The organism is Pedobacter sp. T50_32 (genome assembly GCF_057652195.1).
In genome coordinates this window covers 57672-288357 of the sequence record NZ_JBYFBY010000005.1, presented here as the reverse complement: position 1 = coordinate 288357, position 230686 = coordinate 57672, and the positions used below count along the sequence as shown (strand labels likewise).

170 protein-coding genes, 3 tRNA genes and 1 riboswitch (2 of these 174 only partly in view) are annotated in these 230686 nt (G+C 38.0%); of the genes, 73 read left to right on the top strand and 100 right to left on the bottom strand.

Going from position 1 to position 230686, the window contains the following annotated elements:
• Positions 1 to 392 carry the 5' portion of a 50S ribosomal protein L4 gene (gene rplD / locus AC23ME_RS16340; RefSeq protein WP_487728845.1) on the bottom strand. It extends 238 nt beyond the left edge of the window, so 392 of the gene's 630 nt are visible here — the first part of the coding sequence; it begins with the start codon at positions 390 to 392; its stop codon lies beyond the left edge, outside the window.
• A 5-nt stretch (positions 393 to 397) separates the two neighbouring features.
• A complete protein-coding gene (gene rplC, locus AC23ME_RS16335) occupies positions 398 to 1015 on the bottom strand; it encodes a 50S ribosomal protein L3 (protein WP_308851468.1) in 618 nt (205 codons plus the stop codon).
• Positions 1016 to 1525: 510 nt separating this feature from the next.
• On the opposite strand from rplC, the gene AC23ME_RS16330 reads away from it, so the two are divergent.
• Entirely contained in the window at positions 1526 to 1768 is a 243-nt protein-coding gene (locus tag AC23ME_RS16330) for a hypothetical protein (protein ID WP_487728844.1), read from the top strand.
• A gap of 13 nt (positions 1769 to 1781) precedes the next feature.
• Here the strand turns inward: AC23ME_RS16330 and AC23ME_RS16325 are convergent, their stop codons facing one another.
• The 4 genes from AC23ME_RS16325 to AC23ME_RS16310 form a co-directional block, all read right to left on the bottom strand.
• A complete protein-coding gene (locus AC23ME_RS16325) occupies positions 1782 to 2171 on the bottom strand; it encodes a DUF1634 domain-containing protein (protein ID WP_487728843.1) in 390 nt (129 codons plus the stop codon).
• Positions 2172 to 2256: 85 nt separating this feature from the next.
• Positions 2257 to 3093, bottom strand: coding sequence for a sulfite exporter TauE/SafE family protein (locus AC23ME_RS16320; RefSeq protein WP_308851464.1), 837 nt, complete (start codon positions 3091 to 3093; stop codon positions 2257 to 2259).
• A gap of 314 nt (positions 3094 to 3407) precedes the next feature.
• Entirely contained in the window at positions 3408 to 5960 is a 2553-nt protein-coding gene (locus tag AC23ME_RS16315; protein WP_487728842.1) for an adenosylcobalamin-dependent ribonucleoside-diphosphate reductase, read from the bottom strand.
• A gap of 307 nt (positions 5961 to 6267) precedes the next feature.
• A complete protein-coding gene (locus AC23ME_RS16310; RefSeq protein ID WP_487728841.1) occupies positions 6268 to 7521 on the bottom strand; it encodes an NAD(P)-binding domain-containing protein in 1254 nt (417 codons plus the stop codon).
• Positions 7522 to 7680: 159 nt separating this feature from the next.
• On the opposite strand from AC23ME_RS16310, the gene AC23ME_RS16305 reads away from it, so the two are divergent.
• Entirely contained in the window at positions 7681 to 8355 is a 675-nt protein-coding gene (locus AC23ME_RS16305; RefSeq protein WP_487728840.1) for a hypothetical protein, read from the top strand.
• Between the two features lie 309 nt (positions 8356 to 8664).
• On the opposite strand, the gene AC23ME_RS16300 is transcribed toward AC23ME_RS16305, so the two are convergent.
• The 11 genes from AC23ME_RS16300 to AC23ME_RS16250 form a co-directional block, all read right to left on the bottom strand.
• Positions 8665 to 9891, bottom strand: a complete 1227-nt coding sequence (locus tag AC23ME_RS16300; protein WP_487728839.1) for a M14 family metallopeptidase — start codon at positions 9889 to 9891, stop codon at positions 8665 to 8667.
• A gap of 57 nt (positions 9892 to 9948) precedes the next feature.
• Complete coding sequence (locus AC23ME_RS16295) at positions 9949 to 10923, bottom strand: hypothetical protein (protein ID WP_487728838.1); 975 nt, start codon at positions 10921 to 10923, stop codon at positions 9949 to 9951.
• 19 nt (positions 10924 to 10942) lie between these two features.
• A complete protein-coding gene (locus tag AC23ME_RS16290) occupies positions 10943 to 11641 on the bottom strand; it encodes a hypothetical protein (RefSeq protein WP_487728837.1) in 699 nt (232 codons plus the stop codon).
• Positions 11642 to 11664: 23 nt separating this feature from the next.
• Entirely contained in the window at positions 11665 to 12336 is a 672-nt protein-coding gene (locus tag AC23ME_RS16285) for a hypothetical protein (RefSeq protein ID WP_487728836.1), read from the bottom strand.
• Positions 12337 to 12430: 94 nt separating this feature from the next.
• Positions 12431 to 13990, bottom strand: coding sequence for a RagB/SusD family nutrient uptake outer membrane protein (locus AC23ME_RS16280; protein WP_487728835.1), 1560 nt, complete (start codon positions 13988 to 13990; stop codon positions 12431 to 12433).
• Positions 13991 to 14002: 12 nt separating this feature from the next.
• Complete coding sequence (locus AC23ME_RS16275) at positions 14003 to 17329, bottom strand: SusC/RagA family TonB-linked outer membrane protein (protein WP_487728834.1); 3327 nt, start codon at positions 17327 to 17329, stop codon at positions 14003 to 14005.
• A 212-nt stretch (positions 17330 to 17541) separates the two neighbouring features.
• Positions 17542 to 18741, bottom strand: a complete 1200-nt coding sequence (locus AC23ME_RS16270) for a FecR family protein (RefSeq protein ID WP_487728833.1) — start codon at positions 18739 to 18741, stop codon at positions 17542 to 17544.
• Between the two features lie 22 nt (positions 18742 to 18763).
• Entirely contained in the window at positions 18764 to 20776 is a 2013-nt protein-coding gene (locus AC23ME_RS16265; RefSeq protein ID WP_487728832.1) for a T9SS type A sorting domain-containing protein, read from the bottom strand.
• 158 nt (positions 20777 to 20934) lie between these two features.
• A complete protein-coding gene (locus tag AC23ME_RS16260) occupies positions 20935 to 21528 on the bottom strand; it encodes an RNA polymerase sigma factor (protein ID WP_487728831.1) in 594 nt (197 codons plus the stop codon).
• Between the two features lie 215 nt (positions 21529 to 21743).
• Positions 21744 to 22628 carry a PorP/SprF family type IX secretion system membrane protein gene (locus AC23ME_RS16255; protein WP_487728830.1) on the bottom strand — a complete coding sequence of 295 codons (885 nt, stop codon included), beginning with the start codon at positions 22626 to 22628 and terminating at the stop codon, positions 21744 to 21746.
• A gap of 49 nt (positions 22629 to 22677) precedes the next feature.
• Positions 22678 to 25353: a T9SS type B sorting domain-containing protein gene (locus tag AC23ME_RS16250; RefSeq protein ID WP_487728829.1), complete on the bottom strand. Its 2676-nt coding sequence runs from the start codon at positions 25351 to 25353 to the stop codon at positions 22678 to 22680.
• Positions 25354 to 25576: 223 nt separating this feature from the next.
• On the opposite strand from AC23ME_RS16250, the gene AC23ME_RS16245 reads away from it, so the two are divergent.
• Positions 25577 to 26464: a hypothetical protein gene (locus AC23ME_RS16245; protein ID WP_487728828.1), complete on the top strand. Its 888-nt coding sequence runs from the start codon at positions 25577 to 25579 to the stop codon at positions 26462 to 26464.
• A 55-nt stretch (positions 26465 to 26519) separates the two neighbouring features.
• Here the strand turns inward: AC23ME_RS16245 and AC23ME_RS16240 are convergent, their stop codons facing one another.
• From AC23ME_RS16240 to rpsL, 10 genes are all read right to left on the bottom strand, one after another.
• Complete coding sequence (locus tag AC23ME_RS16240) at positions 26520 to 28445, bottom strand: IPT/TIG domain-containing protein (RefSeq protein WP_487728827.1); 1926 nt, start codon at positions 28443 to 28445, stop codon at positions 26520 to 26522.
• Between the two features lie 52 nt (positions 28446 to 28497).
• Positions 28498 to 30582 (bottom strand): fibronectin type III domain-containing protein, encoded by a 2085-nt coding sequence (locus AC23ME_RS16235; protein WP_487728826.1) that lies wholly within the window; start codon positions 30580 to 30582, stop codon positions 28498 to 28500.
• A 9-nt stretch (positions 30583 to 30591) separates the two neighbouring features.
• The gene (locus AC23ME_RS16230) at positions 30592 to 36756 is read right to left on the bottom strand and encodes a hypothetical protein (protein ID WP_487728825.1); all 6165 of its coding nucleotides are present in this window, start codon (positions 36754 to 36756) and stop codon (positions 30592 to 30594) included.
• A 2-nt stretch (positions 36757 to 36758) separates the two neighbouring features.
• A complete protein-coding gene (locus tag AC23ME_RS16225; RefSeq protein WP_487728824.1) occupies positions 36759 to 38465 on the bottom strand; it encodes a hypothetical protein in 1707 nt (568 codons plus the stop codon).
• Positions 38466 to 38680: 215 nt separating this feature from the next.
• A complete protein-coding gene (locus tag AC23ME_RS16220; RefSeq protein WP_487728823.1) occupies positions 38681 to 39292 on the bottom strand; it encodes a hypothetical protein in 612 nt (203 codons plus the stop codon).
• Positions 39293 to 39303: 11 nt separating this feature from the next.
• Positions 39304 to 41061: a hypothetical protein gene (locus AC23ME_RS16215; RefSeq protein ID WP_487728822.1), complete on the bottom strand. Its 1758-nt coding sequence runs from the start codon at positions 41059 to 41061 to the stop codon at positions 39304 to 39306.
• A gap of 197 nt (positions 41062 to 41258) precedes the next feature.
• A complete protein-coding gene (gene rpsJ, locus AC23ME_RS16210; RefSeq protein WP_008244591.1) occupies positions 41259 to 41564 on the bottom strand; it encodes a 30S ribosomal protein S10 in 306 nt (101 codons plus the stop codon).
• 125 nt (positions 41565 to 41689) lie between these two features.
• A complete protein-coding gene (fusA, locus tag AC23ME_RS16205; protein ID WP_487728821.1) occupies positions 41690 to 43816 on the bottom strand; it encodes an elongation factor G in 2127 nt (708 codons plus the stop codon).
• Positions 43817 to 43908: 92 nt separating this feature from the next.
• Positions 43909 to 44376 carry a 30S ribosomal protein S7 gene (rpsG, locus tag AC23ME_RS16200; RefSeq protein ID WP_487728820.1) on the bottom strand — a complete coding sequence of 156 codons (468 nt, stop codon included), beginning with the start codon at positions 44374 to 44376 and terminating at the stop codon, positions 43909 to 43911.
• A gap of 18 nt (positions 44377 to 44394) precedes the next feature.
• On the bottom strand, positions 44395 to 44808 hold the full coding sequence (rpsL, locus tag AC23ME_RS16195) for a 30S ribosomal protein S12 (protein WP_010599925.1): 414 nt from the start codon (positions 44806 to 44808) through the stop codon (positions 44395 to 44397).
• A gap of 649 nt (positions 44809 to 45457) precedes the next feature.
• Between rpsL and AC23ME_RS16190 the strand changes: the two genes are divergently transcribed.
• Entirely contained in the window at positions 45458 to 45820 is a 363-nt protein-coding gene (locus tag AC23ME_RS16190; protein ID WP_487728819.1) for a hypothetical protein, read from the top strand.
• Positions 45821 to 45853: 33 nt separating this feature from the next.
• On the opposite strand, the gene AC23ME_RS16185 is transcribed toward AC23ME_RS16190, so the two are convergent.
• Entirely contained in the window at positions 45854 to 46312 is a 459-nt protein-coding gene (locus AC23ME_RS16185) for a hypothetical protein (RefSeq protein ID WP_487728818.1), read from the bottom strand.
• A gap of 142 nt (positions 46313 to 46454) precedes the next feature.
• Between AC23ME_RS16185 and AC23ME_RS16180 the strand changes: the two genes are divergently transcribed.
• The 19 genes from AC23ME_RS16180 to AC23ME_RS16090 all read left to right on the top strand — a co-directional run bounded on the left by AC23ME_RS16180 (position 46455) and on the right by AC23ME_RS16090 (position 64648).
• A complete protein-coding gene (locus tag AC23ME_RS16180; protein WP_487728817.1) occupies positions 46455 to 47867 on the top strand; it encodes a sensor histidine kinase in 1413 nt (470 codons plus the stop codon).
• A gap of 106 nt (positions 47868 to 47973) precedes the next feature.
• A complete protein-coding gene (locus AC23ME_RS16175; protein WP_487728816.1) occupies positions 47974 to 48795 on the top strand; it encodes a toxin-antitoxin system YwqK family antitoxin in 822 nt (273 codons plus the stop codon).
• 4 nt (positions 48796 to 48799) lie between these two features.
• A complete protein-coding gene (locus tag AC23ME_RS16170) occupies positions 48800 to 49708 on the top strand; it encodes a DUF6694 family lipoprotein (protein ID WP_487728815.1) in 909 nt (302 codons plus the stop codon).
• Positions 49709 to 49712: 4 nt separating this feature from the next.
• Entirely contained in the window at positions 49713 to 50783 is a 1071-nt protein-coding gene (locus AC23ME_RS16165; protein WP_487728814.1) for a DUF6688 domain-containing protein, read from the top strand.
• A 64-nt stretch (positions 50784 to 50847) separates the two neighbouring features.
• The gene (locus tag AC23ME_RS16160) at positions 50848 to 51690 is read left to right on the top strand and encodes a hypothetical protein (RefSeq protein WP_487728813.1); all 843 of its coding nucleotides are present in this window, start codon (positions 50848 to 50850) and stop codon (positions 51688 to 51690) included.
• 30 nt (positions 51691 to 51720) lie between these two features.
• Positions 51721 to 52359: a hypothetical protein gene (locus tag AC23ME_RS16155; RefSeq protein ID WP_487728812.1), complete on the top strand. Its 639-nt coding sequence runs from the start codon at positions 51721 to 51723 to the stop codon at positions 52357 to 52359.
• Positions 52360 to 52623: 264 nt separating this feature from the next.
• Entirely contained in the window at positions 52624 to 53211 is a 588-nt protein-coding gene (locus tag AC23ME_RS16150; protein WP_487728811.1) for a YcxB family protein, read from the top strand.
• A 35-nt stretch (positions 53212 to 53246) separates the two neighbouring features.
• On the top strand, positions 53247 to 54065 hold the full coding sequence (locus AC23ME_RS16145; protein WP_487728810.1) for a hypothetical protein: 819 nt from the start codon (positions 53247 to 53249) through the stop codon (positions 54063 to 54065).
• Positions 54066 to 54091: 26 nt separating this feature from the next.
• Entirely contained in the window at positions 54092 to 55252 is a 1161-nt protein-coding gene (locus AC23ME_RS16140) for a hypothetical protein (RefSeq protein WP_487728809.1), read from the top strand.
• A 148-nt stretch (positions 55253 to 55400) separates the two neighbouring features.
• Positions 55401 to 56150 carry a hypothetical protein gene (locus AC23ME_RS16135; protein ID WP_487728808.1) on the top strand — a complete coding sequence of 250 codons (750 nt, stop codon included), beginning with the start codon at positions 55401 to 55403 and terminating at the stop codon, positions 56148 to 56150.
• A 4-nt stretch (positions 56151 to 56154) separates the two neighbouring features.
• The gene (locus AC23ME_RS16130; protein ID WP_487728807.1) at positions 56155 to 56781 is read left to right on the top strand and encodes a hypothetical protein; all 627 of its coding nucleotides are present in this window, start codon (positions 56155 to 56157) and stop codon (positions 56779 to 56781) included.
• A gap of 156 nt (positions 56782 to 56937) precedes the next feature.
• The gene (locus tag AC23ME_RS16125) at positions 56938 to 57687 is read left to right on the top strand and encodes an energy transducer TonB (RefSeq protein ID WP_487728806.1); all 750 of its coding nucleotides are present in this window, start codon (positions 56938 to 56940) and stop codon (positions 57685 to 57687) included.
• A gap of 64 nt (positions 57688 to 57751) precedes the next feature.
• The gene (locus AC23ME_RS16120; protein WP_487728805.1) at positions 57752 to 58303 is read left to right on the top strand and encodes a hypothetical protein; all 552 of its coding nucleotides are present in this window, start codon (positions 57752 to 57754) and stop codon (positions 58301 to 58303) included.
• 165 nt (positions 58304 to 58468) lie between these two features.
• The gene (locus AC23ME_RS16115; protein ID WP_487728804.1) at positions 58469 to 59050 is read left to right on the top strand and encodes a hypothetical protein; all 582 of its coding nucleotides are present in this window, start codon (positions 58469 to 58471) and stop codon (positions 59048 to 59050) included.
• Positions 59051 to 59085: 35 nt separating this feature from the next.
• Positions 59086 to 59439, top strand: coding sequence for an FEKKY domain-containing protein (locus tag AC23ME_RS16110; RefSeq protein ID WP_487728803.1), 354 nt, complete (start codon positions 59086 to 59088; stop codon positions 59437 to 59439).
• Between the two features lie 143 nt (positions 59440 to 59582).
• Complete coding sequence (locus AC23ME_RS16105) at positions 59583 to 60674, top strand: vWA domain-containing protein (RefSeq protein ID WP_487728802.1); 1092 nt, start codon at positions 59583 to 59585, stop codon at positions 60672 to 60674.
• 70 nt (positions 60675 to 60744) lie between these two features.
• Entirely contained in the window at positions 60745 to 62226 is a 1482-nt protein-coding gene (locus AC23ME_RS16100) for a P-loop NTPase family protein (protein ID WP_487728801.1), read from the top strand.
• Positions 62227 to 62409: 183 nt separating this feature from the next.
• Positions 62410 to 63669, top strand: coding sequence for a metallophosphoesterase (locus tag AC23ME_RS16095; RefSeq protein WP_487728800.1), 1260 nt, complete (start codon positions 62410 to 62412; stop codon positions 63667 to 63669).
• An 85-nt stretch (positions 63670 to 63754) separates the two neighbouring features.
• Complete coding sequence (locus tag AC23ME_RS16090; protein ID WP_487728799.1) at positions 63755 to 64648, top strand: UbiA prenyltransferase family protein; 894 nt, start codon at positions 63755 to 63757, stop codon at positions 64646 to 64648.
• Positions 64649 to 64780: 132 nt separating this feature from the next.
• Here AC23ME_RS16090 and AC23ME_RS16085 read toward each other — a convergent pair whose 3' ends face one another.
• The 3 genes from AC23ME_RS16085 to AC23ME_RS16075 form a co-directional block, all read right to left on the bottom strand.
• On the bottom strand, positions 64781 to 65473 hold the full coding sequence (locus AC23ME_RS16085; RefSeq protein ID WP_487728798.1) for a response regulator transcription factor: 693 nt from the start codon (positions 65471 to 65473) through the stop codon (positions 64781 to 64783).
• Positions 65474 to 65554: 81 nt separating this feature from the next.
• Positions 65555 to 67231, bottom strand: coding sequence for a sensor histidine kinase (locus AC23ME_RS16080; RefSeq protein WP_487728797.1), 1677 nt, complete (start codon positions 67229 to 67231; stop codon positions 65555 to 65557).
• A gap of 22 nt (positions 67232 to 67253) precedes the next feature.
• Positions 67254 to 69149, bottom strand: a complete 1896-nt coding sequence (locus tag AC23ME_RS16075) for a S9 family peptidase (protein ID WP_487728796.1) — start codon at positions 69147 to 69149, stop codon at positions 67254 to 67256.
• 307 nt (positions 69150 to 69456) lie between these two features.
• Between AC23ME_RS16075 and AC23ME_RS16070 the strand changes: the two genes are divergently transcribed.
• The 3 genes from AC23ME_RS16070 (at position 69457) to rfbC (ending at position 72189) form a co-directional block, all read left to right on the top strand.
• On the top strand, positions 69457 to 71211 hold the full coding sequence (locus AC23ME_RS16070) for a tetratricopeptide repeat protein (RefSeq protein ID WP_487728795.1): 1755 nt from the start codon (positions 69457 to 69459) through the stop codon (positions 71209 to 71211).
• Positions 71212 to 71311: 100 nt separating this feature from the next.
• Positions 71312 to 71632, top strand: a complete 321-nt coding sequence (locus AC23ME_RS16065) for a DUF4286 family protein (protein WP_487728794.1) — start codon at positions 71312 to 71314, stop codon at positions 71630 to 71632.
• 2 nt (positions 71633 to 71634) lie between these two features.
• Positions 71635 to 72189 carry a dTDP-4-dehydrorhamnose 3,5-epimerase gene (gene rfbC, locus AC23ME_RS16060; protein ID WP_487728793.1) on the top strand — a complete coding sequence of 185 codons (555 nt, stop codon included), beginning with the start codon at positions 71635 to 71637 and terminating at the stop codon, positions 72187 to 72189.
• Between the two features lie 75 nt (positions 72190 to 72264).
• On the opposite strand, the gene AC23ME_RS16055 is transcribed toward rfbC, so the two are convergent.
• From AC23ME_RS16055 to AC23ME_RS15960, 20 genes are all read right to left on the bottom strand, one after another.
• Positions 72265 to 73119, bottom strand: coding sequence for an OmpA/MotB family protein (locus AC23ME_RS16055; RefSeq protein ID WP_487728792.1), 855 nt, complete (start codon positions 73117 to 73119; stop codon positions 72265 to 72267).
• Positions 73120 to 73133: 14 nt separating this feature from the next.
• Positions 73134 to 73796 (bottom strand): DUF2461 domain-containing protein, encoded by a 663-nt coding sequence (locus AC23ME_RS16050; protein ID WP_487728791.1) that lies wholly within the window; start codon positions 73794 to 73796, stop codon positions 73134 to 73136.
• Between the two features lie 82 nt (positions 73797 to 73878).
• Positions 73879 to 74124, bottom strand: a complete 246-nt coding sequence (locus tag AC23ME_RS16045; protein ID WP_487728790.1) for a hypothetical protein — start codon at positions 74122 to 74124, stop codon at positions 73879 to 73881.
• A 98-nt stretch (positions 74125 to 74222) separates the two neighbouring features.
• Positions 74223 to 78239, bottom strand: coding sequence for a S8 family serine peptidase (locus tag AC23ME_RS16040; protein ID WP_487728789.1), 4017 nt, complete (start codon positions 78237 to 78239; stop codon positions 74223 to 74225).
• Positions 78240 to 78437: 198 nt separating this feature from the next.
• On the bottom strand, positions 78438 to 79001 hold the full coding sequence (locus tag AC23ME_RS16035; protein WP_487728788.1) for a DUF420 domain-containing protein: 564 nt from the start codon (positions 78999 to 79001) through the stop codon (positions 78438 to 78440).
• A gap of 22 nt (positions 79002 to 79023) precedes the next feature.
• Positions 79024 to 79740, bottom strand: coding sequence for an SCO family protein (locus AC23ME_RS16030; RefSeq protein WP_487728787.1), 717 nt, complete (start codon positions 79738 to 79740; stop codon positions 79024 to 79026).
• Between the two features lie 2 nt (positions 79741 to 79742).
• Positions 79743 to 80123 (bottom strand): cytochrome C oxidase subunit IV family protein, encoded by a 381-nt coding sequence (locus AC23ME_RS16025; protein WP_487728786.1) that lies wholly within the window; start codon positions 80121 to 80123, stop codon positions 79743 to 79745.
• Between the two features lie 25 nt (positions 80124 to 80148).
• Complete coding sequence (locus AC23ME_RS16020; protein WP_487728785.1) at positions 80149 to 80883, bottom strand: cytochrome c oxidase subunit 3; 735 nt, start codon at positions 80881 to 80883, stop codon at positions 80149 to 80151.
• A 31-nt stretch (positions 80884 to 80914) separates the two neighbouring features.
• On the bottom strand, positions 80915 to 81496 hold the full coding sequence (locus AC23ME_RS16015; RefSeq protein WP_487728784.1) for a cytochrome c oxidase subunit 3: 582 nt from the start codon (positions 81494 to 81496) through the stop codon (positions 80915 to 80917).
• Between the two features lie 2 nt (positions 81497 to 81498).
• On the bottom strand, positions 81499 to 82419 hold the full coding sequence (gene cyoE, locus AC23ME_RS16010; protein ID WP_487728783.1) for a heme o synthase: 921 nt from the start codon (positions 82417 to 82419) through the stop codon (positions 81499 to 81501).
• A 10-nt stretch (positions 82420 to 82429) separates the two neighbouring features.
• On the bottom strand, positions 82430 to 83491 hold the full coding sequence (locus AC23ME_RS16005; RefSeq protein ID WP_487728782.1) for a COX15/CtaA family protein: 1062 nt from the start codon (positions 83489 to 83491) through the stop codon (positions 82430 to 82432).
• A gap of 97 nt (positions 83492 to 83588) precedes the next feature.
• Positions 83589 to 85460, bottom strand: coding sequence for a cytochrome c oxidase subunit I (locus AC23ME_RS16000; protein WP_487728781.1), 1872 nt, complete (start codon positions 85458 to 85460; stop codon positions 83589 to 83591).
• Positions 85461 to 85481: 21 nt separating this feature from the next.
• A complete protein-coding gene (locus tag AC23ME_RS15995; protein WP_487728780.1) occupies positions 85482 to 86741 on the bottom strand; it encodes a cytochrome c oxidase subunit II in 1260 nt (419 codons plus the stop codon).
• A gap of 56 nt (positions 86742 to 86797) precedes the next feature.
• The gene (locus tag AC23ME_RS15990) at positions 86798 to 88039 is read right to left on the bottom strand and encodes a quinol:cytochrome C oxidoreductase (RefSeq protein ID WP_487728779.1); all 1242 of its coding nucleotides are present in this window, start codon (positions 88037 to 88039) and stop codon (positions 86798 to 86800) included.
• 15 nt (positions 88040 to 88054) lie between these two features.
• Complete coding sequence (locus AC23ME_RS15985) at positions 88055 to 88660, bottom strand: c-type cytochrome (RefSeq protein ID WP_487728778.1); 606 nt, start codon at positions 88658 to 88660, stop codon at positions 88055 to 88057.
• Entirely contained in the window at positions 88632 to 89168 is a 537-nt protein-coding gene (locus tag AC23ME_RS15980; protein ID WP_308849510.1) for a DUF3341 domain-containing protein, read from the bottom strand. The genes AC23ME_RS15985 and AC23ME_RS15980 overlap by 29 nt, the downstream gene beginning before the upstream one ends.
• A gap of 2 nt (positions 89169 to 89170) precedes the next feature.
• On the bottom strand, positions 89171 to 90643 hold the full coding sequence (gene nrfD / locus AC23ME_RS15975) for an NrfD/PsrC family molybdoenzyme membrane anchor subunit (protein ID WP_308849511.1): 1473 nt from the start codon (positions 90641 to 90643) through the stop codon (positions 89171 to 89173).
• A gap of 25 nt (positions 90644 to 90668) precedes the next feature.
• On the bottom strand, positions 90669 to 93710 hold the full coding sequence (locus AC23ME_RS15970) for a TAT-variant-translocated molybdopterin oxidoreductase (protein WP_487728777.1): 3042 nt from the start codon (positions 93708 to 93710) through the stop codon (positions 90669 to 90671).
• 47 nt (positions 93711 to 93757) lie between these two features.
• Positions 93758 to 95047 (bottom strand): cytochrome c3 family protein, encoded by a 1290-nt coding sequence (locus AC23ME_RS15965; protein ID WP_487728776.1) that lies wholly within the window; start codon positions 95045 to 95047, stop codon positions 93758 to 93760.
• 254 nt (positions 95048 to 95301) lie between these two features.
• Positions 95302 to 96282, bottom strand: coding sequence for a deoxyhypusine synthase family protein (locus AC23ME_RS15960; RefSeq protein WP_487728775.1), 981 nt, complete (start codon positions 96280 to 96282; stop codon positions 95302 to 95304).
• A 267-nt stretch (positions 96283 to 96549) separates the two neighbouring features.
• On the opposite strand from AC23ME_RS15960, the gene AC23ME_RS15955 reads away from it, so the two are divergent.
• Positions 96550 to 97761 (top strand): MFS transporter, encoded by a 1212-nt coding sequence (locus AC23ME_RS15955; protein ID WP_487728774.1) that lies wholly within the window; start codon positions 96550 to 96552, stop codon positions 97759 to 97761.
• Between the two features lie 69 nt (positions 97762 to 97830).
• Here AC23ME_RS15955 and AC23ME_RS15950 read toward each other — a convergent pair whose 3' ends face one another.
• The 4 genes from AC23ME_RS15950 to recO all read right to left on the bottom strand — a co-directional run bounded on the left by AC23ME_RS15950 (position 97831) and on the right by recO (position 100048).
• The gene (locus AC23ME_RS15950) at positions 97831 to 98880 is read right to left on the bottom strand and encodes a hypothetical protein (RefSeq protein WP_487728773.1); all 1050 of its coding nucleotides are present in this window, start codon (positions 98878 to 98880) and stop codon (positions 97831 to 97833) included.
• 153 nt (positions 98881 to 99033) lie between these two features.
• Positions 99034 to 99108, bottom strand: a tRNA-Val gene (locus AC23ME_RS15945).
• A 44-nt stretch (positions 99109 to 99152) separates the two neighbouring features.
• Positions 99153 to 99227, bottom strand: a tRNA-Val gene (locus AC23ME_RS15940).
• Between the two features lie 95 nt (positions 99228 to 99322).
• Positions 99323 to 100048, bottom strand: a complete 726-nt coding sequence (gene recO / locus AC23ME_RS15935) for a DNA repair protein RecO (RefSeq protein ID WP_487728772.1) — start codon at positions 100046 to 100048, stop codon at positions 99323 to 99325.
• A gap of 287 nt (positions 100049 to 100335) precedes the next feature.
• Between recO and AC23ME_RS15930 the strand changes: the two genes are divergently transcribed.
• Positions 100336 to 102693 carry an efflux RND transporter permease subunit gene (locus tag AC23ME_RS15930; protein ID WP_487728771.1) on the top strand — a complete coding sequence of 786 codons (2358 nt, stop codon included), beginning with the start codon at positions 100336 to 100338 and terminating at the stop codon, positions 102691 to 102693.
• Between the two features lie 3 nt (positions 102694 to 102696).
• Positions 102697 to 103227: a DUF4269 domain-containing protein gene (locus AC23ME_RS15925; protein WP_487728770.1), complete on the top strand. Its 531-nt coding sequence runs from the start codon at positions 102697 to 102699 to the stop codon at positions 103225 to 103227.
• Here the strand turns inward: AC23ME_RS15925 and AC23ME_RS15920 are convergent.
• The 3 genes from AC23ME_RS15920 to AC23ME_RS15910 all read right to left on the bottom strand — a co-directional run bounded on the left by AC23ME_RS15920 (position 103207) and on the right by AC23ME_RS15910 (position 106130).
• Positions 103207 to 105528 carry an O-antigen ligase family protein gene (locus AC23ME_RS15920; protein ID WP_487728769.1) on the bottom strand — a complete coding sequence of 774 codons (2322 nt, stop codon included), beginning with the start codon at positions 105526 to 105528 and terminating at the stop codon, positions 103207 to 103209. The two genes, AC23ME_RS15925 and AC23ME_RS15920, sit on opposite strands and share 21 nt — an antisense overlap.
• 145 nt (positions 105529 to 105673) lie before the next feature.
• Positions 105674 to 105937, bottom strand: coding sequence for an isoleucyl-tRNA synthetase (locus AC23ME_RS15915; protein ID WP_487728768.1), 264 nt, complete (start codon positions 105935 to 105937; stop codon positions 105674 to 105676).
• Complete coding sequence (locus AC23ME_RS15910; protein ID WP_487728767.1) at positions 105912 to 106130, bottom strand: hypothetical protein; 219 nt, start codon at positions 106128 to 106130, stop codon at positions 105912 to 105914. Before AC23ME_RS15910 ends, AC23ME_RS15915 begins: the two co-directional genes overlap by 26 nt.
• A gap of 82 nt (positions 106131 to 106212) precedes the next feature.
• Here AC23ME_RS15910 and ileS point away from each other — a divergent pair, with 82 nt between their 5' ends.
• The 11 genes from ileS to AC23ME_RS15855 all read left to right on the top strand — a co-directional run bounded on the left by ileS (position 106213) and on the right by AC23ME_RS15855 (position 117091).
• Positions 106213 to 109605 (top strand): isoleucine--tRNA ligase, encoded by a 3393-nt coding sequence (ileS, locus tag AC23ME_RS15905; RefSeq protein ID WP_487728766.1) that lies wholly within the window; start codon positions 106213 to 106215, stop codon positions 109603 to 109605.
• A 74-nt stretch (positions 109606 to 109679) separates the two neighbouring features.
• Positions 109680 to 110063 carry a TraR/DksA family transcriptional regulator gene (locus AC23ME_RS15900; protein WP_487728765.1) on the top strand — a complete coding sequence of 128 codons (384 nt, stop codon included), beginning with the start codon at positions 109680 to 109682 and terminating at the stop codon, positions 110061 to 110063.
• Positions 110063 to 110665, top strand: a complete 603-nt coding sequence (locus AC23ME_RS15895) for a lipoprotein signal peptidase (protein ID WP_487728764.1) — start codon at positions 110063 to 110065, stop codon at positions 110663 to 110665. Before AC23ME_RS15900 ends, AC23ME_RS15895 begins: the two co-directional genes overlap by 1 nt.
• A 287-nt stretch (positions 110666 to 110952) precedes the next feature.
• Positions 110953 to 111648: a 3-keto-disaccharide hydrolase gene (locus AC23ME_RS15890; RefSeq protein WP_487728763.1), complete on the top strand. Its 696-nt coding sequence runs from the start codon at positions 110953 to 110955 to the stop codon at positions 111646 to 111648.
• A 209-nt stretch (positions 111649 to 111857) separates the two neighbouring features.
• Complete coding sequence (locus tag AC23ME_RS15885; RefSeq protein ID WP_487728762.1) at positions 111858 to 112313, top strand: cold-shock protein; 456 nt, start codon at positions 111858 to 111860, stop codon at positions 112311 to 112313.
• 431 nt (positions 112314 to 112744) lie between these two features.
• Positions 112745 to 113449 carry an SIMPL domain-containing protein gene (locus AC23ME_RS15880; RefSeq protein ID WP_487728761.1) on the top strand — a complete coding sequence of 235 codons (705 nt, stop codon included), beginning with the start codon at positions 112745 to 112747 and terminating at the stop codon, positions 113447 to 113449.
• Positions 113450 to 113567: 118 nt separating this feature from the next.
• The gene (locus AC23ME_RS15875; RefSeq protein WP_487728760.1) at positions 113568 to 113876 is read left to right on the top strand and encodes a hypothetical protein; all 309 of its coding nucleotides are present in this window, start codon (positions 113568 to 113570) and stop codon (positions 113874 to 113876) included.
• A gap of 110 nt (positions 113877 to 113986) precedes the next feature.
• On the top strand, positions 113987 to 114295 hold the full coding sequence (locus AC23ME_RS15870) for a hypothetical protein (RefSeq protein ID WP_487728759.1): 309 nt from the start codon (positions 113987 to 113989) through the stop codon (positions 114293 to 114295).
• A gap of 163 nt (positions 114296 to 114458) precedes the next feature.
• A complete protein-coding gene (locus AC23ME_RS15865) occupies positions 114459 to 115061 on the top strand; it encodes a YceI family protein (RefSeq protein ID WP_487728758.1) in 603 nt (200 codons plus the stop codon).
• A gap of 27 nt (positions 115062 to 115088) precedes the next feature.
• Positions 115089 to 116348 (top strand): hypothetical protein, encoded by a 1260-nt coding sequence (locus AC23ME_RS15860; RefSeq protein ID WP_487728757.1) that lies wholly within the window; start codon positions 115089 to 115091, stop codon positions 116346 to 116348.
• Between the two features lie 149 nt (positions 116349 to 116497).
• The gene (locus tag AC23ME_RS15855) at positions 116498 to 117091 is read left to right on the top strand and encodes a hypothetical protein (protein ID WP_487728756.1); all 594 of its coding nucleotides are present in this window, start codon (positions 116498 to 116500) and stop codon (positions 117089 to 117091) included.
• On the opposite strand, the gene serS is transcribed toward AC23ME_RS15855, so the two are convergent.
• A complete protein-coding gene (serS, locus tag AC23ME_RS15850; RefSeq protein WP_487728755.1) occupies positions 117088 to 118359 on the bottom strand; it encodes a serine--tRNA ligase in 1272 nt (423 codons plus the stop codon). The two genes, AC23ME_RS15855 and serS, sit on opposite strands and share 4 nt — an antisense overlap.
• A gap of 123 nt (positions 118360 to 118482) precedes the next feature.
• Between serS and rsmI the strand changes: the two genes are divergently transcribed.
• From rsmI to AC23ME_RS15825, 5 genes are all read left to right on the top strand, one after another.
• Positions 118483 to 119211: a 16S rRNA (cytidine(1402)-2'-O)-methyltransferase gene (rsmI, locus tag AC23ME_RS15845; RefSeq protein WP_487728754.1), complete on the top strand. Its 729-nt coding sequence runs from the start codon at positions 118483 to 118485 to the stop codon at positions 119209 to 119211.
• The gene (locus AC23ME_RS15840) at positions 119204 to 119848 is read left to right on the top strand and encodes a PH domain-containing protein (RefSeq protein WP_487728753.1); all 645 of its coding nucleotides are present in this window, start codon (positions 119204 to 119206) and stop codon (positions 119846 to 119848) included. Before rsmI ends, AC23ME_RS15840 begins: the two co-directional genes overlap by 8 nt.
• 122 nt (positions 119849 to 119970) lie before the next feature.
• Entirely contained in the window at positions 119971 to 121584 is a 1614-nt protein-coding gene (gene lnt, locus AC23ME_RS15835) for an apolipoprotein N-acyltransferase (RefSeq protein ID WP_487728752.1), read from the top strand.
• Between the two features lie 68 nt (positions 121585 to 121652).
• Positions 121653 to 122171: a signal peptidase II gene (gene lspA / locus AC23ME_RS15830; RefSeq protein WP_487728751.1), complete on the top strand. Its 519-nt coding sequence runs from the start codon at positions 121653 to 121655 to the stop codon at positions 122169 to 122171.
• 225 nt (positions 122172 to 122396) lie between these two features.
• Entirely contained in the window at positions 122397 to 122558 is a 162-nt protein-coding gene (locus AC23ME_RS15825) for a hypothetical protein (protein ID WP_487728750.1), read from the top strand.
• 72 nt (positions 122559 to 122630) lie between these two features.
• Here the strand turns inward: AC23ME_RS15825 and AC23ME_RS15820 are convergent, their stop codons facing one another.
• A complete protein-coding gene (locus AC23ME_RS15820; protein WP_487728749.1) occupies positions 122631 to 123149 on the bottom strand; it encodes a DUF6252 domain-containing protein in 519 nt (172 codons plus the stop codon).
• A 222-nt stretch (positions 123150 to 123371) separates the two neighbouring features.
• On the opposite strand from AC23ME_RS15820, the gene AC23ME_RS15815 reads away from it, so the two are divergent.
• Entirely contained in the window at positions 123372 to 125195 is a 1824-nt protein-coding gene (locus AC23ME_RS15815; RefSeq protein ID WP_487728748.1) for a DUF3858 domain-containing protein, read from the top strand.
• Positions 125196 to 127415: a DUF3858 domain-containing protein gene (locus AC23ME_RS15810; protein WP_487728747.1), complete on the top strand. Its 2220-nt coding sequence runs from the start codon at positions 125196 to 125198 to the stop codon at positions 127413 to 127415. It abuts the gene before it with no gap.
• A gap of 1 nt (position 127416) precedes the next feature.
• On the opposite strand, the gene AC23ME_RS15805 is transcribed toward AC23ME_RS15810, so the two are convergent.
• Positions 127417 to 129057, bottom strand: coding sequence for an NAD+ synthase (locus tag AC23ME_RS15805; RefSeq protein WP_487728746.1), 1641 nt, complete (start codon positions 129055 to 129057; stop codon positions 127417 to 127419).
• Positions 129058 to 129138: 81 nt separating this feature from the next.
• Positions 129139 to 129795, bottom strand: coding sequence for a porin family protein (locus AC23ME_RS15800; RefSeq protein ID WP_487728745.1), 657 nt, complete (start codon positions 129793 to 129795; stop codon positions 129139 to 129141).
• Positions 129796 to 129877: 82 nt separating this feature from the next.
• Between AC23ME_RS15800 and gldB the strand changes: the two genes are divergently transcribed.
• From gldB to AC23ME_RS15785, 3 genes are all read left to right on the top strand, one after another.
• Entirely contained in the window at positions 129878 to 130921 is a 1044-nt protein-coding gene (gene gldB, locus AC23ME_RS15795) for a gliding motility lipoprotein GldB (protein ID WP_487728744.1), read from the top strand.
• 114 nt (positions 130922 to 131035) lie between these two features.
• Positions 131036 to 131815, top strand: a complete 780-nt coding sequence (locus AC23ME_RS15790; protein WP_487728743.1) for a patatin-like phospholipase family protein — start codon at positions 131036 to 131038, stop codon at positions 131813 to 131815.
• Between the two features lie 70 nt (positions 131816 to 131885).
• Entirely contained in the window at positions 131886 to 132488 is a 603-nt protein-coding gene (locus tag AC23ME_RS15785; RefSeq protein WP_487728742.1) for a Riean_0653 family protein, read from the top strand.
• Here the strand turns inward: AC23ME_RS15785 and AC23ME_RS15780 are convergent.
• Positions 132480 to 133190 (bottom strand): 2-phosphosulfolactate phosphatase, encoded by a 711-nt coding sequence (locus AC23ME_RS15780; protein ID WP_487728741.1) that lies wholly within the window; start codon positions 133188 to 133190, stop codon positions 132480 to 132482. The genes AC23ME_RS15785 and AC23ME_RS15780 overlap by 9 nt on opposite strands.
• An 81-nt stretch (positions 133191 to 133271) precedes the next feature.
• Complete coding sequence (gene gcvT, locus AC23ME_RS15775; RefSeq protein ID WP_487728740.1) at positions 133272 to 134354, bottom strand: glycine cleavage system aminomethyltransferase GcvT; 1083 nt, start codon at positions 134352 to 134354, stop codon at positions 133272 to 133274.
• 120 nt (positions 134355 to 134474) lie between these two features.
• Between gcvT and AC23ME_RS15770 the strand changes: the two genes are divergently transcribed.
• The 4 genes from AC23ME_RS15770 to thrC all read left to right on the top strand — a co-directional run bounded on the left by AC23ME_RS15770 (position 134475) and on the right by thrC (position 140070).
• On the top strand, positions 134475 to 134927 hold the full coding sequence (locus AC23ME_RS15770) for a GNAT family N-acetyltransferase (protein ID WP_487728739.1): 453 nt from the start codon (positions 134475 to 134477) through the stop codon (positions 134925 to 134927).
• Between the two features lie 313 nt (positions 134928 to 135240).
• Positions 135241 to 137694, top strand: a complete 2454-nt coding sequence (gene thrA / locus AC23ME_RS15765; RefSeq protein WP_487728738.1) for a bifunctional aspartate kinase/homoserine dehydrogenase I — start codon at positions 135241 to 135243, stop codon at positions 137692 to 137694.
• An 8-nt stretch (positions 137695 to 137702) separates the two neighbouring features.
• Positions 137703 to 138683 (top strand): homoserine kinase, encoded by a 981-nt coding sequence (locus AC23ME_RS15760; RefSeq protein ID WP_487728737.1) that lies wholly within the window; start codon positions 137703 to 137705, stop codon positions 138681 to 138683.
• 79 nt (positions 138684 to 138762) lie between these two features.
• Entirely contained in the window at positions 138763 to 140070 is a 1308-nt protein-coding gene (gene thrC / locus AC23ME_RS15755) for a threonine synthase (RefSeq protein WP_487728736.1), read from the top strand.
• A gap of 226 nt (positions 140071 to 140296) precedes the next feature.
• Here thrC and AC23ME_RS15750 read toward each other — a convergent pair whose 3' ends face one another.
• The 6 genes from AC23ME_RS15750 to murQ form a co-directional block, all read right to left on the bottom strand.
• Complete coding sequence (locus tag AC23ME_RS15750) at positions 140297 to 141787, bottom strand: glycoside hydrolase family 10-like protein (RefSeq protein WP_487728735.1); 1491 nt, start codon at positions 141785 to 141787, stop codon at positions 140297 to 140299.
• 106 nt (positions 141788 to 141893) lie between these two features.
• On the bottom strand, positions 141894 to 142847 hold the full coding sequence (locus AC23ME_RS15745; protein ID WP_487728734.1) for a methylenetetrahydrofolate reductase: 954 nt from the start codon (positions 142845 to 142847) through the stop codon (positions 141894 to 141896).
• A 70-nt stretch (positions 142848 to 142917) separates the two neighbouring features.
• Positions 142918 to 146619 carry a methionine synthase gene (metH, locus tag AC23ME_RS15740; RefSeq protein ID WP_487728733.1) on the bottom strand — a complete coding sequence of 1234 codons (3702 nt, stop codon included), beginning with the start codon at positions 146617 to 146619 and terminating at the stop codon, positions 142918 to 142920.
• Positions 146620 to 146724: 105 nt separating this feature from the next.
• A riboswitch (SAM riboswitch) is annotated at positions 146725 to 146828 on the bottom strand.
• A 116-nt stretch (positions 146829 to 146944) separates the two neighbouring features.
• On the bottom strand, positions 146945 to 147682 hold the full coding sequence (locus tag AC23ME_RS15735) for a Bax inhibitor-1/YccA family protein (RefSeq protein ID WP_487728732.1): 738 nt from the start codon (positions 147680 to 147682) through the stop codon (positions 146945 to 146947).
• A 37-nt stretch (positions 147683 to 147719) separates the two neighbouring features.
• Complete coding sequence (locus AC23ME_RS15730) at positions 147720 to 148286, bottom strand: hypothetical protein (protein ID WP_487728731.1); 567 nt, start codon at positions 148284 to 148286, stop codon at positions 147720 to 147722.
• A gap of 127 nt (positions 148287 to 148413) precedes the next feature.
• Complete coding sequence (gene murQ / locus AC23ME_RS15725) at positions 148414 to 149217, bottom strand: N-acetylmuramic acid 6-phosphate etherase (RefSeq protein ID WP_487728730.1); 804 nt, start codon at positions 149215 to 149217, stop codon at positions 148414 to 148416.
• Between the two features lie 163 nt (positions 149218 to 149380).
• On the opposite strand from murQ, the gene AC23ME_RS15720 reads away from it, so the two are divergent.
• The gene (locus AC23ME_RS15720; protein WP_487728729.1) at positions 149381 to 150991 is read left to right on the top strand and encodes a S41 family peptidase; all 1611 of its coding nucleotides are present in this window, start codon (positions 149381 to 149383) and stop codon (positions 150989 to 150991) included.
• On the opposite strand, the gene AC23ME_RS15715 is transcribed toward AC23ME_RS15720, so the two are convergent.
• Positions 150988 to 151905, bottom strand: a complete 918-nt coding sequence (locus tag AC23ME_RS15715) for an alpha/beta hydrolase (RefSeq protein WP_487728728.1) — start codon at positions 151903 to 151905, stop codon at positions 150988 to 150990. The two genes, AC23ME_RS15720 and AC23ME_RS15715, sit on opposite strands and share 4 nt — an antisense overlap.
• 102 nt (positions 151906 to 152007) lie before the next feature.
• Positions 152008 to 153082, bottom strand: a protein-coding gene (gene prfB / locus AC23ME_RS15710) for a peptide chain release factor 2 (RefSeq protein ID WP_487728727.1) whose coding sequence is annotated in 2 segments (ribosomal slippage) — positions 152008 to 153021 and positions 153023 to 153082 — 1074 coding nt in all. Because the reading frame shifts where the segments join, the coding sequence is not laid out codon by codon here.
• A 797-nt stretch (positions 153083 to 153879) separates the two neighbouring features.
• On the opposite strand from prfB, the gene AC23ME_RS15705 reads away from it, so the two are divergent.
• Positions 153880 to 156594: an Ig-like domain-containing protein gene (locus AC23ME_RS15705; protein WP_487728726.1), complete on the top strand. Its 2715-nt coding sequence runs from the start codon at positions 153880 to 153882 to the stop codon at positions 156592 to 156594.
• Between the two features lie 57 nt (positions 156595 to 156651).
• Here AC23ME_RS15705 and AC23ME_RS15700 read toward each other — a convergent pair.
• Positions 156652 to 156722, bottom strand: a tRNA-Cys gene (locus tag AC23ME_RS15700).
• A 147-nt stretch (positions 156723 to 156869) separates the two neighbouring features.
• Positions 156870 to 157031, bottom strand: coding sequence for a hypothetical protein (locus AC23ME_RS15695; RefSeq protein WP_487728725.1), 162 nt, complete (start codon positions 157029 to 157031; stop codon positions 156870 to 156872).
• 268 nt (positions 157032 to 157299) lie between these two features.
• Here AC23ME_RS15695 and AC23ME_RS15690 point away from each other — a divergent pair, with 268 nt between their 5' ends.
• Complete coding sequence (locus AC23ME_RS15690; RefSeq protein ID WP_487728724.1) at positions 157300 to 160623, top strand: TraB/GumN family protein; 3324 nt, start codon at positions 157300 to 157302, stop codon at positions 160621 to 160623.
• A gap of 60 nt (positions 160624 to 160683) precedes the next feature.
• On the opposite strand, the gene AC23ME_RS15685 is transcribed toward AC23ME_RS15690, so the two are convergent.
• From AC23ME_RS15685 to AC23ME_RS15670, 4 genes are all read right to left on the bottom strand, one after another.
• Complete coding sequence (locus AC23ME_RS15685) at positions 160684 to 161043, bottom strand: hypothetical protein (RefSeq protein WP_487728723.1); 360 nt, start codon at positions 161041 to 161043, stop codon at positions 160684 to 160686.
• 99 nt (positions 161044 to 161142) lie between these two features.
• Positions 161143 to 163593: an outer membrane beta-barrel protein gene (locus tag AC23ME_RS15680; RefSeq protein ID WP_487728722.1), complete on the bottom strand. Its 2451-nt coding sequence runs from the start codon at positions 163591 to 163593 to the stop codon at positions 161143 to 161145.
• A gap of 276 nt (positions 163594 to 163869) precedes the next feature.
• Positions 163870 to 165477, bottom strand: coding sequence for a PspC domain-containing protein (locus AC23ME_RS15675; RefSeq protein ID WP_487728721.1), 1608 nt, complete (start codon positions 165475 to 165477; stop codon positions 163870 to 163872).
• 38 nt (positions 165478 to 165515) lie between these two features.
• Positions 165516 to 165866, bottom strand: a complete 351-nt coding sequence (locus AC23ME_RS15670) for a PadR family transcriptional regulator (RefSeq protein WP_487728720.1) — start codon at positions 165864 to 165866, stop codon at positions 165516 to 165518.
• An 849-nt stretch (positions 165867 to 166715) separates the two neighbouring features.
• On the opposite strand from AC23ME_RS15670, the gene proB reads away from it, so the two are divergent.
• The 3 genes from proB (at position 166716) to AC23ME_RS15655 (ending at position 169499) form a co-directional block, all read left to right on the top strand.
• On the top strand, positions 166716 to 167792 hold the full coding sequence (gene proB / locus AC23ME_RS15665) for a glutamate 5-kinase (protein WP_487728719.1): 1077 nt from the start codon (positions 166716 to 166718) through the stop codon (positions 167790 to 167792).
• Positions 167793 to 167877: 85 nt separating this feature from the next.
• The gene (locus tag AC23ME_RS15660) at positions 167878 to 169116 is read left to right on the top strand and encodes a glutamate-5-semialdehyde dehydrogenase (RefSeq protein WP_487728718.1); all 1239 of its coding nucleotides are present in this window, start codon (positions 167878 to 167880) and stop codon (positions 169114 to 169116) included.
• A 221-nt stretch (positions 169117 to 169337) separates the two neighbouring features.
• Complete coding sequence (locus AC23ME_RS15655) at positions 169338 to 169499, top strand: hypothetical protein (protein ID WP_487728717.1); 162 nt, start codon at positions 169338 to 169340, stop codon at positions 169497 to 169499.
• Here the strand turns inward: AC23ME_RS15655 and AC23ME_RS15650 are convergent, their stop codons facing one another.
• Complete coding sequence (locus AC23ME_RS15650; protein ID WP_487728716.1) at positions 169500 to 170642, bottom strand: putative sensor domain DACNV-containing protein; 1143 nt, start codon at positions 170640 to 170642, stop codon at positions 169500 to 169502.
• 256 nt (positions 170643 to 170898) lie between these two features.
• Here AC23ME_RS15650 and AC23ME_RS15645 point away from each other — a divergent pair, with 256 nt between their 5' ends.
• Positions 170899 to 175203, top strand: a complete 4305-nt coding sequence (locus tag AC23ME_RS15645) for a choice-of-anchor Q domain-containing protein (protein ID WP_487728715.1) — start codon at positions 170899 to 170901, stop codon at positions 175201 to 175203.
• 54 nt (positions 175204 to 175257) lie between these two features.
• Here the strand turns inward: AC23ME_RS15645 and AC23ME_RS15640 are convergent, their stop codons facing one another.
• Positions 175258 to 176979, bottom strand: a complete 1722-nt coding sequence (locus tag AC23ME_RS15640) for a tetratricopeptide repeat protein (RefSeq protein WP_487728714.1) — start codon at positions 176977 to 176979, stop codon at positions 175258 to 175260.
• Positions 176980 to 177137: 158 nt separating this feature from the next.
• Here AC23ME_RS15640 and AC23ME_RS15635 point away from each other — a divergent pair, with 158 nt between their 5' ends.
• The 4 genes from AC23ME_RS15635 (at position 177138) to scpC (ending at position 180723) form a co-directional block, all read left to right on the top strand.
• On the top strand, positions 177138 to 177851 hold the full coding sequence (locus tag AC23ME_RS15635; protein WP_487728713.1) for a pirin family protein: 714 nt from the start codon (positions 177138 to 177140) through the stop codon (positions 177849 to 177851).
• A 71-nt stretch (positions 177852 to 177922) separates the two neighbouring features.
• A complete protein-coding gene (locus AC23ME_RS15630) occupies positions 177923 to 178222 on the top strand; it encodes a hypothetical protein (protein ID WP_487728712.1) in 300 nt (99 codons plus the stop codon).
• An 86-nt stretch (positions 178223 to 178308) separates the two neighbouring features.
• A complete protein-coding gene (locus AC23ME_RS15625; protein WP_487728711.1) occupies positions 178309 to 179148 on the top strand; it encodes an AraC family transcriptional regulator in 840 nt (279 codons plus the stop codon).
• A 69-nt stretch (positions 179149 to 179217) separates the two neighbouring features.
• Positions 179218 to 180723 carry a succinyl-CoA:acetate CoA-transferase ScpC gene (gene scpC, locus AC23ME_RS15620; RefSeq protein ID WP_487728710.1) on the top strand — a complete coding sequence of 502 codons (1506 nt, stop codon included), beginning with the start codon at positions 179218 to 179220 and terminating at the stop codon, positions 180721 to 180723.
• A 216-nt stretch (positions 180724 to 180939) separates the two neighbouring features.
• Here scpC and AC23ME_RS15615 read toward each other — a convergent pair whose 3' ends face one another.
• The 3 genes from AC23ME_RS15615 to AC23ME_RS15605 all read right to left on the bottom strand — a co-directional run bounded on the left by AC23ME_RS15615 (position 180940) and on the right by AC23ME_RS15605 (position 184444).
• Positions 180940 to 182481, bottom strand: a complete 1542-nt coding sequence (locus AC23ME_RS15615; RefSeq protein ID WP_487728709.1) for a S8 family peptidase — start codon at positions 182479 to 182481, stop codon at positions 180940 to 180942.
• Positions 182482 to 182691: 210 nt separating this feature from the next.
• Positions 182692 to 183066, bottom strand: coding sequence for a response regulator transcription factor (locus AC23ME_RS15610; RefSeq protein ID WP_487728708.1), 375 nt, complete (start codon positions 183064 to 183066; stop codon positions 182692 to 182694).
• A gap of 175 nt (positions 183067 to 183241) precedes the next feature.
• Complete coding sequence (locus AC23ME_RS15605; protein WP_487728707.1) at positions 183242 to 184444, bottom strand: MFS transporter; 1203 nt, start codon at positions 184442 to 184444, stop codon at positions 183242 to 183244.
• Positions 184445 to 184734: 290 nt separating this feature from the next.
• Here AC23ME_RS15605 and AC23ME_RS15600 point away from each other — a divergent pair, with 290 nt between their 5' ends.
• The gene (locus tag AC23ME_RS15600; RefSeq protein ID WP_487728706.1) at positions 184735 to 186015 is read left to right on the top strand and encodes a DUF2130 domain-containing protein; all 1281 of its coding nucleotides are present in this window, start codon (positions 184735 to 184737) and stop codon (positions 186013 to 186015) included.
• Between the two features lie 198 nt (positions 186016 to 186213).
• A complete protein-coding gene (locus tag AC23ME_RS15595) occupies positions 186214 to 186690 on the top strand; it encodes a hypothetical protein (protein ID WP_487728705.1) in 477 nt (158 codons plus the stop codon).
• Positions 186691 to 186803: 113 nt separating this feature from the next.
• Here AC23ME_RS15595 and AC23ME_RS15590 read toward each other — a convergent pair whose 3' ends face one another.
• The 3 genes from AC23ME_RS15590 to AC23ME_RS15580 form a co-directional block, all read right to left on the bottom strand.
• A complete protein-coding gene (locus AC23ME_RS15590; protein WP_487728704.1) occupies positions 186804 to 188135 on the bottom strand; it encodes an OmpA family protein in 1332 nt (443 codons plus the stop codon).
• 895 nt (positions 188136 to 189030) lie between these two features.
• Positions 189031 to 190812, bottom strand: coding sequence for a gamma-glutamyltransferase (gene ggt / locus AC23ME_RS15585; RefSeq protein ID WP_487728703.1), 1782 nt, complete (start codon positions 190810 to 190812; stop codon positions 189031 to 189033).
• On the bottom strand, positions 190781 to 192556 hold the full coding sequence (locus AC23ME_RS15580) for an AMP-dependent synthetase/ligase (protein ID WP_487728702.1): 1776 nt from the start codon (positions 192554 to 192556) through the stop codon (positions 190781 to 190783). The genes ggt and AC23ME_RS15580 overlap by 32 nt, the downstream gene beginning before the upstream one ends.
• 232 nt (positions 192557 to 192788) lie before the next feature.
• On the opposite strand from AC23ME_RS15580, the gene AC23ME_RS15575 reads away from it, so the two are divergent.
• Positions 192789 to 193259, top strand: a complete 471-nt coding sequence (locus AC23ME_RS15575; RefSeq protein ID WP_487728701.1) for a hypothetical protein — start codon at positions 192789 to 192791, stop codon at positions 193257 to 193259.
• Between the two features lie 65 nt (positions 193260 to 193324).
• Here AC23ME_RS15575 and AC23ME_RS15570 read toward each other — a convergent pair whose 3' ends face one another.
• Positions 193325 to 195148 (bottom strand): M61 family metallopeptidase, encoded by a 1824-nt coding sequence (locus AC23ME_RS15570; protein WP_487728700.1) that lies wholly within the window; start codon positions 195146 to 195148, stop codon positions 193325 to 193327.
• A gap of 237 nt (positions 195149 to 195385) precedes the next feature.
• Between AC23ME_RS15570 and AC23ME_RS15565 the strand changes: the two genes are divergently transcribed.
• The 4 genes from AC23ME_RS15565 to AC23ME_RS15550 all read left to right on the top strand — a co-directional run bounded on the left by AC23ME_RS15565 (position 195386) and on the right by AC23ME_RS15550 (position 201871).
• A complete protein-coding gene (locus AC23ME_RS15565) occupies positions 195386 to 196471 on the top strand; it encodes an efflux RND transporter periplasmic adaptor subunit (protein WP_487728699.1) in 1086 nt (361 codons plus the stop codon).
• Positions 196472 to 196474: 3 nt separating this feature from the next.
• A complete protein-coding gene (locus AC23ME_RS15560; RefSeq protein WP_487728698.1) occupies positions 196475 to 199591 on the top strand; it encodes an efflux RND transporter permease subunit in 3117 nt (1038 codons plus the stop codon).
• 6 nt (positions 199592 to 199597) lie between these two features.
• A complete protein-coding gene (locus AC23ME_RS15555) occupies positions 199598 to 200914 on the top strand; it encodes a TolC family protein (protein WP_487728697.1) in 1317 nt (438 codons plus the stop codon).
• A 93-nt stretch (positions 200915 to 201007) separates the two neighbouring features.
• Positions 201008 to 201871: an N-acetylglucosamine kinase gene (locus AC23ME_RS15550; RefSeq protein WP_487728696.1), complete on the top strand. Its 864-nt coding sequence runs from the start codon at positions 201008 to 201010 to the stop codon at positions 201869 to 201871.
• A 4-nt stretch (positions 201872 to 201875) separates the two neighbouring features.
• Here AC23ME_RS15550 and AC23ME_RS15545 read toward each other — a convergent pair whose 3' ends face one another.
• Both AC23ME_RS15545 and AC23ME_RS15540 read right to left on the bottom strand, forming a co-directional pair.
• On the bottom strand, positions 201876 to 202145 hold the full coding sequence (locus tag AC23ME_RS15545) for a PID-CTERM protein-sorting domain-containing protein (protein WP_487728695.1): 270 nt from the start codon (positions 202143 to 202145) through the stop codon (positions 201876 to 201878).
• 126 nt (positions 202146 to 202271) lie between these two features.
• Positions 202272 to 202736: a hypothetical protein gene (locus tag AC23ME_RS15540; RefSeq protein WP_487728694.1), complete on the bottom strand. Its 465-nt coding sequence runs from the start codon at positions 202734 to 202736 to the stop codon at positions 202272 to 202274.
• Positions 202737 to 202788: 52 nt separating this feature from the next.
• On the opposite strand from AC23ME_RS15540, the gene AC23ME_RS15535 reads away from it, so the two are divergent.
• Complete coding sequence (locus AC23ME_RS15535) at positions 202789 to 206520, top strand: S8/S53 family peptidase (RefSeq protein WP_487728693.1); 3732 nt, start codon at positions 202789 to 202791, stop codon at positions 206518 to 206520.
• Between the two features lie 424 nt (positions 206521 to 206944).
• Here the strand turns inward: AC23ME_RS15535 and AC23ME_RS15530 are convergent, their stop codons facing one another.
• The 11 genes from AC23ME_RS15530 to AC23ME_RS15480 all read right to left on the bottom strand — a co-directional run.
• Positions 206945 to 213379 carry a T9SS type A sorting domain-containing protein gene (locus AC23ME_RS15530; RefSeq protein ID WP_487728692.1) on the bottom strand — a complete coding sequence of 2145 codons (6435 nt, stop codon included), beginning with the start codon at positions 213377 to 213379 and terminating at the stop codon, positions 206945 to 206947.
• Positions 213380 to 213580: 201 nt separating this feature from the next.
• Positions 213581 to 217567 (bottom strand): autotransporter outer membrane beta-barrel domain-containing protein, encoded by a 3987-nt coding sequence (locus AC23ME_RS15525; protein WP_487728691.1) that lies wholly within the window; start codon positions 217565 to 217567, stop codon positions 213581 to 213583.
• A gap of 186 nt (positions 217568 to 217753) precedes the next feature.
• Positions 217754 to 221902 carry a LamG-like jellyroll fold domain-containing protein gene (locus AC23ME_RS15520; RefSeq protein ID WP_487728690.1) on the bottom strand — a complete coding sequence of 1383 codons (4149 nt, stop codon included), beginning with the start codon at positions 221900 to 221902 and terminating at the stop codon, positions 217754 to 217756.
• A 303-nt stretch (positions 221903 to 222205) separates the two neighbouring features.
• Entirely contained in the window at positions 222206 to 223993 is a 1788-nt protein-coding gene (locus AC23ME_RS15515) for an STN and carboxypeptidase regulatory-like domain-containing protein (RefSeq protein ID WP_487728689.1), read from the bottom strand.
• 2 nt (positions 223994 to 223995) lie between these two features.
• The gene (locus AC23ME_RS15510) at positions 223996 to 224949 is read right to left on the bottom strand and encodes a FecR family protein (RefSeq protein WP_487728688.1); all 954 of its coding nucleotides are present in this window, start codon (positions 224947 to 224949) and stop codon (positions 223996 to 223998) included.
• A gap of 10 nt (positions 224950 to 224959) precedes the next feature.
• Positions 224960 to 225661: an RNA polymerase sigma-70 factor gene (locus tag AC23ME_RS15505; RefSeq protein WP_487728687.1), complete on the bottom strand. Its 702-nt coding sequence runs from the start codon at positions 225659 to 225661 to the stop codon at positions 224960 to 224962.
• A gap of 20 nt (positions 225662 to 225681) precedes the next feature.
• Complete coding sequence (locus tag AC23ME_RS15500) at positions 225682 to 226209, bottom strand: DUF4833 domain-containing protein (protein ID WP_487728686.1); 528 nt, start codon at positions 226207 to 226209, stop codon at positions 225682 to 225684.
• On the bottom strand, positions 226203 to 227162 hold the full coding sequence (locus tag AC23ME_RS15495) for a sterol desaturase family protein (RefSeq protein ID WP_487728685.1): 960 nt from the start codon (positions 227160 to 227162) through the stop codon (positions 226203 to 226205). The genes AC23ME_RS15500 and AC23ME_RS15495 overlap by 7 nt, the downstream gene beginning before the upstream one ends.
• A 15-nt stretch (positions 227163 to 227177) precedes the next feature.
• Positions 227178 to 227837 (bottom strand): head GIN domain-containing protein, encoded by a 660-nt coding sequence (locus AC23ME_RS15490; RefSeq protein WP_487728684.1) that lies wholly within the window; start codon positions 227835 to 227837, stop codon positions 227178 to 227180.
• 33 nt (positions 227838 to 227870) lie between these two features.
• Positions 227871 to 229046 carry a hypothetical protein gene (locus AC23ME_RS15485; protein WP_487728683.1) on the bottom strand — a complete coding sequence of 392 codons (1176 nt, stop codon included), beginning with the start codon at positions 229044 to 229046 and terminating at the stop codon, positions 227871 to 227873.
• Positions 229047 to 229262: 216 nt separating this feature from the next.
• On the bottom strand, positions 229263 to 230686 hold the 3' portion of the coding sequence (locus AC23ME_RS15480) for a phosphocholine-specific phospholipase C (protein WP_487728682.1). 934 nt of this gene lie beyond the right edge of the window; only the last 1424 of its 2358 coding nucleotides appear in the window; the start codon falls outside the window, past its right edge; the stop codon is at positions 229263 to 229265.

The following is a 230686-nucleotide window of genomic DNA, read 5'->3' as shown; positions in this document are numbered from 1 at the left end:
AAATTGAAGTCTTCTAAAACCACGATGCTGTTATCTTGTGCTTTATAAGCTAAAGCTGATTTACGAGCTAATGATTTTAATTTTTTGTTCAATTTAAAACTATAGTCACGAGGTTGAGGACCAAAAACACGACCACCACCATTGAATAATGGAGATTTAATGCTTCCGGCACGTGCACCACCAGTACCTTTTTGTTTGTATAATTTACGGGTAGAACCAGCAATTTCGTTACGTTGTTTAGATTTGTGAGTACCTTGACGTTGGTTAGCCAAATACTGTTTTACATCTAAATAAATCGCGTGGTCGTTTGGAGTTACACCAAATACCGACTCAGGAAGTTGCACCTTGGCACCTGTCTCTTTTCCTGAAATGTTTACTACTTTAACTTCCATCTTGCTTACTTATCTAAGATTACGTAAGAACCTTTAGCTCCCGGAATGGAACCACTAACTACTACTAGGTTTTGCTCAGCGTAAACTTTCAATACTTGTAAGTTTTGAACTTTCACTCTATCACCACCTGTTCTTCCAGCCATACGCATTCCTTTGAATACACGTGAAGGCCATGAAGAAGCTCCTAACGAACCTGGTGCACGCATCCTGTTGTGCTGACCGTGAGTTTGACCACCCACACCGGCAAAACCGTGACGTTTTACCACACCTTGGAAACCTTTACCTTTTGAAGTTCCCACAACATCAACATAGTCACCTTCAGCGAAGATGTCTACAGTAACTGTGTCGCCTAAGTTTAAAGCGTTTTCAAACTCAGCGAACTCTACCAATTTACGTTTTGGAGTTGTGTTTGCTTTAGCGTAATGGCCTTTTAATGGCTGTGTTACGTTTTTTTCTTTTGCCTCATCAAATCCCAACTGGATTGACGAGTAACCGTCTTTTTCTTCGGTTTTAACTTGTGTTACTACACAAGGTCCAGCTTCGATTACAGTACAAGGAATGTTTCTTCCTTCTGCATCGAAAATACTGGTCATTCCTACTTTTTTTCCAATAATTCCTGACATTTCTTTATTTAAGTTAACACCCATCGAAGCAGTAGGGCTTCGTTCAAGGTGGATATACAATCCCCGCAAAGGGACGGCAAAGATAGGCAAGAATTATTAATTTTCAAATAGTTAGCTAAAAAAATTTTAAGGTTTTATTAACCGATGCTTTCTGCAGAAAAAAGTGATTGCGTTTTACAGAACAGAGAATCCATCAAAAAACACAAATAACTGATAAATAATGATTTATGTTTTTGCAGATTTTATTTGAAAAGCAACACCAGCAACAATATTAAAGCTTTGCCCCTCTTTTCGCCTTACTACGTTGCAAACACATAAATTTGCCAAACGTGTTCGCTTCAATAGGGTTTAGTTAACTCAATTTAGCAAAAGAAAACAATGCATGGCTCAAATAAAAAATGACAACAATATTTAACACCATAAAACCACCATCGTATTTAGCATATACTATGCAGTTTCAAACTTACATTGTAAATTACTACATTAGAGTTATCGTTTAATGTAATCGCCATGAAAAAAGCTTCCGTAATATATTTATTTGTATTCGCCAGTATAATATTTAGCTCCTGTGCGACTAAACGCATGCAATACGTGCAAGAAGAAGATCCAGCTACATTTGTTAAGAAGAAAAAAGAATCAAAGCTGTTACAAGCTGCCGATGAAATACTGGATCGTTACGGTAAAAAGTTGAGAGGTGAATTAGATAGACACCCAGTTGAAACATCAAAGCCTCCTAAAGGAACGTTTCATTAATAGACAATCTACGTTAATGCGCAAATCCGCCGCCTAAACTTGCCATAATGATAGCTAAAACTATCACCCCTATTAATACATATAGGTAATCTTTTTCGAGGAAGAAAGTTACAACAGCCATTAAAACGCGGGCAATTGGCGTGAAGATCAACATCAGCAAACCAAATTGAACTACTGCAGCACCTTTAAAAGTAAGTACATTCGCGAATATAGATTCTACGGTTTTTAGAGACACTTTATGGAAGCTAAACTCCGCATAATCTATTTTTTCATGGCCGTGCTCAAATAGATAAATGATACCGCCAAGAACAACGATCACCATAGAGACATAAACGCCAGCTCGCAGGAGGTTGCCAACCAAGCTTTGGATATCTTTATCTGTTATGTTTTTTGTTTGTTCCATTGTTTAATAGCTCCTTCTTCCTACCACTTCAACCGAGGACACGAAGCGTCTATTTATTATTCCCGTTTGTAAGGACTAACTATCGTTAAAATCCTCCTGTTAAGCCCTTATAAATCATTTGCAATGCCAATATCGTTACCACTACTGCAAAAATCATTTTCAATTTATCTGTTTTAGCCTTTACCAAAACCTTTGCACCTACAGTGGCTCCAATCAGCACACCAATACAAACCGGCATTGCAATTCCAGGATCAATTTGTCCGCGATGTAAATAAACCACTGCGCTGGCCGCAGCAGTAACACCCATCATAAAATTGCTAGTAGTAGTAGACACTTTAAAAGGCAAACGCATGATATTATCCATTGCAATTACTTTTAAGGCACCACTGCCTATACCTAACAACCCCGATAACGTTCCTGCAAAGAGCATCATAAAAAATCCGCCAGCTACATTTTTCACTGCATAAGGCGTAACCACTCCTTGATTAGGGTAAGAGCCATTGAGCTTAAAAAACTTGGCTCCTTTGCTGGTATATTCTAAAGTTGTGTGATCTACTTTTTTCTTTAATGTCATTAACGAAGAGAAAATGAGGATGCAACCGAATATCACAGCCACATAACCAGCATTTAAATATACGGCAATTACAGCTCCTAAAATTGCTCCTACTGTAGTTGCTATCTCTAAGAACATACCAATACGCATATTAGTGAGCCCTTCCTTTACGTAAGCCGCCGCAGAACCAGTTGAAGTTGCAATTACCGAAATGATTGAAGCACCAATAGCATAATGAATATCCACCCCTAAACCTAAAGTAAGCAAGGGAATAATGATTACACCACCACCTAAACCTGTTAACGAGCCTAAAAAGCCCGCTAAAAAAGCACCAATAAGTACAATTAAGGTAAATAGCAATACTGACATGCAGGCAAATATAAGCGACAGGAATTGGCTTTATGCAATAAAACAGCAATAAAAGAATGTCTATAGGATACTTAGAATTTATCGATTATAGTAGTTTTTTAGATATTTCGACGGCTAGATTCCGGAGAAATATTTGATCAAATACTGATGATACGTCAAAGATTTCTCGGCTACGCTCGAAATGACGAAATGCTTAGAAGACTTACGAAGTTTAACTTTAACATATTACTGTTATTCAACGGAAAAGTTGAGGGCTTCGCCGTTTTAAAACTTCGTAAGTCTAGGAGAAATGATGTACTATTAATGGTAGTACCTTAACCGCACTTAGAAGAACCGCAGTCGCTGCAGGTTAAACAACCTTCTTGGTAATGCAGGTTGGTAGAATTGCAATTGCTACATTTTTGCTTGCCAACTTCTGTACCATCTGGAATGTAACGCTTTAACGCTCTTCCCACACCATTTTTCCAAGTATTGATAGCTTCATCGAGCTGTAAACTACCAATTAACTCCACTACTTTTTCAATTGGCATACCATGGCGCAAGGTACTTGAAATCAGCTTTGCGTAATTCCAATATTCTGGATTAAACTTGTGCGACAAGCCTTCGATAGTAGTTTTATACCCTCTTTGGTTTTTAAACTGGAAATCGTACCTAGAAGTACCATCGGCTTCTTTGTTTTTGATAATAGAACCACGGTTAAGCCAACGAGGGATAGAAATCCCATCCTCATCATCCGCAAGACCTGTAAAAATTTCATAGGGCTTTTCATCTACCAAACCAATAAAAGCAATCCATTTGTCTTTGTTATTCTGGAAACGGACCACATCTGCTTCTAATACCTGTGGGCGAGTAGTTGGAAAAGCTGCCTCTTCATCAACTTTAGCTTCTTCCTTTTTCTTATCATCAATGGCAATAAGCACACCCGAACGCGAACCATCACGATAAACCGTCACGCCCTTACATCCTGCTTTCCAAGCCGCCATGTATAATTCACCAACCAGTTCTTCAGATACATCATTTGGCATATTAATAGTTACACTAATAGAATGATCTACCCATTTTTGAATAGCGCCCTGCATCCTCACCTTCTCCAAATAATCAACATCGTTTGATGTAGCTTTATAATAAGGCGATTTCTCTATCAAAGCATTCAGTTCGTCCTGACTGTAGTTGTAAGCGGTATCATGCCCATTAATTTCCATCCAGTCTTTGAATTTATGGTGGAAAACAATGTATTCTTCCCAAGAGTCTCCTACTTCATCTACAAAATCTACTCTTACATCTTTATCGTTAGGATTTACCTTTCTACGGCGCTTGTAAACTGGCATAAATACAGGCTCTACACCAGAAGTAGTTTGCGACATTAAACTTGTAGTACCAGTTGGTGCAATAGTTAACAAAGCGATATTTCTACGGCCATATTCTGTCATATCGTAATACAGTTGCGCATCGGTGTCTTTCAATCGCAGCATGAACGGATTTGCCTTTTCTCTTTCCGAATCGTAGATAGTGAAGGCTCCTCTTTCTTTGGCCATATCAACAGACGACCTATAAGCTGCCAGTGCCAAATTTTTATGAACTTCAATTGAAAATTCAGTAGCTTCTTTTGTACCGTAACGCAAATTTAAGGCAGCCAACATGTCACCTTCGGCAGTAATTCCAACGCCAGTACGCCTTCCTTCTTCTGCTTTTTTACGGATATTTAACCAAAGATTTTGCTCCGTTCTTTTGATTTCTTCATCTTCTGGATCTTGAGCTATCTTTTCTAAAATAGCATCGATTTTTTCTAGTTCCAGATCTATGATATCATCCATCATTCGTTGCGCCAAACCTACATGTTCTTTAAAAAGCTCCCAATTAAACGAAGCTTTTGACGTGAACGGATTTTCTACATAAGAATATAAGTTGATAGCTAGTAAGCGACATGAGTCATAAGGACACAATGGAATTTCTCCGCAAGGATTGGTAGAAACGGTTTCGTAGCCTAAATCGGCATAACAATCTGGCAAAGACTCTTTAATAATAGTATCCCAGAATAAAATTCCAGGCTCTGCTGAACGCCAAGCATTATGAACTATTTTCTTCCAAAGCGCATTGGCATCTGTTTCTTTTGAAAACACTGGACTATTTCCTTTTACTGGATATTGCTGAACGTAAGGCACTCCGCTCTCTACCGCTTTCATGAACTCATCATTGATACGCACAGACACATTTGCACCTGTCACCTTGCCTTGCTCCAATTTCGCATCGATGAAATCTTCTGCATCTGGATGTTTGATAGAAACAGATAACATCAAGGCACCTCTACGACCATCTTGCGCAACTTCGCGAGTAGAGTTAGAGAAACGCTCCATAAAAGGCACAATGCCCGTTGATGTTAAAGCAGAGTTTTTAACCGCAGAACCCTTTGGACGAATATGCGACAAATCGTGACCAACACCACCTCTGCGTTTCATTAATTGCACTTGCTCTTGGTCTATTTTCATAATCCCACCGTAGGAATCAGAATCACCGTTGTTGCCAATTACAAAACAGTTAGAAAGCGAGGCAATTTGGTATGGGTTTCCTATCCCAGTCATTGGGCTTCCTTGTGGGATGATATATTTGAAATCTTTAATGAGTTCAAAAATCTCCGATTCGGATAAAGGATTAGGATATTTTTGCTCAACTCTTGCTATCTCTGATGAGATACGTTTGTGCATATCGTTAGGATCACGTTCGTACAAAACTCCAGCCGAGTCTTTTAAAGCATACTTGTTCACCCAAACTCTTGCGGCCAAATCATCTCCTTTAAAATATTGAAGTGCAGCGGCATAAGCCTCATCTTGTGTATAAGCAACGGATTGCTGAGCAATTATTTGATCCATAATGTCCTATTTTTCGTTTAATCAAACTTACCAAAAAAGAAAACTAATAAAAATGATATCAAACAATTGTTTACAACAAAAATATTTTAAAAATCTATATGTCAAATACTTAACATTTTTAAAATTCAAAAAAGTTTACAAAAATTATTTTAAATGATAAACACTAAACAGAAACACAACAATCCAAGTTAGTTAGATTATGTCATTGAGGTTACTAAAAAAAGAAAGAAGGGATTACTTATATAGCTTTAAGATTTGTAGTCGAACGGACAATGTTACTATTAATGTATACCGTCAATTCAGCCTGCTAATCCATCAATTTTGAGATCATTTCTGCGCTTAAGGCTCTAGCTTTCTCTAATCTTCCCTCGAAAAAAGTTTTAGCCGCTTCAAAATGTGCTTTGTAGCCTTTCATGTCACCATAACCGATAATCGATGCCCATTCATGTACAGCAGTATGAAATTCTAAGTCATCTTTTCTGATACTTTTATCGTATAGTGCAGTCTGGATAGTTTCCTCCATAAGTTCTTCATCCTTAAAAAGATATTCGGCTATTCCTAGCCTTAAACGAAACGGTGGTGTTTGACAGATGAGATTATCATAAGGACTTACGTCCATAGCATGCCAAGCACAAACCATACTTAAAATGCTGAGGTGCGAATTAGGTTTTCGGCTATGAGATTTATCAGCCATGCTAAATGCATCCATCACCTGATTATTCAGTAAAAGTGATCTATTATCGTTAAACACAAATTTTTTAGCTGCATAGATTTTTTCCCTGAAAGCTGTTTCATTCTCGGCAATCATTAAACCAAACAATTCACTTTCAGTTTTTGCATATTGGCGCACCTGAACTTGTGCATAGGGATTTAAAATTGCCAAGCCTGCATAAATATGAGATTTATAACTGAAGATGCGCAAGGTGGTCAGCACTTTCACATTATCGATCCCGCCAGCGTAAACTGGATTATCCCAAGGATAAAAGCCAGCATTTTTCCAAGCAGAGCCCATACTTTCGAACCCCATGTGCGTAACTGCTTGGGTATCGGCTACAATCTTATCGTGTTGCTGGTAGCTCTTCATTTCAATGATTTTAGAACCCAATGCGCTGTACACTTTTAAAGCTTTTAGATAAACTTCGTCGCTAGCTCTGTGGCGAATAACCACCAACGTTTGCCCTTCGGTATTAAACCCTGGCCCATGCAGTGAGTGGCAGGTTACAATATTTGCATCGGTGGGCAGGTGTTTTTCAAACGCAGCAATTTCAGGGTGCTTTACTGAGGTTTGTCCTGCCACAATAGCACCGTACTTTGTAGACTTAGCGAATTGCGACACTACCGCTTCTATCTTTTCGGCCTCCACACAGTAAATGATAAAATCGGATTTTCTAGAAACTTCGTGACCATCAGACAAAATTTCGATTTGCTGTGGTGAAAGTTCGGTCACCAATGCCTCTAATCTATCAGTAACATCCGTACCGCAAACCTCATAGCCTGCCTTCGCAAAAGCAATCGCATAAAGCTTGCCCATATCTCCCAAACCAATTATTCCGATACGCATTTTGCAAATTTATTGTTGCAGGAAGATAAAAAAATGACCTTAGTCAATTGAAATATTGATTAAACATCCTAACTTGAGCAAAATTAACAGCATACAACACAATTGACATAGTCACAATAAATTTTTACTAATACTGTTTTAGTATAAATGATGATCATTATGAGGAAAGCCTTACTCTCTATTTCTAGCATTTTATTATTTAGTTTCTTTTGCAACGATACTTTTGCCCAAACACCAGCTGCTACCACTACTCCAAAACCTGCGGCTGTAGCTAAAAGAACAACTTATTATCGTGATACGGTTAAGAATACCGATCCGAGTTTAAATGGGCAGTACAGATTCATGTTATCTCGTACACGTACTTCTGCGGATGGCTATAAAATGGTTGCTGGTTATCGCTTAGATCAACTTTGGAAAAGTGTGAGCGACACCTTACGAAAGGAAAGGACAGAGAAGAAGAATATCCAGCAAAAGTTAACAGAACAGGAAAAAACAATTAACTATCTTAAGACAGAAATTTCTGGCAAAGAAGCATCCTTAACAGAGAATACGAATAAAGTTAATGAAATCCGTTTCTTGGGTATTCCGTTTGAGAAAGGCACGTACAATATTATTGTGTGGAGCGTGATAGGTATTTTAGCCATAGCTCTGATTATTGTAATTGCCAGATCTGCTAAAAACATCACAGAAGCAAAACATCGTACCCAGCTATATAATGAGGTAGCCGAAGAATATCAGGCATTTAAAGCTAAGTCTGTAGAAAAAGAGCGTAAGTTAGCTCGAGAATTGCAGGATGAGCGGAATAAGCTTGATGAATTAAATGGAAGAAGGTAAAGATTCTTAATACTTTGCCTTGATACAAAGTATTGCAAAAATCAAGGCTGTATTGCCTTCCTAACATTACGCTAGCAAAACTTTAATGGCGAAATTAGAATATCTTGCCCTAAAGCAATTGCCGACGCTCGACTGCCTAATTTCTTATAATGGAGCTAAACTCGGAGGTGACTACAATAGTTTATAGCGTATTTATGTTTTTATAGGTAACTATGAGCTCTGGGCTTCGCCCTATCGGTTTACTGCGTATTGTGTCGGAATCCAATAAGGCTATTTACGCTCTTGGTAAGGCTACGGCTTTAAAAGCACCTAGTTCTTCTGCAACTCTTCCATTAGCACTTCTACTACTTTTGTTGCTTTTTGTTTGATGTAAGGGCGTGGCGTGTTGTCTCCAACTTCGTAGGTTAAGGCTTCGGCATTTAACACTTTGCCTAACCAAGCTTTAGATACATTGCCACCGTTACCAGACGGTTTAACTGGCGTTTGTTTGGCGCCTTCGAAATCATGCAAACCTTTGATCCAAGCGCTGGTTAAGCCTGGCTTGTTGGTATCAGATCTATCATCATTTGTATAAAGCACATCATTAAACGTAGAATGAAAATCTAACGCAAAAAGCACTTTAGCGTTTTGCTTTGTTACTTTTTGCAGTAGATAATCTCTAATAGCTCTAGTTTCTGGCTGTTTAAAATCAATCCAATCCCTATTTAAGTCTACGCCAGCAAAACTATGTCGCCAATTACCTTCGTCTACCCCATCTGGGTTAATCATTGGAATGATGACCAATTCGTTGTTCTTAACAAAATTTTTAGCCAGTTCGCTGTTTCCTAATAAGGTTTCCACAAATTGAACCATAGCCATGTAACCAGAAATTTCTGGCGGATGTTGACGACTTAAAACTACTATGATTTTCTTGCCATCACTTTTAGTCGAATTTAAGGCGACAATCGGCTTTCCGCCGATACTATGCCCAATTACGGTTTTAACAAGCCCACGCTGCTTTGCTAGTTCATCCATCCATTGGTAAGATTGTTCAGACGAAATAATTTCTTGTGCTGCTACGGTTAAAGTGTCTTTTGTGAGCTTCAATTTAAATGAGGCTTCAGTTTTTTCCTTATTGACCTTTACCTCAGTTAAAGTTTGCCATTGCTGGCCATCAGTTGTTGTTTTTGGTTGGTAACGATGTTTATCTCCAGGATACAATAAGTTGATGTAAACATTTTTTTGAGGCTTGCCCCAAACTTTAAATGCAAACCACGCACTTGGGTTAATTGGCTTGTTTTCTGCTTCTATGGTGATGTTGTAAGTACTGTCATTCACTTGTTGTAGCTCATTTACCCTAGCCGACGGAAAATTATTACTGAAAAACACACCTTCCTTTTCGAAAGCAAAAACCTTTTTTTCCTGCAATTTGATTTTTACCGCAGCATGATCTATTACTACATTTTGTGTAGTTTCTACGTTTCTTTTAACTGCACAAGATTGTATCAATATTGCACAAGCAGTTAAAACAAGAAATTGCTTTTGGTGTATTTTCATTAAATGACCGATCAAGATGTTACCAAAAATAGAATTACAAAATCGTTAGACAAATTTCTAATTGACATTTGGATACAAACCGTAGTGATTTTTCATGTACTTGATGATAGCATCTGCAATTTTTGCACCCGAAGCTTTACGTTGCGTAGGGTTGTTACGAAGATTGGAACCATGAGTTTCTAACTGAATTGCAGAAACTGTTCCGCCGTCTCTGGAACCATAGGTTAACGTACAATATCCCCCATTGAAGTAATCGTCTTGTTCTGGCTTGGGATCTTGCTTACTCGGTACCGCATTAATTCCCTCGTTTTCTAACAGTGTACCGAAAGCGTAATCACCCCTAATTAACTGAGAAAACGAATATGGAGAATTACGAGATAAATGGTAGATACTTGAAGTTGCCGACACCCCATTCAACACAGCGTCCGTTGCATTCAAATTAGTTCTAGAAACGATATAGCCTACTTCGATGCGTTGTTTCGTATGTCCATGCCCGTGCATATCTAAAAACAAACCCTTACCCACATTTTTTTGCACCATGTCTCTAGCACCTTTTAAAAAAGCGTGGTACTCTCGCCATAATGCATTAGCAGCCTCGCTTTTATGGTAAGCTTCATCTAAAGATCTATTTGGTTCCATTCTAGACCTGGCTACATCATTAATGATAATATGGGGGCGGATTTTTGTCTTCTCGAACAAAGCATTTGAAATCTCCTCCGTTAAATCAGTTAAGTACAAATCTCTTACTGTAACCGCATCTTTATGATCTCGAAGAGGCATAGAAGAAGGTGTAATTGTACCATCATGGGGTGAAGCTAGAATTATTGGAGAATTAGCGTCTCCAACTTTAAAAGTGACGTACTTATTGCTTCCATAAACGGTTGTGTTGGGCGTATAATTCTCCTCTACAGGCTTCGGACCTGTGCCACCGCCATTACCATCGCCCCCCGTATTGCCAGTACTACCACCCTTTTTGCAAGCGAAAAATATTGTTAATACGCCTGCAACAAATACCAAATTTATTCTTTTCATCTCATTAAGATTTAGTTTTCTATTTAATTATACCCGCTGCTGTCCATTTGTCTAACACCACACCAACTACATCGCCAACCCCGTAAGCCGGATCTCTATTTACATCGTTTCCCCATTCGTAGCCCTTAGTTACATTGGTATCGTGCCTGTAACCTCTTATATGCGTATACTCATGTGCCCAATGCCTGGCCAAACGTTGCGCTAATCTTTTTTCACTCAGTTTAAGCCAGTAATCGTTAGTTGTAATCCTAGTTCCACAGGCACTTGCAGAACCTAGCGTAGTAGTATTGTCACCATTTTTTCTAATGCTGACAGCAATGCTGAAAGTTATGTTTGGCAATAAATTATCATAAACGGATTTACCCGCTATGCTACGACCTGCCACTGTACTGCCATAAATTCTATTGAAGCAAGTAGACGTTGATTTCGTGTAAGCAGAATCATGAAAGTTGCGTTTGTAAAGCTCATCCCGAAAATCTTTCGACGCAAAAACTTTGTTTAGCAAATCTTGCGTTTTCTTTACCGTATCTGCAAAAGTTGAGGGCAAAATAGCGTCTGAAGTAGCAGTATAGCTCAAAGTTAACTTCACATCTTTCACAGTCTCTATGTTAGCATATTTTGGAAGATCGTTACTCTGACCATCGCCATCTTTCTTTTTACATGAAGCAAGTGCAAAGAATATTGCCAGTATTAACGAGTTTAGGATTATTTTTTTCATGAGCAATTAATTTATGACTGCTACTAAATCAATCCTTTTTTGGTCCAATCCAGCATAATATCACCCACAATCCCTCCAACGCCCATGGCAGGATCATCACCTTTTTTAAACTTATGTTCTTTCGGCAACAATTTATCATGTTTGTAGCCACATACGTGCGTGTACTCGTGCGCCAAATGCCTTACAAACCTTAGCGAAAGGTTTTGTCCATTTTTTATCCAATAATCGTGGCTAGTGATTTTGTTTACACAGAATGTAGCGAAGCCCATTACGCTTGTCTTTTCGCCGTCTTTATATTTTTTGATGACCCACTCTATTTCGATATTTGGATTACGGGTAATATTCTCGTAAACACCTAATCCGCTAACCCTACCTTTCTCGTCATAAATTCGTTCGAAACAAGCTTTCTTCGTTCTTGAAAAAGCAGAATCAGCGAAAGAGCGTTTAGCTAATTCCTTTTTAAATTCTTCGGACGACAATATCTTCGAAAGGATATCCTCAGCCTTTTTTAAAGTATCAGCAAATCCCTCGGGCAGTATTACGTTATCCGCAACATTTACCTTAACACTAAACCTAACTTGCTTGGCAATTTTGATTTTATCATCGCTCTTCGAACTCACAAAAGAAAGTGTAAATAAGCTCAAAACGCTAAGCGCTAGCATAAACTTTAACCTACAACTTTTAGATAACTTCATAACAGGAAGGGTTTATTTTGGCAATAGAAATTTAGTAGAAGGCACTTAAAGCGCCTCCCAGCTAAACATATTTACTAACTTATTATTTTTCTTTTTAAGGAGTTGGATTTTGAACCATGTAAGGATTTGCTTGCATTTCTCTCCTTGGAATTAGAAATTGCCAAGTATTTACTGTAGCTGGAAAACCAACTGTTAAAATACGGGCGAGCGTAGTAGTCGAGCCACTTCCAGCTCTATCCAAAGGCAAATTCAAACGTTTCAAGTCTAAAAAGCGAAAGCCTTCTCCCCATAACTCTATCCTTCTTTGCATCATAATCAATCCATTATTATCATTACCTATATCAGAAATATTATCTGGTCTTACATAATTAGGATCTCTATTTTTTGCTAAGACATCAATAATATCTGCTGCTTCATTTAACAAACCAGCCTTAGCTTTTGCTTCAGCAGCAATCAGATACATTTCCGCAGCTCGCATGAACGGTATGTCTCCAGCACTTACGGCAGGGTCAGAAACTGTAAACTTTTTCTGCATATAAAGTGCCCTAGCCTGGCCTGGTACTGGCTGGCCTGTAGATGCGTCTATCACCCCTGGAAAATTCACATAGTCGTTTACATTATCACAGAATAATTTTCTTCTTATATCTGTAGTAGTTAATGAATTATACAGAAGAGTACTTATTTTCTTAGGGTTTGGACGAGTATGTGACGAGTTGAAATTAGATGACATATAGGCAAAAAACGATCCGTAGGCAGGCAATTGCTCTGCTAACTGGTGAGCTCCCCACATCCATTCAGAATTTTTCATATCACTAAAACCATCTAGATATGCAGAGTTTGACATCAATTGATAACCTTTTAAAGCTTCCTGCGCATAAAAAGCAGCATCTGTCCAATTATGTTGTGTTAAGGCAACTCTTGCCTTAATACCTTGCGCAACACTCTTATCTATATGGGTTCTATACAAACCTCTAGGCGGAGCACCTGTTAATAGCACCATTGCTTCGTCCAAATCTTTGTTAATCTGGGTGTAAACTTCTTCAACACTGTTTCTAGGTTGAGGATCCAAAGAGTATTTAGTTACAATTGGAATACCTAGATTTGGTTTACCCTCAGCATCTAAATTAGATGGAACTCCATTCTCATTCACATTATAGCGTTTACCAAATAGTTGAACCGACATAAAATGAGCCCAACCTCTAATCGCCAAACACTCGCCTTTAATCACATTCTTTTGTGCTTCGGTTGCATCTGGTACTCGATCTATGCCTTCTAATATGATATTTGCATTGGCAATAATTCTGTAGTATAACCGATATGCGAAATATGGCAAATCGTTTAGGTCAGAACGGTGATCAGACCATCTGTATGCTCCTCTGAAATAAACTGTTCCTGTTGCCGTGTGTACGATATCTTCACCCATGAAATCTAATACGATCATCATAGCAGGATGTCCATCTTGTTCTTGGTCTGAATACTGCATGTACATCGTTCTGTAAACGCCGTTTAGCGCTACTTTTACGTTATTGATGCTATCAAACATTTTGTCAGCATCTATTTGATCTGACGGGGTGGTGTCTAAGTAGCTCTTTTTACATGAACCTAGTGTAAGTAAAAAGAATATGATCGTTAAAAATGAGAAATACTTTTTCATGATTATCAATTTCTATAATGTGATGTTTAGACCGAAACTTACAATACGAGATGGCGCATAAGTATACTCTGCATCTCCGGTGTAAGTTTGGGTTGGATCCATCCCTTTTCTGGCCGAAGTGATAAATAAATTTTCGCCATTTACGTAAGCTTTTAAATTTGTAAGCTTAAGTCTGGCCAAGGTTTTTTTAGGGAAGTTATAAGTTACCGCCACTGTACGGAGGTTTAAATAATCTGACTTTGTTAACCATTGATCGGTATCTGATATACCTCCTGTGGTACTTAGTCTCGGGATTGTGGTAATATCTCCAGGATTTTGCCAACGCTTCAACATATCAACATGAAGAGCTCTACCATTGGTTGTTGTACCTCCTCTGAATAGCAGCGAACGGTAATCGTTATCGAAAGTATAACCTCCAACTTGATAGATAAACATTGCTTGTAAACTCCAATTTTTGTAAGTAAAGGTGTTATTTACACTTCCAAAGAAATCTGGGATAGCGCTACCAGCATAGTAATAGGCCGCATCTGCTAAAGTACCAGATAAAGTACCATCAGCTTTTTTGTACTGATTAGCACCAGTTTCTGGGTTAACAGAATCCCAATCTCTCAACCAAAATTCGTATAACGATTTTCCAGTTTCGTATTTTTTGGTACCACTAATTCGTCCTTCGTATGATTGTGGAAGTGATAAAATCTTATTTTCTATGGTACTCCAATTAACATCCACATTCCATCGGAAAGTTTTAGTTTTAACAGGTACCCCGTTTAACTGAACCTCGATACCGCGGTTACGCATGCTACCAAAATTATCATTATAGGTAAGCAAACCACTTGTTAACGGAAGCGTTACAGCAAATAGTAAATTACTCGACTGACGCTGAAAAACCTCTAAGGTACCACCAATTCTATTTTTTAAAGCCGAAAATTCTAATGCAACGTCAGCATTTTGATTAGACTCCCAAACTAAGTCTTGATTTCCACCTTGTGTTAAAATTGCTCCTGGCTCTGTACCATTATTATAACCTAAGGTAAATAAGCGTTGATAAGTGAAATAGCTACCAGTTCTGTCATTACCAACCTCGCCGTAAGATGCTCTTAACTTTAATACATCAATCCATTTAACTTTAAAGAAAGGCTCTCTATCGATATTATATGCAGCACTTACAGACCAAAAATCGCCCCATCTACTTTTTGGAGAAAATCTTGAAGAGCCATCTCTTCTGTATGATGCAGAGAATAAATATTTACTTCTATAGCTATAGTCTAACTTAGAAAAATACCCTTCTGTTTTATAATCTCTATCGTAAGAACTTAATGCCGTAGTGGTGGTCATGTTATCTAGTACGGCAAGTCCAGAAATACCTTCACTACGTCTTGATCCGCTCAAATAATCGTAATAGTTCAAATAGCTTTCATGACCTAATAAAGCACTTATTTTATGTTTGTTAATTGTTTTAGTCCAATATAACAATTGATTAAAGTTTAAATAAGTAGTTAAACTATTGGTCCTAGTAGTTCTACCCACTCCAACTGCATCTCCCATTACACTATTATCGTAAACATTATTTCTGTAATTACCTAGCGTAACACTCAAACTTGAGGTGAACTTAAAATCTTTCAAAAACTTAGCTTCAACATTAGCAACACCATTTAACGAATTTCTTGTGATTTCATTAATGTTATATAGTGTTTCGTAAACAACATTTCTACCCGTAAATAATGGCCTGTAGTCTCCCTGATCAAAAATTTTGTTGCCTCGATTATCTAACAGATATGCCCCAGTTACCGGATCATGCTTATAAACCGGATAAATAGGAGCCAAAATCAAATCGATATAAAATGGATTTTCATTGATACCACTGCTTTGATTTGCTTGCTCGGACTTGGTGTAAGTACCAAACACATTTAGCCCAAATTTCAACCAATCTACAGGTGTAGAGTTTAATCTCAATCTTCCTGAAAAACGCTTGAAATCTGACCCGATTACATAACCATTTTCATCAAGATAATTTAGGGACACATAATGATCTGTTTTAGCGCTACCTCCACTTAATGAAACTGACATATCAGATCTCATACCTAAACGTTGAAGTTCTTGTCTGAAACGTACATCGTCTGGATATAAGAGCTTAGCATTAGGGTTCATTTGACCATTCTCTAGAACAATCTCATCATCGGCTACGTTAAATGGGTTCCAACCCACGTAAGATTTTAGATCTTGTGTTGCTGCAGCCGCAGTTCCCGAAGAGCCGTTTCTCAAAGCTTCCCATACTACTGGAAAATATTGATAAGCATCTAAAGTTTCGTAATTAGGTAAACCACGTTGTGAGAACGCTTGCGTAAATTTAGCAGTGATATTGGTTTTGCCAGTATTAGATCCTCTTTTTGTTGTGATTAATACGACGCCATTTGCAGCTCTTGCCCCATATAATGATGTTGCTGATGCATCTTTTAAAATAGAAATGTTATCTATATCCTCTGCGTTTATGTTACTAATTACACCCTCATAAGGAGCACCATCTAGAACGTAAAGCGGTGCATTATCTCCAGTTACCGAACCGAAACCCCTAATTCTAATTTCTGGACCTTCTCCAGGTTGCCCACTACCTGCCGTAGTTTGCACACCGGGCGAAGCACCAACAATAGCAGAGTTAAGGTTACTGATAGGACGTTGTTCAATATCTTTTGCAGAAATTCTAGTTACAGAGTTTGTTAACTCACTTCTAGTAGTGGTACCAAAAGCGATCACAACTTCTTGTAGCTGTTTGCTGTCTTTTGTTAACGCAACATCATACTTAACAATGGCAGTAAGCGGCACCTCTTTAGAAACATATCCCATGTAACTTAATACAATGAACTTATCTGCACCTTTAACGTTGATAGTAAAATTACCGTCGGCATTAGTTATGGTGCCTACTACCGACCCCTTAACTCTAACTGAAACACCATATAAAGGAGAACCATCTTCTGCATCTGTAATTTTACCGGTTATAGTTCGGTCTTGCTGGGTTACATTTTCTAAAATAGCATTGTCTCTATTTTGGGTAGCGGGCTTTAAAGAGATGATTTTGTCTTCGATAGTATAACTTAAAGACATTCCCTTTAAAACTGACGACAGCACTACATCGATAGGAGTGTTGGAAAAATTTGTAGAAACCCTTTTTTCATCTGCTACTTCCTTACTGTTGTAAATAAAGTAGTAGCCAGTCTGACTTCTCAATTCTTTAAACACTTCTTTTAAAGTGATGTTTTGTTTTTTAATGCTTACGTTTTGCCCCAAAGTTTTGGCACTAACGTGTAAGCTAAAAACAAACACAATTACGGCAATGATTCTCATAACCAGTAAGGCTTTTTTAAATAGTTGTTTTTGTTTGGTCGAAAAATCGTTACTAAAATTAGTGTACGACAATCTACAATGTATTTTTTCTTTCATACATTTGTATATAAGGGTTTTGAATAAATAGTGGTTTGTTTATTATTTTTTTAAGCCTTCCTAATGCTTTTCCTGGTTGCCGCCGGGAAAAGCTTTTTAGCTTTATGGTTTCCTTCTTACTTCTTCATTTTCTTTTCGCAGGTTATTACATTATTTTCAATACCAAATACTACGTCACCAGTTAGTTCCAAAGCTTTTAACACCTTAGAAACATTTGTATTTCTAGGGATGATCCCCGTAAACGAAATATCTGGTTTCTCTCCTTCGTATTTTATCTTAACATCGTACCAGCGCATCAATTCTTTCATAATTTCATCAATGTTGGTATCGTTAAACACAAATAGATCATTTTTCCAAGCCATTACTTCCTCAATATTGGCATTGCGTTGTTTGGTTTCTGTACTGGTTTCGGTATATAAAATCTGTCTGCCTGGTTTTAGCAGTTCCGAATTGCCACTTTTGGTGAATTGTACAGCGCCTTCTAACAAAGTAAGCTCGGAACGATACTCATCAGGATAAGCCATGACATTAAAATGCGTACCTAAAACTTTGATCTCCGAACTTCCATTTTTTACATAGAACGGTCTTGAGCTATCTTTTTCTATCTCGAAATATGCTTCACCTTTAACCTCTACCCTACGTGCATCATTTGCAAAAGCAGCTGGAAATTTGATAGAAGATGTTGCATTTAGCCAAACCTTACTACCATCCGACAGTACTACGCTAAATTTACCGCCAGCAGGTGTAGAGAGGGTATTGATCTTTTGACTTTCTGTTTCGCTATTGCCCTTAACTAGATATACAATTTGACCTTTGGCATCAGTTTCTATAGAAATAGCACCTTCTGTAGCCACCTGTCCTGTATTTTTATTGTCTAGCACAATTTGCGATCCATCGGCTAATGTCAAAGTCGCCTTATCACCTCCAGGCTTGATATCGTTATAATAAGCTAAAGGTTTTACACTGTCTGACTTTTGTACGGAATAGTACAAAGTAAATCCCGTTAGCAATAACACCGCAGCGGCCGCAGCATACTTCCAAACTGGCATACGCTTACGACCATCCGACTTTTTTGGGTTGGTGATATTTGCGTACATCCCATCCCAATCTACCTCGTGAACAAGCGCATCAGATTGCACTTTTTTATTGTGCTCATCCATAAAAGCAAGTACCTGCTCCTTGGTTTCTGGATTGCGGATATAAACAAATAACTCGGCATACTCTTCCTCAGTAATGGTTTTGTCCACATACTTCTTGAAAAGCTCTGCTAATCTGTTATTTGTACCGTGTGTCATCTGATCTTCTTTATTGTTCATTTATACTTTTATTGCCGTTAATTTATTTCACGACCAACAAAGTTTGCTTTTCTGCATTTGATTTCCCTTTGTTTATCCACAGAATATAAGTACCTGTAGGAATGCTTGTTAAATCTAGCTTTACACTTTCATTTAAAGCTGCTTGAGCGTAATTATTGGTCGATATGTTTTGTCCTGTCAAAGATATTAGATTTAACGAAACGATACTATTTGATGAAGATGGTTTCACTTCGATGTAGCTTTTGGCAGGGTTTGGATATACTTGTGCTTTTGGAGAAGAGAGTTCGAAATTTACGACTTGCGTACCCAAAACTTCCGATTTGCCGTCGTTATCGAATTGTGTAAGACGGTAATAATTATTACCAGCAAGTGGTGCAAAATCGGTAATTGAGTAAGTTAATGGTGTATTGCTATTTCCAGCTCCAGTAACATTCCTTAGAAATTCAAAATTAGATGCAGACGAACCACGTTCGATAACAAATTTCTGGTTGTTTTGCTCACTTGCTGTTTTCCATGTTAATATTGCCGAGTTGCCTTGTTTTACCGCAGTAAAAGATTCTAGTTTAACTGGTAAAGGATAATTTCCTGTTTGGAATTCATAAGCACCTAGATCAATAGTATTGTTACGAATACGAGGATTATTGGCCAAATCTACAAGCGAGGTTGACAATGAATTAGAACCAACATTTAACGCAGCGCTAGTGCTAGACAAAGTTAGAAAGTCAGCATCTGCAGAAGTGGTGCTAGCGAAGAGCGCTGTTGGAGTGCTATTAACTGTATTGTCAGCAAAATCATCATCAGCACCAGGTGTAATAGCGTACACTTGAAACAAGTTATTTTTAAACCTTAAAATACCAGAAGCCGAACCTCTTAGGTCATGAGTCCCGTCTCCAGCTGTGTTACCATTAAAAATATTATTATATAGATTAACAGTTGCAGATGTCGAGTTAGCAAAAAATGAAATTGCGCCTCCAAGTGTACTTGCCGTATTCTGATAAAACGTACAGTTAACGATAGTCCCTGTAGCCATGATACCAGAAACTGCACCAACATAGATTGCACCTGCCGCATTAGAGGTAGATTTGTTTGCATAGAACACCGAGTTATGAAGTTGCATAAAACCGGCGGCATGATAAACAGCACCAGCTAATCCCGATTTCGCCTCATTATCTAAAAATTTAGAATTCACAATTCTCAGAATACCAGCACTATTATTATTATGGTATATAGCACCAGAGTGGGTGTTGGTTTCATTTTCTGCGAATGTACAACCTGAAATGTTGATATTTGGAGCATTCGTTGTCCCTACCAAAGCTAAGTACATTGCACCGCCAGTATTTCCTTTATTATTAATGAATTCAACATTCGTTAACGTTAGCGTACCTGTACCAGAAAGCAGTGCGTATAGCGCACCACCCGTGTTAGTAGCTTCGTTATTTCTAATCTTCAAATTAACGAACTCTATAAATCCAGATGCGTCTGAGCCTCTAAGATTGATTGCTGCGCCGTCATTTCTATCTAATCCCAATCCTGCAACTACAGTTGTTGCCGCGTCTGCATAGCCATCTTGAATTGTAAAACCATCTAGTATTGCTTTAACATTTGTAGTACCGATACGTGCTGTAACCACATGGAAAGCATTGTCTGTTTTTACGCCTGACGCTCCCAAATCTCCACTTAAAATTGTGGTGTTGGTCAAGTAGTTCCGTTGCGTTAATAAGGTTTCACTTTCATCAGCTCCAACAAAACCACCGTAAATTTTAACTCCTGTTCTTAAGATAAAAGATTGGTCTCTTGCTGTAGTAGCGACAGAATTATCGTCCGTGGCCGCAATTTTTTCAGTAGGGTAATATGTTCCCGCAGCTACCCATACCTGATCATCTTCCGAAGAGTTATTGATCATCGTTTGCAAATCTCCTGCTAGAGCCCAAGTAGAACCATCTCCAGTACCGCCAGATTTAGCCCGTCTAACGGTCTGCCCTTGAACCAGAAATCCAATTAGCGTAAATAAAATTAAAAAGTAAAGTTTTTTCATAAATTGTTGGTTTAGGTTTGTTGTTGTCTTATATAGACTGACTAGACTTAACAACGGACCGCCCAAGACCAACTTTTTTTGAAAAAAATATGAAAAGATAAAAAAGTCTTCAAAAAAGCACTATACACTTAATTTACAGCACCTTTAAAACAAAAGATTTAGAAATAAGATTTTAAAAGTAATAGTAAAGATACTACGATACTGTGCTTAGAAATGTGGTACTTTAAATGCTTTAATACTTCAACTATCACATTTTTAACACGACTTTTGGACAATCCAACTGCTTGTGCTATCTCTTCATGACTCATGTGCTGATTACGACTCATGTTAAATATCTCCTGTTTTTGAAGCGAAAGTGTTTGTAGTACTTTATTAATTAAAAACACACTTTCTTTAAGATTGATTTGATCGTCGACATTATTCAGAGAAACCGAGGTGTTTACCCAAGCATCGTTAATTGTTTTTTCAGTTCTACTTACCTTAGCCAAATAATCGTAGGTTTTATTACGTGCAATGGTGTAAATATAGTTTCGTGGATGCTCTATTGCCAACAATTTTTCACGATTTTGCCAAATTACCAGAAAGGTTTCTTGTACTATTTCTTCAGCATCAGCTTTGCTATGGATAAACGAATCGACAAACGCTAATATTTTGCCTCGATAAAGACAAAACATCTTATTAAAAGCCAAAGAATTTCCATCGGAAATTTCTTTTAACAATAGCTTTTCTGCTGTTAAATCGTACAATGCCATTAAAATAGTTATTCGCCAACATTTGCTTAGCTATAAGTATGTTAGCTAGTTTGTGGTTTAGGTTTATTAAAAATAGTAATCCTTATTTACTATTCAAAAAGATTTTTAATTTTTTAAACACAAATAGGTATAAAACGCAAAAAACTGGCATCAAAAACCAGATAAAAAATAGCTCACATAAAAAAGTCCCGGCAAACCGGGACTTAGAGAAACACTTATTTAGAGAGATTAACTTTTAAACCCAACTCTACGCCGCCATAAGTATATTGTTTTAGATTACTATTTATTGGCAGCGAGTAAGAGGCTTGCATTTGATATTTTTTCATAATGTTGAAACCAAGACCAAAAGATAAGCTATTACTGCTATGGTAAAATGCCATCAAATTAAACTTATCTTCGGCAAATTGTGCATTTACACCGGCATCTATTACACTATCAAATCCATCTAACCCCCTATACATTACTTTTGGTGTTAATTTCACTGGACCATCTAGCACTTGATAAGCTGCCGATAAGAAAAATGTAGTATAATTATAGCCATCGTTTACATTTTCTGAATAGATTAAGCTACGCAAATTTGGAGCTACAGCACTTAAGCTTAACTTTTCAGTAGTGTAATGTGCTCCTAAATCTCCGTCGAAAATATAACCTTGATCGTTAAATTGCTGAACCAATTGATCGTCTACATCGCCAACAATATCAGACATATTCGCTTTTATAGAAGTAACCCCTGCCGAAACACCAAACCTTAAATTACTGGTGGTAGATGTTTGTATGTTATAGGCATAAGTGGCTGCAAATCTATTCACATTTAAGATACCGTCTTTATCTGTATTCACTGATAGACCGAAACCGTTTTTACCCATTCCGTAATCTAAAGTAATAGTATTTGCAACTGTTTGCCCGTTACTTCCAGTAAGATTATTTTTATAGGATAAGCCAACGTTTAACCCTTGTTTCTTACCAGCTACAGCTGGATTGTAAAGATATTCATTAAGGTAATACATAGACATTGGTGGACTTACCTGCGCCTTTAACTCTGATGAGATAAAAAACAAGATAAATAATGTCGCTATATAAGTAAAGTAGTTTCTTTTCATTGTTGTTTGGTTAACAATTTCTTTCATGGTTGTTTATGCTCGGTGCTTATTATCTTCCTTTTAAAATAGTTATTGTACCTTTTATTGGTTTTAAATCGGCACCTATATTAATATGGTAGTAATATGTTCCGGTATTTAAGGTTGCTCCGTTGTAAGTACCATCCCAATCATTTTGATAGCCTGACTTTTGGAACACTATTTTTCCAGATTTGTCATAAACAGTTACTTGATTTTTCGGGTACATTACACTAAGATCTTGTACGATCCAAAAATCGTTCTTGCCATCGCCATTAGGAGTTAAGATGTTACTCGGAACAATTTCTCCACTGTATAGCTTAAACATAGCCGACGCTTTATCGCTAGGATTACTTGTACCTAAGTTGTTAGTAGCTACCACATGGAAAGAATGGATACCTGGTGTTACCTCCTCTGTAAAAGTGTAAGCCCATTCACCTCTTTCGTTAGATGTAGCAGTTGTATGATGCTGCTTATCATCTACAAAAATCGCAATATCACTTAATGGCTCTGCTATCCCTTCCAGTTTGGGTCTAAAGCTTGTTACCACGCCATTTAGTACGTTCTTGATGATAGGTGTTTGAGGATCTTCCATTAAATTGTTTACCGAAACAATTACACGAAGTGTTTGATCGCCACCTTGATTATTAAATACTTTAACGGTCAATGTGAAAGTTCTCGTTTTTTCGTAATCAATCTCACTGCTTTTAGCAACCGTTATGTCTCCCGTAGTAGCATTTATTACGAATGCGCCACTATTATTACCAGAAGTTATTGTCCAATTAGAAAGCACACCAGGCAAAGTAGTAACAGGTTTGGCTACGAACTCACCATTTGCCTTGTTCTCATCAATACTTACTTGTAGTGGTGCAACTGGAGCGGCTCCATTGAACTCGTAGGCACCTAAATCTAAAATAGAATAAAGGATTCTTGGGTTACCAGCTAAATCTAACGTTATACTGGTAGGCAAATAGTTGTTTTGACCACCATTAATAGCCGGGCTAAAATCCTGTAAAGTCAAGAAATCGAAACTGTTAGGATCGGTACTTTCAAAAATTGGATCTACACCAACAATATTATCATCTGCACCGCTAGTTCCATAAATATCAGTTAAGGAAGCTTTAACCGTTAAACTTGTTGAGCCTGTTGTTGCTGGAAAAAAGTCTGAAGTTTCTGCTATTGTTGCCGTGTTTTTATTAATGATACTGTTATAAATTGTGACAGTAGCTGAAGATGATGCGAATAAAGCTCCGCCACGATCTCTTGTTGCTTTATTTCCGTAGAATGTTGCATTATGAATAGTCGGTGTTGCCGCCGTTGATGCATAAATAGCTCCACCTCCTCCGTTTGTAGATCCAGCTTCGTTATTATAGAAAAGATTATTAGTTATTAGCGGATTGGCTGCATTACCAGCTACTCCAAAAAGATAAATAGCACCTCCACTAGTTCCGGCCTTGTTGCCAATAAACTTTACCCTATCCATCTTAGGGCTATTTGCATTTAAATACAAAGCGCCAGCAGTTGTATTAGCCTCGTTATTTAAAAATGATACATCTACTAAGCTGGAAGCTAATGTGCTTGTACCTAGATAGAATGCACCAGTAGATCCAGACTTGTTACCGCTGAAGGTTGTTTCGCTTACATTTATTGTTCCTGCAGTAAAGTAAATGGCTCCACCATTGCTTCCAGATGTATTATTGCTGAAGGTAGATTTACTGATGTTGATAGTGGTTGCTAATCCGTTATTGATTACGCCACCGTTGGTTGTTGCAGTGTTATTTGTAAAGGTACATTCTTCGAAAGTTGCACTTGCAGATGCTGAAAACATGTGAAGAGCGCCTCCAAAGGTGGTAGACTTATTTCCTTGGAAGGTACATTTATTAAATACCGGCGAACCTGCTGTCGAAATTACTACTGCGCCACCCGAACTTGCTTCGTTACCAATAAAATCTACTTCGGTAAATATTGGTTTTGAGGGTGTGGCTACAGCACTAAAGATGAAAATGGCACCAGCACTTGTAGACAACGTTTTGTTGTTTATGAATTTAACTTTATTGTAGATTGGAGAACCGTAAAGAATATAAATTGCGCCTGCGCTTTGGTCGGTAGAGCCATTTGTATTTTCTGTAATAATAAGATTTTCGTAAGTAGCGCTGCTATAATAATTGATAATGCCAGGCGATCTACTTGGTGGAATGGCATTACCATTTACGGTTATACCTCCAGTAGTACCTGTTCCACTCGTATATCCTTTAGTTACGGTAAAACCATCTAACCTCGCAGTCCCTAAATCGCCAGATGCAACAACAACGTGATAAGCATTGTCTGTATCAATAGCTTCATCTCCCAAATTACCACTTAGTATTGTTGCATTTGCGATGAAATTTCTATTTGCTCTAGTAGCCTCAGTTCCTGCAAAACCACCATAAACTGCCACGTCTTTTTTAAGTACAAAGGCATTGAACCTGTCGTTTGGAGTAATGGTAGCAAGTGCATCGGCTTTACGGTTCGGTTTATGAATACCAGCCGCAACCCAAACTTCGTCATTTGCAGCAGAAGCATTAATCATAGCCTGTAAATCTCCAGAAGCCGCAGCCCAACTAGCGCCACTTCCAGTTCCACCAGCTTTTACATACCTAATCGTTTGCGCTACTGCATCTGTTGCAATAAAAAGAGAACAGCAAAAAAGCAATACGTAAAGTTTTTTCATATGAATCGTTAGTTTGTTTTTGTTAGGTTAGTTCGGGGATCAAGATAATTATCCTCAAAACTATATGATAGACTGATATCAAAATAGATAGGACCTCTTTTAATATCATTTTTTTAATTTTTATCGAAATTGGTAAAAAAGCTGATAATTTTCTCCTTATTTCGGTACGAAACAGTAATTGGAAAGTCTATCTATAAATTATCAATAAAAACATTAAGCAAAAATGAAATTTATTAAACTCACTTTATTGCTTTTCCTGGTTTCTGGATTTGCATACGCTCAAAAATGGGAGGCTGGAAAAACCTACACCGACGATGAAAAATGGACTGAATTTATTGTTGGCGACTTACCATTAATTATTAGTGTGCCCCATGGTGGAGCAGTTACATTACCAGACGCACTGAGAGATTGCAAGGGCGCTGTTACCGTAACCGACTCGAGAACGATTGAGCTTGCAAAGGAAATTGAAAAAGCTTTTCTTGCGAAGTACAATGCCAGACCTTTTATCATCATTTCTAATATCTCTAGAAAAAATGTAGACCAGAACAGAGATATGGCAGATGGTACCTGCGGCAATAAAGCGATGGAAAAACCTTGGAACCAATTTCATGATTATATTGACACTGCTATTTCGTTGGCCACCAAAAAATTTGGCAAGGCAATTTACATTGATTTACATGGCCATGGACATACCAAGCAACGTTTAGAAGTAGGTTATCTTTTAAAGGCGGAAGAATTAAGAGCGCTTGATGCAAAAGACAACAAACAAGTTGCAAAGTCTTCGGTAGCAAATTTATTAGCTAGTGATAAAAGCTTCAATCTTGAGCAATTGCTAATTGGTCCGGATGCTTTTGGTACTTTGATGGCGCAACAAGGTATTGATGCTGTACCTTCAAAACAAGACAAAGCGCCTTTGGAAGAAGACAAATATTTTAACGGAGGTTACAACACGGTTAGATACACTTCGAGCAAATATCCTAATGTTTTTGGTTGGCAGATAGAAAGTCATTACAAAGGAGTACGCGATGCAGAAGGCCGACCAGCATTTGCAAAAGCATTTGTAGATGTAATAGGAAGCTATTTCAAAGCTTATCTAAATAAATCGTTCTAAAACATAAAAAAGCAAAACGCCCCAGGAAAACCTTGGGGCGTTTGCTATAATACAACTAACCTACATTCGGATATAAATCAAAATATTTCTCCCGTGTTCCACTTCTATTATTTACCGTAACCTCTACTCCGTAGTACGAATCATCCATAAAACTTTCTGTAAAAGCGGCTACCAACTGTGTATCAGACCAAGAAGTAACTGTTGCAGTTAAATAAACCTTACGACCATCAACTACACGGTATATTCTCACCGATCTATTGGCGTCTACGGCACTTCCAAAACCACTTCCTGTAATTACCATTGTTCTTGCACCTCCAGCTACAAAGCTGTAATTAAAATCGGTTATATTTACTGTTCTTTGGAACGCAGAAATAAAACTTCCCCATTTATTATTTACACGGATATCATAACGATTTTTAATAAAAGCAGCATTTTGAACCGTTGTAATAGATGCCGTGTTTCCATTTACAGACCAGCCATAGTTTACGCCATCAATCAAAAGTTGGAAGTTGGCATTTGGTGCTGTAGCATTAAAATGATTTCCACTTATAGCGAATATGAATTGATACAAGCCATTTCCTATTGGCACTATGGTACATGTAGTTGACAGAATGGTTGGTTCCAGATAAGTAAACGTAAGATTTCCGTTTGGATAACTGGCTTCCAAGTTTTGATGGAAAACCTTAATTTGCTGCTGATTAGGCAATGAAGAATGGTAACTTGGCGACAAGAAGGTTACGTTAGCATCATCAACAGCTGTAACTTGTGCATTTTGCCCGCCAACAGTTACACGGATTTTGCTTGCATCTGTACCAAAATTACTCCCCTTAATTACTACAGTTGCTGCATCAATTCCAGAAACATTGCGTAATGCGGGAGATGTTTGATTTAAACTAGTGGCAACAATATTTTGTAGATAAGTAAACTGAACCGAATTACTCGTTACATTATCTACCACAACTGTAACTGGCAGGTTACCTGAACCATTCGGCACACGCACTTTAATACTGTTTCCAACATAATTCATCACAGTAGCTTGTGTGCCTCCAAAACTCACCGTTGGTGCGGCATTTCCTGCAAAATTAGCACCGTACACAGTTAAGGTATCTTGCGCAAAGGCGGATGTTTTACTTAAACCGGAAATGACAGGTGCAATTCGGTAAGTAAATGCTATCGGATTACTGCTCACACCGTCTACATTAACTACTACATTTCCGCTGGTAGACGCTGGCACAGTTACATCTAGCGTTGTAGCTCCTACACTAATAATGTTCGCAGCAACACCGTTAAATGTTACCGACTTGGCAGTAGCCACATCAAAGTATTTTCCGGTAAGCCTAACCGTTTCTCCTACAAATGCACTTGTTTTGTCTATGCTTGCAATCTGTGGGATAAATTTAAATACGGGTCCCTGGTTAGAAATATTATTGGATGTAACTACTATCGGACCATTTTTCGCTTCTGGCACTACAGCTATCAATTGCGTGGTGCTCGATGAACTTATATTAGCTTGAACACCGTTAATCTGCACTTTATTATTTGCAGTTATTCCGCTAAACTTGCGCCCGTTAATGGTGATTTCTGTACCAGCAACGCCCGTTAAAGGTGAAACATCCAAGATTACTGGAGCATCGTAATCGTAGGTAAAGGTAGGACCAGCAAAAGTTTGATCGCCACTTTTAATGGCAACAGGCCCAGTACCTGCTTCGTAAGGTACTGTTGCCAAAATCACATTAGCCGTAGTTTGTTCAATAATTAAGCCCTGCTTGTTATTGAAAAAGGCTTTCAGACTTGCAGTATCTTTGGGAAAGTTTTTTCCATAAATACGAACCTGTGTATTTTCTGTTCCTCGCTCAGGTCTAATGCTATCTATTGTTGGACCATTTTCTGTTAATTCATAGTCGTAGGTTTTTGCGCAACGATGAAAGCAAGCGCCCAAAAACACTAAAAGCAGTACTAAAATTCTTTTATTACTATACATCTCTTTAATTTTAGTAAGTTGATATTTTGATTTAACGAGCGCTAGATTTAACTCAATTAATGCTTGCTGTGGTCATTATTAAATCCGATTGGGTTTGGTCATCGAAAATAATTTTTATGGCGTACTTGGTTTTTACCTCACTTGCTTCAACAAAGGTTGCTTCTTCACCAGCTAACCTCTTATACATCGAAAGTCCCTTCCCAAAATCTTTGTAAAGCAAATAATTCTTCACTTTTCTGGTGGGCTTGGTCCAGGTTAAAATCATCTGCTTTTTGTTAGCATCAAATTTTTCCAAAAGATTGATTTGAGCTACAGTGCTGCCTTTAGAAGTAACTAGTGAAAGGGGGAAAGATTTTTCCGAATGATTTCCTGCTGAATCTACTGCAATAACGCTGTAATCATAACGCAGACCTCGAAGCACAGAAGTATCAGTGAAACTTACCTGCTTACCTTGCAAAAGTTGTTTCCATGTAGCTTCTTTTCCCGTGTTTCTGTACAGAATAAAATGTGAAAACCCAGCACCTTTATCTTCCGACCAATTGAGCTTCACCCCTGCTACTGTATTTTCATATTTCAATATCACTGGGCGTGGCGGCGGAATGGTATCTGGACGAGTGAGTGTAAGTACTTCACTAAATTTACTATGGTTGAAATTAGCATCTATGGCAGCAATTTTAATATAAAGCTTTGAAGTAAGTGTTTTAAGCGTTGTTTCGAAAGTATAAGTGGTATCTGGAATAATGCTAGACGTAGCCGTGAAAGCATGATCTTTCTGATTAGCAAAAAATACTTTATATCCTCTAAGTACGGGCTCTTTAGGATCAGTGCGCCAAGTTAGATGTACTTTCCCAGCACTGTCAATGCGTCCGGCGAGGCCAGTTGGAGGTGCCGGCGGAATACTATCTGGATTAAAAATATAAACAGGATTTGAGTAGCTGATATTTCCATCGAAATCAGAAACTAATAGTCGATAATATTGTGCTTCAAAATTCTTTGGTAACATATATCGGAAATTTTGAATAGCAGGAGGTATAAATTCTCTCTGTAAAACCGAATCTCCAGCCGCCAAGCCTTTGCCCTGAACAATCATATATCCTTTTAAATCCTTGTCGCTGGGCTTAGACCAAGAGAAATTAACTTCATCACCCTTTCTTGTAAATTTCATTACGGGTGCCATTGGTGGTGTTAAATCTTTGGCCATAGCCTCCACGGTATCTACAAATCTATAATGCTCTCCAAAAGTGTTTACTCCTGTTAAACGATAATAGAATTTTTTGTTGTTAGGCACACTATCCGAATAGATATACTGCGCATCATTAGTAGTCGTATCTTTTTCCGGTAAATAGATTTTTTTAGTTATTCTTTCAAATCGCTTTTTATCTGCTGAACGCTCTATGTAGTAACCGGTAAACGGACTATTTTTAACAGGCCAGTTTAAGGTGATATAACTATCGTACGTATTCGATTTTAAACCTCTGAAATACTCATTTGCTGAAATATCCTTACCAATTACGTAGATATAGCCTGTATCAATTTTACCAAAGTCATTAATTGGTTTGGCGGCGTACACTCTATAAACATATTTTTTGTTGCTTTCTGGCTTAATCAGATCCTCAAATCCTAAACCAGCCATAAATGCTCCCTCCTTACTTAATGCGCTATAGAGAGATACAATCATGTGTCTATTTTGCCTATCCATCTCCTGCATTTTTATCTTATCAAGCAGGCTACCTTCCTTCGGATAATTAGGTTTACCATACAGGGTTTGGGCAATTACCATGGCAGAAGTATCTGTTTTAAAAGCTGGCGTATTAAACTCTTTCATCGTTTTAGCCTTAATCGTATCGGTAGTTACTCTTTTCCAAGTCCCTTCCGCTTTGTCATTGCCATCAATAATTAAACGATCTATAAAAACTCCGGTGCTAACCAGCGCATTAAAAAGTCGGAAATTATCAATATTCCATCTTAATGCAATTCTGTCTTTGTAAGGCTTACCCTTTCCAACAATCCTAACCTGCGGTATTTGTACCGATTGGCTAGCCTGTTTTCTATCGGTCTTTTTTTGGGCGTATGACTGCATTGAAACTAAAAGTAACAATGCTAAACCTATTTCTTTTAAAGCTTTCATCTTTTCCATATTGATTTGTTAACGGATAGCCCCTTTACCTTTTAGACCTTGCAAACCATTTTGCATTTGGTTAATCGTGCTTGTGCCATTTACTACGCCTGTAGCCATCTGACTTATACCTTCCCAAGTACTTGCAGCGCCCATATTTGAAATACCTACCTGTGGTGCCCCCGCTTGTTGGGCATTGCCCCAGTTTACCGACCAATTGGTAACCCTATCAATTACTACCTGAATAGGATTTGTAAAACTTGGCATACCTACAGAATGGCTTCCCATACTTACACTACGAATGCGCTCCAATAATATTGGCGTAGCTATTGGCACATTAAAGGTTTGGAAATAAAGGAGCTGGCTACCTTGCGAAGTTTGACTAGCCGGCGACTTTGGAACATCGGTAGGAAGTGTGGCACCAATAGCCGTAAAACTATTGATAAACGACACGCCGCCATCTGTTCTAGCCCAGGTATCGAGTATGCCATTGCCATTTATAGTCGGAACAGGATTGACTTTAATGTTAAATCTGATTTTCGCTACTCCGGTTCTATCAGAAAGATATTGCTTAAATAAATCGTAATCTACACCCAAATTAGCAAATGGCGGGTTTTTATATAATTTTTCGAGTGTTATAGGACTTAAAATAGGGTTTACCAAGTTGCCTCCACTTGCATCGTTACTTGCTAAAAACACCTGATCAGAAGTTGTACTTTCCACGTCAGCTTTGTTAAGTTTCTCGCCATTTAATGTAACGTCTATCTCTAAGTTACTGCCCGCCCCTAAAACAATATTATAGTTACCGTTTTGAGGTGTAATCCACGAATTAAGGATGGTTAAATTGGTTGCTTTAGAATTTATGGATGATATGGCGCCACCTTTATCTGCATGCGTAATTTTTGAAATCTTAGCATCAGATAGTTTAGCACTATAGGTACTGTAGCGACTGGTTTTAAAGGCAAAACTCGCGGCAATACTCTCACCCGCTCTCAATTCGTTGTTGTTCATATTTCCGCTAAGAGATGTGCTCCTAGTATTAATTGCCCCAGCAGACAAAGCCTGTGTACTAATAAATGTTGTATTAGAAACTCTGGTATTCACACTTGGTGCCGAATTCCCTGCGGGAATTTTGGCAACAACTATTGCTACATAATCTGTGCTTGCCAACAATTCTGGTGCGGCCCAACTCCAACGAGTATGTGGACGTCTATGTCCTGTGAATGGCGTATTGATATATGTGTCTACTACCTGCATATCGACATTAATATCTGCCCCTACTTTTACGCCATTTCTAAAAATCCTCGCTTTATAAGTTGTTCCCTCTGGATATTTGAAATAAGTATTATTGTCAACTATTTTACGTGTTTCGATGTACATCTTTTGCGAATTTCGTTCTATGCCGCTTTCTTTAAATGGAACTGTTGTATGACCATGCATTGGCCAAGTAACCGCATAATCACTAGCTTGGATATTTCCGTAACCTTCATCAGTAGTAAATTCAGTTTCGGCTTCCTGCGTTGCATCGCGACCATTCATTTGAATAAACTTGAACTGCGCTAACGCTGAACCATCACCACCCATTGAATTGATAAATGCCGCTTGATCTAGAAAAGCTTCCTTCATTCTGGCCACTACTTTAAAATTAAACTTCGTGTCTTTTGGTAAGTGAGATTCTGTAGGCAAGTACAAGGTTTTTTTATCGCCTTTGTACCTCGCTAATCTATTGGTAACATTTTCACCGTTTAGGGTAACTGTTAAACAACTTCTGTCAAAAAGAAAATATCTTCTAGTAGGTAGCCCCTCTTTTGTTGGATTTTCGTAATCGTCAAAAGAGTACATGCCCAATCCTGGCTGATAACTATCGTATTGTCCAAATTGCCCACCAATACTTAAATTAAATGTTACTGCCGGAACAATATTCAACGGTACTTTTTCCGATGATTTTGCTGGCAAAACTTGAGATATGATTTCCACTCCTCCAAAGGCTTGAGCTTCGGAGTTGATACATTCTTGACCAATGCTAAATTGCAAATTAAATTCGCCATCGATCAATCCGTCTAAAATTCTAAACTGTGCTCCCAAGGCACCTTTGGCGTAAATTGGATCTGGAAAACCAGCTTTTACGGTTGCTGCAGCACCTGCACTAAATATTTCGAAATCTCCTTTTACCAAGAACATATCTACCGAAATACCAACCGCAGCTTTTGCACCAAAGTAAGCTTGCCCGGTAGCATACCATCCGCCAGCACCACCAGATTTTGGCAAATTATTACATTCATAATTATCTTTTAGGGCAAAATCAAAACCTAATGCTCCGGCAAACTCGCCGTAAAACATCAAGAATTGATATCGTTTATCGGGGTCTCCAAACTTACTGCTTGCACCAAAAATCATCCCCGAATTACCTCTATTTTGTTTGGATTGATTATTCGCTACGTTAAAAGATTCTGATAATTTTGAGCTCTGATTTTTGCCCCCATAGCCAACAATATCCTCTATCCACTTTGGAATTCTTGGCATGTCCTCAATTTCTGTATTACCTATCTGAAAATAAGATGTGCCTTCTACAAAATTTAGAAACCTGATGGTATTGGGAATACTTGGGGAACCTATTTTGAAATACCATTTTTCGCCGTTAGAAAAGAAAGTAGCACCACCTTTTGCATAAAGTAGACTTTTGTTTGCAACCGTTGGCACACCCATTTCTACATCTAAATTTGCCAAAAATGCATGTGTTTCCGTAACAAATTCTATCTCTAAAGAACCAGCCCCAGTTGATGCTTCCCTCCTTGTGGCTAACGGTTTACTTACATCTGTTAAAATACGGGCGTTACCATTTAGTCTTACAAAATTCAACCCACCATTAGTATTGAAACCCATCGAAAATGTAGCATCTGCATCTAAAGTGTTTCTACTTGTTAATCCGAAAAGCAAGGTTGCCTGTAAAGTCATAGCACCTCGCTTAGGTGTTAACCTCAAACCTGCCGGATTGTAATTCAACAGATCTAAAGGGCTCGACTCCGCCTTTGGTTCAGCTTGTTTGGTTTCACTTACTTTATTGATACTTGGAACAGAAGATTTATCAATATCCATGTTATAGCTAAACCCTCCACCAAAACCATAAATTGCTAAAGGTATTGGCGGCGCAAAGGTTATCCCCGCCTGTCCAAAGTCAGCTAGTGCATTAAAATCATAATAATTGAAATCTCCCTGTGCATCTGTTAACACACCAAAACGACCTCTCATATTTATTTGCAAGAAGCCTGCTAAATTTGTTTCTAGAGCTCCAACAAAACCTTCATCGCTACCAGAATTTGATCTATTATTGTAGTACTTAATTGCTCCCTTCAAGCTAAATGCGCCAAGCTGTACTTCGCCTCCAAAACTAATATCCCTAATCTCTCCGCCCACTCCTGTCCATACAATTCGGTTATTTGCTTTTTTAATCCCTGATGTTAATGCGAATACTGCTTTCGCTTCGCAACCTAGCGCCTCGCCAGCTAATTTGATATTACCTTCGAAAGGTAGTGCCACCTCAATTTCATCGCCAGCCCCTCTCAGTTCCCAACCATTAAATTTTGCAGAGTAATCGAAGCCGGCCAATTTTCTTTGCTCAGAGGCAAAATAAATTTTCATTCCCTCTTTGTCTATAAAAGGGCTAACGGTCATCAATTTTAAATTTTCAAAACCTACGCCAAGCATTTTCAGTTTACCTACGCCAGGTATTTTAATTGCCGACATTGGGTCATTCGATATCGTCAACTCGCCATTTAAGTTTGCTCTGGCAACCAATGGATTTCCATTACCTCCAGAAACTGTAATTTGGGTGCGACTATCTAAGTTTACCTGCATAAACAGTGCATTTAGCACTAAATTATCTTTTGGATGAATTTTAAATTCATAAGCTATACCGCCGCCGTTTGGCGTGGTAAGTTCTGCGGTATAATCTAATTGGTTGCTGGCATCATTATAATTGGTAGATGCTGGTAGAACTAACTTACCAGTCATAGTACTTGATTTAAATGCCGACTTGAAAACATTAAGTGTTACTTTATCTATGGACGCATACCAACCGTCCATAGAACCATTGCCAATACTTAACACACTACCGCTATTTTGTATAGCTCCAGTTAAACCATTAGCATCTATGATGATGTTCGTAGTCTCCATTTTTAAAGCCTGACCATTTGCATTTTTAATAATTTCCGGTAAATGCACCGTTGTTTGCGGAATGTAAATACCTTGCCAAGTTGGCAATGAAGTATTGATAGGACTTTCTCCCGAATCTGCCGAGGTAAAACTTGATGGAATACCATCCGGATTTTTAAAATCGGAGTGGTCATAATAGATTGGTCGTTCCCCTGTTTCAAAAGCAATACTTTCTATGCCACCTATTTTAAATTTCGGCATGCTCAACTGTGCAATCCAATCTTGCCAACCCTGCTCGGTTACTGCTTTTAACCTAGCTGTTAAAGCTTGGCCACTTTCAGCATCAATAACCGATTGATTTGGAAATGTGTAATCAGCATCAATGGTTAAATTCACCATCCCATTTTTATTAAATGTTACCGATGTACCTGGATCTGTATTGATGTTACCGCCGCTCTTTCTTAAAGTTAGGTTAAGCGCATTTACCTTAAAATTATCCGAGAGATAAAGTACGCCGTTCTCGCACAAATCAGTTGCACTTAAACAGATATCTCTACCTGCTAATGGTAAAAAGGAATCATCTTCGGGTATAGATACAGCACCTGCAGCTTCGAACCAAGCTTGCTCTGCATTAAAATAAACCTTAGTAATGGCAAGCGTATTTAAACCTGTAGATAGAGCTAACGGAAGTTCAAAACCTGCTGCATTAGCACTATTTCTAACCGATTGTATAGTTTGGCTTGCGTTAGTGGCAAAATATTGCGACAAGTCGGTGGCTTGTTGCGCACCAAAAACCGACGGCTGGTTGGCTGAATTTGCAGGTATGAAATTCGAGGCATTTGTAGCTGTAATACCAGTCACCAAGCCAGCTTTCATTTCTAAAGCGCTGTTTACTTCCACATCAGAAAACTGCACTTTTAATCTTGCCCCAGGTGTGTTTGAACCAATAAATGGAAGACTGATAGTTCCAGTGCCGTTTAGTCTATTGCCAGATGAAGACAGCGTCACAATTTTCATCAAAAACTTACCCGCTTTAATTTCCTTACCTACTTCTGCCAAGGCATTATTGGTATTTCCTGCAGGTGCAGTAGATTTACAAGAACCACAATCTGGAATTGCAGCGATAACATTTGGTGGCGAAGGTGGCACTTGTTGTGGTGCTATAGGCGAACTGATAGGTGTTTGAATAGCATCTCCGTAAGTAATAGGCACCACCTGACTTATCCCATTGTTCCTAAATGTAAATCCTCCATTCGGGTCAACTGCCTGCACTGCCAAAACATATTTTCGTCCCAGTGTTAGTTGCGGGTCTGAAGGATTGTACACATAAACATTTCCCATTACTTCTTTCTCAAAAAAGTATGGTGGTACAGCACTTAAATAAGCATCATTAGGGTTTCTGTTACCTAAAACTTCTATAATGCGAACTTTGTACCTAATTGACGGCGGTGCGCCAGGAGGCGTAGTCCAGTTAATGGTAAAGATATTTGTCGCTATCTGCTTTAACTCCTCATTTTCAAAAGGTTTGATTACGAGCGGTGGCTCCAAGCTGGTAATGCTAAACCTGTTACTACAGCCAATGGGTTCATCAGCACTAATTGGCGCATTCGTATTGTAATCAAAGGCCCGCATACAAACCTGATAGCTTCCTTCTGGCAAACCATTACCACGAATAAACTGATCTTTAGTAATACCCGAATAGGTTAGCTTATTGTAATCGAATAAAGTGACTAAATCAGCACCATTTAAGCTACGCACCTGCCCTGGAGCCAAAGTAATTGGTGTCGGGCTTTTGTAGTTCTGCCCTACTTCTAACCTAATGCCATTATCTCCAACTACAGATGCTCTTAATTGGATCTGCTGCGTACCAGCCGACTGGTTAGTTAGTGTAATCAACACTTGTTGCGGTCTCGCTTCGTAATCGGTAATGCGATTTGGGTACGGAGGCAAAATCCGAATAGACACACCCACTTGTGCTTGTAGTACCTGAGCTGCCAGTAGCAACATCGAGCCCAACGCAAAAAAACGTAATAATTTCTTCATGGCTAAAATCTTAATTGGTAAGCTAATTCACCTCTTAACTCTGTATATTTTTGTTGCAAGCCTGCATTATCTGCTGGCGAGTTGTGTAACATGTACACACCAAAATCTAATATGTGTCCTTTTCTTACTTGGTATTTAGTATTTAAAGAACTATTGTAAATCATGCTTTTCCCTAACTCTTGTTTACCAAAGGTGATGGAGTGGTTGGTTGCCAACCGTAACTGCGACTTCAACAACGTAACATCACCACCTAATGAAAAACCTGTATAAGTTTGGTTGATGCCCATTCCTTTGAGCATGGTAGTATTTACACTGGTGTTTACGTTGATACCTTGCTTAATAAAGCCGATGTTGTAGTTCGCCATCAACTGTTTGGTGTCCATATTTCGGCTAATGGCATTGTTGTCAAAAAACTGGTTAAAATCGTTGAGGTTACTTAACGATGCAGATACAGTAATCATGTGGCTGTGTTTCTCTGTACTAATGATATACCTAGGCATCAAACTATACATCTGCGTAGTTTGCACAATCCGCAAGCTGTCTGCAAAACGAACTGTGTTTGGCGTTTGGTCATTAGAAAAATTACTGTAGCTCGCATCTACCCCAAATTTGTCGTTTAATTGTACCGTTGCATTTCCTGCACCAATAAATCGCTTGTTAGTGGCATTTTTCTGGTTTTGGAGATTATCATTTTGTATCCCGATACTTCCGTTGAAACTGATTTTGTTTTTCCAGGCCACAAACGATGGTGTAATTGTCCATGCTTCTAAATCGGAAGTGATAAAATATGCACCCATCGATTTAAATTCCGGTTCGATGCGTCTATAGTTTACTTTTAAACCGTATTTTTTATCACGATACCCTACACCAGCACTAAATGCAGTATATAGCTCGCTACTGGCATTTACAGTAGCAAACTTCTTTATCTTTTTAAGAATAGGATCTTCTAACGTATCTGGAATGTTTGTATGAAGGTTTCGCGTATATAAACTCACCGCACCTTCACTTTCAATCAAAAAATTCTTTAAAAAAGTAACTTGTCCTTTATAGCCAACAACCGAATTTCCAGCTGGCGAAATAGGATTAAATTGCATATTTTGTTGCCCACGACCAAAGCCTACGCTATCGTCTTTAGCTTTGAGATAGCTGAAATCTAAAAAACTCTTTTGAGAACCATATCCTACTTTAACGGCATAGCCTTTTCTATTAAATGCCTGTGGTGCTAACGACTGTGTAGTTTGGTCTATAACAGTAGCCTTATTTAAACGACCATACATAAAGCCTAATCGGAATTTCCCTGGATTTAATTCTGCCCCTGCCCCAAGCATGGTATGTCCACCCAAAGTAAACGGTGAAAAGCTAACGTTTCGATATCCCCCGTGTAGCGTTATCCATTTGTAAGAAGGACTAAGTCCAAATTGGTTAAAAGGTTGCTGGAAATTGGTCTTTCTATCAGCATACACTACACTAAAAGGAATATCCCAACCATATAAACTTAATGTAGGGCTTCCGCTAACAATTAGTGAAAGCGGATTACGACGATCGGGTGCTCCATTCATTTGATAACCAATAGAACGCACCTCTAATGCTCCAGAATAGCTAAACGGTTTTTGATTTTTCAGGCTGGTTAAATCCTGCGCATTGGCCTCAATGCATACCATTAAGAATGAGAGTGTAAAGACTAACCGTATTTTGTCGAGTTTGCGCATATTGTTAGCATTTGAATTAAAGGCAATTACCCATTTGCCAAATCAAAGCAACAAAAATATTTAACTCCAAAAAGCTCTATCGAGCAAACACAGATTTTAAACTAGTAAAGACCTGAGTTTATTGAGTGAACTTGCCAATTTGGATAGTAAACTTGCAACTAACTTAACAGCACCCTATTTCACAAAGCTTTAAATCCAATTTCTCCGCCAACTCTCTACAAACCTATCTGATACCATAAACTCCCATCACTAATCCAAGTTGATTTTCCAGCTCCAGAAGATATAGTAGTTGTAGAGTTGTTAGCTGTTAGCACTACAGAAGATTGAACCGCTCCAAATCCAATTTTTAATTGGGGAAAAGAAGTCGACTTGATGTTAACCGTTGTAGTTGTGGGTGTTGCAAAATTACTGATGGAAATTACCCGGCCCGTGTTACCGCTTGCCAAAGGAAGAGTAATATCTACGGTGGCATTAGAATTAGGCTTTACGATGATATAATAATCTGAAGCAGCTACCAAATAACTGGCTGTAACGAAAACAGCAGGAAAAGAATTGGAGCTGTTAGCCCAACCCAATGTTGCAGTAGAACCAGAAACAGATGATACCGTTAATGTTTGGTTTGCCGCTGGCAATGTTCCGGGCAATATCAAAGTTTGGTTTGCTGTTAAAGCAGCAGCTGCAGGTGCTTTTAAAGTGATAGATTTCCTAGTCGTTGCCGAAGGATCATCATTATTAAGATTCAAATTTCTTACATTTTGAGATTGAGCAAAACTTGCGCCCACACTAGCCAAAACAATAGCAATGGCAAATATTGATTTAAGATACATAGGGGAAGATATTATAAAATGATGGTGTAGTTAATAAAAGCTGTAGTTGGTGGCAATGCTGCAAAGTTCACCACGAATGATACTCCTGAAACTCTAGTGCCCAAACCTGTGGCTATTACTCCACCTGTCGCATCTTCATAAGTAATTATAATTACAGCAGTGGCAGTAACATTAGTATCTGCAATAACCTGACTGGCAAGACCTATACAAGCAACCCTACCTTTTACACTTGTTGGCAAGGCTGCAATAGCTGTGGTCAAATCTTTTTTCGTAATTAAACTTAGCGGACTATAGTTAGCACTATAATCGGCACCATATTCAATACCTTTAAAATTTGTGGGAACATTATTCGAAACCGTGATTTTATCAAACTGGGTTGCAATTAAACTGGCCTGCGTTGTAGCGCCATCCGAAGATTGGATATAAGCTCCATTTGGAAAACCTAAAGTAGTGCCAGGAATGGTAGTAAAGAAATTGTTGATTGTGCCCGTTACAGCTTCGTAAGATGACAATTGTGCTGAACCATCTTTATACATATACAATCCATTTTCATTACTGGTTGTAGCATCTAACATCCTTAATTGGTACCAAGGCTTAACCGCATCAAAACTTGCCGCTGCTGGATTAAAATCTATTCCTCCCTCGTTTATAGTATATTGCAAATTGTTATTAATCTTCACAGGAACACTAAAATTAGAGGTTGTACCGAAAAAATCTCCAGCAGTTGGTGCATTGCCTTGCAAACCCCAGTTTAAAGCACTAGCACTAGCAGTTCCAATTACCAATTTACCAGTCGCGTCAGCAAAAATTGGTCTAACACCCGTTACAACAGGAATTGCAGCAGCATCTAGATCTTTTATTAGAACAGCGCCACCATCTGCATATAAAGCATAAGGATTAACGCCAGTAGACTTTGCGTAAAGAGCGTAGTTACTTAACCCAGCGGCAGATGTATTATTCGATTGAAAATATCCACCAATTACCTGATTAGCTTGGGGATGATATATATTATAACCAACTTTACCAATTACACCAATTTGTACCGTATTTACGCCAGTGGCGTTATCTACATTAGAGCCAAACTGACCACCAATATATTGTTCGTTATTTGCATTTCCGATACTGAAAATACTTTTAATACCGGTAGTAACACCATCAAAAGGGGTTCCCAATTGATTATTGGTGTCATTTACAGTCCTTGTGTTTTCTATGCTTAGATAGTAATCTCTAACAGAAGGATGCGGTGCACCACCTCCGTCATTATACCTTAACTTAATACCGCCCTTATCCAGCACCGTAGAGTGCGAACTGGCAAATCCATTACCTTCAATACCATCCCAAAAAGTTAAAGATTTATCATTGTAGAATATAGTTGAATTGTGATTTAAAGTACCACCCAACCCTACATTGTTCAATACATCTATCGATAAGCCATTGTAGTAATTATTTTTAGTATCAACAAGTCTAATCCAGCTATTTAAATTAGCGCTCCAATAATAATAACCTGGGTAAACATTAGTTGGAACCAATCCAGCAGTTGCTGTATTAAAAACCATTAATGAGTTTGCTGGCAATGGCACAGTTAACAAATCACCTGTACCAGTTAAAGCCACTCTTGGCATTAATACTCCTTTATTGCTTGAGGTTATATCTATTACCGATGATGGAGCAGGTTGGTTAGTACCAAAGCCTTGTTGAGCATTTGCATTATTGCAAAAGGTAACCGCCATTACAACGACAGCGATTTTAATGAGATATCTTTTTTTCATTTCCTAGGTAGGGATGTTGCAATACCTATCTAAAAAAGAGCCAAAAAAAACATCTGCTAAATTAAACTCCAAGGCTCCATTTTTAAATCAAGCTTTATTTAATCGTAGATAATTTTACACAAAAAGCAGCTAAAAAATACACAAAAAAACCCCGATTGAAATTCAACCGGGGCTTTCTTAATGTTGTATTAAAATCATTAAACTTTGATTTCTACTTCAACACCGCTAGGTAATTCAAGCTTCATTAAAGCATCAACTGTTTTTGAGTTTGAGCTATAAATATCTAAAAGACGTTTATAAGCACACAATTGAAACTGCTCACGAGCTTTTTTGTTTACGTGCGGTGAACGCAATACAGTGAAGATTTTTTTCTCTGTTGGCAACGGAATTGGTCCGCTAACTACTGCGCCTGTAGGCTTTACAGTTTTTACGATTTTCTCAGCAGATTTATCTACCAAGTTGTAATCGTAAGATTTTAATTTAATTCTAATTCTTTGGCTCATCTTGTTATTTAATTAAACCGATAGTTAGAGCTATTAATAACTAACGGCGGATTTATTTTAGTCCTGCGTTAAGCGTTTTGCGTATGGAAGAACACCACACGCAAAACGCAATTCGCTAAACATTATTAGTCTTCAATACTACCTTTAACTCTACCTTTAGACTTCGCAACAACTTCTTCTTGAACGTTACGAGGTGCTTCAGCATAGTGATCAAACTCCATTGTAGAAGTTGCACGACCTGAAGTGATGGTACGTAATTGAGTTACATAACCAAACATCTCCGAAAGTGGAACCAATGCTTTGATTACTTGTGCGCCATTACGTGAATCTAAACCTTGCATTTGACCACGACGACGGTTCAAGTCACCCATTACATCACCCATGTTAGCTTCTGGAGTTAATACTTCTACCTTCATGATAGGCTCCATTAATACAGGACGACATTTTGGTAAAGCTTCACGGTAAGCCATCTTAGCTGCTAATTCAAATGATAAAGCATCTGAATCGACTGCGTGGAACGAACCATCAATTAAACGAACTTTCATTCCTGATAGTGGGTAACCAGCTAAAACACCGTTCGCTAATGAAACTTCAAAACCTTTTTGAACTGAAGGAATGTATTCTCTCGGAATTGCACCACCTACGATTTCGTTAACGAATTGTAAAGCTGATTTGCTTGTATCAAAATCTTCATCAATTGGAGAGATTACAACTTTGATATCAGCAAATTTACCACGACCACCTGATTGTTTTTTGTAAACCTCACGGTGTTCTGAAGTACCACGGATAGACTCTTTATAAGCTACTTGTGGTGCTCCTTGGTTAACTTCTACTTTAAACTCACGTTTTAAACGATCAATTAAGATCTCTAAGTGAAGCTCGCCCATACCAGAGATAACTGTTTGACCAGTTTCTTGATCAGATTTAACTACGAAAGTAGGATCCTCTTCAGCTAATTTACCTAAACCGATACCTAATTTATCAACGTCAGCTTGAGTTTTAGGCTCAATAGCTAAACCGATAACTGGCTCTGGGAAAACCATAGTTTCTAAAACGATTGGGTTTTTCTCATCGCACAAAGTATCACCAGTTTTAATGTCTTTAAAACCAACTACCGCACCAATATCACCAGCCTCGATAAAAGGAATAGGATTTTGTTTGTTAGCGTGCATTTGGAAAATACGAGAAATACGCTCTTTGTTACCAGAACGAGTGTTCAATACGTAAGAACCAGCATCTAATTTACCAGAATAAGCACGGATAAAGCACAAACGACCTACAAATGGGTCAGTTGCAATTTTAAAACCTAATGCTGCAAATGGTTCTTTAACGTCTGGTTTACGAGAAATCTCTTCACCAGTATCTGGGTTAGTACCTTTTACAGCCTCTTGATCAAGTGGCGAAGGCAATAACTCCATTACTAGATCCAACATAGTTTGTACACCTTTGTTTTTGAAAGATGAACCACAAACCATAGGAACAATAGCGTTATCTAATACTGCTTTACGTAAAGCATCTAAAATTTCACGTTCAGTTAACGAGTTAGGATCGTCGAAGAATTTCTCCATTAACGACTCATCATAACCAGCTACTGCTTCTAATAATTTCTCACGGTATTCAGCAACTTCATCAACCATATCATCAGGAATTGGCACTTCAGTAAAGGTCATACCTTTATCATGCTCATTCCAAACAATACCACGGTTGTTAATTAAATCTACCACACCTTGGAAAGAATCTTCAGCACCGATAGGCAATTGCAAAGCAACAGCATCAGAACCTAACATTTCTTTAACTTGCTTAACAACTTTTAAGAAATCTGCTCCAGAACGGTCCATTTTATTAACGAAACCAATACGAGGCACTTTATAGTTATCAGCTAGTCTCCAGTTAGTTTCAGATTGAGGTTCAACACCATCAACTGCCGAAAATAAGAATACTAAACCATCTAATACACGTAACGAACGGTTTACCTCAACCGTGAAATCCACGTGTCCAGGAGTATCAATTACGTTTACTTGGTATTTATTCTTACGATATTCCCAGAAAACTGTTGTTGCAGCAGAAGTAATGGTAATACCACGCTCAGCTTCTTGCTCCATCCAGTCCATTGTAGAAGCACCTTCGTGTACTTCACCAATTTTGTGGTTTACACCAGCATAGTAAAGAATACGCTCGGTAGTAGTTGTTTTACCAGCATCGATGTGTGCAGCGATACCAATATTTCTTGTAAATTTTAAATCTCTTGCCATATTTTTTGATTAAAGAATGACCAAATGATAAAATGATTAAATAAGCAAAAGCCTATTTAATCATTCAAAATTTAATCATTCAATCATTTTCTTTAGAATCTGAAGTGAGAGAACGCTTTATTAGCCTCAGCCATTTTGTGCGTATCCTCTTTTTTCTTAACTGCTGCACCTTCACCTTTAGCTGCTGCTACCATTTCGCCAGCTAATTTTTCTTTCATGGTTTTCTCACCACGCTTACGCGAGTAGTTAATTAACCATTTCATACCTAAAGCAGTTTTACGCTCTGGACGTACTTCTGTAGGTACTTGGAAGTTTGCACCACCCACACGACGAGATTTAACCTCTACAGCAGGGCTGATATTTGCTAATGCACGTTTGAAGATCTCTAATCCGTTCTCACCAGATTTTTTCTCAGCTATTTCTACAGCATCATAAAAAATAGTGTAAGCGATAGATTTTTTACCGTCAAACATCATGTTGTTTACAAATCTTGTAACCTGAACATCGTTAAATTTAGGATCAGGAAGAATAATTCTTTTCTTTGGTTTCGACTTTCTCATTTCTTATTTCCTCCTAAATTATTTCTTTTTACCTTTTGCTGGTGCTGCAGCTGCTTGTCCTGGTTTAGGACGCTTAGTACCATATTTACTACGACGTTGGTTACGACCAGCTACACCTGATGTATCTAATGCACCACGGATAATGTGGTAACGTACACCTGGTAAATCTTTAACACGACCACCACGGATCAAAACGATTGAGTGCTCTTGTAAGTTGTGACCTTCTCCTGGAATGTAGGCATTCACCTCTTTACCATTGGTTAAACGTACACGGGCAACTTTACGCATTGCAGAGTTTGGTTTCTTAGGGGTAGTAGTATATACACGTGTACATACGCCTCTTCGCTGTGGACAGCTGTCCAACGCCGGAGATTTACTCTTAAACTCCAGTGCTACTCTACCTTTTCTAACTAATTGTTGAATGGTTGGCATTTCTTGCTTTTTGTTTCTATTATTTATTTAATTTCCTTGCCGTTAGCAGTTTATAACTAGCCTACATTAAGGGACTGCAAAAGTAGAACAATTTCTTTTAACTATCAAGAGGTTACGTTAAATATTTTCAGAGTTAAAAATAGTTTAACATAAAATTGGCTTTAGGTTAAAATAAGGAGTTTATTTATTCGAAAAGCAAGGTCAATATTTCTTCGGTTTCGGCAGCCCCGCTTTTCACTATAATCTTTTTTGACAAGGCCTTCTGTCATTTCGAACATAGAGAAAAATCTGTTACATAAAAGCAACTAACTCTGAGATTTCTCTCTTCGTTCGAAAATGACGCCACAAAAAGGATTACCGCTCCAATCGGGTTTAGCTGGCAAAACAAGGCGCTCTAAACCAAGTAAGCTTTTCGATAAAACTCAAAACACTGCTATTAAAATCAATCCAAGTCGCAGGCAGGAAAAAGTCTATATAAAACGTAGAATTTATTTTATGCTTCATCTCTCATTCCCCATTTTACTAAAGCGAACAAAATCTCCTTAAAAGCTCAACAAAAAGGGTTTAAGGAGATGTTCACAACAATATCGAATTTGGTATAAGGTTTGTAATCGGGGTTTTATTAACCAACAAACATCACTTTACACCAATGAAAACAATTAAATATTTTACACTAATCATTTTGATCAGCTTATGCTATTCATGCTCCAGCGGTAATAAAACAGACGGTACCAATTACTTTAATAAAGCTGGCTTAGTTACGCCCAGATTTAAGAACGACAACCTTAATAAGCACCTTAAATCTTTTGAGGAACTATTTAACGAACTCGGTACCGCAGCAAAAATTAAAGACAAAGCAAAAAGAAACAACTTCAGCATAGCTTATTCAGATTGGATCATAGATGCCAAAAAATTTAAAGACAGCATTCCAACAGAAGAGCAAAAGAAATTAGATAATTATCTTGAAAGTACAACCGTACCATGGAACGTTCTAAAAAACAACCTTTTCTAAAACATCAACCATCTTTTAAAACCAAATTGATAATTAATTACAATCTGCAAACCCCTCTCTAATTTCCTTTAGTTTTTGGGCTAACTTTTTTAATGCATCTGGCGCCTTGCCGTATTCAAAAGTTACCTTTTTTACTTTTCCTTCTAATTTTAAAGAAATCCATTCTGCACCACCGTCGGCACAATCTGGGCAGCCTATCGTTTCTGGCAGTTTATTAAACTCGTTTGCCACAACAAGCAACTTCAATTCGCTTACTTCGGCTTCAGTAATTGCTTTAGTACAGTTTTTTGTATCAGGCACATCTCCATTTTTCCTCTTCGAAAAAGTAATTTTATCCGCACCAATAGCAACCTCGTTAACACAATAACCTAGGCACATGCCAAAAGAAGTGCCATAACCAATTTCTTCAATTGCTTTTACTTGGCTCTTCTCGCAAGAGTTAAATCCTAGCGCAATAATTAGCAAGCCTATTAATGATATGGTTCTGATCATAACTAAATATTTTTTAGTCCATACGTAGGAGCAATTAATTTCGCTACACGATAAAACTATAAGCTCTTAATGAAACATTTTGCTTTTAAAATTTTAACCTGTATTTTAACGCTATTATTAATGTGCTTGCGCTACGCTCAATATGACTACTTTAAAGAAACAAACCAAAGTAATCATCTACAACTATGTAATTTATATTTTCATTTCTATTGCGTTAATTGTAACCTTAAACCACTACGGACTTAAAGCTATAGATGGTATTCGGGCGTTTACTTCTGGGCAGTCTTTTTACATGAAGGCACAGCAAGAAGCTTCGAGAAACCTAACTAATTACGTATTTACCACAAACGAAGTTCATTACAAAAGCTTCTTGAAGAATTTACAGATTCCAATTCAAGATAGCTTGGCCAGATTAGCTTTAGATAGCAATGCAGATACTGAAATCATTAAAAGGCATCTTAGCCTAGCCAAAAACAGAGCCGAGGATTTAGATAACATCATTTGGGTCTATAGTAATTTCAAATCTCTAGATAGGTTTGAAAAAGCCGTTAGAATTTGGAAAGATGCCGATTTGTTAATTATCGAACTTGAAGCTTTGGGCAAGAGTATTCATCAACTAACTTCGAATGGCGTTGTTATCAGTAGCCCGCAAAAACAAGCGTTAACAAATGAAATTGATTTGCGATGCCGGCAACTCACCATTAAAGGCGATGAATTTGACCAAGCACTAAGCGGGAGTATTAAATTGGTAAATAAAACTGTGCTCACCATTAACACAGTCATTGCGTTTATTATTTTTATCTGCATTGTTGGGCTATCAGTAAAGTATATCCATAGGTTATCGGTATTACAAAAAAGTACGATGGCTAAGAACGCAGTACTGAAAAAAACCAATGAGGAGCTAGACCTTTTTACCCACAGTGTTTCCCACGATTTACGAAGTCCCATCACCGCATTAAAAGGAATTATCGCTTTGGCCGAAAGCGAAAAATCAGAAACTCAACGCAACGAATATTTTTCGTTAATGATGCAGATTTTGTCTAGGCAAGACGATTTTATATTAAAGATTATTCAGTTCTCAAAAAACAAAAGATTTGATATTCGTAACCAAGAAATTTATCTACCCACTTTCTTTGAACCTATAGTTCAAGACCTTAAGTATAGCGTTGACACAAAAACGGAAATCAGCTATGATATTACCCCGATTACTGTTTTGATTGATGCGTTTAGGCTAGATATCATTTGTAGAAACCTTCTTTCTAATGCAATAAAATATGCTGATTACGAGAAAACATCATCGTTTATCCGCATTTATTCAAAAGTAGAGGAAAATATTTTACACATCGTCTTTGAAGATAATGGGATTGGGGTACAAGAAGAACATCAATCTAGAATTTTCGAAATGTTTTATGTTACCTCGCACCAAAATAAAGGTAGTGGAATTGGCCTTTACCTCGTAAAAGAAATGGTGAGCAAACTTGGTGGAGAAATTACTGTTGCCTCTGTGGTTGGCGAGGGAACCGTGTTTACTGTTCAACTTCCCATTTTGCACTAATTTAGATGCTGCAAAATATCCAGAAATAGCTTCATAAATTTACAACTTCCGCATTTATTGGTATTGTATTTGGTAAAGATTATTAATCGATAATTATAGCCCATACATGAAGAAATTTTCCTTTGCGCTACTTCTACTATTCACTCACATTACGCTGCTTGCCCAACTGCCCGAAGAAATTAAGTGGAAACACCTGCAAAAAGAATACAATGCAGATAGTTCTGAATTGGTACTCAGCTTAAACAACAAACTGTTGCAAGGACAGTACAAAATTCCTTTTGATGAAGGTGGTTTCGCACTTTACAATATCAAAAAAGGCATTATTACTGGCGAGGCATTTTGGTATTCGCAAAGCGGAAGAATGGAGTGTAAGCTTTATTACAAAAATGGCGTACGCAATGGCCTCAAAGAAAACTACGACAGAGAAAGCAAAGTTTGGTTGCGCCAACAATACAAAGACGGTAAAAAAAATGGCATCAGCGAAATGTACAGCGATGGCCAAGTCATTAATAGGTCTGGATACAAAGCCGATAAAAAACACGGTTTATCGCAAACATTTTTTGGCAATAACTTAACTACCGAAACTTATTACGAAAACGACTTAAAACATGGAACATCAAAAAATTATAGTTCTGATGGTAAGCTGACCATAGAAGCCAACTATAAAAATGATTTGCTAGATGGTGTTTACCGTGTTTACAATAATGGGGAGCTATTGACCGAAACCAATTACAAAGACGACTTGAAAGATGGTGTGTCTACTACTTTTGTAATGGGCAAAAAAAATATGGACTCCGAATTTTCAAAAGACAAACGCCACGGAGTTTCGCACATGTACAAGCCAGATGGTTCTGTGCTTTTTACCCACTACTATCTCAACGGCGAAAAAGTTAGCGAAGCAATTTATAATCAATCTCAAAAGAAATAATTTAATGAAAAATCACTACTTAGCACTTCTGTTCTCCTTTATTGTATTCTTATCCTCTTGCGGCCCCACAATATCTAGTAAAGACGAGCAATCTTTTAAAACTTCGAAAGCTAAAATGGAAGAGAAATTGAATAAAGCAGAAAAGGGAAACCTTGAAAAAGCTTTGAGGGTTGTTTTGCTAAAAGCGATGAAAGAAAAATGGAATTCGCCTGAAAAATATGAGGGAAAATCTTTCGATAAAATCTCGATGGAAATGATTGATGGCAAAACTTACAGTGGGATCATCAGCTACGCTGAAGATTTTTTAGCTGCTGACAATAAAGAAAAGATAGCTCAAAAAACTACAGAAATAGACAGCTTAGAAAAAAGCAAACTAGAAGTTGCAAAAGTAATTAAACAAGTAGAGGCATTTAAACTAACTAAGATTTCCATCAGCGAAGACCAATTTTTTTCTGATGACCCAAAGATGCCTTATTTAGATTTGGTTTTCACCAACACTTCTACCGAAAATTTAATAGGCGAATACATGTTCAACATCGAGATTTTCTCTAAAAAAAATGGAGAAAGAATTGCAGCACAAGGGCAAGGCGGAACTTTTAACGATGATTACGCCATCAAACCAAATGAAACTTATGAGCATCATCAACCATTGTTATCAGAAGCTAGGGAACATTCTAACTTATGGAAAACAGCGAAATATCCGATAACAGATTTTGTGCCTTATGATTTAGTGATAAAGGCTTATGCAACAAAAATCACTACTAAAAAAGGCGGAACGATTGAAAGACCAAAAGTAGATATTACCGCTTTAGATAGTGAGATTAAAGCGTTGAATGAAGAGATTAAGGGGCTAAAAGCGCTAAAAGGAACGCTAGATGAATTGGAGTTAACTGATAGAAAACAATACCCATAGCTCAATGATAGGCGTAATCATTGTATTTTTTATTTTTTGTCCTATAATTGGCTTCCTCATCTACAAAGAATTGAGGCGAAATACCAAACGCATTGTCTTAATTGGCGAGTTTGCTTTCATTAGTGCATTTGCAATTTCTTTAGGCTTATTCTGCTTAGTTTGGGTATTTAATGGCGATGATTATTACACCGCTATCGATATTGTTGATGGGGGCTACACACCATTCGCATCCAAACATTTACCTACGCTCTTGGTGTTTTTTGTGTTATCCATTTTGGCACTAATAAAACTTTGGTACAGAGGAAGGGCATTGCCACCACTACTGTTTACACTCTTTGTTGTTCTTCTAATCATCGGCATACCAATAAGTGCTATGGTTATCTTACAAACCAGCACCAACACCGAGCAAGCAACAGAAACATTTTTATTTGCCTTATTGCCCTTCTTTTATCTCGTGGGTACGTTTTTAGTTTTCGTTAAAATTGTAGACCAAGAAGCAAGTTCTGCAAGTACAAAAACTTATCGCAATAAATATTTAAACCTGTTAAATCAAAAACTAGCCAATACCAAACAGCAACCCTTGTGGATTTTCCTAATGTTCATCCCTACATTTGCAATAATTGTGGCTATTTTAATGCTTTTCGGGCAAGATGCCAATTCCATAACCAAAGTATTTACGGAAACTACCACCTGGACTTTTTCTCAAAAAACACATCCACCATTTTTAGAACACGAAGGTCATTATTTATGTACGGTTGCTGTATGTGGCGACCCAAAAGTTGTAAAACCACTTCGTTTAGGTAAAAGACATGGACATGAAATTATAGTAAACCGACAACTGCTAATTGCCAATGCTTTTGAAGAATTGATACAAGAAAATGCACCTCGCTTACACAAAGTGATTAGAGATTTTTACGATAAATATGGCTATCCCCTATCCAAGAAAATTACTACAGCCAAAGCATCAAACGCAGTTTATATTTTAATGAAACCTTTAGAGTATTTCTTTTTAGCGGTACTCTATTTATGCAGTACCAAACCCGAAGAAAAAATAAACAAGCAGTATGCGATTTAAAATCATCATTTTATTAATGCTTGTTTCAATTAATTGTATTGGGCAAGAAGTAAAATCTATCAAAATGCCAGAGAATATAAAAAGTACAATTTCTAGAGGAATGGGCATTTTCGGACAACGTAAGCCAACAGGCGATTTTATCCCCGGTTTTAACCCAGAAACTGATTTTTTGATAGCAACAATTGGAAACGAACAATATTGCGTCGTTAAACCGAATGATTTAGTACCGCTAATTGTAGATGTAAGTATGATGAGTGCTATCCCGCCTTTTAATGCCTATATCAGCTATTATAAAAATGGCAGAGTGGTTTATAACATTGCGCAGTATGTGCTACGTGTCGACGAGAAAAACATAGACCCGAAAATTTTCAAAAAAATAAAATATCACAAAGAAATTATTAAAGAAGAAGCCGAATATCTAGCTAAGCGAAAAGAATTAGATAAGCTGAATGAACGCCGCTTGGGTGAAAAGAAATATTACTTTGTAGAACACATAACGAATAAGTACTTCTTATATTTTAACTTGTACGTAACCCTTAGCCTTGCCGAATTAATGGCTTTGCCTGATAAATTAAAAGGCTATACCCCTGCTGAATATTACAAAGATTATGGTAAGGAAAAATTTGAAAACGACATTAAAAGCAGAACGATAGTACATAAACGTTGCGAATACTATTTTACTGTTGCTGATGGAGGGCCTAATTTTGGTGGTTATAACACCAACAATGAACGCATTTTTTTAACGCCTATAAAAGTGTATTGCCGATTAAGCATAGACGAATGCCCCTATAAATTTGACGCAAAAGCCATGGAGTTATTATATGGTAAACCTATTGACTTTTTTAAAGATAAAGAACAAAAAAACGAAGCCTATATTTTTGAATGGTTTGAATACGAAAACAATTAACATTATACCTCACATATTTATATCTATCTAATGGAAAACAACAAAACAGCAAACATCGGCGAAAAAATTAAAGCCGTAGCCATCACCTTTATCGGTGCTGGAATTTTTAGTCAGGGCACATTTTACTTTCAGGAACAGTACAGCTACAGAATTCCAAGAATTTTATACCCAGTTTACGAATTATTTGGCAATACGGGTTTAGCAATTTCGATGCTGATTTTAGGTTTAGCCTTGGTTTTTTGGGCTTACACCAAATGGAAAAACACAGGAAGTAAAGCTGGCATCTTTACTCTCGTAGCCATTTCGGCATTTGCCATATTTTTCTCGATTTTATTCTTTACTGGTAAAAAAGCTACGCCCGAAGAATTGATGCAATCATCTGAAGAAGCGAGAGCAAAAGGCATTGAAAAAATGGCGTCGATGGAGAAACCAGATTTTGACAATGCAGAAGTTGAACAGCAATTTGCAACGTTTGAAACGCTTTTACAAGAACGTAAAAAGGCTTTTAGCGAAAAAAATCAGGAAGCTATTAAAGCAAGCGACGAGGCTTACAACAGTTGGACTGAAAAATCTGCTCCGTTAATTCAGAAACTAAAAACACCTAAAGAAAAGCAAGATTTCGCCTTGTATTTGGGGAAATTAGGCATGAAATGGAGTGAGATTAAGTAAACTTTTAACCTAAGTACATTTTTTTTATTAGACAAGTAGACCTTGGAAGCTGATGCTGACCTGTAGCGAAGCGGAAAGCTACGCAGTAAAATAAATTCAGCATGACGGAGCGCTTATCGTGCGTCACCCTGAATTTATTTCAGGGTCAGTTTTACAAATCATGTATTCATAAACTAACTATTGAACATAAGCTTTCTATCGCTTTACGATTGCCAGCCGAGCTCGCAATGACGACTTTTTTTTTTATAAACAAACGCTACCAAAATGCTCATCACCTTAAATTACGCTTACAATCAAGAACAGCTCAAAAGAGCTTATCGTTTTAACTTGTTCCCTACACCAAGGGCTAAATTTTTCATGCTCTTTTTTAGCTATTTTATTTTTGGCGTTGGCGCTTTAATTTGGTTAATAAATGAACCAACTTCATTTCATCCGCTACTATTAAAAGCGCTGAAAAACATAATGTTGGCAACATCTTTAGTGTGGCTGTTAGCGTTAATGGCTATAGCACTTAATTATTACTACTTACCTGTTTATGCATTTAAGAAAAGTCCCTTCTACCAAGGTAATTTTACAGTTAATTTAATACCAGAGGGACTAGCCTACAAACAACAAGTGGTACAACAAGAAAATAAAGCTGAAACAGATGGATTTGTAAGCTGGAAAACATTTACCAAAAAAGCAGAAAACGAAGAGTTTATTATTTTGTTTATAGGTAGAAAGCACTCTATTATTCCGAAAAAAGCTTTTGATAACGAAGCAGATTTGCAAGAATTCAGGTTATTTTTAATGGCGCAGCAACATATTAAATCGAAAAAGTTCAATGGAACTGAGATTTGGAAAAAATCTTAATCTTCTTATTAACTTAATGATTAAAACTACAACATATGAAAATATTAAAAATTTACCTCTTGTTTATCGCATTAGCTACCAGTTGCGATGCCAAAACAAAACCATCGACCACTACCAAAAGCCAGATGAAAAATGTAGCCAGTTATGATGCTGCAACTAAAACTATCCACGTTTTTGTGGCGCTGTGCGATAATAAATATCAAGGCATTGTACCCGTTCCAAAAGCTATCGGTAATGGACAAGATCCCGCTAACAACTTGTATTGGGGCTGTGCTTACGGTGTAAAAACTTACTTCAAAAAAAGCAAGGAATGGAAATTACTTAGAACCCAAAAGCTCGATAAAATACGAATGGAACGTTTGGTGTTTAAGCACATCAGCAAACATTACTACCTCGTTGCAGATGCCTACGATGGGCAATACATCAAAAAAACAACTACAGATTTTCTTTACAGCGCTGCCGGACAGTTGAAAGATACGGTTCGAGTTAACAAAACCACCATCGGGATTAACGGCAATGCAAAAATGGTGGCTTACATTGGTCATGATGGTTTAATGGATTTCCAATTAAACGAAAACTTCACCAATGCCGATGGCAAACAACGCGATGCGATAATTTTAGCATGTATCAGCAAGAAATATTTTGCACCACATTTAACTGCTGCAAAAGCAAATCCTATTGTTTGGACCACCGGACTCATGGCCCCCGAGGCTTATATTTTACATGATGCGTTAAACAGTTATGTAAATGGCGGCACTGCCGAGCAAGCTCGTAGTAAAGCGGCATTAGCCTATACTAAATTTCAAAAATGCAGTTTAAAAGCGTCAAGGAATTTGCTGGTAACAGGATATTAAATTCTCACAAAAACAACAACCTTAAAATGAAAAATTCAGTCTTATTAATTACGTTGACCATTACCTTTAATATAGCTTTTGCACAGCAGAAATACCACGCATTTAGTGTTAACGGCAAACATGGTATAACCGATACTTTGGGCAACGAAGCTATAAAACCGAGCCATAAATATGCGAAGACCATTTCAGCTAAAAATCAAATTTACTTACAAGATTATAGCGAAAAACCCGACATTATTTTTAATTCTAAAACTGGAACAAAACAAGTTTACGAAAGCGTGTACAGCAATCAGTTGTCGATAAAAGGAGTGCCTTATTCTGTAATTACGAACAAGGGTAAGAAGTTTTTGTTAAGCGAAGAAACAGACAAAACGCTTCCGATGAACAGAGATTACGATGAATTTTACAGCGCTGGAAATTATATCATCGCTAAATATTATGCGCAAGAGCCTTTTGTGTCTGGCGGAAAAGATAAGAATGGGAGATTTTTGCCACCTCCAATTCGAGAAATGAAAAGACATCATGTGGTGTTAACCAACGATGAAACTTTAAAACCAGTTGTTGATAAAGGTTTTGATAAATACCTATTTCTTTATAAAAGGCCAGAAGAAACGAAAGATGACAGAATTGTAAAGGTTGAGATAATTACCATTAAGCAAATTCACGAAAGCAATCCAACTTTCGATTACATCATATTAAGTCAGGGCAATAACCATAGGCTTTACAACGCCAAAATGGTTTTGGTAAAAGCTTTTGTTTTGGCAAAGCCCGATGAGGATAAATTGTATAATTACGCAGAACAACTATTGAAAGTTAACCTGAGCAACATGGCTAGTGCACAACATGGTTACAAAAGTGCCCCACCAATGATGGCCTCTCCAAGTATGGGGCGCAGTAGAAGTAGTTCAGAAGAAGAACCTGAGGAGAAAAAACCATTTAAGCCTTTCTTTTATGTTAAAAAATTAGAGAACGGCATTACCATATTCTCGCTACAAGAAACAGATGAAATTAGCAAACGTATTTTTGAAGCTAAGGCAAATGTTAAAGTAAGTTTATATGAGCGAGGTTGTACGATAACCATACGTAAAGATGGTAGAGAGGATAGCACATTCTCTTACAACCCAAAAACCGGTGAAATTTATTTGCCAAAAGCGTATTTAGCTGAGCTGGGCATTACGCTGATTTAAATCTGAACTCCTATGAAAACATTTAAATTATAAATCCGTCATTGCGAGGCACGAAGCAATCCTAAAGCGATAGTTGTAAGATTGCTTCGTACCTCGCAATGACGACCAATTAGATTATTTGGAAAGAATATATTAAAAAACCACACCTATGAATTTTTTAAAAAACCTATTCGGAAAGAAAACAGAGCCAGTTCAAGAAGTTAAACCCATTGAACCAGAATATAGCATCGAGGAAAAATTGAAATACAAGGTTTACCCTCGTATTAAAAACGTAAATAGCCAAAACTTCGACCGTATTTACCATAAACCTTTGGTTGCTGATTTGACTTTGATTTTCGTACAAGACATCAACGATAGATTTTCTTACATCCAAAAATCTGAAGCAGAACAGTTGATGCACTTAATTGATGAATGGCAAAATAACATCAGAGAAGTTGACTACGAGCTTTTCACTACAGAAGAGTGGAAGGATTTAATTTATTTCAATGAACCTGGCGACTACTCTAACGAAAAAATCTTCGACCCGAATTTCATTAATGCCACTTGCGAAAAATTAAATACAGATAAGGTTATTATCTCTATCTCGAGAAGGCACATGTTACAGGCAACCAACTTTTACAACAATTTTAAGGATAATGAAATGTTTTTCTGGAGGCATTTTAGCGTATGGCGTGATAGTAATTTACCTGATGAAGTGATTTCTGAATACGTATTAATTGGCGAAAAAGACAAAGGCATAACTGATATCGCATTGATGGGCTTTAGAATGAATGCCTACGAGAAAGATGGCAGATATTTATTAAACTATTCGGTGTTTGATGACGGAGATAGCCCAACTGGAGATAAGATAGACTTTGCAGAAATTATAGAAAAAAGAAAACAGAAGTTAACATTCTGAACTGATGAAAAACATAACTAAATACATTTTACTCGGGTTAATTGCGTTGAGCTATGCCTGCAATAACACGGATAATAACAACACTGAAGCTGTTGAAGTTGGGAGTGACGATACCGCTGTAATGGCAAAAGTTGATGAAACAGCTGTTGCGGATACCGTTACTCATGTTGCAGTGGAACCAGAGGAAGTAAGCATCAACTACAACGACAGCCTGGATTTTGAGCGATACAACGTTGATGCTGAAAAAATAGCCAAACATGCACCCATAGATTGGACCAGCTATCCCGAAGCTAGAGATTTTAGAACCCGAATTACTGATGCTTATAAAACCAATGAAGTTGATTTTGCTGGTTATTATGTGACATCAATTTTTGGTTGTGGTGCTGGTTGCATTATGGGTTTTATGATTGATATTAGAGATGGCAAAATTTACGATTTGCCTTTGGGCGAAGAAAATTCGTGCCTATTTGCAGACGACAGAGCCATTGGAAGGCTTACAAGCAGGCTTTTTATTGCCAGCATTTGCAGAGAAAATATGGAAGCCAAAAAAGTTTATTACAAAGCTTATTTGTGGCATGAGGATAAAAAGGAATTCGAAAAAGTGGATGAACAAGCTTTTTTGAAGAAATAGCTAAGGCGGTGGGTTTTAAAACCTCGCCCAAAAGCAATGAAATAAGTTAATTAAACCTGACAGAAGCGAGCACAATCCCGATTTATATCGGGAGAAGTAAAGCGAATGGCAGGGCTACAAAACCGATGAAATACTAACAAACATTTACAAAAACCTATGATAACTAAATTTAAACTTACTGCAATGCTTATTTTCGGCGTCTCGGCATTGTCTTTTGCACAAGGCAGAACTCCTGATTTTCAATTCGAGGTAGGCAAAACTAGCTATATTATGAACCTAAGTAAAGGCAGTGCTAAAGCGCAAAACGATACAGCATTTTATAATTTGTACCGAGTGGGCAATGCGAAGAGAATTGGCAAGGAATTGAAGCATATTGTGAACCGAAAAACTGGCGACACGATTAAAAGTGGGAGTTTTGAAGTGATGGATAACCGCATCCTTTTTTTTGTTAAGGAAAATAAATTAGCTAGTTATGTGAACATTTATACGCAAAATGAAAAGGGTTTACTATCGTTAACAAAAGGTGTAAGAGCAGTTTCGGCAGTGCCGGCGAAAGCTCCAATTGAGCCTTTGCCACCTAATGACACTACAGGTTACCTAGGAAAGGTTGATATACCAGCAGAGTTTCCTGGCGGGATAAACAAGGCCAGACAGTTTCTTGCCAATAACATACAATACCCTGATGAAGCGGTGGAAAATGGTGTGAACGGAACCGTGCAGGTCAAGTTTACGGTAGAGTTAGATGGTTCGATTAGCAACATCCAGATTGTAAGAAAATTGGGTTATGGTTGCGATGAAGAGGTTATTCGTGTATTAAAACGGATGCCAAAATGGAGCCCAGCGAAGCTTAAGGGTAAAAATGTGAGGTCGTACTTTACCATGCCAGTGAGTTTTAGAACGCAGTAGTAATCTTATAAATCTGATATCAGTCTGAGCTTGTCGAAGACTAGTTGGAAAAACCCAAAACCAAATGACTACAAAAAAGATTTTCAAAATTATAGGAATTTTTATTGCAGTAATTGTGGGAGTGATTTTACTGCTAGTTGCTTTTGTTTGGGGAAGCATAGAATGGAACCGATACAGCAAAAAGAAAGAAGCCATTCGTCACCAAAAAGAGGTTTGCGACACGATTAAAACTGTGGAAGGAAATTTTGAGATTAAGGTTAACGGTTTTACGAAAAAGGAACTGAAAGAGATTAGGTTTTACCTCAAAAGAGATAAACTTATGATTAGAGATACGACGATAAATTTTGTACAGCCTGATGATTTTGAAACCCAAATGATTATGATGCCGTTCGACAAGCTACATATTAACGATTGGATTATTGTGGTGATTGCTAACCGCACTTATTTATTATCAGATTTTAATTACACCGCTGAATATAATTACGGAATGTTCGGGCCCGTTGGCCCTTGCCATTGCGGTACAAGTGGGTATGAAAAGGTAAATGGAAAATCTGGTGGCTCGGGCTGGTTGCTTAAAAAGTATGGGTTGTTAAATTATCAGTTGCCGGAGAGGTAGAATTGAGCGACTAAAAACCCAAGGCGTTGCCGTTGGGATATGCATACGCAAGACTTAAAACCCTGCTTGTTAAGCACTTATTTGACACCAAACTGGTAACCCTGCAAGGGTTATTTATAGGCAACCCGATGCATCGCGTCGGGTATTAGCCAGATGATAAAAAACATGGAAAATAAAAAACAAATCTTAATCCGAATTTACCTATTCGTTTGTGCTTTAATTACGCTAAATGTAGCACTTTATTGGTTTTGGCAAATGAGTTTTGTTGGCTATTGGAGCGATAGGGTAATCTTCTGGATTTGGTTAGTATTAACGCCAATTACGGCTTTCAGTTTCTGGAAAAAACTATGGGCTAAAATATATTTCTGGTTGCTTGTTGCAGGTTTAATTTTAACCATTTTGCCAATGGCGATACCTTTTTTCGGCATTATTTTATCAGGTTCGGGGAGTGGCCGATTTAATCATTTTACCTTAGAAAACCACCTCAAGGTGCAAACTGTAGGTTACGGCGTTATGGGCAGACCACGAATACAAATAGTTAAAGATGGCTTGTTATTCGATAAAATACTACTCGAAGATGCCGATGAAATTAAACAAAACGATAGTACATGGCTTAAAATTCGGAACGCAATTGATGCGAAGTTCATCAGCCAAACCGATAGCAGTGTAACTATTAAATATTTCTTCGAAAAAGACACCCTACAAACCGAACATATTTTAAGAGAAAAAACATCATTTAATTATTAATTAATTTGCCACAAAGAACACTAAGAATTTAGCTTATGAAAACTTATTTAAGTTGCTTATTCGTTTTGCTTTTTGTGGCTTGTAAGCAACCGCAAAAACCTGTTTCGCCTAAAAAAACAGAAAAGGAAACCATTATTTATTATACCTATGGTGAGCTGCCACCTGCTGGCTACATTTATTACGACACCATTTTTGTAATGCAAAAATATCGCTTCGAGGTTAAAAACATGGGTGGTTGCGAACCTGAGGGCGTAGATTACGATGAGTTAGAAAGACGAAATAGGTCGACGGATTTGCACATGACTAAGCAATTTGGCAAAAATTGGGCAAAAGATTTTGAGCAACAAACTGACTTGAAGATAATTTTGCCGGTGAAATTGGAAAATTGAAGACAGTTTTCAGTAAGCAGTTGGCAACTCAATCTTAAGTCTTTCTCCTTTGATTTCTTGTGCTTAAAAATGACACCCACCTTAAAAAACTAAGCCTGCCAAACCATTAACTTAGTTGCTACGTTTTTATTGAGCAGAGAGATATGAAAGGTTACCATTTTTCGAAATTTTTACCCAATGAATTGCCTAAAGGTGGTTTTGATGAGTTGCTGAAATTATTCACGCAATTGTTAAACTATACCGCTGGCGATGCGGGCGAAGCTTTGGCTTGGATGAACGAACTGGACAAGCAGTACAAGTTCACCAACAAGAATTACGGTATGGGCGATTTTATTGATGACCTGAAGGAAAAAGGTTACATCAGTGAAGAAAATGGCGAAACAAAGATTACTGCAAAAACAGAGCAAACCATCCGTAAATCGGCTTTGGAAGAGATTTTTGGGAAGTTGAAAAAAGCTGGTAAAGGAAATCACAACAGTAATATTTCGGGCATTGGCGAGGAGAAAAATGCGGATAGACGGGAGTTTAGTTTTGGCGATAGTTTAGACCAAATTGACATGACTGCTTCTATCCATAATGCGCAAATTAACCACGGAATTGGCAATTTTACACTTACCGAACGCGATTTGGAAGTGGAAGAAAAGGATTACAAAACTTTAACGTCTACGGTGTTGATGATTGATATTTCGCACTCGATGATTTTGTATGGCGAAGACAGAATTACGCCTGCCAAGAAAACGGCAATGGCTTTAGCAGAGCTGATTAAAACGAAATACCCGAAAGACACTTTGGATATCGTAGTTTTTGGTAACGATGCTTGGCCAATTACCATCAAGGATTTACCGTATTTACAGGTTGGTCCGTACCACACCAACACTTTTGCTGGATTAGAATTAGCTACAGATTTGCTACGCAGAAGAAAAACACATAACAAGCAAATTTTCATGATTACCGATGGCAAGCCGACTTGTTTGAAAGAGAACGGCAGATACTATAAAAACAGCGTTGGTTTAGACAGAAAAGTAATTGGCAAAACGCTAAATATGGCGGCACAATGCAAAAGATTGAATATCCCTATCACAACCTTTATGATTGCCAAAGACCCCTACTTGCAACAGTTTGTAAGACAGTTTACCGAAATTAACGGCGGCAGGGCATTTTACAGTTCGCTCAACGGTTTGGGCGAATATATATTTGAAGATTACATTAAAAATAGAAGAAGAACGATTAGATAAGGTAAAAGGTGGAGGGTTGAAGGCATAAGGCTGTAAACCCTAAACCATATACCTTAAAGCTTATACCTTTATGACAGAAGCAAAAACACTCGGCGAATTAAAAGCCACATCATACCAGTCTTTAAGCGTTAAAGACGAATTAAGGAAGAATTTAATTACTCAATTACAAAATAAGGAAGCAGGTTTCGAAGGTATTTTAGGTTACGATGAAACAGTAATCCCAGAATTGCAAACGGCAATATTGGCTCGTCACAATGTGCTATTGCTAGGTTTACGCGGACAAGCGAAAACTCGTATTGCCCGTTTAATGGTAAATCTGTTGGACGAATACATTCCTTACATTGCTGGTAGCGAGATTTTCGACGACCCATTGAACCCTATTTCGTGGTTTGGCAGAAATGAAATTGAAACCAAAGGCGATGCCACTCCGATTGCTTGGTTGCACCGCAGCGAGCGCTACACAGAGAAACTGGCTACGCCAGATGTTACCGTGGCCGATTTGATTGGCGATGTTGACCCGATTAAAGCCGCAAACTTAAAGCTGACTTACAACGACGAACGTGTAATCCATTTTGGATTGATACCAAGAGCACACCGCAGCATTTTTGTAATTAACGAATTGCCCGATTTGCAGGCTCGTATTCAGGTGGCTCTGTTTAATATGCTACAGGAAAAAGATATCCAAATTAGAGGTTTCAAATTGCGTTTACCTTTGGATATTCAATTTGTGTTCACTGCAAACCCAGAAGATTACACCAACCGTGGCAGCATTGTAACGCCACTGAAAGACCGTATCGAAAGTCAGATTTTAACGCATTATCCGAAGTCTATCGAGATTTCTAGAAAAATTACTTTCCAAGAAGCAAAACTAACTAATGAGCAACGTTTAATTGAAACTGATGGTTTAGTGAAAGATTTGGTAGAGCAAGTGGCTTTCGAAGCTCGTAAAAGTGAATACATCGACCAAAAATCTGGTGTTTCTGCTCGTTTAACTATCTCAGCTTTTGAGAATTTAATTAGTAACGCAGAGCGAAGAATGTTGGTAAGTAAAGAGAAATCTACCTTTGTGCGTATTTCGGATTTCAGTGGAATTATTCCGGCTGTTACGGGGAAGATTGAATTGGTTTATGAAGGTGAGTTGGAAGGTCCGGCGAAGGTAGCACATACCTTAATTGGCAAAGCTGTTAAGCACTTATTTGCGAGGTATTTCCCAGACCCAACTAGAGCGAAGAAAAGCAAAACCGCTAATCCTTACACGGAAATTACTGAATGGTTTACTGAAGGCAACACTATTGACATTGATGATAACCTAACACTGAATAACTACAAAAAAGAACTTCAAAAGGTTAATGGGTTGGAAGATTTAGTGAAGAAATTCCATCCTAAGCTAAGTGCAAACCAAACCTTGTTGTTAATGGAATTTGTGCTGCATGGCTTATCGGAATATTCGCAACTGAATAAAAACTATTTAAATGGCGGTTTCGGTTTCTCTGATATGTTTGATAGTTTGTTTAACGCAGATATGGATGATGACGAGGAGGATTTTGGGTAAATAACTTGCCTTCATTCGAGAATAGGCCAATCGTCATTTCGAGTGAAGCGCAGCGAAACCGAGAAATCTTTGAATTCTGTAAAGGCGCTTCAAAGATTTCTCCACAAGGTCGAAATGACGAAGCGGGACTGAAACAAATCCATTAAAAAAACATCTAACAAATAAATTAATTTTACACCCCACATGGGAAGAACATTATTTCTAACAGTACTCTGCATTATCGTCATCTTATTCGACTTTTATTGTTACTACGCAATTCTAGCTGTTTTCAAAAAATGGAAAGACAGCACTAAAAAATTCTTTAAAAGAGCTTGGTGGACAATCAACATCGCTTTAATTATCGGCGTTTTCTGTGCTATTTACCTTAACTTATTTTTATCAGCAAGAGCAATTATCTTGGTTGCTTTCTTTTTAATTAGCACAGGTAAATTGGTCATGCTGCCATTCTTATTAATTGATGATTTAAGAAGATTTGGTATCAAGTTCTTCCGACTATTGAAGAAGAAAAAAGAGCCAACAGAAGCAGCGAAAGAAACTATCAAAGGCGAACCTATCAGTCGTTCTTCTTTTTTAGTGAAAGCTGGGTTAATTGCAGGTGCAGTGCCTTTAAGTTCACTAAGTTGGGGCATCATCTCTGGTGCTTACGATTACCAAATTAGGAGGGTAAACTTAAAACTCCCGAACTTACCAAAAGCTTTTGATGGTATTACTTTAGCACAAATTACAGACATCCACTCCGGAAGTTTTTACAATAAAACCGCTGTAAAAGGTGGCGTAGATATGTTGTTGGCAGAAAAACCTGATTTAGTTTTCTTCACAGGAGATTTGGTGAACAACCTTACTAGCGAACTTAAAGACTATCAAGATATTTTCAGCAAAGTAACAGCTCCTTTGGGCGTATATTCTGTGTTGGGTAATCACGATTATGGAGACTATCATTTTGGCAGGGAAACATCTCCTGCTAAGGTTAAAAACTTGCAAGACATGGTGGCTTCGCACAAAATTATGGGCTGGGATTTGTTGATGAACGAAAACCGACGCATAAAAGTTGGCGGCGAAGAAATTGGAATTGTAGGTATTGAAAACTGGGGCATGGGCCGTTTTCCTAAATATGGAAAAATGGACATAGCCATGCAAAACACTGAAGATTTACCAGTGAAGCTATTGTTATCTCACGATCCATCGCATTGGCGTGGAGAAGTTCTAGAAAAGTACAAAGATATCGATGTGGCTTTTGCTGGTCATACCCACGGCATGCAGTTTGGCGTACGTTTAGAAAACACGCAGTGGAGCCCAGTGCAATACATCTACAAAGAATGGGCTGGTTTATATCAAGAGCAACAGCAACAATTGTATGTGAATGTTGGTTACGGCTTTTTAGGCTACCCAGGCCGTGTTGGTATGTTGCCAGAAATTACGATATTTACGTTAAGCAGAGCTTAGTGTTGTGTGTTACGGGTTATTAGTTACGTGTCTAAGCGTATAGTTCTTTCCCATAACTCGTAACACGCAACTCATAACTAATAACATGCTCAAAAAACTAGGTTCATCCATTCTTGATTTTCTGCTATTCAGCAATCTTTTTATTGCGATTTGCGCAGTTGCTCAAGGCCTGGTTACCTATCATTTATTAAAAGCTAAGCCGAGTGAAGCTGTATTAGCTTTTCTGTTCTTCTCCACCTTATTGATCTACAACTTAGCGGTATTATTATCTAAACCAAAAGAACCTCAAAACTCACCTTTTAAAAGGGTGAGATGGATTTTCGCTCACCATCGTTTAACAATTTCTACCACTTTAATTTCGGCACTTTGTTTAATTCCGCTGGGCTTGCTATACCTCAGTTTCGAATCAAAATTGTTGATGATATTTGTGGGTTTGCTGGCGGTTGCTTATAATATCCCATTTCTCACACTCAACAATAAGAAAATAGGATTACGAAATATTCCCGGAATAAAGCTTTTTTTAATTGCCTTTGTTTGGGCAAGTAGTTGCGTTTTGCTTCCTATTGTAGAATTAGAAAGTCTGCATCAGATACAGGTTCCATTAAGCGAAACTGTGTTGTTATTAGCGAAGAGGTTTCTGTTCATTTGCGCCATTACTGTTCCATTTGATATTAGAGATTTATTCCAAGACAAACTTTACGAACTTAAAACCATTCCGGTAGTTTTGGGCGAAAAAAAAGCCTGGATTTTCTGCCAGGCCTTATTAGGTATTTATCTTTTGCTTTTAGTGCTATTTACTAAAGGCATCAATATTGATGTAATTGGCTTAACCTTAACTGTAGTGCTTACAGGGTGGCTCATCTTTAAATCTAACATCAAAAGAAATGAATATTTCTATTTCTTTTACCTAGACGGAACCATGTTGCTACAATATGTGATTTTGGTTTTGTGTAGTTGGTTGAGTGTTACACTGGCTTAACGAATTTCGTCATTTCGACTGAAGCGCAGCGAAATGGAGAAATCTTTGGGCTTTGTCATACATTTCAGTTAGCAACTTCAAAGATTTCTTGACTACACTCGAAATGACGCCGTTATGAGAGTTAGTACATTTCTAACTCCCAACGTTAAACCTATAACCAACACCTCTTACGGTTTGCAACAACTGCGGATTATCTGGATTAACTTCAATTTTCTTACGTAAACGAACAATGTGCATATCTAAAGTTCTCGTGTTTACATCAGAGTTGTAGCCCCAAACCTCCAACATCAAATCTTCCCTGCTAATTACCTGATTTGGATTACGCAAAAAGTAAAGCAATATCCTGTTTTCTAAGATAGTCAGCTCAATTTTTTTACCATCACGGAATAAAGTGTGGATATTTGGATGGTGCTCCATGTTACCAAAACGATGAATTTCTGACTTATCGCTATTGAGTAAAAATTTCACCTTACTATCTAACATCGCAATCAATACTTCTGGATTAAATGGCTTAGTAACATAGTCGGAAGCGCCGAATTGATAAGCATCAATCTTATCTACGTCTTGCGCTTTGGCAGTCATCATAATTATCAAACCTTCGAAGCCCTGTTTACGCACTTCCTCACAAACTTCAGAACCTTCTTTACCTGGCAACATCCAATCAAGAAGTACAATATCTGGTTTTTCGGAATTAATAGTCTCAACAGCGGCAATACCATCTGCTTCTTCTATAACTTGATACCCTTCCGTTTTTAATCGCATTGCTGTTAAAAAACGTAGGTTTTCATCATCCTCAACAATTAATATTTTGATATCTTTTGACATAGTATTTTTGTTTTAAGGTTGTGAAGTTGGAAAGTTGGAAAGTTGACGAACAACATTACAACGTTAAAACTTTACAACATTTCAATTATTATATGGTAGTACTATTTTAAATTCTGTTCCTTTATTTACAACGCTGCGAACGCTGATATCGCCTTTCATAAAATTAACAAGTTCCTTGCAAAAAGCCAAACCTAAACCCACACTTCCAGCCTGGTTATACTGATTTTGCACTCGGTAAAACTTCTTAAATATATTGTTTATTTCTGAAGCTGGTATACCTATACCCGCATCTTTGAAACGCAGCACAATTTTATCTTTAATTAAACGGGCAGTGATGTGTAATTGTTTTTTGTCTGCTGGCGAGTATTTGTAAGCGTTCTCCATCAGATTATCAAATAAGCTACCTAACAAAACCGGATCTGTAGTAAAATGCGTAAAATCTGTTACTTCATAGCTCAACTTGAAATCTGGGTGCTTTAGCTGATGTACATCAATGGTACTTTCGATAAATTCAGTGATATTAATCCTATCTTCATTAAGCTTGATGGCTTTGTTCTCAATCTGCGTAAATGCAAGTAATTTATTCATCAAACCATTCAATTTATCGGCTTCCTCATCTAATATTTTACCGTAAAGTTTTTGTTCCCTTTCGGAGATACTTACCGCACTTTTAATGTTATTTCCAGCAATTTTGATGACACTTACCGGCGTTTTAAATTCATGCGTTAAATTGGTAATGAAATCGTACTGCAGTTTAAACATCTTATGGTTGATATTCAAATTTCTATAGATAAGGAAAGCTACCAAAAGCAACAAGCCGTAAAAAAGCAAGATTACCGCTGCAATAGGAAAAAAGTAACTAAAAATTTCCTTCTTGATGAAAGATTTGGCAGAAATGAAGTACAACTTATAGGCCGAAAACGGACCGCCTAACGTAATTTCACCTGTTACATATTCTGATGAAGTTTCTAAAGGATCGTAAGTTACAGGCTCAATACGCACCGATTGATAAAGCAAAGGTCTATTGTTTTTGATCTTCATCTTCATCGGATCTAGCTCGAAAGAGAGCATATCTTGCTGATAAATGGGCTCAGAAAGCAGTTTTTCATTAATCATCTGCTTGTACACTTTCAAATCCTCAAACCTCGGAATATTGAAATAATCAATTCTGTTAGGTTTAATGTTCGAAAAATTACTGAAGAGATCTTCCTGTGTAGGCATTCTTGCTGTATCTAACCGATGTACGAAAGTGTACAGCTTTAACGCCAACTCATTAAAATTTTCTAAGGTAGTATTGGAAGGAATAGCATTTGTGCCGAAAATCTTTACAGAATCTGCAGGTATGTAGGTGCCAAACTGGTAAACACTCTTCATCCCCACCGAAAAATTGCCTACGTTTAAACCATTTTCTTCATATCTCGAATTGCGAACTTCGGCATCAAAAAACACCACCCGTTTTACAAATGGATATTTCAACAAAATTGTATCTACAAATTTCGATGCTGTAGTAGAATCTAAATAGCCATTATAGTAAGATATTTCTGGCAGCTTATTAAGGAAGAAATCATTGTAGGGCTTGATACTTTCCTCAAGTACATTTGTTTTTGCAGAAATAAAATCGCCCTCTATTTTTTTTGTACTAAAATTAAAGGCAAGAAAAAGCGACAATACAAATAGCACCGAAATTAATCCGATGAATGTAGCAATAAGGGAAAAATTCTTGCGATATCCGCTTTCTTTTACTGATTGTTTAGGCATACGCTCTATTTAGTGCTCTCGCTTAACGTTTTCTAAGATTATCTTGTAAGAAAAGTTCTAAAGCAGCGTACGATTTCTTCCTAGCTTCTTCCCTGTTTAATGCAGTTTTATTTTCTTCCTTTTCTAAATAAGTTACCGGAAGATTTAATTTCTTCAGTTCTTTCACAAACTGCACAGCATCATTACCATTTATACGAGGGTCTTTAGAACTCTGCGTAATAAATATCGGAATTTTAACTTTATCTGCATGAAAAACTGGTGAAGCTTGTCGCATGTAATCAGCATCTTTAATCGGATTTCCTACAATTTCATAAAACATCTGTAGGTTAGAAGTTAAAAATGGCGGTATTGTTTTTAAATAACTGAAAAGGTTGAGCACGCCTGCACTAGAACCAGCACATTTGTACATTTTCGGATTAGCCACAGCACTATTAACGGCAATTAACCCACCAAAGCCATAGCCATAAATAGCCACTCTTTGCGGATCTGCTATTTTCTGGTCAATTAACCATTGTACTCCAGCATCAACATCTTGTTGGATTTTTTGCCCCCACTCTTTAAAGCCAGCAGCGTAAAACTCCTTGCCATAACCTGTAGAACCCCTATAATTAACTTGCAGCACAGCATAACCTCTATTGGCCAAAAACTGCACATCAGAATTAAAGCCCCAGCTATTACGTTGTCCAGGTCCATTATGGGGAATAACCACAACAGGTAAATTCTCCGATTTTAAACCCAATGGAAGCGTTAAGTAACCATTTATTTTAAACCCATCCACAGTAGTATATGCAATGGGCTTCATTTCGCACATCTCTTCTTCCTTAATTGTAGGATTAAGATCGCTCAGTTTTTTCAACTGATTATTTTCAGAATGATAGATGTAATAAGCCCCCGGACTACGATCCGTAAATGTTCTCACAATGAAGTGCTGTTCATCTTTATCATTATGGATAATGCGATATTCTGCATCTGGCACCAATTTTTCTAGCGCACCAAATAGTTTTTTAGCCTCTTCATTCAGGTAGTGCTTCTCCTTTTTCCAAGTTTCGTACACTACATAATCCATTTTACCACGTCGTTTTGAATACTGCGCTTCAACCACGTTCAAAGTATCATCAGCAAATAGTACATTTTTCTCTTTCCCGTTGGTACAGTCTATCTCTACTAAGGCGTTTTTATCACGGTTTACATTAGAAATTGCGTAGATAGTATTCGGTTTGTTTTCCGAAAAAGCTACCGGCCATAAAGTAGTTTTAAAGTTGTTGGTAATGATTTTTTTGAAATCTTTGTTTTCGCTTTCTCTGTACCACAACGATTCATTCACGCCATCGGTAGAAATTGCCATGCGCAACTTGCCTTTGCTATCGGTAAGCCAATTGGTAAAATTGCCCGGATTTTTAGCAGCAATAAGCATCTGACCGTTTCTTACATTTAAACGATAAACGTCAAAAACGGTAGAATCTCTTTTGTTACTGGTCACCAGCAAGAACTTATTATCAATCAATTGATCTTCCAATAAACGAACTTTGCTCTTTTCATCAGCATTTAAAAGGCGTTCTTCGGTACCGTTTCTATTAACAATGTATAAATCTGTTTGAAATCTGCTGGCTTCCTTTTCCTTGTAGTAAATCAATTGATCGTTACTTACCCAACAATAAAAATTGATATTTCGCTCTTCCAATTTAGATACTTCGGTAACTTTGCCATCTTCTAAATCTTCTACTACTAAATGCTGCTTTTTATCTTTAAGGGTTAAATACGAAATGTATTTGCCATTGGGCGATAAGCGATATAATGCCCGATCTTGGGTTTTGAAAAAATCGTTAACTGGCACTTGCCTTACTTTTTCGCCCTCATTACAAGCAAAAAGCACCGCAACCACCAATAACCATACATATTTTTTCACAGCCGTCATCATATCACAAAATTACACAACACTAATTGCGGTTGGCTATAAACATTAACATTGTTACTTAGCTATCACGTTTGTGCGGTTAATCAAATAAAACAAATTTTGTTGTTTAGTAAAAACAAAGCAGCGTAACATTTAAAATACAGTGCTTGTTACGACGTTATTTTAATTGAATACCATAATTATAAGTTAAAAAATTTAATTTTAGCAAAGCTGATGATTGGCAACACCCGAGATTTAGCTACGATAAAGAATTTCCGAATAGATGAAACATTTCTTGCTCCTTTTATTGGCTTGCTGTCTATCATCCACTATGTGGGCGCAAGATAATGTAGATGAAGCTTTGGCCTACCAATATTACCAGCAGGCAGATTACGAGAAAGCTGCTGCATTATTAGAAAAGTTATTCAATCGCAACCGTAACGATGGTTATTTCGATTTGTATTACACCTCTTTGCTTAAAATAAAAAAATACGACGAAGCAGAAACTTTGGTCAAAAGGCTCATTAAACAGTCGCCACAAAAAATTAACTATCAAATTGCTTTGGGAAGAATTTATCAAGAAAGTGGAAAAACCTCCGAAGCAAACAAAATCTATTATAACGCTATTCAAAACGTTCCTAAAAACGAATTTCAATTTAGAGATTTGGCCAACGCTTTTTACAGATTTGAAGCTTATGACATGGCGGTGAACACTTTTTTACAGGGTAGAAAAGTATTGGAAGACGAACAATTGTTCACCTTTGAACTACTGAGTATTTACCGTTTCAAAAAGGATAAACAGGCGTTGGTAAACGAATACCTAAATGCGCTACCTGCAAATCCACAATTGATGCCACAAGCACAAAGCATTTTGGCCAATCTTTTTGAGAGTAATAACGACTATCAATTATTACAATCAGCTTTGCTAAAGAAAATTCAGAAAGATCCACAAAATGAAATCTTTACCGAATTGCTGATTTGGCAGTTTATTCAGCAGCAAGAATATGAAATGGCGCTAAGGCAAATGATTGCACAAGACAGACGTACAAAGAATTCGTCGAACTTGCTGTTTAATACTGCCAATACGTTTGTTGCGAATAAGGCTTTTCCTACTGCTATTAAAGCCTACGAGTACATTATAGCGAAAGGAACGGAAAATGAGCTGTATTTACCTTCAAAAATACAGCTCATTAATGCCAAATATGAATTAGCGGTACAGGGCAAAATCGACCAAGTTGCCATTAAAGCTTTGGCAGATGAGTTTTCGCAGGTAATTACTCAGTATGGCATCAATATTCAAACTATATTTGCGCTCAAAAAGTTATCATATCTACAAGCTTATTATCTCAACAATTTATCAGAAGCGGAAAAAACTTTGGAACAAGCACTCAAAGTTCCAGGTTTACCTGCTACAGAAATTGGTCAGTTAAAGATTGATTTAGGTGATATTTATGTATTGAACAAACAGCCTTGGGAAGCAGTACTAATTTACGAACAAGTAGCCAAGCAAAACGATAATTTACCTATAGCTAGTGATGCTCGTTTTCGTTCGGCAAGGCTTTCATTTTATCAGGGTAACTTCAAATTTGCCAAATCACAAGCTGATGTACTTAAAGCTTCTACCTCACAGCTGATCGCAAATGATGCTTTAAACCTGAGTTTGCTGATCTCGGATAACCTTCAAAGTAAAAATGACAGTTTAGCTTTAATCATGTATGCTGATGCTGAAATGCTACAATTTACCAACAACACTTCAGCCGCTTTAAAAAAATTGGATAGTATCGATATTGCTTTCCCGAAAAATAGTTTAGCAGACGATATTTTGATGGCTAAAGCTCGCATCTTTATTAAGAACAGCGAGTTTGCAAAAGCAGAAAGTAATCTCAAACAATTAATTTCATCACATTTTACTAGTATTTGGATTGATGATGCCATCTTTACTTTAGCCGATTTATACGAGCATCAGCTGAGTAATATGGAAGAAGCAAAAAAGCTTTATCAGCAGTTAATCACAGATTTCCCAGGCAGTATTCTAAATACAGAAGCACGAAAAAGATACCGCAACCTACGTGGTGAAACAGTTTAGGGCTGAAAATTTCACGATTTGCATTAGACCTTGGATTTTAACACCGTCTACTCCTTTAGCCTTTGGGCTTTAGGCTTTAGGCCTTCCACCTTCAACCTTAATGCCGTATCTTTACGCCATGTTGTTATTTAACGTTACCGTAATTATAGAAGAAGCCTCAGCTACAGAATGGCTAGCGTGGATGAAAGAAATCCACATTCCGCAACTAATGGAAAAAGATTGCTTTGTTTCTCATCGCTTTTTGAAGATTGTAGACTCACCAAACGAAGGTTTGAGCTACTGTGTTCAGTTCATCGCTGAAGACGAAGCCAAGCATCAAGCCTTCTTAGACTCGTATGAGCAAGAATTTACAGCAGAAATGTATATCAAGTACCCAAATAAGTTGGTTACATTTAGCACATTAATGGAATTTGTAGGATAGTTATGAATATTATAGAAACCCCAATACAAGACCTTTTTGTTTTTGAGCCTAAAATCTGGAAAGACAGCAGAGGTTATTTTTACGAGAGTTTTAGCCAAAGAGTGTTTGAACAAGCAGGAATCGACGTAAATTTTGTTCAAGACAATCAATCTTTTTCTCAAAAGGGCACACTTAGAGGAATGCATGCTCAAGCAAACCCGTTTGCACAAGGCAAATTGGTTAGGGTAATACAAGGTAAAGTGGTAGATGTTGCTGTTGATATCAGGAAAAATTCGCCTACTTACGGACAGCATTTTGCGGTTGAGCTAAGCAGCGAAAACCATAAGCAATTATGGGTACCTCCTGGTTTTTTACATGGATTTTTGACTTTAGAAAACGACACTATCTTCGCCTATAAAGTAACTAATTACTACGATAAGGATTCGGAGATTGGTGTGATGTGGAATGACCCAACTTTAAACATCGACTGGGCAGCCTACCTAGATCCTAGCGAGTTTTTATTGTCTGATAAAGATTTAGTTTTGAGTGATTTTGCATCCTTAAAATCACCATTTTAAATAAGAAAGCCACAGATACACAAATTTAATCTGTGCATCTGTGGCTTTTATAATCCCCTTCAGAGAACTTAGGGCTTACTGTTTGATCAAATTGTAAAGCTCATCCAATTTTGGAGAGAGTACAATTTCAATTCTACGGTTTTTGCTTCTACCTTCGGCTGTGGTATTCTCTCCCAAAGGTTGAAACTGGCCTTTTCCGGTAGCTGTCATTCTCACACTTTCTACCTTTTGTTCATCTGTTAAAAAACGAACTACAGATGTAGAACGCAATACGCTTAAATCCCAGTTATCTTTTATCTGTCCTAAATTACTGATACGTTGCGAATCGGTATGCCCTTCTACAGCAATGTTGATATCTGGTTGTTGTTTTAATACCTCGGCCAACTGGGTTAAAGCTTTTTTACCATTCTCGTCTATCACAATACTTGCCGATGGGAACAACAATTTATCTGTTAGGGAAACATACACCTTACCATCCTTTACTTCCACCGTTAAACCACTCTTGGTAAAGCCCAGCAAAGCCGATTGTAGTTTTGCCCTTAGCTGATTGGTAGCTTCATCACGTTTACGCAATACCTCTTCTACCTCCTTTAATCTAGCTTCCCGTTTAGCTAAATCTCCAGTAAGTTTATTAATTTCTGACGAACTGTTAGACCTCAATTTTGCATAGTTCGCATCTAAATCGGTGTATCTTTCGTTAAGCGCTGCTAATTGGTTATTTAACGCCGCAGTGTCTGCCTGCAAACGTTTAATGCGTTGCTCTAAACTTTCATTATTTAATTGCGAATCATTCCATCCAGTATTTAATGAGTCTTGCTTAGCTAAAAGCGATTTATATTTCTTGGTAGATAGTACAACGCAAGAACTCAAAGTAGCGGCAACTAAAAATAAAGCGATAATGGGAGCGAAAAAAAGTTTCAGTTGTTTCATTTGTATATGTTTGTTTATTGATCTACTGCTTTGCGCAAAAATAACACGAATGGTTGAATAGTTTTAAAAGCTTTTATCAACTTATCAACGATGTCATTTTTATAAAAGTCTTCCTCCTTTAATGGATATACAGAAATGAAGCTTTTCAATCGCAAGTATTCAATCATTGGATGATCTATTTCATATCCCTTTGGTGCTTTTTTAAGACTATCTTCTTTACTTATTGAAAATATTGACTGATATGACTTATCGTTGATTATTTCCAAAAATTCATCACTGCTGTAATCAATCTCTTCTCTAATTTTTTTGACCAAAGTGCTTTCAGGCATCCAAAAGCCCACACCAAAAAAGCAGCTTCCAGGTTCTAAATGTAAATAGTATGCTGGAGTATTAGGTCCATAACCTTTTACATCAAAAGCAATTCCGTAGTTCTTTTTGTAGGGAGCTTTATTCTGGCTAAAGCGGATGTCTCTATAAATCCTCATTAAGCACTTTTTAGGCTCCGTATCTTCCGAAAACTGTGGATCTATGGCAGAAAATTCTTTTATTAGAGGAGTAATTAAGGCAAACAGATCTAATTTGGCTTCTTCATAAAGATGCTTGTTTCTTGCAAACCACTCACGGTTATTATTGTCTGCCAGTTCCCTTAGGAAATTAAAAGTTGATTTCTTAAGCATAAGTATATCGCATTAGCAATTGTTGCCAATGTAGGAAATTAATATGTGTTTTGGGAAATTTTAGCTGTGTATAAACGGAAAACTAGGCTAAGTTACCCGTATCCTTTTTACGAAAGTTCGTATACCAAAGCACACCTACCCCGCCAGCTAACAAAAATGGAATAGCCAATAAGTATAACACTCCAGTATTTAAACCTTTACTTTGCGTATTACCATTCTTCACTCCCATTTCGGCATTGGCAGTACACATTGCACATTGTGCGTTAGCTTGAGGCTGTGCCACGATGAACGTTAAAAAGAAAAGTAAAACGGCTAGTACTTTTTTCATAAAACAAAGTTAGGTTAAAAAGCGGAAATATTAATTCATGTGGAAGTAATTAAATAAAAAAAGGAGCCGAAGCTCCTTCTTTAAGTAACTCTAAATGATTATAGCTTAATAAATTTAGCTTGCCCAACTTTTCGAGCACCATTAATTTCCAAAACATAGTTTCCAGATATTAAACTGGCTATATCTATATTTTTACCCGTCAAAAGTTCTTTCCCTGCAATATTAAGCTCTTTTACCTTTCTACCTAAAACATCAAATATGATAACCGCATACGTTTCATTCAATTGTACATGATTAGCTTTAACGGTAAAGTTTGTCTTTACTGGATTAGCATATACTTGTACATCAATTTCGGCAGCTACATCGTAATTTATTGCCTTTGGACCAAATGTTTCTGTATTACCATCTCTATCAACCTGAACTATACGATAATAGTTAATTCCCCAACTTGGAGTTTTATCCACGAAAGCGTATTGCTTATTAGTATTTGGTTCTACAATACCTATTTCATTAAATGTATTTCCATCAATAGAACGTTCTACCACAAAATGTTTGTGATTGATTTCGCTTAATGTTGTCCATTTTAGATGCACCCCGTTTGCATGTTTCGTTGCAGTAAAGTTATTTAGCTTAACAGGTAGCGTGTTTACCACTAAAGGTTGAGAGGTAATAGTTACTCCACCCGCCACTGTAACTTTGACAACATAACTTCCAACAGTTGTCGCCTGACAGGTAGCAGAAGTTGCTCCACTAATTGGATTGCCATTCAAATACCATTGGTTACCATTTGCTATGGGCGATGTTAGCAAATCTCCTTGTCTCGTAACCGCTAAATTAGTTAATGGAACAGCGACTTTTGTGTTAACCGTTTCTCCAATAGGTTTAGCATTAATACCATATATGTAGTAAAAGAAACTATTAGGGGTTACGAGATTACCACTGTGTGATGTAAGTGATAACAGGTTTTGACTATCGGTCATTGGATAAGTAAATGTTCCGTTAGTGTTATTATTTCTAAAAAGTGTTGCACCGTTGTTAAACTCGGCGGTAAGATAAAACGAACCTGCGTAAGGAAAACGGATATCGACGTTATAAAGCTGACCTATATCTGTAGCATCGTTGGCTGCTCCAACCGTTGCACTTGCGGGGTTACGGGTATTATTAACACTGATGGTAGAGCTAGACACTTTTACTCCAGATACATTATCAAATACGTTAAAAGTAACTGCACCTCTATAGCCAATGTGTAAACGGGCTGTTTCTATGATCATTGGTGCAGCAGCATCGAAATATAGTCTAAAAGTTGGTTGAACATAAGTCCCAACAGTACTAAATGCCGCCTTATTAGCAGGCACAAATGAATTAGTGTAGGAATTTAAAGTCGCATAGAATGTGTTACCAGCTAGAGGTGCTACACTTGTTACTACCGAATTTCCGTTATAAAAAGCAGTAGAAGAATTCACATCATTATACCAAAACAACCGTCCATCATTTTGTGTAGCATGCAGGTAGTACGTGCCTGCCGCATCTGTAAAATAGGCCTGTGTGGTATTAATAGTTGGAGAAGCGGCAAAAGATACATTCTTTGTTGCAAGATTGTCTGCCACGACCAAATCGGTAGGTAAATTTGTGGCTGCCTCAATGGTATAAGTCTTACCACTTTGGGTATTAAAACTACCTTGAACTAAAAACGTTACTTCAGCGCCACTGGTTAGTGATCCATTATAAGTTTCGTTAATAGTTGCTATAGAAGTTGGTCCGTCTTTAACTACCACTACAATTGGAACTAACGAAACAGGATTGGTTCCGTAATTCTTAAGCTTTAAAGTCAGTTTTCGGTTTAATCCAGCGGCATCACCAGAAACCGGTGTAACAATTTCCGAAATGCCTACATTAATGGCTGCCTCGTTAAATTTAACGCGATAATCTTGCGTTTCGCCTTTCGAGTAGCTACCGCAAGCTAAAACATTAACGGCATCCGACGTTTCAGATAGTACTATGCGCAATCTTGTAAAGTTACCTACTGCTACATTACCCGGAACCGAAATAGAAGTATTGAATGTGCCCGTAGCTGCAATTACCGAAGAAGTCGCAGCTAGCTCGTTGCTATCATCGAAATCTCCATCGCCATTCCAATCTACAAATACTTTTGCGATTTTATTTTGATCGCCACCACAACTGCCAACTGCTAAGCTTAAATTGTAATTTTTAGAGCGTTCTAATTCTATGGTTTGATTGGTATAATCTCCATACGTTGTACAAGTTGTGGCAGGGGTGTGATTAATATTTGCTAACTGAAAATTAGTAATTTTTGAATCTGCGTTTGAACTTGGTGATGATGTGCAATAAACATTACCACCCACTCCAGTTACAATTAGCGAGTAAGCTTGTTGGCCGCCTTGTAATGAATTTTTATGAGTTACCGTAATTGTATAGTTCTTACCGGGCACAGCATTAGCAATAAAAATTTGTTCCGTATTATCTCTAAAATTATCACCTGTGGTTGCAGCAGCGGTAGGATTAGCAGGGTCCAACACCCACGGCAAAAAAGTAGTGCCATCAGATACCCTGATGTCTAAATCATTAACTAACCTAAGGGTGGGGTTGTCAAGCGCAGTTGCGACAGAAACGGGTGTAGCTGCCGGGTCTGTCCAACAGATAGTAGCAACCAATGGACCGCCACCAGATGCAACCACATTGGTAGTGTGTGTTTGGCCTTGAATTAAGGTTTGTTCATCGATGATACTTTTGGTACCCCGTTCCAAAATGGCTTTTGCGGCCTTCTCTGCGTTCAATAATCCCCAACCAAAAATATAATCTGGTCCTGGGGCAGCGCCAGCTTCACTTGTAGTTGCAATAGCTAAACCTTTAAGCGTTGCAGAACGCATATATGCGGCGTACTGCTGAAAATATAGCTCTTGTAGTAAAACTAAAGTTCCCGTAGCATTTGGTGCCGCCATTGAAGTACCGGAAGAAGTAGCGTAATTATTATTTCCACTATTGGTAGTAGAAGTCAAATTCACTCCGTCAGCTACCAAATCAGGTTTAATCCTACCATCATCTGTTGGCCCCCAAGCACTAAAAGAAGATATTACGATATCAGATGAAGAGCTAGACCCAAATCCTAATCCATTTATAGCGCCAACTGTTAAAATATTCTTCGCACCTGCGTAAGTCCCAATAATATCGTAGCCATCATTACTGCTAATCCCAATAGGTCTTGCGCCAGCATTGACCATTACATTACTCGAATTGTATCTAAAATAATTTTCGCCAACCGCAGGGCCATTGTTATTGCGGTAATTTCCTCCAGATTTAACCATCAAATAATACGGAGCGTTAAATAAGATGTTATCCCAAGTTTGAGCCTTACTATCGTAATACCCAAAACGATAATCTTTGTTTTCACCAGACCTACCATAAAATTCCCATCTGTTGCCTTGATCACTATTTTGGTTCCATCCAGCAACAACTCCATAAGAGTGGTTAGAAAGCATTAAGTTTACAGCATTTGCCGAAATCTCTGAGTTATCATTGTTAAAATCATAAGAAAGTAGTTGTGGCAAACCGAAGGCGATACCTTTTGCTGCACCATAAACGCCTGTAGCAGTAATAGTACCAGCCACGTGCGTGGCGTGAGAAGATGTAGCAACCGCATCCATCAACATAATTTTACCTGCTGCAAATTCTTGGTGAGTGGCTAAAACAGCGCCTCCGTCCCAGATAGCTACCTTGTTGTTAGGAATCGAACTGCCGCTCAAATTCAATCCTAAACCGCCGCCACTATAAAGCTTGTTAGCCCTTGTAGTACCTGCCGCCACTTCGTTATCAGTTGCCTCAAATATTGGATAACCTTGCTCATCTACATCTACCAAGGTAATTATTTTGCCTTGTCTAGTTAAGGTATATGTGGGCCAACCCTTCTTTATCGCAATATCAAAAGCTCGTTTTTTCTTTTTCTTAAATACCGCGTCTTGATCTTTAGAGTGCCGTATTAAAAATGCTGTATTGGCCTTAAATGCTTTATCTTCTTGAGCAAAAAGAGAACTTGCTACCAAGAGCAAGCAAAGTGTAATACAAAAGTTTACAACTTTGGTAATAAATTGTTTATTCATAAGTGTTTGTTGGTTTATATTACTGACACATTTAGAGAGATCAGTGGTCTAAATTTACAACCTTTGTTGATAAATAACAAACACTTGTTAGGTTATATAGCGTATAAATTCCTACGTTTCTTAAATAAGATAAAAGAGGATAATAATAGCTAACATCTATCATTATCCTCTTTATGAATATAGACTTATTGACTAAATTTAGCTAGACACGTAATATGGTGAAATCATTACATAAACAATCACACCAGTTATAGCAACATATAACCACATTGGAAATGCAATCTTTGCAATCTTCTTATGTTTATCGAAACGCTTTGCAAGTGCTTTCACGTACGTAATCAATACGAATGGTATGATTATAATAGAAAGCAAAATATGAGTAATTAGAATAAAATAGTATACATACTTAATTGTTCCTTCACCACCGAACTTAGTAGAATCAGAAGTCATATGGTAGGCAACATACATTCCTAAAAAAAGAACAGATAGTGTGATCGCAAACTTCATCAAGTTCTCGTGCAATGTACGTTTACCATTTTTAATGGCCCAAACTGCAACCATCAAAACAATAGCAGTTAAACCATTTATAGTAGCATATATTGGTGGCAAGAAACTCAACGGCTGCACATCGTAACCTAATTTTCTTAAGTTAACGCCAAAAAGTGCAGCAACAGCTAGTGGAATGGCAATTGATAATATCCAAATCCATTTATTGTATTTCTGCTCTGTAGTTTTCTCTAACTCACTAGTTATATCTTCCATTTTGTTTGTATTCTGCGACATTTTATCTGCCATCTTTGATATTTCTTAATTCTTCCGCAATTAACACCTTAATCTCGTCGTCTAATTTAGAAACCGCTTCTTTGCTTGCTGCGTCGTAAAAACCTCTAATTCGATGTTTACTATCTAACAATACAATTTTGTTGCTATAGATAAATTTACGCTCGCTGGCTGTGCTTTGGTCTACTGCATCTAACAACAAAGAATGCTCAACCAGCTGATTGACTGTACTGGTGTCTCCACCCAAAATATTCCACTTCGGTGGTTCTGCTTTCCAAGTCTTTGCAAAAGCTCTTAACGCTTTTACATCATCTTGCGCATCTATGCTGATACTCGTCAAATGCAACATTTGATTTTTGTGATACTGCTTATCAAAGCCCTGCATCGTATTGAAGGTAGCTATTGCACTACCAGAATTCGCCTTGTTGTAAAACAGATTAGCTACGATAACTTTTCCCTTCCAGTTATCAAGGTTTACACTATCTCCGTTTTGATTAACAAGCTTAAAGTCTTGGACTACATGATAAATAGTATCTGGCACTTGCTTACCTCTTACAGAATGGAAAGTACCTGCTACTTGCTTAGGACCGAAAATGGCTAAAGGTTTATACCTGTTCTTCCCTTGGTCCTGAAGTAAATAATATAAAAATCCTGGCATCACTAAAATGGCTGCCAGGATTAATATGGTTGAAATCTTCTTTTTATTAGAACTCGCGTTCATTATTATTTATTTGGATATACGGGATGCTCCTGAAGATGATGTAATAGGAAATCTCCTTCGATTAGCATTAATACGATGAAATAAATAATAAAAACAAATACTACCGAGCAGCTAATGATAAAGCTTTTCTTTTCAAATTTTAAGTGCATGAAAAACGCAACAATGTAATATGCTTTAATAAGCGTTAGTACAATGTAAAATGCGTATAAAGCTGCGCCTTTTTCTACGATATTCCAGTGGTGTACAAAACCTAAAGCTACCAAGAACTCTACTGCTGTAATTGCCAATAGAATAAAAAATACTTGCCAAATACGCTTAACACCCATGCCTTCGCCGTGAGCGTGTGCATCGTGAGAATCTAATGTATGATCGTGATGTGCCATTATCTTAAATAAATTTTATCTGTAATTATATTAGGTAGAAGAATGTAAATACGAATACCCACACTAAATCTACAAAGTGCCAGTAAAGACCAACTTTTTCAATCATTAAATATGATCCTCTTTTTTCGAATGTATTATTTAACACCATGCATAAAATGATGATATTTAAAATGATACCTACCGTTACGTGGAAACCGTGGAAACCCGTAATAGTGAAGAACAAATTAGAGAACTGCAATGCAGCAGTATAAGAAATATCATTGGTAAAATATGGTTGCAACGCTGCAGAAATGGCAGCTGGGTCTGTTAAACCTGTAGCAGGGTTCTGGCCAAACCAAAAACCTAAATGGTGTAAGTGGGTCCACTCTAGCGCCTGACAACCAACGAAAGCAATACCACCTAAGATCGTCCAAACCATCCATTTTACAACTTCTTTCTTAGCATTACGATGACCTGCTTCTACAGCTAATACCATAGTAACAGAAGACATAATTAAAATGAAGGTCATGATACCAACAAAAACTAAAGGTTGTCCAGAATCTGCGATACCAGGAATTGATTGGAATATTTTATCTGCGTCAATCCACGTAGGTTGCGCAAATTTTTGAGCTCCGTAATAGATCAGAAATGATGAAAACGTAAATGCGTCTGACACCAAGAAAAACCACATCATTATTTTGCCATACTCTATTGACCATGGTTCGCGACCACCAGCCCAACGTGTGGTTTTAACTTCGTCTAATTTCGATAATGAATCCATTTAATAATTAGTATAATAGTTTGTTAAAAAATTAACTGTTCAAAAGTAAAAAAACATATAGATAAATCCATAAGATATCTATAAAATGCCAAAAAATTGAGGCAATGTCTTGTTTAAATTCCGCTACTTCTTGCGAAACTTGTTTATAGCTACCTGCTATACTGTTGATTATGAAACCTAAACCTCCAACTATGTGCAACAAGTGAAATCCAGAAACTACATAAATCATTGAAATAGCGGCGTTATTATTCACCAAATTAGCACGTGTTTGCACTAAACTATCCCAACCTAAATACTGTAAAACACCAAAAGCAACACCTAAAACAAAGGTTACCCACAAAAATTGACGTTGTTTGCTCCTGTTTCCCTGTTTTAATGATCTAGCCGCTAAGAATAAAAAAACACTACTAGCTATCAAAACTATGGTGCTATAGGTAAAATACTGAGGCAATACTAAACCGTGCCCCTTACCTTTAGATGCCATAAAAACCAGGTAATAACTGGTCCAACCACCAAACATGATGGTTGATGAAACCACGAACAACCAAACCACAAATTTCTTAGATTTAAGGCTGATCGAGATTTCCTCTTGTTGTTGTATTGTACTCACCATCTTTAAACTACTAAATCAAACAATAAAATTAACTGTACCAAAGGGATGTAAAAGAACGAACAGAACATCACTTTTCTGGCACTTGGCAAATCCATCTTTACCATTAACTGATAAGCGTACCAAGCGAAAATTAAACCTAATACTACAGATACAGCGCCTATATAATATCCACCAAAACCGTAAAAATTTGGCAATAAACTCACTGGAATTAAAACTAAAGTACTTGCGAAAGTAATAACTGCACTTGTTTTATCTCTTTTCTTTGTTGGCAATAACCTAAATCCAGCCTTGCTGTAATCGTCATCTAATACCCAAGCAATAGACCAAAAATGTGGGAATTGCCATACAAACTGGATCAAAAACAAAATTAATGCGATTTGCAAATCTATCTGTGGACTATCCTTAGGTAATACGAATTGGATGCCTTCATTTCCCAAACCAGCAAAATAGCCAATTAGTGGTGGCAATGCTCCAGGAATTGCGCCTACAAAAACTGCTATTGGCGATTTTCTCTTCAGTGGTGTATAAGCAAATGCGTACAGCAAAATTGAAAAAACCGAAAGTAAACCTGTTTCTAGGTTCAATTTACCTAATAACCAAGTACCAATAATCCCCATCACCAAACCTGAAACCAAACCTTGACCAGTCGTCATTCTTCCAGCTGGCATAGGTCTGTCTTTGGTTCGCGACATCAATTTATCCAAATCGACTTCAATAATCTCATTGAAACAATTTGCCGCACCGGTAACCAAGAAACCTCCAACAATCAGAATCAGCCAGTTCTGCCAGTTAATTCCGTCGATCATATCTCTGGAAATTTGGATTTTCTGAGCCATCAAAAATGTAACAGACGCAGAGAATACAACCAAAAATGTTAGTCGGAATTTAATGAGTTTAGAAAAATCTGAAAAAAACTGTTTCAATTTTTAATATTTAAGCGGTTTTATAGGTTTTTGTTCTATAAACCAACAAGTACAAATAATATTGCAGGCTAAACATAATTGTAGAAAACAAAATATGTATTGCTTGCGCATATGGTGGTAAGCCTAGGTACGACAACAAAAAGCCCGATGCAATTTGTATAATTAGTACAACCATTAAATAATTGGCAGTAACTAAGGGCATCGCTTTTCCGCTAAACCTGTCTATCACCATTTTATAAACAATAAAATTGCTAATGCCTACCAAAATAGCTAAGTCTCTATGGTAAGAAAACACATCTCCTACTTTACTTACCCAAGTATTACGTCCATTATATGACAGCGATTTGGCAATGCTATCTATTGCTTCCCTAACTTCAGTTCCTAAAACCACTTGAAGAATAGATATCGCTATCGTAAAAAACAAAAATCCTTTAAGCCAAGTTATACGATACATAATTACTGTAGGCTCTTTATGTAGCTGCTTTGCATAATTATAGGTATAAATAGCTATGCCTAGAATTACGAGTGCCAAAAGCATGTGTATGGTAATTACCCATTGCGTTAGATTGGTAGAAACTACAATAGAACCTAACCAAGCTTGATAACCTACTACAATAATATTGAGCCAACTTAATACTACAATCCGTTTTGCTGTCTTCTTATAAGTAAAGGAAAGAACTGCTGTTATTAGTAAAAAAACGCCTAGAATAGCTCCTGTAAGTCTATTTACATATTCTGTCCAGGTTTTCGCAGCATTAAACTCTTCATGCACTAAGATCGACTTATCCTTCCTCAGGCTATCAGCCAATTTGTGCCTGCCCATACTTTCCAAGTATTTAGCAAACTTCTCGTTCTTCTTCTTTCTACCTTCTATATACTTAGTTTCATAATCGGCAGGAAGTTGACTAGCGGAAGTAGGTGGTATGTATTGATCGAAACATTTAGGCCAATCTGGGCAACCCATACCTGAACCTGTACTACGAACAATACCACCGGCCAAAATAACCACCAAAGTGGCAATAATGGTTATTAAATTAATCCTAATAAATCTATTTGCAGATTTAGCAATCATTGATGTGTGATAGATTTATAAAAATAAGGTACCTGTAAGTGTTTAAACAATTGCAGGTACCTTATTACATATTTTAGACAAAGTCTGTTACAGTACCTTATTCTTGTACTGGCTTGTTAGCTGCCTCCCACTCTTTCTGTATGCGCTCAGCTTCTTCGTTACCTTCAAAATCGTGAGGCAAGTTAGAGCTCATAGTTTCAGAGAATGGTACAGTTTGTGGAATGAAATCATCTTCCGCACCTGGCTTACTATAGTCATAAGGCCAACGGTAAACGGTTGGAATTTCACCCGGCCAGTTACCGTGTAAACGTTCTACTGGTGTAGTCCATTCTAAAGTGTTAGCTCCCCAAGGATTTTGAGTTGCCTTCTTACCTCTAAAAATAGAATAGAAGAAATTGAACAAGAAAGCAATTTGAGCCAAACCAGCAACAATTGCTGCCCAAGTTACAAATACGTTAACGGTTAACCATTTGTTCATAAACTCGAACTCGGTAAACGCATAGTAACGACGAGGAACACCATCTAAACCTAAGAAGTGTAGAGGAAAGAATACCAAGTACGCACAGATGAAAGTTAACCAGAAGTGTAAATAAGCTAACTTAGGGTTCATCATTCTACCAAACATTTTAGGGAACCAGTGATAAACACCTGCCAACATACCAAAGATAGCAGCAGAACCCATTACCAAGTGGAAGTGAGCCACTACGAAATAAGTATCGTGCAAGTTAATATCTAATGATGCATTACCTAAGAAAATACCAGTTAAACCACCAGAGATAAAGAAAGATACTAAACCAATTGCAAATAACATTGCTGGTGTAAATCTGATATTACCTCTCCAAAGCGTAGCTAAATAGTTAAATGTTTTTACCGCTGATGGTACCGCAATGATCAACGTAGTAATCATAAATACACCACCTAATAACGGGTTCATACCTGTTACAAACATATGGTGACCCCATACGATAAATGATAATACTGTGATACCAATTAGAGAGTAAACCATCGCATGGTAACCGAAGATTGGCTTTCTTGAGTTTACAGAAATAATCTCAGAAGAAATACCTAAGGCTGGCATAATTACAATATATACCTCTGGGTGACCTAAGAACCAAAATAAGTGTTGCCATAAAATTGGAGAACCACCTTCGTTTGGCATAATTTCAGTACCAAACACCATATCAGATAGATAGAAACTTGTACCAAAACTACGGTCGAATATTAATAGAACCACACCAGCTACTAACACTGGAAATGATAAAATACCTAAAACAGCCGTTAAGAATAATGCCCAGATCGTCAATGGCATTTTCCAAAGATCCATACCTTTTGTACGCATGTTCAAGATGGTAGCAACGTAGTTCAAACTTCCCATTAAAGAAGAGGCTACGAAAATCACCATACTGATTAACCACAAAGTCATACCGATTTGAGAACCAGGCATTGCCTTTGGTACAGCCGATAATGGAGGATAGATGGTCCAACCACCACTAGCAGGTCCTGTTTGTGTAAAGAAAGAAGCCATCATAATGATACAAGCTACTAGGAAGAACCAGTAAGAAAGCATGTTCATAAAAGGCGAAGCCATATCTCTAGCACCAACTTGCAAAGGAATTAACAAGTTACTGAAAGTACCACTTAAACCAGCTGTTAGTACAAAGAATACCATAATGGTACCATGGATTGTTACCAACGCCAAGAAAAAGTCGGGTTTAATTCTTCCTCCATCTGCCCATTTACCTAAAAATGTTTCTAACAAAGGAAAAGATTTATCTGGCCAAGCAAGCTGTAATCTAAATAAGATAGATAAAAGCATTGCGATAACTGCCATAATGATACCAGTTATTAAAAACTGCTTGGCAATCATTTTATGATCTTGACTAAATACGTATTTAGTTAAGAACGTTTCATGGTGATGGCCATGTCCATGATCGTCGTGGTGTGTATCGTGTAATGATATTGTTGACATAATAAGGTTTTTCCAGTATTATTATTTTTTTAAAGCTAATTGGTTTTTCACATCTAATTCTACCTTAGCAGCAGTAGCTGTAGTATCAGCTGGTGCTTCAGCAGTAGCTGCCGGAGCTGCCTCGTCTGCCACTACTGGCAAATTAAATGCTTTTCTTAAATCGTTGGTTAAATAAGGAGCTTGTTGGCTCAACCACTCTTTATATTCTGCTTCACTAACAACTCTTACATTTTTCTGCATGTTAAAGTGGTTGGCTCCGCAAATTTTAGCACATAATAAAATGTAGTTAAATTTCGGATCATTCAATTTTGTTCTCATCTCTTCGGTAGTAACCGTTGGAGTGAACTCAAAATAAGTTTGCATACCCGGCACAGTATTTAATTGCACTCTAAAGTGAGGCATATAAAAACTGTGGATTACGTCTTTACTTGCTAAAGTGAAACGAACTGGTTTATTAACCGGAAGTACAATTTCATCAGCCAATAAATCATCTAAGCTATTTTTATCGTTAAAATCGATACCTAAACCATTGATAGCTGTTGTTAACTTGTAGTTTCTTTTACCTACGATAGCATCTGCTCCTGGATAACGGATATCCCATAAGAACTGAGATGAAACTACCTCAATGTTCAATGGTCTGTTATTTGGATCTTCTGCTTTATAGAAAATAGATCTCCAAGTTAAAAAGCCTTTCAACACCAACAAAGTCAAAACTAAAGCTGGAACGATAGTCCAAATTTTCTCGATAGTATTGTTATGTGGATAGTAATATGCTTTTCTCTTAGCAGAGTATCTGTAGATGTAAGCGAATACAAATAATACAATGTGAGTTAGAATAAATACAATAGTAGTAATGATTAATGTTAGTTTGAATATTTCATCAATACGCTTTCCATGCTCAGATGCTGCTTCTTGCATATGAGAGATCATGCTACCATGTACCGAGTATTCCCAATAAACACCATATAATCCTACTACTAAAAATAGTGCAAAAATTATTGCGTTTACGGTATCCCAGTTTATTCCTTCTGGCTTACCTTGTGTTTCGCGAGTAAGCTCGTATACTTTTAAAGCCTTACCTACAATTGCAATGAATAAACATAGCAGCAAGAACAACAATACATAAAATAATGCTGATTTATGTATTGGTCCCATATCTACAGGTTTAGCCGGAGCGGCTGCTGCTGCTTCTTGAGCAAAGGCACTAGCGCTAGAGAATACGGTAAATATTACCGCTAGGGCTGCCATTGTTTTATTAACTATTAATTTTCTTAAACTCATTTTCTTTAAAAGTAGTACGATGTACTGTTTTATATTATTTGTTTAATTGGTACTGATTATAAATGGTGGTTTAAACTCTCTTGTAAGAAAGGGTGATTTTTTGCCACCAATGGTTTTTTGCTTAATGCGCTTAAAACGGTAAAGGTAAATAAACCTATAAAACCTGCTGCTATACCTAGCTCTAAAATTCCGAAACCACTACCATCTTTAGCACCAAATTCGAATATACCTGGCATAATCATTTGGTAGTAATCTACCCAGTGACCACATACTACGATGATAGATACTGTCAACAATAGGTTCTCACTTCTTTTGTTATCACGATCCATTAATAATAATAATGGAGTTAAGAAGTTTAACACGATGTTAAGATAGAACCAAAACTCGTAGCTGTTAAAACGCTTGTGGAAATATACTGTCTCTTCAGACATGTTGGCATAGTAGATCAATAAGAATTGAGCAAACCAAACATAGGTCCAGAAGATAGAGAAACCGAAAATAAACTGACCTAAATTGTGTAGGTGACTGTTATTAACCCAGCTCATATAGCCTGATTTTCTCAATAAGATAATAGTGATAGCAATAATAGCTAACGTACTTACCCACATTGATGCGAAATTGTACCAACCAAACATAGTTGAGAACCAGTGTGCTTCTAATGACATGATGTTATCAAAAGCGAAAATTGGTGTAGTAAATCCGTAGATTACTAAGAAAATACAAGAGTATTTAAAGCTCTTATTGTATGATGTTAATCCGCCAGTTAAATCTTCGTTATACGACCACTTAGTTACAAAATGAGCAAACAAAGCGTACGAGCCCATAAACACTACCTGTCTAATCATAAAGAAAGGTACGTTTAAGAAAATTGCCTTACCTGCAATAATTTTATCGTAGTTAGGCGAGTTAGGATCTGTTAAACCCTCTGCATGCCAGTGATGGTATAAGTTATGAGTGTATAAACCTAATCCGGTAATAACGATTAAGATTAAAGCTGCTATTGGTAAAGTTTTTGCCATAGCTTGCGGTACACGTAAAATAGATGCCGACCATCCAGCTTGTGCAACAAACTGAATTGCTAAAAAGAAAGTAGCCGACATACATACGCAAGCGAAGTAATAGCCCATCAACAATAGATTGGCATAAGTACGCTCGTGCATTTGATGTGCATGTTCGTGATTAAAAAACAAGCCGTAAGCTATTGTTAAAATACCAACTGCGATACCAACAATACTCAGGATTTTTGCTTTTCCAGTAAACTCAAACTGTTCACTTAAATTATAATGATGAGTTCCCATTTATATCTGCTTTTCTTATTTTTTTTGTAATTGTTGAACATACATCACCACTTTCCATCTTTCGTCTGGGCTAAGTTGCGAAGCATGAGATCCCATTGCATTTAAACCATACATGATAGTGTGGTAAATTTTTCCTGCAGGCATATCTTGCATTAAACCACCACGAGATGAATTTGCATCAGCACCGTGATATGAAGGCACACCTGAGATACCTTTATCCAACTTAACGATATGACCTTGACCATCTCCGGTATCACCGTGGCAAGGCGCACAGAAAACTGTGTAAAAGTGCTTTCCTTCTGCCAAGTTTTTCTCTGTTAACGCCAATGGATTTACCAAAGCTACAGATGCCTCATAACCTTCTTTAGTGTTAGGATATTCGTATCTGATATAGTCAACAGGAGTTGTATTGGGTGGCGGTGTTTGTGAAGTTGCACCGTTAGCAAAATTCTTATTTGGCTGATCCTGATTGTAAGCAATAGGATCGTACATGTTTCTTGCGAACTCTAAGCCTGTGCTCTTGTTATCTCTACAAGCCGAAAGCATTGCTACAGAAGCTAATAAGCCGAATGCTCCTAAAACAAATTTATTCTTATTCATAGCTAATATACTTCCTTTCATTATGCTTAACTTCTAGAGCTCCTGCACTTTTTAAAAGTTCATCAATTTTATCATGTTCTGCATTTTGTTTTGCATCAATTGCAATTACAAAACGATCATCAGTTGCACGTAAATCCATTACTCTTGGCGCTCTACCCGGGAATAAGTGAGTAGATGCATAGTAAGATCCAACTAGACCAAACGCACAGAACAAAATAGTTAACTCGAACGTAATTGGCACAAAGTCTGGAAAAGCAAAGTGCGTTTTACCTCCGATATTTACTGGCCAATCTACTACTGTAGCTAAATAAACCCCAGTAAGCATTGTAATTGTACCTGTTATTCCGAAAAAGAAAGCGGCAATATCTAATCTAGATCTTTTAACGCCTAATTTCGCTTCGATACCGTGAATAGGCATTGGTGTATAAACATCATAAATAGAGATGTTATTTTCCTGCAATTTCTTGATGCCTGTTAGCATCTCATCAGGATCGCCAAAGCTGCCTAAAATATATTTGATATTACTCATTGTTATATTTTTGCGTATTCTTCTTGTTTAACACTATCAAATTTCTCTAAAGATTCGATGTACTCTTGTACATGCTCTTTATCTAGGTTTCCTTCTTTAATCAATTTCATCTTAGATTGCTCACTTGAGCTCTTCAAGATCATTTTAACCTCTGCAATTGCAATAGAAGGTAATACTCTTAGGAATAATAGGAACAAGGTGAAGAATACACCAATTGAACCTACGAACACGCCCACATCAACCCAAGTTGGAGAGAACATTGTCCAGCTTGATGGTAAGTAATCACGGTGTAATGAAGTTACAATGATTACGAAACGCTCAAACCACATACCGATGTTTACTACAATAGACAATACCCAAGTAGCTGCAATGTTAGTACGGATTTTCTTGAACCACAACAACTGCGGAGAAATTACGTTACAAGTCATCATTAACCAGTACGACCAAGCAAATGGACCCGAGATACGGTTTTGGAACGCATACATTTCGTACTGTGAACCTGAATACCAAGCGATGAATAACTCTGTTAAGTAAGCCACACCTACAATTGAACCAGTTAAAATGATGATTTTGTTCATCGATTCGATGTGGAACATGGTGATGTAGTTTTCTAAACCTAATACTTTACGTACTACCAATAATAAAGTCAATACCATTGCGAAACCTGAGAAAATCGCACCTGCCACAAAGTATGGAGGGAAGATGGTAGTGTGCCATCCTGGGATTACTGAAGTTGCAAAGTCCATTGATACAATGGTGTGTACCGAAAGTACTAGTGGTGTAGAAATACCTGCTAAGATTAACGATACTGCCTCAAAACGTTGCCAAGTTTTTACGCTACCTGTCCAACCGAATGAGAAGATAGTATATACTTTTTTACGAACGCCTGTTGCTCTATCTCTAATTGTTGCGATATCTGGTAATAAACCTGTGTACCAGAATAATAATGATACAGAGAAATAAGTTGAGATCGCAAACATATCCCACACTAATGGAGAGTTAAAGTTTACCCAAAGTGAACCGAATTGGTTTGGTAAAGGTAATACCCAATATGCTAACCAAGGACGACCCATGTGTGATACAACGTATGTAGCGGCACAAATAACGGCGAAAATTGTCATCGCCTCTGCCGAACGGTTGATTGAGTTACGCCAGTTCTGACGGAAGAGTAATAATACCGCTGAAATAAGTGTTCCAGCGTGACCAATACCCACCCACCATACGAAACCAGTGATATCCCAAGCCCAACCTACTGTTTTATTTAATCCCCAAGCACCAATACCAAACCAGAACGTATAGCCTACTGAAACTACCCAAAGTGTAGCTCCGCAAAGTGCAAGGATAAATCCAATCCACCAAGCCTTGTTAGGTTTGTTTTCTACCGGAGATAAGATCTCTTCCGTAATTCGGGCATACGTGATGTCCTTTCCGGTAATTAATGGTTCTCTTAAAATTGATTCGTTATGTCCTGCCATAATCTATATTACTGTAAGTAGCAGCTTACGCGTGTACTTCTTTTGTTTCTGAATCTATGTTTCTAATTTTTGTCATGTAACCAATACCTGGCTCAACGTTGATTTCCTCTAGTACGTAGTAAGTACGCTCGCTACGTAATGCTTTAGAAACTTCCGAATTCGGATCGTTTTTATCACCGAAGATGATTGCGTTGGCAGAACATGCCTCTTGACAAGCCATTTTGATATCGCCATCTTTCAATGCACGTTTTTCTAATTTGGCAGTTAATTTACCAGCTTGGATACGTTGGATACACATTGAGCATTTCTCCATTACACCACGAGAACGGGTAGTAACATCTGGATTTAATACTAATTGAGTAAACTCGTTGTTCAAGTAGTTATCGAAACGTGAATCGTTCCAGTAGTTAAACCAGTTGAAACGACGTACTTTGTATGGACAGTTGTTTGCACAGTAACGAGTACCTACGCAACGGTTGTAAGCCATGTGGTTTAAACCGTCTGAAGAGTGTACTGTTGCCAATACCGGACATACAGTTTCGCAAGGTGCGTGATCACAATGTTGACATAACATTGGTTGGTGCACTACAGAAACGTTCTCTAGATTATCTAAATGAGCAATTTCTTTCTCTTCAGTTACCGAACCATGTTGCTCATCGTTAAAGCTATAGTAACGATCAATACGTAACCAGTGCATTTCACGACGACGGCGAACCTCATCTTTACCTACAACTGGAATGTTGTTTTCTACGTTACAAGCAACGATACATGAACCACAACCTGTACAAGCATTCAAATCGATTGCCATTACCCAGTTGTTGCCCAACATTTCGTGTTTATCTGTAGTCCACAAATCGTACACTTTATGTTTATGGTGGTTACCAGAACCAGCCATTGGATCTTTCAAGAAATCTTTGAAAGTAGCTTCGCGAACGATGTTTCTACCTTCGAAAGAGTAGTGAGTTTGAGTTTGTGCTAACTCAGACCATACACCAGTACCAGTTAAAGTAGCAGTAGTTGCATACTTCATTGTACCGTTAGCATAAGTTACAAATGGGAAAGCATTTTTACCTACGTTGTTACCTGCTTTACCAGCTTTAGTACGACCATAACCTAAAGCTACAGATGCTGTACCCATTGCTTGTCCTGGTTGGAACAATACTGGTAAATCGATAGTATATCCGTTTTCAGCTTTAATGCTTACTACATCAAATTCTTTGTAACCTAATTTCTCTGCTTGTTTAGGGTTTAAAGCAACATAGTTATCCCAAGTTACTTTAGTTACCGGACAAGGAAACTCTTGCAAGAATGCGTTGTTTGCTTGTTTACCATCACGCATCGGAACGCTTTCAAAAATTTGAAGCTCGATATCTTTTTTCAATGCTTTGCTGCTCGCTACAATAGCTGCTGCAACTGCATCCAGTGATAAAGTAAAGCCATAGCTACCAACTGCTCTTGGAGCCGCAGAAACTACACCTGTTTGCAATACATCTTTCCAAGTTTTACCTGCTGCTGGCAAAATATTTTTCTCCCAGTAGTTACGCACGTATTGGTAGTAATCTTGTACTGGAGCATCTGCCCAAGTTAACAAGCTTTGCTCTGCCTGACGAGAGTTGAAAACTGGATTGATTGTTGGTTGAACGATTGAGTAGAAACCTTCGTAAGTGTTAGCATCACCCCAAGCCTCTAAATAGTTAGGTGTAATTGCAACTACATCAGAAAGATCTGCAGTCTCGTCTTCTCTATCAGAGAAAGAAACTTTTAATGCAACTTTTGCTAAACCATCAGTGAAAGCTTTTGCGTTGATCGCATCGTAAGCAGGGTTCGAATTCAAGAAGAAAACAGCACCTACATCACCTTTATTCATTTCGTCAACTAACAATGCGAATTCGGCATCATTACCTTCGTAACGTTTACAAGGATTATCTAAATCGATAGTAGTACCGTAGCTACCAATTGCTACGTTAATAGCATTTACCAAAGTTTGTACAGAAACATCGTTAGAACCAGCTACTAATAAAGCCTTTCCTTTGTTCTGTAATAATTCTTTAGCTACTAATTTAATTGCTTTATCAGCGTTAGCGTTATCTGGCAAGCCAGCACCTGGTAAACTAGCACCAGTAATTGCATTGTATAAAGCTATTAAAGCAGGTCCTTCTTCAGATAATTTTAAAGCAATACGAGTATCGGCGTTAGTACCTGTTAAACTCATACCAGCTTCAAACTGGAAGTGACGAGACATTTTCTTTTTCTCTAACGATTTGTAATCTCTGTTAGAAGTATATTGAGCAGTAAATTCTTCGCCGCTAATCCAAGTTCCTAAGAAATCGGCTGCAAAGCTTACAATTAAATCTGCTTTTTCGAAGTTGTATTTAGGTAACACTGCTTTACCGAAGCTGTTCTCATTAGCTTTGATGATACCAGTGTAAGAAATTGGATCGTACTGAACCAATTTAGCTGTAGGATATTTAGCCGTAAATTCTGTTACTACCGCTTTAGCCGATGGGCTATTTAAAGAGCTAGCAACAATACGGATTTGCTTACCCGAAGCCTGTACTTTGTTCAATTCGCCTTTTACGAATTTATCCAAATCAGCCCAAGTAGTTTCATCCTTCTTTAACAAAGGATTTTTTAGTTTAGAAACATCGTACAAATCTAACACCGAAGCTTGCGCTTGTGCATCTGTACCACAGTTAAACGTTCCTGCATTAGGGTTAGCCTCAATTTTAATTGGACGACCTACTACAGTTTTAACCATTACACTGTTTCCTTTGAAACTAGAAACATAAAAGTTAGGAATACCTGGAGTTACCTCTTCTGGTCTAACTAAGTAAGGAATTGATTTGTGTACCGGTGCTTTTTGACACGCAGCTAAAGTTACAGCTCCTAAACCAAAACCTAGTGCCTTTAAAAAGTCACGGCGTGGGGTAACTGTACTTAGTCCTGCTTCACTTAAAACATCTTCTATTGGAAGCGGCTCGGCAAATTCGCTTTTGTTGTTTTCAACAAACTCGGGAGTTTTATTCAACTCCTCCAAACCTTTCCAGTATTTTTTGTTGCTTTCCATTTAAGCTATATTACTGTTTATCGAACGTTCTTAAAAAACTCTATTTATTAATAATGGCACTTACCACACTCTAAACCACCCAACAACGCTGGTGTAATTTTCTCACCTTTTTTGATTTTCTCGTGAGCTGCAATTACGTTAGCATAGAAAGCATCGTTTTTCTTGCCAGAGATATCAGCATCTTTGTGACAGTTCACACACCATTTCATGGTTAGTGGAGAATATTGATAAACTTCTTCCATTGTGTTAACTGGACCGTGACAAGCGAAACAAACTGGATCTTTAGGGTTCAAACCTGCTTCTTTACGGATAGCTTCCTCACCTACTACTACGTGTTGAGAGTGGTTAAAGTAAGCGAAATCTGGCAAGTTGTGAACACGTACCCACTCAATTGGCTGTTCTTTAGTCTTATCGTAAGTTTGAGTATCTGGGTTATAGCCCAAAGCGTTATAGATTTTTTGAATTTCTGGAGATATCAAACCATCATCTGTTCTTGCTTGTACGTTTTTATGACAGTTCATACAAACGTTTAACGAAGGAATAGTTGAGTTTTTAGATTTGAAAGCACCAGTATGGCAATACTGACAATCGATTTGATTGATACCAGCGTGTAACTCGTGAGAGAATTTGATTGGCTGTGTTGGTTGATATCCAGTGTGAACACCAGTTTCCCACATGCCCATCCAACCGAATGAACCTAACACCATTACCAAGCATAATACGGTAAAGAATACAAATTTCTTGTTTTTAAATAAGCCTTTAACGCCAGTAACTAAAGAAACATTTTCTTCTTCTGTTACAACAATACCTTGTTTTTCAAGGATTAGACGCTCAAGCATTTTAACCGCTCTACCTAAAACCACCAATACAATAATAGAAAGAACGATGATGGCAATTACACCTGCAATTGAAAGACTAGAAACGCCTTCATCTACAGCAACCGGACCAGCTTCTGCCGCTTTCTTAGGCTCACCTTCTTTAGCATAAGCGATGATACTTTTGATTTGATCATCAGTTAAAGTTGGGAAAGCTGTCATCTCTGACGGAGAGAATTTAGCAGCTTCGATAGCCTGCGCATTACCCGAAGCAATCAAAGCTTGGTTGTTTCTAATCCATGGGATTAAATACGATTCTTCCAAAGATTGCACTTTGGGAGTTAATGCTGGGCCAGTACCATCGTGATCCAATGCGTGACAAGAAGCACACTTAGACTTGAATAAAGTCCTTCCTTCTACAACATCTTGCGCTTTCGATACATTTACAGTTAAAAAAGATAGGGCAGCTAATATGAATGTCGCTTTTCTAAGTTTTTTAAGTCCGAATGAGATATTCCTCATAATGAGTATTTTATGCTTTATTTTGAAATAAAATTGTTAATCTAAGTGATGAATGATGATTTACCTCTCAGAAATAATGGGACAAAAGTAAGCTTTATTAGCATACCAATGACATATTAATGACAGTGAAATACAATTTATAATCATTCTAAACTATTGCGTTTTTATAGGCTAGCACTAAATAAATCGGCGATTTTTATCAAATCGCCGACATTGATCAGGTTATTTTCTGACCGTGATATTTTGATTTTTAATTATTGCTTCAAAATCCAAGCAAACATTAATGGCGCTACAATTGTTGCATCACTTTCTACTATAAATTTAGGCGTATTAATATCCAATTTTCCCCACGTAATCTTCTCATTTGGAACAGCTCCCGAGTAAGAACCATACGATGTAGTAGAGTCTGAAATTTGGCAGAAATAGCTCCAGAAAGGAATGTTTTCCATCTCCATATCTTGGTAAAGCATAGGTACTACACAGATAGGGAAATCTCCTGCAATACCACCGCCAATTTGAAAGAAACCAATACCCTTACCGTCAGAATTAGCAATATACCAATCGGCTAACCAACCCATGTATTCGATACCGCTTTTCATGGTAGAAGCGCTCATTTCCTTTTTCATTACATAAGAAGCGAAGATGTTACCCATGGTGCTATCTTCCCATCCTGGCACTACAATTGGCAAGTTTTTCTCAGCCGCAGCTAACATCCAAGAGTTTTTAGGATCGATCTCGTAATATTGCTCCAACACACCGCTCAACAACATTTTGTACATAAACTCATGCGGAAAATAACGCTCACCTTTATCGTCAGCATCTTTCCAAATAGCATGGATGTGTTTTTGCAAACGACGGAAAGCTTCTTCTTCAGGAATACAAGTATCCGTAACGCGGTTGTAGTGATTTTCTAACAAATCCCACTCATCTTGCGGACTTAAATCACGGTAGTTAGGCACTCTTTTATAGTGTGAATGAGCAACAAGGTTCATGATATCCTCTTCTAAATTGGCTCCTGTACAAGAAATAATAGAAACTTTATCTTGTCTAATCATTTCTGCCAGCGAAATACCCAACTCTGCAGTACTCATCGCTCCAGCTAGAGTAATCATCATTTTACCACCTTCGTCTAAATGTGTTTCGTAGCCTTTAGCTGCGTCCATCATTGCGGCAGCGTTAAAGTGGAGATAATTAGTCTCCATGAATTTCGATATTGGTCCTCTGTTAGTACTCATTTTATATTCATTTTGTTTTCGGCGCAAAAGTACAAATGATTTACGGTTTTAGCTTTACGATTTACGAATTGATTTAAAAGCATCTTAAATGAACCACATAGGCACATAGTGATTATAATTTTGCAAATATCTTTTAACATGCATAAAACAATCGAAGTTAGATGCAAACCTCAAAATCAATTAACCGATTTAAACAGTTTAATCAATTAACCTTTAATATTACAGCAATAAGAAAATACTTAGCTTTGCACAAATCCTTTCGTTATTATGAATTCAAATCCATCAGATATTAGTAAACCAAACGCAACTGTATACCCCATTCTATTTGCTTTAAGTTTTTCTCATCTTCTTAATGATACTATCCAATCTTTAATACCAGCCATCTATCCGCTAGTTAAAAATTCCTACCACCTTACTTTTTCTCAAATTGGATTAATTACCTTAACTTTTCAATTGGCGGCATCTTTATTTCAGCCATTTGTAGGTTTATATACCGATAAAAAACCTCAACCCTTTTCTTTAGCCATAGGGATGGGATTTACGTTAATAGGTCTAATCACATTATCTCTTTCAAATAGTTTTTATTTAATTCTATTCTCGGTAGCCTTGGTAGGTACCGGGTCTTCCATTTTTCATCCGGAGGCTTCTAGAATGGCACATGCCGCATCTGGCGGGAAAAGAGGCTTGGCACAATCGGTATTTCAATTAGGTGGTAATGCAGGAAGTTCGATCGGCCCTCTTCTAGCCGCTTGGATTATTGTTCCAAAAGGGCAGTTTAGTGTAATTTGGTTTTCGGTAATTGCTTTGCTGGCAATTATGGTACTGAGTTATGTAGGTAAATGGTATAAAGGTTACATCATTAATCGCGAAGCTAAAAAGAGCAATTTAGCTGTTGAGGGGCATCAACTCCCTAAAAAAACTGTAATTTCTGCAATTGTAATTTTACTGATTTTGATTTTCTCAAAGTACTTCTATATGGCTAGTTTGACTAGTTATTTTACCTTTTATATGATTGATAAGTTCCACGTATCAGTACAAACTTCGCAGATTTATTTGTTTGTGTTTTTGTTCTCGGTTGCCGCCGGAACTTTATTGGGCGGTCCAATTGGCGATAAAATTGGACGCAAATATGTGATTTGGGTATCCATTTTAGGTGCAGCACCTTTTGCGTTGCTATTACCTCACGCCAATTTATTTTGGACGGGTGTTTTAATTGTTCCTATCGGGATGATTTTAGCGTCTGCATTTTCGGCAATTTTAGTGTATGCACAAGAGTTAATCCCCGGAAAAGTTGGCTTGGTTGCTGGCTTATTCTTCGGCTTCGCCTTTGGCATGGGCGGCTTAGGTTCTGCTTTGATTGGAAATTTAGCCGACAAAACAAGCATCAACTATGTTTTTTCTGTATGTGCTTATTTACCTTTGATTGGCTTGATTACGATGTTTTTACCAAACATCAGCACTACGAGAAGAAAGAAATAAATCTAATTAGATACACAAAAGCGCATTAAACAAATTGTCTAATGCGCTTTTATTTTGTATTACCGAACTTTAGTTCAACGCCCCCAAAAATGCTTGCGTATGATGGTCCAAGAATTTCTTAGCTGCATCGTAAACACCTGCTGCATATTTTTTGCCATCTACTTCTATAACCTTGTTACTTTCGGAAGTTCTGTTTTCTGGCGTGAAGTAAGTTCCATACATAGAACCCATGTAGTTAAGACCACCACTTGCAGAACTCTTAATTTTTGTGTCTTCTATCACATCGTTAATTTCTAACGGCTTTGATAACTGCCCGCTATAGCTAGTTGTAGCGGCCAAACCCATTTTACCATGGCTGAAGTTAACCGTGCTGTTAATGGCGGTTACGCTATTTTGCCCCTTCATTCTAATAAACGAATCATTGTCTGCCATTACGATAGCTTCTGTATCTGCAATGCGCAGATTGGTTGCAATTTTTATAGCAGCACCATTACCTTGAAAAGCAGTTTTATCCTCCACAAACATTACATATATATTTACATCGGCAATAATGGCATCATCTAAAGCTTTTGATAGTTTAGGGTACAGAAAAGACGCATTGCCTAAAAAACCTCCGCTTTTTGTTTTTCCATCTTCCTTAACTTTTTTCACGAACCACTCGTAGCCAGTTGGCGCAGTAGTTAAGGTACCTGGAAATTGTGCCAAACTCAACTTACCTCCTTGCATCCTCACATAATCTTCATACACATCGGTTTTACCAGCTTCTTCTGCACTTACAACTTGTAAACCTTTTGCCTTTAACTGAGCCAAAAAATCTTGATACAATTTATCTGTAACCTGCTGCACATCGGTTTCTGTTAAACCAGCTAAACCTACAGAAGCCTCGGCTTTCGCATCTCCTCTTTGTCCGCCGCCAAGCATACGCCCACCCTGTTTAAATTTTTGCTTTTCGTTATAGATTTGATAGTTCACAGCGAAGTTTGAGATATAAATCTTCTTTGCATCCTTTGCCTTACCTAAACCGTATTTGGTTTCCTTTGGCTTAAACTCACCCAACGTTTGTGCACTAGCGCTTATAGAGAAAGCAGCAATAAGTGCTAATAATAATTTTGTTTTCATCTGTCTTTAGCTGATTGATTTCGACAGCTAAATTGCATAGACTAGATGTTTAGTTCTATACCGCGTAATACGGATTTGATATCCGTGTTTTTGCGTAGATAAGAATATACTAGAAACAAAAAAGCCTCGCTAGAAATCTAACAAGGCTTTATGTGGAAAATGAGGGATTCGAACCCCCGACCCCCTCGGTGTAAACGAGGTGCTCTGAACCAGCTGAGCTAATTTTCCAATATTTTATTAATTAAAGTTTACGATCCTGCAAACTTATGAAGTGGAAAATGAGGGATTCGAACCCCCGACCCCCTCGGTGTAAACGAGGTGCTCTGAACCAGCTGAGCTAATTTTCCAATATTTCAATTTATCCAAACCAAAGCGTCCGTTTTTGTTTGGGAATGCAAATATAGCGTTATATTATTTCTTTACAATTCTTTTTTTCTTTTTTTTAAGAAAGCACCTCCTCCAAAATCTGATGTGACTTCACCTGACCAAAAGAAGCCGTATGCAACTTATAGTAAATCAATATTTTATCTAACAGACTACGGCGATAGGCATTATCAAATTTTAACGTATTATTTTTTTCAAACGACACCGTTAATAATGACATTAGTGAATTTCCTTCATCTGCTCCTGTAAAATACGGATGTATTGGAGACAAAGAGGTGAAATTCCCATCCTGCAAATCGAAATATTTTTGATCTACCCTAGCTTGAGGTTGCGGTGCAAAGCCCAAAAATCGTGTCAGCTTCATCAAAAATGATAAATGAAAGTTCACATTCAGCTCTTCAGCTTCATCAAACCAACTTATAGCGTTGTAAAGATATTCGAACAAATGCTCGTCTACATGCTGTTGTCTGATGCTTTTGTACAGCACCTCATTCAAAAATTGCACAATGGTATTCTTAATCACATCATAAGGAATGCTCTTAAACATCGGCATTGGCCTAGCTTCGCTTACCCTTTGTATTTGTGTACTTTGTTTATGATAAACTACCATATCTAATAAGTGCAGTGGTTGCAAAACGTTAATAGGAATTTTCGCCTTTGGCTTTTTAACACCATTAATAAGGTACGACTGAATACCGAATTTCTCCGTAAATACTTGCACCACTACACTACTTTCGCTGTAAGTTGTAGTTCTCAAAACAATACCTCGGGTTTTATGCAGCATCTAATAAGGTTTTAGGCACAAAAATAATCAATACAACAATTCAAAGCTAATATGTCCAACAAAACTATCAGCTACACTTTACCGCTAAAACAACATCAATGCAAGTGTGAAACTTCCAAAAAATAAGAGCTTCGTCTTTTGAATACCTATTAAATAAAGTTATGGTTAATACTTACAACAATTAACCTAAAACCTTGTTTATAAAGGCATCGTTAACGAATATTTAACTTGTCAGATTTTGTATTCCATCAATTTTATGCGTTCTTTACATTTTTTCAAAGATTTATATGTGGGTAAAACTATCTAATGCTATATTAAAAAATCGCGTTCTTCTTATCATTTTATTTGTTGCTATTACCATATTCATGGGATGGCAAGCCAAAAACATTAAACTCTCCTATTCTGGTGCTAAAATATTACCATTAACAGATTCGGCTTTCGTTAAATATAATGCCTTTAAAAAACAATTTGGTGAAGATGGCAGCATCGTTGTAATTGGCGTAAAAAGTGAAAAGATTTTCCAGAAAAACACTTATAATAAATGGGCACAACTATCTAACGAGCTACAGCAGCTAAAAGGAATTAAGGGCGTTTTATCTATCGGAAAGTTTTTCGAATTACAGAAAGACACCGTTAACCAGAAGTTTACCGTAAACCCATTGCCAGGCAAAGTTTTAGCTACCGATGCCGAAATGGATTCTCTGAAAAGCAAACTCAATCAGCTACCATTTTACAAAGGATTACTTTACAATACTGAAAGCAACGCAACTTTAATGGCTGTCACTTTTGATCAAAAGATATTAAATTCTGCAGCTAGAAATCCTATTTTAAAAGAGATAGAAGAGAAAGCATTAGCATTTGGCAAAAGCGAAGGTATTGATGTTCACATGTCTGGCCTACCTTATATTAGAACTGCCACAAGCAAGCTGGTTTCTAACGAATTCATCCTCTTCTTAGGTTTGTCTATTCTAGTGTCGGCACTAATACTAGTAATTTTCTTCCGTAGTTTCTCTGCCGTATTTTACCCTGTGCTAGTTGTAATTATGGGCGTTGTTTGGAGTATTGGCACACTAGTTTTGTTTGGCTATGAAATTACTATTCTAACAGGGTTAATTCCTCCGCTAATTGTGATTATTGGCATCCCGAACAGTATACTTTTACTTAACAAATACCACAACGAGCTTAAAAAGCATGGCGATAAACAAAAGGCTTGGGAAATTACCATCGAACGAATTTCGGTTACTACCCTAATTGCAAACATTACCGCTGCTATTGGCTTTGGCGTACTGTACTTTACGGGCAGTGAATTATTGATGCAGTTTGGCAGTGTGGCAGCACTAAATGTAATGTTTACTTGGCTTATGAGCTTGTGTTTAATCCCTGCTATTTTCAGTTATTTACCTGCGCCTAAAAATAAAATAAATGGTACGCACCAACCTAATTTCCTAGATAGACTTTTAGTAAAAACCGATAGCTTGGTGCAACATAAAAGCGCTACCATTTATATCGCTACAATAATTTTAACGGTAATATCTTTAATTGGCGTTTACAAAATTAACGTGAATGGTTATGTAGTAGATGACCTACCAAAAAGCTCTAAAATTTTAACAGATTTAAAGTTCTTTGAGAAAAATTTTGAAGGGATTTTACCGCTAGAAATCAGCGTTGATACTAAACGTAAAAATGGTGTTCTCAGCGTGTCGACACTAAATAAGATTGACAAAATGGAAGAAATGATTTCGGCTCATCCGGAGTTTTCTCGTTCTATTTCTTTAAATACCGGACTGAAATACGCTACACAGGTTTTCTACAACAGCGATACCAATTTCTATCGTCTACCATCTGATTTTGATAAGAACTTTATCTTAATTTACGCTGCAAATTCTGGCAAAGGCAATGGCAACATGCTTACCAATTTTGTAAGTAAGGACAAACAAACTGCCCGCGTTAGTTTTCAAATGGCTGATATTGGTTCTAAGCGCTTAGACCAAGTTTTAGCAGAGCTGAAACCAAAAATAGATTCTATTCTTTCGCCGAAACGCTTCAATGTGACTTTAACTGGCTCAAGTATCATCTTCGCTAAAGGAACGGATTATTTGTTGGAACATTTGTTCGAAAGTATTGGATTAGCAATTGTACTAATTTCATTGTTGCGCTTGGCACAATTTAGAAGTTTGGGAATTATGTTTATTTCCCTTTTACCTAATATCGTACCTTTAGTAATTACAGCAGGGCTGATGGGTTTCTTCGGTATTCCGTTAAAGCCTTCAACTATTTTGATTTTCACCATCGCCTTTGGTTTAGCATCTGATCAAACCATCTATTTCTTAACCAGGTATCAACAAGAGTTGAATTTCACCAATTACAGTGTTAGCAAAGTAATTACAGATACCATTACAGAAACAGGCATAAGTATGACACATATTGCTTTAATCCTGTTTTTCGGTTTCGGTATTTTTACCGCCTCTACATTTGGGGGAACGGTAATTTTAGGCTTTCTACTTTCTATTACTTTAATTGTAGCTCTAGTTTTTAACTTGACTTTATTACCGGCTTTAATGTTGTGGTTAGATAAGAACAAAAAGCGCAAGAAATTATCTGAGGCTGAGGTAGCAAAGAACTTAGAGAATTTGGACGACCATTAATCAATGGATTTTCTAAATATCGAATATTTAAAAGAAGGTAACGAGCGGCAAAAACTAGCTTATCAAACGCTCATTACCCATCAGATTTTTGAGAAGCTAAATGTATACCAACCCATTCTCACAGGTACTTTTCCAATTAATATTGATATTGAAACCAGCGATCTGGACATTATTTGTTGTTGGAAAGACAAGCAGGAGTTTGCAACAACGTTAACAAAACTATTTAAGCAAGAAAAGGATTTCTGTATCCGAGAGCTTAAAATTAGCGATCAAGAAAGTGTGGTCTGTAGCTTTAAGATCGATGAATTAGAAATCGAGGTTTTCGGTCAAAATATGCCAACGCGAAGCCAAAATGCCTATCGGCACATGCTCATCGAACATCAAATTTTGCAAGAAAAGGGAGAAGGTTTTCGTCTTAAAATCATCGAACTTAAACGTCTAGGATATAAAACCGAACCCGCTTTTGCTAAGTTACTAGGATTAAAAGGCGACCCTTATGAAGCATTATTTCAACTACCTACAATTAGCAGCTAAAAGCTTCTCTGCATCTGGGTAATTACCCGCTAGTTTAAAATATTTGCAAGCATTTTCTTTATCTCCAACATTTAAATAACATAGCCCCAAATAGAACTCTGTTTTACCGCCGTTCAGTCCAGGCAGGTCCAAAGCAGTTTTAAAATACGGGATAGCCAAGCTTGGTTTACTCAGGTTAAAATAATAAAACCCGATATTCTGATTAACGTAGATATTCGTCGGATCTAACTTCAAACCTAGCTGATAGCTATTTAAAGCTTCCAAATACTTACCAGCAGTATAAAGATTTTGCCCCTTCACGATATAATCAGTAACGGCAAGCTGATTGATTGACTTTCGAACAGTAGTGTCTGTCGGAAAATTTTTCAAGGCTAGCTCCTTAAATTTCTCCAAATTAATTTTACTATAGCCAGCTGCATTTAAGGATGAGAAGGCTTTCGACCAACTTGCAGGCTTAGTAGGAATATTTGGAAAAGTCTTATACATTTTCAGTATTTCTGCGGTATCTCTACGTGCAGTAGCAAGCATTGTAGCTGCCTCAAAAAAATTATCATTCATTGGCCTTCTATAAAATGCGGATTTTGCGTAAAAATAGGCACTATCTGGCAAACCGCGTTCGGCAGCAATTAAATATTTGTAGAAATCTGGGCGACCTAAATAAGGATTTATTTGATTTGCACTATCGAGCAACTTGATGGCTTCTGCATACTTTTTTTCCCTGAAATAGTAAATTCCAGCATATTCTACAAATGATTCAGATGATTGGAAAACGTTTGGAAACTTAGGATTTCTACCGACTACATCATCCCCTTTTAGAATACCTGAACTTTCAAAGTTGATGTTGTCAGTTTGAATTAGATACTCTAGGTTGGAAGTCTTGTAGACATGATAAGTAAAATACAATGGCAAAGCACACAAAGCCACCAAGCCGATCAAGATTTTTTTGTCGAACAATGTAGTCGCCTTCCCAACATCACCGATATTTACAAAAGTAAATGCCATCAAAAAAGAAAAGCATACCTGCATGGTCGGCCTATAAAATGGAAAGTTAAATAGCGCATCTACCCCATAAACAACTAGCAGAAGCAACGCCAGTAACGAAATCTTACTAACTAAAGGATCACTACTCCTAAACAATCTTTTGAGGTTTACGAGCAGCAGCACCACAAATATTGAAAAGTACAGCAAGCCATTTAAAAAGCCAGTCTCAGCTAACAGTTCTAAAAAATCATTGTGTGCATGTAGAGGCACCGTACCCTTAGTGCTCAGATCTAGCGGAATAGATTCTATCCTGTAGTTACCTAAGCCAATGCCAACGACTGGGCTTTCCTTTGCGAGATCAAGAGCTATTCGATAAAAAATTAAGCGGCGATTAATAGATCCATCTTCTACATTAAGATTACTTAACCTTGCCGCAGTTGAAATAAACCTCGGGTCTGCCTGCGATTGCTTAAAAATAAGATTAGCCGCAAAAAAGGAAATAGCTAATGGCAATATGATAAAAGCAAGCTGCAATACTGCTTTACCTCTAACCTTACTAGTCTTAGTGTGGAATACTGCAAAAATTATACTCACTATAATCAACGACAGTAAGGCAGCCCTTGCACTGATTAAGAAAATGACAACTGTAGCAAATATAAGTGCCAAAGCAAGAAACCACTTTTTCCAATTGTAAAAGTTAGTTATTCCAATGTAAATAAAGGGTATCTTAAACAGCAAGCTAGCGGCAAGAATATTAATGTTTCCAGCATTGCCTTTCATCACGTTAGAATTTAAAACTTCGTAAATTGGTTTTAAATTTGTTTCTATATTAAAGTTATATAGCACCTTACCTGCCTGTAAAAAAGCACCCAACCCAACCAAAAATGCAACTTTAACAATTAAGTGCATTCTATTATAAAATAGTGCAGTAAAGTTAATTACCATTGCAAAAGCGACTATTATTTCGGCTAAACTTACAACGCCCAACGAAATATTTTTTGAAAAAAATATGGAAACGCTACACAAAAGGATAAAAGCAATGTGAGCTATAAAAACATAACTGCGCTTAAAAATATTCACCAGTGCGGCTTGGTGTAATATTGGGTTTGAATAAATGTAAAGACTAACAAATATGTTGAGAATTGTTAGATACAGAAACTGAGGTGCAATGATTTCAAAGCTTTTGAAATAGGGCAAAAAATCTATAAATAGGAATGCGCCAACAAAAAGCAGCACCATGAAATCCTGGTAAGAAGACTTAGAAACGGCCTTCTCATTCGCCTGTGTATTAGGCAATTTAACTTTCTTGTTTTTACTCATTTGCATTAAGGTAGATAACACGCACAATATTGTAACCTACAATGTGATAGTGCATTGCAAACAAAAGTAAAAAAAAAATGATTTTTAAGAATGCTTTAACAGATAACTTTTAATAAGCCAAACTTGTAAGAGATTGAAGTAAAACCTAGCTTGCTAAAGTTTCAGTTTCCAAGGGCTCTTTTGCTGCTGGTTTCAGCTCAACATTTTTACCATCCTTATCTGCCTTTTTCGCAAATAGTATGGGGTACAAGAAGATAAATGCACTAGCGATAAACAAAACGCCAGCAATTCCCAACACAATTTGGTTTCCATCTACCCTGTTGGCTTCCATGATTTTCGCAGTAATGAGTGCCACAATTCCCAAAGCCATTGCTACAATAGCTTTAGTCAGCTTCAGATGTTTTATCATAATTATTGGCTTCCTTTCTTCGCTTTAGTATACTTAAAACAACAAAGACAAGCCCAATAAGTTCTAACAACATGCATAAAATAAGTACAGCCAATGTCAGATTTTCGTTTACTCCTCTTAGCAGCAACGCAGCAGGCATTAGCAAAACTGCCGCCGCCATGCAAAAAATCCCACTTTTTAGAAATTTACCCATAAAACTATTTCAGCCGTAAAACTACCATTATTCATTCTAAAACCTTAACTTTGCAACCTTTAATTTTTGAGATACTTGATTGATGTATAGGGAATTTAAAACTTTAGAACTAGCTAAAATAGGAGAAGAAATACTGGCATTTTGGAAAGCACAAAATATCTTTGATAAAAGTATTGAAAGCAGACCAAAATCGAAACCTTTTACTTTTTACGAGGGACCGCCATCGGCAAACGGAATGCCTGGTATTCACCACGTAATGGCTCGTGCTATTAAAGATATTTTCTGTCGTTATAAAACCCTAAAAGGATATCAAGTTAAACGCAAAGGCGGATGGGACACCCATGGTTTACCTATCGAACTTGCGGTAGAGAAAAAATTAGGCATTGTTAAGGAAGATATCGGCAAGAAAATCTCGGTAGATGAATACAACGCAGCTTGCAAGGAAGAGGTAATGCGTTATACCGATGTTTGGAACGACCTTACCGAGAAAATGGGCTACTGGGTTGATTTGAAAAACCCTTACGTAACCTATGAAAACGAATATATTGAAACCCTTTGGTGGATTTTACAACAATTCTACAACAAAGGGCTTTTATACAAAGGTTATACCATCCAACCTTACTCGCCAGCTGCCGGCACAGGTTTAAGTTCGCACGAATTGAACCAACCAGGCACTTACCGCGACGTAAGCGATACCACGATTGTAGCGCAATTTAAAGCTGTTAACGAAACTTTACCTTCGTTTTTACAAGGTTTTGGAGAAGTGAATTTCCTAGCTTGGACGACTACGCCTTGGACTTTACCAAGTAACACAGCTTTAACTGTTGGTCCAAAAATCGACTATGTATTGGTAAAAACTTTTAACCAGTACACTTTTGAACCAGCTAACGTAATTTTAGCAAAACCTTTAGTAGGCAAACAATTTGGCGGCAAGTTTTTCCTAGCGGAAGATGAGGCTGCTTTTGCCAACTACAAAGCCGAAGACAAGAAAATCCCTTACCAAATTTTAGCTCAATTTGTGGGTGCTGATTTGGTAAATATCAAATACGAGCAACTTTTACCTTTAGCCTTACCTTACCAAAATCCGGAGAATGCTTTCCGTGTAATTAGTGGCGATTTCGTAACTACAGAAGACGGTACAGGTATCGTTCACACTGCTCCTACTTTCGGTGCTGATGATGCTCGTGTAGCAAAATTAGCTACGCCAGAAGTTCCACCTTTGCTAATTTTAGATGATAAAGGCAACGCTGTTCCTCTGGTTGATTTGCAAGGAAAGTTCGTCGCGTCGTTAGGCGAATTTGGTGGCAAATACGTTAAAAACGAATATTACACAGAAGGCGAAGCTCCAGAAAAATCGGTAGATGTAGAAATTGCTATCCGTTTAAAAGAAGAGAACAAAGCCTTTAAAGTAGAAAAATATGTACACAGTTACCCACACTGTTGGAGAACTGACAAGCCAGTACTTTACTATCCTTTAGACAGTTGGTTCATCAAAACCACAGTTGTTAAGGAGAAAATGGTTGATTTAAACAAAGGTATCAACTGGAAACCTGAAGCAACTGGAACTGGTCGTTTTGGCAACTGGTTAGAAAACTTGGTAGATTGGAACCTTTCGCGTTCTCGCTATTGGGGTACACCACTTCCAATTTGGCGCACTGCCGATGGTTTGGAGGAAAAATGTATCGGTTCTATCGCAGAGCTGAACGCAGAAATTGCCAAAGCTATCGAAGTGGGTTTCATGCCAGCTGGTTTCGAGCTAAAAGATATGCACCGTCCTTATGTGGATGATGTGATTTTAGTATCAGCCAAAGGCGAAAAAATGACCCGCGAAACCGACTTAATTGACGTTTGGTTTGACAGTGGCGCCATGCCTTACGCACAATGGCACTTCCCTTTTGAAAATAAGGAAGAATTTGAAAATGCTTACCCTGCAGATTTTATTGCAGAAGGTGTTGACCAAACTCGCGGATGGTTCTTCACTTTACATGCCATTGCGGTAATGTTAAGTGAAAGCAGTGATGAAATCAAAGCGATTAACGAGCGTGTAAACAATCCAGGTATTGCGTTTAAAAATGTAGTATCAAACGGATTGGTATTGGATAAAAACGGCAACAAAATGTCTAAACGTTTAGGCAACGCTGTCGACCCGTTCACTACTATTGATACTTATAGTGCCGACGCTACCCGTTGGTACATGATTTCAAATGCATCACCTTGGGATAATTTAAAGTTTAGCCTAGAAGGATTGGATGAAGTACGCCGTAAGTTCTTCGGAACCTTGTATAACACCTATTCGTTCTTCGCATTATATGCTAATATTGATAAGTTCGAGATTGACTTGAACAAACAAACGCCTGTTGCGCAACGTAGCGAATTAGACCGTTGGATTTTATCGTTATTACAAAACTTAATTGCCGAAGTTGATGAAGCTTACAATACTTATGAGCCAACCAAAGCGGCAAGGGCTATACAAAACTTTGTTGACGAGCATTTAAGTAACTGGTACATACGTTTATCTCGTCGTCGTTTCTGGAAAGGCGAAATGACCGCAGACAAGAAAGCGGCTTACGAAACTTTGTATACTTGTTTGGTAAATATAGCACAGCTGATGTCTCCAGTTGCACCGTTCTTTTCAGATTGGTTATATCAAAACCTAACGGAGATATTGCCAGCTGAAGCTAAATCAGAGTCAGTGCACTTAACTACTTTGCCAGATGCAGACCAATCATTAGTTGACAATGAATTGAACGAGCGTATGGAATTGGCGCAAAACATTTCTTCGATGGTGTTGTCACTTCGTAAGAAAATGGGCATCAATGTTCGTCAACCTTTGGCAAAAGTGTTAATCCCAATTTTGGATGATAACTTTAAGAATAAGGTAGAATTAGTGAAGGATTTAATCCTTTCGGAAACGAACATTAAAGAAATTTCATACATTACAGATACTGCGGGCTTTATTAAGAAAAAGGTAAAACCAAACTTTAAAGCTTTGGGTGCCAAAGTTGGAAAAGACATGAAATTGGTAGCAGAAGTTATCAATAACATGAGCCAAGAACAACTTGCTCAATTTGAAAAGGAAGGCAGTTTCTCAATACCTGATACTAGCTACTCGATAGTTTTATCTGATGTAGAAATTATTGCCGAAGATATCCCAGGGTGGCAAGTAACCAACATGGGCAACTTAACGGTAGCGTTAGATATCAATATCACGACAGAACTTAAACAAGAAGGTTTGTCTCGAGAGTTGATTAATCGTATCCAAAACCTGAGAAAAGAGTTAAATTTTGAAGTTACCGATAGGATAACGGTAAGTTTACAACAACATAATTTAATTGCAGACGCAGTTGCTGAAAATAGGCACTACATTTGCAACGAAATTTTAGCTAATGATATTTTGTTAACAGAAAGCGTAATAAGCGGAAACAAAATCATCATAGAAGATGTTGAATTGGATATTTTGATTGCCAAATTATAAACTATATGGGCCGATGTTGGTTTAACATCAGATGAAACCTATATATAGCTTCATACCACTAAATTAATTAAGAGATGGAAAAGACTGAAAAAACACGTTACTCTGACAGCGAATTACAAGAATTTAAAGAGCTTATTCAAGAGAAATTGAGAAGTTCTAGAGAAGAATTACACTCACTTACCTCATCATTGAGCAATCCAAATTCTAACGGTACAGAAGATACTTCTGGTGCTTATAAAACTTTAGAAGATGGTTCTGCTACTTTAGAAAAAGAGCAAATCAATCAGTTGGCAGCCCGTCAGAAGAAATTTATTGATAACTTAGAAGCTGCTTTAGTGCGTATCGAGAATAAAACTTACGGTATTTGCAGAGAAACTGGTAAATTAATCCAAAAAGAACGTTTACGTGCAGTGCCTCACGCTACTCTAAGCATGGAAGCTAAATTGAAACAAGGTTAATGAAAGGCTATACAAAACCTTTACTTTTAATATTCTTCGTGCTATTGGCAGACCAAGTTTCAAAAACTTGGGTAAAAACCAATATGTACTTAGGTCAAGAGTTCAAAATTCTAGGAGATTGGTTCATTATCCACTTTACAGAGAATAATGGAATGGCGTTTGGCTTGGAATTCGGCGGCGAATTTGGAAAGTTAGCCTTGTCTTTATTTAGGATATTAGCTGTTGGTGGAATTGCTTATGCTTTGCACTACATGATCCAACGTAAATATCATCGTGGCTTAATTTTAAATGTAGCCTTGATATTTGCCGGAGCTTTGGGTAATATCATTGATTCTGTTTTTTACGGACTGATTTATAAGTACGAGACTTTGTTCCACGGTCGTGTGGTAGATATGCTCTACTTCCCAATTGTAAAAGGCACCTTCCCTACTTGGTTTCCAGTTTGGGGCGGCGAGCCTTTCGAATTCTTTAGACCAGTGTTTAACTTAGCAGATGCCGCAATTTCTGTAGGCGTAATTACTATCTTAATCTTCCAAAAAACCTATTTCAAGGAAGAAGTAAACGATGAAATTGGCATCAACAACGAGAGTGTAGAAGACTAGGGGATTTTAGATTTACGAACTACGATTTTAGATTTAACCTACAATATTATTAAACACCTCGCAGCAATAGTTGTGAGGTGTTTTTGCTATATCGTTAGGCGTTACGTCATTGCGAACTGAAGCGTGAGCTGAGTCCAGAGTGAAACAATCTTTATCATAGGGAGAGCACCATGGTAGATTGCTTCGTCATTCTTCATCGCAATGACGGAAATAGCAGCATTCTTGCGAAGCAAGCTTAATGCAAAATAATTAAAGCAATTGCTTACATTTGATAAAGACCAAATCGTATGTTCAGCAAAAAATTCCTTTCTGCTTCTCTAGTTTTAATTGGTTTAAACCTTACAGCTTTCGCCCAAAAAAGCATTAGCTTATTTAACGGAAAAGATTTAACAGGCTGGTATGCCGATGTACCTGGCAAGGATAAAAACCCAGATACCGCAGCTTCTTTTATAGTGAGAGATGGAAAATTAGTGAGCATGGGCGATCCCCGTGGTCATTTAATTACCGATGCTATTTATGCAGACTATAGACTAGACATTGAATATCGCTTTGCGGGGAAACCTGGAAACTGTGGTGTATTGGTGCATGCTTCTACGCCTAGAGTGCTCTATAAAATGTTCCCAAAATCTTTAGAAGTACAAATGCAGCATCAAGATGCTGGTGATTTTTGGTGTATAGAAGAAGATATCACCGTGCCCAATATGGAGGAGAGACGTGGCCCTAAGGCAGAATGGAGCATCGACAAAAAAAATGGCAGGCGTATTAAAAACCTAACAGACGGTTCGGAAAAACCTTTGGGAGAATGGAATACGATGAGGATAGAATGTTTGAAGGATAAAGTTAGAGTTTGGGTAAATGGCATACTGGTAAACGATGGTTATAATTGCACAGCAACTAAAGGAAAAATTGCTTTACAAGCAGAAGGTAGTGAAGTAGAATTTAGGAAGTTAGAACTTAAACCTATCAAAAAGCTTAGCAACTAAACGTGACAAGTTATTTACATACAATTATTTTAGGAATTGATATTTAGCTTCAATTTTTGTATCTTTGCATATCTTAAAAATAACCACCCATAATATTTCGCTCGGTTACTGTATCCAGATTAATTTCCCGATACCTTTATTAGTACGCTGGCAATATTGCCATTCACACCCTGCATTAACGTGCAGACAAAAAAACATTTAATTAAAATATGGCTAAATCTCAAGCAACTTTTAGCAAAAAAGAAAACGAGAAAAAAAGATTAAAAAAGAGGAACGATAAGCAAGAAAAACGTGAAGAGCGTCAGGCTAACAAGAAAAGCATGAGCTTAGAAGACATGATGGCCTATGTAGATGAGAATGGCAACATTACTTCTACTCCACCAGATCCCAACAAAAAGAAAAAAGTAATCAATACGGAAGATATTCAAATTGGTGTTGCACGCCAAGAAGATTTGATTGATGAAGATCCGATCAAAAAAGGTGTTGTTACATTCTTTAACGATAGCAAAGGCTATGGTTTCATTAGAAATACAGAGACGCAAGAAAGTGTTTTTGTACACGTTAATGGCTTAAAAACTCAAATTAAAGAAGGTGATAAAGTTACTTTCGAAGTTGAGAAAGGTCAAAAAGGTCCAACTGCCGTTAGAGTTTCTGCAGTTAAATAAGCTCCTTATCCTGAAATAAATCCGATAGCTATCGGAGCGATGCCCAAATTGGATTTATTTCAGATCTTTATTTTAGAGAAGTTCTTTCTCTTTCCGAATAGCACTATTTTTTCTTTTGTAAACCCGATTGAAGTGGTTATACTTTTTGTTTTACTTGTTGTCATTCTGAACGCTAGTGAAGGATCTGTTCGTTTAAGCAGGTCAGAAATAGGTTCTTCCTTCCTGGGAATAACAGGATGCCTAAACAAAAAGATAATAACGGAAAGCGGGACTGATTTTCTCTAGTAGCAGTAAATTGCTTTTCAAAAAATAAAAAAATAATCTACTCATTATTTGATGTTTGGCGCAGTTTTAGCTTAACGGATGAAAATTGTTTATGGATTTGTGTGGATATTTACATCTGATTTATAAACACACAAAAATTGAAAGATATGAAACGTTTATTTGCATTAGCTCTAGTAGCTTTATTTAGTTTGAATGCTTTGGCACAACAAGTGGATTTAAGAAAAAAAATTACGGTTAGTGGTACTGCCGAAACTGAAATTACTCCAGACATTATTTATATCAATATTTCTTTAAAGGAATATTTGAAAGATGGCAACAGTAAGAAAAAGGTAGACATTACTACTTTAGAGACGCAGCTATTTAACGCTGTACAAAAAGCAGGAATTGCTAAAGAGAACTTAACGATTAACAACTTAAGCAGCTGGAATTATACCACAACAAAAAAGAAAGACCCAGATTTTTTGGCTAGTAAGCAATACCGTTTAAAAGTGGGCGACCTTAACAAGTTTAACTTGATTTTAGAAGGCATTGATGCTAAAGGAATTTTAAGCACCAACATTGATGGCTACGACCACAGTAAAATTGAAAGCTTAAAAAAGGAACTTAAAGTTAAAGCTTTGTTAGCTGCTAAAGAAAAAGCTACTTATATGGTAGAAGCTTTAGGTGATAAATTGGGCAGTGTTTTAGACATTCAAGACTTGGGAGATAACGCTGGCGGCATGATGGTTCCTCAATATAGAAACTATGCAATGAAGGCAGAAATGGCAATGGATGCATCGCAAGCTCCAGAAATTGACTTTAAAAAGATCAAATTGAGCTTTACCGTGAACACTGTTTTCGAGATTAAGTAATTTATTTTAATAATTTTGTGAACCTATCAGCGTATATGCTGATAGGTTTTTTTATTTATAAAAAGTGCGATGCGAAGCCTTGAAGGTTTTGTAACTACTAACAACAATAATTACACGAATGAAAAAATTACTTTACACTTTAATTTTAGTTTTTACACTATCTACTACGGTTGATGCAAAATCGGTTAACAACGATAATCCTAAAACAGAACTTACTGCAGAACAGAAAGCGGAATTAGCGAGCATTACCAAACGTGTTGAAGAAATTAAATCGATGGATAGATCTTCGCTTAGTAAAGCAGAAAGAAAAGCTTTGCGTAAAGAAGTTAAAGAGCTAAAAAAACGTGCTGATTTCTTAAATCAAAACGTAACGCTTTCTCTGGGTGCGATCATCATCATTTTATTATTGTTGATCATCATTCTTTAATTTTAAAGTTCTTTAGGCTTGCGATAGAACAATTATCTGTAGTTTGCGTTTAATAGGTGTCGAGCTAATTTACATTGCCTCAACATCATTAAAAAACAAATTTCAAACACATGAAAAAAATTATCTATCCTTTAATGTTATTGGTAACATTAACCTTTAACCTAAACTTTGCTGTTGCAGCAGACAACAAACCCAAAACAGAACTTACCACCGAACAACGTGCTGAGTTAAATAGAATTATATCTAGGGTTGATGAAATTAAGGCCATGGACAAGTCTAACCTTAGTAGAGCTGAAAAAAAGGAATTGCGAAAAGAGTTAAAGGAGATGAAGAAAAAGGCTAATGCTATAGGTGGAGGTGTTTATTTATCTGTTGGTGCCATCATCATTATCATATTATTATTGATCCTTATTTTATAAGATACATCAGTTAATACGAGTTTTAGAAGCCAGGCAAATTTGTCTGGCTTTTTTTGTGCGTTTAATCATGCTCGTTTATAAGCTACATCAACTTACGAAATGAGCGCTATCACGCTCATGCCACACAATAAGGCAGACCTTTATAGTATAAAAATTAAATGCTATGAAGACTTTAAAATCACTTTGGATTGTCTTAGCCGTCCTTCCATTTTTTGCCCTTACTGGCAAAGCACAAACCGCTAAACTAAGCTTAAAAGAAAGTACTATTATTGTTAAAGGCACCTCTTCGCTGCACGACTGGCGCTGTAAAACCGAACAATTTAATGGCAACATTTCTTACTCGGCAAACGCTCTTACTTTAAAAGATATTACCGCTGTTAACTTAGAATTGGTAGTAAAATCAATGAGAAGCATTAAAGAAAATGGTAATTACTATGAAACTGGCATGGACAAGAATACGTACAAAGCCTTAAATGCAGATAAGTTTCCGAAAATGACTTTTGTACTTACCGACATTAGCAATTTAAAAGCTAGCGCAGGCAAAGCCGATTTTGTAGCCAAAGGGAACTTAACTATTGCCGACAGTCAAAAACCAATCAGCTTTCCGGTTAGTGCTACATTAACTACCAATGGCATCACCTTTAAAGGAAGTACCACTTTTAAGATGACTACTTTCGGAATTACACCTCCAAGAGCATTGTTAGGCACCATTAAAACTGGAGATGAAATTACGGTTGTGTTCAACGCATCTTTCAAAAACGATTAATCTGTTCACCATCTAAACAAAATAATAATGAAAAGACTTTTACTTGCCGCAGTTTTTGTTACAGTAGCGGGGACTGCGTTTGCCCAACAGCCTAAAATCCAAAACTTAAGACCTTACGATAAATCTGGTATCAACGTTTTTGAAACTCCTAAAACCGATACTGTACCTTTTGACGATGTGAAAGTGAGAATTGGTGCTGGCTTTACACAGCAATTTCAAGCTTTGAAACACCGTAATAATTCTACAGGAGCTGCCCAACTTTACAATTTACGTAGTGGCTTTAATTTGGCTACGGCTAACTTAAATATCGATGCACAATTAGCTAAAGGAATTAGGTTGAATTTAGTGTCTTACCTATCTGCCCGTCACCACCAAGAAACCTGGGTAAAAGGAGGTTTCGCTCAAATTGACGCTTCGCCAATTAATTCAGCTTTGCTTGATGAAGTATTTAAATATGTAACCGTTAAAATTGGACACTACGAGGTGAACTACGGTGATGCTCACTTCCGCAGAACTGACAATGGCCACTCTTTGTACAATCCATTTATAGGAAATTACATTTTAGATGGCTTTACTACAGAAATTGGTGCTGAAATTGATTTCCAAAAAGATGGCTTTCTAGCTGTTGCTGCTATCCATAATGGCGAAATTCAAGGAAATATTAATAGAGCACCCACTCGTAATCCTTCATTTATAGGAAAGTTAGGTTACGACAAACAATTGAACAACGATTTGAGAGTACGTTTAACAGGTTCGGTATACCATAATAACGGTGCAGCTAGCAATACTTTGTACACTGGTGACAGAGGTGGTTCTAGGTATTATTTAGTGATGGAACCAGTGGGTTCTACAGCAGTAGCACAAGCGTGGTCTGGCAGTATTCGTCCTGGATTTAGTCGCCAAGTAACTGCATTTATGATTAACCCATTCATCAAATATCAAGGATTGGAACTATTCGGAACGTATGAAGTTTCAAAAGGTAAAGCAATTACTGAAGCGACCAAAAGAGATGTTAGTCAAATGGCTGTAGAGGGTATTTACCGTTTCTGCAAAAATGAAGACCTATTTGTAGGCTTACGCTACAACACTGTGAAAGCAGAACTTGCAGGTATTGCTCAAGACGTAAAAGTAAATCGTGTACAAGCAAGTGCTGGTTGGTTTGTAACCAAAAACATGGTACTAAAAGCAGAATATGTAAATCAAAAATATAATGACTACCCAGCTGCGAACTTATTATCTGAAGGTAAATTCAAAGGCTTAATGTTTGAAGCTAGTGTAGGTTTCTAAAAAGAAAGTTAGTAATAGTTGAATAGTTTAGTTTGTTAGCCGCTCTTTAATCTCTTAAGGAGCGGCTTTTTTAATAACAACCATTAAGAAGTTAAGGTTAATTAAGTCTTAATTTTTCTTAATTCCTTAATGTTTCCTCTTTAAAAATCATGAACACATTTCCCCATCAATTACTTGCTATTTTCTTCTTTCTATTCATCAAAATAGTTGATGCCCAAGAATATCAATTGAATATTCTTCCAGAAAGCAGCATCTTACTTAAAGGCAATTCTAACGTGAATAAATTTACTTTCACTTATGAGAAATCACTTAAATTAGGTAGTAATTCGGTAAAAGCGTTAGCTGCTAAAAACAGTTTGAGTGTTAAAAATGCGAAGTTAGATGCCGAAGTAACTGCTTTTAGTTCGGGCAGTATTATGATGGACAGAGATTATCGCAACATGATGAATTATCGCATTCATCCAAACATCAGCATTGCTTTAACCCAAATTAACTTTATTAAGAATTATACGGATGACAACGGAACGGCTTTAGCTACTGTTGACATTACCATTGCGGGCGAGAAACGTACCGACACCCTTCAATTCAATTACAGCAAATCAAAAGGGATTTACCGTTGCAGCAGTTCGCATCAAATTTCGTTGAGGGATTACAAAATAAAGCCCCTCAAAAAGATGATGGGGCTTATTTCATTGAAAGACCAATTGACGGTAGATATGATTATCTACCTCAAAGTCGATTAGTCGATAATATCGAAACCTGTATATTTCACCAAAACTTCTGGAATTTTAATTCCTTTATCTGTTTGATAATTTTCTAAGATTGAAGCTACAATACGAGGTAATGCCAACGCACTTCCATTTAGTGTATGTGCCAATTGCGTTTTACCCTCTTTGCCTTTAAACCTCAATTTCAAACGATTACTTTGAAAAGTCTCAAAATTAGAAACAGAAGAAACTTCTAACCAACGTTGTTGCGCCCCACTCCAAGTTTCCATGTCATAAGTCATTGCAGACGCAAAGCTCATATCGCCACCGCATAAACGTAACACACGGTAATGCAAACCAAGTTCTTTCAATAAAGATTGTACGTATTGGCTCATGTCTTCCAAAGTTTCGTAAGACTTATCAGGATGTGTAAGTTGTACAACTTCTACTTTATCAAACTGGTGTAAACGGTTTAAACCACGTACGTGGGCGCCATAAGAACCAGCTTCTCTACGGAAACAAGGTGTATAACCAGTGTTTTTAATCGGAAGCTCTTCTTCCTTCAAAATCACATCGCGGTATAAGTTGGTTACAGGAACTTCTGCCGTTGGAATTAAATATAAATCATCTACACCAACGTGGTACATTTGTCCTTCTTTATCTGGCAATTGCCCCGTACCAAAGCCCGAAGCAGCATTTACCAAATGTGGCACCTGCATTTCTTTATAACCAGCAGCAGTAGCGTGGTCTAAAAAGAAATTGATTAAAGCACGTTGTAACCTCGCTCCTTTTCCTTTGTAAACAGGAAAGCCAGCGCCAGTAATTTTCACACCTAATTCAAAATCGATGATATCATATTTCGCAGCTAGCTCCCAATGTGGCAAAGCATTTTCTGGCAAAGCCGATGGCTCACCGTGTGTATAAACAACTTCATTGTCATCAGCTGTGCTGCCTGGTTTTACCAAATGATATGGCAAGTTTGGCAACTGCACAATTAAAGATTGTTGCTTTTCTTCTAGCGCCGTTAATTGCTCATTTTGCTCCTTGATTTTCTCTTTGTGAAATGCTGTATTTGCTTTAATAGCTTCGGCTTCTTCTTTTTTGCCATTGCGCATCAACTCGCCAATTTGTTTGGCTGCACTATTAGCTTCTGCTTGCAAATTATCCAAAGAGGACTGTGTAGAGCGGCGTTCTTCATCTACAGCGATGATTTCATCTACCAATTCTACCTGTTTAAAATTACGAACGTTCAATCGCTCTAAAACTTTCTCTCTATTTTCACGGATATAGTTAACTTGCAGCATTATTTATATTTTTTGACAAAGATAGTTTTTAAAGGTGAAAGGTAAAAGGCGGAAAGGCTGAAGGTATGAAAACCTTAGCTCGTCACGTTTCGTCTCAAATCTCATATCTAAAATCTCACATCTATGGATGGTAAACTTTACATCGTACCCACACCTATTGGTAACTTAGAAGACATGACTTTTAGGGCTATCCGTATTTTAAAAGAGGTGGATTTGATTTTGGCAGAAGATACACGTACCAGTGCGCCTTTGTTGAAACATTTTGGTATTGATAAACGCGTTTTCGCCCATCATCAGCATAACGAACACAAGGCAACTGCAGAGATTATCAAGTTTTTAAAGGAAGGCCAAAACATTGCTTTAATTTCTGATGCAGGTACGCCCGCCATTTCCGACCCAGGTTTTTTCTTGGTCCGTGAAGCGATTAAACACGAAATTGAAATTACCTGCCTACCTGGCGCTACTGCTTTTGTGCCAGCTTTGGTTAACTCGGGTTTACCTAACGATCAATTTGTATTCGAAGGATTTTTGCCCGTAAAGAAAGGTAGACAAACGAGGTTAAAGCAACTGGCCGAGGAAGAAAGAACAATGATTTTTTATGAAAGTCCGCACCGTTTATTGAAAACATTAACGGAGTTTGCAGCCTTTTTTGGGGAGGATAGGCAGGTTTGTGTAAGTAGAGAGTTAAGTAAAATGTACGAAGAAAATGTTCGTGGCACAGTTATAGAAGTAAAATCACATTTCGAAAACAATATTTTAAAAGGAGAATTCGTAATTTGTGTTGGTGGTTTAATTGAAGACAAAGCCACGAAGAAAAAAGACAAATACGGAATAAAAGAAAACCATGATTAACATAGATAGATTTTTGGCCGACGAACAAGACCCGAAAGCCGTAGAAAAAGTAGCTGGAAAATTAAACGACTTATTAACCAGCGGTGAAGAAATTTTATATTTAGCGGTACAAAAAAAACCTGCAGTAAATTTGTTGCCAGACTGTATTGCGATTAGCAACAAAAGAATTTTCTATTGCTCGCCGAGCAACTTAGGTTTAACCATGAATTTTAAGGATATTTCTTGGAAGAATATTAAAGAAGTTTCTTTCAAGGAAGGCTTGTTAGGTTCTAAATTCATTTGTGTTCCGCAATCTGGAGAAAACATAGTTACTGATTTCATACCTAAAACACAGGTTCGCAAACTGCACCAAGCGGCAAACCAACAATTGGAAGAGTACAAAGAATTGCTGAGACAACAAAAGTTAGAAGAAAACAGAGCAACAGCATCTACGTTTAATGTTCCTGCAACACCACAAGTAATTGATTTACCAATTGAGGAGGCTGTGATTATTCCAGAAATTGCACCTGTTGCAGAAGTAAGCCAAGAGGACGAAATTGAGCAAAAACTGATTAAGCTAAAAACTTTATACGATAAGCAGTTGATTACTCGTGAAGAGTACGAGCATAAAAAAGCTGCGATTTTAGATAGTATGTAAACTCTTTATCGTCAATGCACTCTGTCATTCTGAGCTTAGCGAAGAATCTATTAACAAGTAATCTGTATTAGATTTCTCCTATTGTCTGAATGACAAAGTTGCCGAAATGACGAAACCCCAAAATGACAAAAAAAAATTACCTCCTAGCGCTACTCAGTGCTTCTACGATGTGGTTGGCTTGGCCGCCACACAATTGGCTTGCACCTCTACTTTTTGTAGGCTTAGTGCCTTTGCTAATTGCACTAAAGCAAATTACTACCACTTCGGATAAAAAGACTGGCAAAAAAGTATTCCTAACTGCTGGTTTAACTTTCTTAGTTTGGAATACAGCTTCTATTTATTGGGTTTTTAACTCTATTAATGCAGTTAACACAGGCTTCGTTGGTACAATCATTTCATTATTGGTTTCGCTTATTCCTTACTGCTTAGGAGCTTTATTGATGACCTCTGCCTTTTGGATGTACTACCGATTAAGCACTTATACCAGCAAAATTATTGCTTACGCAGGGCTAATTGGCTTTTACATTAGCATGGAATATTTACACCAAACTTGGGATTTGGCTTTCCCTTGGATGACTTTGGGTAATGGTTTTGCAGGAATGCACCAGATTGTACAATGGTATGAATTTACTGGCGTTTACGGTGGTTCATTGTGGATTTTGCTGGGCAACATTCTAGCTTTCGAAGCTTATCAGCAAGTCAAATCTCAAAAGCAATACAAATTAGCTGGCATTTGGGCTTTGCTTATTCTTTTACCTATCGGGATTTCTATTTACCAGTACAAAAATTACGAAGAGAAAAGTGTTCCTGTAAATGTAGTTACGGTTCAACCAAACATTGATCCTTACGAAAAATACGGCAATACATCTGCAAATGAGCAATTAAGCATCTTAATTAAGCTTTCTGATTCTGTAGCACAACCGAATACCGAATATTTCATTTGGCCAGAAACAGCCATTCCAAATTATGCGGATGAAGATAGGATTAGAAGTAATTCAGAGTTTTTGCAAGCTCAACAGTTTTTAGCTAAATACAAAAACGGCACCTTAATTACGGGAATTGAAAGCAGGAGATTTTATAATGACAAAAGAACATTATCTGCAAAGGAAAATCCTTATGGTGGTTTTTACGACAATTACAATGCCGCCATGCAGGTAGAAAATTCGGCAAGCGTAGCATTTTATCATAAATCGAAATTAGTACCTGGAGTAGAGAAAATGCCTTTTCCAAAAGTGTTTTCTTTCTTGGCACCTGTATTTGCCCAATTAGGTGGTAGCGTTTCTAGCTGGGGTTGGCAAGAAGAACCTGGCGTTTTTTATGCCCGCAGTGGTATTGGCGTTGCTCCTGTAATTTGCTACGAATCTATTTGGGGAGATTGGGTTGCCGGCTCAGTTAAACAAGGCGCACAATTTATTGCAGTAATTACCAACGATGGCTGGTGGGGTAACACTTCCGGAAAAGATCAACACTTGTTGTATGCTAAACTACGTTCTATCGAAACCAGAAGATATGTAGTGCGCTCTGCAAATACGGGAATTTCAGGTTTTATTAACCAACGTGGAGATCTTGTACAGCAAAGCAAATGGTGGACACGCACAGCCATGAAAGCAGATATCAACCTAAATGATGAAATTACTTTCTACGTAAATTACGGAGATATCATTGCAAAAATAAGTATTGTACTAGGATTGATAGCCGCAGCGTTTATCTTGGTAAAGAGATGGATACTTAAATAGTTGCTCGCCCACTCCTACTATGCGATACACAAATCAGTTAACCATTTCAACGATTAAACAATTAACCAATGCTTAATAAAGCCCCTTTAAAATTCGCTTTCCTACTAATTATTGTAGCGCTTAATTTAGGCTGCGACCAATTTTCTAAAGTAATTGCAAGAAAAAATATTGAGCCCTATGAGCAAATTACCATCATTAAGGACAGATTTATTTTAACAAAGGTTGAAAATACTGGTGCATTTTTAAGCGCAGGCAGCAACCTACCTGATTTTGTTCGTATTGCGGTGTTAACCGTACTCCCAATTTTAGTATTGGGCTATGGCTTGTGGTTTCTTTACAGCAACAAACATTTACCTCGCTTAATGCAAATTGGCATATGCTTTTTAGTTGGCGGAGGTATCGGAAACATTTACGACCGTATTGTTTATGGCTCAGTAACCGATTTCCTTTTTATGGATTTCGTACTTTTTAGAACAGGTATTTTTAATATGGCAGATGTTTCTATAATGATTGGCATTGGACTGCTGTTATTGCAAAATATTATGGCAACTAGAGCTAAGCAGCAAATAGCCAACGAAGAGGTTTAATTATCCAGCACGGAGTTACTGAATTCGTTTGCGTTAAAACTTTACATCTACACGTTTTAGATTTAGTGGATTAGTTTTCAGTTTTTTATCTTTGATTATTCACCTATAGAAATTAAAAAGATGACAAACGAAAATCAATAACCAAAAGAAGAGAAAGGTTTTTTTGACAACTTATCTGATAAGTTTGAAGAGCTTAAGGACAAAGTAGAGGATAAATTTGAAGAATTGAAGGATAAAGCGGAAGACACCTTTGACGAACTGAGCGAGAAAGCAAAAATTGCTGCTGCCGAAGCTGGCACGAAGTTGAACGAGCTGAAGGAAAAAGGAGAAGACAAGTGGGAAGAGCTAACTGGTGGCGATGACGACAAGAATAAGCCTACAGCATAAAAATTTAAAAAAGCAGAAGCCTCAAATCTCAACTGATTTGAGGCTTCTTTAGGTCATAAGACTTACAAAGTTTTAAAAGCTCTTCACTTTTACATTAAATGAACCTTCTGTGAGCTCTTTAAAATCGGCATTGTCATTTTGGTTTCTGGCTTTGAAATTGAATGTACCTTTTACGCTTCCCGTTTTTGAGAACTCAGAAATTTGAATTTTTCCAATAGCGCCACTACTCGCATACGGAGCCGCCCAGGTTTTTGAGCCACTCACACCAGCTTCAATATAAGATGCCGTAACTCCAATTGCCGCTCCTGCGCTGGTAATGTCCCAAGTGCCAGTACTGCCATCGTAGTTGTTAACGATAATGTTTACTGTTTTTCCGCCTCCATCTACGCCCATGATGGTGAGCACCTTGCCTGCTGCAACGTATTGTGCACTTGTAGACATAGAAACCGATGTCCAGCTTGTGCCACCCACTTTAGCTTTTACCGTACCCTCTGCGGCAGAACCACCATCGCCACCATCTTTATCTTTTTTACAGGCCATAGTGCCTGCAACCATTAAAAAAGCCAAAAAAATTTTGTTCAAAGTTTTCATATCCTATCATTTTTGATTAAACCAAGACCAAGTTAACTGGCTACGAAAAGAATTGCATCCGTAATTCTAGGGATTTGCACCTGCCGGATTATGGGTATTCTAAACTGCTTGCCCACGCAAATAACTTAATAACGAATTCATTGCAAAAGTCTGGCTCTTTTATATCTTTGTTTAACCATGCCAAACAAACTAACGCTTTCACTAATTGTGGTATTTTCTTTTTTGAGCTATACCTTACATTCAAAAGAAATTGATAGCACGACAACCATTTTATCCGCTAAGTCATCGTATTTATTTACAAAGGAAAAAGGCACAGATAAAATCATAGTCAAAGAAATTCAGAAAATAAAGTATAAGTGTACAAAGCAGGGTATTTTGCCCATCACGGCTTACTACAATGAAAATGTAAAAATTACACTATTTGAATGCAAGATTAATAACCGAACAATTTATCAAAAGCCTACAGATACTTACGTCGCAATCAAAGATATTTTTTATTCAGATGCAAGAGTTTCCTACTACGAATTGAGGGTTCCAACCAACAGCACTGTAGATGTTATCATTGAAAAATCTACCTATAATCCTATTTACTTTACGACTATCCACTTTGTTGATGATTATAAAATATTAGATAGAGAGGTAAGCATAAAAATTCCGAAATGGATGAATGCTTCCTTTAAAGAATATAACTTCAAAGGAGCAAATATCCAAAAAGCTACCACGTATAATCAGAAAGAAGAAACGAATATCATCACATACAAAACTCAAAATTTAGATGCTTATAAAAAGGAAACAAACAGTCCAGGTAATACTTACGTATATCCTCATCTTTTAGCACTTACAGAATCAAATAACTCAGTGCAAGGTGGTTATTTTACTTCCTTAAAAGATCAGTATGATTGGTATAGCAGTCTCACGTCAGACTTAAATGAAGAAAAAGAAACCAATATAGTTGCGCAGGCAGAAGAAATTATTAAAGGCATTACTCAGGATATAGACAAGATAAAAGCCATATTTTATTGGATACAACACAATATAAGATACATTGCATTTGAAGATGGAATTGCTGGTTTTAGACCCGACAAGGCAAGTGAAGTTTTAAGAAAGAAATACGGTGACTGTAAGGGAATGGCCAACTTGACTAAAACAATGCTAAAGGCTTTGAACTTAGACGCTCGTTTATGTTGGATAGGGACAAATCATATTGCTTACAACTATGAAACACCTTCGTTGGCTGTAGACAATCATATGATTTGCGCTGTAAAATACCAAGACAAATTGTACTTCTTAGATGCTACAGAAACCTATCTAGGATTTAATGAGTATGCAGAAAGGATACAAGGTAGGCAAGTATTAATTGAAGACGGAAAGAATTATATCCTTAGTCATATCCCCACAACCGTTGCCGACCAAAACCTTGAGTTACAGAAAAAAAAGCTAAGGATTGAAGGAAAAAATTTAATTGGAAGTGCTGAACAGATTTGGTTAGGAGAAGAAAAAGAAAGTATGCTTTCTAGGATACATAGCCTTAAAAAAGACGATCTTTTGAAAAATTTCACCCGACTTATTGGCAATGGCAATGCAAATTATGAAATAAAAGATTTGAAATACTCTGATTTAAATAATTTTGATAAGAAAATAGATGCCCAATTTAATGTTGTCATCAAAAATAATATCGATGTTTTTGGCAAAGAGCAATACGTTTCCGTTGATGCTACTAAAGAATTTGATAACTATATTATTGATACTGCAAAAAGGTATCACGACTATTGGCTACCCTACAAGTTTAATGTACAAAAAGAAATAATTTTAGAAATACCGAATGGCAGCACATTAGTAAGCAAGCCGCAAAATCTATTTATCAGTACTCCAGACTATTATTTCAGCATTTCCTATGAGCTTTCTCAAAATCAAATTATTTATAAAAAGCATATCAAAATTTTAAATCCAATTATTAAGAAAGCAACTTTTAGCCAATGGAATACGGCTATTGAAAAATTAACTCGGCATTATCAAGAACCCATAACACTGAAAACAAGTCTCTAAATGAAAATAAGCTCCTCTCTACTTATCCTTTTAATAAGTGCTACCGTATCTTTTGCTCAAAAAAATCAAACTTACAAACAAAGATCCGAAGAGTTAAAAAAAACAATATGGCAGTCCAACGACAATATGTTTAGTAGTAATAATGTGCCAGATGATTACAAAACAGAAAGTGCTATAGTTTTAGCGAGAAGCTTTGAAATGCAGCGTGTTTCTTCTTCTAAACTTAAATTTACCGGCTTGGGCCTAGGAAGTTTCAATAGCACTAGTAAAAACAGTCTATACAGAGAAAAAGTAAAAATTAACGATAAAGCATCGCTTGAAAACTTCTCTAAATTAGAATATGAGAAAGTAATCAACAAAACACAATCCTTATTATTTGCGTCTATTAAAAATAAAACGGAAGTATTTTTGGGTGTAAAAATCGTCAAACCAGATGGCAAAGAAATATTAATCGACAGCGACGAGGAAGTTTTATTATCTACAAACACTAAAAATCAGACGGCTAAACTAGCTATCCCTGGACTACAGATTGGAGATATCTTAGATTATTACATCTACACAGCTAGAATTGTAGAAGACGGTGGAGAGAGAGAAAATAAATATCTATTCTTTCTAGCGGATGAATATCCTGTTCTTAATTATAGTTATACATTTCAATACAATAAGAAGGTTGATGTTGTTACGCTAAATGCTAACGGTTCGCCTAAATTTACAGAAAGCACCAATACTGATGGCGATAAGATTTTCAGTTTAAAGGGTGTTAATATGCAAAAATTTAAAAATGAGATGTGGTCTTCATCTTATAGAACTTTACCATATTTCGCAATATCCAGCGATTTTAAAACTTCTGTTCAAAAAGCGTATGCTTCTCCAAGGGAGAATTTTAATCCAAAAATATCAAACTTAGACAATTATGTAAATAACTTCGAACGTACTGTAAATCCATATTTATTTCCCTTTGATAAAGATGTTCAAAAGAAAACAGAAGCTAAATTTAAATCTAGCGGATTGAAAACGCTTCCATTAGATAGTACAATGAAGTTTTTCTATAACCAATGGAAGTACAAAACTTTCTTTAGCTATGATGATGATCGTTACGAAATGGGAACGACAAGAAATTATGCTACGGTACGTAATCAATACAGCGCTGCCTTTAATAGTCAGATGTTATATGACATGGGGGTTCCTCATGATTTAATTATTACAAGTTCGAAGTACTCAAATTCATTAGATAATGTTTTTGAACAAGAAGATTTCGATGTGATCATAAGAATAAATGCACCTAAACCTATCTACATGGTTTTCGATAAGTTCAACACGGTATTTGGCGAGTTGCCATCTTATTACGAAGGACAAAGATCAATTGTTTTAACTCCAAAGAAAATCAATCACAAATTATTCAATTTTACTAAAAGTGAGATCAATTTGCCTGTTTCAATTGCAGAAGAAAACACTTTGCAAGAAACCATATCTGTGAAGTTAGCACCATTAGATAAACAGTTGATTAATGTAAATAGAAACGTTAAAGAAACCGGCTCCATGAAAATAGTTGACCAACTAGGTTTACTGTTAATGGATGATGCGGATAAAGAATTTACACAGTTACTTTCTGGCGAGGAGATGAGAAAAAGGGTAACAGGCTACAATCAAAAAAAGATTTACGAAACCGTTTTAACTTCTATCGCTGATGCAAAAAAAGATGAGAAGCAAAACTTCATCGAAGAAATTAAGAACCAATATGACCAAGAACCTAAAGAACTTACATCTTATAAAATTGTAAATTCTGCTTTAAACAACAATAAACCTTTTGAATTTAGCACCAGTTTTATAATGGATGGTTTTGTTAAAAAAGCTGGTTCAAATTACATATTCACTATTGGAAAATTAATTGGTTCCATTACAAAAGTAGACGAAAAAAATCGAGAGAGACAAACAGATATCGTAATGCCAGCATCAAGAATACTCAAATACAGCATAGAATTTGACATTCCGGACGGTTATAATGTAAAGGGTTTAGAAAATCTTGACACTAATCAAAGCAATGACATGGGATCTTTCACTGTTAAGACCAGTACGCAAGACAAAAAAATTACGGTAGACGTAACCAGAATATACGCAATCCCTAATGCTCCAAAAGAAAAATGGAACACGGTTTTAGCATTAATAGACTCTGCTTACGATTTTTCTGAACAGAAAATTTTGTTGGAGAAAACTAACTAGCTTAGTCCATATACTTGCCTACAATTGGCATACGGCGGCCCATACCAAATGCTTTGGGCGACACCCTTAAAATTGGCGGAGTTTGATAACGTTTGAACTCTGCCAAGTTTACCATACGAAGAATTCTTTTCACCAAAGCTTCATCAAAACCTTGCGAAATGATTTCTTTTGAGCCTTTTTTAAGTTCAATATGTTGGTAAAGAATAGTATCTAAAACATCGTATTCTGGTAGGGAATCAGAGTCTTTTTGATCTGGTCTTAGCTCTGCAGACGGTGGTTTGACAATGGTATTGATCGGAATAATTTCCTTGTCTTTATTGATGTACCTCGCCAGTTTGAAAACCTGCGTTTTATAAACATCGCCAATAACGCTTATAGCGCCACACATATCGCCATAAAGGGTTCCGTAACCTACGGCACACTCACTTTTGTTGGATGTATTGAGCAAAATGTAACCAAATTTATTGGACATGGCCATTACCACAATGCCGCGAGAACGAGCTTGAATGTTCTCTTCGGTTAAGTTAAACGCTAAGCCCTCAAACGGTTTTGCCAACATGCTGTCGAAAGCATCTGCAGCTTCCTTAATTGGGATGATTTCGTGCTTGCAACCAATGTTTTTCGCCAAATCTAAAGCATCTTGTACCGAATGATCTGACGAATATTTAGACGGCATTAGCACAGCCATTACATTTTCGGCACCTAAAGCGCGACAGGCCAAAGCGCAAACTACTGCAGAGTCAATACCACCAGACAAGCCCAAAACTGCTTTTTTGAAACCAGATTTTGCAAAGTAATCTTTGATACCCAAAACTAAAGCATCATGAATTTGCTCAATGTCTGAAGTTCTTTCTGGCGCCGGGTATTTGTTCTTCACGTTCTGTACTTCCTCTAAATCGAAGACCTGCAAATCTTCTTCAAAGTACTTCATTTCTGCTTTAACTGCACCTTCTTGATCTAGCACCAAAGAACCGCCATCGAAAATAATTTCGGTTTGCGCACCAACTTGGTTAACATAAAACAGCGGCAACCCATATTTCTTCGCATTATCAGACAATACTTTAATGCGGTCTTCATCATGTCCATAATCAAATGGTGAAGCTGCAATATTGATCATCAAATCTGGCTGTTGCTTAATCAATTCATCCATTGGGCAAGACACGTACAGCGGGTTATCGTTGATGTTCCACAGGTCTTCGCAAATGGTTAATGCTATCTTTTTACCTTTGTAATCTACACAATCGAAAGTGGTGTTGGGTTCGAAATAACGATATTCATCAAACACATCGTAGGTTGGCAGCAACGCTTTTTTAACGATTTGTTTTACTTCGCCATTAGCGATAAAATAAGCCGCGTTAAACAAATCCTTACCTTCTAAAACTTGATTTTTTATAGGCAAGCCCACAATGCAGGCAATGTCATCACAGTGCTGAGCAATTTCTTGAGCTGCCTTATCGCAAAGCGAAATAAAGTCCTCGAACTCCAAAAAATCACGTGGTGGGTAACCACAGATAGCCAACTCGGCAAATACTACAATATCTGCACCTTTCGCCTTCGCCAAAGCCACGTTTGAAATAATTTTTTGCGTATTACTTTCGAAATTACCAATGTGGTAGTTGAGTTGTGCTAATGCTATCTTCATGATTTTTTCTGAGCTATAAATATAAAAAAACAAGCCTTGGTGAAGGCTTGTTTAGTTAAAATTGAAATATTTTTAAGGATGTTAGAAGAACACGCCAATGTTTAGTGCCACAAAGTGATTTTTAACCGAATGTGGCTTTTTAGCAATGTTTGTTAAACCGTTGTTATAGGTAATACCACCCAATAAGCTCGTTTTTCCGCTTAAGCGATATTCTACACCACCGCCGATAATCATTCCGGCACGTAAGAACTTAGTGTTATCGGTAGCTTTAATATCATCAGCTAAAGGTGTGTTGCCTTGCTCTACATCTTGGCGTGCACCAATTCTAAAATCGGTACTCAAACCAAACTGTCCGTAAAACTTCATATCATCTTTCTCGTCAGTTTTTAACTTTATAGAAAGAGGGATTTGCAAATATTGCATTTTATACTTTACATTATAAGCGGTATTTGTTCCAGCAGCTGCAGTGTGGTAAGGCGAATAATTGATGATTTCTCCTTCGCCATTAATTGTAGTAACCGTTAACCCCGTTGCAAAGCAGTAATTTTCTGCAAATTCAAAATCGCTCATTAAGCCATAAGTAAAACCAGTGCTTAAGCCGTTTCCTTTTCCGTTTTCTACTTTTAGGAAACCAAAGTTTGGATGAGCCGTTAATCCAAGTCTAATTTGTGATGCATCTTGAGCAAATAAACTTGCTGATGCAAAGGTGAAGAATAATGCAAATAGTGTTTTTTTCATGGTGATAATTTATTAATACAATGTTTTATTCTGTACTGCCATATTATCGACAGTTCACATTCGTTTTATATATTTGTTTCCAATGATACATAAATCGAAATTTCGCCAAAGTTATCTATTTTTTTTATGTGCTGTTGCTTTTTTTTCGTGCAACAAAAGTACCAAACCAGATGTAAGCAATATAAACCTAGCTATTAAGGTAGAGAGGTTTGACAAAGATCTTTACCAAGGAAAAGAAAAAGGTATTACATTAACTGATAGTTTACTACATAAAAAGTACGGTGCTTTTTACGAAGATTTCATCTTTAAAATGGTGGGCAATGATAGTTATAGCCGCCAAGAAGTACTACAAGGCTTGTATGAAGACAGAAACAATGCCTTCGCTGATTTAAACAAAGAAGTAGATAGTGTTTTTCCAAACCTTACGCAAGTAGAAAATGAATTGACCCAGAGCTTCAAATACATCAAATATTACTATCCTAAATCCCAAATTCCACGTTTTATAGGTTTCCTTTCGGGATTTTCTTACCAAACGCCAATTGGCGATGATTACGTAGGCATAGGATTGGATATGTTTTTAGGTAAAGACAGTAAATTTTATGGCGCACTGGTTCACAGTATTCCACTGTATCTTTCGAGGAGGTTTACACCAGAATACATCGTGCCCAGAGTGAGTGAATATTATGCAAGAGAAAATCTTTTCAAAGAACGTGATGAAGACCGATCGCTCTTATCAAAAATGATTTACAACGGTAAGATTTTGTATTTCATGGATCAGATTATGCCAGATAATTTACCTGATAGCGTAAAAATTGGCTACACTGCTCAACAGTTAGACTGGTGCAAAACATTCGAAGCTGAAATATGGGCATATTACTTAGAGAACAATTTTCTCTATGAAACCGATTATCCCAAGATACAGGTTTTCTTAAGCGAAGGGCCGTTTACGCCAGGTTTGGGAGAAAACAGGTTATCTGCGCCAAAATTGGGCGTTTGGTCTGGCTGGCAAATTGTGAGGAAGTATATGCAGGAAAATCCGAAGATTACTTTACAGGAACTAATGGCAGATACGGATGCACAAAAAATATTGACTAATTCGAAGTACAAACCTAAACTTTCGAAATAAATTAATTATAATAAACTAATAGGCACTTTACTCTCATTAAACCGTAACAATTTTCTAATTAGTAAGTCCGATGATAGTTTTTAAAATCGTAGTTCGTAAATCTAAATCTAAATTATGAAAGTTGGTCTCGTTTTAAGTGGTGGCGGCATTAGGGGCATTGCGCATTTAGGCGTTTTAAAAGCACTAAAGAAAACTGGTGTACAAATTAGCCAGATTACAGGTACTAGTGCTGGTTCTATTGCCGGTTCTCTTTATGCTGCCGGTGTAGACCCAGAAGATGCTTTTAATATTTTCATGCAAACAAAGTTGATGAAGTTTATTCGTCCAGCTTTGGGTTCTCTTGGCTTAATCAACATCGAACGTACTGGCGAAATCTTTAAACAGTATCTACCTGCTCATATAGAGGATTTGAAAATTCCGATGACGATTTGTACCACAAATTTCAGCGAAGGCACTGTGGCTTATTTCACCAAAGGCCCATTAATTAGAGCTATTCATGCTTCGTCTTGTATTCCTGGAGTTTTTAAGCCTATTATGATACACGACCAAATGTATGTAGATGGTGGCGTGTTGAACAACTTCCCCGTAGAGCCGCTGCTAAATAACAGCGATTACATCATCGGCTCTACCTGTAACCATCTAAAACCTGTAGATAAGATTGTAGGCATTACTAGATTAATGCAGCGAGCAGCTATTATGTCTATTAATCATGATATGGAACGAAAATCTAAGTTTTGCAACTTGATTATTGAACCGAAAGGCATGGGCGAAATCAATACTTTTGATACCAAAAAAGCCGAGATTATTTATTGGTTAGCTTATGAAGAAGCTTTGAAGACGATTAAAAGTAGTGAGAGTTTTAAGGAGATATTGAAAGCACAAACGATCAAATAAGTTCTGAAAAAAAATGTGATTAATAACACCTTTTTAACAATTATTTAATTCATTCATCATAAATTAGAGTATGAGAAAATCATTAACTGCTCTATCATATTTGATCCTTTTACTTGTTATTAGCTCTTGTAAAAAATCCTACTTTAAAACCCCTACCCCTGCAAAATTATCTTTTGACCAAAATCAACTTCCTATTTTAGCAAATAACGGCGGAAATTATTTTGGTTTTCTTTGTGACGGAAATGCCGCGTGGGGCCAAAAACAAAGCTCACTGGATGGTAGTATTAAAGGAAAATATAGCGTTAAGAACAATTTAATGCAACTTAGCTTTTCGCACAAACTCCAAGCTCTTTATATTGATATTCGTTCAAGCCAACTTAATGTGGGAGATATTTACCCCCTTAGAAACTTACTTTCTAATCCTGCGACATCATCTGCTACCTATTACGAATCTACCGAACCCACTAAAAACGATGATGGAGTTTCTTGGAGCGAGTTAACAAGTTATGATACCCAGGAAGACCAGAACAGCTATCTAAAAATAACCAATTTAGACCTCAAAAACCATATCATATCGGGTGAATTTGAGCTAACACTAGTAAATAAAAGTAAAAACCTGCAGAAAAACATCACAAAAGGTCGCTTTGACATTGAGTATCGCCTATCAAACTAAGGCAACCAAATACTCTCCTTCCAAAACTGGAATAGTAGTACAAATATCCAACTTCAAACAAAACTGCACGTCTTCTTCAATATTCAGTTTGATTAAACGATGGCTGTGCGAAGATTTCTTAAGATACTGACGTAAATCGTCTTTGGCCAATTGGTACATGTCTAAAGCCGCTACGCTAGAATCATCGCCTACTGTAAATTCATTTTGAAGCTGCTCTACTACAGCACCAGCAAACAAGGTGTCTTCTAGATTGAAATTATCTTTCCAACCTGCGCAAAGCAAGAGTACATCTTTATTTTCCTTTTTAAGATAATTACAAACTGAAGTTAAGTTAAGAAACGAACCCACAATAACTTGATGCGCTCTTTCTTGAGCTAAGTGCATTGCCTTAGTTCCATTAGTAGTGGTAAGTACTATGGTTTTTCCAGCTACTTTTTCGGCAGTGTATGAGAAGGGAGAATTACCAAAATCGTAACCTTCTACTACTTCCCCATTCCGTTCTGCGGCTAACAAATAACCTTTATCAGCATAATTTAGGCAATCCTCCACGTTCATCACCGGAATAATTGCTTCTGCACCGTTTTCGATACCGTAAGTGATAGAAGAAGTAGCCCTCAAAATATCGATAACAACAACTATACTATTTTCGATAGCATATAAATCTAACAGAGCGGGCGTTAAACAAACTTCTATTTTTGGCATCGGGATGGGTTATGAGTTTTGAGTTACGGGTTATGAGATTTAAAGCTTAGCCTTGCAACTCACAACCCGTAACTGGTAACCTTATTTCTTAAGAAAAGGGAATTTAACTACTTTAGCTTTTACTTTATTATTTCTAATGTTGATGAAGATTTCTGTACCTTCTTTGGCAAATTCTTTGGTTACGTAAGCAATACCAATCGCTTTTTGCAACGACGGCGATTGTGTTCCAGAAGTTACTTTTCCGATTTGGTTTCCATCAGCATCAACCACTACATAATCGTGACGAGGAATGCCTCTGTCAATCATTTCGAAACCTACTAACTTACGAGTTACACCAGCTTCTTTTTGTGCCAACAAAGCAGCCGAATTGGTAAATTCTTTCGTGAATTTGGTAACCCAACCTAAACCTGCTTCAATTGGAGAAGTGGTATCATCAATATCATTTCCGTATAAACAGAAACCCATTTCTAAACGTAAAGTATCACGGGCGCCTAAACCAATTGGCTTAATGCCAAACTCAGCGCCAGCTTTAAAAATCGCATCCCAAATTTGGTCAGCGTATTCATTTTCGAAATAAACCTCGAAACCACCTGCACCTGTATAACCTGTAGCCGAAACTAATACGTTATCTACACCAGCAAATTTGCCTTTCTTGAAAGTATAGTATTCCATCGAAGCCAAATCCATATCAGTTAAAGATTGTAAAGCATCTGCCGCTTTCGGACCTTGAACCGCTAACAATGAAGTTTGATCAGAAATATTGTGCATCTCTACATCCTTATCATTGAACTTTTGTATCCAATTCCAATCTTTCTCGATGTTAGAAGCATTTACCACCAACATATAAGTTTTCTCATCGATGCGATAAACTAATAAATCGTCTACAATACCGCCTGTTTCATTTGGCAAGCATGAATATTGGATTTTACCATCGTAAAGTTTCGAAGCATCATTACTGGTTACTCGTTGAATTAAGTCTAAAGCATTTTCTCCTTTAAGAATAAATTCACCCATGTGACTTACATCAAAAACACCCACAGCATTACGTACTGTAGCATGTTCTGCATTAATTCCCTCATATTGTACGGGCATGTTGTAGCCAGCAAAAGGAACCATCTTAGCTCCAAGTGAGATATGTTTTTCGGTTAACGCGGTATTTTTCATTTTTATAATAAATTATTATCAGGAATATATTGGTTTTATATGCGGCAAAAGTACTAAGAAAAAGCCAATTTTTTCTGGTCGAAGCCTTTTAAACCTATATTTGAAGCACAACTTATTATCATGACACTTTCTATTAAAAAAACCAATTCATCTGATGTAGATTTCATTGAACTTGTGAGGCTATTAGATGCAGAATTAGCCGTAATTGATGGCGATGAGCATGGATTTTATTCGCAATACAATAAAATTGATAAAATAAACCACGTAGTTTTAGTTTACGATGGAACTATTGCGATTGCATGCGGCGCTATCAAAGAGTTTTCTACAACCGCCATGGAAGTAAAACGCATGTTCACTTTACCAAATTACAGAGGAAAAGGTGCAGCCAGCGTTCTTCTGAAAGAACTAGAAAAATGGGCTAAAGAGTTGGGATATGCAGAATGTGTGCTAGAAACAGGCAAGCGCCAAGAAGATGCTGTAGCACTTTATCAGAAAAATGGCTATCACATTATCCATAACTATGGACAATATATCGGCATTGAAAATAGTGTTTGTTTTGAGAAGAAAATTTAAGAGATTTTTAATTTAAAGCGACTAAAGAAATCATTTTCGTAAATGTTTTAATAAAAAATTAAAAATATCAATACAAATACTTGTTATTACGAAAAAAAATATCCTTATTTGTAATGTAAAAAATACAATAGCAAATAACAATGAAATTTAACTCTTCAATTATTACCACAATTATTATTACCGGCGGCGAAGCTATCGGGAGCAACCTTGTGTAAAAATTGAAAAAACATAAAAAACACAAAAGCGTCCCGATAAAAATCGGGACGCTTTTTTTTTAAAACCGTAAAAAACAGAAACCCTAATAAATTAAACAATGAAAGTCCTCAAATTTGGTGGTACATCCGTAGGTACGACCGAAAACATTAAAACCCTTCTAAAGCTAGTACAAGAAGAAAGAACAAATGCTAATCTGGTAGTTGTATTATCGGCCATGAGCGGAGTAACCAACCTTCTTCTAGAAATGGCGGAACTAGCCGAAAAAGGTGAAAACTACCAAGAGCAGCTGAAAAGCATCGAACAGAAACACTTTGATGTGGTAAAAGCATTACTTCCTGCTGCTGCACAAAATCCAATCTTAACCAAACTTAAAATCCATTTTAACGAGTTGGAAGATGCTTTACAAGCAGTTTCTAGCTTAAAAGAATTGAGCTTACGTACAAAAGATTTTATTGTAAGCTTTGGCGAAAGATGCTCTAACAGCATGGTGGCGCACATTGCTACGCAGTATTTCGATAACTCATTATACGTTGATGGTTCTAAATTAATCAAAACCGACAGTGAATTTGGCAATGCTCGTGTAGATTTCAAGCTTACAGATGCTTTAATCAAAGAATTTCACGAAGCAAACAGTGATAAAGTATTATTCGTTACTGGTTTTATCGCCAGCAATGCAGCAAATCAAATTACTACGCTTGGTCGTGGTGGTTCTGACTACACCGCAGCCATTTGGGGCGCTGCTTTAGACGTAGAAGAAATTGAAATTTGGACAGATGTAAACGGTATGATGACTGCCGACCCTCGCATCGTTAAAAAAGCTTTTTCATTAGATGAACTGAGCTATATCGAGGCAATGGAATTGAGTTATTTCGGTGCTAAAGTAATTTATCCACCAACCATGGTTCCGGCCTTTGCGAAGAAAATTCCATTGGTGATAAAAAACACTTTTGAGCCAGAATTTGCCGGGACTTTTATCCGTAGCAATATCAAACCTTCGGATTTACCAATTAAAGGTATTTCTTCTATCAACCAAATCAGTATCATTAATTTGAGCGGAAGCGGCATGGTGGGCAAAGCAGGTTTTAGTGGCAGATTGTTCTCCTTACTTTCAAGAGAGCAAATCAACGTGATTTTGATTACACAATCATCTTCTGAGCACAGTATCACTTTTGCTGTCAATCCTTCAGATGCAGCTAGGGCGGTAACTATCATTAACAAAGAATTTGAATTAGAATTAGCGGCTGGAAAATTAGCTTACCCAGAAGTTGAAGGCGATTTAGCAGTACTTGCCGTAGTTGGCGAGAACATGAAACGTACACCAGGCATGAGTGGTCGTTTGTTCAATGCTTTAGGCCGCAACGGTATCAACGTTCGTGCTATTGCACAAGGTTCTTCAGAGTATAATATTTCTGTAATTATCAGTAAGGATGATTTAGGGAAGTCGTTAAATGCAGTTCACGATGCTTTCTACACAGATTTGAAGCGCACTTTAAATGTGTATTGCCTGGGAACTGGAAATATCGGTAAAACGATGTTCAAACAAATTAAAGAACAGACGCAGTTTTTGGCAGAGAAAAACGATTTGCAAGTGAAGGTTGTCGGCATTGCCAATACCCGTAAAATGTTTTTTGATGCAAATGGAATTGATTTAGATAACTGGGAAAACTCTTTGGAAGAAAGTGGCGAGCAAGCTAACTTATCTGAGTTTGTAGCGAAAATGCAAACGTTAAATTTAGCGAATAGTGTTTTTGTAGATAATACCGCTAGCGAAGCTCCAATTCCTTTCTATAAGCAAGTGTTCGAAAGCAGCGTTTCTATCGTTGCATGTAATAAAAAAGGTAACTCAGCAGAGTTTGAACAATATAAATTATTTAAGGATACCGCTAAAAAACACGGTGTAGATTTCTACTATGAAACTAACGTGGGTGCAGGTTTACCAATCATCGGCACCTTAAAAAACCTGATGATGAGTGGTGATAGAATTGATAGAATTGAAGCTATCTTATCGGGAACAATCTCATTCATCTTTAACAGTTTCAAAGGCGACAAAGAATTCTACGATATTGTAAAAGAAGCGCAAGATTTAGGTTATACCGAACCAGACCCTCGTGACGATTTGAACGGAAAAGATTTCATGCGTAAAATGTTGATTTTAGCGAGAGATGCTGGCTATCCATTAGAAGCATCAGATGTAAAGATTGACAATATCTTACCAGAAGCTTGTTTAAAAGCAGATACAGTAGAGACATTTTACGAAGAACTGAAGAAGAATGCAGCTTACTTTGAGAACTTGAAAAACACAGCAGAGAGCGAGAAAAAAGTGCTTCGTTACATCGGAAAGCTAGAAAATGGAAAAGTGGAAATCAGCCTGCAAATGGTTGGTGAAGACCATCCTTTCTATGCTCTTTCTGGTGCCGACAACATTATTTCTTTCGTTACGGATAGATACAAATTCCGTCCGATGGTGGTAAAAGGCCCAGGTGCTGGTGCCGAAGTTACCGCAGCAGGTGTGTTTGCAGATATTATCAACGTGGCTACTCGATTAAACTAGAAAACAAAATGTCAAACAATACAGATACACTTGTGGAACCTAAAAAACAGAAAGTGGATTTAAAAGAAATCAAAGTTTTCGCCCCGGCAACTGTTGCGAACGTGGTATGCGGATTTGATGTGCTAGGCTTCGCAGTGAATGCTCCAGGAGACGAAGTAGTGATGCGTTTGGTTGAAGAACCCGGTGTTCGTTTACTCAAAATCACTGGTGATGATGGCAAACTTCCGCTAAATAGCGATAAAAATACCGTGAGCGCTTCGGTTAAGCACTACTTAAGCCACATCAAACGTGAGGATGTTGGTGTAGAAATTGAACTGCACAAAAAAATGCCAATCGGTAGTGGTTTGGGCTCTAGTTCGGCAAGTACCGTAGCAGGTTTGTACGCAATTAATCAGTTGATGGGGAATTTGCTAACCGCCAAAGAACTCGTTCCTTTTGCCATGAAAGGCGAAGAAATCGCTTGTGGTTACGGTCATGCAGACAACGTTGCTCCAGCAATTATGGGCGGATTTGTTTTGGTGCGCAGTTACGAGCCTTTGGATGTAATTTCTCTTCCAGTTCCTGATGGCATGTTCGCGGCAATTGTTTATCCAGAGGTAGATGTGCCAACCAAAGATGCCCGCCAAATGATACGTGCCAAAGTAGCATTAAAAGATGCCGTTACCCAATGGGGAAATGTGGCAGGTTTGGTAAGCGGACTGTTCTTAAATGATATGGATTTAGTTGGCCGAAGCATGAAAGATGTTTTGGTAGAGCCAACTCGTTCTATCCTTATTCCAGATTTTGAGGTATTGCGCAAACTAGCGATGGAAAACGGTGCTGTTGGTTTCGGAATTTCTGGTTCTGGACCATCTGTTTTTGCCTTAACTAAGGATGAAGAAAGCGCTAAGAAAATCACCAAGGCACAACAAATGCACTTGCATCAAATTAATATTAAAAGCCAAGCTTACGTTTCTGAAGTAAATACTGAAGGACCGAAAACGCTGTAAAAGGTATAAGGTTTAAGGCGTAAGGTAAATTTTTCGCCCTAAACCTTTTGCCTTATACCCTAAACCTTACACCCTAAAAATGAAATTCTACTCAACCAACAATAAAGATTTACGTGTTTCCTTTAAAGAGGCTGTTTTTAATAGCATGCCCTTAGATAAAGGATTGTACATGCCCGAGGCAATCCCTCAATTACCAGCTTCATTTATTGATAATATTGAAAAATATTCCCTAACGGAAATCGCTTATGAAGTAGCATCAGCTTTGCTGAAAGACGAAATACCTGCCGCAGATTTGAAAGCTTTGGTAGAAGAAGCCGCTAATTTTGATGCGCCTGTTGTTCCTTTAAACGATAACACTTTCGTTCTAGAGCTGTTCCACGGACCATCATTAGCTTTTAAAGATTTTGGCGCTCGTTTCATGAGCCGTGTAATGGGCTATTACCTAAAAGATGGCGAACAATTGTTAGATGTTTTGGTGGCTACATCGGGCGATACTGGTGGTGCAGTGGCTCTAGGTTTCTTGGGCGTGGCAAATACCCGAGTTACTATTCTTTATCCAAAAGGAAAAGTAAGCCCAATACAAGAACAACAATTGACCACTTTAGGGCAAAACATCAGAGCAATTGAAATAGATGGCACTTTTGATGATTGCCAAGCATTGGTAAAGCAAGCCTTTGCTGACGAAGAACTGAACAAAAAATTCCGTCTGACTTCTGCAAATTCTATCAATATTTCTCGTTTAATTCCGCAGACTTTTTACTATTTCAATGCTTATGCACAGCTGAAAAGAAAAGGTTTTAAGGAGGTAGTTTTTTCTGTACCTAGCGGAAACTTTGGTAACATTGGTGCTGGTTTACTAGCTTACAAAATGGGTTTACCAGTGAAGCAATTTATCGCTGCTACGAATGTAAATGATACCGTTCCTCGTTTCTTGGAGACAGGTGTTTACGAAACCAAGCCATCGGTACAAACTTATGCTAACGCGATGGATGTTGGCGCACCTAGCAACTGGGTTCGTATTATGGATTTGTTTGCTGGCGATGCAGATGCTTTGAAAAAAGTAGTAAGTGCAACTCGTTTTAATGATGAGGAAACTTTTGCTGGCATTAAAGCAATTGATGCAGATTTTGATTACATCGCTTGTCCGCATACGGCAATTGCTTATTTGGCAGTAGAAAAGTACAGAAATGAAACGGATTACGATGGCGCTACAGTATTTTTATCTACGGCACATGCTTGTAAATTCCCAGATATTTTCCCTGCCGAGTTAGCTGCAAAAATCGAAATTCCGGCTTCGGTAAAAGAACTAGAAGGCAGAGCTAAGCAAGCTGATGAATTGGGCGTAGATTTTGAAGGTTTTAAAAGCTGGTTGGAAAGTAAGAATTAGCAGAAACTTAGATAGCTCGTCATTTCGACGAGTTTACGAGGAGAAATCTAGCAATTAGTTGGATTTCTCTTCGTCGTTCCTCCTCATCGAAATGACGAAACATACAATTACCATCATTTCGAATGGAGAATTGAAGGCCAGCTGAGCTAACCTTTCAATTTAAAAGTCCTAAAGTTATCCCCCGAAAATTATAGGACAGTCCTCCAATCGAAATGATGGTATATTTTTAAAGAGAAATCACCTCTCCCTCGCTTTCATTACCTGCTCTATCAACAGCAGTAATTTTAATAGCCTTCAGTTTAGCAGTAGCTTTAGTTTTCGGATTTATTTCTGCCACTTTCGAAACTTGGAAGAAAGTACTCTTTGCATTTAGAGTTCTGTAAGTCCATTTTTCACCATACTGCGTATAAAGCACATATTTGAAAACATCTTTTTCATCTTTTGGCGTCCACTTCACATATATATCAGTACCTCTATCTTCTTGAGATGCTATAGGCGCTTGCGGTGCATTTTTATCTAACCAAGGCGAAACTGGCACTAAAGCTTCTTCTTTATAAGGACCAGCTAGCAAATCATTTCTTAAACTTTCGTGCTTAGTTAAAGCACCAATGCTCCAATGTGCAACACCTGGCGATTTAGGCGTAATTCCTCTAGAAATCATAATTTGGTTGATGATTTCATCGCTGTTTTTTTCGCCACCACCAATGCCGCTATTTAAGCCTGGCCATAAGTGCCTACCTTTGGTATTTTCACTTTCCCACCAGTTTAAAAGCACAGGAAAACTTAGCGGAATATTGTTGATTTGCCAGTACAATTGTGGCATAAAATAATCTATCCAACCTTTATTTAACCATAATTTGGCATCAGCGTAAAGCTTATCATATTGGTCCATTCCTCTGATACTCTCAGGATAACCTGGTCTCCAAATCCCGAAAGGACTGATACCGAATTTCACATGTTTCTTCTCTTTTTTAATCTCTTTGTAAACACGCTCAACAAACTTGTTCACGGCATCTCTACGAAAATCTCCTCTAGATAATTTACCGCCTTTGCTTTGATAAGCAGCATAACTTTCATCATCCGGAAAATCGGCACCGCCATTATATTCAGCATAGGGGTAGAAATAATCATCAAAGTGAACACCATCAATATCGTAACGCTTTACAATATCCTTAACTACTGAGGAAGCCAAATCTTGTGTTCCTTTTTTCGCCGGGTCAAACCACCAATAGCCCTGCTTTAATTTTACCACTAAATCTGGATACTTTTTTACCACAGAAAAATCGCTCACTTCGCCACCAGCGGTATGATGTGCACGATAAGGATTTAACCAAACGTGTAGCTCCATGCCACGCTCATGTGTAGCATTTACCCAAAACTCTAAAGGGTCGTAATACGGACTTGGTGCTTGACCTTGAACTCCAGTCAAATAGTAAGACCAAGGTTCGATTTCACTTTTGTAAAAAGCATCTGCTTGCGGTCTAATTTGGAAAATTACTGCATTAAAATTATTCTTCTGCAACATATCTAACAAAGCAATAGCTTCGTCTTGTTGTTGCTGCGTAGTTAAGTCACGTTTGCTAGGCCAATTAATGTTAGCCACACTAGCAACCCAAGCAGCTCTAAATTCACGCTGTATTTTTGGACCGTTGTTGATTTGGGCCTTGGCCTGCACAGAAGCGCATACTAATAGGATCAGAAGTAATTTTTTAAGCATAGCATTCAGGATGAAATTTATTCAATAATAAAAAAATTATCCCGAAATACCGCAGATGTCCGCAAAAAACATCATCCTGCCGCAAAATTAGTTGCTATCAATCTTTTTAAAATACTGCTTTCGCTATCTCTTTAGTTTGATCTGGTTTACCCATGGTATAAAAATGCAGTACTGGTGCGCCAAACTCAATTAATTCTTTGCATTGCTTAATCATCGCTTCTGTACCTATTGCTTTAGCTTCTGCATTGTTTTTAGCATGCGACAAAGCATCAGTCAACTCATCTGGTAAATCGATATGAAATATTTTAGGCAATACATTCAATTGCGATAAAGTACTGATTGGTTTTAAACCAGGTATAATTGGCACATTAATATCGTTCTCCCTGCATTTTTTAACAAAGTCGAAGTATTTCTGGTTATCGAAGAACATTTGTGTTACGATAAAGCCAGCGCCCATGTCTACTTTCTTTTTTAAGTATTTGAAATCTGTGTTTAGGTTTGGTGCTTCGAAATGTTTCTCTGGATATCCGGCAACGCCGATACAAAAATCACTTTTAAAAGTCTCTACATCCTCATGCAAAAATTTTCCATTGTTGTGGTTTTTAATATGCTCAATTAAATCTGTAGCGTAGCAATGTCCACCTGGGGTTGGCACGAAAGAGCTATCCGCTTTGCGGGCGTCACCCCTCAAAGCCAATACGTTATCAATGCCTAAAAACTGTAAATCAATTAACGCATTTTCCGTTTCCTCTTTTGTAAAACCACCACAAATTAAGTGCGGCACTGCATCAATTTTATATTTATGAATGATAGCTGCACAAATGGCGATAGTTCCAGGGCGCTTGCGATAAGACACTTTCTGCAACAAACCGTTTTCTTGCTCTTTGTATATATAATCTTCTCTTAAGGATGTGACATCTATAAAAGGTGGTTCAAACTCTAAAAGTGGTTCGATGCCTTCGTAAATCCAATCGATGCTTTGACCTTTTACTGGTGGTAAAAGCTCGAATGAGAATAAGGTTTTACCCTTTGCGTTTTTGATGTGTTCTGTTATTTTCATACCCCAAACCCCTAAAGGGGCTTTTTTATTTATTACGTATATGCCCTTCCCTCTTTAGGGGGTCGGGGGGTTAATATGCTAAATTAGGTGCTAACCACCTCTCTACTTCTTCTACCGTTAAATGCTTCCTCAAAGCGTAATCTTCTATCTGCTCCTTACTAATCTTCCCTAATCCAAAATACCTAGACTCAGGATGCGAGAAATAGAAGCCACTTACCGCAGCTGTTGGATACATCGCATAACTTTCGGTAATGTGTAAGCCAATTTTCTCCTCTGCTTCTAATAAGGCAAACAAAGTTCCTTTCTCGGTATGCTCTGGACAAGCAGGATAACCCGGTGCCGGACGAATACCTACATATTGTTCCTTAATCAAATCTTCGTTAGAGAAATGCTCGTCTTTTGCATAACCCCAATAATCTTTACGCACCAGTTCGTGCAACTTTTCTGCAAATGCTTCTGCTAAGCGGTCGGCTAAAGCTTTTACCATGATGCTGTTGTAATCATCAAAGTTTTTCTCGTATTCTGCTACCAATTCATCGCAACCAATACCCGCGGTCAAAGCAAAACCACCGAAATAATCCTTCTTACCGCTGCCTTCTGGTGCAATAAAATCCGACAAAGCATAATATGGTTGACCATCAACTTTTTCGGCCTGTTGGCGTAAAGTATGAATAATTACCCATTCAGAATTACCGTTTTTCAGTTCTGCTGTCTTTGTTAACTGAGAACTTGGAACTGCTAACTGGATATCATCGCCTATGGCTTGTGCTGGCCAAAAACCAAACACAGCTTTTGCTTTTAATAACTTTTCATCTACAATGCGTTTCAACAAAGTTTGAGCATCGTCGAAAAGCTTTTTCGCTTCATCACCAACGTTTTTATCTTCAAAAATTCGTGGATAACTACCACGTAACTCCCATGTATGGAAGAAAGGCGTCCAATCGATGTAAGGAAGTAACTCTTCTAAAGGATAATCTTCCAAAACCTTTGTACCTGTAAATGTTGGAGCAGGAGCAACTTGTGCTAAATCTATTTGGAATTTATTTTCCCTTGCCTCTTCCAAAGTCTTGAAACGCTTATCCGAACGTTTGTTCAAATGCGCTTCACGAGCTTTATCGTATTCGGCTTTGATTTGCGAAATATATCCCTCACGTAATTCGCCATTCATCAAAGTGCTACAAACCGTTACACTTCTAGAAGCATCTAACACGTGAATAGCTGGACCAGAATAATTAGGCGCAATTTTCACTGCTGCATGTATCCTCGAAGTAGTAGCTCCGCCCACAATTAACGGAACTGTAAATCCTTCTCGCTCCATCTCTTTGGCAAAGTGAACCATTTCATCAAGCGATGGTGTGATTAAACCACTTAAACCAATAATATCGGCATTAATCTCTTTGGCTTTTTTAATGATTTCCTGTGCAGGAACCATCACGCCCATATCTACAATTTCGAAGTTATTGCAAGCTAAAACTACGCCTACAATGTTTTTTCCGATATCGTGTACATCGCCTTTTACCGTTGCCAACAAAATCTTTCCTGCTGAAGAGCCCTGTGTAGCATCTGGATTGGCTAATTTCTCTTCCTCTATAAACGGTAATAAATAAGCCACAGCTTTTTTCATTACCCTGGCAGATTTTACCACTTGAGGCAGGAACATTTTTCCAGCGCCGAACAAATCTCCCACAATGTTCATTCCGTCCATTAAAGGACCTTCTATGACTTGAATTGGTCGCGGATATTTCTGGCGGGCTTCTTCTACATCATCATCTAAAAACTCAACGATACCTTTTACCAAGGAATGAGACAAACGCTCTTCAACCGTTCCTTGTCGCCAAGCTTCGTCTTTAACGATAACTTTTCCTTTGTTTTTTACTGTTTCAGCGAACTCAACCAAACGCTCAGTCGCATCGTCTCTACGGTTTAATAGTACGTCTTCAACTCTTTCTAAAAGCTCGGGTTCAATTTCTTGATAAACCTCTAGCATCCCTGCATTTACAATTCCCATATCCAAACCTGCGTGAATGGCATGGTACAAAAATGCCGAGTGCATCGCTTCACGCACAACATTGTTTCCTCTAAATGAGAATGAAATATTGGAAACCCCACCGCTAACTTTAGCGTGAGGTAAATTTTGTTTAATCCAACGGGTAGCTTCAATAAAATCTACCGCATAGTTGTTATGTTCTTCTAAACCTGTTGCTACGGTTAAAATATTAGGGTCAAAAATGATATCCTGTGGAGGAAAACCAATTTCATCAACCAAAATGCGATAACTACGGCTACAGATTTCTATCCTACGATCGTAATTATCTGCCTGACCTTGCTCATCAAATGCCATTACTACAACTGCAGCACCGTAACGCATAATTTTACGGGCATTGGCTTTAAAGGGTTCTTCTCCTTCTTTTAAGGATATGGAGTTAACGATGCCTTTGCCTTGTAAGCATTTCAACCCAGCTTCGATTACCGTCCATTTAGACGAATCGACCATGATAGGCAGCTTGGCAATATCAGGTTCTGAAGCAATTAAATTCAGGAATTTGGTCATTGCCGCTTCCGAATCAATCATCCCCTCATCCATATTTACGTCGATGATTTGTGCACCGCCCTCAACTTGTTGTAGGGCGACGGCTAAAGCAGCTTCATAATCGCCACCTAAAATGAGCTTAGAGAATTTTGGAGAACCTGTGATATTGGTACGCTCACCTACGTTTACAAAAATACTTTCGGGTGTAATGGTTACTGGCTCTAATCCGCTTAACCTTAAATACGGAGCAATAGTCGGTATTTTTCTAGGTTGAGCCGCTGCCGCTTTTTTAGCAATACAGCCAATATGGTCTGGCGTTGTTCCGCAACAACCACCCACTATATTTACAAAGCCCGAAATGATAAAGTCATCTACCAAGTGAGCAGTTTCATGAGGCATTTCATCGTAAGCGCCAAATTCGTTAGGTAAACCCGCATTTGGATAAGCAGAAACATAACAATTTGCTTTTGCAGCCAGTTCCTCGATGTGAGGGCGCATTTCTTTCGCTCCCAAAGCACAGTTAAAACCAATACTCAGAGGATTTGCATGTGCAACAGAATTTAAAAATGCTTCTGCCGTTTGACCAGACAAGGTTCTGCCCGAAGCATCGGTAATGGTACCCGAAATCATGATTTCAAGTTTTTTTCCTACTACTTCTTCATATTCTTTAATGGCAGCAATTGCCACTTTTGCATTTAAAGTATCAAAGATGGTTTCAATTAATAGTACGTCTGAACCGCCATCTACTAAACCTCTAATTTGCTCATAGTAAGCATCAAAAAGTTCTTTGTAAGAGATCGCTCTGAAACCTGGGTCGTTAACATCTGGAGAAAGTGAAAGCGTACGGTTAGTTGGGCCAATTGCACCTGCAACAAAGCATTTCCTATCAGGATTTTGTGCCATGAATTCGGTAGTTGCTTCTTTGGCTATCCTAGCTCCTTCGTAACTTAGCTCGTAACTCAACTCTTCCATTCCATAATCGGCCATGGAAATGCGTTGCGTACTGAAAGTATTCGTTTCAACGATATCAGCCCCTGCTGCTAAATATTCAGTATGGATGGCTTTAATAATATCAGGACGGGTGATGTTCAACAAGTCGTTATTACCTTTTACATCAGAAGGGTGATTGGCAAATCTTTCGCCTCTAAAATCTTCTTCGGTTAGGGTATAACGCTGTATCATGGTACCCATAGCACCATCTATAATTAAAATACGTTTTTCTAGTTCTTCTCTAATGCTCATAACTCGATCCGCGTTTGGCGTTTGGCGAATGAACGCTTATCGCTTGACGCAATACTCAAAATTTATCAGCTTACTCTAAAAGTATCGGAACTGGTATTCCCTTTAAACTTATCTTCTCTCGCCACTGCTGAGATTAGAAATTAGCACCTTGTTGGCACAGGTTGCTAAGACTTCGTTGGGTCTAGTCCCTCCGTCTTTCTTAATAAGCAATGCAAAGGTGCAACATCCGCTTATCATTTCCAAAAATATCAGTAACACAACCAAATAAAATTACAAAGGCCACGCAAAATTGCATGGCCTTCGATATAATATTTTGTTTTTCAGATTATCTTCTGTCTCCGAAAATTCTTAACAGTGATAAGAATAAGTTGATGAATGTAATGTAAAGCGATAAAGCGCCCATTAAAGCTAATTTTTTACTATCAGCTAAAGCGATTTCGTTTCCGTTCTCATCTAATCCTTCGCCTATTCTTTTAATCTCTTGTACTTTGTAAGCAGTTAAAGCAGTGAACACTGCCACGCCAATAAAGCCTAAAATGTAGCCTAAAGTATCGCTACCTATAAAGAAGTTGATTAAACTCACGACAACCAAGCCAATTACAGCAGCCATCAAGATAGGTCCAAATCTACTTAAATCTACATCTGTAGTGTAACCCATTACCGCCATTACCGCGAATATAATTGCTGCCGCTACGAAACATATTGCTATAGATGCTGCTGTATAGATTAGCAAAACAAAGCCTAACATCACACCAGTTAGTATAGAGTACAATAAGAAAATACCTACTAATGCTGGATATGACAATCTTTGCATTGCTGCTCCCATGATCATCACCAAACCAAGTGGTGCGAATATAGCAATGTAACCTAGTGCTGTAAATCCTCTATCACCCACTAGCATTGATAAGATACCTGGAGAATTAACTAATACAAATGCAGAAACACTTGATACAGCCAAGGCCACAAACATCCACATGAAAACGTTAGCAAAGAATTTTTTTGAAGCAGAACGCTGTTGCACAAAAACTGAGTCGTTCTGATATTGATAATTTTGTTGTTCCATTGTTAATTTAAATTGGTTAACGGATAAAAATACAATTTTAGTTTAATCTTTTTGTCAGCAGTTCCTCAACTTTTTTGTAAAACTGTAGTGGCTTAAGCTTTCGCCAATGTAATTCGTCCAGTTCACCGCCAAAGTTAATATAGTAATCTAAGCTGTTATCTCTAAATTCTTTAATTACATGCTCGTTAAAATTGATACCTGCAATCCAACCATCCTCTACATCTTGAAACCATTCTTCGTAATAGCTATCGTCTGATGCGTGGAAGTTTAAAACGTTCTCGCCTATAAGGATAAATTTATTGATGCCCTCATCAATCATGAGTTCTAAAATCTCACGCTTTAAAGTCATAATATCGTTATTGATAGTATCATTCCATTCGCCCATTAATTCGATGATGGCGTATTGCCTATCATAATCGGCATACAGTACTTTAATGTAAAGGGTATTTGAACCAAAGGCATCCCACTGGGGATGAATAAGAAAATTGTAGAGTTGCTTATCGTAGTAAAATTCCGAGTATTCGGTTTCGTAAAAAGGAGAACGCTCATCTTCAGCAGCAATATAATCGTTCCTCCACTGATAATATGGTTCTATCTCGTGCATAAAACAAATTTACGATTTTATCCTGTACACACGAGAGCTAAAAAGATTAAAAAAAGAAAGCCACAGATGCACAAATTTTTCAACTTCTAAATCTGTGCATCTGCGGCTAATATTATAGTTAGCGAACTTACTTGCTTGCTTCTACAGCTTTTCGAACGCTTCCGTATTTAATCAAAAGCTCAGCGGCCTGTGCTTCGTCGATGTTTAATTCTTCCATCACCATGTGGGTACCTCTATCTACTAATTTGTGGTTAGTTAGTTGCATATCCACCATTTTATTTCCTTTTACACGCCCAAGCTGGATCATTACTGTTGTGCTTAACATATTTAGCACTAATTTTTGCGCAGTACCAGATTTCATACGGGTAGAACCTGTTAAGAACTCTGGACCTACTACTACTTCCACTGGAAAATCAGACTCGGCCACCACTGGACCGCCTTCATTACAAATGATACAGCCAGTTAGCACGCCATGCTGACGAGCAGTATTTAAACCACCAACCACATAAGGTGTAGTGCCTGACGCAGCCAAACCTACTAGACTATCTTTTTCGTTAATATCGTACTCCTGTAAATCTTTCCAAGCTTGTACAGCGTCGTCTTCTGCAAACTCTACCGCTTTGCGAATAGCGGTATCGCCACCAGCAATAATACCTACCACCCAGTCAAATGGCACACCAAAAGTTGGAGGACATTCAGAAGCATCTACCACACCTAAACGACCACTAGTGCCAGCACCAATGTAGAATAACCTACCACCCTTTTTCATGCGTTCGGCTACAGCTGTAGCTAATTTTTCGATTTGAGGTAAAGCTTTTTCAACAGCTTGAGGAACTAATTTATCCTCGTTGTTAATGCCTTCTAAAACTTCCATTACAGACATTTTATCGATGTCTTTATATTTCGATTCCTGCTCGGTTACTCTTTTCATTTAAATGATTTGATTCGTTACACTCCTACAAATTTGCAAAAAACCGCAATTTATTGCAAGAGTTTTCAAATATCGGCATAAATTTTTAAAAAACTAAATTGTAATTTATTCGTTCTTTTATACAGAGAAGCTAATTTTTAGTAACTTTGCCTTAACTAAACTAATGAAAAAAAGTACCCGTCTCAACTTATTGATTGCGTTAGCCTATTGCGTAACGTTAATTGGGGGCATGTTTTTGGGTTACAAATTCTTAAAAGACCAAGGTTTTCAGGTTCAAAAAGACGTTAAATACGCTAATACTGAAGAAGAAAAGGTTGAAGACATCATCCATTTAATAAAAAAAAAATATGTTGATGACATTAATGCCGACAACTTAAAACACTTGCCCATTGATAGTCTTTTGCATCAACTAGATCCGCACAGTGCTTATTTACCTCCTACCGAAGCTTTTGAACTTTCTGAGGCTTTAGAAGGCAACTTCGAGGGGGTTGGCGTTGAGTATTACATCCTTAACGATACTTTATTGGTTACGAACGTAGTAAAAGACGGCCCAGCATTTTTAAGCGGACTTAAGCAAGGCGATAAAATTCTCAAAGTAGACACCACTGTAGTAAGCGGGCGTATGTTACCTCGATCGCAAATGATGGGCAGGATAAAAGGCAAAAAAGGCACTTCTGTTCAGTTAACTGTTTTACATCCTGGCACCAGCACACCTGTAACCTTAAATGTGAAACGTGGTAAAGTTGAAGTGAGCAGTATTGACGCGGCTTACATGATCAACCAAGAAACAGCTTACATCAGGATTGGTAAATTTGGTGCTACTACCGACACGGATTTCGGCAATGCTGTAAAAAACCTTAAGGCAAAAGGCATGAAAAAAATGGTTTTAGATTTAAGAGATAATGGCGGTGGCTATCTTACCGCAGCTACTTCTTTAGCTAACCAGTTTTTCCCAGAGAATAAATTAATTGTGTACACACAAGGCAAACACGATCCACGTACCGACTATTTTACTACAGGCGGCGGAGAATTTGAGCAAGGTAAGTTGGCTGTACTCATCAACGAAAATTCAGCTTCGGCAAGTGAAATTTTTGCTGGTGCAATACAAGATTTAAACAGAGGTGTGATTATTGGTCGCCGTTCTTTTGGCAAGGGCTTAGTGCAAGAGCAGTTTGCTTTTGAAGATGGATCGGCAGTTAATTTAACCATTGCCCGTTACTATACCCCATCTGGAAGAAGCATCCAGAAACCATATAAAAAGGGTTATAAAGCTTATCAGCAAGAAATAGAAGACCGCTTAAACAATGGCGAATTGACTGCAGAATCTGAAAAGGCAGACAGCTTGTTGAGTAATATGCCTTACATCACAAAAGATGGAAAGAAAGTTTTTGCGGGTGGCGGTATCCAGCCAGATATTTATGTTAAGCTAGATACCATAGGCTATAATAAGTTTTATGCTACTTTACTTCAGAAAAAAGTATTCATCGACTTTGTTTTTGAAACTTTAGCGGACAGATATACATCTGACTATCTCAACAAAACCGTTAATGCTTTCAACATTTCGGATAGAGATTATGTAGATTTCTTGAAATTCGTAGAAAGCAGAAAAATCGCTATCGACACGAAACAACTCATTCCGGCCAAGCCATTGATCTATAAAAACTTAAAATTAATGCTTTACAAGTATTATTTAGGTGATAGTGGCTATTTCAAAGCGCATAACCAAAGCGACCCGATGATTAAACAGGCGCTAGGTTATTTGGCATCAAATTAATTTAGTTTATTAGCCTGCAACCAGTTTTTTAGGCGTTCAAACCAATCATCTTTTGTGGTTTTATTATTTAACCCAAAACCATGACCACCCTCTTGGTAAACATGTAATTCTGCTGGCACACTGTTTTTAACTAATGCCTCATTATATCTTAAACTGTTTTGAACAGGCACAGTTTTATCGTTATTAGCATGTACTAAAAAAGTTGGTGGCGTTTGCGCACTAACCTGTCTTTCTGAAGAGAAATATTTTCTTTGATCTTCTGTAGGGTTTTCGCCCAATAGGTTTTTTACCGAACCTGCATGGGTGTACTGTCCGAAAGTAATTACTGGATAAATCAGTATAGAGAAACTAGGCTTTAGGCTAATATTCTCCTCATTTTCAATCTTCATGTCTGCAAAATGAGTACTTGCTGTAGAAGCCAAATGACCACCAGCAGAGAAACCCATGATACCAACTTTGTTAGGATCTATAGCAAAAGACGCTGCATTCTTCCGAACCAAATAAATGGCTTGCAGTGCATCCTGTAACGGGCCAGCACTTTTATCTTTCATAATCAAATCACTTGGCAAACGGTACTTCAACACAAAAGCAGTTATTCCGATCTGTTGAAATTTCTTGGCTACATCGTGTCCTTCTTTATCTATAGCCAAAATGCCATAGCCACCACCCGGACAAATAATCACAGCTGCACCGTTCGGTTTTGAGGCCTGATATACATACAACTTTGGATTAGTGACTTTACTTATCCTAACCACTTTATCTTCACGAGTTAAGGTTTCCTCTAGGTAATCAGCTGGGGCAGCTTTTGCACCTGGAATAGCACCTCCATATAATGATATTGCTTGTTGGGCATTTGCACTTGCTACAGAAAAAATAAGGAAAGTTAAAAGTCCTAAAGCTTTATATTGTCTCATTGCTTAATTGTTGTATTGTTCGCATCAAATCTTAAAAATCAACATTTATTTATAATTATCAAACTATTACTGATAACTGGCAACTAAAAGCTGATAACTGAATTAAAATTCCATCAAATAAGCTTTTAAAAACTCATTGATCTCGCCGTTCAACACCGCATCTGGATTTGAAGTTTGATAATTGGTTCTATGGTCTTTCACACGTCTATCATCTAACACATAACTCCTAATTTGCGAACCCCATTCAATTTTCATTTTGCTACCTTCTATCGCAGCTGTAGCTTCCATACGTTTACGCATCTCAATTTCATACAACTGAGACTTCAATAAACGAATAGCATTTTCTTTATTTTGCAATTGCGAACGTGACTCTTGGTTCTTAATGATGATACCCGATGGCTTGTGATACAAACGCACCGCAGTTTCCACCTTATTTACGTTCTGTCCACCAGCACCGCCAGCTCTAAAAGTTTCAAACTCTATATCCGCAGGGTTTACATCAATGGTTATGGTATCATCTACTAAAGGGTAAACATACACCGACGCAAAAGAAGTATGGCGACGGGCATTAGAATCGAAAGGAGAAATACGCACCAAACGATGCACCCCATTTTCGCCCTTCAAATATCCGTAAGCAAACTCACCAGTAATTTCTAAAGTTACGGTTTTTACACCAGCAACCTCCCCTTCCTGATAGTCTTGTTCGCTCACTTTATAGCCATTTTTTTCCGCCCACATCAAATACATCCGCATCAGCATGCTTGCCCAATCGCAACTTTCGGTACCACCGGCACCAGCGGTAATTTGCAGAACAGCATTCAGTTGGTCTTCCTTGCTACTCAACATATTTTTCAGTTCCAGCTCTTCAACAGCCTTTAACGCTAACTGAAATTGTTCTTCCACTTCCTCTTCGGTAGCATCGCCACTTTGCTGAAAATCATAAAGCACAGCCGTGTCCTCACAAGCCGCATTAGCTTGCGCAAAACCTTCTGTCCATTTCTTTTTACTGCTTATTTGAGCCAAAACTTGCTCTGCTTTTTTCGGATTGTCCCAAAAATTGGGATCCAGCGTAATTTTCTCTTCCTCGCCTATTTGGTATAAAAGCTCATCAACGTCAAAGATACCCCCTCAGAGACACTAATCTATCTCTTAAATCCTGCAACTGTTCTTTAGTCATAACCACAAATATAGCAATTTGCCGTTAAATCATCGGCAGATCTGCCATCACAAGAGTTGAGCTCATCATTAATTTAGAACAGCAAAGTCATTGCTACTATCAACATCCGTCCCGCTGTACATTCCAACTCCTCCCCTCGTTACACTCGGGTTGTGGGGTTTCCATTGCCATCGGGTGTAGCTAAGAAATTTTGAGGCATTATGTAAGCCCTTCAGGCTATTTAACGTTGATGCAGAAACCCAATGCGATGCATTGGATTTAAAATATATTTCCCTTTCAGGGAAGCCAAATTTAGTCTTAGGTTTTGATCATCTTAAAAAACTCAACTATAATCAAAGACTGAAGGTCTTTAGATATCGTAGCCAAAGCTGACAGCTTTGGCTATTGCACAATTGTTAGGCAACCGCCCTGAAAGGGCAGTATCATTTCTACAATATATATGTGTAGCAGTAATGCGAAAAAAGTATAAAATCACAAATCCGTCTATTATTCAAGTAAATTTTACGATCTTAACTTCGGTTAATCGATAAAAGCAAGGTCTTGCAATTATAATTATCATTGAATCTAAGAAGACTCTCATTCAGAGCCTAAATTCACTATCGTCTGGCATTAGCCGACGGAAATAGCAATTCATTTTCTGGACTTTAGCCACATTTAAAATAAACAATCACAACCAACATTAGCCAGCCGATTAATGTAAAATTTTGTTAAACTTTAGATACAATTCCCCGTCCTTAAGCAATAAACCATATATTTAAAGCTCTAATATTCGCTTTGTACCAGCAAATTGTGATTAAATGAAATTTACGAAGATACTACTCCTATTTATTTGTCTTGGCTTTACATCGGCCTATGCCCAACAAGATACCGTTACGCTAAATAATATCATTAACAAAACAAAGCGTCTTTCTGAAGAGCAGCCGCTAGAAAAAGTATATCTACATTTCGACAAACCTTATTACGCTGTAGCAGACACAGCTTGGTTTAAAGCTTATGTAACTACACAAAATAATATTCCATCGCCGTTAAGCAAAATTGTTTACGTAGAAATGTACAATTCCGTAGACTCGCTGATACAGACCGTAAAACTCCCTGTAAAAAATAGTGTTGCGTATGGGCATATCCCATTGCCGATGAATACCTACAAGCAAGGCAATTATTACGTTAGGGCTTACACATTATGGATGTTAAATTTCGATCCAGATTATTTCTTCTCAAAAAACATCCTCATTGGCGAAGCGATAGACAAGCAACTCATTACAAATGCCAACCTAACAAATGCAAGTGCAGACAAAGCCATCAAAACCACTGCACGCATTCAATTTAAAGACATCAATAAAAAACCTTTAGCCAACAAGACCGTAAATTGGAGGGTATTTCATAACTACGATGTATTTACCAGAGGCCGCGGAACTACCGATGCCAATGGTTATTTAACCGTGGTAGTAACCAGCAAACCAGGAGATCCAATTAAAAAAGGAACTTTAGTTGCCGATGTAAGCATAGCCGATAAAGAATTGGCCAGTGCAAGTTTCAACATTAGGCAAAACGATAATGGTATAGACTTTCAGCTGTTTCCAGAAGGTGGAGAACTCATTGTGGGTATCCCCAACCAAATTGGCTTTAAAGCTGTAAAACCAAACGGACTTGGAGCTGATGTTAAAGGAAGTATTCTAGATGACCAAAATGCAGAGGTTGCTACATTCAGTTCTACTTTTGCAGGAATTGGAAGTGTATTTCTGTCTCCAGAAGCAAGCAAAAACTACAAAGTGAAATACACCGCTGGTGGTGTCACCAAAACGGTAGATCTGCCAAAAGCTAAAGACGGCATTACGCTACAGGCAAATAATCCTACAGCAACAGATTTCATCAACCTACGCATCTTAGCAAGTGCTGCTTTTTTCGAGGCAAATAAAGAAAAAGCTTTTTATCTAGTTGGCCAGAGTGGCAATTCTATTGCATATGGCGCACAGCTGAACCTAAAAAACCAAGTGATTACAGCAAAAATTCCGAAGACAAACTTCCCTTCTGGTATTGCACAACTCACTTTATTTAACGAAAAAAGCGAACCAATTAGCGAGCGCTTAGTGTTTGTATTGCATAAAGACGCAATGAATTTGAGTTTAAAGGCAGATTTACCAACTTACAAACCTCGCCAAAAGGTAAAACTTACCTTAGATGCAAAAGGCAAAGAGGCGCCAGTAGTGGGCGATTTTTCTGTAACCGTCACCGATGAAACCAAAGTTCCTGTAGATGAAAATAGCGAAACTACCATTTTAAGCTCTTTATTGCTTACTTCGGACTTGAAAGGCTACGTGGAGAAACCAAATTACTATTTCAATAAAACGGATGAGAAGAAATTATTGGATTTAGATCGTTTGATGCTAACGCAAGGCTATAGAAGATTTGCTTACAAAGAAATTTTAGCTGGTCGTTATCCAAAAATATTTTTATTACCAGAGCAAGGCATCAGCATTTCGGGAACATTGAGAGATCTTACAGGAATGCCAATTAGAAAAGGTGTGATGAGAATGATGGTAACAGGCAAACCTATTTCAAAGGAAATTACCACAAGTAACGTTGGTGTATTTAGTTTTAAAGACTTGGTATTTCCAGATTCTGCGCAAGTGGTGATTACAGCTCGTTCTAACCCTAACTATAATAACCTAATGATTATGTTAGATGGTACGCCAAGCGCTGGAAGAGGAGTGAATTTACATGCAGCAGATGAAGTAGAAAATATTGATACAGCAATGGCTTCATACTTGAACAATAGTCAAAAGCAATATCGTTTTATGCGAACTTTAAAAACGGTAGAAATTAAAGGAGCAGCGGTAAAAAGGCCAAGCCATTCAGATCATCCAGCATTGGCAGGTTTAAGCCAAATTCCTGATAGGTTTATTGATGGAAAAAATTTAGAAGGCTGTAATTTACTTCTAGAATGCTTAAAAGTACAAGCCCCAAGCTTTACCTACGATTTCAACGAACAGAAATTCTACATTACCAGAGATTATAACCAAGGTGGACGAACTCCTGCTGCTATTTTCTTAAACGGAATGTTTGTAGATGCTAATGCTATTAATACCGTGGCGGCGACAGATGTAGAGTCTATCGAAATCTTCTTGAACGATCCACTTGGAACGGTTGACAGAATGCACAACACCCGCGGGGTAATTGTGATCAATTCTAAAAAAATCCCTAAGGGCGAAAAAATTTCTAAGCAAGATTTCTTGAATATGATACCGAAAAAATATGAAGTGAAATATTCGCCAATGGGTTATAGCAAAGAGAGAGAATTTTATTCACCTAAGTATGCGCCTAATGCTCCAGTAACAAGTAACGATTTAAGAACTACTATTTATTGGAACCCTAAATTAGTTACCGACGAGAAAGGAAATATCAGCTTCGAGTTTAACAACGCTGATGGCAAGGGAAATTACAAAGCCGTAGTAGAAGGTATAGATAAAGATGGAAATGTGGGAAGAACGGTGTTGCGATATACGGTGAAGTAATACAAATGAAATTTAAAAAAAGGAAATGCAATTAGCGTTTCCTTTTTTTATGATTAGACGTCAAGGACGGATTCGAACCGCCGTAAAGGGTTTTGCAGACCCACACCTAACCGCTCGGCCACATGACTGTAATGCTTAAAATAAACCGAGATGCTAGCTGCACCCCGGTTTTAGGTTTAGTTAGTTAATAAGCGTAGTGGCCCAGCAATGGATTCGAACCATCATCAGAAGTTTATGAGACTCCCACCTCCCTGTCGGTCAACTGGCTGTATATTTTAAACCGTTCTCAACTTCAAAAAATCTTGAAGCGCTTCTTGCTCTTCCTTTATCTTCCTTAACTGGTCTTCCTCTGGGAAAAACTTTTCTTCATCATTCATAAATGGATTGCTATATATCGGATATTCTGCAATTGCTGGAAATTCTAGATAAATCGACATAACCAAATAAATAAGGACAAAGCCAGTAAACGTTAAAACTTAAATCAAATGTAGGAAGAAAATAAAAGACTACCAAATTAGTAGTCTTTTATTTTCATTTAATTTTTCTAAATACTTAAGTTGCTTTCTTTTTCTATCTTAGAAGAACTAAAAAAACCATCTAATGACAAATTCTCTGACGCTTAAACCTAGGCAATTCATTTTATGCCTAATACTATTTCTATGCAGCCAAACTTTTAGTAGCAAAGCCCAAAACCAAGTCTACGAAATGCTTTGGAAAATAAGCGGTAAAAATTTAAAACAACCTTCTTATCTCTTTGGCAGCATACATGTAAAGGATAAAAAAGTATTCAATTTTAGCGATTCTGTAATGCGTTCTATCGCAAAGAGTTCAGCATTTGTTTTAGAGTTAGATCCCGATTCGATGTTAACGCATCTTTATGATGAAACAAAAGCGGGCACGATGAAGGTACATTTAAGCGATGAACAAAGAGCAATAGTTGCAAAGAAATATCAGGAAAGACATGGTTTAGAAGCAGATGAGACACAATTAAATAACCCGCTATTTATTTCTACAATAATGAGACCCAATGTAGAAAACAGCGATGACATGAACACTTTCTTAGATGCATATCTATATGGCATAGCCAAAACGGAAGGCAAAAAAATATTTGGATTAGAAAAAGTAGAAGATCAAACAGAAACCTATCTCAAGGATCCAGAAAAAATTAATGAGCTTTTTGATTTGGATGAAGACTTTTCCAATATAGAGTTTAAGAAACTTGTAAACCTTTATGCCGAAGGAAACCTAAAAGGAATAGAAAACTATGCCAATGACTATCTTGATGAGACATTAAACAAACGTAACCTTGTAATGCTTAATGGCATTTTAGAACTCTTAAAAAAGGAAACGCTTTTTGTTTGTGTAGGCATTGCGCATTTACCTGGTCAAAATGGTTTGATAGAGCTACTTAAAAAACAGGGTTATCAAGTTACATTAGAGCCTGCATCGTATACTGGCGTAGCTAAAAAATATACAATTAATCCGAAGAAGTTTTCATGGTACAAACACGAAACGCCAGAGTACAGTATTTCGTTTCCATCGGCACCTGTAACGGTAAATAAAACTATCGAAATGCGCATGACTTACTTGCCAGATCTGATGAGTGGACTGTCGTTTGGGGTAATCTCTGCTTATACACCCCAGAGAAGTAGCGGACCTCCACTCGACACCCTCGCTAATTTTATGGCCGACAGATCAAAATCAGTGATATCTAGCAAGAAAAATATCCTTAAAAACGGCATACAGATATTGGAGTTCGCCACCGAAAAAGATGGCAAAAAGGCGTTATCGAGAGTATTTCATCAAAACAACTACTTCTACATACTTACTATAGAGCAAATACATAAAGAAACCGATTCGGCCTATTTCAATTTGTTCTTCGATTCCTTTAATTCAAAAAAACCAGCTAGTTCTGGCAAATGGGTAGTGAACAAATACGACACAGAAGCTTATTCAATTAGCACTCCTGTAGCCCCTCAAGCGCACGAAGTAGATACCCAAGATCCCGCATCAAAAAGAAACGTTAAAGTAAGCATGTTCGTAGCACCAGATTTTGCCAACAATGTAAACTATATCTACAGGTGTAGTGATTTCCCCGAGGGCTACTATATGGCAGATAGAGCCACTGCGTTTAATTCCATCATTAACCAAACGGGAAGCAAAGGTGAAATGGTAGGCGAACCTCGTGTGATTTTTAAAGATGGTTATGAAGGTAGAGCACTGGATGTGATTGTATCTAATACATACATGGAATTTAGAACTTATTTTAAAGGTAATAGGCAATACTTTATGCTTCGTCAAAACCTATCTGGACCAGAAAAACCTGCAGACGACGAGTTTTTTGATTCATTTCAATTGCTACCGTACCAAAATACCAAGCCAACCGATTTTACCGTAAAAAACATTACCAACTCTTGGCCTGGTAAACCAAACCCTGCTCCAAAAGAAAACGACAATGAGGAGGATGAGGATATTACAAAGCATTTTTTGGATATTCCACTCACCTATCAGCATACCAATAAAAATACCGGTGGTATGTACATGTTAGAGTATTCTGAATTAAGCAAGTACTACCGTAGTCCGTCTGCAGATTCTTTGTATAGTTTCTTTGCCAACCAATTACGTGATAGCATGATAGAAATAGCTGAAAAAGACTTTAGCATTGGCGCTATTCATGGAAAGGAAATTATGGGAATTGATACTTTGAGTGGCAACATGAAGAAATCTAGAATTTGGCTGCAAGACAAAAACATGGTGTTACTACAACTCACCAGCACTAAAGATGAGGTGGAAAGCAGTATTGGCCAAGCCTTTTTTAATGATACCAAAACCACTGGAAAGCCATTTTCATTTGACCTAAAATCGTCAAAAGCAGATTTAATTATCAGAGATTTAAAAAGTATAGACACTACTACTCAAAAACAGGCTAAAGGAGCATTAAGCTTTTATAATTTCGATAAAGATGAGCTACCGCTTTTATATCAAGGGATAAAACATAATTATGCTGATGACACCACCGCTTACGGTACAAAAGGACTTTTGATAAGTCAGTTAAAAAATTTGAAGGATAAAACTGCTATTCCGCTATTAAAAACCACTTACCAAGACATCAAAAACGGTGATGAACTTAGAGCAAAAGTATTGACAGAAATTCCACTAATAGACTCTACCCAGTACGATTGGTACGTAAATGAATTACAAAAAGCAAAGCTAAAATTAAAAAGCAATTGGACTTTATTCGAGCCGCTATCCGATTCATTAACTTATGTGACTAATCATTTTGAAGCATTCTTGACTTTGCTAGACCGTAATGACTACCGTAAAAACATATTGTCGATAGTATCGGATTTAGTTGAGGCAGACAGTATTCCAGCTTACAAAGAACTAATTACAAAGAATGTAAAATCGCTTACAAAATATGCGCTGGCTGATTTGGAGGAAGATATTGAATTACTGAAAACACAAGCCTATCCAAACACAGCTTATCAATACCTTTATTCGCTACCAAAATTGGATAATGCGCTTACCGACAAGTTTACAAACAAAATTATTGGTTTATCAGACACCATTGGTTATTTAAAAACCAGGGCTGTTGAAGTAAGAATAAAACAGAAATTACTGATTCCTAAACAAGTTTTGGCTTCACAGTTAGACTCCCTAAGTAGTAGACATGCAATTATGTTAGCTTATAATGAAATTGGCGAATTGGATAAAGTGCCTGCTAAATATAAAGAGCCTACAGAATTTGGCAAATTACTATTACATTATTACGCTAGCGAAGATTATGAGCTTAAAAACATCAATCTTCTGGGCGAAATTGAACAAGAAAATCAGATCTATTATGTTTATAGTTTTGAATCCGTTGATGATGAAGACAAAGTAAAATATATTGGTGTGGCGGGTGCTTTCGATAAAAACAAGAAAACCATCGATTTTGAAAAGCAACTTGGATACTCCAATTTCGAAGTATTAGAAACTGATTGGAAAAAGCAGGCAAAAGTGCTAATTGAGCAGTTAAGCGAAGACTAAAACTACATAGTTATTTGAAGCCGTTAAAAGTATACACCTTTTAACGGCTTCTTATTTTGATTATTTTAAAGCAGTTTTCACATTCGCAGCCATAGCATCAAAGTACTTTAGCCCGTTCCTGTTGTTTTTCCCCAGCAGCATTTCCATTTCCAATTTACCAGGATTGTACCGCAGATAGAAAACTGTACCGTTTGTTAAGGCAACTTCCTTACCATCGCTTACCGATTTTGTTAGTAGCAAACTATCTTGGTTTTGAAAGGCAGTTTTTAATACCTGCATTACCTTATCGTCTTTCCTTTTAGGGTACTCTGCTACCAATTCGTAGCGCTCTTTAGTTTTATTCACCTTTATTGAGGTTCCACCTTTATTGCAGGCTATTGTTGTAATAGCTAGCGCAATGAGTAATAATATTTTTTTCATCCGTATTTAATTTGATCTTCAATGGTGATGAAGCTATCATGGTTATATTCATTCCTCTGTGTGATTTGAATAACCATGATGGTTTCATAATGTTGAATTTTACCCTCCGGTTCTTCCCTTAATATCGTCAATTGCTGTTTTTCTGTTTCTCGCAGATTTCACTTGCTGGTTACCAAAAGCATAATTTACGCTTAGCGAAGCCCTTCTGTTTACGTAGTAATTTTTCACATACATGTCTACGTTTTGATACTTCATCTGCCCTTCCCAATAATTGGTAGAAAGTATATCGTCTACCGCTAAACGTAATTTTAGCTTATTCTGCATCAAAGATTTTTGCACGCCAAAATTCAGTGCATATTGAGCAATGGTAGTTTCTTCTACTCCACGTATTCTTGGCGAATCGTACCAAAAGCTAACTTCGGCCCTAAAAGTTTTAGAAAAAGCAATAGATTGAGAGGTGTTGAAGTTGAAAGAAACTTTAGATCTCTCATAAGCTGCACCAACCAAAGTATTATCCATATATTCTTGATATACCGCAGAGAAGTTATTTTGCATGCTCCAAATTTTGTTGATTTTTAACGGCACATACAAATTGGCGTTATACAAATTGGCCTTGCCAAAGTTTTGGCGCTGTACTTCTATCTGCTTTGTAGCATCGTTTTGGCGACTAACCTGTGTAATCATCCCACGTACATTCGAATAATTAAAGGACAAAGAAATCTCCTTAAAACTATAACCCACTTCGAAATTATCAGTAAACTGCGCATTTAAATATGGGTTACCGCTATCTATAGTGTACGGATCTAAATACTGCACAAAAGGATTAAGCTGTTGGTAGCTTGGCCTATCTATTCTGCGGCTGTACGAATAATTTAAACTATTATTTTTGTTCAGCTCTTGCTTGATAAAAACCGATGGAAACAAGGAAACATAATCTCTGTTCACCACCCTATTGCTCGTTACCGAATTGCCTTTGCTATGCGTATGTTCTGCCCTTAAACCCAATTGCACTTGCCATTTTTTCCAATTTTGAGAAAGGTTGGCATAAGCCGCGTTGATGTTCTCTTTGTAAATGAAAAGGTTGGACCTGCCTAAAACGTCAGTCCACTGATTATTGTTCAACTGTTCTGAGATAAAATCATTATTGGTATTCACGATACTGCTTTTCAGTCCCGATTCGAATTTCAAAGTCTTTGAGAATGGCCATGAAAAATCGGTTTTTGCAGCGAAAACATCTATTCTCGCGTCCACGATATTCCTCAAATTAGAACTATTGGTTTGCACCTGCGATGAATTCAAATATAGTGCATCAAAATTATCATTCCTGTCCATGCCATAGCCAGCATAATCCAAATCGAAAGTAATATTGGCATCTTGCTTTGCTAAATCGTGTTTAATGTTGAAGTTAGACGTAAGGCTGTTAAACTTAGCTTTGTTGCCACTAATTTGGTTAATGAAACTCAAAGTCTGTGCATTTTGCTGATACTCGTTGATATTCGCATTACTTAGTCCTGTTTGCTCATTGTCATTGGTCATCACATCTAACATCACCCCAATAACCGTCTTCTTCGAAGCATAATAATCGGCTCCAATTTTACCAGAATAGCCAGTGCCCTTTTGATTACGGTTAAAAGCTTGGTCGAACTTTGTAACTGTATTTCCAATGTTGGCAGTTCTGTCTAACAAAGTTTGGTTGTAGCCTGTACGTGTATTTAAACCAGCATTACCGAAAATGTTCCATTTATCCACCCTGTGGTTTAGGTTTAAATTTCCGCTATGGCGATACAAATCTGAAGGCCCCTTTTTTGCACTTCCCAAACCGGTGTTTACAGATAAAGTGCCGTTGGTACCAAAAGTTTTATTTCGCTTCAACTTGATATTGATGATACCAGCGTTTCCAGCAGCATCGTATTTAGAAGATGGATTGGTAATGAGCTCGATGGTGGCCACTTGATCGCTGGTCATATTGCTCAACACAGTGGTGATATCAGCTCCAGAAAGAAAATTCTGCTTTCCATCCACCATAATGGTGATACCAGCCTTATTGTTCAGTTTAATTTGTTCGGTTTGTCTATCGATAGTTACACCAGGTGCTTTTTCCAGTAATTCTAAAACACTGTTACCCGTAGCGGTTACATTATTTTCTACGTTAAGCACGGTTTTATCCGCCTTGCGCTCTACAAATGGCTTTTGGCCAACAACGCTCACTTCTTTTAGTTGCTTACTACTACTTTGTAGTTTAACTGCTGGCAATTGTAAATCGTTGCCGGTGTGGCTAATTTTTGGTGAGCTATAGTTTTGGTAACCTACCATCTTCACCTTAATTTGATACTGTCCTTCTGCTACTTGCTGAAATTGGTAAACACCGTCCATATTGGCTGCAGCTTCCTTCACTTTTGTGGTATCCAGCAGGTTAATCAATCTTACCAAACTGTAAGGCACTGCCTCGTTGTTTTCAGCGACTACTTTGCCACCGATGTTCCCTTTTTTTTGGGCAAAGGATGTCCCCCACGCCAAAAGGCATGTCATTATTAGTAATAATTTTTTCATTTGTTTATTTTCTTAATGGAGATGAAGTGGTAATGATGAGTCTATAATTTTTTGTCAGATCATTATCGTTCATTTTAGCTTGTTTTTTACTGTGACTTAGAATTTGTGTATCAGGTTACACTTTAAATTAAGTTGTTTATAATTGAGGTTTAATTTTAGGCAAAGGCATAGCCATCCTCATTGCTGAGGCTTAAATTTTTAATAGGAATTAAGGATTATTTAGTGCAAGTATCAGCAATTCATCACCTAGCAATCGCTGATACTCGCACTTGAGTTTTACTCAGTTTTCTCTGGGTTTTCGATATCGTATCTACACTTCAAGCCTTCTTCGGTCATGATAAATTCACGATACGGTCCATCCTGATCTCTTCTATCTTCGCGACACCAATAGTAATAGAAGCTCCAATACCTGTCGTTATTATCATTAATTAAAACTCTGCTACCTACCGGTATTTTCAAGCTTAAATGTACATTCTGACCACGCCATGGCGAGTGTTGCTTCAACCTAATTGCCGGATTAAATACCAATGCAGAGTCTTTTTGTAAGAATTTATATTCAATATTTTGTGCATTCTTAAGCGCAGTTTCAAAATTCTTGCCCTGTGACTCATAAGTAGCAGAAATTGCGCTTTTACCATCGTGACTTTTCACTACTTCAAAACTTACCGTACGTGGATTTCTGAACATTCCGTTATCATAATCCTCTACCACGGTGCGTCTGCCCATGTGTGCATCTTCTAAATGGTAGCGCACACTATCTTCCTTGGTAAACACCATATTCTTGTCTACATCAATTACATAGGTTTGATATTGCTTTAAGTCTATCTGCTGTACTAATTTAGCATCGTCCTTAAATTCGCCCATAATTTTTGCTGTATAGTAGCCAGTTGTGCCAGCACCCACCAACCAAACAATTAACAGCCCGAACCATACATATTTGCTAATCTCTATCCTGTTATTAATTACCTTCAAGGCAAATAGAACCGATGCTAAAATTGGGATGAAGAACGTAAGAAACGCATGGAAAACCAATCCATCTCTAAACGAAGTATCAATTACATTCAGTGGGAAACTTTGGTAAGTACTTTCATCCCAGAAACCAAGTAGCAAGCCCAAACAAACGATCAAGAAAATCAGCATTCCGAAGCCGAAAACAATAAAACATATCGCAATAGTCTTTCCGAAAAATCTAAAAATAGACCTAATGAAACGGCCAAACATTTTGATGGTTGCAGCTATAAAATTTCCAGATTTCTTAACCGCCGGAGCTAAGGTATCGTTAGCAGATTTCATGTTAGCTTTAAAAGCTGCCAACTCTTCTTCAAAACTCTTATTGTAACCATACAAGTTGGTCGCTTCGCCCTTCATTTCCATACGTTCCGATCTGCTCGAAGCTCTTGGAATAGCCACCCATAAAATCAGATAAACCAAAATGCTCGTTCCCGCCAAGAAAGTAAGTAGGAAAAACGCTAAACGCAACCAACGTGCTTCCACATTTAGGTAATGTCCCAAACCGGCACAAACACCAGCAATTACACCTTCATCTGTATCGCGGTACAGTTTTTTAACGCCATTATAGTTCGCATAGTAATTTCCAGTATTTACTTCCTCTTCCTCATCGGTCATAAAATCTTGCACACTGCCCATTTGTGCAATTACACCTCTCACATCGGCAACATCAATCACCTGTTTTTGTCCTTTTTGCAAAATCTCGGCAAACATCTCGGCAATGCGGTTTTCAATGTCTTTTACAATTTCGAAATCATCAGCAGTTTTTGCAAAATGTTGTTTAATCTCGTTTAAATAAACCATCAGTATCTCGTAAGCTTCTTCCTCAATATGGATGATAGAGTTGCCTATGTTAATGATAATCGTCTTATTCATGTCAGTATTTTTATCAGCAGCCAGGGCCGCCACGTTAATTATTTTTCTTCAGTTGTTTGGTTAGCTCCTTGTTGCGATGTAGTGATGGCGTAAACCAGTTCACTCCAGGTGGTATCTAGTTGCGTTAAAATCTGGCGACCTTCGGGCGTGAGCACATAATATTTACGTGGCGGCCCCGATGTAGATTCTACCCAGTTGTAGCTCAACAGTCCATTGTTTTTTAAACGGGTAAGCAAAGGATATAAAGTACCCTCCACTACCAATAATTTTGCTCGCTTCAACTCAGCGATTATATCAGACGCGTAAATCTCTCCGCGGGAGATGATTAAAAGCACACAGTATTCTAGTATGCCCTTGCGCATTTGGGTTTGCGTATTCTCTGCTATCATAATACAAAGATATATGTTAAATAATGTACTATGCAATACATAGTACTATAAAAACGTAAAAATATTTCATAATTATTTGATAGTCAGTTGTTTTATTTTTAAAATAATTTTGTTCACATTTTTAGAATTGCATTTTTTAGGATTTTGAAAAGCAAATGCAGTAGTTCTTATACTCCGAAAGTCCCGCTGTTTGTTTCAATCTTTTTGTATTCCTCCTTCCGTCATTTCGAACGCAGATAGAAATCTGTTACATAGAAGCATTCAACTTTGAGATTTCTCTCTGCGTTCGAAATGACGCTCCAAAAAGTATTTCCACTACCATCAGGTTTAGAAAACGAAGGGCAGTAAATCTATCAGAGTAACTGACATCAGCCATTAGGATAGTCCTATTTTACGACCAAAAATATTTTTAAATTTTATTTCCTCCCCCTGCCCCCTCAAAGAGGGGGATATGCAAATGCCTAAGCGCCACGTGTCCCCCTTTGGAGGGGATTAAAGGGGGAGGAAACAACATGCCAATAAATGCAGACAGGCAGAGAGGGCTTACTATTTACTTTGCGTTCTTCGCGAGTACTTAGAAACCTTTGCGGTTAAATTTAATACTCGTTGGCGAGGACGCCAACAAGAGAGATCCAGAGATTACCTTAGGATTGCTTCAGGTGTTGGCGTCCTAGCCAACGCACACCGAAAACATATTCTAAAGCATTAAGATTACCTAATCGAGCTGGCAATGACGCACCTATTAAACGTAACTCCAAAAACCAAACAACAAACTAACTAAACATCCAAACACCCAATCTCTATGAAAAACACTACTTATTTGGTAGATTAGCAATTCTAAATACAGCAATGACATTACAGTACAAAAAAATAGTTGTTAAAATAGGTTCTAACGTAATTACACAAGCCAACGGTTTACCAGATAATGAGCGAATTGCCCATTTGGTAGACCAACTGGCGGCAATTAAGCAAAAAGGCATCGAAGTGATTTTGGTTTCTTCTGGAGCAGTAGCTTCAGGACGTAGTTTAATCAAAGTTTCCGAAAAGCAAGATGCGGTTGCTACCCGCCAATTATTGGCAGCTATTGGGCAGGTAAAACTGATTAACACTTATGCTGGTTATTTCGATAAACACCAAATTCAATGTGCGCAAGTATTGGTCACTAAAGAAGATTTTAGAGACCGAGTACACTACTTAAACATGAAAAACTGTATGCAAATTATGCTGCAGAACGATGTAATTCCGGTAGTAAATGAAAACGATGTGGTTTCTGTTACCGAATTAATGTTTACCGATAATGACGAACTTGCTGGGCTAATTGCAGCAATGATGAATGCAGATGCTTTGTTTATCCTTTCTAACGTAAACGGCATTTACGACGGCGACCCAAAACTGGAAACTTCTAAAGTAATTGAAAAAGTAACAGGAGAACTGACAGATTTAAGCAATTTTGTAAGTACAGGCAAATCTCAATTTGGCAGAGGTGGAATGATTACCAAATCTACCATCGCACAAAAAACAGCGAAACTGGGTATCAATGTACATATCACCAACGGTAAAAATGATAACGTACTTACTGACTTATTAGCGAATAAAACCATTCACACACACTTCGTAGCAGATAAAATTAAATCTGGGCAGAAGAAATGGATTGCCCATGCAGAAACCGCAGCAACTGGTATCGTTCAGCTCAACAATGGTGCAAAAGAAGTACTTACTTCGGGCAAAGCAACCAGCCTTTTGCCTGTGGGTATCATCGCCATAAAAGCTGATTTCCTAAAAGGAGACATCATTAAAATATTAGATGAAAATGAAAAGCTGGTAGGTTTGGGCATTGCAAAATACGGTTCCGATAAAGCAAAGGAACGCATTGGCCAGAAAAACCAAAAACCGCTAGTGCACTACGATTATTTTTACGCCATTTAGTCGGGAAAGTCCGAAAGTGACTGGTCCGAAGATACAGCGCCACTAATACCTAACCCCTGACAACTGATACCTGACCACTCAATACATGAACCATTTCGAAAAAGCAAAACAAGCCACCAGAAACATCATCACTTTAAATAATGAAACCATTAATTTGGTGCTCAACAGTTTGGCAGATGCGCTAGTGAAACATACTGATTTTATCCTCATAGAAAATCAAAAGGATTTGGACAGAATGGATAAAGCGGACCCGAAATATGACCGTCTGCAATTAACCACAGAACGTATTGCAGCCATTGCAGACGATGTAAAAAGTGTAGTGAATTTAACTAGTCCCTTGGGAAATGTGATTAACGACCGTACGTTACCGAACAATCTCAACATTAAAAAAGTACGTGTGCCATTGGGTGTGGTGGGTGTAATTTACGAAGCCAGACCAAATGTTACTGTAGATGTTTTTGCCTTATGCTTCAAAACTGGGAATGTGGCCATATTGAAAGGTGGCAGCGATGCAGAATTCTCCAACTTAGCCATTGCAAAAGTCATCCACGAAGTGTTAGAAAAACATCAAATCAATAAAGATGTGCTTACGTTATTACCAGCAGACAGAAGTGCAACAGAAGAGTTATTAAACGCAGTCGGTTTTGTAGATGTGCTGATACCAAGAGGAAGTCAATCGTTAATTAACTATGTGCGCCAAAACAGCAAAATTCCAGTAATTGAAACTGGCGCTGGCATTGTGCATACTTTCTTTGATGCTTCTGCAAATCTGGAGAAAGGTCAGCAAATCATCACCAATGCGAAAACTAGAAGAGTGAGTGTTTGCAATGCTTTGGATTGTGCACTAATCCATCAAGATAGAACTACGGATATTCCTGCTCTTTTATCGCCTTTGGCTGCAAAAGAAGTAGAACTTTACGCCGACGAAATCAGCTATGCTTTATTGAAAGACACCTACCCTACTACGCTTTTACATCAGGCTACGCCAGAACATTTCGGTACCGAATTTTTAGCTTTAAAATTGGCAGTTAAAGTGGTAAAAAACATTGATGAAGCTTTAGACCATATCGCAACTTATAGCTCAAAACACAGTGAGGCTATTATTTCTGAAGATGCCGAGAACATCGCCTTATTTTTAAATCAGGTAGATGCCGCAGCGGTTTACGCCAATGTTTCTACAGCTTTTACAGATGGAGCACAGTTTGGTTTGGGTGCAGAAATTGGCATCAGTACTCAAAAATTACATGCCCGTGGACCAATGGCTTTAGAAGAATTAACGAGTTACAAATGGTTGGTAACTGGCGATGGGCAGATAAGAAGCTAGTTAAAAAACTGTGTCTTAAAAACTACAGGTTGTAGTCAATAAAGACAATTGCCATCATAAAAACCTGTTGATTATCAAGCTAAAACAAGTATAAACCCCTAACAACTTTTGGGATTAATACGTACTTATAATAAATTTTGTAACGAAATACTATTTATTCACATTTCCACATCTTTTTGGCTTTGTCTTTGTTTATATATCAATACAAAGGAGGAAAAGCCATGATAGTAAACATTCAACAATCAGCAGCAGGAGTATTTCATAACATTCGTGAGAAAAAAGTAGCTAAGCCTTCTACCTATAAACAAAGAGTAATTGCAGATAGAATTGTAATGGCAATTATGCTTTTGGGCACTATTGCATTTGCAGTAATCACCACTTAATTACAACAACAAAGTATCTATTCTTTGTGCCTGTACCATATTTAACGATTTAGACCAACTGAAAACGGTAAAGTGTCCATCTTGCGACGCTACCAAAGCTAAGGCGTTCCGCTGGTCGAAAATAAATTGTGCTGCAGACAAATGTCTTGTGCCACCAATTTTGGCTGGATGCACTACTATCGGCTCTGCATTATTAATTGGTTCGGTATAAGAAATCTGCTGAATATGCTCGCTGCTATTTGCCCTGCCTGTTTTTGCGCCAAAAGCCAATAGCTCGTATTCGTCTGTAATTATAGTTGTTCCATCTACGGCAGTTAAGCCTGCTAAATGGTCTATCTCTCTTTTTAAAGCGGTTTGCCAAAAAATTTCGCTGGCATCTTCCCTATCTCTTCTTACTAGATCTGCTAAACCCTTAAAAGGTGGTGTTAAAGCATAGCTGATGGGATGAATAACCGAACGTTTCCATTCCTCGGTATCTTGCGGAACTATCAATACCGCTCCGCCTCTACCATGCGCACGCATAGAAACCGAAAGCTGAATTAAGATATTTGCGGCATCGCTCCAATTACTATCGGCAGTTAAATCTAATAGCGATAATAAAATACCTGGGCACTCTCCAGTTTTCGGAGCGTTTTCATTTACAATTTTAATTTGGTCGCCTTTTAAAACTGCAACGTTGGTAAACTTACCGAAACCTGCCATTCTACGATGTTTCACTACCAATAAAGCGGGCTCCGAAACATCAACCACAAAACAATAATTAGGGATGTTTAAAGTAGTTCCCCAAATGTATAAATCGTAACCATCGTGCCAAACACCAATATGAATACCTCCTCTTTCTACCCCTGGTGCCAACTTAGTTAACACATTTGGATTTAAGGGTAAATTCTGTTTAAAAAGCAGTGGTTTTGTAGCTTGTTCTGGTGGTAAAAATGCAATAGAAATTTTTGGCGAATGACCTTCTTCCTTACGCAAACTGCTCCAAAAAGCAGCATCTAAAATGGCTTCAACTACTCGGGCTGGCGGCTGTGGTGCCAAGTCTATTTCGCCTTTAGCGCTAGCTTCGGCCAAGTGCTCAGCAAAGTGTGTTTCTATGGTAGCCGCAACTAGCTGCGCCGCTTGGTAAGTAGCCCTATTAATCATGTTCCTAAATTATCTATTTGGTTTGGTAAAGTTATTAAGTTACAAGTTTTTGCTTGTAAGCCGAAAGTAAGTTTTCTGCCGCTCACAAAATTCATTGGTATGGAATGGCATCTCAAAAAAACGCATCTCAACTGCTCCAGAACCTGCAAAACTAAAACTGTAACGTTTCTGTAACGCCTAAAATTCGCTTAGGAGCCACATGTAAGGCTAATTTTAATTCAAATCTCCAATCTATCGAACCTTAAAAATTAGCGACATGAAAAAACAACTACTACTTCTACTCGTTTCAGTTTTTATTATACCTATATGGGCAATGAAAACACTCTTAACTACTCCAGTAAATAAGGATGTAGTAACCATTTCGAAAGTTGAAAATCAATCTCCCCTATTAAAGGCAAAAGTTAATTCTTTAGCTATTTTAACAACAAACACAGATATCTTATATGTAAAGGAAGATGCTACTGGCGCTGACAACGGCAGTAGTTGGGCAAACGCATTCAATGAATTAACTGATGCCTTAGACAATGCAAAAAACAACACTAACATTAAACAGATTTGGGTAGCCAAAGGTACTTACCGTCCTAAAAATATACCTGCAGATTTTAACGTTGGTTTCTCAAACAACCCTGCCCATTTTTCCTTTAGTTTAGTTGATGGAGTTAAGATATACGGAGGTTTTTCGGGTGGCGAAACCAGTACTTTACAACGTGATTTAGCAGACCCCGCCAACAAAACAATTCTTAGTGGCGATGTCAATAACACGCCCGCCATACTTACAGACAATAGCAAGCACGTTATCTTTGCCAAAGATATCAGTAACAGCACTCGCTTAGATGGTTTTACCATTACCCACGGAAATGCCTCAAGAGATGGTGGTGTAGCAGAACTGTACCTACATTCTGGTGGCTACATCAATAATAACAATGGCGGCGGACTAATTATGGTATACTCTAGCCCCATTATCTCCAATTGTGAGTTCATTAATAACACAGCCGAACAAAGTGGTGGCGCTATTAGTTCTGTTAATTCCTCTCCGCAAATTATCAACTCTAAATTTATAGCCAACACAACAACAGAGAGCATTAGTTTTGGTGGTGCAATCTCGTTTTCAAATGATGCTGGAACACCTGTTTCATTACAAAACTGTTTATTTAGTGGTAACCAAGCTCAAGATGGTGGTGCAATTGATAATTACGATTGTAACTTGAAGATTGTTAACTGTACCATTTACGGCAATTTGGCTAGGGCTAACGGTGGCGCATTAGCAGGCAATAACACAGCATTTATTCATAACTCTATACTTTGGAACAATAAGCGAACAAGCGACAATACAAATAATCAAATCTCTTACACTGGTGCTGACATAAAAAATAGCATTATTGAGGGCGAAACTAATACTAGTAATGGCAACATAAATACAACTGGCCTTACTGAAGCTTTGTTATTTATAGATGCGCCAAACGGCAACTTTAATCTAGCTAATGGTAGTGCAGCCATTAACGCTGGAAATAATGTATCTGTAACTACAGGAGCAGACTTAAACCGAAACCCAAGAGTAAGAGACAACACGGTTGATATTGGTGCCTTTGAAAATCAAACTGGTAATACGGTAGTTTTAGGAACGCCAAATACTGATGGTGTTTTGTTCGTGAGAAAAAATACAACAGGTACAGGCAGCAGTTGGGATAATGCTATCGGCGAATTTGCCGATGCCCTAATTATTGCGAAAAACCTTAATGCTACAACTCCAGAAACGGTAAAGCAAATATGGGTTAGTGGCGGCACTTACAAACCAATGTACAGTCCTGAAGATGGTGCTAATTTTGGCACAAACCAAGGTCGTAAAAACAGTTTTCTTTTAGTAAACGATGTTGACATTTATGGTAGTTTTGAGGGTTCAGAAACTTACATCCACGAACGTAGGTTTCCTATTCCCAGCCAAATTATAAGCGGAAACAATAATATCACTTTTTTAGATGGAGATATTGGCACGCCAATGAGCCACAATGACAATACTTACCACGTTTTAGCAGCTGTAAATTTAAATCAAGAAACTACAATTAACGGCCTAGCTATTATTAACGGAAATGCAGACGAAGCTGTTCCTTCCATTGTAAGTGCTGCGACAATAAATAATACTGCGGGCGCAGGTTTGTACGATGTTAATTGTAGTAATTTGAAGATATTCAACTGCGTTTTTTACGGCAATAGAGCAGCACAAGGCGGGGCAGTTTACAATAATGCTTCTACTATACAGCTAAAAAATTCGGCTTTTGCGGGCAACATAGCGGGTGTGGGTGCTGCTGTTTATTCTGAGAATAACGCTACGCCTAATGTTATAAACTGTACTATTACCAAAAATGTTTCATTGATGGCTGCTGGGGCTACTGTTTACGACAACTCGCCAGCACCTAAAATATATAATAGCATTATTTGGGGCAACACTGTAACATCAGGTACTCCTGGTTATTTTAGTAGTGGCACACCAGATTTACAGCATAATATTTTACAGGGAACTGCGGCAAATGGAACCAATCTTGGCGATATAGACCCTAATTTTTTAAATGCTGATATTTTGGACATTAGACTGAAAGCAGGTAGCCCAGCATTAAATAGCGGCAGTAATAACCTATATCAAAGTGTGGGCGGCAATACAGAAACTGACATCGACCTTGCCGGAAAATGGCGTTTACAAAAAACACAAATAGATTTGGGGGCGCTTGAAGGAGAAGAATATCCAGCTTTGCTGCCAAACAGTGGCATTGTGTACGTAGACAAAAGCGCTACCGGAAACATGACAGGAGATGGTTGGACAAATGCTTGTCCAGAATTGGCTGTTGCAATTAAAGCTGCTAAAGAAAACCCTGCAATTCAGCAAATTTGGGTAGCAAAAGGCACATACCAACCAATGTACAGTCCAGAAGATGGTACAAACTATGGCACTGACCAAGGGCGTACCAATGCATTCTCTTTAGTAAACAATGTGGCTATTTACGGTGGGTTTGCTGGTACAGAAACTACACTTGCCGAGAGAAATTTAGCAAACGCGGCTAACGAAACTATTTTAAGTGGCGATATCGGGGTAGAAAATGATGTTACCGATAATATTTGTGTGATTGTTGTAAGTGCTGGAAATAATCAGCAAACTGTTTTAGATGGCTTTACTATTACCAAAGCGTTTGCTGATGCTTTTAATATTGATGTAAATGGCGAAACAATTGATTTAAGTTCTGGAGGAGGGGTTAATACGATTAATTCAACCGCTTTATTTAGCAACTTAAAAATCACCAACAATGCGTCTAATTGGTATGGTGGTGGTATTTACAATAAAAATGGAACACCTATTTTTAATTATTGTAAAGTAGAAAATAATTTGGCTCGTCTTGGTGGAGGAGCTGTTAATGAAAATACGTCAGCTAAATTCAACTATTGTACTATAAAGCAAAACAACGCTGAAAATGCTGGTGGAGGTGTATTCAATTTGAGTAACGATTTAGCGTCTTTCATTAACTGTTTAATTTTAGATAATACTTCTCCAACCGGAGCTGGAGTAGCGAATATTGCTGCTGGTACATCTTTCGTTAATTGTTTAATTTACGGAAACCAGATGGTAGACCCGAACAGTATTGGCTCTGGCGGAGCTGCCATGTTTAATGCAAATACCGCACTACCTAAGGTTTACAATACTATCATTTATGGTAACACAGGCACTGCAACACCTGCCGAAAATGGCATCGTAAATATTGACCCCGGAAGTACTGCCGATGTACAATACAGCTTGGTGCAAAGTACAACTGCCGACCCTACAAAACATAACTTAGGCGATGTAAACCCAATGTTTATAAATGCAAGCGGTGGAGATTTTAAGTTAAGCAGCGGTAGTCTTGCAATTGATGCAGGTAGCGATGTACTTTACGAAGATGCCGATGCCCATAATAATTTAGCTACAGACAAGGATTTTGCAGGCATCAACAGAAAAGAAGGAGCCGCCATAGATTCAGGCCCCTTTGAAACCATTGCTGTTTTACCAGTAGAACTGATTTCCTTTACCGCCAAGCTAGAAAACAACACCGCAGTTTTAAGATGGGAAACATCAGCCGAAAAAGAGAATGATGGCTTTGAGATTTTCCGTTCTACAGATGGGAAAAATTTTGTAAGCTTAGCCACGCTTGCTGGCAAAGGCACAACAAGTGCAAAAAACGGCTACACTTTTACAGACCGCAAACCTTTAAACGGTATCAATTACTACAAACTGGTACAAAAAGATAAAGATGGCAAAACCGAAGAACTGGGCATTAGACCATTAACCTTTAGTTTTAATGGCGAAGAAGTAGTTTTTTATCCGAACCCAGTAAAGGAGAAAGCCAATGTGCGCTTTACTGCGGGGCTTTATAAAAGTATCATCCTATCTGATATTAGCGGACGAACCTTACAAAACATCCAACTAAATATTACCGAAGCTGAAAAAACAATAGTGATGGATAACCTCGCCAATGGCGCCTATTTTTTAAGATTGCAAGGCGATGGCAAAAAAGCAATCGTTAAAATTATTAAGAATTAATCCTTGAGCATGCTCATAGCCCACGGTTTAAACCGTGGGCTACGAAAAGAAAAATTAGATACGCTCTGCAAACTCTTCTAACTGCACATCATCATTACCCGTTTTCTTACGTAAGCGATGCCAAGTAACCCTCAAAGATTGCGGCGAAATGCCTAAAGCGTGCCCCATTTCTTGTTTGGTTAACCTCAGTTTAGCCAATACTACCATTTTAGTTTCAGCTAAGGTAATTCCAGAAATCTTTTCTCTTAACCTTCTGATGTAACCCGGATGAACCTTCTCAAAAGCTTCCTGAAATTTGTCCCAATTTGCATCGGTTAATATGGCATTTTTGGTCACTAACATTACCGCTTCACTTTCCTGGTACTCATGCGCCGCTTGCATTTCCTCAATCAGCTGACTATTATCTGTAATAGTTTGTGCAAACGCATCAATTTGTTGCTTGGCAATCTCCAACTCTCTATTCGCCAACTTCAGTTTTGCATCTTTTGCAGCCTCGGCCAACAAGCGCCTTCTACGTTGCAAATAATAAATGGTTATCGCCAAAGCAGCTAAGAAAACTGCCACCAAAATCAAGATGAAAACCTGAGTATTTTTAATTTTTTCCTTTAAAGAAAATTCCGTCCGTTCTGCTGCCAGTTTTTGCGCATGCTCTTTTTGCTGTACACGTAACAACTGTAGGGCATTTACTTTTTTAGCATCCGCTTCTTTCGCCCGCATGGCAGAGTCCAGAAATTTATTAGCCAAAACAGCATTTCCATTTGCTAAGTACCAAGCGCTTTTAACGGAATAAAAACGGTCTAGCATTGCCAAAGATGGGTCAGCAGATTGCTTTAAATAAGCATTCGATTTTTCTATCCACTCCCAGGCCTTATTGTATTGTTTTTGCTTAATGTAGATATCTGCCAATGGAACAGTTGCGCCCGCTGCCAATCGCCAATCTTTCTCCTCAACCGCTTTTGTAGCGTCTTGCTCCATTAAGGGAATGGCTTTCTTGTAATCGCCCCTTAAATAATAATTGTAACCAATGTTACCCTGCGAAATCGAATATCTAATATCGTTCTTGCCAAAATATTTAGATTGTGATGCCTTGTTAAAGTAATAATCAGAGCTATCCAATTTCCCTAATTGACGGTAGCATAAACCCATCGTATTATTTGCAGACCAAACAGCTTTCCAATTGAAATCTGTTGGAGGAACCGACAAAGCTTTGCGTACGTAAGACATTGTACCCGTGTAATCCTTAAAAAAGTAATGCAACTCCCCTATCAAACCAAAATATTCTGCAGTATTAGGAAATTCGGTTGCGTTGGTTTTCTCCAATAAATTACCCAACCTTAAATAATATTCGGTAGCTAATTCATAATTCCCTACCCTGCGCCAATAAAATTCGCCAATTACCCGCAACGCCCTTGCCTCAATATGTAAGAAATTTTCTTGTTTTCCTTTTTCGGCTATGGTTTTTAATTTCTGTAAAATTACATCGTGGGGATGGTCAAATGTCCAATAAGAATAGTAATAAGCCTTAAACAGTTCTACTTCCAGCACCATTTCCCGGTCTTTATGCTGCAAGCCATAGTTTTCCATTTGCTTCAAAAAAGCAAAGGTTTTACTGCTATCCGAGTTGTTTACAAGTTTACCATACAGCGTATCAATTGTATAAACTTTATCCTTATAAGGAATATTTAACAGTTTTTGATATTGCGCAAAAGATGGAAAGCTAAAACCAAGTGCAAGCAGAAAAAATAAACGGACAGAAACAGGTAGTGTTTTGAACATTAAGGTGAAAGCTAATTCTAATAGGAGTTAAAAATAATGAAACTTTTTAATTAAGGAGATAAACTATGTGCCTATGTGGTTAAAACGCTTTCTTATCCTACATCAATTTATAGCTTAACTAAGTGCCGTAAATTTGTATCAACAAAGGAGAAAAAATTATGGCACAGACCGTATTACACACAGCCAACACTCGCGGAGCCGCAGACCATGGCTGGTTAAAAAGCTTTCACTCTTTCAGCTTTGCTGGATTTTACAACCCAGAGCGCATCAACTTTGGTGCTTTAAGAGTTTTAAATGACGATTTCGTAACTGGCGGAATGGGATTTGGAGAGCATCCTCATGACAACATGGAAATTATCTCTATCCCGTTGGAAGGCGCATTACAACATAAAGATAGTTTGGGCACTACGGCAACCATCCAATCTGGAGAAATTCAGGTGATGAGCGCTGGAACTGGTGTTTACCACTCAGAGTACAATCCTGATGCAGAAAATCCTGCGAAGTTTTTACAAATCTGGGTGTTCCCTAACAAAAGAAATGTAGAACCTCGCTACGACCAAATTACCATTGACGCAACGACCAGAAACGAGTTTGTGCAAGTGCTTTCGCCAAATGCAGATGATGCTGGTGTGTGGATTTACCAAGATGCTTGGTTTAACATGGGCAGATTTGATGCAGCGACTACGAAAACCTACAACTTGCACAAAGAAGGCAACGGCGCTTACATTTTTGTACTCAAAGGAAGTATTAAAGTAGATGGACAAGACGTTGATACTAGAGATGGTTTCGGAATTTGGGATACCGATAAATTTGAAATCACTGCAAATACCGATGCAGAGTTTTTGATTATGGAAGTTCCGATGAAATTCTAACAATTTAAAATTAACCACATAGGCACATAGAAACTAATCTATGTGTCTATGTGGTTTTAAAAATTTAGCAAATGACCAGTATCCTAATAGTTTGCACCAACCAACCCATTGCGGCAACGATAACACGCTTAATCGACAAAATGGAAGATTGGCGAGCTTCCGTTGCTTTGTCGTTAAACGATGCTTTGGAACATTGTTACGCCAAAACCTACGATGTGATTTTAATTGGTTCGGGAATTAGCCAAGAGCACGAAGATGTACTAAAACTCCACATTGAAAAGCTCAATGCCCAAACTCCAATTGTAAAGCACTATGGCGGTGGTAGCGGATTACTTTACGCAGAAATTTATCAGGCTTTGGTAAAGAAGTGATTAAAATCATTTTATGGGTTGACTGCCAAGAGGTTTAGCCTTAATTTGCGTATCTACTTTTGGATGAATGAAAAACCGTAAATTCTATGGCGAAAATTGCTAAAGATTACTACCTCACAGAAGTTGATAAATTGCCCAACAGCATCTACTGCATGCACGATTTTATGGGCGAAGATGGCATACAACCACATCATCACATTAAAGACCAATTGCTTTACACCGAAGGCGGATTGGTGCATGTAAAAGTACAAGACACCACTTACTTCCTCCCTGCCAGACACTACATGTGGATACCCGCCGGATTGGAACATAGCATCCATCCAGGTTCAAATGCAGTAACCATGCGCAACCTTTATTTCCCAAAAACGCAAAGCGATGAAGTTTTCTCTGCACAAGCAGGTATTTATCCTGTAAATGAGCTGCTCTTACAAATGCTCGTTTTTACCCACCAATGGGATGGAGATATTTTACCAGACCGAGAGCGAGAAGCTGCCTTTGGATTTGTATCTGCTTTGAGATTGATATTACCTCAGCTAAGTCAAAATCAGTTGTTGCTAATGTTGCCAATTCCTACAGACAAACGATTGGCGCAGGTTATCCAATATATGGATGAATTTATGCAGGAAGGTGTATTGCTGCCGCAACTTGCGCAGAAATTCGGTTTCAGCGAACGTAGTTTATCCAGGCTTTTTAAAGCTAATATTGGGATGTCGTTTGTGCAATATCATACCATCCAGCGTATGCTGAAAGCTTTACAATTATTGCTAGACAACAGGATGGAGATTAAGGAAGTAGCAGCTTTGGTGGGCTACAACAGCATTCCCACGTTTAGCGCCACCTTTAGGAAAGTGCTGGGCACAAGTCCATCCGCCTATGCGAAGAGAAAAGAGAGTTTGAATTTAAAAACCTTGGTTGACGTAATTTGATAAAACTTTGTCATTAAATGATAAGCAGCCAAAATTGATACCCCATACATTTGTTAATTGCCAAATAGTATGTACGAAAATAGAATACGAAAAACAGAATTAGAACAGCTAATTATTACCGCAGAAGAAGCGGCAATGCTATTTAAAGATAAAATGGTAGTAGCATCTAGCGGTTTTACAAAAGCCGGAGATAGCAAAGCCGTATTAATGGCATTGGCCGAGCGAGCTAAAGTTGACCCCTTAAAAGTAACCTTGATGACCGGTGCATCTTTGGGACAGGGAACGGACGGTGCACTTGCAGAAGCTGATGCCCTGTCCCTGCGTTTACCCTTTCAAGTGGACCCTATTATGCGAAAGGCGATTAATAAAGGCGAGGTATTTTTCATAGACCAACACTTGGGAGAAACAGCGAACTTACTGAGAGCTAATAATTTTCCGAAGATTGACATCGCTATATTAGAAGCTTGTTTAATAGAGGAAGACGGCAGTATTATTCCAACTACTTCGGTAGGAAATTCTGCCTCTTTCGCCGCTTTGGCAGAAAAAGTAATCATCGAGCTGAATTTATCGGTACCACTTTCTATCAAAGGTGTACATGATATTTTTTCTACGGGCGAATATCCAAGCAGAAGAGCAATCCCTATTACGAAAGCAAATTCAGTTATTGGCACATCAAATATTGCCATTAACCCAGATAAAATTGTGGGCATCGTGATTACACAAAAGACAGATAGCCCAGCAGAAATTGAAGCACCTGATGCAGCGACTACCGCAATTGCCAACCATCTCATTCGCTTCTTTAACCAAGAAGTGGCCAAAGGGAATTTAAGCAAGTCGTTATTGCCACTACAAGCTGGCATTGGCAAGGTTGCAAATGCCGTTTTAACTGGCTTTACGCATAGTGATTTCGAAGATTTAACCATGTATTCTGAAGTATTGCAAGATAGCACGTTCGACTTATTAGATTCGGGCAAATTGTTATTCGCTTCGGGCTCTTCTATCACCGTTTCTCAGGAATATTATGATAGAATTTTTGGAGATTTCGATAAGTACAAAGACAGGGTAATGTTACGTCCGCAGGATATCAGCAATGCGGCAGAAGTAATTAGAAGGTTAGGGATTATTGCCATTAACACAGCTTTAGAGTGTGATATTTACGGCAACGTGAACTCTACCCATGTTAGCGGCACCCACATGATGAATGGCATTGGCGGTTCTGGCGATTTTGCCCGTAACTCGTACCTCAGCATTTTTGTAACTACTTCAGTTGCCAAAGGCGATAAAATCTCTTGTATTGTACCAATGGTTTCTCACGTTGACCATTGTGAACACGACGTGGATATTATTGTAACCGAACGTGGTTTAGCAGATTTACGTGGCTTGGCTCCGAGACAACGAGCACGGGTTATTATTGATAAATGCGTGCATCCAGAATACCAGGAAGAAATGCAAAGCTACTTTGACAGAGCTTGTGCAGAACGCGGCGGACAAACACCACATATTTTGGAGGAAGCTTTTAGCTGGCATACTTCGTTAAGTGAAACTGGTAGTATGAGGAAAGCGGTGTTGGTTTAAGCTCTCATTACCACTCATAGTTGCGTCATTGCGAGGTACGAAGCAATCTTACAACAATCGCTATACTATTAAACACCGCTTTAAGATTGCTTCGTCGTTCCTCCTCGCAATGACGATGAGAAAAGAAAAGCCCAGATTGAAATTTCAATCTGGGCTTTTATAATTCCCCTCTTTTAAAGGGGTGCCCGAAGGGCGGCGGGGTGCTTATATTTTAAACTAGTAAGTTGCAGCTAACTTCAATGCGTTATAAGCATTAACCACACCACCAGTTACCGAAATTTCTTTCAGAGCATCTGCTTTTTCTACAGATTTCATGATAATTTCTTTCACTTGTGTAGCTTTCAACTTTGGATAGTAAGAACGGATCAAAGCAGCCAAACCAGCAACTACCGGAGAAGCCATACTTGTACCATTGTTATCCTGATATTTTTGATCAGGGTAAGTCGAATAGATTGCGAAACCAGGTGCAAATACATCAACTGTAGTTTTTCCGTAGTTAGAGAAACCAGCTTTTAGCCTGTTATCATTATATGGAGTTGAAGCTCCAACAGTTAACCAAGCATCAGCCAAAGTACCATCTTCATACTTGTTAGTAGGGAAGTTAGTTTCTTTGTCTAAGTCTTTATTGTCGTTACCAGCTGCATGTACTAATAAAACATCTTTGCTTATTGCGTATTTCACTGCATCGTCAACTACTTTTTTATCCCATGAATAAGCTTTACCGAAGCTCATGTTTAAAACTTTAGCGCCGTTATCTACCGCATAGCGGATACCGTTTGCAACGTCTTTATCACGCTCATCGCCATTAGGTACATTACGTACAGCCATTAACAGAACGTTATCAGCAACTCCTTGAATACCTAAGCTATTTTTACGATCAGCACCAACAATACCAGCTACGTGAGTACCGTGAGAAGGATCTGGTCCTTTAGAATCTGGACTACCATAAATACGCTCGTTACTATCGTTTTCATTATCTCCAACCAAATTACGTGGATTAAAAGTTAGGTTGTAGTTATAGTTCACTTGATCATAGAAATGATCATAACCACCTTTAATTCTTGCATCATAAAAAGATTTAAAATCGCTGTTCTTCAAAGCAGCCATTAATCTGTTCTTCACACCGCTCTCTGTCTGTCCTTCTGGCGTAAAGTTTTTAATGTCTTCTAAGGTTGGATTTTCTTTACCGATTTTCTTAACTACAGCATCAATGTTATTTTTCAAGTTAGCATAACCATCTAAATTAGCTTTAGCACCTTGTAAACCTTTATCAAACTCTTTTTTCATCGCTAAGTAAGCTTCAAAAGCAGGTCTATCTTTCGCAGAAACATTTTCTTCTGTAGTATTAGCAAAACGAGCAGCATCTCTACGAATTAAACGAGTTAACTCTAATGTTTCTTGGTTGATGTTTCCACCTTTACCACCTAAAAAGCTCCATCCGTTTACGTCATCGATGTAACCATTTTTGTCATCATCTTTACCGTTACCAGCTTTTTCTTTTTTGTTCACCCACATTACAGATTTTAAATCTTCGTGAACGCCATCAACACCACTATCTAAAATACCAACAATTACAGTGGTAGATTTTTTACCTTTTAATAGTTCATTGTATGCTTTCTCTGTACTGATACCGAAAACGCTATCTGCTTTAAGATCTAGATTGTACCAGTTTTTCTTTTGCGATTGGGCAGATGCGAACAAAGGACCAGTTGCTAATAATGCTAGTGCAACTAGTCTTTTAATCTGATTTTTATTCATTTGTATAATTATAATTAAGTTGTTAATAAACGGCAAGTTACTTTCTTTTATTATGAATTACAATTTACGTAACAAGCTTATCATATATACAAAGTAAACTTTACAGCTTAGAGATAAAAAAGGTGATTTTCGCATATTATCTTGTCGGAAGTATACAAAACAAAAAGCCCCGAAAATAATTCGGGGCTTCCAATTTCTATAAGTAATTTACTAAGCTACTTTTCTTTCGCCAATTAGCTTCTTAATTCTACTTTCGATGTAATCCAAATCAAAAGGCTTACTGATGTAATCATCTGGGCTAGATGCAGCACTCAATTTTTCATTATTCACATTTGCTGACATCAAAATTACCGGAATATGCTTAGTGAAAGGATCATCTTTCAAATCTCTACAGATTTCTAAACCATTACCATCTGGCAACATTACGTCCAAAATGAACAAATCTGGAATAGAATCGGTTAGCTTTTCTCTTAATTCTTTAAAAGTTGAAGATACCTGAATTTCATAACCTTCATCTTTTAATAAAAATTCAATAATAAATGCGATGTCTTTATCGTCTTCTAAAACGTGAATGCGCTTTTTCATTTACGGCTTAATTTAAATAGTTATACTTTGGTTCAACAAAATTTCACAGGTTTACTATCACAAACATATAAGATTGCAAAAGGTTTTAGAAAATTTAAAAAAAAATAAAACATTGAGGAATTCAGTTGATTAAGTTTTGGGAACAATCTAACTTCTCTGCATTTTTTAAAGGTTATCAATCTTCGGAAAGTTTTAACCTACTAAAGAAATACGCACACAGTAGAAGCAAAACCGTTACTCCAATCCAAAGCGTATTGTAGCCAAACTTCTCGGCAATGTAAAAACCGCTTGTTGGACCTATTACCTGCGCAACTGACCAGCTTAAGGTGTAGCCAGCAGCGTAAATTCCTCTGTTATATTCATTACTACGTTTCACTACGAATGTATTAAAGAATGGCAGTGAGAACATCTCCCCAAAAGTAAAAAGCAAAATGCTAATTACAGCCAAAACCACTGGCATAAACTTTGGCACCATTAACACAGCAAATGAAAAACAAACAATAATAACACCCATCACGATATAAAATATGGGCGACTTCTTATTTTCGATCTTACTGATCATTACCATTTCCATCAGTGCAATAACCACTCCGTTTAGCCCGAGAATGATCCCGATCATTGATTCGTCCAGATGCCAAACTTCTTTATAAAACACGGGCACCACCCTAAACATCAAGAAAAAACAAGTTGTAAACATGGCGCAAAGAATTAAAAACTTAATGTAGGGCTTATCTCGCCAAGGCTTACGAACATTCATTTGCTTTTGCTCAACTGCAGTTTTACGGACTAGCTTTTTCGCGGGCAGCAAGAAAAAAATCACAACGGCAACTAATACACTCACACTTCCATCAACAATAAATAAAAGTTTGTAATTGTACGATGCGATAATCCCCCCCATACTGATACCAAAGGCCCAGCCAATGTTATTTGCCAAACGATTTAACGAATAAGATCTTGTTTCTGTGCCTTCGGTGGCGTAAGATGCAATTGCTGCATAATTTGCTGGCCTAAACGCTTCCGAAAAAAAGCTGATTACCACCGCTAAAACACAAAGCCATGTAAAATCTTCTACCATTGCAAAGAGCAAAAAGAACAGACCACCAATTAAGGATGCTAATATTTGTACCGGTCTGTAGCCAAACATATCGGTAAACTTACCACCCGCAGCTGCACCGGCAATAGAACCTGCTCCAAATAGCGAAATGATAATTCCCGCATCAGACTCTGGCCTATGCAAAGCCTGCGTAACATAAAGCCCCATGAAAGGCACGGCCATAAAACCGCAACGGTTAATTAAAATTACAACACTGAGTATCCAAGTCTCTCTACTTAAGCCAGAGAACGAGGTTTTATAGGCATTTAAAATACGGCTGAACATTTGCTTTGGTTGGTGCACAAAATTACATAAATCGCCACAGATGCACAGATAAATAAATTCATCTTCTAAATATAATTTGATTTAACTTGCTACAGCTTTCCCTCGTAATATATGTGCATCTGTAGCTAACTTTACTCTCTAGAGTTGGTATCCTCACCAAGCTCAACCTAAAGTATTTACCACTTCTAATTTGGAATAGACACATTTTCATCGGCATTCCCAAAATATTATCTGTGCATCTGTGGCTAACATTCCGTATTTTTGATACTCTTTTTTAAAATCAATATCGTATGCCAACAGAAATCAAATGCCCAAGTTGTAACCATGCCTTTCCTATTGAAGAAGTGATGGCCGAAGAATATAAAAAGGAACTGCGTGAGCAAATGGCTTCATTTAAGAAGAAACAACAGGAAGAATTTGAAAAGAAAACGCTAACACTAGAGCTGCAAAAAAAGCAACAAGAGGAAAACTTTGAAGTGCAAAAAAAGCAGCAAGAATTGGCTTTTGAACAAAGATTAGCTAAAGAAAAAGAAACTTTGCAGGCATCCGTAAGTGAAAACCTACGCAAGTCTATCAGCGCAGATTTTGAGAATAAACTGAAAGTGTTAGATGATGCCAACAAAGAAAACGAGGAGAAACTGAAATCTGCCCGCCAGAAGGAATTAGAATATCTACAGCTGGCTAACGAAATGAAGCGTAAGGAAGAGGAGATGGAACTGACCATACAAAAGAAAATGGCAGAAGAGCGTGAGAAAATGGCTGTTGATATTCGTGCAATCGAAAACCAGCGATTGCAAAATGCCGAACACGAGTTCAAGCTGAAGTTGGCGGAAAAAGAAAAGCAGCTCGAAGATCAGAAGAAATTGGCGGAAGAAATGAAACGCAAAGCCGAACAAGGTTCGATGCAATTACAGGGCGAAATACAAGAACTTGCTTTGGAAGAATTGTTACGTAGCTCGTTCCCTTTCGATTTAGTACAGGAAGTTGGGAAAGGTGTTCGCGGTGCAGACTGTATCCAAACAGTTCGCAACAATTTTGGACAAGAATGCGGGCACATTATTTACGAAAGTAAGCGCACCACTGCTTTTGCTAACGATTGGATTGAGAAATTGAAAACTGATATGCGTAGTCAGGGGGCAGAAATTGCAGTATTAGTTACCCAAAACATGCCGAAAGACATGAGTTGCTTTGGCTTAAAAGATGGAATTTGGATATGTACTTTCAACGAGGTTCAAGCTTTAGCCGCAGTTTTGCGTGATGGTATTTTACGCTTGTTCAACGCGGCAAAATCACAAGAAAACAAAGGCGATAAAATGCACATGCTCTATGATTACCTAACCAGCAACGAATTTTCTGAGCAATGGAAAGCTATTAGGGAAGGCTTTATGAGTATGAAATTATCTATACAACGTGAAAGAGATGCCATGGAAAAGATGTGGAAAGCTAGAGAAAAACAATTAGATAAAGTTTTGTTAAATGCAGCACATATTCGCGGGTCTATTGAAGGTATTTCTGGTAATGACAGCATACAATTAAGCCTAACTGACGATGAGGATTTGTTTTTAGAGTAACCATTTGTAATTCAGACCGGGAATTAATGATACTTAAGGCAAACCAAAAAACTAATCTAAAGCCTCGAATATTTCGGGGCTTTTTTATGGAAAAACACTTAATCCTTCATCGAATTAGAAAGGCCAGACAAATTGAATAGCCCAACATTAAACAAACATTTCTAAATTAAACTCAGTTTTACTACAAAAACATTAAACATGAAAAAGAAACTTAAACATTTAGCATGGGCTTTTTTGGCTCTGCCCCTTGCCTACAGTTGCGGAGGAGGAAATACTTCATCATCTAATGCAGATGATGAAGCGGCTGCTTTAGATACCGTTAAAAAATGCTACACTTCTTCGTTTGAAGGAGATAGTGCAGTATTAAATTTAAAAATTACTGATAGCACAAAAGTAGAAGGTGACTTATTAATAAACTACGCTGGCAAACCTCAAAACAAGGGTATTGTACGTGGCGAGTTTAAAGGTGATACGCTTTTTGTAGACTATACCTTTAAAATTGGTGATGGCGCCAACGAGTTTTCTAATCCTCTAGCGCTACTTAACCAAAATGGAAATCTAAAAATGGGTGTTGGCGTTATAGAAACTACATTGGGTAGATCTTATTTCGTAAAAGATAAACCTATCAATTTTGAGCGAGGTAAATTTGAATTTGTTCCAACGGAGTGTAAATAAACTAATAGTGGAATTCATATTTGAAAACAGCTTTAATTCGTAATCAAATAAAAAAAAGAGCCCCGATAATTCGGGGCTCTTCTCGTTTCATAAGTAAGAATTTTTATCTGTGCTTAGTAAAGCGTAAACTCTACCCTTCTGTTTTGCTGACGACCAGCTGCAGTTTTGTTAGTTGCAATTGGTTGGTCTGGACCATAACCTGTAGCCTCAATTCTAGAAGCGTTAGCACCTTGAGATACCAAGTAAGCTTTTACAGATTCTGCTCTTTCTTTAGATAAACGTAAGTTTAACTCTCTAGAACCAGTAATATCTGTGTGGCCAGCTAATTTTAAGCTAAAGTTTTTCTCTACCAATAAAGCGGCTACTCTGTTTAAGGTTTCGTAAGATTTAGAACGGATAGTTGCTTTACCTAAGTCGAATTCTAAGTTCGAAATTGCATCTCTAACTACTTTACGATCTGCCTCAGTAACAATTACTCTTTCTGTAACTTGTGGCGCAGGAACTTTCAATGGACAACCTGAACCATCTACTACAGTACCAGCAGGTGTATTAGGACATTTATCTAACTTATCTGCTACACCGTCGCCGTCGCTATCTTTTAATAGATCGCTCATTTCTGTACGTAGCTTAGCATTCTCAGCTTTTTGTGCATCTAAATCAGATTTAAGCATATTAGCAGTATTTTTAGCTGACAAAGCTTCTTCATAAGTTGCTGCAACTGGACTATAGAAAGCTAACTGCTTACCGCTACCCAATGCAAACTCTAAGCCTGCGTAAGCGTAGTTGTATTTGTCATTGCTACTTCTTGCCGAGTAACCATCAAATTCGTCACCATCAACAAAATTTATAGTCCAACCCAAATCGAAGTTGATACCTTCTGATAAACGGAATTTAGCACCAACACCTACAGGAACTACAAATTTATTAACTGCTTTACCAGTAACTGCGGTACTTGAACCAGTAGCAACTGTTGTAGGTTCATAGTTAACCAAACCACCACCTGCTAAAGCATATAACTGTGCGTTGTTGTGTTGGTTAAACATGCTCCAGTTTACCAAGTTGGCTTGTGCACTTAAGCTAGCAGAGTAGCGAAGGTCAGTTTCATAAGACGCAATTGGACTTGTGTTAACTGTACCATCGTTAAATGGCTCAGAATTATCGCCTTTAACTTTACCTTTAACTCCGTCTAAACGCAATGCGAAACCAGGAGTAATTTGTTTTTTGATATAGAGACCATAGCCTAAGCTAGATTTCCAGTTTGAGAAGTCGTTTTGGCCACCAAGAGGCGAGACACCGGTTAAGGCACCTGCATTTACTCCAATAGACCAAGTTCTAAGAGATGGTTTTGTGCCAACGCTGCTAGCGCTCTCCTGAGCTTGAACGTTGCTGCCGATAATTAATCCAGTTAATGCAACCGGAAAAAATTTTAAGAAATTTAGTTTCATAATATTGACTTTATAAGCTTCTGTTATTTTGTTCTCAAATAGTCAATAGGTATACCAATGCCAGCGGATTTGTACTCACATAAAAAATATTTAACTGAAATACAAGCGATTAAGAAATAATCAAAAATAATTAAAACAAAAAAAGTGTGTGCTATGCTATACAGTCCACATTAAAATGAGGTTATAAACGCACAAAAAGCAACATTTATTTTGTGGCACGCTGTAATTTTTTTTTATATTTTTCGGAAAACGAAGTGTTTATTTCATGGCAATAACAGCCCCGCCTTCTGCTAAATCTTTTTGTGTTCTGTTGAGGCCCATTTGAAAGTTCGTGAATTTTGCTTGTTATTGCACTTCACTAATCAATTTGCTACAAAAAGGATATCGCTGCCAGTCGGGTTTATTTAACAAAGCTTGTGGTAAAATGCAAAAATGTGGCTAAAGCCAAGAATAAATCTTCAAAAAACCGTCGGTTAAAACCGACGGCAATGAAATAACAAATTGCAGCTGACAGTAAAAAAACAGGAATGAAAACTCTCTAGCTGGCTGAAATTATTCACAAATTTTTGGGCAGCAAACAAACCAGCGGCTTAAACTGCTAATCTTTTTAGAAGCTATATCCAGAAATTCATTGCCGCTTTAGCCAACGGAATAGAGAATAATTCAAAAGCGGCTTTAGCTAAAATTTAGGCTATTAAGAGCGGGAGCTATTTGCAATTGTTTAGGTTTTCTAAACCCGATTGAACGGATAGCCCGGAATGAGCGCAGCGAAGTGAGGACTAGAAGTGAAAGCGGGACTTACGCTAATTAGTTTCTGGAACCTGCTTTTCAAAAAAAATAAAAAAGCGAGATCAACATCCGTTAACCTCGCTCCCATTTTATTACACAATAAATACTACCAACCTCCAGCGGTATCATCTCCTCGCGGATCTGCGCCTGTTTGATAAGTTCCTTTTTTAGTTACCAAAATGGCATCTACCCTGCCAATACTGTTACGTCTGTAAAAAGTATAGCCTTTTGCTTCAAGTTTTTGCTGAACCTCTGGTTTTAGCGCATCTGGTTCGATATCTACTCTATCTGGCAACCATTGGTGATGGAATTTCTTCGCATTAACTGCCTCTTGCATATCCATCCCAAAATCTACTACGTTTAATATGGTCTGGAAAACCGATGTCATAATGGTAGAACCACCTGGCGTACCAACAACCATTGAAAGCTTGCCATCTTTCTCTAAGATAGTAGGCGTCATTGAACTCAGCATACGCTTGTTTGGTGCAATGGCATTGGCCTCGTAACCTATTAAACCAAAGTAATTAGCTACTCCCGGCTTCACAGAGAAATCATCCATTTCGTTATTTAATAAGAAACCCGCACCTTTTACCACTACATAATTACCATACGAAGTATTAATAGTAGTAGTTAAGGAAACTGCATTACCTGCCTTATCTACGATAGAAAAGTGGGTAGTTTCTTCACTTTCCTTTTTGGCGAACTCACCTGCTTGTATCTCGGTACTTGGTGTAGCTTTGTCCCAATTTAGGTTTGCCATGCGGCTGTTGTTATAAGCAGGCTCTAGCAATTCTTTTTGTGGCACTTTCCAAAAATCTGGATCGCCAAGGTGTTTCGCTCTGTCTGCGTATACTCTTCTTTCTGCCTCAACCATTACCTGTATGGTAGAGTCTGCGTTAAAGCCCCACTTAGGAAGCGGGAACGTGGATACAGATTGTAACATTTGAACCAGTGCAATACCACCGCTAGAAGTAGGTGGCATGGTAATTACTTTGTATCCTTTGTAGTTGCCCACAATTGGTTTTCGCCACGCGGCATGATAATTTTTCAAATCTTCTTTTGAGATTAAACCGCCACCTCTTTTCATTTCTTCGGCAATATAATTGGCTACTTCGCCTTCGTAAAAACCTGCTCGGCCTTTATCGCGGATTAAACGCATGGTATTTGCCAACTCGGTTTGCACCAACAAATCGCCTTCTTCCCATTTACCTTCTGCTTTAAGTAAAGCCGTACCCAGCGGATTAAACTGCTCGAACTTGCTTTTTAAACGGTTAAGTTCATTCACCTGTTGTTTGGTAAGTTTAAAGCCTTTCAATGCCAACTGATAAGCAGGCTCCACTAACTCCGCCCATTTTAACTTTCCATACTTTTTGTGCAGCTCTACCATTCCAGAAACAGTTCCTGGTACGCCAGCTGCTAAATGCCCCTCTTTACTTTTCTCAGAAATTGGATCACCGTTACCATCCAAGTACATATCCTTGTGCGCTAAAGCCGGTGCTTTCTCACGGAAATCCATAGAAGCGGTTTCGCCTTTGGCCGAGCGATAGATTAAAAAACCACCGCCGCCAATATTTCCGGCATTTGGATAAACCACCGCCAGTGCAAACTTAACGGCAACGGTTGCATCAACTGCGTTACCACCTTTTTTCAGTATTTCTACACCAACAGCTGTAGCTTCTGGATGCGCAGAAACCACTGCACCGTTTTTAAATTCTTGTGCTTTTCTATCAAATCCTTTATTTGCTTTAGCTAAAAACTCAAAAGCTTTTACATCTTTTTCCTTTTCTACCTGGGCATTTGCGTAACCAAAATTTAAAATTAGCGCTGCCGCAAATAATGTTTTTACCTTAAACTTGCTACTTAGTTTCTGGCTGATAGTTTTCTGCATCTTTATATATTTTTTCTATTACTTCTTTATTCTTCTCTAAAATCACCTTGCGTTTTAAGCTCAATTTAGGGGTTAATTCCCCTCCATCTATACTCCACTCTTTAGGCAATAGCGCAAACTGCTTTATTTGCTCCCATTTACCAAACTCTTTATTTGCTTCATCAATTACTCTACGAAACTTCTGCTGTACTTCCTTATTTTCTACAATAGTTTCGTTGCTTTCGTAATTAATTCCTTTAACACGGCACCAACCTTTCAGCGTTTCGAAGTTTGGCACTACTAAAGCGGAAGGGAATTTTCTATTTTCGCCAACCACCATGATCTGTTCAATGAGCGGTGCTTCCTTAATCTTATTTTCAATCATCTGCGGAGCTACATATTTACCTCCAGCAGTTTTAAACATCTCTTTTTTCCTATCGGTGATTTTCAGGTAGCCATCCGTAAGTTCACCAATATCTCCTGTGTGGAACCAACCATCGCCATCTACCGTTTCGCTGGTCAAATCTGGTCGGTTGTAATAGCCTTTCATTACGTTGTGACCCTTCACCAAAATCTCTCCGTCTTCTGCAATTTTTACCTCTACCCCTTCTATTGGTTTACCTACCGAACCAAATTTAATGGCATCGAAGTAATTTACCGATATTACTGGCGAAGTTTCTGTTAAACCGTAACCCTCAAAAACAGGCAACCCGGCAGCCCAAAACACTCTCGCCAAACGTGGGTTTAAAGCTGCTCCACCAGAAATAATCACTTCGATATTTCCGCCTAAAGCTTCTTGCCACTTGGTAAACACCAATTTTCTGGCGATACCTAATTTAAAAGTGTACCACCAACCTTTGTCGGTATCGTACTTCTCTGCCAACGCCAACGACCAGAAGAAAATCATTTTCTTAATGCCCGTCAGTGCCTTTCCTTTCTCCACTATCTTATCATAGACTTTTTCTAACAGCCTAGGGACCGTTGAAAATACAGTTGGTTTTACAGATTGAATATCGGCGACAATGGTATCCATACTTTCTGCGTAGTAAATAGAGATATTCAGATAGGCATACAGGTAGGAAATCATCCTTTCGAAAATATGGGACAACGGCAGAAAACTTAGCCCATGGGCTACGCCTTTAGGCAATAGCACCGCAGATTTTTTAAAGTTCTGCACCAAATTATCGTGGGTAAGCATTACCCCTTTGGGTGTACCCGTAGTGCCCGATGTATATATTAATGTAAGGATATCATCTGGAGTAACTTGACTTCTGTACGTTTCCAAATCAACATCTGTATTTTTGCCAATTTCTACTAGTTCTTGCCAATGGTTAGCTCCTGATACTTTATTGAAGGTATATACTTTTACGTCGTGATTAATTTCGGCGATTACCTTTTTTACTTTTTCATATAGTTGATCGTCGCTTACAAAAACCACATTAATTTCTGCATCTTCAATAATGAATTTAATATCGTGTTCTGCTAAAGTTGGGTACAATGGAATTTGATAGGCGCCAAGCTGCATAATGGCATAGTCGCCAATGTTCCATTCGGGTCTGTTGGTAGACATAATAGCCACTCTAGAGCCTTTGCCAATCCCCAAGGTGGTTAAACCTTTGCTTAAATAGTCGGTCTGTTCACAAAATTGTTGTGTACTATATTTGACCCACTCCCCATTTATTTTTCCGCTAATAAATTCATCTTTTGAAAATTTCTCCAAATTGTGTTTAAGAAGATCGAAAACTCTAGTTACTGTAGCTGACATACGATTGGGTTTATATTGGCTAAACATTGAAAAACAACCATTTCCGGCTGTTAAACATCCTAATTTAAGATTTTTAAATGAAGTTTATACTATGCAAGCATAATTAATTTTTGACTTGCGTATCTCCTTTTGAAACAAAAAAGCTACTCCATTGTTGTTTTAAATATACAAAAGGCACAAAAGTTGTTATGCTTGCCTAAACATTTTAACTATAACATCAATTTTTATTCAGATGAAAAAATTACTATTTACAATTCTCGCAGGTGCAGCTCTTTTCACAATGAATTTATCGAAAGCAAATGCACAAGATTACAAAACTGCCGCTGGTTTAGCGATTGATTTTGGAGATGGCGCTACTTGGGTAGGCCCTCACATTAAACACTTCTTTAACCCAAATGGTGCTATAGAAGGTGATATTTTATTTGGCAATAGCACTACGGTATTACAAGCACTTTACTTACATCATGGCGCTATACAAGGTGCTAGAGGTTTAAAATGGAATGTTGGTGTTGGTCCTGGTGTTGCACTTTACAAGGGCGGTTCTACCTTTTTGATTAGACCTAATGTTGGTTTAGATTATAAAATTAGCGGTGCTCCTCTAGGTTTAGGTTTAGATTGGAGACCAGCTTGGGGATTTTATGATGGCGGAAACGACTTTAATGCAGCTAGATTCCAAATTGGATTTAGATATATCTTTAAATAAGTAAAATTAAAAAAAAAGTCCCGAGGTGCGTCGGGACTTTTTTTTGCTTTATAATGTGGCTAAAATTATTTTCCAGCCATCCATCTTTTTCTAACTGCCAACTGTTGTGGCGTTGCATTCTCATTATAGCTTGCCTTAATACGAATGTTAGAGCTTTCTTTCAAGGTTAATGAGATCTTCTTCTCCAAACCATCTCTCTTCACGGTAATCTCTACTACATCGCCAACTTGTTTTTTGGCAATGCTAGGTAAAACTTCTAAAGTTAAACCTGGGTTGGGCAATCTTACGCTGCGCATTTCATCAGCTATGCTAGAACCGTCTATTGCTAAAATATCATCGTTAACATTTAAACCTTGTACCCAAGCTGGTGAGTTTCTAGAAACACCGCTGATTGAAACCGTTCTGTCTACTTTCAACGAAGCACCTGTATATGGTTTATTTGGCGATGCAACCTCACCAACGGCGTCAATACCTGCATAGCCGAAATATTTAGTGAATTCGATATCGTCTGTACCATCCACGTATTTAGCCCAGAAATTAGTAAAGTTCATTCCGCTAATTTTCTCTACCATCGCTTTAAACTCAGCATCGGTATAACCACGTTTTTTTACTTTACCTTCTTCGTACATCGCTTTCATCACATCATCTAAGCTTTTGGCACCTTTGGTAGCATTTGCGATTTCCAAATCCATTAGCAAACCAACAATTTCACCCTTGCTGTAATAAGAAATAGCACTATTTTTTGAGTTTTCATTTGGACGGTAACCGATAATCCAAGCATCGAAACTTGAAGAAGAAGCCGACTGCACTTTTGATCCTGGGGTGTTAATTACCGTACCCAAACCTCCGATGATATCATTTAAGAAAGTTGCTTCGTTGGTGTGTCCAGCTCTAATCAATAGCTTATTTTCGTAGTACGACGTAAAGCCTTCTGCAGTCCATAAATTGGTGGTATAATTTTCGTTATCATAATCGAATGGGCCTAATGCCACTGGACGCAATCTTTTCACGTTCCACAAGTGGAAGTATTCGTGTGCCACTAAAGCAAGAAAACCTTTGTAACCTCTCTCGGTTCCGTAGGCATTTCTTGTTGCTCCCAATACGGTCGAATTTAAGTGCTCTAAACCACCGCCACCATTAGCGTAGTTATGTACGATAAAAGTGTAGTGCTTGTTCGGGTTGTCACCAAAAATCTTAGTTCCTTCCTCTACAATTTTAGCCATATCCACTTTCAAACGTTCTTTATCGTAATTACCGCCACCGTACATCGCAACAATGTGTTTTACACCTGCGGCATTAAATTCGAAAACTTCTTGGTTACCCACTTCAATTGGGCTATCGAAAAGCACATCGAAATCAGAAGCGTAGTAGGTAAACTCCTGTCCGGCAACTGGTTCTAAACCTGTGTTTACTTTATCCCATTTGCCAAAAGGTACAATCTTAACGGTACTTGGGTTTTTAATCATCCCCTCTGGGTACATAAAAATACTTGCAGAAGAAAGAAAAGCATGCGACTCGTCTATAAATGCAGTACGAACAGAAATTTCGTAGGCATAAACTCTATAATTCACCTTAACGGCAGCCGCTTTAGCATTAAATACTCTCCAAGTGTTTTTGGTAACTTTTTGCACTTTAGCAGGCTTCCCATTCACTGTAGCTGTAAAGTTTTCTACATTTTTGGCAAACTCACGAACCAAGTAAGAACCTGGTGTCCAAACTGGCATCTTTAAATCTACATAGTCCTTCGCCGCAATGCCCGACATGTTCATTTCTACTTCTGCATAATGCGCTTGCGGTTCTTTAAAAGAAATCTCGAAGCCAATTTTAACTTGCGATTTAGCTGCCATTGTTAATGTTAGCAATAATGCTATCCCTAATAGTTTTTTCATTTATATTGTTTTGTTTTAGACCACCAGAACACTTTGTGTCTTTGTGGTAGATCCATAAGCTTTCGCACAAAAATAAAATTTAAAACTACTTTCCTCAATGTTTATGTTAACACAGCTGTAACATAGTTAGTACATCTTTATAATGGCGAAACAAATAGATATTTTTGTTTGTATTGATTTCATTGTTTTTTGAAATCATATTTAACAACAAACCAAATTCACAGCTATTTAACTTCGATGAAAAAAAGATATATATTTTATCTGATCTTGGCATTAGGACTTGCCTATCTTGTTTACTATAGAATAACCGAAAATAAAAAAATCGAAGGTGGTGGTGCAGCTGGAGGCGGTGGCAAAGGTACAAAAGGAAAAGGCGGTCCGGCGTTAAATGTAGATGGTATAGAAGTAAAAACTTCAGAGTTTAGCAACAACTTAGAAATTACAGGAAGTATAGAAGCGAATGAAGCCGTAACCTTAAGAAGTGAAGTAGCTGGTTTGGTTACTGGTATTTATTTTAAGGAAGGCGGTAATGTAAGTAAAGGCGCTACTTTGGTAAAAATAAACGACCGAGATATACAAGCACAACTGCGTGAAGCACTAACGAGGCAAAATCTTTCTGCCAGCAACGAAAACAGGGCGAAACAGCTCTTGGAGAAAGGCGCTATCAGCCAGGAAGAATATGATACTTCGCAAGCCGAACTGCAAGCCTTACGATCTCAAGTACAGTTAATTAGAGCGCAATTGGCAAAAACAACTATTATTGCTCCTTTTAGTGGCAAAGTTGGTTTACGCAATATTTCGGTTGGTGAGTATTTAACACCGAACACAGTTATTGCAAATCTTTTAAGTACCAACCCTGTTAAAATAAGCTTTTCTATTCCAGAAAAATATGTTTCGCAGTTAAATACCAACAGTAATATTTCTTTTAATATCGATGGCAGAAATAAAACCTATACGGGCAAGGTATTCGCTATTGAACCCGGTATAAATGAACAAACCAGAACCTTACAAATTAAGGCGCTAGCTCCAAACGCCAACAATGAACTGTTGCCAGGTTCTTTTGCTAAAGTGAAATTGGCCTTAACGTCTATTAAGGATGCGATATTAATTCCAACAGAAGCGGTAATACCAGTATTGAAAGGAAAGGTGGTTTACGTATCTAAAAATGGAAAAGCGCAACAAGTACCGATAGAAACAGGCACCAGAACTGCTGATAAAATTTTAGTGCTTTCTGGCTTAAATGTTGGCGATACGGTGCTAACTACTGGTGCAATGGCACTTAAACCAGAGGCAGATGTTAAAGTTAAAATTGCCAAGAACTAAGGTATGAGTATATCGACCACCAGTATTAAAAGACCGGTTCTTGCCATTGTAATGAACTTGGTAATTATCCTTTTCGGGGTAATTGGCTATAACTTTTTGGGCGTAAGGGAATATCCGTCCATTGATCCTTCGGTAATCTCTGTGAGGACTTCTTACCCGGGTGCCAACTCGGACATCATCGAATCTCAAATTACCGAACCTTTAGAAAAAGCAATCAATTCTATTGACGGAATTAGAAATATCAGTTCATCGAGCAATCAAGGAACGAGCAATATCACCGTAGAATTTAACCTAGGCAAGGATATTGACGTTGCCGCAAACGACGTACGTGATAAGGTGTCGCAAGCTGCAAGAAACCTACCAAAAGACATAGATGGTTTACCTATTGTAAGCAAAGCTGATGCAAACTCGGACGCGATTATTTCCATGACCATCCAAAGTGACAAACGCGGTGTAACCGACCTCAGTGACTTTGCCGAAAACGTAATTGCCGACAGGATACAGACCATTCCGGGTGTGAGTAGTATGCAAATTCAGGGGCAACGTAAATATGCTATGCGTATCCGTATAGACCCTACACGATTGGCTTCTTACGGTTTAACTTCACAAGATATCGTGACTGCTCTCGATAGAGAAAACGTAGAGCTTCCCTCTGGTAAATTAACTGGTGCAGCAACAGAACTAACGGTTAAAACCTTAGGCAAACTGACTAATGCAGAGCAGTTTAATAACTTAATTATTAAGAACGATAGCACTAGCGTGGTGCGCTTACAAGACGTTGCCGTTGCCGAAATTGGTTCAGAAAATGAAGAAACTGTACTTCGTGAATCTGGCAAACCGATGGTGGCTGTGGGCGTAATCCCGCAACCTGGAGCTAACTATTTAGATATCAGTAAAGAGTTTTATGCCAGATTTGATAAACTACAGGCAGATATGCCTGAAGATATCAAGCTTAAAGTTTCTTTGGACACCACTAGGTTTATCAAAAGTTCGGTAACGGAAGTAGCAGAAACCATCTTGATTGCCTTAGTGCTTGTAATCTTGGTAATTTACCTGTTCTTCAGAGATTGGGGAATTGCATTTAGGCCTTTAATTGATATTCCGGTATCGTTAATTGCTACTTTTTTTATCATGTACATTTTTGGCTTTTCCATCAATGTACTTACACTATTGGCTATCGTTTTAGCTACGGGTTTAGTTGTGGATGATGGTATTGTAGTCACCGAAAATATCTTTAAAAAAGTTGAAGAGGGTTACTCTCCTATCGAAGCTGCCATTAAAGGTTCTAACGAAATTTTCTTCGCAGTAATTTCCATTTCAATTACCCTAGCGGCAGTATTCTTACCTGTAATTTTCCTACAAGGATTTGTCGGACGGCTGTTTCGGGAGTTCGGGGTCACCATTGGTGCGGCGGTATTAATTTCCGCATTCGTATCATTGACTTTAACTCCCATGTTGAATGCTTATTTGATGAAAAAAGGCGGTCATAAACCATCTAAATTTTATCGAATTACCGAACCTTACTTCGTAAAACTAAATGAAGCCTATAAAAGCAACCTGGAGAAATTCTTAAATCGTCGCTGGCTATCTGCGCCTATCATTTTAGTTTGCGCAGGGCTGATTTTCCTTTTCTGGAAAGTATTGCCAAAAGAAACTGCGCCTTACGATGACAGAAGTGCCATTAACATGAATGTGAGTACGCCAGAGGGATCTTCTTTTGCATTTACAGATCGTTTTGTGATGAAGATCAACCAAATGGTACTAGACTCGGTTCCTGAGAAGAACGTGAATATTACCATTACCTCTCCAGGTTTTGGCGGTGCAGGTGCTACCAACTCTGGCTTTGTAAGAATGGGTTTAGTTGATCCGGGAGATCGTGAGAGAACGCAGAAAGAAATTGCCGATAACCTGACAAAGATTACTAGAAATTATACCGAAGGGAAAGTTACCGTAACGCAGCAACCTACTATTTCTGTAGGTCGTAGAGGCGGTTTGCCCATCAGCTACATTATACAGGCACAGAATTTTGAGAAGCTAAGAGACAAAGTTCCGGTATTTATGGAAGCTGTTTCGCAAGATCCAACTTTCACTACTTCCGATGTAAACTTGAAATTCAATAAACCAGAAATCAACCTCACTATTGATAGAGAAAAAGCGAAAAGCTTGGGCGTATCTATTGTTGATATTGCACAAACACTACAGCTGGGCTTAAGCGGTCAGCGATTTTCTTATTTCTTCATGAATGGTAAACAGTACCAAGTAATTGGTCAGTTCGATGTTGCCAACAGGAAAGATCCTTTAGATTTAAGTTCAGTTTATGTAAGGAATGACAAGGGTCAGCTTATTCAGTTAGACAATGTGGTTACTGCCAAAGAAGAAAGCAGTCCACCGCAATTGTATCGCAACAACAGGTTTATTTCTGCTACAGTTTCGGCAGGTTTGGCACCCGGCAAAAGCATTGGCGATGGTATAGAAGCCATGGATAGAATTGCAGCAAAAGTACTGGATGAAAGCTTTACAACTGACCTAAGCGGCGAGTCGCGAGATTTCAAGGAAAGTTCATCAAATACGATGTTTGCTTTCGGATTAGCTTTGTTACTAGTTTATCTGATTTTAGCAGCGCAGTTCGAAAGCTTTAAAGATCCTGTAATTATTATTTTAACTGTGCCAATGGCTGTTGCAGGTGCATTTCTATCGTTATGGCTTTGCGGACAGAGCTGGAATATTTTCAGTCAGATTGGAACCATCATGCTAATTGGTTTGGTAACCAAAAACGGTATCTTGATTGTAGAATTTGCCAACCAACTCAAAGAACAAGGTAAATCTGTGCAAGAAGCCATTAGAGAGGCTGCAGTTTCGAGGTTACGTCCAATTTTGATGACCAGTTTGGCTATAGCTATCGGTGCGTTACCTATTGCCATGGCATTGGGAGCTGCCGCAAAAAGCAGAATGAGTATGGGAACAGTAATTGTAGGAGGAACAATGTTTTCATTGATATTAACCTTATTTGTAATCCCCGCCATTTACTCACTTTGGTCTAAGGAACACAAAGAGAACAAAGACTTAAAGCAATCTTTAGCAGCGGCAACAGCCGATGAAGAAACACCTAAAAACCAATAGCAGAAGATGAAACAGTATAAATTTTGGATGCTTGTAGTGCTATCGATCTTTTTATCGAGCAACTTGGTTTACGCACAAGAAAGACTGACTTTGCAAGAAGCTATCCGTACCGCTTTGCAGAACAATTACGATATCAAACTCATTAAAAACGAAACTCAGATTGCCAAAAACAATGCAAATTTAGGCAATGCTGGTATGCTGCCTATAGTTACAGGAGATTTTTCTACTGGTGGTAGCAGGCAGAATACTTTACAAACGCAAGCCAGTGGAACTGAACGAAGGATAAATGGCGCTAGGAATAGCAATATGGGTTATGGTGTTGGTTTAGATTGGACGGTTTTTGATGGCTTTAGCATGTTCGCGAATTACGATCGTTTAAAGGCATTGGAGCAGCAGGGAGAAAAAAATGCTACACAGCAAATCTTAACTACCATTACCGATGTACTTGCTGCTTATTACAATGTTGCCAAACAGCAACAATTGGTTATTGCAGCAGATAGCACCATTGATATTTCTGCGTTTCGTTTGCGCATAGCGGATAGCAAGCTGAAAATTGGTCGTGGTTCTAAGCTAGATGTACTTGCTGCTAAAGTTGATTATAACACTGACACTTCGAGTTATTTGCAACAAAAAAACCTACTAGACAATTACATGGTTACGTTAAACGAACTTTTAGCCCGCGATGTAAATATTAAATTCACAGTAGACAATGCATTCGATATTGAAGAGAACTTGAATTATACCAGTCTAGCGGCACAGCTGGATCAATTAAATCCAGCGCTACAAAGTGCTATTCTTAACAAGAAAATTGCTGAATTAAGTTTAAAGCAAGTGCAGGGCAACCGCTATCCTCAATTAAGCGTAAACAGTGGCTATGATTTTAATAGAAGTCAATCTCCTACTGGGTTTAACACGCAATTTAGAGCTCGTGGTTTTAGCTACGGCTTAACAGCAACGGTAAACATTTTTAATGGATTTCTACAACGCCAAAATGAGCGAAATGCAAAAATCAATATCAACACAGCCGAACTGCAACTGAACCAAACTAAGCAAAACCTAAATGCACAACTTACAAGTTCTTATCAAGACTATTCTACTTTTTTAGAACTGGCAAAACTGGAAAGAGGAAATATCGAGATTGCTACCCAGAATTTAGATATCACCCTAGAGAAATATAGGTTGGGCAACATCACACCTTTAGAATTGAGGGAAGCACAGCGAAACTTTATTGATGCCAATAACAGATATCTGGAAATAAAATATCAAGGTAAACTAGCCGAAATTTATTTGAAACAAATTAGTGGCACCTTAAACATACAATAGCTTAGCTACACTTCTAAATAATGATTTAAATCAAAATCATCACTCACAGTGCTGAACTAAATACTTTTTAAAAAAAATTATTATCTTAGGAGAATGATTTTAGTTGCAGATAGCGGCTCGTCCAAAACAGATTGGATGGCATATAGCCCTGAAAAAACATACTCTTTTAATACACAAGGTATTAATCCATATTTCGCTAATGCCCAAGACGTATTTAGGATACTTTCTAAGCATAAAGAGATGGCGGCAATTGCCGATCAAGTGAAAGAGGTTTACTTTTTTGGTGCTGGGTGCTTAAATCCTGATAAGCATGAAATCGTATCCAACGGACTTTCATCATTTTTCAAAAATGCATTTATCAGTGTAGATCACGACTTAATGGGCTCTGCCTATGCCACCTGTGGTGATAAGAAAGGTTTAGCGTGTATTTTGGGAACAGGTTCTAACATTGCCTACTACGATGGCCAAACGGTGTACAGTGGCAACCACGGCTTAGGCTATATTTTAGGAGATGAAGGTTCTGGAACTTACTTTGGCAAAAAAATGCTCATCTCTTATCTGCACAAAACAATGCCAGTAGATTTAAGAGATGCTTTTAATGAGGAATTTAAAATTACGAAAGATATTGTTGTAGAAAACATCTACCAAAAGCCTTTTCCAAATTCATACTTAGCTACTTTCAGTAGATTTATGATACACCACAAGCAGCATCCTTTTATACAAAAAGTATTAAAAGATGGCTTTCAAGAATTCATAGATACAAATGTTAAAGATTATAAGAACTACAAATCTTTAGAATGCAACTTTGTAGGTTCTATCAGCTATTATTATCAAGACGAGCTTCGTGCTGTATTTGCAGAGAACAATCTTAAAATAGGCAAAACGCTTCAAAAACCAATTGAAGGAATATTCGAATATATCTTAAAAAGAGAAGGAATTTTAGAGAAAGCAGGGTAGCTAATTAAGCTACATCTGCCTCTTTATTTTGCTTGCGTTTATCGTACGCCTTTTTTAATCCGTAAGCTACGCCCGCAGCAATAAGCACACTAGCCCCACCGTCAATGGGAACTGGATTATCTACGCAATCACCATCAGGTGTAGGCAAAGAACCATCTTCACAGGGAGGTAGACCAGGGTCTATTTGTGCAAAAGCAAATATGTTACACGTAATTAAAAAGAAGGCTAGTGCGAGCGCCTTGTAAAATGTTTTTCTAGTAATGTATCCAGCCATCCAATTGTACCTTAACCGCAAGAATCTAAGCATCTTACGAAAATCACTACAATAATAGAGGTTTTTTGAATAAAAAAGAATTTTTTATTCAAAAAAAGCGTGGCTTACCTACTATAAATCAACAGATTAATATGCCGCTTGGTAGTTAATTTGTATATCAAATTTTACGCCATTATTCAATTGTACCGTTATCGGGTTAATTTGTCCACGACCGTTTGAAATATTGGCAAAAAATTCCCCGTTTTTCTCCACTACGAATACGGAATATTCGCCTGGCTCCAATTCACATTTATAAAAACCCTTTGAATCCGATTTTACGGACTTTATCAATTTCCCTTCTATTGACTTAAAAAGAGGAGCACTTCCTTTAACTTCATTAGAAGTTACTACCTTATAAATATTAATTTGGCGCTCAACTGGCCTACCTTCTGTTGCCCGAGGCTCGTCTGGAGACGGCATCATATTACCCGAAACCCAAGTTACCGTTCCGTAAACACCTTGTTTGACACCTTTATCGTCATTGTTTTGTACTGTACATGCCATAAATAGAGGGGCTGCACATAAAATTAATATCTTTTTAATGTAAGTCATCTAATTATCCGTAAAATTGTCCTCAATTTAATCATTTATTTAGATTTATTAAATGCAAAGTCTAAAATACATATTCAAGCTTTCAGCTATTGTTCTTATAAGTTTTACAATATCATCAAATTTATTTGCCCAAGCTGATAAACAAAATAAAACCAATGTAGTTTTTCTAAAAGAAAATGCCATTGAACTCAACAGAATAGAAAACGTAAAACGATCTAGGGCATTTTCTTTAGCGATAGAAAAAGGTTGGGAGACTTTCGGAGTAACCAAAGAAGGAAAAGTTTTTACACTTCATGGCATCGATGATTTCGGTATGCCTCTGTACAAGATTACAGAAAACAATGCTATTTCTGCTGCCACCATCAATACCAATAAACTATATACCGGCGGCTCACTAGGCTTAAACTTAAGTGGCAGTACCTTACCTACAGATAAAGTAGCCATTTGGGATGGAGGAGCTGTATTGACTGGACACGTAGAATTTCAAAACAACAGAGTTGAAATTAAAGACGGTGTTACATCTTTATCAGCCCATGCTACGCACGTTGCCGGTACCATTATGGCAGCAGGCAAATATCCAAATGCAAAAGGAATGGCTTTCGGACTTCCCAAATTATTATCGTTCGATTTTAATAATGATAATTCGGAAATGTCAAATTATGCCGCCTCTCTTTTGCTTTCTAATCACTCTTACGGATCGATAGCCGGGTGGTTTGAGAACACCAATGCTATTCCTAACAGATGGGAGTTTAGAGGACAAGCTGGTGCTAACGAAGATTATAAGTTTGGTTACTACGATAGCGATGCAAAGGAATGGGACAGGATTAGCTACAATGCACCATACTATCTTGTAGTTAAATCTGGTGGAAATTACCGCAGCAGCAACGGGCCAGCCGTTGGTCAAACGTATTTCCGTTTTAACGCTGCCGGAAGCTTAGTAAATGCCGGTCCGAGACCTGCTGGAATTTACAGCAATGATGGCTACGACATTTTAGGAACTTACGCAGTGGCAAAAAACATCATGACAGTAGCTGCCGTAAATCCGCTTCCTTATGGCACTGTTACACCAAGCGACATCACCATTTCTTCATTTAGTGCTTGGGGGCCAACCGACGACGGAAGGATTAAACCAGACATCGCTGCCGATGGGGTGAGCGTTACATCAACAACAAGTACCAATCCAGAAGCTTATACAACTTACTCTGGAACTTCTATGGCTGCACCAAGTGTAACAGGTTCCTTAGCCTTGCTTCAAGAACTTTACAACCAAAAAACAAGCAGCTTCATGCGTGCCTCTACTTTAAAAGGATTGGCAATTGGCACAGCAAGCGAAGCAGGCGAGTATCCAGGCCCAGATTATATTTTCGGTTGGGGATTAATGAACACAGAAAATGCAGCTTTGGCCATTTTGAACAACGGAGGCAAGAGCATAATCAGCGAAAAAGCTTTAACACAAGGCGCAACTGAAACCTTTAATGTTGTTGCTTCTGGCGATGGCCCGTTAATCGCAACAATAAGCTGGACAGACCCAGAAATTGATGTGATACCTGTAGCCAATGCTTTGAATAATCCCACATTAAGATTGGTTAACGATTTAGATATGAGGGCAAGCAATGGCAGCGTCACCTACTTTCCTTGGATTTTAAATCCTGCAAACCCATCTGCAGCAGCCACTAAAGGTGATAACTTTAGAGATAATGTGGAACAAATTTACATTGCTGATGCTGTACCGGGCAAAACTTATACTTTTACCATTTCGCATAAAGGAACATTACAAAGAGGATCTCAAGCTTATTCTGTAATTGTGACCGGAGTTGGTGGCCAACCTTATTGCGCTTCTGCACCAAATACATCTAATGATGCTAAAATCAACAGCTTTAACCTGTCAAACATCAGTTATACAGCTGCGGCTGGATGTACATCATATAACGATTTCACCACGCAAACAATAGAACTGGAGAAAGCTAGAACTTACCCACTAAGTATGTCATTAGGTACTTGCGGTACCAATTTTGATAAAGTTGCAAAGGTTTTTGTAGATTGGAATGGCGATGGCGACTTTGACGACACCGGTGAATTAGTTGCAACTAGCAATATCATTAATGGCACTGGTTTATTTACGGCAAATATTACGGTTCCTTCAAATATTAAAATCAATAACTTCTCTATACTTAGAATTGTATTAGCTGAAGCTAGCAATGCGGCTAGCGTAACTGCTTGCGGCAATTATGCCAAAGGCGAAACCATTGATTACAGAGTGAAATTCATTAACTCTACGGCTGATGTGGGCATTACAAAAATTAATGAGCCACTTTCCAATTGTGCCAACCCACAGCAAAGTGTAAGTGTAGTTATCCGCAATTTTGGTACGCAGAACATCTCAAATATTCCAGTAACAGTTACGGTAAAAGATGGCACCAATATCATCGCCACACTGAATAGCACCTTCGCTGGCGAGATTAAACCATCACAAGAACGAGAATTTATTGTTCCTGGATTTTATAACGCTTTAGCTGGCAAAACCTACGAAATTTCGGCAAAGACAACATTAAGCACAGATGTAATACCAGCTAATGACGAGATTATAAGAACTGAACAAATTAGCTTACCTGCAACACTAGCTGCTCAAACAGCTTTTTACTGCGATAACACCAAGCAATATCAATTGGCTGCCAACGGTGATGGAATTGTATACTGGTATAAAGATGCCGCGGCAACTACTCCTTTTGCTTACGGCAATAATATCAGCACTGCCGTTGAACCAGGTACTGAAGGCTATTATGCAGGTTTAAACGAATATATCGGCAACCTAGGACCGAAAAACAAGTACGAAACTAGATTAGGTTCGGGTACTTATTTACAAACTAGCGGTGGAGTTAGCGTACGCACATTTGCACCAGCCATCTTAGAAAGTGCCCGTTTGTATATTGGAAATTCTGGCACTATTAGGTTTTACGTTAAAAATAGCTTCGGTATCGAGGTTTCTAGCAGTACTGTAAAAGTAACAGCCACCAGAAGTACGCCAGCTGCAGGTGTAGCTTCAGATGATTTAACTGATCAAGGTGCAGTGTATACGTTAAACTTGAAGTTCCCTACGGCAGGAAGCTACACCATTCACACCGATTACGAAGATGAGGCGACAATTTTTAGAAACAATACAATTCCTCGTTCTATTTATCCGCTAAGCTCTGAACTCGATATATTTAACATTATTAGTAACGATGCCTCACAGCCGCAATCATTTTACTATTATTTTTACGACATTAAAGTAAAAGCTCTTGGATGCTTAGCCAGTGAAAGGGTGAAAGTTCCTGTATCAAATGTCCAAATTACTAGAAATGGAGATCAGTTGGTTTCGAATATAGCTAATGGCAACCAATGGTATTTAAATGGCGAAAAGATAGATGGAGCTACCGGGCAACAATTTAATCCTGTAGCAGCAGGAAAATACCAAGTATGGGCTAATATCAACGGCGGGTGTACATCTATATCTAACGAACTTTCTTTCTTACCTAGCAACCAAAACGATAATGAAATTAAGTTGAAAGTATTCCCTATCCCGGCATCGGATGATTTGACTGTAGCTTTTGAATTGTTAGAAGCAAAAACAGTAATCGTAAGTATTGTTAATGTAATAGGACAAAAGGTTTACGAACAAAATAAAGGATCGCAGTCGGGTATTATTATTGAAAAATTGGATGTTTCTAAGCTAGCTAAGGGGACTTATATTCTTAACATTAAGGCAGGGGATAAAACCTACGCAAAGAAGATAGCTGTTTATTAAGAGGGTTTAGAGGCTTAACTGTCGTTTTGCTATCAGTAGATTAATTTTAGAAAAGCCACTTGTTGGTTCTTGGAAACTGTAGTCCTTTGCTTCGTTAATCCCGATGAAACTTGTGCAAACTCGTAAACAAAGCACTTAAATCGGGAAACCACTTCGCCAAGGTTTATTTTACAAAGGTTGTGGTTTTTGGCTACGTTGCCTTGCAGAAGTTAATAGCCCCGACAGTAGTGGAAAGCCCGCAAAGGAGCTATGCCGCAGGCAGCGAGTGCGGACTTGGAACAAATGGCGGGACTATCGGTAGTTTTTTGCAGCCGTTTTTGCGCTTCTAAAAAGTAGAATAGGCAACAAACATTTTAGGATAATTAAAAGACCAAAAAAAAGGGATGTCAATTAATGACATCCCTTTTTTATTGCTTAATCTCTATTATTGTTTGATCAACTTCATTTGACCTACACGTTGAGTTCCGTTTTCGTAAACCTCTACAATGTATACTCCTGATGCGAAACCGGTAATATCTAGGTCTTGTCCAGACAGCAACTGTGCTTTAGAAAAATCTTTGGTTAATACAACCTGACCAGTAGCGTTTACAATTTTTAAGGTTTGTTGCTTAGCTTTTAAAACACCATTAAACTTCACCGTAAATTTAGAAACTACAGGATTAGGGAATATACTCACAAGCTCTGTAGCATTGCTTAAGCCACCGGTGAAATTGATTACCTGAGGATCTGTTGTACTAGATGTGTTATCCTTATCGTGCTGCACCAATCTGTAATAATTGTTGCCCAACATCGGATTTCTGTCGATGTATGAGTAAGCAGAGCCACTGCCTTTGGCATATTCGGTTTTTAGTTTCTCAAATACTTTATCATCGCCAGCTCTTTCTACTTCAAATCTATCATTGTTAGTTTCTGTTGCAGTGCTCCATTTAACTTGTACGCCCTCATTAACTTTAGCAACAGTAAACGATTTATAGGTTACCGGTAAGGTATTAGGCGCTTCGAAAGATACGCTGAACCTATTGGCGCCAAAGCTAGCTTCTACATTTTTATCGATTGTAAAATTATGTTGCGTACCATTTGACACGAAGCTTGAAGTTTGCAAATGGTTATCTGTTAGCTTAACTAAATAACCAGATGGCACATTGTTGTAACTTACTTCTAAAATGTAGTTTCCAGCAGCATTTAGTGGATCAATATCAAGTTTTACACTAGTATTAGCTGTAACCGCTGGCATATAATTAATTACCGTTCGTTTATTATCGTCAGTTAAACTAGACATATAAACTTCACTGCCTCTTAAATAATCTACATCTTCATTAGCTACATATGCCGCAGATTTACCTGCCTTAAATACCACAACACTCTCTACCTTAAAGGGTGAGTTTTCTTTTTTCAACCAAGTTCTTAGTTCGGTAGTTGTTGTAAATGTAGAGTGGTTATTTGCCGCAGCCATTTTTGAGCTTCCGCCAAAAGCTACTAAATCGTCTCCTACAGGAGCAGACATTAGTAATACAGAAGGCATATTATTTGCTTTATGGCTTTCTGTAAAGGTAAATGAGCCACCTCCTGCTTTAGATCTAACAAAAAATCCCTGACCTGCAGTAATGTATCTGCTACCATCATTTGCGCTTGCTCCTGCTCCATCACCTGTATTGAAACTGTACGTTGCATATTGCCTCAACGCTGGATTCCAAACCTGTACGACATTGTTTTCTAAATCACTGGTAGCACCAGAGTTAACTACCGCATTCCAATCTATACTTGAAGCATAAGGATTTCCTAAAAAGTTAAATCCAAATATACCAGCAGCATAATCTAAAGGAACGGTAACATTTTGCTGGTTAAGCACTCCATCAAAATCCATTACTACACTTTCTGGAGCAGAATATCCAGGAGAGGTAAATTTAGCTGTAAGGTTTGAAGTTCTGTCACCACGATACAACACGTATACACCCCTACCGGCAAGAACCGGTGTTGTGGTGTTAGGGAATATTTTAAATCCGGTAGTTGTTGCATCGTAGAACCATGCACTAGTTGCACTGTTTCCTACCTCGTCAAATCCGTTTACAGCCTTACCTGTAATGAGAATATCGTCTGTAAGCTGAGCTACATTATAGGTATTAGATCCTAAATGTATAGGTGAAGAGAACATTCTATACGTTCTGTAAGGATTTACAGCACCACCAGTTACAAAACGTTGTACTGTTACGTTTCCACTAATTGATGATCCGCTAGGAATTGCAGCAATAGTACCTGAATTTGAGACATCAGACAATACTGTTAAGTTTCCATTAGCATTTAGAACAGTGTTTGCACCCATAGTTAATACGCCAGTAGTAGCCAAATTAAAGTTGCCACTTGTTAGCGTTTTAGTACCGCCATTTGTAAATGTAACGTTACCAAATCCTATTGCTGGGCCAGCATTACTTAAGCTTTGTGAGCTGCCATTGTAAGTTACGTTGACTGTTCCGCTACCCAGTGCGAAGGTTCCACCGTTTACTGCAAAATCTCCACCGAATGAAATAGCTTGTGTACCACTTGTTTTATTGGCACGAACATTACCTGCAGTTTGAACATAGTTTCCTGTTATAGTAATTGTACCACCAACTGAACCTAAATTAAGTGTTCCAGTGTTTGTTCTAGTTACTGTAAAGTTTCTTGCACTGAAACCACTTAGTAAAGAAGGACTTCCTGCTGCGGTTTGAGGTGCATTCCAAATAAAGTCAGAAAATGTTTGGTTACTACCCAATACATTGCCAGCAAAATCAGTATAACCTATAATTTCGCAGATAGAGCCCGTAGCCCAATTAGCCGTAGGGATAGTACCACTTGCAGTGGTGTAAGCATGCTGATACCTACCTGTTGATGCAAATTGTAATGCACCAGTTGTGGTAATAGTCCTACTGTTATTTGCTCTAAGTGTTCCTTCCACAATAAAATCTGTAGCTGCGGCACCATTCGCTATGGTTAAGTTACCAGTAGTTAAAGTTACCTGCCCACCGTTTTCTATCTTCGTATCATCTATAGAAAGCGCTGCAGTCACATTGATTACGTGGCCACCCCTAACCTGTACACCAGCCGAAGTAGCGTTTGGAAATAAGGTAGATGGTTTCCAGTTATTTTGGCCATCGGCAGACGATTGCCAGCTAGATGAATTATTCCAATTACCAGCACTTACATTACTTCTAAAAAAATCTGTACTTAAACTAGGAGCGTATACTGCTATTCCAGCAGTAGTGTACGCCAACTTAGCTACATCGGTTACATCGGAAGCGGTAAGCGTATTACTAGTACTTTCGGTATTCATAGTTACATTAAAGGTAGTAGAGCTATTTACAAGTGCTTTATCAGCAGGCAATGTTGCCCCCCCTTCAGAAGATGTAATCCGAACTACATCGATAACACCCGAAACTGCATTGAATGCCGCATCTGTAGCCCTTACAGTTATACTAAAAGGTGTGCCGACACCCTGATTAGCTGGAGTACCCGTTTTTCCGTTCGGATGCGCAGCTGCAAAAGTCTCCCCAGGCAACAAGATCAACAACCTTGTAAATGGACCTAAGTTAACTTGGAAACCTGGGCTAGTATTTGCTGTTTTTGTGCCATCGCTAACATCATTAACACGCAAAGTACGGTTTGCTGTGGTGCTTACCACCCTATAAGTGGCTGCAGTGGTTAACGTACCGTTATTAAGTGCCGTTGAAGCAGGCACTTGGGCATAAATATCATTAGTAGATGCTGTAAAGCTTACTACATCGGTTACTCCATCAATTTTGTTCCATGCGGCATCAACTGCATTTACCGTAACGTTAAATGGTACACCAGCCACTTGTTCGCTTGGCGCTCCCGTTTTACCCGTAGAGGTACCCGGAGCAGCAGTTTCACCTGGCAACAACAATTGTAGTTTAACAAAAGCTCCCATTACCACAGTTACATTACTACTTACAACAGGAGATACTGCGGCAGCCACATCAGTAGCAGTAATAGTAGCATTTCCAAGAGTTCTTAGCGTTACACTAAAGTTTCTAGTACCAGTGGCAGAAAGCGCTGCATTTGCAGGCACGGTTGCATTGCCATCAGTTGTTGTAATTGCAATAGTAGGTGAAACAGAAACCCTGTTCCAATAAGCATCTACCGCATTTACCGTTACATTAAAAGCAGTACCAGCATTTCTGTTTGTTGGACTACCAGTTTTACCAGTAGTTGTACCTGCCGCTGCAGATTCTCCTGGCAACAAGATTTGAAGTTTTGAGAAGATATCAGCTCCAATTGCTACAGCGGCACTTATGTTAGCCGTCTTTGTTGGGTCGGTAAAATCACTTGCAGTGATTGTTCTATTTCCTCCAGTGATTAATGTAACTGAAAATTCTATCTCTCCATCTGCCTCCATTGCCAAATCTGCAGGCATGGTTGCGTTAAGGTCTGTCGAAGTTAAACGAACCATATCTGTTACGCCGTTGATCAAGTTCCAAGCACCATCTACCGCCCTAACACGTACCGTAAAAGGCACACCTGCAACTTGAGGATTAGGAGTATTAGTTTTACCTGTTGCACTTCCTGGGTCGGCAATTTCGCCAGGCAATAACACCTGTAGCTTTGTGAATACGCCTCCGATTACGCCGACATCACTACTTCCAGCCCCAATACCTACATTAGTAGTGTTGCTGGCCGTAACAGTCATCGTTCCTGGCGTTCTCAATGTTATATTAAAGTTTCGAGTTCCACTTACTGGCAACACCGCCGAAGCTGGAAGTGTAGCACTTGCGTCAGTAGAAGTAATTGTGATGATATCGCTATTACCTGCAACTCTATTATTGTAAGCATCAACTGCAAAAACCGCAGCTGCAACTTGTGTACCAGCATTGATAGCTGTTGGCGTACCTGTTTTACCTGTAGCAGTTCCAGGCGCCAAAGTTTCGCCTGGCAATCTTACCAGTAGCTTGGCATATACGTCTGCATTAACCAAAACGTTAGGGCTTGTATTTGCTGTTTTAGAAGCGTCGGTAAAGTTACTTGCAGTAATCGTTCTATTTCCTCCAGTTACTAGGGTGACAGAAAATTCTATCTCTCCATCTGCTTCCATTGCCAAATCTGCTGGCATGGCTATGTTTAGGTCTGTTGAGGTTAAACGAACCACATCTGTTACTCCGTTGACCAAGTTCCAAGCACCATCTACCGCCCTAACACGTACCGTAAAAGGCACACCTGCTACTTGCGGATTAGGAGTATTAGTTTTACCTGTTGCACTTCCTGGGTCGGCAATTTCGCCAGGTAATAATATTTGAAGCCTAGTAAACACACTATTTACATTTACCGTAGTACTCCCCGATGCAATTCCGTTATCGGTATTATTACTTGCGGTAATTGTTTGTGCTCCAGGAGTTCTAAGTGTTACACTAAAATTTCTTGAACCATTAGCTAGAAGCACATTGGTAGCCGGCAGGGTGGCATTTCCATCGGTGGTACCAATTGCAATAACATCTGCATTACCAGCTACACGGTTCCAATTCGCATCAACTGCGTAAACAGATGCATTAACTGCAGTACCTGCGCTAATTGCATTCGGAGTACCAGTTTTACCAGTAGCAGTTCCAGGTGCCAAAGTTTCGCCTGGCAATGTTACCAGTAGCTTGCTGTAATCGCCTGAGGTAACTGTCAAATTAGTGCTTGTACCAGTTTTAGCATTTGTGGCATCATTTGCGGTAAAATTTCGTGAACCCGCTGTAATAAGCGACACACCGTTAAATGTAACCACACCACCTGATAGCGCTATACTTCCTGGCATTGTCGCATTGGCATCATTACTTGAAAGGCTTACCATGTCATTAATAGAAATGGTATTGCTGTAAGCATCAGTAGACCTAACTTGTACATCTACAGTTTGACCAGATGTGATCGAAGTCGGTGTATTTATCTTTCCAGAGGTAGTACCCGGATTATATGTTTCTCCTGGAAGTACAATTAGCAATTTGCTGTATGCTGACGGAATAACCGTAGTCAGTCCGCTGACATCATCTTTAGTATTATCTCCTGTAGAAGCACTAACAGTGGTTGCGCTACCAGCGGTTCTTAACCTTGCGCCCGTAAAGCTTCTTACACCTGCAACTAAAGCCACATTGTTAGTGGTGAATGCCGCATTAACATCGTTAGTTGTCAATTGCACAACATCAGTCCTAGAAGTAACCACATTAAAATACTGATCGACTGCTCTAACGCCAATTGTAGAGCTAGCGTTCGAAACAATTGAACTCGCCGTATTTGTATTACCCACTCCCGCTACAAAAGTATGTCCGGGCATGGTGATCAGCAATTTCTGGAAACTGCCTTCAGTTTCAGACAATGGTGCAACTACTGCGTTATTTGCGAAACCATTAATTGTTCCATTAGTGCCCCCGAAAGCTGTACTACGCCTTAAAGACGCAGCCGTAGTTTCTTTTAATGTTGTAGTAGATTGCACCTCAATTCCAGAAACGGAGATGAAATTATTATCGGCACTTGTGCCTACCACCGTATAGGTGATAGTGATTACATTACTTTGCACCAACATAGTTGCAGCAGTAATATTAGTTCCACCAAAATTTAAAGTTCCAACACCAGGATTTATTTGCCAATGTGCTTGTGATGGCACGATATATATTTTTCTGTTGGCGCCAACAGAAAACTGCCCGGCGGCTTGATCTTCAATTGTAAAGGTTCCAATATTTGTATAGCCAGGAGCAGTTCCACCTACCGCTTTTTCGACCGAAATGCCTTGTCCATCGGTAGCTTGGATAATACTTACCTGCGCCAGCGCACTGGAAACACCAGCAACAACAAATAACGACAATAAAAGAAACTTAATTCTAGTAAAAATTTTCATAGGCTATAACTATTAAGCGCTGTCTTAGTCTTCCACAAGGCTGCATTACCCTGTAAATCAAATAATTTCGCTAAAGTCGAAAAAAATATGGACTTAAACAATACTGGAATACCATTAAATTAAAAATAGTATAAACACGCAAAATTTGCCGTAAAAACACGCATTTTACTCAGGGCATGGTCATTTTGAAAGAAGCCCTTTTTACTTTTTAATAATTTTTACCACCCCTAGCTGATTACCATTAGCGACATCAACTAAAGTAGCGAAATAAATACCCGCAGAAGTAGAAGGAAAGGCTGACGAATAACCATTAAAGATTTCAGCTTTACTAAGCACTTTATTAAACACCTCTTTACCCGTAACATCAGACAGTTTCATACTGAAACGATCAGCACTCAAATCACCATTAAACTTCACGGTAAAATTAGTTTCAACAACTGTTGGATATACGGAAAGTTGGCTTGATACATTTTCGTTCAACTGATGTCTTACCGCAACTACTTTATCGTGAGCATTAGATTTTCCGTCTTTATCTATCTGATACAATTTGTAGTAATTATTTCCTGATAACGGAGAAACATCCAACCATTGATAAGTACCATTCGAATTAGGGACTATGGTACCAATTGGTGTGAATATCTTTTCTTCTCCCGCCCTTCTAATCTCAAAATGGCTATTACTTTGTTCAGAAGAAGTTTTCCATTTTAACAATACCCCTTGATTGGTTTTATTGCCATTAAACTCAGTGAAAACTACTGGTAAAGTTGTAGGAGGAGATATAAGAATTTCGAACCTATCTCCCATAGTTGCGGCCTGTGCCTTATCTACGGTTAAAGCATAAGTCGTCCCCTCAGCACTTAAATCAGTAAAGGTATTTAACAATTTATCTCTCAATTTCAACTCATATCCCAGAGGGACATCAGCCAGATCAATTGTCATCTTATACCCTCCATTGTTAGACATATTCACATCCAAATTAACTACCGACAAGGTAGAAATATGTGGCATATAATTGATAGCCATTTTTTTGCCTTCTGCAGAAAAACTCGACAAGAATACAGCTTCCCCACCCGTCCTTTCTACATCATAACCTGAAAATGTAGCCAGTTCATTTTTTTGAAGAAGTACTAGCGTTTCATCTTGGTTATCAAAACCATCTCTTTGCAGCTTAATCCTAACCTGCACAGGCGCTTCTTCAATTACGCTATTAGAGGTTGAGAAAGAACTTTCGATAGCGTTATCTCTCACACTCATCACTTTGTTATATAATGGCACTGATTGAGCAACATTGCTAACTTTTGAATTTTCGGTAAACGTTACGTAAGGTGATGAATTATTAGTTGTTTGTACAAAAAAACCTTGACCTGGGCCAATGTATCTAGCACCCCCGTTTATACCATACTGGCCATTATGAGTTGCATATTGTTTCTTTTCTGGATTCCAAATTCTAATCGTAGCTTCTACGTTACTACTTTTTTGAACCAAAGTCCAGTCTATAGTTGCAGCGTAAGGATTGCCCAAAAAGCTAAAGGTTGTACTGCCATGTGTTAGAGGTACATGAACAGATTGTTGGTTTAACCCACCTTTGAAATCCATAATAATTGTTTCTGGATCTACATAAGGGACCGACACTTTTGCCGTACCATTAGTTCTGTCTCCACGGTAAAGTATATAGGCACCACGACCCACATCTACCGTTGTATTGATACTTGGGATTGCAACGAAACCATTATTGTAAGTCCAAGCACCTGTTGCACTATTGTTGATCTGATCGAAACCGGCAGATTTACCCGTAATCAGCATGTTATCGATAAATTGTGCAAAGCTATAGGTTTTATTTGCGCCGTTGTTATCGTAAACTGGCGAAGAAAACATTCTGTAACTGCGCCACATATCTTTAGCACCTCCTTGTACGTAACGCTCCACAGTAACACTACCTTGAACAGATGATGAACTCGGAATAGCAGCCACAGAAGCAGAGCCTAATGCACTAGCCTTAAGCGTCAATTTACCTGAAGTTTGCAGTATAGTATTTGTTCCTAAAGTGAGAAAGCGACATACTGCCAAAGCAAATTTGCCATTGCCTGCCAATGTCTTTGTACCACCAGTTAGCGAAACATTTCCAAAAGTGACGCCATTATCGTTATCACTGGCGGCATCGGTAATCGTTTGATCAGCACCATTAAAACTTACTGATCCGGTTGTCAAATTAATCTTACCGCCAGTCGAATTCCAATTACCGCTTACATTCAAAGTTCCATTACCAATCTCTTTTGTACCAGCACCAGAGAATGAGATATTTTTATATGATAACGTTGTGTTAATGGTTTGCTTCACAGCAGCACCGTAAACTACTGTACTGGTATTATCAAGTGTTACGGTGTTTGTAGATGCTGCAAGACCAAAAGGCGATGCTCCGGTTAGCGTTAGTGTAGATCCAGCCCCTAATGCAAAAGTGGCAGTATTAGTTCCTGACGTTTGGATAGCATTTTTGATGAGCAAATTTGTACTGTTCGCATTAAACACAACTCCAGTAGTAGTAGAGTTAAGCAGTAAGTTAATGGCATTTAATCTACCAACGTTTGCCGTAGTAGTTTTAACGGGCGTAGCCGACGGCCTAGCAACAAATGTACTTTTAACGTCTAAGGTTCCGCTACCGCCTATAGTTGCTGTCGAATTATTTTCTAAATTATTATTAACTGTTAATACTACGTTCGCGTTTATGGTAAGTGTAGTAGATGCAGCATTGACATTAGTTCCAAATACGACATTACCAACTGTTTGTGTAGCCGTTACCGTTGGATTTGGTTTATTACCGTATGAGACAACACCAATACGGGCTAAGTCGTTAACACCTGGCACTCCGACTGGCGACCAGTTATCTGGGTTAGACCAATTTGAATTGGCATTACTAGCTCCTGTCCAATCTTTTGTGCTCCCTGAGGTTGAATTACCGCTAGCAGTGTTAGATGTACTACCAGTAGATACGTAATTTATATTGGTGTTAGCACCCTGTATTGTAGTAGTACCAGTAAATGCAAACGAGGAGTTAGTGTTTGGAGTTGCGCTCACATTAACCACTATAAAGTAATATTTAGCGGCAGCTAAAGAACCATCAGTATTGCCCACGGAATGGAATCTGTCCATTGGATTCGTATTACTATAGCCACCACCGCTAGTTCTTTCAATGCTACCGTTGTAGCAGTTTAAAGTAGCGATCTGTGAGTCATCAGTATTACCATAATAACTATCACTAGATTTGTACAACCTTGCGGAACTAGTATTTACAATAGATGTAATATTGCCCGTTAGACTTGCACTAAATTGATAGAAACTAAAAAGCCCTCTCGACATTGCCACTAGTCCATAAATAGCAGCATTTTGTTGGCCAGCATACAATGGGTTACTTATACCGTTCTCGGGACTATTTGCGCCTGTGAACATCAATTCCATGGTGTACATCTTCAGCTCATCAAACATGAAGCGACCAGCTTGAGTAGCGCAAACTTCTAAACCACTATAACCATAATTAGAAAATTCAGACAAATTAGTATTACCTCTAGCCGTTGATGCTTCAGTTTGTGATGAAGTATATTCATCTACGAATAGCGTAAATTTATTGCTATCTTTAGTTCTTTGAACCCGTACCGCATAGGTTTTATCGGATGATGGCAAAGTATAAGACGCCAATTCGGTTCCCCACCATTGGTCTTTACGATACATCAGCTTTATTGCTTGACCTATTTGTGTAATATAATAACCTTTTCCGCTATAAAAATCAGGTTTTTCTGCCATTATCCAAAAACGCCAAGCATTCGTACCATTTGTTATTGGATTCCACCCTGAGTTGTCTGCACTTAAAAAGTTACTCTTATATAAAAAGGTCCATTCGTAACCATAAGTAGCAGAAGAGAGTTGAGTATTTGGGCTTATATTACCAGCTATTCTATAACTACCTACATTACCGTTAGCGGTTGAGGAAATGCTGTAACCATTTCCAAAAGCTAAATTTGTAGCATTTAATGTCATTGACGCAGCGCCAAAAGAGGTAAATCTAGAACCTACGGTTTCGTCATCAAAGTTATTGTAATAGTAATTAGTAGCATTATATTCTTGCGCATTAACTGAGTTTTCCGCAAAACAAAATAAAATAACTACAATATATAAAAGCGTGTTTAGTCTTTTCATGATATTTTAGAAAAGTCAAAACACAAGCCATAAAACGCAAAAACTACTTTACAACTTCAAAACCAACATTTGTAAACAAATAAGGAATAAACCCCTGAAAATCACACTGGAAAATATTTCCTAAAACGAGAAACATTTTCCCCACAAAACTATTACAATCTTTTATTTACTATGTAAAATAAGTAGTTAGTGTAATTTCAATATCTTCTGCTCTGTAATGATTTTCCCCGTGCCAAGTTCTACCAACCTAACTACCAACACACCAGAATTTATTCCCAAAACATCTACCTTTAATCCGCTCAGTAAAGCCGATTTTGACGCCCTCAAACTCTTGACTTTGTTTCCGATCATGTCGTACAAACTCAATTCATATATTTCTTCCGATAGATCATCAACCTTAATGGTAAAATTATCTACTACAGGATTTGGATAAATCACAACAGAGCGATGCTCACCAATTATAAAGTTAACCGTAATTGGTTTTGCTTCTGCTTCAGTGCCATCAAAATCTACCTGAACCAGCTTGTAGTAATTACGACCAGGCAAAGGAGAACGATCTATGTAGGAATATGTTCCCGCTCCCTTTGGTGAAATATCAGTCAAAAATTGATATACCCCATCTTCTGCCGCACGATATATTCTAAAACCTGAGTTGTTTACTTCTTCTGATGTTTCCCAAGTAAGCAAAACCCCATCGCTTTGCTTTTTACCACTGAAGTGTAACAAGCCAACAGGTAGTACATTAGGAGGCGCTACAATGATGCTAAACCTTCCTGCGCCAAATGTTAGGGAATTCGCTCTATCAATATTAAAACTATAAACCGAACCAGAAATAATTGGAATTGTACGGTTCAAATAATTATCCTTCAATTCTAACGAATGCCCTTGATGATACTCGCTCAAGTTGAAATTCATCAAGTAATTTCCGGTTGCGTTTGCCGATACGCTCATAGGGATTTCCATGATACTAGATGAAGGGGGTAAGAAATTGATCGCCAGCCGTTGGTTATCGGCAATTGTTGAGATATTAACCACCTCTCCGTCAAATTGTGCAGCATCTTCGTTAGTAAATGCCAAATCACTATTATGATCGAAAACAACCACCATTTCACTTTCGCCAAATGAAGCAATTGGCTTCAAGCCGATACGTAGTAAGCTTCTCTCAACTATAGGATTTTGGGATACTTCAAACTGCGAAGAATTTTCTGTTTGCCTATTTGCAGACATTAGCATAGGAGGCTGTTCCGTTGATGCTTTGATATTTTCTTTGAATTTTATTGCCGTAGTTCCTAACGCTTGTACAAAAAAGCCCTGACCAGAAGATATATATCTACTTCCATCTAAAGTGCTTACATTATTGATATATGTAGCATAGCCTCGTGCCACGGGATTCCATATCCAAATAGCATTATTCACATTACCTTTATCAGCTCCCCAATTAGGCGAAGACCAATCGATAGTTGCCGCATAAGGATTTCCCAACAGATGAAAGCCAACAGTACCCAGACCTACTGTAACGTCTTGCTGGTTAAGCACACCTTCAAAATCCAATACCACATTCTCTACATCTACATAAGGAGATACCGTTTTACCAGACAAATTATCTCTGTTTCCTCTAAATAAGAAATACATGCTTCTTCCGGCATTTACTGAGGTACTAATGCTAGGAATAGCAACATATCCTGCATTATAAGTCCATGCACCTGTGCCATTGTTATGACTATTATCGAAACCATTGGCAGATCCATCTTTGCCTGTAATGATTACATCATCTATTAATTGACTAAAAGCAGCGGTTCGATTTCCTTGCACATCGTTGCTTCTAAACTCCGTTGTATTGTCATACACTGGCGAAGAGAGCATGCGATAACCCCTATAAGGATTTTTTGTCCCACCCCGCAGATACCGTTCTACAAACACCTTACCTCTTACGGAAGCGGTGCTCACTATTGTTGCTACTTGGGCAGTTTGTGAAGCACTTGAGGCCAACGTAAGATTTCCGTTCGCATTGAATATCCCGTTTGTTGCGGTGAGCACCCCCGTTAATCTTAATGCACCGTTTAGCGTTACGCCGGCGGTATTGTTGATCGTTAAATCTTTAATTAAATTACCTGCAAAAACATTGGCAGGTATCGTCTGTGCAGTAGCTCCATTAAAAACCACGCTACCATTGCTAACAGTAATTGTTCCGCTATTGGATATTGCTCCTGCTACAGAAAGCGAATTAGTTATGGTAACGCTGGCAGCGCTTTGTACGGTTAAATTATTTGCTGCCTGATCGGTGCTAACCGTTGGATAATTACTACGACCAGAGGGAACCGTAACATTTACTGAAGCGGTAGGCACCACCCCATTGCACCAATTTGCTGCATTTGACCAATCGATGTTTGTACCCCCTATCCATAGACCTGCTACCGAAGACGACACCACATTTGTTCTTGCAACATCTGTACAGCCGCCAACGTTGACCGTTACATTGTATGTACCCGCAGCAGCCAGAGCGTAGGTTAAAGTTGGGTTTTGAAGACCGGACGTGAAACCGTTAGGCCCCGTCCAACTGTATTGAGCCCCAGCAACTGTTGGTGCAGTTAATTGAAGTGTTGTACCTACGCACACTGGCCCATTATTTTGCACGCCATAGGGCGAATTATATAATGTTGCAATTTCTGACGCAGAAAGTATCCTATTAAAAATGAAAGCATCGTCTAAAGCACCTTGGAAGTAACTTGAAGTTGGCGCTCCGGGCCATGCAACATTGAAAGTTTGCGCCGCCATACGCCAATATCCTGTAAAATTTTCGGCACTTGTACCATCTGAATTTGTTAAAACGAGAGCACCATCTAAATATAAAGTAATGCCCGCCGAAGAAGACATGGTTGCAGTTGCCTGATGCCAATTTCCATCATTATACGCAGTAGTTGAATTTACAGTTCTAACCACTCCTCCAAAAACACCAAAGTGTATTCTCCCATCATTGCCCATGTAAATATGGCGATCGTGGCTACCGGTTAATCCTGTTTGGCTGCTAGTAAACCCTATAAGCGAACCTCCCGTGGTAGTAGTGGTTCTAAACCATACTGAAATCGTAAAATTGATTGGATTTGCATAAGAATTAGTTGTAGAAATATACTGACTAGTTCCATTAAAATTTAGTGCGCCATTTGATACACCATAGCGATCTGTAGTAGCAGTGGGAGCACCTTGTAGCGTACCATTGTTAATGTTATAAAAATCAGTTGCACTACCATTTAGCCTATAATTTGCAACGATGTTGGTAGTCGGTACTTGCAAGATGTTAAATGTAGCACAATTTGAAAGCGTAACCCTCGATGCCGTCGCCGCAGCACTTAGGCTTTCTCTTACCGCATGAACTCTGTAAAAATAGGTAGTGTTTGCTGCCAGCCCTGTTGCTACATATGTTGTCGTATTTGCTGCAGTAGTGGCTAAGTGAGTAAACGGGCCACTAGCTGACGTAGCCCTATAGATAGCGAACCCTAATTCATCAGAAGAATTATCTGTCCAATTTAACGTCATACCAGTTGTTCCTACACCAGAAAAGGTAAGGTTTGTGGGTGCAGAGAGCGCAGTTACAGCTACCGGATTAAAATTATAGGTTCTACCAGTAGCTGGTTTTGCATTTATAGAAGCATTTTCGCTCGACGAACTGAAAGTTGCGGTAGCATTAGTAAGGTCTGTAATTGAAATATATGCCCCTCCACTTGTTGTAATACCAACCGAAGCACTAGGATTAGTAGGTGCCGGGGTTAACAAAGGATTATTATAGATGAACTCTATTCGCCCTGTAGCTTCATAAAGCTTTACCTGAAATCCTATAATTATTCCGTTAGATGCGGCCGTCCATTCCATCCCATCCCACTCGATTGTAAAAATACGACTTCCGATAATGCCAGTGCGCTGTACATAAATACCTCCAGATAATATACCAGTATATACTCTTAAATCGTCCCACAACGGCGCAAGCACTGGCCGAGTTCCTCCAGAAGTTAAGCTGTTTTCAGCCGCGTAATTTCCACTTAGTATATCGCTCCCCAAAGCCAACCAGCCATTCGTACTAGCTGAAACAGTTGAGTAACGTGCACCCATGTACCAGAAATCAAAACCAATATTAATACCATTGTAAGCACCTTCGTTAGTAGAGCCAATGGTTCGATTAACAGCCTGCCCACCACCTAAACCAGCTATACTTATGTAGGCTCCAGATGATGCGGTCAAACTTGGGTTATACCTACTAAACACTTGCGCATTAGCATTTAAACATATAGACACTAATAAGGACAAGACAAAAATCCTTGAAAAAAGTAGAGAAGCTGCCATACATTTTGTTTTAAGTTATAGCACTTACAAATAGATGAAGAGAGGCAAACGCGTTAAAAACAATAGATAGCTGCATGTAATGACAACACTTCAACTAAATGCAAATGCATTAATTAAAATTTTGCGGCACTTGTGCTTAAGACAACTATAATTAGAGAAGCGTTGTAAAATAAAATGAGCGTTAGACGGCAAATAATGTTATTTCAAACCCAAATGCGTCGCAATTTACTTTACTTAACAAAGCAAAACTAGCATACCTACCTAAAATGGGTATTAGTTTAAACAGAACAGGGATTTATACGATTAAAAGATATTTATACCTGCCGACCAGCCTATCCAGGCACTATTTCCATTAATGATTTTACTGCGTGATGGCGCAATTTGAGACTGATAACCATTGGCGGCCAAATAATTAAGTGGTGCTTCGGTAACGTAATAATTAAGTACTGAACCTCCATAAATACTTAGTCCCTTCATTATTTTTAACTGTAGGTTTAATTGAAACTTGTTGAGGATGTTGGCATAATCCCATCGCCCTAAATGCAAATGCTGAGCGGTAAGTTCTGTAGAAACTGAAATTCTTCTACCAGCAAAAAAATCGTGGCCAAAACCAAATCCGAAAGTTTCTATCTTCTTGTTCTCTTCGTAATTCTTACCTAATAAAAATATGGTATACAGATTAGCGTTGCCGCTCTTGAAAGAAACATTGGCATTGATCAAATCATTGCTAGAAACACTCAATTTATGATAACCACGACGCACAATATTAATCAGCCCCAAACTCACACCAGAAGAAGTATCAGCCACGTTGATTAAGCCAATTTGTAAACCTTTATTTCGCTTAGCATAATTTATGATACCTGATATTTGCACACCATTCATATTTTGCAAAGCGGCATTTCCAAATCCCGAAAGCTGAAAACCTTTAGTATCTTTTCCAACAATATTGAGTAAGCCTGTAATCTGAATCCCTCTTAAATCGTTGTTAGCCAAATTCCCCAAGGCAGATATTTGCATTCCTTCTACCAGGCCTCTAGAGTAATTTGCCGTAGAAATTTGGATACCGTTAGTTTTCCCACGCACGTGGTTATAAACCCCTGAAACCTGAACGCCATTAGCATTTTGACCAACCATATTTACCACACCAGCAATCTGTGCGCCTTCGGTATTACCGCCGTTAACGTTCAAAACACCTGCAACCTGAACGTACCGTACATCAGCCTTGTTCATATTAAATATTCCAGCTATTTCGGCACCATCTACTCCCGCAGTATAACCACCTATTAAGTTGAGCGAAAATTTATTTACCACGCTACCACTCATGCTACCATGAGAGCTTAATCCGGGTGTAATAGATGCCTGTACTGGCATATTGGCTAAAAAGTTAGGAATATTCATGTTTTGGATACGCTGCCGCGAAGAAGTTAACCAACGGCTAATCCCGAAACTCTCTAGCATATTAGACACAAAAGTTCCCTTTTCCTTGTCAGGATCATCGTATCCCTGAGGTTTCACATCTATACTTGATAAGAATATAATGGAAGTATCTCGATAAGTTTCTTTACTTGCAGTTAAAACAATTGCCGTGTGATTACCTTTAAACTTCAGATTAAAATAGCCTTCATCGTCGGTAATTGCAGATTCTAACAATCGCTTTTCGTAAACGCTTACATTTTTTACTTTCTTACCTGTCTGCGTATCTACCACTCTACCAGAAATGGCGTACAAGTTATCGGCAGTTACAATACTTTCTGCTTCGATAGAGAAGTGATTGACCGCATAACGCAAAATAATATATTCGTTGTTCTCCTTGTAGGCTACTTTCCCGTCAAAAAGCTGATCTAAAACTTCTCTAACTGGTTTGTTGCGAACATTGAGATTAACGATGCTATCTTGCCCGAACAAAGCGCCGTTATAAGCAAAATAAAATCCGCCAGCTTTACCTATTTTCTGAAGCACGCTGCCAATTTTGTGCGACTTTAAATCAAGTGTTACCAGCTTAGCTAAATTACTCTGGTTATAATTTATAGATGTTTGTGCAGCACAAAAAAAATTAACAAAAAAGAGGGCGATAAGTAGTTTGGTTTTCATTTCTACTTTTTAGACAGCAAAATCTCATTTTGGTTACGCTGCATTTTTAAATCGAGTGTTAAACATACCTCTTCTAGGTTCTTCTGCAACGAATATTTCAATGGTAAAGTGATAAAAATTTTCTCCTTTTTAACATCATCACTTACAGATATCTTAGTTCCATAAGCTTCAGTTAGCGTTTCAACCAGTTTAGACAACGGTGTATTACTAGCTACAAACACACCTGTTCTGTAGTAATTGTAAAGTTCGTCTTGGGTCTGTGTTTTTACCAATTCCTTTTCATCTGATAACAATACTCGTTCACCTTTGGTCAATGTTAATTCGCTACCATCTCTTTTCACCCTCACCACACCACTTTCTACAATTACTTCTACGTTATTTCCATGCTTTTTGATATTGAAAGATGTACCCACCACTTCCACATTAACATCATTGATATCGATAACGAAAGGATGTGAACTGTCGGGCATTACATCAAAAAAAACCTCACCATTTTTAATTTCTACCTTACGATTAGTTTTAAAATTAGAAGCATAGCTGATGTTCGTATTTTTGTTCAGTACCAACTGACTGCCATCTGGCAAGGTTTGGTTAAGTACAATATCATTACTTGCCAAATCGGTGTAGTTACCGCCAAACTGCTGATATGCTAACCAAGCACCAAAACAAAGTACAAAAACCGCAGCTACTCGCATCAAAACAGTAACTGGTTTTAGTTTTCTTACTATCGGTTGTGCAGTGTGTTTTTCATCAACCCGTTGCTTAAACTTTTGCCAAGCTAGTTCTTCATCTACATCGTTGCTTTCGGTTAGCGCAGCGCTTTCGTTCCAAATATGTTCAAACTGTGCAAAATATTTTTGATTTTCATCGCTCGTAGCAATCCAGTCTTGTACTTGCTTTGTCTCTTCTGCCGTAGTTTCGTTAAGCAGAAACTTTATCAATAACTCGTCATTCATATCGCTTTGCTTAATTTAAATATTCATTATGATTGGCTAGGCCCAAAAGGATCAACACTAAAAAATCTACCAATTTTAAACGAAGAATTTTCAAAGCTTTGCCCATTTGGTTTTCTACCGTTTTTACCGAAATACCCAATCGTTCCGCAATTTCCTTGTACTTCAATTCTTCAAAGCGGCTCATTTGAAAGATAATACGACATTGCTCTGGCAGTGCATTTAAAGCAAATTGAAGTTCTTTTTGCAATTCAGAAAGTTCTACCTTGTTAGAAGCAGCTTCGTGATGGGTGTTCATGGTATGCACTGTAAAATCCTGATATTTTGATTTTACCTGCTCATGCTTCAACAAGTTGAGGCTGTCGTTATAAATGCATTTATATAAATATGCTTTTACTGATGTTTGCACATCCAACAAATTTCGCTTTTCCCAAAGTTTTAAAAACATCGACTGCACTACTTCTTCAGCAGTATCCGTATCTTTTAAAAGCATATTTGCGTAGGCGTGCAATGCTTTGTAGTGCGCCTTAAAAAGTTGCTCAAAAGCAATGTCTGAATATGTTTGCACAGCTGTATTCACGTTAATATTATTCAAATATATTGGTTTGTTTTTAGAGCCGATATAAATTTGGAGATACTTTTCGTTAAAATTGTATTCATCAAATTTTGGAAACATTAAGAAGTTAAGTTTCATTAAGTTTTCATTACCCTTCATTCCTTAATGTTTTAAATAAACTATAGGTTAATCCGTTTTAAAATCTCTGCACCATTGTCGCTATCAACAGTAAACAAATCGATGTAATGCACCTTTGGAAACCAAAAACTCCCGCCATCTACTTTTACGAAAACACGCTTTAGCAATAAATCTTTTCCTTCGTCCTTAATATATAAACGATATTGCTGGTCGGCAGCAGATTTCTGTAAATACATAGGCAGTTTTTTGTATGAAACTAAGCGGATTTCGAAGCTTTCATTTGCTAGTTGTTTGCATTGCACCCCATAAGCAAACTTCTTTTCAATAGCAGATAACTCTTTAACTTTCCCATTTTCTTCGTAACGAATCCACGAAGCTTTAACGGGTACCTTTTCGTTCACCGAGCCATCCTTTTCCAAGTTCAAATGATAAACTACGGTGTTGGCATCCGGCGTACGTTGTAAAAAGAAAAGCAGGTTTTTCGCTTTTGGCTCTGGCAATATCGGCTGTGCCGCCAACAACTGCCCAAGCATTACTAAAAACAAACCCAAAACAGTGGCCTTTAGCAACCATGTGAATTTTTTTTTTTAGTCTTATTAGGATGATGGACTGCTTTATACCTGTAAACTTTAGCTGGACTGGCAAACATAAAGAACAATATTTCACGCAAGCCATCACTTTGTTTAACATCCTTAACAATTGCTCGGTATTCATGAAAATTAAGCACAAAAGGGTTTTCTTTGTTAGCCAAAGGCGATGTCAATCCATATTTTGGCTTTTCTTCTTCGTACTGAAAAGTTCCGAAAAGGTGGTCCCAAATCATCAGCGTTGCGCCAAAGTTTTTATCAATGTATTTCTCCTGACTACCATGATGTACACGATGATTTGACGGCGTACCGAAGTACTTTTCTATGAATGGATGCAATTTACCGATGGTTTCTGTGTGTACCCAAAACTGGTAAAGCGTACTCATTTGGCTGGCCACCATAAATATGATGGGATGAAAACCACACAAGGCCACTGGAATGAAGAAAATTATCTTGACGTGCTGTACCCAGCTTTGTCTAAAAGCCACCGTTAAATTATAATGCTCTGCTGAGTGATGCACCACATGCGATGCCCAGAAAAAGCGATTAAAGTGCGAAATTCGGTGCGCCCAATAGCTACAAAAATCGTAGATAAAGAAGCATGGAATTAAACTCCACCAGTTAAATTGTAAACGCCAAGGCAATAAATTGTACATCCAAACTGCCGCCAACAGCAAACTAGATTTTAGTAGAAGGTTAACTAATAAGTTTCCTAAACCTACCCAAAGCGAGCCTTTCAACTCTGCATGCGTATAATCATCGTGTTTAAAAATTTTGCCCAAAGCAAACTCTAAAACTGTAAATACTGCTACAAAAGGCAAGGCATAAGCAATAAGGTTGGGCGTATTGCTTTGCATTAGATATAGTTCTCCCAGGGCAAGCTTTTCGGCACCAAAATTGGCACCGAAAGCCTGCCAAAAAGTTTGACCAGCCATGAGTTTAAGATTAGATTAGAACTTGATGAGTTGTCCCGAACCGCTAATATCTTGCTGAATGGTAGGGGTACCTCTATAATATACTTTTCCGCTGCCGCTAATTTTAGCTTTCAAATGATCTGACACTTGGAATTTCACACTGCCACTTCCAGATACATTTACATCCGCTTGTTTTGTACTAACCTCTTCCAAATCAGCTTCACCAGAACCAGAGATTTCTACGTTTACACGCTCTACCTGCATTGGGTTTTCTATTTCTACTTCTGCCGAGCCACTAATATCTACCGACAAACTTTGTTCTGCTGGGAAACTGCCTTTGATATCGATTTCTCCACTTCCGCTAACAGAAACTCTTCTGATATTAGGCATGGTTAGTTCTACTTCAATATCGTCGCGATGAACGTTCACATGCTCAAAGCCCAGATACAAAACGTTGTTTACTACTCTGGTGGTAAACTGAGGAATTAAATTGCTAGAACCCTTAACCACAACCTTAAATGTAGTTCCGTAAGTAATCTTAACATCCGTTGCACCACTAGAGCTTACTCCTGTAAACTGTGCAACATCCCTAGTTTCTGAAATGATATTTCCGTTAGCCGTTAAACGATCTTTTTTACAAGCTGATAAGCTAAAAATTGTTGTAAGTACTAAAAGTGTGAAAGTCAATTTATTCATGATTATAATATTTATTTGTGTGTATTTGATTAATTAAAAAACGATTTGTAAGCCAGCTTGATAACCGATATGCAATGACTGTCTAAAATCTGACCAGTTATTTTGCCAAGTATGGATGACCAGCTTGTCATTTTCTGGATGTAGCGCCAAACCTTCTACTGTATTCGTAGTTACAAAATTGAAGGATGGTCCTCCGAAAATCTCTAACCACGGTGCCACTTTAACTGCTGGCAACATTCTCAATGTACTCTTAAAATACTCTCCATACTTAAAGCTTTCTAAGGTAGTTTGTGTTAGCTCTAGGTTTAATCTAAAGTGTTTCGATTGGAAGAAATGTGCGCCAAAACCTGCTTCGAAAGCGTACACTTCATCTGTATTTTTGAAGTTATAACCTGCTCCAATAATTCCGTAAAGGTGCTTGCCTCCAGACCTGAACGTTAACATAGACGTCTGACTTTCATCAATAGTTGCAGCGATACTTTTTTCTCCGTTTTTAATGATATTGATGATACCGATAGGGCAGTCGCTTGTTTCAGCGATATTGATAAACCCCGAGATTTGTGCACCTTTTACTTTCTTTGCAATGTTGATGAAGCCTGCAAACTGTCCGCCGTTTACATCTTTAGCTACATTTACGAAACCTGCAAATTGAGACTGGCTCACATTCTTCGCCGTATTCGAGAAGCCCGCCAACTGCGTACCTTTCACATTTCTAGCTACATTAGCAAAACCCGCCACTTGTGCGCCTTGCATATCTCCGCCAGTGGTATTTAAAAAGCCTGAAAATTGTGCGCCTTTTACATCGCGTTGCGCTAAATTGGCAAAACCTGCAAATTGCGGTCCTTTGGCAGAACGATAAGTATTAAGGAAACCTGCAAACATGGCACCGCTACTTTCTTTACCTACATGATTAGAAAAACCTGCGAACAAAGCTCCCTTAGCTTCGTTACGAACTACATTTGATAAACCTGCGAAAGCACTGCCTACTTCTACCGAAGAAACACCCGCAAGCAAATGAATAGACAGGTTATTGGTATCTAAAGGTGCATTTGTGCCATTGGTACTTAAAGGATAAATTAACCCGAAGTTAACTTTTACAGTCTTTGGCTCTTGGGCCTTGGCCTGAAACGCAAAGCCCGACAAAGCAAGCGATAAACACGCCAACTTTTGAATTGAATTGAGCTGTTTTTTGTAGTATGAATATTTCATTTGTGTCTTATTTAAAAATGAGACAACAAGAAATCAATACACCCCTACGTAAAGATTAAATAAATTTTATAAATTAATTAAAATTCTGATTTACAACCAGATAAATATCACTCAACCGTTAACTGAAGCCAACAGCAATGAAACATTCTTGGAGGCTTATTCTATTTCATTCCCGCCTGCTTCAGTTGACGGAAAAAGAATTGAAGAAAAACAAACCTAAACTACCCCACCCATGTATGGATCGGTTACACTTTCCTTACCAGTTTCAACATGTCCAGCATAGTGTTTTCTATAGCCTTCAAATCCTTTAACCGTTAAAAAGAAATTGTACCAATGGTGATATTTTTTTAAGTTGAGCGTAACAACTTTTCTAGTACCAACACCAAGCTTGATGGTTTTATGATTAACTTTGTAAACCTCATCATCAACCACAACCTCCAAAGATTTTGAGCCAGCATTTTCTAACAGCAATTGTAGATTACCAGAATTCCTTCTTGCACTGCCTTGCTGCTCAAACACACATTTCACCAACAAATCCGGATCGGCTTTACTACCCGAAAACCTACGGTAAAAACCATTTGGCCCATGCACCGACAAATCATACTTTCCCTGCGCAAAAGCATCAATTTCCCAATTGTCTTCCAAAGTATCGTTTGCTTTCACAGCGATGTACCAATTTCTACCTTGCTCACCGCTGTAGGTATTTAATGCAGAAACATTGAATGGTGCACCTACGCTGTCTTTATCCGTTACAAAATCTAGCACCACACTAGTTTTACCTGCATTTAAACGGGCATCCACCATTAAATGATAAGGCAATGCACAAGCAGGTTTTGTACCTTTTTCTTGCGTAGCCATCAAGGCTGATGAATTGACATCTACTGCATTGTATCGATTGATTTTCTCAATATCATCCTCCTTGAGTGGATGTGCCCTTTCCTGCTTAGGCTTATACTTTACGTTCTGGATATGGTTAATCACTTCATCTCGCACTAACGGATTTGGCTTGCTCAACTTTTCACCGTTGTAAGGTCTGAAAACCGAAGTCATATCTCCACATACAGCTCTGCGCCAAGTACTAATCTGTTCAGTTTTCAGCTGCTTTCCAGTCTTCCGATTTAGGAAGTTTTCCAAAAACATAAGCGTACTGGCGTGATCAAAAATCTGTGAATTTACGTAACCACCCCTGCTCCACGGCGAAGCAACAATCATCGGCACGCGGTAACCCAAACCAATAGGACTACCTTCTTCAGATTCATAATCCGAAGCAGTGTCAATACCTTCAGAAACCTTACCACGAGCAGCTGTGTTTGGTTTTGGCGCTACAAATGGCGGTATATGGTCATAGTAACCGTCGTTTTCGTCGTAGTTAACAATAAAGATGGTTTTTTTCCAAACTTCTGGATTTTGGGTTAAGATATTTAGTGCTTCGGAAACGTACCAAGTGCCATACAAAGGTGAGCTCGTGTGATCCGAAAAACGCTGAGGCGCCACCAACCAAGAAACCGTTGGCAATTTCCCTTCATTCACATCTTTCCTAAATTGATAGAAAATATCGCCTTTTGGCACATTCAAAACATCTACAGTACCATTTTCTTCTATCGGCACGGGAACCGACTGCAATTCTAGATAATCGGCAG

Coding starts and splice junctions, on each gene's coding strand:
- rplC (WP_308851468.1), bottom strand. CDS start 1,015: ATGTCAGGAATTATTGGAAAAAAAGTAGGAATGACCAGTATTTTCGAT.
- AC23ME_RS16330 (WP_487728844.1), top strand. CDS start 1,526: ATGAAAAAAGCTTCCGTAATATATTTATTTGTATTCGCCAGTATAATA.
- AC23ME_RS16325 (WP_487728843.1), bottom strand. CDS start 2,171: ATGGAACAAACAAAAAACATAACAGATAAAGATATCCAAAGCTTGGTT.
- AC23ME_RS16320 (WP_308851464.1), bottom strand. CDS start 3,093: ATGTCAGTATTGCTATTTACCTTAATTGTACTTATTGGTGCTTTTTTA.
- AC23ME_RS16315 (WP_487728842.1), bottom strand. CDS start 5,960: ATGGATCAAATAATTGCTCAGCAATCCGTTGCTTATACACAAGATGAG.
- AC23ME_RS16310 (WP_487728841.1), bottom strand. CDS start 7,521: ATGCGTATCGGAATAATTGGTTTGGGAGATATGGGCAAGCTTTATGCG.
- AC23ME_RS16305 (WP_487728840.1), top strand. CDS start 7,681: ATGAGGAAAGCCTTACTCTCTATTTCTAGCATTTTATTATTTAGTTTC.
- AC23ME_RS16300 (WP_487728839.1), bottom strand. CDS start 9,891: ATGAAAATACACCAAAAGCAATTTCTTGTTTTAACTGCTTGTGCAATA.
- AC23ME_RS16295 (WP_487728838.1), bottom strand. CDS start 10,923: ATGAAAAGAATAAATTTGGTATTTGTTGCAGGCGTATTAACAATATTT.
- AC23ME_RS16290 (WP_487728837.1), bottom strand. CDS start 11,641: ATGAAAAAAATAATCCTAAACTCGTTAATACTGGCAATATTCTTTGCA.
- AC23ME_RS16285 (WP_487728836.1), bottom strand. CDS start 12,336: ATGAAGTTATCTAAAAGTTGTAGGTTAAAGTTTATGCTAGCGCTTAGC.
- AC23ME_RS16280 (WP_487728835.1), bottom strand. CDS start 13,990: ATGAAAAAGTATTTCTCATTTTTAACGATCATATTCTTTTTACTTACA.
- AC23ME_RS16275 (WP_487728834.1), bottom strand. CDS start 17,329: ATGAGAATCATTGCCGTAATTGTGTTTGTTTTTAGCTTACACGTTAGT.
- AC23ME_RS16270 (WP_487728833.1), bottom strand. CDS start 18,741: ATGAACAATAAAGAAGATCAGATGACACACGGTACAAATAACAGATTA.
- AC23ME_RS16265 (WP_487728832.1), bottom strand. CDS start 20,776: ATGAAAAAACTTTACTTTTTAATTTTATTTACGCTAATTGGATTTCTG.
- AC23ME_RS16260 (WP_487728831.1), bottom strand. CDS start 21,528: ATGGCATTGTACGATTTAACAGCAGAAAAGCTATTGTTAAAAGAAATT.
- AC23ME_RS16255 (WP_487728830.1), bottom strand. CDS start 22,628: ATGAAAAGAAACTACTTTACTTATATAGCGACATTATTTATCTTGTTT.
- AC23ME_RS16250 (WP_487728829.1), bottom strand. CDS start 25,353: ATGAAAAAACTTTACGTATTGCTTTTTTGCTGTTCTCTTTTTATTGCA.
- AC23ME_RS16245 (WP_487728828.1), top strand. CDS start 25,577: ATGAAATTTATTAAACTCACTTTATTGCTTTTCCTGGTTTCTGGATTT.
- AC23ME_RS16240 (WP_487728827.1), bottom strand. CDS start 28,445: ATGTATAGTAATAAAAGAATTTTAGTACTGCTTTTAGTGTTTTTGGGC.
- AC23ME_RS16235 (WP_487728826.1), bottom strand. CDS start 30,582: ATGGAAAAGATGAAAGCTTTAAAAGAAATAGGTTTAGCATTGTTACTT.
- AC23ME_RS16230 (WP_487728825.1), bottom strand. CDS start 36,756: ATGAAGAAATTATTACGTTTTTTTGCGTTGGGCTCGATGTTGCTACTG.
- AC23ME_RS16225 (WP_487728824.1), bottom strand. CDS start 38,465: ATGCGCAAACTCGACAAAATACGGTTAGTCTTTACACTCTCATTCTTA.
- AC23ME_RS16220 (WP_487728823.1), bottom strand. CDS start 39,292: ATGTATCTTAAATCAATATTTGCCATTGCTATTGTTTTGGCTAGTGTG.
- AC23ME_RS16215 (WP_487728822.1), bottom strand. CDS start 41,061: ATGAAAAAAAGATATCTCATTAAAATCGCTGTCGTTGTAATGGCGGTT.
- rpsJ (WP_008244591.1), bottom strand. CDS start 41,564: ATGAGCCAAAGAATTAGAATTAAATTAAAATCTTACGATTACAACTTG.
- fusA (WP_487728821.1), bottom strand. CDS start 43,816: ATGGCAAGAGATTTAAAATTTACAAGAAATATTGGTATCGCTGCACAC.
- rpsG (WP_487728820.1), bottom strand. CDS start 44,376: ATGAGAAAGTCGAAACCAAAGAAAAGAATTATTCTTCCTGATCCTAAA.
- rpsL (WP_010599925.1), bottom strand. CDS start 44,808: ATGCCAACCATTCAACAATTAGTTAGAAAAGGTAGAGTAGCACTGGAG.
- AC23ME_RS16190 (WP_487728819.1), top strand. CDS start 45,458: ATGAAAACAATTAAATATTTTACACTAATCATTTTGATCAGCTTATGC.
- AC23ME_RS16185 (WP_487728818.1), bottom strand. CDS start 46,312: ATGATCAGAACCATATCATTAATAGGCTTGCTAATTATTGCGCTAGGA.
- AC23ME_RS16180 (WP_487728817.1), top strand. CDS start 46,455: ATGACTACTTTAAAGAAACAAACCAAAGTAATCATCTACAACTATGTA.
- AC23ME_RS16175 (WP_487728816.1), top strand. CDS start 47,974: ATGAAGAAATTTTCCTTTGCGCTACTTCTACTATTCACTCACATTACG.
- AC23ME_RS16170 (WP_487728815.1), top strand. CDS start 48,800: ATGAAAAATCACTACTTAGCACTTCTGTTCTCCTTTATTGTATTCTTA.
- AC23ME_RS16165 (WP_487728814.1), top strand. CDS start 49,713: ATGATAGGCGTAATCATTGTATTTTTTATTTTTTGTCCTATAATTGGC.
- AC23ME_RS16160 (WP_487728813.1), top strand. CDS start 50,848: ATGCCAGAGAATATAAAAAGTACAATTTCTAGAGGAATGGGCATTTTC.
- AC23ME_RS16155 (WP_487728812.1), top strand. CDS start 51,721: ATGGAAAACAACAAAACAGCAAACATCGGCGAAAAAATTAAAGCCGTA.
- AC23ME_RS16150 (WP_487728811.1), top strand. CDS start 52,624: ATGCTCATCACCTTAAATTACGCTTACAATCAAGAACAGCTCAAAAGA.
- AC23ME_RS16145 (WP_487728810.1), top strand. CDS start 53,247: ATGAAAATATTAAAAATTTACCTCTTGTTTATCGCATTAGCTACCAGT.
- AC23ME_RS16140 (WP_487728809.1), top strand. CDS start 54,092: ATGAAAAATTCAGTCTTATTAATTACGTTGACCATTACCTTTAATATA.
- AC23ME_RS16135 (WP_487728808.1), top strand. CDS start 55,401: ATGAATTTTTTAAAAAACCTATTCGGAAAGAAAACAGAGCCAGTTCAA.
- AC23ME_RS16130 (WP_487728807.1), top strand. CDS start 56,155: ATGAAAAACATAACTAAATACATTTTACTCGGGTTAATTGCGTTGAGC.
- AC23ME_RS16125 (WP_487728806.1), top strand. CDS start 56,938: ATGATAACTAAATTTAAACTTACTGCAATGCTTATTTTCGGCGTCTCG.
- AC23ME_RS16120 (WP_487728805.1), top strand. CDS start 57,752: ATGACTACAAAAAAGATTTTCAAAATTATAGGAATTTTTATTGCAGTA.
- AC23ME_RS16115 (WP_487728804.1), top strand. CDS start 58,469: ATGGAAAATAAAAAACAAATCTTAATCCGAATTTACCTATTCGTTTGT.
- AC23ME_RS16110 (WP_487728803.1), top strand. CDS start 59,086: ATGAAAACTTATTTAAGTTGCTTATTCGTTTTGCTTTTTGTGGCTTGT.
- AC23ME_RS16105 (WP_487728802.1), top strand. CDS start 59,583: ATGAAAGGTTACCATTTTTCGAAATTTTTACCCAATGAATTGCCTAAA.
- AC23ME_RS16100 (WP_487728801.1), top strand. CDS start 60,745: ATGACAGAAGCAAAAACACTCGGCGAATTAAAAGCCACATCATACCAG.
- AC23ME_RS16095 (WP_487728800.1), top strand. CDS start 62,410: ATGGGAAGAACATTATTTCTAACAGTACTCTGCATTATCGTCATCTTA.
- AC23ME_RS16090 (WP_487728799.1), top strand. CDS start 63,755: ATGCTCAAAAAACTAGGTTCATCCATTCTTGATTTTCTGCTATTCAGC.
- AC23ME_RS16085 (WP_487728798.1), bottom strand. CDS start 65,473: ATGTCAAAAGATATCAAAATATTAATTGTTGAGGATGATGAAAACCTA.
- AC23ME_RS16080 (WP_487728797.1), bottom strand. CDS start 67,231: ATGCCTAAACAATCAGTAAAAGAAAGCGGATATCGCAAGAATTTTTCC.
- AC23ME_RS16075 (WP_487728796.1), bottom strand. CDS start 69,149: ATGATGACGGCTGTGAAAAAATATGTATGGTTATTGGTGGTTGCGGTG.
- AC23ME_RS16070 (WP_487728795.1), top strand. CDS start 69,457: ATGTGGGCGCAAGATAATGTAGATGAAGCTTTGGCCTACCAATATTAC.
- AC23ME_RS16065 (WP_487728794.1), top strand. CDS start 71,312: ATGCCGTATCTTTACGCCATGTTGTTATTTAACGTTACCGTAATTATA.
- rfbC (WP_487728793.1), top strand. CDS start 71,635: ATGAATATTATAGAAACCCCAATACAAGACCTTTTTGTTTTTGAGCCT.
- AC23ME_RS16055 (WP_487728792.1), bottom strand. CDS start 73,119: ATGAAACAACTGAAACTTTTTTTCGCTCCCATTATCGCTTTATTTTTA.
- AC23ME_RS16050 (WP_487728791.1), bottom strand. CDS start 73,796: ATGCTTAAGAAATCAACTTTTAATTTCCTAAGGGAACTGGCAGACAAT.
- AC23ME_RS16045 (WP_487728790.1), bottom strand. CDS start 74,124: ATGAAAAAAGTACTAGCCGTTTTACTTTTCTTTTTAACGTTCATCGTG.
- AC23ME_RS16040 (WP_487728789.1), bottom strand. CDS start 78,239: ATGAATAAACAATTTATTACCAAAGTTGTAAACTTTTGTATTACACTT.
- AC23ME_RS16035 (WP_487728788.1), bottom strand. CDS start 79,001: ATGGAAGATATAACTAGTGAGTTAGAGAAAACTACAGAGCAGAAATAC.
- AC23ME_RS16030 (WP_487728787.1), bottom strand. CDS start 79,740: ATGAACGCGAGTTCTAATAAAAAGAAGATTTCAACCATATTAATCCTG.
- AC23ME_RS16025 (WP_487728786.1), bottom strand. CDS start 80,123: ATGGCACATCACGATCATACATTAGATTCTCACGATGCACACGCTCAC.
- AC23ME_RS16020 (WP_487728785.1), bottom strand. CDS start 80,883: ATGGATTCATTATCGAAATTAGACGAAGTTAAAACCACACGTTGGGCT.
- AC23ME_RS16015 (WP_487728784.1), bottom strand. CDS start 81,496: ATGGTGAGTACAATACAACAACAAGAGGAAATCTCGATCAGCCTTAAA.
- AC23ME_RS16005 (WP_487728782.1), bottom strand. CDS start 83,491: ATGATTGCTAAATCTGCAAATAGATTTATTAGGATTAATTTAATAACC.
- AC23ME_RS16000 (WP_487728781.1), bottom strand. CDS start 85,460: ATGTCAACAATATCATTACACGATACACACCACGACGATCATGGACAT.
- AC23ME_RS15995 (WP_487728780.1), bottom strand. CDS start 86,741: ATGAGTTTAAGAAAATTAATAGTTAATAAAACAATGGCAGCCCTAGCG.
- AC23ME_RS15990 (WP_487728779.1), bottom strand. CDS start 88,039: ATGGGAACTCATCATTATAATTTAAGTGAACAGTTTGAGTTTACTGGA.
- AC23ME_RS15985 (WP_487728778.1), bottom strand. CDS start 88,660: ATGAAAGGAAGTATATTAGCTATGAATAAGAATAAATTTGTTTTAGGA.
- AC23ME_RS15980 (WP_308849510.1), bottom strand. CDS start 89,168: ATGAGTAATATCAAATATATTTTAGGCAGCTTTGGCGATCCTGATGAG.
- nrfD (WP_308849511.1), bottom strand. CDS start 90,643: ATGGCAGGACATAACGAATCAATTTTAAGAGAACCATTAATTACCGGA.
- AC23ME_RS15970 (WP_487728777.1), bottom strand. CDS start 93,710: ATGGAAAGCAACAAAAAATACTGGAAAGGTTTGGAGGAGTTGAATAAA.
- AC23ME_RS15965 (WP_487728776.1), bottom strand. CDS start 95,047: ATGAGGAATATCTCATTCGGACTTAAAAAACTTAGAAAAGCGACATTC.
- AC23ME_RS15960 (WP_487728775.1), bottom strand. CDS start 96,282: ATGAGTACTAACAGAGGACCAATATCGAAATTCATGGAGACTAATTAT.
- AC23ME_RS15955 (WP_487728774.1), top strand. CDS start 96,550: ATGAATTCAAATCCATCAGATATTAGTAAACCAAACGCAACTGTATAC.
- AC23ME_RS15950 (WP_487728773.1), bottom strand. CDS start 98,880: ATGAAAACAAAATTATTATTAGCACTTATTGCTGCTTTCTCTATAAGC.
- recO (WP_487728772.1), bottom strand. CDS start 100,048: ATGCTGCATAAAACCCGAGGTATTGTTTTGAGAACTACAACTTACAGC.
- AC23ME_RS15930 (WP_487728771.1), top strand. CDS start 100,336: ATGTGGGTAAAACTATCTAATGCTATATTAAAAAATCGCGTTCTTCTT.
- AC23ME_RS15925 (WP_487728770.1), top strand. CDS start 102,697: ATGGATTTTCTAAATATCGAATATTTAAAAGAAGGTAACGAGCGGCAA.
- AC23ME_RS15920 (WP_487728769.1), bottom strand. CDS start 105,528: ATGAGTAAAAACAAGAAAGTTAAATTGCCTAATACACAGGCGAATGAG.
- AC23ME_RS15915 (WP_487728768.1), bottom strand. CDS start 105,937: ATGATAAAACATCTGAAGCTGACTAAAGCTATTGTAGCAATGGCTTTG.
- AC23ME_RS15910 (WP_487728767.1), bottom strand. CDS start 106,130: ATGGGTAAATTTCTAAAAAGTGGGATTTTTTGCATGGCGGCGGCAGTT.
- ileS (WP_487728766.1), top strand. CDS start 106,213: ATGTATAGGGAATTTAAAACTTTAGAACTAGCTAAAATAGGAGAAGAA.
- AC23ME_RS15900 (WP_487728765.1), top strand. CDS start 109,680: ATGGAAAAGACTGAAAAAACACGTTACTCTGACAGCGAATTACAAGAA.
- AC23ME_RS15895 (WP_487728764.1), top strand. CDS start 110,063: ATGAAAGGCTATACAAAACCTTTACTTTTAATATTCTTCGTGCTATTG.
- AC23ME_RS15890 (WP_487728763.1), top strand. CDS start 110,953: ATGTTCAGCAAAAAATTCCTTTCTGCTTCTCTAGTTTTAATTGGTTTA.
- AC23ME_RS15885 (WP_487728762.1), top strand. CDS start 111,858: ATGGCTAAATCTCAAGCAACTTTTAGCAAAAAAGAAAACGAGAAAAAA.
- AC23ME_RS15880 (WP_487728761.1), top strand. CDS start 112,745: ATGAAACGTTTATTTGCATTAGCTCTAGTAGCTTTATTTAGTTTGAAT.
- AC23ME_RS15875 (WP_487728760.1), top strand. CDS start 113,568: ATGAAAAAATTACTTTACACTTTAATTTTAGTTTTTACACTATCTACT.
- AC23ME_RS15870 (WP_487728759.1), top strand. CDS start 113,987: ATGAAAAAAATTATCTATCCTTTAATGTTATTGGTAACATTAACCTTT.
- AC23ME_RS15865 (WP_487728758.1), top strand. CDS start 114,459: ATGAAGACTTTAAAATCACTTTGGATTGTCTTAGCCGTCCTTCCATTT.
- AC23ME_RS15860 (WP_487728757.1), top strand. CDS start 115,089: ATGAAAAGACTTTTACTTGCCGCAGTTTTTGTTACAGTAGCGGGGACT.
- AC23ME_RS15855 (WP_487728756.1), top strand. CDS start 116,498: ATGAACACATTTCCCCATCAATTACTTGCTATTTTCTTCTTTCTATTC.
- serS (WP_487728755.1), bottom strand. CDS start 118,359: ATGCTGCAAGTTAACTATATCCGTGAAAATAGAGAGAAAGTTTTAGAG.
- rsmI (WP_487728754.1), top strand. CDS start 118,483: ATGGATGGTAAACTTTACATCGTACCCACACCTATTGGTAACTTAGAA.
- AC23ME_RS15840 (WP_487728753.1), top strand. CDS start 119,204: ATGATTAACATAGATAGATTTTTGGCCGACGAACAAGACCCGAAAGCC.
- lnt (WP_487728752.1), top strand. CDS start 119,971: ATGACAAAAAAAAATTACCTCCTAGCGCTACTCAGTGCTTCTACGATG.
- lspA (WP_487728751.1), top strand. CDS start 121,653: ATGCTTAATAAAGCCCCTTTAAAATTCGCTTTCCTACTAATTATTGTA.
- AC23ME_RS15820 (WP_487728749.1), bottom strand. CDS start 123,149: ATGAAAACTTTGAACAAAATTTTTTTGGCTTTTTTAATGGTTGCAGGC.
- AC23ME_RS15810 (WP_487728747.1), top strand. CDS start 125,196: ATGAAAATAAGCTCCTCTCTACTTATCCTTTTAATAAGTGCTACCGTA.
- AC23ME_RS15805 (WP_487728746.1), bottom strand. CDS start 129,057: ATGAAGATAGCATTAGCACAACTCAACTACCACATTGGTAATTTCGAA.
- AC23ME_RS15800 (WP_487728745.1), bottom strand. CDS start 129,795: ATGAAAAAAACACTATTTGCATTATTCTTCACCTTTGCATCAGCAAGT.
- gldB (WP_487728744.1), top strand. CDS start 129,878: ATGATACATAAATCGAAATTTCGCCAAAGTTATCTATTTTTTTTATGT.
- AC23ME_RS15790 (WP_487728743.1), top strand. CDS start 131,036: ATGAAAGTTGGTCTCGTTTTAAGTGGTGGCGGCATTAGGGGCATTGCG.
- AC23ME_RS15785 (WP_487728742.1), top strand. CDS start 131,886: ATGAGAAAATCATTAACTGCTCTATCATATTTGATCCTTTTACTTGTT.
- AC23ME_RS15780 (WP_487728741.1), bottom strand. CDS start 133,190: ATGCCAAAAATAGAAGTTTGTTTAACGCCCGCTCTGTTAGATTTATAT.
- gcvT (WP_487728740.1), bottom strand. CDS start 134,354: ATGAAAAATACCGCGTTAACCGAAAAACATATCTCACTTGGAGCTAAG.
- AC23ME_RS15770 (WP_487728739.1), top strand. CDS start 134,475: ATGACACTTTCTATTAAAAAAACCAATTCATCTGATGTAGATTTCATT.
- thrA (WP_487728738.1), top strand. CDS start 135,241: ATGAAAGTCCTCAAATTTGGTGGTACATCCGTAGGTACGACCGAAAAC.
- AC23ME_RS15760 (WP_487728737.1), top strand. CDS start 137,703: ATGTCAAACAATACAGATACACTTGTGGAACCTAAAAAACAGAAAGTG.
- thrC (WP_487728736.1), top strand. CDS start 138,763: ATGAAATTCTACTCAACCAACAATAAAGATTTACGTGTTTCCTTTAAA.
- AC23ME_RS15750 (WP_487728735.1), bottom strand. CDS start 141,787: ATGCTTAAAAAATTACTTCTGATCCTATTAGTATGCGCTTCTGTGCAG.
- AC23ME_RS15745 (WP_487728734.1), bottom strand. CDS start 142,847: ATGAAAATAACAGAACACATCAAAAACGCAAAGGGTAAAACCTTATTC.
- metH (WP_487728733.1), bottom strand. CDS start 146,619: ATGAGCATTAGAGAAGAACTAGAAAAACGTATTTTAATTATAGATGGT.
- AC23ME_RS15735 (WP_487728732.1), bottom strand. CDS start 147,682: ATGGAACAACAAAATTATCAATATCAGAACGACTCAGTTTTTGTGCAA.
- AC23ME_RS15730 (WP_487728731.1), bottom strand. CDS start 148,286: ATGCACGAGATAGAACCATATTATCAGTGGAGGAACGATTATATTGCT.
- murQ (WP_487728730.1), bottom strand. CDS start 149,217: ATGAAAAGAGTAACCGAGCAGGAATCGAAATATAAAGACATCGATAAA.
- AC23ME_RS15720 (WP_487728729.1), top strand. CDS start 149,381: ATGAAAAAAAGTACCCGTCTCAACTTATTGATTGCGTTAGCCTATTGC.
- AC23ME_RS15715 (WP_487728728.1), bottom strand. CDS start 151,905: ATGAGACAATATAAAGCTTTAGGACTTTTAACTTTCCTTATTTTTTCT.
- AC23ME_RS15705 (WP_487728726.1), top strand. CDS start 153,880: ATGAAATTTACGAAGATACTACTCCTATTTATTTGTCTTGGCTTTACA.
- AC23ME_RS15695 (WP_487728725.1), bottom strand. CDS start 157,031: ATGTCGATTTATCTAGAATTTCCAGCAATTGCAGAATATCCGATATAT.
- AC23ME_RS15690 (WP_487728724.1), top strand. CDS start 157,300: ATGCTTTGGAAAATAAGCGGTAAAAATTTAAAACAACCTTCTTATCTC.
- AC23ME_RS15685 (WP_487728723.1), bottom strand. CDS start 161,043: ATGAAAAAAATATTATTACTCATTGCGCTAGCTATTACAACAATAGCC.
- AC23ME_RS15680 (WP_487728722.1), bottom strand. CDS start 163,593: ATGAAAAAATTATTACTAATAATGACATGCCTTTTGGCGTGGGGGACA.
- AC23ME_RS15675 (WP_487728721.1), bottom strand. CDS start 165,477: ATGAATAAGACGATTATCATTAACATAGGCAACTCTATCATCCATATT.
- AC23ME_RS15670 (WP_487728720.1), bottom strand. CDS start 165,866: ATGATAGCAGAGAATACGCAAACCCAAATGCGCAAGGGCATACTAGAA.
- proB (WP_487728719.1), top strand. CDS start 166,716: ATGACATTACAGTACAAAAAAATAGTTGTTAAAATAGGTTCTAACGTA.
- AC23ME_RS15660 (WP_487728718.1), top strand. CDS start 167,878: ATGAACCATTTCGAAAAAGCAAAACAAGCCACCAGAAACATCATCACT.
- AC23ME_RS15655 (WP_487728717.1), top strand. CDS start 169,338: ATGATAGTAAACATTCAACAATCAGCAGCAGGAGTATTTCATAACATT.
- AC23ME_RS15650 (WP_487728716.1), bottom strand. CDS start 170,642: ATGATTAATAGGGCTACTTACCAAGCGGCGCAGCTAGTTGCGGCTACC.
- AC23ME_RS15645 (WP_487728715.1), top strand. CDS start 170,899: ATGAAAAAACAACTACTACTTCTACTCGTTTCAGTTTTTATTATACCT.
- AC23ME_RS15640 (WP_487728714.1), bottom strand. CDS start 176,979: ATGTTCAAAACACTACCTGTTTCTGTCCGTTTATTTTTTCTGCTTGCA.
- AC23ME_RS15635 (WP_487728713.1), top strand. CDS start 177,138: ATGGCACAGACCGTATTACACACAGCCAACACTCGCGGAGCCGCAGAC.
- AC23ME_RS15630 (WP_487728712.1), top strand. CDS start 177,923: ATGACCAGTATCCTAATAGTTTGCACCAACCAACCCATTGCGGCAACG.
- AC23ME_RS15625 (WP_487728711.1), top strand. CDS start 178,309: ATGGCGAAAATTGCTAAAGATTACTACCTCACAGAAGTTGATAAATTG.
- scpC (WP_487728710.1), top strand. CDS start 179,218: ATGTACGAAAATAGAATACGAAAAACAGAATTAGAACAGCTAATTATT.
- AC23ME_RS15615 (WP_487728709.1), bottom strand. CDS start 182,481: ATGAATAAAAATCAGATTAAAAGACTAGTTGCACTAGCATTATTAGCA.
- AC23ME_RS15610 (WP_487728708.1), bottom strand. CDS start 183,066: ATGAAAAAGCGCATTCACGTTTTAGAAGACGATAAAGACATCGCATTT.
- AC23ME_RS15605 (WP_487728707.1), bottom strand. CDS start 184,444: ATGTTCAGCCGTATTTTAAATGCCTATAAAACCTCGTTCTCTGGCTTA.
- AC23ME_RS15600 (WP_487728706.1), top strand. CDS start 184,735: ATGCCAACAGAAATCAAATGCCCAAGTTGTAACCATGCCTTTCCTATT.
- AC23ME_RS15595 (WP_487728705.1), top strand. CDS start 186,214: ATGAAAAAGAAACTTAAACATTTAGCATGGGCTTTTTTGGCTCTGCCC.
- AC23ME_RS15590 (WP_487728704.1), bottom strand. CDS start 188,135: ATGAAACTAAATTTCTTAAAATTTTTTCCGGTTGCATTAACTGGATTA.
- ggt (WP_487728703.1), bottom strand. CDS start 190,812: ATGCAGAAAACTATCAGCCAGAAACTAAGTAGCAAGTTTAAGGTAAAA.
- AC23ME_RS15580 (WP_487728702.1), bottom strand. CDS start 192,556: ATGTCAGCTACAGTAACTAGAGTTTTCGATCTTCTTAAACACAATTTG.
- AC23ME_RS15575 (WP_487728701.1), top strand. CDS start 192,789: ATGAAAAAATTACTATTTACAATTCTCGCAGGTGCAGCTCTTTTCACA.
- AC23ME_RS15570 (WP_487728700.1), bottom strand. CDS start 195,148: ATGAAAAAACTATTAGGGATAGCATTATTGCTAACATTAACAATGGCA.
- AC23ME_RS15565 (WP_487728699.1), top strand. CDS start 195,386: ATGAAAAAAAGATATATATTTTATCTGATCTTGGCATTAGGACTTGCC.
- AC23ME_RS15560 (WP_487728698.1), top strand. CDS start 196,475: ATGAGTATATCGACCACCAGTATTAAAAGACCGGTTCTTGCCATTGTA.
- AC23ME_RS15555 (WP_487728697.1), top strand. CDS start 199,598: ATGAAACAGTATAAATTTTGGATGCTTGTAGTGCTATCGATCTTTTTA.
- AC23ME_RS15550 (WP_487728696.1), top strand. CDS start 201,008: ATGATTTTAGTTGCAGATAGCGGCTCGTCCAAAACAGATTGGATGGCA.
- AC23ME_RS15545 (WP_487728695.1), bottom strand. CDS start 202,145: ATGGCTGGATACATTACTAGAAAAACATTTTACAAGGCGCTCGCACTA.
- AC23ME_RS15540 (WP_487728694.1), bottom strand. CDS start 202,736: ATGACTTACATTAAAAAGATATTAATTTTATGTGCAGCCCCTCTATTT.
- AC23ME_RS15535 (WP_487728693.1), top strand. CDS start 202,789: ATGCAAAGTCTAAAATACATATTCAAGCTTTCAGCTATTGTTCTTATA.
- AC23ME_RS15530 (WP_487728692.1), bottom strand. CDS start 213,379: ATGAAAATTTTTACTAGAATTAAGTTTCTTTTATTGTCGTTATTTGTT.
- AC23ME_RS15525 (WP_487728691.1), bottom strand. CDS start 217,567: ATGAAAAGACTAAACACGCTTTTATATATTGTAGTTATTTTATTTTGT.
- AC23ME_RS15520 (WP_487728690.1), bottom strand. CDS start 221,902: ATGGCAGCTTCTCTACTTTTTTCAAGGATTTTTGTCTTGTCCTTATTA.
- AC23ME_RS15515 (WP_487728689.1), bottom strand. CDS start 223,993: ATGAAAACCAAACTACTTATCGCCCTCTTTTTTGTTAATTTTTTTTGT.
- AC23ME_RS15510 (WP_487728688.1), bottom strand. CDS start 224,949: ATGAATGACGAGTTATTGATAAAGTTTCTGCTTAACGAAACTACGGCA.
- AC23ME_RS15505 (WP_487728687.1), bottom strand. CDS start 225,661: ATGAAGGGTAATGAAAACTTAATGAAACTTAACTTCTTAATGTTTCCA.
- AC23ME_RS15495 (WP_487728685.1), bottom strand. CDS start 227,162: ATGGCTGGTCAAACTTTTTGGCAGGCTTTCGGTGCCAATTTTGGTGCC.
- AC23ME_RS15490 (WP_487728684.1), bottom strand. CDS start 227,837: ATGAATAAATTGACTTTCACACTTTTAGTACTTACAACAATTTTTAGC.
- AC23ME_RS15485 (WP_487728683.1), bottom strand. CDS start 229,046: ATGAAATATTCATACTACAAAAAACAGCTCAATTCAATTCAAAAGTTG.